We start from the raw sequence: 230,686 nt of genomic DNA, 5'->3' as shown, positions 1-230,686 counted from the left end.
CTTGCATGGAGCTGGCTGCGCTTCCAGCCGGCCAGCGAGCTGAGCAAATGGTTCAACCAGCGCTTCGGCGCTGCGGGCAAGCGTTCGCGACGCATCGGCATTGTCGCGCTTGCGCGCCGTCTTGCAATCGCAATATGGCGCTATCTCGAACATGGCGAATTTCCGGCAGGGGCAAAGCTCAAACCGGTGACAGCGGCGGAGCTGTAACCTGAGCAGCGACCCTCATTCAACGCAGGTCAGGCAGGTTTGCGCACCCGGACAGTAAGAGGGTTGCCCGGCGGGTAACCGTAGTTTTAGATGGGGTGCCTCGGTAACGGAGTGGTCCCAGCGCTCTGCGCATGCGGTATGTGGTGACCGGCCTGGTGCCGGCACGGATAGAAGTTACACCGGGCAGACCGCCCGGATATCAGACACTCCGGCCTCTAACTTCCTGCTGAACAGTCACAAAGGATTCCAAACAGAAATAGATATCACACCACCTCAAATGGAGGCCGCTGACTTGAGGAAAGCAAATCGCTAAAGGGCTTGACTTCCCATGCCCCATAGAAATCTTACTGTGTCACAAATGGGGGTGTTCGATACCGAAAACCCTGATCGTCAAATACAATAAGGATATCCAGGCATAAGGCGAGGATCAATGAACGCGCAAACCCGGTTTGAGCAGTACATTGAGCATCTGGCTGGAGGCCTGGGTCATGCGGACCGGCACGCGGGCCTGAAGGCCTATTGCACCGGCCTGATGCTGCCATTGACGCGCAAGAGCGTCGAACCGATGGCCGCCAGTGTTGACCCGCTTCACGCCAGCGCGCGGCATCAGGCCTTGCACCACTTCGTTGCGAAGGCCGACTGGTCGGACGATGAACTGCTGCGTCGGGTCTGTCAGTGGGTCGTGCCGCGAATGGACTTTTCCGCCGGCGGCTTTTGGATAGTGGACGACACGGGCTTCCCGAAGAAGGGCCGTCATTCGGTAGGCGTGGCGCGCCAGTACTGCGGCGTGCTCGGGAAACAGGATTATTGCCAGATCGCGGTGAGTGTCTCCCTAGCCTGCGAGCAGGCCAGCATTCCGGTGGCGTGGCAACTCTATGTGCCGCAAGAGTGGGCAGAGGATGACGCGCGGCGCGCGAGAGCCGGCATTCCTGCGCATATCGGGTTTGAGACCAAGGCGGAGATTGCACTGCGGCAGATCGAGACCTTACTGGCTGCCGGGGCACCGCGGCACTGCGTGCTCGCGGATGCAGGTTACGGCATCGATAACGCATTCCGGCAACGTCTGGACGATCTGGGCCTGGCTTACGTGGTCGGTATCACGTCGGCGCTGGTGGTCTGGCCACCGGGCGTCGAACCATTGCCGCCGAAACCATATGGCGGCATGGGGCGCCCGCCTGCGGTGCCCCGCCGTACGCCCTCCCGGCAACCGGTGAACGTGAAAAAACTGGCCCATTCACTGCCTGCTACTGCCTTCACGACGCTCAGTTGGCGCGAGGGTTCGAACGAAACACTCAGCGGGCGTTTCGCAGCGGTTCGTGTGCGCCACGCGGGTGGCAATACCGGCAAGGCGCGGTTACGCCCCGAGCAGTGGCTGCTCATCGAGTGGCCCGCTGACGACGCAGACCCGCTGAAATACTACCTCTCCAATCTGCCGGCCGACACCGGCCTGGCGCAACTCGTGGCGTCCGCACATATGCGCTGGCGCATTGAACGGGACTACCAGGATCTGAAGCAGGAACTGGGGCTGGGGCACTACGAATGTCGAGGGTGGCGCGGATTTCATCACCATGCAGCCCTGGCCATTGCGGCCTACGGGTTTCTGCTCGCTGAACGTCTCGCTACCGGCACCCCAGTGAGCGCCAAAAAAAACTTCGCAGCACGCCAGACACCTGCTGTTCCCGAAGATTACATTGCGAGGGGAAGTTCGCCGCGCGCAACGCCACACGGCTGATTCGCTCGCTACCATTCGCTATCAACTCACCGTGCGGCTTGTCGCCAGTCTCGACGTATGCCCATGCTGCCGAAGTCCGGTGAGACGCGGTGACTTTATGACACAGTAAGATTTCTATGGGGCATGGGAAGTCAAGCCCTTTAGCGATTTGCTTTCCTCAAGTCAGCGGCCTCCATTTGAGGTGGTGTGATATCTATTTCTGTTTGGAATCCTTTGTGACTGTTCAGCAGGAAGTTAGAGGCCGGAGTGTCTGATATCCGGGCGGTCTGCCCGGTGTAACTTCTATCCGTGCCGGCACCAGGCCGGTCACCACATACCGCATGCGCAGAGCGCTGGGACCACTCCGTTACCGAGGCACCCCATCTAAAACTACGGTTACCCGCCGGGCAACCCTCTTACTGTCCGGGTGCGCAAACCTGCCTGACCTGCGTTGAATGAGGGTCGCTGCTCAGGTTACAGCTCCGCCGCTGTCACCGGTTTGAGCTTTGCCCCTGCCGGAAATTCGCCATGTTCGAGATAGCGCCATATTGCGATTGCAAGACGGCGCGCAAGCGCGACAATGCCGATGCGTCGCGAACGCTTGCCCGCAGCGCCGAAACGCTGGTTGAACCATTTGCTCAGCTCGCTGGCCGGCTGGAAGCGCAGCCAGCTCCATGCAAGCTCCACCATCAGCCATCGCACCCGCTTGTTGCCCGCCTTGCTGATGCCCTGTTCGACTTCACTGGTGCCGCTTGCATATGGCGTTGGCGCCAGGCCCAGACAGCCGGCGAGCTCGCGGCGATTACCAAACCGCCGCCATCCGAACAGTTCCTTCACGAGTGTCCATGCACTGCCGGTGCCAATGCCCGCCAGCCGTGCCAGCCCGGCAATGGCCGGTTGCTCGCCGTTGCGCACCTGATGAGCCTGCATTGTCTCAAGCGTCCTGATCTGCCGGGCGACAAGAGCGAGCCGCTCGAGCTCACGGTCAATCTCGGCACGCAGGTCCGGCAGGAGCTGCGCAGCGTGTTCCGCCCACCAGCGTCCCCAGGTGCGCCCACCGATGTGTTCAGTGCGCAGGTTGTGCAGCACCAGCAGCGAGCGGACACGGTTGCTGTGCGCCGTGCGCTCCTGCCGAAGGCGGCCGAGTTCCCGATGCACACGCCGTTGATCTTCCTGCTCAGGGCTCGGGATACGTGCGATCGCCCATAGCCGCCGCTCGCCTGCGTGGTAGCGCATCAGCATCGAGAGCAGTCGGTCGGCGTCGAGCCGGTCGGTCTTCGCGCGGCGTGCCCGCCGGCTTACCTCGATGCTGGCAGGGTCCACTACCAGGTTGGAGATCCGCTGCGCGCTCGCCCAGCGGTGCAGCCAGAAACCATCACGTCCGGCTTCGTAGCAGCTGCGAACCGGAGCGTCGTCGGGCAGGCGGCAACGCACCTTCGCTCTCGCAATCGCCTTCAGGACTGCCGCGGTATCGCCGGCAGCCACCGTACACCGGCTCGGCGAGCGAATGCCATCGCCAAGACAAAGCTTCCAGCTCCTGTCGCCCAACTCGAAAGCGACATACAACGAGCCGACCACCTTTACATCCTGCCCACTACGGGTCATGCCGGGCGTGTCCATTTGCGTGCTCCCATGAAGAAAACGGTTTGCATATTCCGTTTTACTCCTCAGGCTTCGCTTCTACTGCCCTCATAGTATCTAAGCGGCCGAATGGCATTCCGTTTTTGGCGCAAATCGGTTGTAGACGGGATGTGGCGACGTTAACTTTCATCGCCTCCGCGCCTGCTCGTTGAATCACAGCCGCCGCTTGAATGGGCTCGGCTGGGCGAGCATCTGCCGTACGAATGGATCGAGTATGCAGTGAAGGCGAGTGGCAGTGCCAGTGTGCATCGGCGTCGGCTATCCGCCCCGCGGGTTGACGGCTGGTGATTGCGCTGGCGTTAAACCGGCACCAGTCGATCAATTGGACCTTGCGCTACCCGCAGCCGATGTGTCATCTGTCAATAACAGCACCGTCGCCCCGGCGCGGCAGCACATCTCCCCGTCCCCCGTGGCGTGGTCGTTTCACGAATCGGCCGCAAACTGGGTTGCGCAAGATAAGGCGAACCACCACTTCAAGGGGTACTTGCTTGTTTACGCCGACCGAAAATTCAGCCACAGGTGTGAATACCGTCGACCCACCAGTACACGTAGCGCGACTTCGACAGATCACGTCGGCTTCAGCTCGCATGGTCCTCAGCCCATTGCGCTTTCAGGCGGCTCACCACATTCGCCGACAGGCCTTTCGCGTCATCACCAAGCAGCACGCTCAACGCCTCGCTCGTGTCGCCCGTTGAGATGCCTTTCAGATAAAGCCACGGCAACGCGGCGCTCACGCGCGGCGACTTGCGCACATACGGTGGCACAATCGATGTATTGAACTTCACGCCTGATCCTGAACGATCGCGAACCTTGGGCACCTTCACCGCAATCGGGCCGGGCGCCGTCAACACCTCGCGCTCCGGCAAATAGCCATTGCGCACCACCGCGCGTTGTCCGTGCAACGTCTTGACGTTTTCGAACCGCTCCAGCAACGCTGCCAGCTCTGCTTCGATCGCCTGTTGAATTACCTGCCGGGCTCCGTGACGGACCAATTCGTCCAGGCCCAGACCGGTTTCCGATAGACCGACAACCGGTTTTTCCGTAGACTTGTTCATGGTGGATGGTTTGTTGTTTGCTGGTTTCCGACTTCGACAATCAGATTCTCAGCTAAAACCTCCACCGCCTTCAATCTCCCGCCTCAACTCCCCCGTACACCAGATCCGAGCACGTCAGCGGTTCGCGTAGCACGTGTACACGTATAACGCGTTAAAAATCCTGAACGGCAGGACTGGAGATAACCCATTGATCGGAAACGGGAAACGGTGGCAGCCGGCGATCACCAGTTATAGACCAAGGGAATAATGGGTGATTCACGTGTACAACCGGTAACACAGGGCCTTCGTTGGTTTCCTCGGAATGATGCGCGAAATTGATGGCCTTTTCGCATCTAGACCCGTAACGCGTTACACGGCAGCGTTTGGAGAGGCGTAAAGCGCCAACGACGTGTTGCTGAAAAGGCAGTTAAATCTCTGTGCCTTTCGCCGCAAAAGCCTGGTTAGAAATTGTTTCAACGGTAGCCATTCATCAAGGGTTGCCATGCGCATTTTCAGGAACAAGCGGCAGGCCGCGCTTTCGACGGCCCCCGGCATGTATGCCGAGGAAGATCCATCGAAAGTCATTTTCGAGACGAGCACGCGGCTTAAGGTCGAGAGCAATCGCTGGATGCTCATCGCGTTCGCCTCGGCTCCCGTTGCTGCAGGGGCCGTCTGGATTCGACAGCCGCCGCCGTCGGTTACGCGCGTAGTCGGTGTGTCGGCGGACGTGAGCGGTCATCCCGTAGTCACCGAGCTCATCGCCTACAAGCCAGATTCGCAAGCCGTGCGCACGAGCATGCGCGACATGGCGGTGCGCTGGTTCACGATCGAGCCGGTGCTGATCGACAGCCTGACGACGTCGCGCATGTCGTCAAACATCAACTCGGTGAAGGCCCAGATGATTGGGGCTGCAACCGACCAGTTCAAAAGCTGGCTGCGCGATGACGCCCCTTTCCAGCAGATCACCGCAAATCCCAAGCTGATCCGCGAAGTGAATGTGCGCAACATCGCGCTGCTTGAAGATCAGACAGTTCTCGTTGAGTTCACAACGACGACCTCGCGGGCGGCCGCGACCGGCAAGCCCGACGTGGAGTCGTATGCGCTGACGCTTCGCTACCAGATCGTGGCGCCAACCGCCGACGCGCCGCAAATCCTTTCGGCATTTACATTCCGTTCTTCCGCCTTGAGCGGACCGGTGGAGCTTGACCAGGATGACCTCCCGATATCACCGTCCGACGCTCGGCGTTCTCGTTCTGCTTGCGGCGACGGCATTGCAAATGACGGCGGCGAATGCCAAAAAACCTGCTGACGCTAACTCGTTCAACGCAGCGATGATTGCGGGAGAACCGCCTCGCACTGATTGGTCCGCGACCCAGTCTGGAGACGACGCGTCCGATGAGTGCAACGTTGCCGCTTGCGCAGATGGTCAAGTCGCTGGTCCCGCAAGGTTGGAGCGGCTCGGCGCAAAAAGACGTCGACCTGACGAACGCGCAGAGCTTTGCAACCCGAGACGGCGAGAACTGGATGCAGTCGCTCGACCGCCTGTTGGGGCAGTGAATCTCTACGCTGACGTCGATTTCACCGCGCACCACGTGACGTTGTGTCGCGCGGCCGCCAAATCGACCGGGGTGAACTATGTGGCAAGCGCCGCGCCTGCGCAGTCTGCGATGGAAACAGCGGCAGCAAGCGTGTTGCCCGCGTCGGGAGTAGTCGTCAGCACGGGCGACAAAGTGCAGCCGCAGGACGGTGGTCTCGCCGCCAGGTTCGGTGCGCTAGCGATCCGGGACGGCGACGACACGCACATTCAGATCCGCTTCTCACAAAGGCCTGCAAAAGAGCTCGTCTTTCGGGGCATGGAGGGGCACTCCCTCAAGCCAAAATGGGACGACTCAAGCAATGTCGTGACGATTAACCGGGCGGACCGGTTTGTTGTGTCCAATGGCTCCGACAGCGTTGAAGTGGCGCGCGTTGCCGGCCTCATCTACGGATTTGACGCGAAGAACACCGCAGGCCTTGAAGCCGTGTTCGACAAGGAAGGATCGACGTACTTCAAATTTGCCGACACGGTCGGCAACATGAAGGTCGCCCTCGGGCCGCTGCCTGCGAGGCGACGGTACGTTTTTTCTTCATTGGCATATCCATGACTTTTACCTCTCGTGATATGCCCCGCCAGCAAAATCACGGATAGGTTCCTTTCTGATAATGCAGGATGTTCGCCGACGTTTTCACGCTCAGCCTTGTAGTCGCAGGCATTGCATCTCCATGAATTTCTGCTTTCCAACAATGCACCGGTTGCAATCCGCCGCCGTTCTTCCCCAATCCTGCCTCCTTCGCATACGTCATACCGACAATCCGGTTTGGCTTAGGTTTGAGCTCCCGCGCATTGCGGAATAAACGCTCAAATGCTGCCTCGGTGCAAGTTGACCCGGCCAACGTGCAGGCATCCCGATGCCCCTCTCGTCGTGCCATTACCTTGACTTCTACCCGTAACTGGCAAGCTCATGGCATCGATACTGCAGCCAACAAAAGGAGAATATATGGGAAAAGCTAAGGCGTTGTTTTCTCCTGCGCGCGAGAACGCATTCGATATTGCTGTATCCCCCGAGAGACCAACAACGGGTTCTAGGCGGCTGGACGATGATCGCGCCGGATGGATGGCGCAGCGACGTCGGCTATGTTCTCCGTTAGCGAAACGTGTTTCTTCGGTGCTAAGGGCGATGACCGACAGTGCGTTCGTTATACGCCGTGGAGTCCTGTTGGAGCACGCGCCAGGCACGCGCAATCCCGTAACGTGGGTGGATTGCCTTGCTGTCTCCGCGTTCGGAGCGTTTGCCATCAATCGATACGACTGGATGGGCACGGTAAGATGCTCAGCGAATGCGGATGAGCTTCTTTTGCATGAAAAGCTCGGCATTGTTTCCGTCCAGACATCTCCATTGCGCAGGGCAAAGCCCGCGCTGCGACACTTGCGCGTGACACTCGGCGCCTACAATTGCCCTGTTGAATGCGTTGCCGTATTTTCTGCCTTGCATTGCGTGCTCGACCCCGCGTTACCGGAAACTATCCTTCAAGAGGTTGAGTTGCATCATTTTATGCGAACGCGGTTAAAGCGTTTTCGCGAACAGCACTCCCAATATCTTGACACCGACAGAATATCCGCGCATTTGCAATCGTGTTGCGCGGATTGGGGAAAGATCTGAGGCTGCCAAACGTTGCTCAGGGCAATGGGAGCGAATGTGCTGGACGTGTCCGCCAACGCTGAACGGACGTTGCGGGCACCAACATAAAACCAGCAAATCTTCCGGTCCGGTAGATTTCGCCCGAGTAAAACGCCCGATGATGGTATCGGTCGTAGTACCGAGCGTGCCGGACGCGACAACTGCTATTCCATTGGCTGAGGAAAGACCCCCTATTTTTCTTAGCTTTCTGCGTGGAGCGTCATGTGCAGGGCGCTAAAGTTCCCTTACACACCGCGTTTTCAACGCATCGACTGGAACGGATCGTGCGATTCTTGGAAGACCTTTTCTCTCTTGCCACTAATGTCGGATGTAGACCTCGACTCGGCAACTTTTGGCGTCGGAAAGTGGCTACTTCTTATCAAGTGGCACTTTATTCTGTTTTTTTTAAGCGTCTTAGGCGGTTGGCTTTACGAAAAATCCTACAACCATTTAATAGCGGGGTAGCCATGAAGTTAATAGATGTTGAAGTGTCTTATGACGGTGGGACCATACTTACTGATCGTGTTCTACTAAACACCGAGTCAGCGCAGGTTACGTTGCCACCACGCTTGTCATTGCTTTTGGAGGTCCTGGACCAATGCGATCGACAAAAATTATTCATTGCTGAGTGCGGCGGCGATCGATTTGCGGTGAAGCACGATTCCGGGCGCGGGTATTTCATCGATTTCAACGCCGTTGTTCGTACGAGGGGCTTTAACGTCACGCGGTTTTTCCGTCAGTCCGCTGGCCAACGAAAACTTAACGGGCGATTTGCATATATGCTTAGCGCCTTGGCTTTAATTGGAGCATGTTTCGAAATTGCGACCGCTCCCACGCTGAGCGTGAAATCTCTTGGCGAACCCATCGCCCTTTGTTTTTTGTCAATAGTACTTCTGGTTGTTGGGCATCGCTGCTTTGCTGTTGAAAGCTTGTGAACGTGCGCGCCGCAGTCGGTCGATACCGCAGCGGCGCTGACACGCAGGGGGAAGGCAGCAATGCCAGACTGATCGATGGTCACAGTACCGCGCCTTCCTGGGCGGCATCGTGACCATCCTCCCGCATATTTAGTCCGCGCTGCGGTGTGCCAGAGTCTGGTGTGCACTATTTCAGGAGGTCGCCAATTGCATTGCGGCGAACTGACGTGGTCTCGCATGGCAGAACTGCAATTGGGCATTGAAAATGACAGCGCGAAGAGAGAGGCATCGTCTCGGACGGTCAATAACTGGGCTAACACTCATTGTCTGCCCGTACAAACCGCTGCCACCTTTTAGTCGACGTGACAGCAACCGGTTGCGTGACAGTCTTGGATAACGAAATAACTGCGGTTTCAGAACACCCGACGAGCTGTTGACGTCTTCACGACGGCGAAGAAGTCCGCTTTTCCTTAGGCATGTCGATGGGGCATCCATCAAGTGAACCTCGCGTTCATTCATCACGCGATGTTAATCAATTGTGCGGGCGCTTCTCGGTACGACGCCACTTTCGATGATGGTACAGCAAACTACTGCCAGCCTATCAGGGACAAATTCTATAGTCATGTCAGTAGTGTCCGGTTTATTTGAGGTCGACAGGCGGGAGAGCGACTGTTGACAGGGCTTTCGAGGGCTTCATGGGTGTCCACGATTTGAATTTTGAAATCAGCATTTGCGATCCTTTCGGGTTTGGGCGACCTGGGGTAACGCATGAACGTGGGCAAGACGCTGTTTGCGCAAGTCATGGAGTTTGTGCCGTGGAAGACGTTTGGCCGCATCATCGAGCGACACCGCGGCGACGCGGGGGTCCGCACGCTTGGCTGTGCCGATTTGTTCCGCATCATGGCCTTCGCGCAGTTGACCTGGCGCGAGTCCCTGCGCGACATCGAGGCCTGCCTGTCTGCCAATCGGGGCAAGCTGTTTCATATGGGATTGAAGAACGTCCCGGCACGCTCGACGTTGTCGGATGCGTTGAATCTGCGCGACTGGCGCATCTATCACGCGCTGGCAATGCGCCTCATCACCCGCGCCCGAGCGCTTTACGCGACCCAGCCGCTGGACATCGATCTCGATGCGACCGTCTATGCGCTCGATGCCACGACCATAGATTTGTGCCTGTCCCTGTTCGAGTGGGCGCCGTTTCGCACGACCAAGGCGGCGGTCAAGATGCATACGCTGCTGGATTTGCGCGGCGCGATCCCCGCCTTCATCCACATCAGCGACGGCAAGATGCACGAGGTGGGCGTGCTCGATTTTCTGCCCATCGAAGCCGGCGCGTTTTACGTCATGGATCGCGGCTATCTGGACTTCGCGCGGCTGTTCAAGCTGCATCAGGCGGGCGCTTTCTTCGTCACACGAGCCAAACGCAACATGAACGCGCGTCGCGTCTATTCGGCTGCCACCGACCGCAGCACGGGCTTGATCTGCGACCAGAGCATCGCCTTGAACGGCTTTTACGCCGCGCAGGACTATCCCGAGCGTTTGCGGCGCATCCGCTTCAAGGACCCGGAATCGGGCAAGAACCTGATTTTTCTGACCAACAACACGACGCTGCCGCCGCTGACCATTGCAGCGCTGTACAAGAACCGCTGGCAGGTCGAGCTGTTCTTCAAGTGGATCAAGCAGCACCTGCGCATCAAGCGATTCCTCGGCACAAGCGAGAACGCGGTGAAGACGCAAATCTGGTGCGCCGTCTGCACTTACGTGTTGATCGCCATCGTCAAAAAGGAGCTTCAACTCGATGCCTCGCTCTATACGTTGCTACAGATTCTTTCGGTCTCCGTATTCGAGAAAACCGAGATTTCAAGCGCCTTGCGGCCCGATCCATCACTCCCGGAAATGCCTCAATCCGGTAACCAACTGAATTTGTTCGAAATTTAACCGGACACTACTGTAGTCATGTATCACTTCACAACATCAAAGATGATTGCTGCTTCCAAGTTTAGGCGCCGCGTGCTGCAGCCTGTTTGGCGGCAAAGCGCCTAAATAGCGTGTCACGCGGCTATCCGATTGGTCGTTCCGGCCCCGCGGACGGCGAAGCAGCACTCTACGGCCACGCTTCAATCGATATGTCTCATTTGAAAAATTGAGGATTCTAATGTCGCACTTTCTGTTCATTCATCAAGTGAAAAATTGCGGTGGTACAAGCGGATTCAACGACAAAAAAAGTGCTATCACGATCACCGTTTGGCTTGCGATTTGACATCTCAATGCGCAGCCTTCGATCAGGCCGATTCGAGTAGGAGACCTGATTGAGGCTTAGATTGTGCACTTTGTCGAAACTAGTTCTGAGAGGAGTCTGGGTGTAGAGGTGCTACTGTTGGAGTCCACCTGCATCAGGTTGGTTTTACTCGAGTCGGGCTTCTGGCATAACGGGCTGACGTAGCTAACGTCCGCGTGAAACGCGAACACTTTGTCAATGAAAAAAAACCGGCAAATACCAGTTTGATAAAGAAATCCATGCCTGATTCAAGTAAGTGACACGACCGCGAGCTGAGGTCGCTTTGAGCCTGTAGGCAACAAAACTGTGGTGGCGCCGCAGGATCCGGGCTATTGATCGCCAAGCGGCGAATAGTTTCCTTCGTCTGCTATAGATGAAGTGATGTCTAGCAAGCGGGGGTCGCTAAGTCCATGTCGTGACTGCGTCGGTTTCGTAGGTCGCATCTTCTGTTCGTCGATGGTGCGCGCAACGATGATAAACGGCGCACCCACAAGACAAGAAGTCGCCGTGTTGCGCCGCATTGATCTCTCATCGGTTAAAAAATGAAAACAAATATGCATGTTGTATATGATTACCGGTACGTAATTGCGTGCAGCAGTCTGCCGGGCGAATTCAAGCGCGAATTTCGCAAGCTTGTTAGGGGCAAAGTCAACTGGAAGTATGATCGGCGAACTGGTACCAGTTACCCAGTGTCGCCCGAAACACAATGCCGTCGCGTGGCGGAACTTCTGGATGGCTTTGAGACGTTGCGCGCTGGTGGTTTTGCTCCGCAAACGCCGTGGAACTTTCAGGGTAAGCATTTAAGCTATCTTATTGCTCAGTGGTCGGCGCAGGAACCAGGCTGGTACGACCTAGCCAAACTCGTACATTGGCGCCAGTTTCTGCTTTGGATCAAAAAGCGCACGCTCCTTGCGCTGCTGAATTCTACTGCGAGAGCAGATGCATCGTGTGACCACAACGCACCCCATGAGGTCGCTGTTGTGCAGGCCTGGCGCGGGGCAGCTATCCCCGTGCTCTCATATGACAAGGCGCTGTCAGCGTTGACGGAACATCGCGGCAATCTGCGCAAGGCGGCGCGGGTGCTTGGTACGACACCGCGTGCTGTCGCTCAGGCCTTCACCGAAGACCGTCCATCAGAAAAGCAGGTTCCCGCTGGTATTCGGATCTTGAAGTGATCCTTGACTTCACATTGCGCTGGTTCACCAATCCCCCATGCGTCACACTAGATGTCGCCTCTGAATTTTCTTAATTTGAAGAACTCAGAGGTGCAGGTTGAATGCCAAACAGACGTATTCTGTCGAATTCAGGGAGCAGGCGCTGGCAAAGGTCCTGCAACGAGGCAACCGGTCCGTAGGAGCGGTTGCCTCGGAACTGAACATGAAGGTATTAACCTTGAGGAAGTGGATCCGCGTGTCTAACGCCGCAAACCGCAACCCGGGGCCAGTCGATGCACGGCGCCCGGAAGACTGGTCTTTGGAAGAGCGCCTGCTGGCCTTGCAGCAAAGCCATGGACTGAGCGACGAGGCGCTGAACGCGTGGTGCCGTGAACGGGGTCTGTTTGCCCATCATCTGGACCAGTGGCGCGCCCAGTTCTGTTCGGCCGGCACCGCGAGCAGCGCACGTGCAAACGCTCCAGAGATGCGCGAACTGAGACAGGCCAACGCGCAAGTGCAGGGCGAACTGAAACGCAAGGAAAAGGCTTTAGCGGAGGCAGCCGCGTTGCGGGTACTTTCAAAAAAGTATCGGGCGCTGTTCGGGGACGAGGACGAATGACCTCCCTTGAAGAGCGCGCGACATTGCAGGAGCTGATCGGTGAGGCGATTACAGCCGGGGCTCGTCAGGCATGCGCATGTGCCATTCTGGGGTTGAGCGCGCGCACCGTGCAGCGCTGGCAAAGCGGCGGTCCTGAAGCGGTGGATGGTCGCACCTTGCGCCATCATGATCCTGCTCACAAGCTGTCGGCCGATGAGCGAGTTGAACTATTGGCAGTGGCCAATTCGGTCATCTGCCACCGAGCCAGACCGTGCCGCGCCTGGCCGACCAGCACCGCTACGTCGCCTCGGAATCGACGTTTTACCGAGTGCTACGCGAAGAGAAACAGCTCGCCTACCGGCGCAGTGAACGACCGGCCTGCGCCCGCAGCAAGCCACGTGCTGTACGTGCCGATGCGCCCAGTCAGCTGTTTAGCCGGGACATCGCCTACTTGCCGACGACGGTTCGCGGGCAGTATTTCTATCTCTATCTGTTCATGGACGTGTACAGTCGGATGGTCGTCGGTTGGCAGGTCTACGCCGAAGAGAGCAGCGCCCAGGCCAGCGAACTCCTAAAGGATCTATGCATGCGTGAAGGGATCAAACCGGGCCAGGTGATCCTGCATTCGGATAGTAAGAATACGGGTACCAGATGTTTCCGGGCAGTCACCGTTTCGAAACACGGAGCTTTCGGGAGAGGTCTGGTGCCGTAAAGCGTTCCGGGCGACCTGACTCCCATTCCGATCGACTCAATGTCTTTCCCTTGACCCGTCGGTCCTCTGGAACTGCCGAACGGCGAGGTTTCACCTCGTCGATACGTGTGACTCAAGAAGGGCCTGACGCCCTGTCACTTTACTGTCTTGTCCAGGTACTCGATGCCGGTGAGATCGCCCGAACCCCATCGGCAACCGGAGCGAGGCTGTATGAAAGAAGAACAGACTATGGCTGGCCGTCGGAGCATCGTAGGCGGCGTTGATACGCATAAGGACCTGCATTTCGCGGCTGTCGTTGACGAACATGATCGCCTTCTCGGCAGCGAATCCTTCCCAACCACGCGGCACGGCTACAAGCAGATGTTGCTTTGGATGCGCTCATTCGGTGAGGTTGTCCGGGTCGGCGTGGAGTGCACCGGGAGCTATGGCGCGGGCTTACTGCGCTACCTACAGCGGGCACACGTAACCGTGTTGGAGGTCACCGCGCCGGATAAAAGCGACCGGCGCAAACGTGGCAAGGACGATACGCTGGATGCCTACAACGCGGCTCATGCTGCCTTCGCCGGTGTGCGGACGGTCACGCCCAAGACGCGCGACGGCATGATTGAATCGCTACGCGTTCTGAAAGTCTGCCGGAAGACGGCCATTTCGGCGCGGCGCGTTGCTTTGCAGCTGATCCACAGTACCATCATCAGCGCGCCCGATGAGTTACGTGAATCACTACGCGCGATGACACGAATGCAGCTCATCCGAACACTAGCTGCGTGGCGTCCGGATCTGTCCGACTATCGCAACCTGACCTCTGCTTGCCGAATTGCACTGAAGTCACTGGGACGTCGGTATCTGGAGTTGCACGACGAGATTGCCGACCTCGACGTCATGATCGCGACGCTTGTGGACGAACTTGCCCCCGATCTTGTCTCGCGAAATGCGATTGGTTACGAGTCGGCTTTGCAACTGTTACTGACCGCTGGCGACAACAGCGACCGGCTTCAGTCAGAGGCGAGCTTCGCCGCCCTTTGTGGCGTGAGCCCCGTCCCGGCGTCTTCCGGTAAGGTGACGCGACATCGACTAAATCGTGGTGGGGATCGCGCAGCAAACAGCGCCTTGCACATCATTGCCATCGGTCGCTTAAGAACCGACGCTCGCACAAAGGCCTATGTGGCCAAACGCGTCAGCGAGGGGCATTCGAAACTTGAAGCGATCCGCTGCCTCAAGCGCTATATCGCCCGGGAGGTCTATTACGTAATCCAGCATCGCAACCGCCAGATCACACAGACTCAAATTGCCCCTTGACCTTTAGAAGGGCGTCAACGGCGGCCCGATGAAGGGCGCCACGATGCTCGCCACCCTGCAGGCTTTGGGTGTCATGCCGTCATTGAGTCGACCGGGCGTGAGCAACGACAACCCGTTATATGTTGCGGTCGAAGATATGTAGCGCGAGGCGCAGAACGCCGGGATTCACTGAGACGATCCCGACGCGCAGACGGCACATATTTTTTTAAGAGATTCTGGCTATATTTCCCGGAGAAACGTCATCAATGACGGCAAGTCACGTTGTCGCAAACGGTCCTACGGTTGCCCGGAGACATCAACGCTTGCTAGCGCTTTTGCCTTCATTCCCAAATCAACCTCAGCGTAGATATTCGTTGTGTCCAGCGAGACATGCCCCAGCCACGCCCGGATTGTATTGATGTCGACACCGCTACGCAGCATATGGACGGCAGTCGTGTGGCGGATGTTGTGCGGGCTAATCCGCTTGGCCTGCATGGATGGCATTTCTGCCGATAAAGCGGGCAAGCGAATGGATGGTCCCAAGGCGCTGGTTGCGCGTCACGCCGGTGCAATGCCGTTTCCGTTCCAGATAGTCCAGGAACTGCCGCACGACCGATAGATCGTCGACAGTCATCTTGTCGATGGCGACGCCGGTACGCTTGCTTGCAAATGGCAAGAGCAGTGTCAGCGTGTCGCGGTAGCTCGCCTGCGTGTTGCGAGACAGATTGCGTTCACCGACCAGATATTCGAGGAGGAAACGGCGAATCCATGTGCCAAGTAGATTCTTGTCAATCATGATTGGCCTCCGCAGGCTGCGTAGCTCGCGAAGAGCCGGCTGGCTTCTTGAAGCAACTCCGGAGTCATTTGCAGATAACGCTGGGTCGAGCTAATCTCAACGTGTCCGAGGTACGTTGCCAGTTGCGGCAACAGACGTTGCACATCCCGGCCGGACCGGTACCAGGCAATCACTCTGTGGACGGCTGCCGTATGCCGACTATGTCTCCGAAGACATAAGGCAGAGGATTTTTTGGTTACCGACCGCGGGCTGATCTTGATCGGCTCCGTTATGCCTCTGCGGCCGCGATCGCTAACCAAAAATCCTCTGCCATATGTGATCAATCACATATCCCGTTCTCGGAATCGTTGTTCAAAACACTGAAGTATCGGCCGGCCTATCCGATGCAGCCGTTCGACACGCTATTTGCCGCGCGCGCCTGGGTCACCGGGTTGGTACGCTGGTACAACCACGAACATCGTCACAGCGCGATCCGTTTCGTCACGCCTGCCCAACGGCACACCAACCTCGACAAGCAGATCCTCGATCGTCGCGAGACGCTCTACGAGGCGGCAAAGCAGCGCAACCCGCTACGACGGAAAGGCCCCACGCGAAACTGGAAGCGCGTACACACGGTCCATCTGAATCCCGATCAGACCGACAACTTCGAACTCATCAAACGCGACCCCCGACAGGAGCCAAAAGCCGCCTGAATTTAATCGTCGAGGCGACATCTAGCTTGAAAATTTCCGCCAATATTACATCGGAGAAACCACAACGTCTTCGCAACTGCTAGCGTTCGGCGCCTTGCCGCTTTGGGCATACCTAAACCACAAAGGTAAGCGCTACCTTGATCACGAAACCCCTTGGCTCGGGCGTCTCCACCTCTGCGGCCCGGCAGAGAAGGGGAGAGGCTGGTGTCAGGCGATCTGCACCGGCACCTCGCTCGCTTTGCGGCTCTAAGCCTTCAGTTCTTCCGGGCGTCGAGCTTAATCCAGATCGCTCGGGATATAGCGGGTCCAAAACATTGTGCCAGGGAGGTGTCACGATGAAATCGGGCATAATATCTGGCATGGGCCATTATCGTGCGGCGAGATTTGACTGCGCCAGCGCAATAGAGAGGAAAATAATGGAATGGGTTGATGCAGAAACGAATCCGCCGAGCATATACAAAGATTACGTTTGCCTGGCGCAAGGAAGAATCACTATGGCGGCATTCCGCGAGTATATCTACGACGTGAAGCGACCGAATTGGAGCGTCGATGGCGTGACGCATTACCTCAAGGACGTACCTCCATTTCCGGAGGGAGCAGGCGAGTAACGCGCAAACCCTACGTCACGACGCAGCAGAAGATAGGGGCTGACTTGCTGGAATCGTTGCGTTGCAATAGACCGCCCTTCTATAAGCGGGCAGATGTGAAGGCGTTTCCGGGTCAATTGCAACTGTCGTACTCTCGCGGCTCGCGACACCAAGGCACCATTGCCGGCGGGAAATTGGGGTCGCATTTAAGGCAAGTCAGGCATCAATGTGGCCTCTTTCGATATGAGGTGCGTCGCTTGCAGTGCCAGCTACCGTCACATCACGCCAGGCTAGCGCACATGACCTAATTCGCCCCAGGCACGCCGAATGGCAGCGTGCAAAGTCGATCACAGGTCTTCAGCTAGCAAATCGAGCATGAGAGTGCGTCGCCCGTCGCTATGATCCGACTTGCCTGGAGGGTTTTAATCCACCCGCCGGGTGCTCACGGCGGGTATCGGTTGCTACTGAGTCGGCCCTGAACAATTCGTTTCTCGTGCCACCGGCATCACACCATCACGTCGGCGGCAATCCGGCGGTTGATCAGAGCGGCGAGAACGAAGGCGCAAAGAAGCCGCAGCTTCCGGAGGATCATCCGCAGGTTGTAGCCAGCGCCGCACAGCACCGCGTGCATCGCATCGCCGAGCGCGCCTTTGAGCCAGTTCCGATCGAGTTTTCCGTCCATCTTCATATGGCCAATGGCTGGCTCGATCGCGCTGCGCCGCCTGATCATCGCGCGTAGTGTGCGTGTGATGCCGCGCCGCAAACCCGGGTGGTAGATCTTCACGCCGTCGATGGCGACGCCCTTGTAACCACGATCCACGATTACCACCTCGGGCTTCGTGTCACTCAGGATCTCGGCCTGTTCCAGCGCTTCAGCCGGCGTATGCCCGTCGTATGGATTGCCCGGCATCGAGCGCATGCCAACCACCAGCCCTTCCTTGTGTGTTGTCGTGATCGACACTTTCACGCCGAACTCGTAAGGGGTGCGTGCCTTACCCTTGGCCAGACACTCGACTTCCGGCGCGTGCAGCGCATACAGCTTGTTTTTGTCCTTCGGCTTTTGCGACAGGATGCGCTTCGTGCGAGCAACCAGATCCAGCAGCGCCGCATGACCGCTGCCGGCTACCTGGCCGGCCTGTCGTTCCACGTCACGCATGACGCGACCAACCCGGGAGCGCAGCGTGCGCAGTGCCTTTCTCATTCGTTTGAACTGCTTCGCGTGCGCGTAGCGGCCAATCTGCAATGCAAGCCGTGGTGCTTCGCGGTTGTAGTTCTGCCTGAGCTTCAGTCCGTGCCGCGCCGCGGCCTTCACAAGGTGTTCGCGACACCGCTCAAGCAATCGCGAGTCGGTTGGATGGGCAATCGCTTTCTCCATGACCGTGGTGTCGACGATCACCCGCTTCACGCTCGACGCCTTGATCACACCGGCACGTCTGGCTGCGTCGATCGTCTCCGCCAGCAACTCCTCAACGCCGGCTTCGCCCAGGCGCTTCCTCCAGCGCGTCAGGCTCGACGGATCGATCGGTGGCTCAGTCTGCAAGTACGTCTCGCCCGTAAAAACCTGCCAGTAGGGGTTCTCCACCCATTGCCAGACCACCTCTTCGTCGGACAGGTCGAACGCATGCTGCAGATACAGCAGTCCGGCAATCAGGCGCGGCGACGTCGCTGGCCGCCCCTTGTGCGACACGAAGCTTTCTCTCATCAATGCGTCCAGCCGCTCCCAGTTGATCAGATCAGTCAGGCGCACCAACGGATGCTTCAGGTTGATCTGTTCTCGCAGCGGTTGCCGGAAGAAATCTCGCTCAGTTACAGGCGGCTTCGGACCCATCTGCACCTCGTCAGGATTTGCAGGATTCACGCATCAATATGCCAGGTCTCTGCAATTCCCACAACACCGGTTCGGCCCCAAAGCCATGCCATATAAGGCTCACCGGATTGTTCAGGCTCGACTACTGAAGGGGGGGCTGGCAGACAATTTCGACGAGTGCAACACTTTGCTCTTCAACCCGATACGGAAGCCAGCAGCGCATCGCGAATGCCAACAGACTGAGATCAGCCATCTCAGTACAGAAGCGACTTCTCGCAAACTGCCAACCAGTAATATTCCGAGCGGCCCATGGCGTTGGTTCTATTCCTGTAATTTAATAATGATTAGAGTCTTGCATGTGGGGACATGCACCATTCGCTCACGAACCTCGACTCGCAGGATTATCCGGCGAATCGTGCAGCACGCTGCTGGACTGGAAATCGCCGGCCCAGCAGATGCCGGGTACGCTCGGACGCATGTACCTCGATGGTCCTGCCCGGCAGTTTCCCAAGAGACCGTCTAGACGGCGATCTACGCGCGCCATAGTGGAACTGCGTCGCGAGCGCGTCCCCTGTCTGCGGCACCATCGCACCCATCGCATGCCGCCAAGCAGGGTTACGCCCCGGACAGATTCCCCATACGGTGGCCATCCATGTGCGCCAGCCGGAAGTGGAAGGATTGCGCGATGCTATGACATTGGCAGCCGATTTCGTCAAGAGTGCGAAAAGTGCGTCTCTGTCGCCGTGCTGGCCGAACGCACCGGCCGTCTGGTCCTCATGGCTAATGCATCCCCGCTTCCGAGCTCGCGGGCTTCTCTGCCAAACGCAACGCATCGCTGCACCACTACGGCGGAACTCCGCGAACGATCAGGGCAAGGAGATGTCGCGCCACCCAGGGGGCGCCTCCGCTATTAACGCGAAGGCATACGTCAGTAATCCTAACAGGGTGAAAGCAGGGAAAATTCTGGAGCACCACCGGCCTGCTGCGCCAGTATCTGCCCAAGTGTACTGATCTCTCGCTGTGCAGCCGGGATGACCGCGATGACATCGCCGATAGCCTCAATAGCCGGCCTCGTACCACGGATGAATTCCATTCGCCGTTCGAAGTGTTCGCCAGCATGTTTGAACCTGCGTCCCCCTTGGTACTTCCGTTCACCAAGCTCCGTGTTGCACTTCACCTTTTGAGACCGTCGTCAGATACAAAGCTTTTTTGCGAACCGATACTTACCCTTCTCATCATTGGCAAGCCGATGCCGCTTAACGCGAACACTAAGCTCACTTAGCTGGTTGTGAAGGAACCCGGATTCCAGTAGCACTATCCTGATGCAGGTGATTTCCAGCAGAAGTAACTCAACATCAACGCATCGCTTCGAGCGCGCTTCGACAAAGCCTGCAAGCAAAGGCACATCCAGGTCCCGTAGCCGGAGTGGATACGACGAGTTCGCAGCAATGGACTGTTCAAATTCGTGCCAGACCTTGGCCATGATGGCGCGCATCATGTCGTTGCATCCGATCTTGTCGGCGCAACGGCTGACTTGCTCCAGGAATGAGGAATCGGACATGGAAGTCTCTCAGGTGTTGGAAGAATGCTCTTCGATTAGTGCGTCGTCTGCCCAACATGCCAAACCGTGCGCCCCGTCGGATCGGCCGATAGGATAGCCGCTTAGCGCGCCATGTTGACGTTTTGCTAGAAGGCGCGCTGTCGCCCGCGGTAGTTTGCTCGGTGGGCGGCGACGATCGACATCGATATTGTGCAGCGATATATGCCCCTCGAATCTCCCCCTGATCGGCTGGCAGTAGTGTCCAAGAATCATCTGGATGCGGGTAGGGCCGTGTCCGAGCGATTCGCTTAGTTCCACAAGAACCTCATAGGGGGGCATTCCCGCCTCCAGCATTTCGAGTGCGCTCTTGAGCGCATACGTGTAACGAAGCGAATGAAAGCTGGTAGGCCCGACCATACCAGCCCGGCGCAGCAATGCTCTGAGTCGATTCATCGCGGATTTGAGCGTCTTGCCATTGCCAGTAATCAGTTCGAAATTGTGTTCGCGTGCGTACGCGAGCGCGAAACGGATTGCTTCGATCGTCCGCGGGCGCTCGCTCTCAATGATCCGCACTTGCCTCGGCCTTGCGTTTTTCGAGCCACGCATCAGCGGAAGCGTGGAATCGCCGCGCACGAGTGCGTCAAGCCACATCCCGAGATCGCGCGCACACATCAGCGCCTCCTTGCGTCGGAGTCCAAGATGCAGTGCAAGCGATATCATGTGCATAAGCCCCTGGTCTATTTGCTTCGCTTTGCAGATCAAATCGGCAATTTCGGTCGGGTTCATGGCCCGTTTTGTCCCTTTCCGTACTCGTCGAACGAGTTGAAGTTCCTTGTTGTTGCACACCTCGTCAATGTTCCGGCCGGCATGGCGCGATGTGACCCGAACAGCCGAAAATATGTTCGCGAGGGTGCCCGCTGTTTTGCCCTGCGCCACGCAGTATTGGGCGTAGGCATGAATCACCCATTCCGGGATTTCACTGACCGATGCACGTAGTTCCCCCACCTGCCTGGCAAAGCGCAAAAGGCCTGTTGTATCGAACCGCCTGTTCTGCTGTGTTGCAAAGCTGCCGCCAGCTTTTTTGCTGCTTACGGCGGAATTGTGTACCGCCTTTGACATCATGCTCATGAGCTAACTCCCAGCTGTGTCACCCGCATGTCAACTCATGTTCGCCCGCGGGAGGAGGCAAACACGGCCCCAGTCACGATGAGCTCGTGACGGATTCGAAATCGGTTCGGATGTATGCAATGACGGGCGTGGCCTGGGCGAGGCGAGTGCGTACCTACGCAATAGAATTCGGGGGAGGGCCGGGTAATGCGTTGAGCTGTGGGATCCGGTTACGGATAAGCCCTCGGGGAATACAGGTTCTGAATGGGAAAGAGAAGCTCGCGAGCAGAAGCTGCGTTACTGCTGGAGCGGTGAGCGTCTGGTGTCTGACAGAGACACTCCTCCTGCACCCGTTACGGGAGCAGGAGTCGCGATTGGAGCGCTTGCTGTCATCATCGACATCTGAAGATGAATGAAACGCAAGGTTTGCTTTGATGGATGCCGCGATGTGCATCGCGCGACAAAGATGTATCTTCACCGTCGGAAATACGTTGACGGCTTGATCGCGCGGTCAAAAATCGCCCGCGTCCGGGCGGGAGGAGCGTCACAGAGCAACTTCCTGACGCGTCAAAACTTCGTCTCGTTAGAAATTTCCCTGGAGGGCGATCAGTTATCGCCGCGTCAGTGACTGGATGAGACGCGACACCGACTGCGTGTCCGTCTGGGAACAGTGAGAGAGGCATCACTACGGGAGTGACGCGTCGGGAACTTCAGGGCCTTGGACGGACTTGCGCTCTGATTGAGCGGCGTAGATTTTATTCGCGTCACTGCTACTGACTCGAATTTTGAAAATGCCTTGCTTGCGATGGCGCTGAGCCAAGCATGTAACAAAATTGGGCGAAAAACACCCCCAAACCCCCAAAGTAGGGGGTGTCGTGGTCGATGCTCGTGACGTGAGCGAACGTTACTATGGGGATTAGAACACAGCTGCAGCGATAGCAAAAGGGGCCGTCGTTCTGCCGCCGAACGGAGGTTGCCCGCAGCGCACCTAGGATCTTCCGGCGACGTTGAGCTGGCAATATATGGCGCTCTGCGCTTGCACACCGTCCAGCAAGCCAGCGATCGCGTCAATATTCTTTTCCTGATGCCCCTTCCTTGCATGATTGGCGTGCCGGCGGACGCAGGTTAGTGCGAATGGAAGCGAGAGCGGCGCCGCCGTCGGACCATCACCGGTCCCAGCGACCTTTGCGCTGTTCGTCGTCAGTCGGTGAAAGCCGCGGTTTCCCAGCGCGGCATTCAATGCGGGAACAGGTCGCAGCAACGCTCGACGAAAGAAAGCATGCGGCTGCATCCGAAGACGTTCGACTGAAAAGTTGTCGACGCCGGAGATCCTCGCGAAGTCGGCTTCTCCGCGTCGCGCCAGACGGCATATCGCCCACCTATGCTTCTCTCAGTGCTCTATGCTCAGCAAGATGGCCGTCTGAAGTACGGCGATTTGCGCGCCGGCCAGTAGGCCGTTAACGCGTGCTGTCGAGCGAAATCCCCGTCGTCGAGGCTATGGTCGCAATGTGGGCAGTGCAGTTCTCCCGCGTCGGATGCGATAGCGTGGGGTGGCAGTTCTCTTTGGGGCGAAGAGGCGACCCGTGGACGTCGCGCAGCGAGCTGTTCCCTTCGCTCGCGCGCACCACGTTTCATCGACCAAGCTATTCCCAGAAATATTGCATTGAGTCCAATAACGGCCGTGCGATATCCACGCTGATCTCCCGTGGTTTCGGCGTCTTCAGCATAGCACGCTTACCTTGCTCCGCGGGCTTGCCAGGTTCAATGCCGTCAGAGTGTATTTAAGCCTGCGTCCCCGACGCATCGACCTCAGATTGCATAGCAGACCGCATTTCTTCGACCCAGCCTGCCGGCATCGCCGTTGTTCCTATGCCTCCATTTCATATTTGGACGCGGTGCGCGGCATCTCCGATGCAGTGAGTTCTGGCGCCTGTTTTTTTGCGCCACTGCCCTTTGTTTCCCTCGCGCAGTTTTGGCGATCGTCCCCGGCGCGGTGACGCGTAGCGTCGGCTGCCCCGACTCCGCCTTTGACTGCGTCCCGATGGCTGCTAGCCGTCGTTTCCACATTTACTTGTCCGTGGCGCGCGCGGCCCGCTATCCAGCGCACTCAAACGGCAGCGCACCCGCTTGCGCCGCTAAACGCCGCTCGGTGCCCATGCCGCATCGACGAAGTCACGGTTTCGGTACAAGGAAATCAAAAATATACGCTGTCTATGGCTACCGGTACGTGTTTGCCTGCAGCAGTCTGCCACTTGAATTCAGGCAGGAATTCCTCAGGCGCGCCCGGGGTCGGGTCGCCTCGACGTATGATCGGCGCACCGGTGCCACAGACCCGGTGCGAGCGGAAACGCAATGTCGGCGGGTGGCAGAGGTTTGGCGGGATTCGAGGTGCTACGCGCTGGCGGATAGGCGTTACACACGCCGCGAAACTTCTCCAGCGGGCATTTGCGGTTTCTCGTCAGTCTTTGGTCCATGCAGCAACTGACATCTCAGGATGTGGCCGAGAGACTTGAGCATTGGCGCCAGTTTTTATTGTGGATCAGAAAGCGCGTGCTCATTGCCCCGGAAGTTTTCAAGGTAGTTGTCGCCTCGACGATTGGAATTCAGGCTGCTTTTAGCTCCTGGTTTCGGGGTTGCGAGGTCGCGCTGTTTGGGTCAGCCCGATCGGGATTCAGATGAACGACATGAATGCGCTGCCAGTCCCGCGTGGCGCCTTTCCACCGGAGCGGATGACGCCCGCGCGCAGCCTCGTAGAGCATCTTGCGGCGCTCGAGAATGTCCTGATCAAGATTGGCATGGCGCTGGGCCGGTGTCACGAAACGGATCGCACTGTGGCGGTGTTCGTGGTTGTACCAGCGCACCAGTTCTGCGACCCAGGTGCGGGCCGCTAACAGGGTATCGAACGCCTCGAGTGGATAAGCGGGCCGGTACTTCAGGGTTTTGAACAGCGATTCGGAATAAGGGTTGTCGTTGCTCACGCCGGGGCGACTCAACGACGGCATCACGCCCAGGACCTGCAAGGTGGCGAGCATCGTGGCACCCTTCATCGGGCCACCGTTGTCGGAATGCAGAATCACCTGGTTAGGCTGTATCGCCTCACGCGCGCAGAGATCCTTGAGGACCTCGCTGGCCTGGGCACTACTCTCTTCGGCATAGACCTGCCAGCCAACGATCTTGCGGCTGAACACGTCCATGAACAGGTACAGGTAAAAATACTGCCCCCGGATCGTCGCCGGCAAGTACGTGATGTCCCAACTGTAGAGCTGATTCGGCGCGTCCGCGCAAACCGCGCGTGGTTTGCTGCGCGATTTGACCGGCCGCTCGCTACGCCGGTGTGCGAGCTGTTTCCCGGCTTTCAGTACCCGATAGAAAGTGGATTCCGAGGCGATATAGCGTTGCTGGTCGGCCAGGCGAGGGACGATCTGGCTTGGTGGCAAATGACCAAACTCGGCCGAGTTCGCGACTGCCAGCAGTTCAGCGCGCTCGTCGGCGGATAGCTTGTGAGAAGGTTCGTATTGTCGTAACGAGCGCCCATCGACCGCGTCAGGTTCGCCGCTTTGCCAGCGCTGCACCGTACGCGCACTCAACCCCAGCACATGACACGCGCTCGCCTGGCGAGCCCCGGCCATTGTCGCCTCGCTGACCAGGCCAATCAATGTTTTGCGCTCTTCAAGGGCCGTCATTCGGCCTCGCCCTCGAACAGCGCACGATACTTTTTTTGCAGTACCAGCAGTGCCGCTGCTTCAGCCAACGCTTTCTCCTTGCGGTTCAGTTCGCGCTGCAGTTGCACATTGGCCTGCTTCAAATCCCGTACTTCCTGCGCGTTCTCGCGTCGGCTACCGAGTCCGACGACGGCGCAAAAATCCGCGCGCCACTGCGCGAGATGATGAGCAAACAGACCCCGCTCCCGACACCACGCGTTCAATGCTTCGTCGACCAGTCCATGGCTTTCATGCAAAGCCAGCAGCCGTTCTTCCGGAGACCAGTCTTCTGGACGTCTTGCGTGTCCGGAGTCCGGGTTCCGACCCACAGCGGCGCTACCTCTCATCCACTTCCTTAATGTCAGCAAGTTCATGTTCAATTCGTCGGCCACCGATCCAACCGTGCGGCTCCCGCGCTGCAAGACCTTTGACAGCGCCTGTTCCTTGAACTCGACAGAATACGTTTGTTTCGCCTTCAACCTACACCTCTGACTCTTCAAATTAAGAAAATTCAGAGGCGACAACTACTATGACATCGGGGGTGCCCTACTCAATACGACTCTTATCGCAACTGCATCGAGTGTCCAGAATGAATATCCCCGATGCGGCTACCTGTTCGCGACCGGACATTCCGGTGCTTGCGCGCGTTAAGACCATGGAGGCCGTCATGGAGCACCGAGGCAACCTGTGCAAGGCGGCCCGCGAGCTGGGACAGCGACGCATTCCGAGTGTGAAGCCCCCAGGGATAGTCGTCCATACGCCTGGCAGCTTGTTCCGGGGCTCACGATCCTGACCTTACGCTTGACTTTTTCTGGCACTCGATACGCTGGTTTCACCTACGTCAACAAAGGAGAAACCAGCATGCTGATTCAGACAGTCTTCGGGCTGATGGCCGCGTTGTTCTGCGCGTACGTAAGCTTCAACGATAAGCTTTTGCCCGACGACGACCCTTCGAAAGGGCGCACGCTCTCTTCCCGGGAGCGCGGGGAGGACGGCGAGCGGCAGGTGTCAGCTGAGTTGCGGTCGCACCTCGCGCGCCTGTGCGGCGACGACTGGTTAGTACTGGACGGTCTTGTCCTGATTCACGCGCCAGGGAGCACGTTTCCGACCGCCGAAATAGATCATCTGGCGATCACGCCCTTCGGAATTTTCGTGATCGAAACGAAGCATCGGACCGGTGTCGTGTCACGTGGCGAAACCGATGAGACGGTGACGCTGACGACGGTTGATGGTCAGCGGCTCGTGCGCACGTCGCCACTCCGGCAGAACGCGGCAAAGGTGCGGTTTCTGCGCGAGTTGCTTGCACCTCGCCTGTGGATCGTCGAAGGGCTAGGCGTCTTTTCGCATGAAGCGGCAATGGTAGCACCCACGCTTCCAGCGGCGCTGCTCGAGCGTAGCGAACTTTACCGGCACCTGAGGGTACGCCAGCAGCAGTTTGCGCGCACCGGGACGGGGCGCCTTCCCATTCGCAAGATCGCCGACGTGATTCTGCAACACGCAGACACGCGTCCGGACGCCCTCGCTGAGCACCGACGACGCATACAGGAGCCTGGCGTGCGCGAACAAGGCTGAGTCGGACCAACGCTGCTGATATGGGGGGATAAACCGCGCTCGCCGCTTCTCCTCCCCGCCATCATCCGTTCAGGCAACCTAAACCACACACTATTCACATACGGCCAGACATTCGCAACCGCAAACGCCACCATAAAGCAATTGCGGGCGCATGTCGCCAGAACGACGTCGCCAGCCACCGCAATCAGTCACAGTAATCAGAAAGAGGCTGACGTCAGCGAGCTCCGCCAGGTCATTCACGCGCAGTCCGCGGTCCACTGCCTAACGCACCAGCCGCATGCAACCAGCACATGCAGATGACGCTGTCAGGAATCTCTGACGATACTGGCAAAAAAAGTCCTTCCAGCCGATCGAGAATCACGTCTCGACGATCGGCCACACGAAGAGCAGCGCCGGATGTCACACGGATACGTCACGATTGCGCCCATCATGATCGAGAGTTCGGTAAGCATAAGCGATGCCGCTGTGCCGGACAGTCGCTCATGCGTCTGCTGGAATAACTCGTGCTGACGACTCCGCTGCCGTCTTTTGCGCAAGCCTTTGCGGCGTAGGTCAACGCCCGTCCATTTCCCTACACGATGGCAGCAGCAGCGCTCACTCACTTTCTGCGGCATACGGAGCGCCTCGCATCAAACTTCCGTTGGGACAAGACTCATTTCCGCCGGTATTCTCTCAGCCGGTCGGGACCCGTGCTTGGGGGCTAGGCCGAATGGCACTTACTTAAGCCAGCGTGGAGGAGAAGACGCGGGTAAGTACTTGAAGAGAAACGGAGGAGGCTGATCCAGGGATTGATAGGATGGTTGTTACCAAGCAAACACCCGTCTCATTCCAAGGACCAGCCCCCATGGATCGTAATGCACGAAGTCATCACAGGCAAACACCAGGCGGCGTTCAAAGCCGGGCACGCAGGGCACAGGCGGTTGATTACTTCAACATACTGACGAGCCCTGGGCTGTTGGACATAACGGAAGCGCATTTGCCAGAACATCGGGAACGGCTGTATCCGCCGACGGTGACACTGTCGATGTTCATGCGCCAGGCGCTGGAAGAGGACGCCTCCTGTCAGAAGGCGGTCAACGGGTGGGCTGCGCAGCGAGCTGCCGACGGGCTGCGACCCATGAGTGTGCGTACAGGAGGCTACTGCCGCGCTCGCCAGAGACTGCCGCTGACGATGGTGCGGGAGTTGACGCGCGAGACAGGACGTCAACTGCACGAGCAGGCCAGACCGGCCTGGACGTGGCGCGGGCGCCCGGTCAAGCTGGTTGACGGGACAGGGATCTCGATGCCCGATACGCCGTCGAACCAGGCCCGCTTCCCGCAGTCCAGTTCTCAGGCCGAAGGAGTGGGATTTCCGTTAGCCTATCTGGTTGCGGTGATCTGTCTGGCAAGCGGCGCCGTGCTGGAGGCGGGTGTCGGAACGTACGCGGGCAAAGGCAGCGGGGAGCTGACGGCGTTTCGCATGCTGCAAGATACGTTTCGCAAAGGTGATGTGATCGTCGCCGATGCCTTGTACTGCCACTACTTTCTGATGGCCTCAATGATCGCCGCCGGAGTGGATGTCGTGATGGAACAGCATGGGGCGCGCCGCACCGACTTTCGGCGAGGCAAGTCGCTGGGCATGCGCGATCACATTGTGACGTGGCCCAAACCCCGGCAGCGTCCCGACTGGATGACGCGTGAGCAGTACCAGGCCTTCCCCGATGAACTGATGGTGCGCGAGTCCAGGCTGCATCACCGGGTGCTGGTCACCACGATGCTTGATGCACGCAAGACCAGCAAACAGGACCTCTCGCAGTTGTACGCCAGGCGTTGGAACGTGGAACTGGATCTACGCAACATCGAGACGACGATGGGTATGGAGGTACTGCATTGCCAGACTGCCCACATGAACGAGAAGGAGATCTGGGTCCATCTGCTGGCCTATAACGTGATTCGGTTGCTGATGGCTCAGGCCGCGAGCCACTATGCCACCGATCCGAGAACACTGAGTTTCAAACCCACCGTGCAGTTATGGACTGAATGGCTGGCCCGAGGTCTGGCAGCAACCCACGACCAGAGTCTCCTGTTCTACCTGATCGCGCAGTCTTGCGTTGGGAATCGCCCCGGTCGCATCGAACCACGAATGCGCAAACGAAGACCGAAGTCTTACCCATGGCTGAAAGAGCCTCGTCACATCGCACGCGAGCGCGTCCGAAAATATGGGCACGCGCCACGGGCTTAAGTAAGTGCCATTCGGGCTAGGCCCTGAATACCCGGCAGTGGCGACGTCGTGATTCGTTGCTTACTGCGGCTGCGTGCTCGACAGGGCTACGGTTTTCCGAGGCTCGATGTCAATTTGCGTTCTTTATATTGCGTGCGACGGTCGACGCACCGAGCTGTCTTGACTTCTCATTGATCCCGGCAAGATGAATTCACCGAAAGAGAATTCATCGAGTCATGCAATCCAAAACAGTGTATTGCCGCAGTCCCGGCGTGAGCGAAGGTTACGCGGAACGCAGATGCGGTTTTAAAGGCGTTCGCGACAACCCTCCCGATGGCGTTCGCCACAACATCCGCAATTCTGGGCGCGTCGCAGATTTCCCGCTTGGCCGGGTTTGCATTCGAGCTCGTGGTGCGTCTGGCTGTGCGCTGCTCAATCCGGCTTCGAGCCAGTCGGAGGGCGTCCTCCGATGAAGCCGAAAGCAACGATTGCGCATGAACAACATCGATTCAAGCGGCCTGCGCCGCTCGCTGACGCTGAAATAGCGCATCTCGAAAAGGTGGTCTGTTACTTGGTCAATAGCCGCATGGGCGATGCTTCGGAATACTTCGGCCCATCATATTGGCTCGGTCGCATCGCAGGCATCGGTGACCAGTTTCAGCTCGTGCCTGCCCAGCAGCAACGTCTTACAGCGCTGCGGACAATGCTTGTGGGTGCAGCATCGTTAGAACCGGCGGCGTGTCGGCATAAGTGCCGCGCATGTAACCAGTGGCATCCGGCTATCCCGTCCGGTGTATGATTCGCAACTTCGGCAATCACGCGGGTAAGATCAACACGGTCTTACAGATCTGGGCCCCGGATCTGTCGGAGATGAACGATGCGGTTCGCTGCCGCGCCGGCTCTCCACGAAAACCGCGGACGTACTGCGCCCAGCAAACCGCCGGGCTGATTGGAAAGCTGCGCAGCGCCAATCGTTTTGGGCGGCACATTGACTCAGGTCTTTTGTTACCGGTCTGAGCTCCTTGATTCAAGTATTTTGCCTCTTTTGAATTTTGAGTGGGTAGGTTTGGCGGGTCAAGGACGGACGTAAGGCCGGCGAAGCGAATCCTTGAGGCGCCCAGAATTGATAAGCTGTGGTATAGCGCTCGCCCGACAGGGGATCGAGTATGTTGTGTAGTTTTTCTGAAAAATCAAGGAATTGCCGACGACGTTGCGTTACAGCGCGGAGTTTCTTGAATCGGTTCGGATAACCGAGGGTTGCCCGGGTGGGGATTAAAATGTAAGCAAGGTTATGGGCGCCGGTGGGCGATTTTTCGGTCATGCTGAAGCCTTTTAAGTCTGTCCAAATGGAGATTTAGGTTTTGCCCTGTCTATATGTCGGCAAGGGTTATCGCAGCATCGGCTCGGACGACGCTACGCCTGAAATGGAGGCCATTTCCGTTAGCCTTTCCTCGTAAGTCGGGGACACTTGCCCGTCAGGCGGCACTCGGTTTTCGGGCAGCGGTTCGTACATGCCTCGCCAATAAAGCAGAGCGCGGCAAAGCTGCGGTTTCTGCCCAATCTCCTTCCGCAAAGGCTGCGGGCCATCGAAGGGTTTGGTCCTTTTCCATGAAGCGGTAGCGTTGTCTCCCACGCCTCCAACGGCACTGCTCGAGCGTCGCGGACTTTACCGGCACCTAAGGGTACGCGAGCAATAGTTTGCGCCCACCGGGACAGGGCGTCTGCCCATTCGCGTTGGTGACCGACGTGATGCACGTGACATCCAGGCACGCGCTCTGACTTCTTCGTCGAGCACCGGCAACGCATACAGGAGGCCCGCACGCGCAGAAGAGGCTGAGCTCGCTCTAACTCTGCTGATATGGGGAGCGGTGAGCCGCGCTCACCGTCTCCTTTTCCTGACCACCATCCACCGCGGCGACTTGAAGCGCACGATACTCACGTAGAGCCAGACATACGTCCCGGCGAACACCACCACGAAGCAGAACAGATGCAGCGTATGCCGCCAGAACAGCGTGGCCGGCACGACCGCGATCAGACACAGCAGCCACAAATACGGGGACGTCAGCGAGTTACGCCGCGTCAATTCACGTGCGGTACGCGCGCCGACCGCCCAGCGCATGAGCCGTTTGTACACCAGCATATGCAGATGCACGCCGTCGGGAATGCCCGGCGACATGCCGCGAATGAATTTCTTCCGGTAGATCGAGAAGCAGGTCTCGAAGATCGGATACATGAACAGCAGCACGGGATACCACGCCGATACGTCGCGATTGCGCATCACCAGCATGATCGACAGTTCGGCCAGCATGAAGCCGATGAAATACGCGCCGCCGTCGCCGAGAAAGATCAGCCCCGCTGGGAAATTCCAGATGAAGAAGCCGAGCACCGCGCCCATCATCATGAACGAGGCGGACAGCACGATCGGATCGGACACCTGGAACGCGACGTAGGCGAGCGAGGCGAACATCATGAACGCGACCATCGACGCGAGTCCGTTGAAGCCGTCGATGATATTGATCGCGTTGGCGAGCGCGGCAACCGCCAGCACCGTGACCGCGCAGGAGATCACCGCGTACGAGAGCAGGAAGTCAAGCGGCGGCACGCTGATGCGCGTCACGGCGATGTTCAGCAGGAAATAGGCGAGCGCGGCCGCGGCCATCGTGCAGACCAGCCTTGCAAGCGGCGACACGCGCTTGGTCAGGTCTTCGACCAGACCCGAGCCGAAGGCCGGCATGCCGCACGCAATCAGCCCGAGAATGCCGCCTGACACGGCGGGATACGCGTGATGCAACTGCACGGCGGAGACGATCAGCCCGAGCAGAATCCCGGTCCCACCGATGCGCGGCACCGGGCGAACATGGAATTTCTGCACGCCGGCCAGATCGGTGTCGGTGGAGAATTTTTCATGCAGATGCGCGTAGCGCACGATCAACAGCGTGATCAGCAGTGAAACGAGAAAGCCGAGCGCAAAACTAAGCATGAAAGTGGGCCTGAGCGAAGACGCCGAATTATACAAACGAAACGCGCAACGCCCGGAAAACGAGCGGTGCCGCGTAGTCGCACGAATATCCCAGATAGTGAGGTGAAAGACACTCGCAAACGCCCGCCGGTCATGGATTCCACCTATTTAGCAGGGTTCGTGCGAGGTCGTTAACCTGGATGCGGCGAAGAGTAAGTCACGCGCAAAAAAAGACGGCGCGCGCGCCTGCCAATCTGTTCCGCCGCCGATCGGCAAGACGTTCCGGAGACCCAATGCTAAATAACATCACAATTCGTGGCGGCCTGACGCTGGTGATCAGCGTATTCGTCGCTTTCCTGCTGACAGTGATCGGTGTCGGCTATGGCGCGCTCAAGCTCGCCAACAGCAGCCTCGACGACACGCAGCGTAGTGCGGCCGCGCTGTCGCATCTGAAGGCAAGCTCCGAGAAGCTGCTGCAAGTGCAACTCGCATTGGGTTCGTATCAGACGCTCTTTAGCGTCGGCAAGCAGACCGATGACCTGTTGCCGGCCGCGCACAAGGTGCTGGTCGAATCGAACAAAGACTTCCGCAATTACATGGCCGGTCCGTTCGCGGACGAGAACGAGCAGAAGCTCGCGCAAAACGTGGAGCAGGCACGCGGCGCGCTGGTCGATAAGGCGATCGAGCCGGAGTTCAAGGCGCTGGCCGACTTCGATTTCAATACCTTCCGCAACATTCAGGGCGAGACGGCGAACGGCTTTTACGCCACCTATTCGAAAGCGATCGACGCGCTCGAACATTCGCGGATCGACAGCCAGCATCAGCAAGCCCAAACGGCCGCGCAGCGCTTCCAGATCGCGACGCTGCTGTTCGCCGCAATCGGCGCTATCGCGCTCGTGATCGGCGTGGCGGCGCGCATTGGTTTGTCAGTGGCGTTGATCAAGCCGGTCAACGCAACCGTCAAGCACTTCGAGCGCATCGCCGCCGGTGATCTGACTGTCGCCATCAAGATCAAATCGCGCAACGAAATGGGCCAGCTGCTGGGCGCGTTGACGAAGATGCGCGACGGCCTCGTCGAAACCGTGTCCAAGGTGCGCGGCAGCACGACGGCGATCACACAAGGGGCAAACGAGATTGCGTCGGGCAATGCGGATCTGTCTTCGCGCACCGAGCAGCAGGCAGCGGCGCTTCAACAGACCGCCGCGAGCATGGAGCAGTTGTCGGCCACCGTGAAACAGAACGCGGACAACGCGAAGCAGGCAAACCGGCTCGCGCACGGCGCGCTCGACACGGTCACGCGTGGCGGCAAAGTGGTCTCGCGTGTCACTGAAACGATGGATGGGATCAGCGAGTCGTCGCGCAAGGTGACCGAAATCATCGGCATGATCGAGGGGATTGCGTTTCAGACCAACATTCTGGCGTTGAACGCCGCGGTGGAAGCGGCGCGCGCCGGCGAGCAGGGGCGTGGCTTCGCGGTCGTGGCTTCGGAAGTGCGCAGCCTCGCACAGCGCTCGGGTGCGGCGGCGAAGGAAATCAAGGAACTGATCGGCGAATCGGCCGCCAAGGTTCAGGAGGGTGCCTCCCTCGTGTCCGACGCGCAGAAGACGATTCACGAAGCCATGAGCGCCGTCGAGCGAGTGACTGGCGTGATGAACGAGATCGAGGCGTCCGCACTCGAACAGAGCGACGGTATCGAACAGGTCAACAAGGCCGTCTCGCAGATCGACGAAGTCACGCAACACAATGCGGCGCTCGTGGAAGAGGCAGCTGCGGCGGCGAAGTCGCTGGAAGAGCAGGCGACCATATTGCGCGACGCCGTGGCGGTATTCCAGATGGCGTAATGGCAGAGGGGCCGCGCTCGCGTTGTTCGCGAGTGCCGGTTTTAACAGGGCACTAACAGCAATTTAAATAAGAAATCCTAAGTGTTAGATTTTGTAAAATGTGCCCATATGTGTGGCATTTTATGTTTTTGTGGTACGTCGATTGCTTGCCAAAAGAACAATTTCCCGACGCAATGCTTGGCAGGAAATTTATTCCGTACAGCAAAATGTTGGGCTATAGATACCTTGCAGTAAGGTTTCGAAATTTTGTCCGTGCGCGAGCGCACAGAGCGATGCGTCTCGTTAAGGGATATTGTGTGTTGAATCCGATCCGAGGAATGTCCTCGACTCCGGCGACGCGCATGGGGCGCATCAATTCACAGCGGACAACTATCGAGCCCAAAAGTCATGCAGAGGTCCTCAGCAGTAGATCCGGATAGTTCCGGGAGCGTACCAAGCGATTACTCGTGTGTGTTGTGCGGCGCCGGCCCGGCAGGAATGGGCTTCCTGTTCTACGCGTTCAAGAGCGGCAAGCTGGCAGAGGTGGCCAGAAACGGGCTGCTGATCATCGACAAACGCGCGAGCCTCGGAGCAGGCAAGCTCGGCGACTATGTAAACGTTACAGGCAACTCGGTCGCCAAATCTTTCCTCGCGTGCCTCGAGCACGAACGCTTCGACGAGGTGTTCGGCGACATCCGCGAATACAACGAGTTGCATAGGAAACTGGCCGCGGACCCCGACGGTGCGCCGCTGCTCTCCGAGGTCGGCGAACTGCTCACGCTGGCTGCCGAGCGACTCATCGAGCACCTCGTCGAACATTTCGACGTCGATGTACTGCGCGGACACGAAATCGATGCGATTCGTCGCGACCGGGACGGCCGCTTCGAAATCGCTTATCACGACACGCGCAGACCCGCGGCACGCCGGATGGTGATTAGCGACACCGTCGTGATGAATCTGGGCGGAACGCAGCGCGTCGAAGAGGTCGATGATCTGTGCCGCACGCTGGACATTCCATTGCCGGGCAACGGCGTCATCACCTGCACGTCGGATGAACTGCTTCGCCTCACGAGCACGCAACTGGTCGACACCTTCGCGCCCGTGTTCGCCCCTGCCGCGGCCCGGCGTATGAACCGGATCACGATCATCGGCGGCTCGCATAGCGCGTTCACGATGACCGAGCGTCTTGCGACTGATCTCGGCGGCGCCGGACTCGATGAAATCGCCATCATTCATCGCTCGCCGATCCGGCTGTTTTTTGAAACCGAGGAGGAAGCGCGCGCATGGGGTTATATGGTCGACCCAGTCAACGATATTTGCCCGATCACGCGGCGCGTGAACCGTTCGAGCGGTCTGCGCTACCGCGCATTCGAGATTGCATGTTCGGTGATGTCGCAAGGTCGCGTCGCGGGAACGAAGCCGCGTGTCGAATTGATCGATGCCGCCTCCGGGGAAGGCGAGCGCGCCCGTGCTGCCACCTGTCTCACGCAGTCATGTGGCGTGGTTCATAGCGCCGGCTATGGGCCCAACATGTCCGTACTGGTCGACCATCGAGGGGCGGAGATTCCTCTGCTGTTCCGCCAGGGCGGCATCGAGGTCGACAAATTCGGCCGTCCGCTCGACACTAACGGCAAAGTGATACGCGGACTCTTCACGTTTGGGCTGGGTTCCGGTTTTCGGCCCGACCCGGAGATCGGGAGCGAGGCCGCATTCACCGGACGAATCCATGGCGTCTGGATCTTTCATCATGAAATCGGCAGGCGGATTCTGACCGGAGTTCTGAAAGCGTTGGCCGAGAAGGCTGTTGCACAGGAAGCGGAAATGATCGCGACGGCGGATGACGACACACATGCCGGGGGCCGGCCACGTCGCGGTCGAGCGGACCATCGCCGCTGACTGACGGGCAAGCATGTCCACTCAGCACCACACTGGCTCACCGACTCGAGTCGCTGAGATAGGGCGGGTTCGTTCGCTTTATGTCGTCCCATAGACCTCCTTAATAAACTGGACATGTTGTGAATCCACACTACGACCTATTGACACTTCAGCTAACATCGGGGTCCTTTCGGTCTGCAGCAAAGTGACATTGGCGTCCAGCGTTTCAACGAACGTTCAACGCAAATAAGTCCTCTTATATCCGCCGATCGTGCGGGCTATTCCGCCAGCATTATTGGCGCGACCTTCTTTGGCGGCTATGCTGCACTGCGACATCGAATGCAACGCGATGACCAATGCGAAGCTTTGATCGTCTCCATTACCGCTTCTGTTTGCCGACCGCGCGAATGAGGGCAATGCATCGTCATTGGTTCCTCGATTCGAGCGAGGCCTGCCGTACCAAGGCGGGCTGCGATACTTACGTGAGGGAAATGATGACGACATTCCAGTCATACCGCCGTGGCAACCGTCTGTTCGAGGCGCTCCCAACGCATGAATGGGACGCAATACTTCCTCATCTTGAACTCGTCGAATTGAGTCCGGGGCAACTGCTGTCGAAATCCGGTGAACTCATACGAACCGTCTATTTTCCGGCCACAGCGATCGTGTCTCTGCTGCAAACCATGGAAAACGGCAGTTCGGTGGAAATTGCCGCGATCGGCAGGGATGGCACGACAGGCGTGCCGATCCTGACGGGCGGAGACACCATGCCAGCCAGCGTTCAGGCTCAATGCCGGGGTTTCGCTTATCGAATCAGCGCTACAGCACTGCGCGAAGCGTTGCGCAATTGCGCTTCGCTGCGCTCACTGATGCTGCTATACATGCAGGCCCTGCTCACGCAGGTCGCACAGACTGCGGCGTGCAACAGGCTGCATCGACTGGACGAGCAACTGTGCCGGTGGCTGCTGGTCGATATCGATCGTTCGGGCACAAGCGATTTGCAAGTCACGCAGCAACTCATTGCCGACATGCTCGGCGTGCGTCGTGAAGGCGTGACTGAGGCCTCCGGCAAGCTTTGCGAAGCCGATCTCATCCATCACAGCCGTGGCCGTGTGCGGATCCTCGATCGGACCGGACTTGAGGCGCGCTCATGCGAATGTTATGAGATCGTGAAACGCGAATTCGATCGGCTATTGCCGCGTATCAACGCGATGGAAGTCACGCGCTGAGGGTTTTGCCGTATTCACAAATCGAATTGAAGTCTGGGACGGCCAGCAGTATGTTGCGTGTTCGCACAGATTGCTGGCCTTGCGGAACTATAAAATGTGGCGAGCACCTGGCTTCAGGGAGCCTGACGCCGGTATCGGAAAGAGTAGGCTTGCCGCTCACGTGTCGTGATATTGGTAAGCTCGCGATTGATCGGCCGCGGTGCTTGTAGCGCAAGAAGAAAGAAGGCCTGGAGACAAATGGTCAGGCACTGGCCAACGAAATACCGTGCCGTGGTCCGTGTGCTCGGGATCGTGCGCGGCAGTTTCCCGCTCCTGCGGAGAGCTATTCGCGCGTGTCAGCAATCACTCTCGCGCGGAGCGCCCGCCCGCGACTCGTCGGCCTACTGCCCTTGCATAGGCCGCGCGATCTGATCGGAAGTTGCCGTTCGTCGTCTGCTTTGTCTGTCAAACTGTCATTACGCGGCGGCCTGCAGTTCTTGCCTCGCGTCGCACTACATCCGCGCTTTCGCCGACTTTGCCATGCTCGTATGCGCGGCTGGCTTCACGCTGTGACCTCCAACGGGCGCGATCATCCGCAGCCGGCTGGTGCCTGATGTCGCATCCACTGCCACGCCATACGCGTACTGCTTCAGTTGGGCCGTTTTCCGACCTGGTCGCGATTCTAGTAAAGTATGATGATTGGCGCGCTAACCGCCGCGTCATACCATCGCTGCTGCCTGTGTGTCTTTGACGTTCTACCGGCTGCGCGCGGTGACTTCCGGTGAATCGCGAAGGAGGTGAATCGTTATAAATTCAATCTCGCCTCAATTGAAAGGACCAGGTAAATGTCGAGCGTTTTGACACATTTTTTATGCTTCATATTCGGCGTGGTGATTGGCGTTTTCGTATGCGCATTATGTGTCGCACGTTCCAGAACGCCACGAGACGATAACTAACTCTTTCTTTGGGACGCGCAGGCAGCCTGCGTCCCGATGCGCATCGGCAGGGGCATCTGCCGCAAACCATGAAGGCCGCGCCGATCATCGCGACGACGCAGACGCGGCTCTCAGCAAAAGAAATGGCCGGCAATCGGCGATAAGGCCGAACCCCGGCAACGCCATGTGGTGGAGACACGGGCAACGCGAACACTGCAAGCGTTGCCCGACCGCCGAAGCTCTCCTCCTTACCCCCGTTAGTGCGGGAGAAAGCGTGTATGTTGCTTTCCGCACTGAAACAAGATTTCTAGAACCCTACACTAAGCTGGTTGCATCTGTTCGCGGCGCTGGAAGTCGCGATGGAAAGCTATATCAAAGCTGCTTACCGACGTCCCGTGGACGCATCGTTCAACGGATGTCAGCCAGACTCCAATCGACCTTCCGCGCAACTGCATGAAGGCGGCTTCCAAAGGGCTTCCATGATCTTGGTGACAGGCAGCGCCGGTTTTATCGGCGCCAACTTCGTGCTCGACTGGCTGCAAATCTTCGATGAACCCGTCGTGAATGTCGACAAGCTCACCTATGCAGGCAATCTACGCACGCTGAAATCTCTGCAGCACAATCCATTGCATATTTTCGTATGCGCCGACATATGCGATCGCGCTGCAATGGACGAGTTGCTCGCCGAATACAAGCCGCGCGCGATCATCCATCTGGCGGCCGAGACTCACGTCGACCGGTCCATTCACGGGCCGGAGAACTTCGTGCTGACCAATGTCGTAGGTACCTTTACGCTGCTGGAAGCGGCTCGCTCGTATTGGAGCAGGTTGAACGACGCCGGCAAAGCGGAATTCCGCTTCCTGCACGTGTCGACCGACGAAGTGTTCGGCTCGCTTTCCGCTACCGATCCGCAATTCTCCGAGACCACGCCGTACGCGCCGAATAGCCCTTACTCGGCCACCAAGGCGGGTTCCGACCATCTGGTGCGCGCCTACCATCATACGTATGGCCTGCCGGTGCTCACCACGAACTGCTCGAACAACTACGGTCCGTACCAGTTCCCCGAGAAACTGATTCCGCTGATGATCGCCAATGCGCTCGGCGGCAAGCCGCTGCCGGTCTATGGCGACGGTCAGAACGTGCGCGACTGGCTGTATGTCGGCGACCATTGCAGCGCGATCCGCGAAGTGCTCGCGCGCGGCACGCCGGGCGAGACGTACAACGTCGGTGGCTGGAACGAGAAGAAGAACCTCGAGGTCGTGCATACGCTGTGCGACCTGCTCGATCAGTTGCGTCCGAAGGCGGGCGCGTCGTACCGCGATCAGATCAGCTATGTGAAGGATCGTCCGGGCCACGACCGCCGTTATGCGATCGACGCGCGCAAGCTCGAACGCGAACTCGGCTGGAAGCCTGCGGAAACGTTCGAAACGGGCCTCGCGAAAACGGTGCAGTGGTATCTGGACAATCAGGAGTGGTCGGACGAAGTTGCCTCCGGCGATTATCGCAAGTGGGTTGAGACCAACTACGCGCAGCGCGCGTAAAGGCACGGCAATGGCGCGCAAAGGCATTATTCTCGCGGGCGGCTCGGGCACACGCCTGTATCCGATCACGCATGTGGTCTCCAAGCAGTTGCTGCCCGTGTACGACAAGCCGATGATCTACTATCCGCTCTCCACGCTGATGGTGGCGGGCATTCGCGACGTGCTGATCATTTCGACGCCGCAGGACACGCCGCGCTTTGAAGCGATGCTGGGCGACGGCAGCCAGTGGGGCATGAACATCCAGTACGCGGTTCAGCCGTCGCCGGATGGGCTCGCGCAGGCGTTCATCATCGGCCGGGACTTTGTGGGCAACGATCCGTCGGCGCTGATTCTTGGCGACAACATTTTCTACGGCCACGATCTCGCCGCGCAGCTCGAGCGCGCAAATGCGCGTGACAGCGGCGCGACCGTGTTCGCGTATCACGTGCATGATCCGGAACGTTACGGCGTAGTCGAGTTCGATAAGAGTTTTCACGCGCTCTCCATCGAGGAGAAGCCCGAAAAGCCGCGTTCGAACTACGCGGTCACGGGTCTGTACTTCTACGACAACCAGGTCTGCCACATCGCTGCGGACATCAGACCGTCGCCACGTGGCGAACTCGAGATCACCGACGTCAACTCGCGTTATCTCGCCAATGCCGCGCTCGAAGTGGAAATCATGGGCCGTGGCTACGCGTGGCTCGACACAGGCACGCATGATTCACTGATTCAGGCGGCTACGTTTATCGAAACGCTGCAAAAGCGTCAGGGTTTGGTAGTGGCGTGTCCGGAAGAGATTGCATTCCGCCGACATTGGATCGACGAGGAGAAATTGCTCCAACTCGCCAAACCGCTCGCCAAGAATGCGTATGGCCAGTATCTGCTCAATCTTCCGAAGGATCAGGTGGCGTGGCCAAGCCGTTGACCCCGTCATGTTCGAATGGAGCGAAGCTGCTTCCGACTTCCATGCGATAGCTCATACGCAACTAGCTGAACGTGCGCCGCCGCACATTTAAATCGAAGCTGCACAGGTACGCTTCAAGGCGTAGACCGCAGTGATGCGCATCGTAAGTTGGCTTGCGCATAAGTGTTCCTATGCGCGTCTGTTCACGCAGTCGAGGGGCGTTTGCCGATAGTCAAAATACGCCGTGAGGCCGCATCAAATACTTTCGTAATACATCAAGTTTCACAAGTAGTCATTTTTCCCTATCGTCCAAACGCGTTGTGGTCAGCGCGAATTGTCATTCCGGCATCGACCGGCCGGAATGGAGGTGGCATCTTTCGGTCGTTTGGCAGATCAAGCGCTCGCCCTAAGACACGTTCGCGATGAGTTGATATTAACGATGTCGATTCAGAATTCGCGGCGACTCTGGCGGTACCTTCAGCCCTTACCTAATTTACTGGCAGACCGCGATGTTGAGACGAACCCTGCTCGCAAATTTCGTTGGACAGATGGTGACCGCGTTGCTCGGCATCGTCATGGTCCCGATATACGTGCGTCATCTCGGGGTCGAAGCTTATGGACTGATTGCGATCAACGCGGTGGTTCTCGCATGGGTACTCGTTCTCGACTTCGGGCTTTCGCCCACGTTGTGCCGGGAGCTCGGCAGCCTGCGGGCCGGTACCGGTTCGAAAGCTGAAGTCGGGTTGTTGCTGGAATCACTGGAAAAGCTGATTCTCGGCACCAGCGCCATCCTGTTCGTCTTGTCGATCTTCATCGCGCCTTATTTCGCCGAACGATGGTTGAACGCGTCCACACTGCCTCCGAGCGTGATTCGTACGGCATTTGTGCTGATGATGCTGACTGCCATCGGGCGGTGGCTCGGTGCGCTATACCGTGGGGGTGTGGTCGGCATCGATCGACAGGTTGCACTCAACGGAATTGTCATCACCTTTGCCGTGATACGCACGGTGCTCGTTGTGCCGATCATCATGATCTGGCCGCGTATCGAGTTCTTCTTTGTTTGGCAACTTTTGGCGATTGTCGTAGAAGCGGCCGCGATGCGGACACTGCTCGGCCGTACGATCGACATACCGTTTTTGTCGACGCGTTTTTCATGGAAGGTACTGTTGTCGCGCGCGAAGCTGTCGCTGTCGATTGCATTGGCGACGGTGATCTGGGCCTGCACCACACAGATCGACAAGATCGCCCTTTCGAAAATTTTGCCGCTCGCGGATTTTGCGGTGTTCAGCCTGGCGACTCTGTTGGCGAGCGGTATCTTGTTGCTGGCCAACCCGATTCAACAGGCGTTCATTCCACGGCTGACTACCGAAAGCTTCGGCGGCGGGGAACGAATTCGCCAGATGTATGCACTGGCCACTGAACTGACGTCATTGGCGGTGATCCCGGTTGCGGCAGTGTTCATCTGTGCGCCCGAGGCCGTGCTTCGATTCTGGTCCGCAAGCGCACCGTTGAGTCCCGACGCCTTGCGAACGATGCAATGCTATGCGGCAGGAAACGCATTTTCAGCGATCGCTTCGCTGGCGTTTATCGTGCAGTACGCGAAAGGGGACCTGTCTCTGCATCTGAAAGGCAATATTGGCTTTCTTGTCCTCTATGCGCCCGCGGTCCTATTTGGCGGCATTCATCTCGGTGCGGTCGGCGCTGCCTATGCGTGGGCGGGAATGAACTTTCTGCTCCTGTTCGGCTGGGTTGCGATCGTACATCGAAAGTTTATCCCCGGTATCAACGCCAGTTGGTATCGCGGCCTCGCTGCGCGTATCGCTGCGCTCACCCCCGTCGGACTGTTGTTGAGTTTCGCGGATCTCACAAGCTGTTCGCGTATTGGTCTGTTCTTTGTTCTATCAGGAGCGTGGCTCGCTATGGCCGCATTGACCATCGCGGTCTCGCCGATTATTCAACGAAAGGCTCGCCACCTGGCCGGGCGGCTGGTCCTCAACTGAGACAACAGCATGGATACTAACCTTTACCCTCCGGTCCAGGAGCAAGCCACGCCCGTACTATCGGTCATCGTGCTCTGCTACCGGCAAGGCGAGTATGTCGGTCCGTGCCTCCAAAGCGTACTCGACCAGAAGCTCGATGTGCCATTCGAGGTGATCGTGGGCGATGATAATTCGCCGGACAACTCCCTCGACGTCATCGAGTCGTTTCGATCGCGCTATCCGGATGTGATCAAGGTCATTTCGCACGACGCCAACGTCGGCTTCGCGGCGAACTTCGCCGATACCGTCGCGATGGCGAAGGGCGAATACATCGCGAACATCGACGGCGACGATGTCATGCTTCCTGGCAAGCTGCAGCGCCAACTCGATTTCTTAAGAGAGCATCCTGAATGCGGTCTCGTGGTCCATAGGATGCGCACGGTGGACCAGGATACGTTGGAGTCTGTGCCGTATCCACTACCCCAAAATAAGCCCGCAACGTTCGACGCCGAATTCCTCATCAAAAACGGACCGTATTTTTTTCATAGCTCGGAGATGTATCGGGCCCATCTGCGTCATCGCAGCCCCGTTGACGTAGGTCTGAAATCAGTCTGTGATGTGGCCCACCTGCTCCAGGTGGTGTTCGGCTGGCAAGGCTGCTACCTGGACGAAGAGTGGGGCCTTTACCGTGTCAACCGGACCGGCATGACCTCGACACGAATCAACAATCCCGAGCGTCATAGGGAATACATGGCCGACATGATCCAGACCTGCCAGATCGCGGCCGATCTCGGCATGGCGAGCGACACAGTCAACCGGGGGCGCGCAAAGTTCTATCTGACCTCGGCCATCTTCTATCTGGAGCATGGACACGAGGATAACTTCGAGGACTGCATCGAGTCGAGCTGGCGCGCGGCAAGAATCAGCACGAAACAGCTGGTTTTGTACTCGACGCGCCGGTGGCCACGTCTGTCACGCGCTGTCTATACGCGGCTCAAGCAAGTGACCGGACGACAGCGGGCCAACGCATGAGTACCACCGTACAGGAGAACGAGCGTCCTGCCACTAAAAGATTGAGGCTTCTCGATCTGTGTAACCGCGCACTTCTCGCTTGGTACCGACTCAAGACACGCCTGTGGTACGCGCATGTGTTCAAGTCGGTCGGCGCGAAAACGACGATCTTTCGTCCCATGCTACTCGTCAACGTGCATTACGCGTCCATTGGCGAGCGTGTACTGATTCGGCCTGGTGCGCGCATCGAACTTGTCGTGACGGATTCGGCTGCGCCGCCGCGGCTCACGATCGGAAGCCGGGTCAATATCGAGCAGAACGTTCACATCGTATGCGGCTCTTCAATCGAGATCGGCGACGGCGCGACCATTACCGGCAACGTTGCCATTGTCGATGTCGAGCATCCGTATGAGAACGTCAACGACACCACTCGCATTGGCGAGCGTATTCGCACGCGAGGTAATTATGTGGTGATCGGGCAGGGCGCTTTTATTGGATTTAGCGCAGTCATTCTGCCCAACGTGAAAATTGGCCGCCACGTCGTGGTCGGCGCGCATTCGGTAGTGACCCGCGACGTTCCCGACTATTGCGTGGTCGCAGGTAATCCGGCGCAAATCATCAAGCGCTACAACTTCGAAACCAGATGTTGGGAGAGGGAGAAACAATGAAAGTCCTGATTACGGGTGGCGCCGGCTTTATCGGCTCGAGTCTGGCGCGCAAGCTCTGCGCCAACAATGCGGAAGTCACGGTCCTCGATAACCTCTCCCCGCAGATTCACGGAGAGAATCCCAGCGTCACGTCTGCGATCTTCGCATCGTTGCCGGAAAGCGTGCACTTCGTGAAGGGGTCGGTGACTGATCGAGCCATGCTCGAACGTGTCATGCAGGGGCAGGACGCGATCGTTCATCTTGCGGCCGAGACGGGTACGGGCCAATCGATGTACGAGGTCGATCGCTATGTCGACGTGAACGTGCACGGCACAGCGCTGATTCTCGACATACTGGTGAAAAATAGCCGCAATTCCGTGCGCAAAGTGGTCGTTGCTTCGTCTCGCGCGATTTACGGCGAAGGCAAGTATCGTTCCCCGGCCGCCGGCATTCTGTATCCTGGTCCGCGGAAGGAAAAAGACATGCTTGAGGGCCAGTTCGACCATCTCTGCCCGGTAAGCGGCGAAGTGATGGAGTGCGTGCCCACCGACGAGGAATCGAAAATCCATCCGACCTCGCTTTATGGCATTACCAAGCAGACTCAGGAACAGATGGTGATGACGACTTGCCGTTCTATCGGCATCGATGCATCGGCGTTGCGTTATCAGAATGTCTACGGCCCGGGGCAGTCGTTATCGAACCCTTACACGGGCATTCTCTCGATCTTTTCGACGCGCATCAAAAACGGCAATCCGATCAATATTTTCGAAGATGGTCTGGAAAGCCGTGACTTCGTCTACATCGATGACGTGGTGGATGCGACCTACGCAGCGCTCACGAACGCGAACGCGGCGGACAACGTGTTCGGCATCGGTTCGGGCGTGCGCACTTCGGTCATGGACGTCGCCAAGACTTTGTGCGAGGTGTATGCCAGCGATGTCAGCGTCACCGTGACGGGCGCATTCCGCCTGGGCGATGTACGCCATGTCTACGCCGATTTGACCAAGGCAAGGGACATGCTCGGATTCGAGCCCAAGGTGTCGTTCAGCGAAGGCATCGCACGGTTTGCCCGGTGGGTCGACCAGCAGGAGGTGATGGCCGATACCTACGAGAAGAGCATCGCCGAGATGCGGGAGAAGGGTCTATACAAGGGCTGTGAACGCGCCGCATGACACATCGGTGACGCCCTCACGCTATGACGGAGGCGCAGCGACGGCCGCCTCCGCAACTCATTTGAAGGACGCGATATGTCAACGAGATATGGTTCGCCGCTGATCGGGATTGTCACCGTGCTGTATCGCTCCGATTCCGTGCTTCCTGATTTTTTCAAGAGTCTGGCCGCCCAGCGAGATGCGAATTTCAAGCTGTACGTGATCGACAACAGCGAGAAGGATACGGGGTGTGCGATATCGCGCGAGCTTGCGGCTCTCAACAATATTCACGCGGATATCGTGTTCAATAACGACAATGTCGGCGTCGCTCGCGGCAACAATCAGGGTATAGAGATGGCGCTTGCAGACGGATGCGAATACGTTCTGCTGGCCAATAACGACACCGACTTCCCGGATCCCGACGTGATCGCGGGACTTGTGCGGCACACCGAGGAGGCGGGTGCGTTGGCCTCGGTGCCCAAGATCACCTATCACGGCACCAATCGGATATGGTGTGCGGGCGGAAGATTCTCGCCGCTTACCGCCACCACGCCGCACGTGGGCGATCGGAAGGAAGATCGCGGCCAGTTCGACGAAGAAATGTTTACAGAATACGCGCCGACCTGCTTTATGTTGCTGCACAAAAGCATCTTTCAGACAGTCGGAATGATGGACGAAAAGTACTTCGTCTATTACGACGACAGCGACTTCGTCTGGCGCATGAAGAGTGCCAATATCCGCCTGCTATACGTGCCGACATCGAGCGTCGGTCACAAGGTAGCGGTGTCTACCGGCGGCAATGAAAGTCCCTTCAGCCTGTTCTATACGGCGCGCAATCGCGTTTATTTCAGCCGCAAGCACCTCGCACCTGCACACCGTGCAATTGCGATTGCCTATGCGGTCGTCACGTTGACGGTCAAATGCGTGAAGTTTTCGCCGGCGGCCAGGTCGAGCGTGTTCAAAGGACTTAGAGCCGGCTTCTCATTGTCAGTCGCCGATCATTGACTGAGAGACTGCGTGGCAGCGCATCGTTACTCCAGCGTGCTGCCAATTTCCCGGCGTGCACCCCGGCATAAGCGATGGCGGCGAAAGTCTACCGCGCGAGATAGGAGAACTCCGGGACGGAGGTCGGCAACATCATCACCCCCCGCACCTTCCGGTGCGTGAGCACATCCGGACCGCTGCCGACGACCATTCGTCAACGCCCGGATGCGATTCGCACAAGCACGTCCAGCGTGGGTCAGCCCTATTTCACTAGCGCGCTGAAAATGTCAACCACGCGCATTTGTTGCGTTTCGGTCAAGCCGGCCCAGAGGGGAAGGCGAATCAGGCGTTTTGACTGGTCGATGGTAACGTCCAATGGGCCGCCAGCTTTGCCGTACCGTTGCCCGCCAGGCGATGAATGAAGCGGAACATAGTGAAATACCGAACCTATTTCCTGCCTTCTATATTCATCGAGTAGACGCTGGCGCACGTGTTCGTCTTCAACCAGAACGTAATACATATGCCCATTGTGCTGGCACTCTTTCGGCACGATCGGACGACGGAGCGCGCCGCGGCGCTCGAACGGCTCGAGAAGCGCATGATATCGCTCCCAGTGCGCGAGGCGCGCCTGAGTAATCTTTTCAGCACTTTCCAGTTGAGCCCATAGATAGGCAGCGATCAACTCACCTGGCAAGAATGAAGAGCCGACTTCCTGCCAGGTGTATTTGTCGACTTCTCCGCGGAGATAGCGGCTTCGATCAGTGCCCTTCTCACGGATTATTTCCGCGCGCCTCGTGAGGGCGGGATCGTTCACGAGCAACGCGCCACCTTCGCCCGAGATGATATTTTTCGTTTCGTGAAAACTGTAAGCTCCGAGGTGGCCAATGGAGCCGAGGCCACGGCCCTTATAGGTTGCCATGACGGCCTGCGCCGCGTCTTCGACGACTTTGAGTCCGTGGCGTTGAGCGATGGATACGATCGTGTCCATTTCGCAAGCCACGCCGGCGTAATGCACCGGGACGATCGCTCGAGTTCGCGGCGTGATCGCCGCTTCGATCAATCGCTCGTCGAGATTCATAGTGTCTTCGCGGACATCCACGAAGACAGGCACGCCACCGCGCAGGACGAATGCGTTCGCCGTCGAGACGAACGTGTACGACGGCATGATGATTTCGTCGCCGGGTTGGATGTCCAGCAACAGAACCGCCATCTCAAGCGCGGCTGTGCAGGAGTGAGTCAGCAATGCCTTGCCGGCACCGCTTCTTTCCTGCAGCCACTCGTTGCAACGTCCTGTGAAGGAGCCGTCGCCAGCGAGCTTTTTACTGAAGTGAGCTTCTGCGACGTACTTCAGTTCATTACCCGTCATAGCGGGCGTATTAAAGGGAATACGATTCTCGTTTACCTCGATTCCAATTTGCGGCGTAGATCGGCTCATGAATAGTTCACCTCAACATGATCGAGAATCAATGGTTCTCGCTGCGACACATATTTGGATCTCGAAGCTGCCCGGCTTCAAGGCCCCGCGTTCCGGCGAACTCGCCAGGTGTTTCAATAAGCAAGTTGCGTGAAGTCCCTTGCTGTGGATCTCAACTGGAGATTGTTCTGTAGCGTGACACTTCGTCTGTCTAATAGATGGTGCGTGTGGACTGCGCGGCCTGCTTGTAGATCAGGCAAGGCGGAGCGTCGACTGGTACGAGATCGAACTGCTCGGTCAGTTGAGCAGCGACTTTCCTGAAGTCGTGCATGACCAAAAGCTCTGACGGCCAGATAGGCGCCGCAAGAAAATAGGAGAAGCTGCGAACGTCGCAAAGGCGATAAATGCCAGCAGTGTCCAGACAGGGTCTCGCAATAGATGAAGCATGTCGCGCAACGAAAAGTTACCCGCTTCGTTGTCTGCGCGAGACGATCCAAAACTGAGAATATGCGTGTTCAAAGGCACCATCTCCAAGATCCGGGTAGCAAGCTTCTCGATGGAGCGACAAGCTTCGCCGCGTCCATCGCGACTTTGCGCAAATGTGATAGGAATACCTCCTTTGCCACGTCGGAGTCTGTGGTTTAGCGCACGTTGCGCGGCGCCGATTCAGTTTAGGTAGGTGCATAGCCGACAGGCGGGCAAACTATTTGTTTCGCAAATAGTGGTGTGGCAGGATTGATTACAGTTGCATTAATAGGTGGTATGAAGTTTCGCCCGATATGAACCACGAAAGCCTGCATAAATTACTGAAGTGGCGTTTCCCGACTAGGCGGCGCCCCTGCACGATGCGGGGTTCAAGTCGTGTCGCCATGCCTGAATCCTCGTGAGGCGGTGTCGCAGTGATTCGCATAAGCGCGGAGAAACAGATAGGCGGCTTCGCGCAGACCGAGTGTCCGTCACGGAACAATTCTACGGACTGGATATGGAAGTAGTACTTAGTATATCGATCGACCTTCCTGTGCCGGTCGTTCTGCGGCAAAAGCTTTCCGCAATGGGTGCCCCACATGCACTCGGGCATTCGAACGTTCGGCGCCGCACAGACAGCGCGCGTTCCAGCACGGATCATGCAGTTGCATCATCGGCCATTGCAGACTTTCGGCGCTCGATGCCGCCGACTGCTGTGATCTTCTGCTTCGGAGTGTGAGCCCTCAAAGGTATCGTCGGACCCGGTGTATGGCCTGACGCGGGGCGGTCGAATGGCAGCGGCGGTAAGCCGAGCACGGTGCCTGTCGAGAGTCACGACCAGCTAACGGGAATCCACCGTCAAGGCACAAATTGACGGGATCAGCGAACAACGGTACAGCGGCGACGTTGGGTAGCCTGGATGACCTGATCCAGCGCGGTGCCTGTCAGATCATCCCCCCAGACGACCGAGGCGGAATTGGCGACATTGCTCGAACAGTACGACAACGTGAAGACCTGTGGTGACAAGCGCACGGGGGCATGCCAAGACCATTCGCCCGGGCGCACGGTCGTCACGCCTATCGCACCCCGGCCGGCGAAGGTATGCAGCCGCTCGGGTTCTAGCTCGACGTTCAACTCGATGTTGCTGGACCTGAAATGAAAAATGAGCGCGGACAGAACCTTCTCAAGCGCGTCGACCTTATTGTCGGCGGCGCTTTCTTGTACATATTAGGGGCGCTTCGCAAAAAACGACGCCTGCCGGCTGAGTGCACGACAGCAGGCATTTTTGCCTTCGCTGCGATTGGCGACTCGATCTTGTCGTCGATAATTATTTCTGAGTTGAGGAAAGTCAAAAAGATTTCCAGAATAGTGGTATTTGCATCACGAAGCAACGCGCGTATCTATGATTTGTTCGACGGGCTCGACGAAGTTGTCGTAGTCCCTTTGACCAGCCCGTTGAACGCGCTCAAGGAAATAAAGAAATACGAGGTCGATGTCTTAATCGACACTTCGCAATGGCCAAGGATTTCGGCCATCTTGGCAGCTTTCACGAAGACGAAGTTCACGATTGGTTTTAAGACCAGGAATCAATTCCGCCATTATGCTTATGATGCCAGCGTCGAGCATTGCGAAGGCCTTCATGAGCTCGATAATTTCAGAAGGCTATTGCGCCCCCTAGGCATCGAGTCGACGGAACATCCGAAAATCACCAAGGCTATTCGTCCTTCCAATTTGCCGTTCGTCATTGACGATAAATATGTTGTTTTTCACCCGTGGGCCTCTGGAACAAATTTCGCCATGCGCGAATGGCCCATGGAGTGCTGGCGCGATCTTGCGCATGTTTTGATTGATAACGGGCACGCCATTGTCATCACGGGCGGTCCTGAAGATGCCACACGGGCTCAACAATTGGTTGAGCTCATCGGCAGCCAGAAGGTCGTAAGCGTGGCAGCCAAGGTGAGCCTGACTGAAGTGGTCGGAATAGTAAGGCGGGCGGAATGCATAGTTTGTGTGAACACCGGAATCATGCATTTGTCCGCAATGCTGGATACGCCGATGATTAGTCTGCATGGTCCTACCAATCCGTTTCGATGGGGCCCTGTCGGCAAAGAGCGTGGAGTCCTTGCTGTGTCTAAGCGAGAAGGCGGAATGTTCCTGAGCCTCGGATTTGAATATCCGAGAAATGCGAAGTACGTGATGGAAAAAATAAGCGTCGCTTCTGTCGCCGACGTTCTGAGTGAAGTTTATTCGATCAATTTAGGCCGCCATGACAAGAAACCCGCCGGTGAAGCTTTCGCCTCCTGATTTCGACTGCGCTCAACTAATGGTCGTAGGCGACGTCATGCTCGATTGGTATTGGCACGGTTCGACCTCGCGGATCTCGCCGGAGGCGCCCGTTCCCGTCGTCCATGTGCAAGCTGAAGAGACGCGTGTCGGTGGGGCGGGAAACGTCGCGCTGAACGCGGCAGCACTTGGAGCTCGTGTTCGCCTTCTCGGCTTGGCCGGGCAGGATGCGCACGCCGATCGGATCGAAGAGTTGCTGCGCGAAGGCGGGGTTGATTGCGTTCTCCAACGCGTCGCGGGCAGCAAGACGATCACCAAGCTTCGGATTCTTTCCCGCCATCAGCAGATGATCAGGGCGGACTTTGAGGACCATTTTCCCGAACGCAATGGAGATGAGCTGATTTTCAGCTTTGAGCGGCAGTTGCACGAAGTCGATGCGGTGGTCTTATCCGACTACGCGAAAGGGTCACTGCACGATTCGAAGAACCTCATCTCCGCCGCTCGCCGTGCAGGAAAACCCGTCATCGTCGATCCGAAAGGAACGGATTTCGAGCGTTATCGCGGCGCCACCGTCATTACGCCCAACCTGTCCGAATTCGAGGCTGTCGTTGGGCGGTGCGAGAGTGATGCCACGATCGAGCAGAAGGGTGCCGCCCTTTGCGATGCGTTTGAATTCGAGGCGGCGCTCGTCACACGCAGCGAGAAAGGCATGACGTTAATTTCTCGCGGCCACGCCCCTTTGCATTTGCCAACGCGCGCCCGCGAGGTGTTCGATGTGACGGGGGCCGGGGACACTGTCGTTGCCACGCTTAGTGCCGCGCTCGGCGCGGGCATGCCGCTGGACGAAGCAGTCGTGCTTTCCAATGTCGCGGCAGGCATCGTCGTGGCTAAATTGGGAACCGCGACGGTCCGTCGCCCTGAACTCCAGCAGGCACTGCAGCTTGACTTGCATTCCGCACGTCGAGGCAATATTCTCGCGCGAATTTCCCTATTGCCTTGGCGAGCGAAACCCCGCTCTGAAAAACCGAGTAACGTGAGCACCTGACGCGCAGACGTGAGCGGGACGTCGAGAGAGCCGACACGGTGTGGACTCGTTGTGCCGGCTGGTGGCCCGGTCCCGCTCGATGCCCACATCGATTGGCATGCCGAAATGAACAAGTTCTAGCCCGCGAACCGAACGATCGCGCGGACCTTGTCCTTCTCGGGCGTGCAATCACGCCGTAGCAATGCTGCGAGCGTCGCGAACTTCAGCCGGTAGCGCCGAGTAAGCGGTGGCGAGATGATAGGGCGTAGTCGACGGCATGTCGGCGCGCGACACGTCGCCCGCGGCCGTCTTGCATTCGAACCAGCCTTGCGCGTGCAGAAACCGCTCGCGGAAGCGCTCGATCTGCCCGGGCAACACCGCACGCGCCGCGTCATCGTTGCGGGTGGCGAGTGCGCGCAGATATTCGCTTTGCGCCCAGATCCGCTGCGTGGCGTCCTTTACTCGACCGGCTTCATCGAGCGACGCGCACACGCCGCCCGTGACCGGATCCACGCCATGTTGCTGCGCAAACGCAAACGCGCGCGAGAGCGAGTCGTCGAGCCCCGATCCGCCTAATAGCGTGCCCGCTTGCCTGATCAGCCAGAACCATTCGAACTGATGGCCGGGCTCCAGACGGTTGTCGTCGACACCCAACGGCAGTTCCGCGATGCAGCCGGTCGGCGCATGCACGAAGGTGCGTTCGATGGCGTCGGCCAGCTTGCGCAACGCGGAATCGAACGCACTGTCCTGGGTCACCTCGCGCGCGGCGAGCCAGGCTTCGGTGAGATGCATCAACGGGTTTTGCACCGGCGTGCCGGTCACCGTCGAAAAATCTGCGTCGAGCGCTGCATTGAACAACCCATGTTGCGCGGCGAAACGCGTTTCGATTAGCGCCGAGGTGCTATGGACGAGGTCAAGTGCATCGCGATTGTCGAAGCTTGCGGCATATTCAGCGCACGCGAAGACCAGAAACGCGTGCGTATAGAGATCTTTCGTCGTATCGAGCGGCGCACCTTGTGCATCAACGCTGTAGAACCAGCCGCCGCGCTGCTTGTCCTGAAAGTAGTGCAGCAGGGCTTCGAACAGCACATGGGCATGGGCTGCTTCGCCGGCTTGCGAGAAGACGAACAACTGCCGCGCGCACGCCATCGCGCGATAGCGTTCAACCGGCATCGGAACGTGGCCCGCGTCGGCGCTGACGGCCTCGTAAGGCAGATGCATCGCGGTATTGAAGCCGGGCCCGCGCCAGATCGGCAGGACGACGCGTGCGAAGTGATCTCGCAGCGTGGCGGCAAGATCGATCGTGGAGGCGGGCGTATTCATGCTGCGAAGCTCCTTCGATTAGGTCGTAAAAAAGGTCTTGCCGCAGTGAGGCGCGACGAGCTTGCAGATCTTCGGACCGGCGCATCCTGATAGGTGTTGCGCGATCCGCGCTAAACGCGAGAAGTCGCGGATCGCGCGTGAACCGGGCGAGCCACTCCGCCCGCGAGCTCACGCTCGAGAACGTCGAGCAATTGATGTGCAGACCGCTCCCACCGGAAGCCACGGGCATGCTCCCTTCCGCGTTCGCGCCAGGTTTCGCGCACCGCGGCGTCCTCCATCATCTGCGTCACTTTGTCGACGATGTCGTCGACCGAATGCGCGTCACAGTACATCGCAGCATTGCCGCATACCTCAGGAAGCGAAGCTTCACGTGACACGATGACAGGACATCCACAAGACATCGCTTCAAGCGGCGGCAATCCGAAGCCCTCATATAAGGACGGAAACAGAAAGCAGCCTGCGTTTTCGTACAGCGCTCTCAATTCGCCGTCCGATACGAATCCTGCGGGGATGATGTTTTTCGACAAGTCGTACCCTACCTTCGCCTGTGAACTGAAGACCCGCAAATCGCATCCGCCAACGACAACAAACTTCAGGTCATGGCGGTCACTCAGGCGCTCCATCGCGGCAACTATGCGTGGAAGGTTCTTTCCTACCGAGAGATTTCCGACAGCGAGCACGTAACCATCGTTCTGCAGGTTCAACCGCGACAGAATCGCCGTGTCCGGTGCGATCTTTTCAAAGTGGTCCACGCCATTCAGGACCACCGAAATGCGTGATGCGTCGATGCCAAGGCGCTCCATGATTCGTGTCTTCGAGAATTCCGACACCGTCACGATGTGACTAGCGTTGCGCTTCAGCAGAGAAAACGCAACGCGATACCAGAGCCTGTACTTCCACGAGTAATTTTCCGGCAGATCGTAGATCGCAACGTCGTGCATCATCACGACCTGCCGGCGAGCGAATAAGGGGCCCATATTGCAAAGGCTGAGAAGCGTTCGGCCGCCAATCGCGAATGGCAGTGCCAGTTGCTCCCATAGAGAACCCTTCAGCCGCCGCCCGATCATTTTTGCTTTCGGCAAGACAACGTCAGTTCGTGCGTTCGAGGGAATCAACAAGGGCAGGTCGGCTTCCTCAGGAAACAGACGCTGGAACGCCATCGCCAGTTCATAACCGACACGTTGCACTCCTGTTATGCGTTGAGACGCAAACTTGCCATTGATTGCAAACCCAGCAGACGGACCCCGCCAATGAGAGTCTCGCGCCGAGCTAGCGTCGGCTGGCAACGCAGTCTGAACGGGGGCCTCTTCCCGGTGCACGTTGGACCGCTCCGCTAACTGTTTCATCAGATATCGCTCCGGTATGCCAGTCGATGTAAGCATCGAGAAGGCGCTGTCAGCCAGCACAAACGTTCACCGCTCGGCCTTCATATGAAATTGCCGCGACAGAACGTTCGAGGGGAGAGAGAAGGTAAGTTGTCGGGTGTTTCGCTACGCCGTGAGAATTCAACGTAGTCTTCGTGACTTTCACTGGCGAGACGATTCGAGATCATGCACGCCACGGAGAGCGTGCCTGTAGAAGTCGATTCGACGACGTGAACAATTTGCATGGGCACTCCATACGGATTACTTTGCTGTGCCGGGCGTACACGATGTTCAATACGCCCCGCTTCCGTCGAAGACCACTTTGAATGTTCTCAGCAGAATGCTGATGTCGAGCAGGGTCGAGCGTTCCTTCACGTACGAGACGTCCAGTGCGACTCTCGTTGCGTAGTCAACGTTATTTCGTCCGCTGACTTGCCACAATCCTGTCACGCCGGGCCTGACCGACAGGTAATAGTGGGCGTCGGAGCCATAGCGTTCCAGTTCCTTGGTGATGATGGGGCGAGGACCGACGAGACTCATGTCGCCCCGAAGAACATTCCAAAGTTTGTGGCAGTTCATCCAGGCTTGTCTTGCGCAGAAACCGGCCGACGGTAGTGATGCGTACATCGTTCTTCAGTTTGAAATCGCGATTCCATTCCTCGCGCGCATTGGCGTCGGTGGCAAGGAGCTCGGCGAGAACGACATCGGCCTTCGGCACCATGGAGCGGAATTTCAGACAGCGAAACGATCGTCCGCCTCTTCCAACGCGCGGATGGCCAAAGAAAGCCGACCCGCCGTCGCTCAGCACGACGCAAGCTATGACGAGAAAAATCGGCAGTAGCACAAGGAGCAAGGCGGATGCGCCGAGAATGTCGAAAGTGCGTTTCGTGAAGTCACCTTTTCTCGACGGGATGTCAGAGTCATTAGCCGCCGACAACGTACGGCGAGCCACGGGGCCTGCAGCGGTATCCGCGGACACGTCCGCAGAAAGGGACTCGTCGGCGCGGTTCAATTCCGAGGTGCTATCCACATGTGAAGCTGAAAAGCCGCGGCCGCCCAATTCAGGATGATCGGCGTGTGCACGACTTTCGTAGCGGGCATCGAAAGGATTGACGTCCTTTGACACTGATTCCGATACCTTGCCGACTAAAGCCATTGCTGCCCCCGGTGCGAAGTTCGTTGACGAGTACATCAGTGTTTCGGCATTGCAGTCGTGCCGGTCATTTCAACCGTTGAGGCAAACCATTTGCAGCATCAGACAAAAACGGGCCATCGGACGATTGCGGCGGACAACGCGAGATAGGAAAATAGGGATATAGCAATCTGTAATTGCTATAAAAAGTAATTCAGATAATTAAGAAGAAAAGCTCAATAAAAATTAATAAAAAAACTTCTCCTACGAAGCAGGGGCGCACGCTAGAAGCATGCGAAGCATCGCATTCCCCGGCAACATAAATCCTAATTATTTCAGTAGAAAGTATAGCTTGGCAATTCGGCGTCCGTTTGCGGACAAGTCGTAAAATGCCGATGTCTTGGCCGACTCAGAAAGATATGCCAATCAGTGTTGCGGTACATTCGACGGCCACCGTTGGCACTACGAAAATGTTGATCGTTATCAAAATTCCAATTGTCGCAGCCGAAGCCGGATGCGATAGGTAAACCGGTTTCACGTGGGCGGCCGCCTCTGGCCATTCCCGCATTGACCCACGATGGCGATCAATTCAATAAATACGCGCCCGCTCCGTGTTTGGTCGAGCATGTGTAGACGTAGAGTATCTGTACGAATGCCGCTACTCCGTTCGGTACAGCACACAAAGCTCGGTTAGGGCATGCGTCAATCGCCGCGTCCATGTGTATGATGAAAGCGGCTCGCCGCGCAGACGCCGGGCTCCGACGAGATGAGTGTGGATGGCCGTCGCAACGTATTGCGCGTTCGTGTTCCAGATTTCAGCCACGCCTGTGGCGAGAATTTCGTTGGCTTAAGTGTGCAGGCCAGGCCGCCAGAAGAGTGTTCGATCTCGCACGGAATATGCTAAGTCTTTCATCTGGCTTGTCGAGTTGAAAGAGAAGGTTGCGCGCGCAACCTGCACGGTTCGTGCCACGAACTAGCCGATGCACCTCAGTGACTGGCCCCCAGGTACGCCGCCTTCACCGAGGGATCGTTGCGCAACTCCGCCGCGGGCCCATGCGCCGCGATCTTGCCGTTCTCAAGCACATAGCCATAATCGGCCACATTGAGCGCCGCGGCGGCGAACTGCTCGACCAGTAACATGGTGACGCCCTGACTCTTCAGATTCCCGATGATGCGAAACACCTCTTCGACCAGAATGGGCGCGAGTCCCATCGACGGTTCGTCGAGCAAGACCAACTCCGGGTTCATCATGATCGCGCGCGCCATGGCCAGCATCTGCTGCTCACCGCCGGAAAGCGTGCCGGCCAGTTGGTGACGCCGTTCCTTGAGCCGCGGAAACATCTCGATCGCGCGCTCCAGATCGGCCTTCACGTCGCCGCGCGGCCGCGCCGATGTCAGGCGCGGAAACGCGCCGAGCATCAGGTTGTCGGTCACGCTCATGGTCGCGAACACGCGCCGGCCTTCCGGTGAATGCGCGAGCCCGAGCCGTGCGATGCGATGTGACTCCAACGCGTCGATACGCTTCGCGTTCGCGCCGATGCCCATCGTAATCTCGCCGGCACTCGGCCGGATCATGCCGGAGATCGCCCGCATCGTCGTCGTTTTGCCCGCGCCGTTCGAGCCGATCAGCGTGACAACCGACGCCTTTGGCACATCGATCGAAATGCCGTGCAGCACTTTGACCTTGCCGTAGCCCGCATGCAGATTTCTAATCGATAACATGTCTGTTCCTGTAGGCGCGTTGGGTCGGTTCACGCCGCTTGGCCGGCAGGCTGGCCGCCGAGATAAGCTTCGATGACTTTATCGTTGGACTGAATATCGGCAGGCTTGCCTTCGGCGATTTTCTGCCCGAAATCCAGCACCGAAACCCGGTCGCAGACGCTCATCACCACGTCCATGTGGTGCTCGATCAGCACGACAGTAATGCCGTGATCGCGCACTTTGCGAATGATCGCGACCAGTTCCTTGATATCCGGCGCAGTGAGTCCCGCAGCGGGTTCGTCGAGGAGCAGCAGTTGCGGATCGAGCGCGAGCGCCCGCGCGATTTCGAGCAGCCGCTGTTTGCCGTACGGCAGGTTGCGTGCTTCTTCGGCGGCGACATTGTCCAGACCGACGAAGCGCAGCATGCCGAACGCACGCTCGCGGGCGGCGCGTTCCTCGCGTCGATAGCGCGACGACATTAGCCCGACATCCGCGAGATTGGCGTTGAACGTGTGATGCAGGCCGACCAGCACATTCTCGAGCGCGGTCATCTCGCCGAACAACTGCACGTTCTGGAACGTGCGCGCGATACCGGACAGCGCAATCTGCGCGGAGGTCTTGCCCGCGAGCGACGCGCCGCGATAGTCGAGCGTGCCGGCGGTCGGCACATAGATACCGGTCAGTACGTTCATCATCGTGCTTTTGCCCGATCCGTTCGGGCCGATCAGGCCGTGAATCGTGCCACGCCGCACGGTCAGATCGACGTTGTTGAGCGCCTTCAGTCCGCTGAACTGCATCAGGATGCCGCGCAATTGCAGAATGTCTTCCGTACCGCTCGCCTGCACCGCCTGAATCGCATCGCCACCCATCGTGGCCGGTTTCGTGGTGTCGACAGTCACCGTGCGGACGCGGCCATGCATCACGATCTTGCGCACGAAACCGACCACGCCGTCCTGCAAGTAATACACCACCAGCAGAATCATCAGCCCGAAGATCGTCAACCGCCAGTCGGCAAGCGTGTCGATCCGGTAGGAAAACGCGGCGAGACCCACCGTGCCCAAAACCGGAATCGCGACCTTGCGCGGCGTGGACACCTTGCGCGCCAGCGCGACACCCGCGCCGATCACGACGACCGCTGCCAGCACCGAGGCGACGGTGCGGAACATGTCGATGTCGTCGAGCAGTTTGGGCAGCAGCACGATGATCGCCGAGCCGAGCAGCGCGCCGGTGCGGGTCTTGCGGCCGCCCATGATGATCGCAAGCAGGAACAGGATGGTGAGTTCGAAGTTATACGTATTCGGCGAGATGTACTGCTCCGAATACGAATAGAGGCAGCCGGCGAGGCCGGCGAACCCCGCGCTGATCACGAACGCGTAGACCTTGTACCGGTACACCGAAACACCCATGCAGTCCGACGCGATCGGACTGTCGCGCAGCGCCTCGAACGCGCGGCCCAGATGCGATCTGAGCACGCGGTGCACGACGATCAGCGAGGCGACCAGCAGTGCCGCGACGAGCCAGTAGTACTCGACCTCATTCATCGGCCGGCCGCCGATCGAAGGTTTCGGGATCTTCACGCCCATCGGTCCGTTGGTCAGAAAATCCATCTCGTTGATGAGAATCTGGAGGATCGTGCCGAACGCCAGCGTCACCATCGCGAGGTAGGGACCGGACACGCGCAAGGCCGGCAGCGCGAGAATCGCGCCGAAGCCCGCGGTGATGAGAATCGCCAGCGGCGCGGTGACGATGAACGGCATGCCGAGCTTGAAGAACAACACACCGGCCGTGTAAGCGCCCACGCCGAACAACCCGGCATGCCCGAGCGACACTTGCCCCGTATAGCCGACCACGATGTCGAGACCGAAGAGCAGGATCGCGTAGATCATGATCGTCTCGAGCAGGTGGATGTAATACGGGTTCCCAGACAGCACGGGAAACACCGCGAGCGCGATCAGCGCCAGTGCGGACACAATGAGTTTCTTCGGATTCACGGCGGTCCTCACACTTTCTTGATCGACGTCTTGCCGAACAGGCCGGCAGGTTTCAACGCGAGCACGATCAGCAGCAGGACGAGCCCGGGTACGTCCTTGTAACCGGTGGAGAGGTAGAAGCCGGTCGTGGTCTCCGCAATCCCGAGAATCACGCCGCCCACCACGATACCCAGCCCGCTTGACAGCCCGCCGATGATCGCCACCGCGAACGCCTTGAGCCCGAGTACCGCGCCCATCGTCGCGCCGGTGAGCGTGAGCGGCGCGATCAGCACGCCGGCAAAGGCCGCGGTCAGCGACGACAGCGCATACGAAAACGTGATGACGAGACCGGTGTTGATGCCCATCAGCGCCGCGGCATCGCGGTCGTTCGCGGTGGCCACAACCGCCTTGCCGAAGATCGTCTTGCGGTTGAAGAACTCGACCGCCAGCATCATCACGAGGGCGCCGCCGACCACCAGCAATTCCATCGGCAGCACGTTGGCGCCGAACACTTTTAGCGGTGCTTCCGGCAGCGGGGAGGGGAAGCGCAGATCGTCGCGGCCCCAGAGATTCTCCGCGACGTTCTTGAAGATGATGCCGAGCGCGATGGTCGACATGATCCAGCCGAACTCGGATTTGATCTTGATCGCCGGCCGCACCCCGATCCGTTCGACGAACGCGCCCTGCAGCAGACCGAACACGCACACGAGCGGAATCATCAGCCAGTAATTGACGCCGAGCGTGACGAGCGTGAGACCGACCAGCGCGCCGAGCATCAGCGCGTCGCCCTGGCCGAAGTTCAGCGTGCCCGAGGTAGCGAATGTGAGTTGATAGCCGAATGCGATCACGGCGTAGATCATGCCGAGCGCAATGCCGCTATAAATGAGCTGCAGAAGAATGGCCATCGTCGACCGCCTTGGAGTTCACCGGATATGAAGCGAAGCCGCGCCCGCCTCGAGGCGGGTGCGGCTTCGTAACATGCCGCCGCGCTTGCTTAGCGCTTGTTCCGCGCTTATTCCACGCTCAGTTCGCGGAGCTCGTCTGCTTGCTGCGCAACTGGCTGCCGCCTTTCTTGTCGGCTTCGTACGCATAGACCACGCGGCCGCCCTTGACCTCGCCGACCACCGGCACATTCGGGCTGATCGCTTCGTGGTCGTCATGCGTGAACGGCTTGTCGTAGACCATCACGACGCCTTCCACCTTGGTGTTGAGGTTTTCGAGCGCGGCGCGCACTTTCGGGCCGTCGGTCGAGCCGGCCTGGGTGATCGCGGCGGCCAGCAGATAGACCGAGTCGTAGCCCTGCGCGGCGGACACCGGCGAGTCGATGCGGTTGTTCTTCGGCTTGAATTCCTTCAGGTACGCTTCGATAAAGGCTTTGCGCTTCGGCGTGTTCGCTTCCTGAATGAAGGTCTGCGGCATGCGCGCGCCTTCGCCGTTGGTGCTCGCGTTGTCGATATAGTTCGCCATCGACAGGGTCCAGCTGCCGATCAGGGGCACTTTCCAGCCGAGCTTGGCCATGCCGTTGGCGATCTGCGCGAGTTCCGGTCCGATCCCGTACGTCAGTACCGCTTCCGCGCCGGCCTCTTTGGCCTTGAGCAGTTGCGCGGTCATGTCGACGTCCTTGATATTGAATTTCTCGACGGCGACGGGTTTCACGCCTTTGGCGGCGAGCGCTTTTTCGAGGTCTTCGCGGCCGAGCTGACCGTAGTTGGTCGAGTCGGCAAGAATTGCGACCTTCTTGAAGCCGCGTTTGGTCACAGCCTCTTCGACGATCATCGGCGCCTGGATTCGATCCGCGGCGGCGTTGCGGAACACGTAGTTATCCGGCTGATCGGTGAACTGCTTCGTCACGATGCTGCCTGTGGCGACGTTGTTGAACACGGGAATCTTCGCTTCCTGGAAGAAGCGCTGCGAAGCGAGCGCGACGCCGGTGTTGATGTAGCCGACCACCGCCACGACTTTTTCCTTGTTGATCAGCTCTTGCGCGATCTGCACGCCGCGTTCGTTCTTTGCTTCGTCGTCGCGTTCCACGAGCACGATCTGGCGGCCCAGCACGCCACCGGCTTTATTGATCTCCGCGGTCGCGAGGCGCACGCCGTCACGCATGCTCACGCCCATCGAAGACGAGCCACCGGTGAAAGGGCCGTCGACGCCGATCTTGATCGGATCTGCCGCATAGCTGACATTGGCGAGGGCGCAAAGGGCGAGCGCACCCACAACGCTTTTCAAGCGAATTCCCATAGCTGTCTCCGTAGCATGTCTTTTCTTGCATGCAGCCTCGATGCGGGCTCATGCGCGCCGATTCACGCGTTCTTAGGAAGCCTGACCGTCAATCGGTAAGTCAGTATAGAAATCGTAAAGTATTAGTAATATGCGGAATTACCCGTGTGGTGCAATCCCTCAATCGACGGCGGCGGAACCCCTGCCTGGCGGCTCCTTCGCGCCGCCGTCGACCTTCCTTCATTCAACTCACGCGAATCCTTGCGGATTCGTGGATTGCCAGCGCCAGTGGTCCTCGCACATCCGCTCGATGCCGAACTGAGCGCGCCAGCCGATGATCTTCTCGGCCGCGGCCGGATCGGCGAAACACGAGGCGACGTCGCCGGGGCGGCGCGCCACGATTTCATACGGCACCGGCCGGCCGGCGGCTTTCTCGAATGCCTTGACCACATCGATCACGCTATAGCCCTGGCCCGTGCCGAGGTTCACGACGAAGCTGGCGTCGCGTTTGACCAGCGCGTCGAGCGCGGCAAGATGTCCGCGCGCCAGATCGACGACGTGAATATAGTCGCGCACGCCGGTGCCGTCGGGCGTGTCGTAGTCGCCACCGAACACGCGCAGCTTCTCGAGCTTGCCGACCGCGACCTGCGCGACATACGGCATCAGGTTGTTCGGAATTCCGGCGGGATCTTCGCCGATCAGGCCGCTCTCGTGCGCGCCGACCGGATTGAAGTAGCGCAGCGTGGCAATGCGCCACGACGGATCGGCGAGTTCCAGATCGCGCAGCACCTGCTCGGCGATCAGCTTCGACTGGCCGTAGGGATTGGTGGCCGACAGCGGGAACGACTCGTCGATCGGCGAGCTCTTCGGCACGCCGTAGACGGTGGCCGACGAACTAAACACGAACTGCTTGACGTTACGGTCGCGCATCACGCCGAGCAAGGTCAGCAGGCTGCCGACGTTGTTGCTGTAGTACTCGATCGGCTTGGCCACCGACTCGCCCACCGCCTTCAGCGCGGCAAAGTGAATCGCGCCCGTGATCGGGTGGGCGTCGAAAATACGGTTGAGCGCCGCTTCGTCGCGCGCATCGGCTTCGTAGAAGGTCACCGCCTTGCCGGCGATCTTTTCCACGCGCCGCAGCGATTCGCGGTTGCTGTTCACGAGATTGTCGATTACCACGACGTCGTAACCGCCGTTCAGCAGCTCGACACAGGTGTGCGAGCCAATAAAGCCCGCGCCGCCCGTTACCAGAATCGTGCCCTTCGTGGTCATGCTGTTGCTCCGTTAAAGTAAAACGCCCGTCATTTTCTGCACCAGGTCCTTATACGTTTCGACGACCACGCGCTCGTCGAATTCTTCCGCGACTTTCTTCCGGCCGCGTTCTGCCATGGCCCGCCGCTCCGCGCCGCTCATGTCGAGCATGCGCGCCAGCGTGGCCGCCAGGCTTTCTGCATTGCGCACTTCGCACAGCAATCCGTTGACGCCGTCCGCTACCACCTCGCGGCAGCCCGGCACGTCGGTCGCGACGATCGGCCGGCCCATGGCCGAGGCTTCCATCAGCGTGCGCGGCACGCCTTCGCGATACGACGGCAGGACCACGCAATCCGCCTCGGCGATGAGAGGCCGCACGTCGTGCGCCTCACCAAGATACTCGATGATGCCTTCGTGTTCCCACGCCGCCACTTCCTCGCGCGTGATCGCGCTGGGATTGTCGACGCCCACCGGACCGAGCAATTGGAACCGTGCGTGCGGGTAACGTTGATGCAAACGCCGCGCGGCTTCGACATATTCGCCCACGCCCTTGTCCCACAGCAGCCGCCCGATCAGCACGAAGCGGTAATCGGTCCGCTCGGGCAACGGCGTAAAGGCGAACTGCGCGAGGTCGACGCCTTCGCCATGCAGCAACCTCGCGCGCTCAGGATGCACCAACAAATTCCGTTCGACAAACGCGGCTTGATCGTCGCGATTCAAAAACCATATTTCGCGCGGGAAACGGAACGCAAAACGATACAGTTTTTTTGGCTACTTGCGCGGCGCGGCTGTGCTGGATGAACACGTAGCCCAATCCGGTTGTGACCGCAACCGACTGCACGCCCGCCAGCTTCGCGGCGATCGAACCGTAGATATTCGGCTTGATCGTGTAATGGAACACCACGTGCGGGCGGATGGTCCTGTATTGCCGGTAGAGCGCGTACAGCGTGCGCAGGTCGTCGCGTGGACTGGTACTTTTGGAGGCGACCGGCAATTCGATGCAGCGGCAGCCCATGGCCGTGAGCAGTTCGAACGTGCGGTCGCGCGGCGCGAGCACCGTCACGTCGACGCCGCGTCCAACCAGCATACGGATCAGCCCTTGCCGATAGGTATAGATTGCCCAGGCGGTGTTACAGACGAGTGTAATGCGCAACGCGGGCGTCGACTTCAAGGCAGGCTTCATGCGGGAACGAGCTCGGCGGTGAATGGGGTGGTGAATGATTTAATGGCTCGCGCGCGGCGTGAGCAGGCTGCGTTTGATCCGCTGCAGCGCGCGGTAAGGCGTCACCAGATGCAGCAGATTTTTGGCGAGGCCTAGCCAATCGTACAGATTGGCGGCGTTGAAGTAGCGCAGTTGCAGCCGCAGCGTCGAACTCACCTGGCGGCGCCGTTTGGTCGCGCTGATGCCGCCTTCGTTCAGTTCGTAGTACAGCCCGAGCTCAGGCAGGTTCGCGCAGGCGTAGCGCTCCATCAGCCGCACGAACAGATCGAGGTCCTCGGCGGAGGGGTACTCGGCGCGGTAGTTGCCGACCGCGCGCACGGCGTCGATGCGCAGCATCATTGAAGGATGCGCGAGGCATGAACGGAAGAAGCGCAAGCGACGGATCGCGTCCGGTTCGGCGGGCGGCGTCAGCATGAAGAGCGGCTTGCCTTCGCGGGTGACGACTTGCGTCCACATGCCGAGGCCGGCCACGCGTGGATGCAATTCCATGAACACGCGTTGTTTGGCGAGCCGCTGCGGCACGCTGCGGTCGCCCGCGTCGATGCGCGCCGCATAGCGAAAGCCGCGCTGCGCAAGGGCGTCGATGCCGGTTTGCAATGCGCGTTCGATCCCGCCGTTGCGCGCCATGCGCAGCACTTCGATCTTCATATTGGCGATGACCGGCGCGACGATCGGCGGCGAGCTGCCGTCATCGACGATCAACACGTGCACCGGCGCGCTTTCACTGAACGACGCGAGGGTGAGGTCGACGTCGGCCTGGCCGTTGTAGGCGGGAATCAGGACCGCGACGTCGTCGAGAGTCATTTGCGCGGTGGCGGATGCGTTCGTCATGGGCGCAATTTGAAACGAATGTAATAAAGATTAACCGACGCGGCCGCCAGATAGCCGGCCGCGAGGCCCACCAGCGCGCCGTACGCGCCAAGTCGCGGAATGGCCAGCAGATTGACTACGAACGCGACGGCCAGCGCCAGCAGCCACTTCGCGAGCAACACGAACTTGGCCTGATATTTCAGCACGATCAGATTGCCGATCGCCTCGATGCCGGCGGGTACCGACAGCCACACGGCCCAGCGGAAAATCTCGATCGCGCCTTCGAACTGCGGCCCGAACACACGGCGGATGATCAGTCCGGCGAGCAGATCCAGCACGATCGCGCCACTCACCATCAGCGCCGCGGTCATGGCGGTGAGCCGCCACATGTTGCGGCGCAACTGGGCGGCTTCCTGCACACGATAGACGAAGGCGGGCGCAATGGTCTGCGCGAGCATCAAGGCGAGCGTGATCCAGTTCTCGTTCAACTGCTGGGCGGCGGAATAGCGTCCGAGATCAGCGAAGGAAATGGCCCGCTCGAGCATCAGCCGATCCAGTTTCAGGAACAGATACATACAGATCAGGCCAAGCCAGAACACGGTGCCGGCGCTCGCGAAGTGCTTGAACAGAGAACGGTCGAGATGCCAGCCGAGCTTGCCGCCATGCCGGCGCATGTAGTAGATCAGCAAGACCGCGCCGATCGCCGCCGATTCGAGCGCCCACAGCCAGCCGAAGCGCGCGGGCGTGGCCGCCGCGCGCACCAGCAGATAGACCAGAGCGGCCTTCAGCACCGCGGTGCTCATGCTGGTGAGCAACTGCGGCTTGCTGTAGGTCATGCTTTGCAGCCACGCGTTGATCACGCCGACGAACGGTTCGCGAAACAGCATGGTCACGGCGAGGCCGGCGAGCATGGCGCCGACCAGCGGCTCGAAGAAGTGCAGGGCGATGCCAAGCCAGGTCAGCAGCAAGGCCGCGACCGACACGGAAATGCGCAGCGCGAAGGCGCTGCCGAGCACCGTACCGAGCTGCGCCGGCGGCCGGTTGACGATGGTGGGCACCAGAATCTCGGCGCCGCACACCCAGGTAATGGGCGAGAGCACCAGCAGCAGCGTGTTCGCGTATTGCCATTTGCCGAACGTGTCCGGCCCGAAGTAGCGCGCCAGCATGCCGCTGATCACGATCGCCACGCCGATCTGCGTGAGCCGCTCCAGCCCGAGCCAGACGATATTCGTGAAGGCGCGCGTGACGTCCGGATTGGCGAAGCGTTTGAGCGTCAGCATCCGCTGGCCGCTCGCCGGTCCGCTTGCGCCGGGCATGCCGGCGGCGCCGTGAGCGCGAGCGGCGCGCATGACCCGAGTGGCGCAGTGCGCGCGTTTGCCCACCCAGCCGACTGTCGCGGCAACTTTACATTTGGAGGGCGTCTAAGCATTAGAATGGTGCTATAAGGCTGGTCCGAAAAGCGCAATTATAAGTTGGAACCGGATCGCTTCCGGCAAGGGCGCATCGCTGTGTTTTACCGATTCATCAGCGGTGCGCTGGTCAAAATTTTCCATTGCACGCAAGTGAGCCAACATGATCTCCAAATCTATTTTCAAGGCGTATGACATTCGCGGTGTAATCGGCAAGACGCTCGACGCCGATGCAGCGCGTTCGATCGGCCGCGCGTTTGGCAGCGAAGTGCGGGCGCAAGGCGGCGACGCCGTGGTGGTCGCGCGTGACGGTCGCCTGTCGGGCCCCGAACTGGTCCAGGCGTTGTCGGACGGCCTGCGTGCGGCCGGCGTCGACGTGGTCAACGTGGGCATGGTGCCCACGCCGGTCGGCTACTTCGCGGCCAGCGTACCGTTGCAGCTCGACGGCGGCGAGCGCCGCGTCGATTCGTGCATCGTCGTGACGGGTAGTCATAATCCGCCGGACTACAACGGCTTCAAGATGGTCCTGCGCGGCGCGGCGATTTACGGCGAACAGATTCTCGCGCTGCATCAGCGCATCGTCGACGAGAACTTCTCCGAAGGTAGCGGCACGTACACCGAGTACGACATCGCCGACGCCTATCTCGAGCGTATTGCCGGCGACATCAAGCTCGCGCGTCCCATCAAGATCGTGGTGGACACGGGCAACGGCGTGGCCGGCGGCCTCGCACCCCTGCTGTTCAAGAAGCTCGGCTGCGAACTGGTCGAACTGTTCACCGAGATCGACGGCAACTTCCCGAACCATCACCCGGACCCGGCTCATCCGGAAAACCTTCAGGACGTGATTCGCGCGCTGAAGGAAACGGACGCTGAAATCGGCTTCGCGTTCGACGGCGACGGCGACCGCCTCGGCGTGGTCACCAAAGACGGCCAGATCATCTATCCGGACCGCCAACTCATGCTGTTCGCCGAAGAAGTGCTGTCGCGCAACAAGGGCGCGCAGATCATTTACGACGTGAAGTGCACGCGCAACCTCGCCAAGTGGGTGAAGGACAAGGGCGGCGAGCCGCTCATGTGGAAGACCGGCCACTCGCTCGTCAAGGCGAAGCTGCGTGAAACCGGCGCGCCGCTGGCGGGCGAAATGAGCGGCCACGTGTTCTTCAAGGACCGCTGGTACGGTTTCGACGACGGCCTTTACACCGGCGCGCGTCTGCTCGAAATCCTCACGCGTGTGGAAGACCCGAGCAAGCTGCTGAACTCGCTGCCGAACTCGAACTCCACGCCGGAACTGCAACTGAAGCTCGAAGAAGGCGAAAACTTCGAACTGATCGCGCGCCTGCAGCAAAACGCCAAGTTCACCGGCGCGGACGACGTCGTGAAGATCGACGGCCTGCGCGTCGAGTATCCGGACGGCTTCGGCCTCGCGCGTTCGTCGAACACCACGCCGGTCGTGGTGATGCGTTTCGAAGCCGATAACGACGCGGCGCTCAAGCGCATCCAGGAAGATTTCCGCCGTGTGATCATGGCGGAGAAGCCGGACGCGAAGCTGCCGTTCTAAACGCATGAGCGGCACCGCGGTTCGGTTCGAACCGCGGTGGCCGTCGAACGCGGCGCGGGTTGCTCTTACCGCGCCGCGTTTTTTCATGCCATTTACATGTAACGCGCTAGAATTGCCGTCCTCGCGAGAAAACGCCGGGCCGCCCCAAGTTTTCTCACCCCTTGGGGGTGGGGGCACTTTTAACAAAACGCCGGGCCGCCCCAAGTTTTCTCACCCCTCGGGGGTGGGGGCACTTTTAACAGAACGCCGGGCCGCCCCAGGTTTTCTCATCGCCCACCGGGGTTCGGGGGCTCTCTCAACGCATCTTCGGGCCGGATAGCCGGTTTTCCCACTCTTGAGCGTGCAAAAGATACTGATCGTGAGGGTGTCGTCACTGGGCGACGTCGTTCACAACATGCCGGTGATCGCCGACATCCGGCGCCGCCATCCCGACGCCCAGATCGACTGGCTGGTCGAAGAAAGCTTCGTGGGCCTCGTGCAACTCGTGAACGGCGTGCGGCGGGCGATTCCCGTGTCCATGCGGCGCTGGCGCAAGCGCATTCTGTCGGTCGACAACTGGCGCGAGATCGGCGCTTTCCGCCGCGCGCTTGCCGCCGAACACTACGACCTCGTGATCGACTGCCAGGGGCTTATCAAGACCGCGTGGGTCGCGAGCATGGCGCGCGGGCCGCTGGCCGGCCTTGCGAACCGCACCGACGGCGCGGGCTTCGAATGGCCGGTGCGCTTCTTCTACGACAAGCGCGTGCCGATCGCGCCGCGCACCCATGTGGTCGAGCGCACGCGCCAACTGGTGGCCGCGGCGCTGGACGACCCGCCGCCGCAACCCACCGACGACATCGACTTCGGCATCGACACCGGGCGCGCCGCGCTGGCTTTGTCGGAGGCGAATCTGAACCTGCCGGTGCCGTACGTCGTGTTCGTGCACGCCACATCGCGCGCCGACAAGCAGTGGCCCGACACCGCCTGGATCGAACTGGGGCAGTCGCTGGTGCGGCGCGGCGCGTCGATCGTGCTGCCGTGGGGCAGCGAGGAGGAGCGCGCCACCAGCGAGCGCCTCGCCAGGGAATTCGGTGCGGCGGCCATCGTGCCGCCAAAGCTCTCGTTGCCGGCGGTGGTCGGGTTGATCGAAGGCGCGGCCGCCACGGTGGGTGTTGACACAGGTCTGGTTCACATCGCCGCGGCGCTGAAGCGGCCCACGGTCGAGTTGTACAATTTCGCCACTGCGTGGCGTACTGGCGGCTACTGGTCGCCGAACGTCGTCAATCTCGGCACGGCCGGACAGCCGCCCACGCTGCAACAGGTGAAGTCGGCACTCGCGGGCTTCGGCCTGCTATGACACGTCCGGGGCGCTTCGCCTTGCGCTCCAACCGTTTTCAAGGGCGACCATGAACGAAACCCAGATCATCGAAGTAGCGAACGCCGACTGGCACGGACGCAATCTGTCCGTGCCGCGCGAGACGCTGCTTGCCGGCGTCGAACGCGGCAAAGTGCTGTACTTCCCCAATCTGCGCTTCGCGATCGAAGGCGGCGAACAGGCGCTGCTCGACCCCGCGCTCGCCGATCCGAGCCGCAAGAACATCAGCCTCGAACCGAATGGCGGCGCGTTGCACGGCGTGGCCGGCGACGCCGTTACGCAATCGGCCGTGCGCGCGTTGATCGCGCGTTATCAGACCAATGCGCGCACGCTGGTCGACGGGCTTTTTCCCGAATACAACGGCAGGCTGCGCGTGGCGCCGACCAGCCTGCGGCTGCATCAGGTGGAAACGCGCGAGACGTCATGGCGCAAAGACGATAGCCGTCTGCATGTGGACGCCTTTCCTTCGCGGCCGAACTACGGCGAGCGCATTCTGCGCGTGTTCACCAACGTCAATCCGCATGGCGCGCCGCGCGTATGGCGTGTCGGTGAACCGTTCGAGGACATGGCCAAACGCTTCCTGCCGCGCATCAAGCCGCAGATGCCGGGCGCGGCGTGGCTGTTGAACCTGCTGCACGTGACCAAGTCGCCGCGCAGCGAATACGACCATCTGATGCTGCATCTGCACGACGGCATGAAGGCCGATCTCGACTATCAGAAGTCGAGCCCGCAGGAGACCATGCCGTTTCCGCCCGGCAGCGTGTGGGTGTGTTTCTCGGATCAGACTTCGCACGCGGTGATGTCCGGCCAGTTCATGCTGGAGCAGACCTTCTTCCTGCCGGTCAAGTCGATGGCGCAACCGGAATGCGCGCCGCTCGGCATTCTCGAGCGCCTGAAGGGCAGGGCGCTGGTTTGAGCGCCGCGCTCCTTTATTTGCCGGTTCCGCTCTGCGCGTTGGCTGGTTCCTTCAGTCGGACGGAGCGCCGATGCTGAGGGCGATCTATCACGCGCTCTGGTGGATCATCGCGCCGCTGGCGGTATTGCGCCTGTTGATCCGCTCGCGCAAGGAACGCGGCTATCGCGAGCATATCGGTGAGCGGTTCGGTTACTCGCGCGGCCGGTTGCCTGAAGACGACGCGCCGCTGATCTGGGTGCACGCGGTGTCCGTGGGCGAGACGCGCGCCGCGCAACCGCTGATCGACGCGTTGATGAAGGCGCGTCCCGACGCACGCATTCTGCTGACGCACATGACGCCGAGCGGGCGCGCCACCGGCGAGCAGATTTTCGGCGACCGCGTGTTGCGCAGCTATCTGCCGTACGACATGCCGCATGCCGTGCGGCGGTTTTTGCGGACGTGGCGGCCGTCGCTCGGTCTGGTGATGGAAACCGAAGTGTGGCCGACGCTGATCGACGAATGCCGTCGCGCGGATGTGCCGCTGGTGCTCACCAATGCGCGGATGTCGGCGCGCTCGTACAAGCGCGCGGCCAAGTTCGGCAGTGCGACCAAGGACGTGTTCGGCGGCTTTGCGCGCGTGCTGGCGCAGAGTCCATCGGATGCCGAGCGGCTGACCGCGCTCGGCGCGCGCAACGCCGCCGTGCTCGGCAATCTGAAATTCGACATGAGCACGCCGCCGGAACTGGCGGCGCGCGGGCATGCATGGCGCGCGGCGATCGGCGCGCGTCCGGTGTGGGTCGCGGCGAGCACGCGCGAAGGCGAAGAGGAACTGGTGCTGCAGGCGTTCGCGGCGCTCGGTATCGACAACGCGCTGCTGATTCTCGTGCCGCGTCATCCGCAACGTTTCAACGAGGTGGCGGGGCTGGTCGAGAAGGCCGGGCTACGGCTCGAGCGCCGCTCGGCGTGGGCGCCGGATGCGAACGTGGCATCGGCGGCAAGCAGCGGCGTGCCTGCGCTGCCTGCGCGCGTGAACGTGCTGCTGGGCGATTCGATGGGCGAATTGGGCGCTTACTATGCCGCTTCGGATCTGGCGTTCATCGGCGGCAGTCTGTTGCCGTTGGGCGGGCAGAATCTGATCGAGGCGTGCGCGGTCGGCGTGCCGGTGCTGATCGGTCCGCACGTATTCAACTTTACGCAAGCCACCGCGGATGCCGTGGCGGCGGGCGCCGCCGTGCAGGTGAAAGATCCGGCCGATCTGGGGCGCGCGTTGCGTGAACTGTTTGGCGACAAGGCGCGCAGGCTGGCTATGGGCGGCGCAGCGTCGGCGTTTGCGGCGCGCCATCGCGGCGCGACGACGCGGACCGTGGATGTGTTGATGGCGTTGTTGCCGGAGGGGGAGTGAGAGCGTGGGCGCAAACGCGGCACGCGCGCCCGCGTCTCACACCTTCAACAACCCCTTCTCCTCGATAAACTTCACCACCACATCCAGGCCGTCGAGCGCCTTCAGATTGCACATCACGAAGGGCCGTTCGCCGCGCATCTTCTTGGCGTCCGACGCCATCACCTCGAGATTCGCGCCGACCATCGGCGCGAGGTCCGTCTTGTTGATCACCAGCAGATCGGACTTCGTGATGCCGGGGCCGCCTTTACGCGGAATCTTCTCGCCACCCGCCACGTCGATCACATAGATCGTCAGGTCCGACAGTTCCGGACTGAACGTCGCCGCGAGGTTGTCGCCGCCCGATTCGATGAACACGATGTCCGCATCGGGAAAACGCGTCAGCATGCGGTCGACGGCTTCGAGATTGATCGACGCGTCCTCGCGAATCGCCGTGTGCGGACAGCCGCCCGTTTCGACGCCCATGATCCGTTCAGCCGGCAACGCGCCCGCTACCGTCAACAGACGCTGGTCCTCTTTCGTATAGATGTCGTTGGTGATGGCGACGAGGTCGTACTGTTCGCGCATCGCCTTGCAGAGCATTTCGAGCAGCGTGGTCTTGCCCGAGCCGACCGGGCCGCCGACGCCCACGCGCAGCGGCGGCAGTTTCTTCGTGCGGACGGACGAGTGGGCGGGATGATGAGGTGCGTTCATGATGGTTCGTGTTATGAGCGAAAGAGCCGCGAATACTGCGACTCGTGACGCGCCGAGAGAATGCCGAGTTGCGGCGCGAAGGTGTTGATGTTTTCGGGCGACGTGGCCATGGCGCGCGTGACGGCGGCATCGATCGGCTCGCGCAACGCGACGATGATGCGTTGACCGGCGAGCTGGCCCAACGGCACGGCCTTCAACGCGGCGGCCGCCTGGTTTTCCACCCAGCTGAAGGCGTAGGCGGCGAGGGCGGCGTCGACGGCTGCGTCGTGGGCGTAGGCGGCGAAGGCGAACGCGGTGGGTTGAGCGAGCGGCGTCATCGAGGCGAGCGTCGCGCGCCGCTCGGCGTCGCCCCATTCGAGCGATACGCACAGCTGCCGCAACGACCAGCCCATTTGTTCCGTTTCGCGGCGCAATTCCGCGGATTCACGGCTCGCCAGGAATTCGCTGTTGGCGTGTGCGAGGGCCGAGGCGTCATGCGTGCGCCAGCGTGCCATCTGATGCGCGAGGAACGGCAGTTCGCCGTGCGCGAGCACGTCGGTCAAGCCGCTGGCGATCCACTCGCGGGCGGAGTCGGCATCGGTGATCAGTTGTGCTTCGATGGCGGCTTCGAGACCCTGCGAGTAGCTGAAAGCGCCAATCGGCAGCGCCGGCGACGCAAGATGCAGCAGCGCCGTCAGTTCAGCGATGCGCATGATGGTGGTGATGCCCGTGACCGCACGATTCGTCGTGGACGTGATCGCCGTGATCGTGGTCATGATCGTGCGCGTGCTCATGCCCGTGCTCATGGCCGTGGTCATGGCCGTGCGAATGCGCATGCCCTTGCGCCGCGTGGCTATGCTCATGCTCATGGTCATGCGAATGCTCATGCCCATGATGCTCGCCGAACACCTGCTGCGCGAGCGCATAGTCTTCGGCGAAGGTTTCGTCGTGACCATGCTTATGGCCGCCGCCATACGCGCCGGATTCCGGCTGGAACGGCATCGAGACCTGATCGACCGTCGCGCCGATGCGCTTGAGCATGTCGGCCAGCACCGGATCGTATTCGAGCTTCAGATAGTCCGCGCCGACTTCCACCGGCGTGTGGCGATTGCCGAGGTGATAGGCGGCGCGCGTGAGCGTCAACGCATCTTTCGCGCGCACGTAGAGCACCGTTTCCGGCGCGGCGACGACGCGCACGAGGCCGCCGTCGTCGGCGACCAGGACGTCGCCCTCGCGCAGCACAGTGCCGCGCGGCAGCAGCAGCGCGACTTCTTCGCCGCTATCGAGCGTGGCCGCGAGCCGGCTCTTGCGCCGGTCGTCGAACGCCAGCGTCAGGGTCGGTGCGCGCTTGACCAGCACGGGTGCGAGCTTCAGATGCGGCGCGATGAGTTTGTCGATGGTGCGCATGATTTAGAACAGAAAGTAGCGTTGCGCCATCGGCAGCACGGTGGCCGGTTCGCAGGTCAGCAACTGACCGTCGGCGATCACCTGATAGGTTTCCGGATCGACGCTGATCGCCGGGCGCCACGCATTGTGGATCATGTCTGCCTTCGAGATGTTGCGGCAGTTCCTGACCGCAACGATACGCTTGTTCAGGCCGTAGCGTTCGCCGACGCCGGCATCGGCGGCGATCTGCGAGACGAAGGTCAGCGACGTGCGTCCCAATGCGCCGCCGCGCGTCGCGAACATCTCGCGATAATGCACCGGCTGCGGCGTCGGAATCGATGCGTTGGGATCGCCCATCTGCGCCATCGCGATCATGCCGCCCTTGAGGATCAGCGACGGCTTGATGCCGAAGAACGCCGGTTCCCAGAACACCAGGTCAGCCCACTTGCCCGGCTCGATCGAGCCGACTTCATGCGCGATGCCGTGCGTGATCGCCGGGTTGATCGTGTACTTGGCGACGTAGCGCTTCGCACGGAAGTTGTCGTGGTGCGCGTTGTCCTCAGGCAGCGCGCCGCGTTGCACCTTCATCTTGTGCGCCGTCTGCCACGTGCGGATGATCACTTCGCCGACCCGGCCCATGGCCTGCGAATCCGACGACAGCATCGACAGCGCGCCGAGATCGTGCAGGATGTCTTCGGCGGCAATCGTTTCGCGGCGAATGCGCGATTCGGCGAACGCGATGTCTTCCGCAATCGACGGATCGAGGTGATGGCACACCATCAGCATGTCGAGGTGCTCTTCGAGCGTGTTGACGGTGTACGGGCGCGTCGGATTGGTCGAGGAGGGCAGCACGTTCGCTTCGCCGCATACCTTGATGATGTCCGGCGCGTGGCCGCCGCCCGCGCCTTCCGTGTGATACGTGTGGATCGTGCGGCCCTTGAAAGCGGCCACGGTCGCTTCGACAAAACCCGCTTCGTTCAGCGTGTCCGTGTGGATTGCGACCTGCGTGTCGGTATCGTCGGCGACGGAGAGACAGTTGTCGATCGCCGCCGGCGTGGTGCCCCAGTCCTCATGCAACTTCAAACCGATTGCGCCCGCGGCGATCTGCTCCAGCGCCGGCTGCGGCTGGCTTACGTTGCCCTTGCCGAGAAAGCCGAGATTCATCGGATAACCGTCAGCCGCTTGCAGCATGCGTTCGAGATGCCACGGACCCGGCGTACAGGTCGTGGCGTTCGTGCCCGTGGCCGGACCGGTGCCGCCGCCGAGCATGGTGGTCACACCGCTCGCGAGCGCTTCTTCGATCTGCTGCGGGCTGATGAAGTGAATATGCGTGTCGATGCCGCCCGCCGTCACGATCAGGCCTTCGCCCGCGATCACTTCGGTGGAGGCGCCGATCGCGATCGTCACGTTCGGCTGGATGTCGGGATTGCCCGCTTTGCCGATCGCGGCGATGCGGCCGTCCTTGATGCCGATGTCGGCCTTGACGATGCCCCAGTGATCCAGAATCACGGCATTCGTCACGACGGTATCGACCACGTCGGCATGCACGCGTTGCGACTGGCCCATGCCGTCGCGAATCACTTTGCCGCCGCCGAACTTCACTTCTTCGCCGTAGGTGGTGAAGTCACGCTCGACTTCGATCAGCAATTCGGTGTCGGCGAGGCGCACGCGGTCGCCGGTGGTGGGGCCGAACATTTCCGCGTACGCGCGGCGGCCAATGCGTAAGGTCATGGTGTGGGTCCGGAAATGAACAGGGCGATCTGGGCTCGTGACGAGAGAGGGCGGGGCCTCACAGCTTGCCCATCACCTTGCCGTTGAAGCCGTAGACGACGCGATCGCCCGCCAATGCAACCAGTTCGACGGTGCGCTCCTGGCCGGGTTCGAAGCGCACGGCGGTGCCCGCCGCGATGTTCAGCCGGAAGCCGCGCGCGACTTCGCGATCGAACGCGAGCGCCTCGTTCACTTCATAGAAGTGATAGTGCGAGCCGATTTGCACCGGACGGTCGCCGGTATTCGACACGACCACCGTGACGGTGGCGCGGCCCGCGTTGAGTTCGTGTTCGCCGTCGTCGATGAGGAGTTCGCCGGGAATCATCTGGGGCTGCCTTATGTGATTTCGGTGATTAGGGAATCGGATGGTGAACGGTGACGAGCTTGGTGCCGTCGGGGAACGTGGCTTCGACCTGAATGTCGGGAATCATCTCCGGCACGCCCTCCATGACGTCGTCGCGGGTGAGCAGAGTGGTGCCGTAGTGCATCACCTCGGCGACGGTCTTGCCGTCGCGAGCCGCTTCCATCAGCGCGGCGGTGATGAAGGCGATCGCTTCCGGATAGTTCAGTTTGAGGCCGCGCGCACGGCGCCGTTCGGCAAGCAGCGCGGCGGTGAAGATCAGCAGCTTGTCCTTCTCGCGAGGTGTCAGCTTCATCGAATGAGTGCGTAGGGTTGCAACGGTCGTTGTGACGATCCCGGGCGGGACCGGCCGCGACAATGATAGACGCTGCGCGTCATGGCCGCGATCGCGTGCGCTGCACGGGATGTGTCCATGACGAGTGCAATGCCGGATAAGCCAGTCACGGTATCAAGTTCGGCTAACGGCGCGCTTACAGATCGGCCGGCAGCGGCGCGCTGAACCACTTCTTCGACATCGTGTTGAGCGTGCCGTCCTGCTTCGCTTGCACGATGGCGGCGTTCACTTTTTGCTGCAGGCGTGGCTCGTTCTTGTTCATGCCAACGAAGCACGGCGAATTCTTGATGACGAACTTCGGTTCCGGGCGGCGCGGCGGATTCTTCGCGAGGATCGCGGCCGCGACGATGTTGCCCGCGGCGATCAACTGCACCTGGCCCGACAGGAACGCGGCGATAGTCGCGTTGTTGTCCTCGAAGCGCTTGATGGTCGCGTTCGGCGCCATTTGCGTGAGACCGATTTCCTCCAGCGCGCCGCGGGTTGCGCCGACCGTCTTGCCGGTCAGATCCGCGGGGCCGCTGACCTTGATATCGGCGGGACCGAACACGCCCTGGTAATACGGCGCATAGGCGGTCGAAAAATCGATCACCTTCTCGCGATCCGGCGTCTTGCCGAGCGACGAGATCACCAGATCGACCTTGCCCGTTTGCAGATAGGGGATGCGATTGGCGCTATTGACCGGCACGAGTTCGAGCTTCACGTTCATCGACTTCGCGAGCAGGGCGGCTGTGTCGATGTCGTAGCCTTGCGGCTTCATGTCCGCGCCGACCGAACCGAACGGCGGATAGTCTTCCGGCACGGCGACTTTGAGCACACCGGCCTTGGCAATGTTATCGAGCGTATCCGCGTGAGCGGCGGGCGCATTGACGGCGAGGACGGGCGAGAGCAGCAGTGCGGCGAGCCAGGCGCGACGCGCGGGGCGAAGAGTCGATCGAGTCATGTTCTGTGAGCGGTGGTGGCGACGAGCCGGTCGGCTGCCGTCAGGACGCGGCAGCATCGTGGGGAATGGCGACGCAAGGTATGTGCCATGGCGGTGCAGCATGGGCTGGCGGCACGGCAGGACGAGGGATGCACTCAGTTGAGGCGTCGACATGCGCCGGATTGGTGCACGCCCTGTCTTACGCCGGTGAAAGGCCACACCGTGCCAGTGAAGCAGTGCTCATGCTTGACGCCGACACGACTCCCGATGGCCAAAGTCACGCACGTGACTTTGCGGCCTTGTCAGGACTCCGCGGAGCGGCGCCTGAAAACGGCGTGCCTTCGCTCCGCACTGCCGCAAGCTCATCGAAGCCTGCCCAACTCGCGATTCCAAGGCGCTTCGTTATCAGATAGATCGCTATCGGTAACGCCAAACCGGCCGCACTCCCGAGCACGAAGTGGACAAGTGGCTGACTGATGCCGCGGGCCAGCAACGCATTCCAGACCAACGCGGTTGCGAACACATGCAGGAGGTAGACCGGCTTCCACGAGGAGCCGATCGACGCGATCCAGCGCGACGTTCGCCATATCGGCAGGCACCGTCCAACCGAAAGGGCCGCCGCGATACCCAGAAAACTTGTCAGTAGAGAATATAAGTCCAGATAGTGGCCTGAACGTTGCCCCACGATCGCGGCGGCTGCAAACGCGATTCCCGCTACCAACGCGACGCGAAGGCCAGAGGCGTTGCCGCTTTGCCGGTCCGACCGGGAGGCGAGCAGCACGCCGGACAGAAAGAAGACAAGGCCCCAAGACGTCATTGTGACAATGCCCCAGTGGCTCCGTATCGCGACGGTGGCGCTGACGAGGATCATCGCGGCGATCAGGCCGCGATTTGCCACCGTCAACGCGCATCGGACCTTTGTGGGCCGTGGCCATACGCTGATGCACGCGACGATCTGACAGATGAACAGCGCGTAAAGAAACCAGAATTGCCCAACGGGTGCCGATGCCAGACGAGTCAATTCGAACTGCTCGGCGGCGTAGTCTTTATAGTCCGCGACGAGCCACTGCACAGCCATCTGCAATATCGACCACAGCAGATAGGGATAGAGCACGGCCAGGGCGATTGATTTCAGCAGCGCGGCGCGAGAGCGTTGCAAATACGTTAGCGCACTCATGCCGAGAAGGAAGAAGACCGTCGGGTATCCCGACGTGCTTGCGGCGTACTGAACAATCTTCAGGACGCGAGACACGTGACCATCTTGCAGGAAACCGGCGTCGCTGATCCGGTGCAGCACTTCGGCGCACACGATCGCAATGATGGAAATTGCCAGGCCGCCTCTGATGCGCTCTTCTTTCACCATTCCCTCGTTCGGGTTCATGTTGCCATGCGATGCGGCCGGGCCTTCATGCAGTGCTAAAGCTGCACATCGAAAATCACGCACCAGTTGTCGAGGCGCATCGATTCGCGTCCGTCATTGAAGCGGATCACGTCGCCCTGTGAATCCCGCAGATTGCCACGCGGACCATAACGGCTTCCCGCGACGCCAACGCCGTTGAATGCGTACTCGATGTGCGTACCGGCAGGGATAGGCGATTTAGCCATAATGCTCACCTCGTCGGGTCCGGTGATCGATACCGACTGGATCGGCAGCAAGTCGCCGGACGGCAGGCGCAACGAGAAACCATAGTCCGAATTGCCGGCAACCTGCGTCGTGTCCCATCTGAGAGGCGGGGCGGGGACATTGAAGCGCAGCACGGCCGTCGTGCCCTCGCGTCGCCAGTTCAACGGCTCGAGAGGCGTCCACGTCTGTTTGTCGATCAGAATCCTCTTCAGGACCAGCCCATAGTAGGCGCCCATCCATTCGGTGCTGCGATTGTCGGTATGTCCACCGTCCACGTAACGAAAGAGATACATCGGCACAGCCAGATGAATGTGTGGATCTTCGTGGCTGGCTTCCAGCAGCGCGAGCGCGATGTGCGGATACCGCTGATCGAAATGGCGATGCGTGGCCACCTGATAGGTGATCATCTCGACGTCCTGTTTCTGTCCCGTCAATGCCTTGGCATCGCGATCGACGTCGGCCCGCAAGCTCCTTAGCTTCGCAATGTAAGTCGGAATCGATGTCTGGCTGGAATCGTCGGCTTCCCCTTGCGTCCACGTGATTGCGCCGACGCCGTAAGTCTTGCCTTGGGCGTCCGCGAGCCGTTTTCCCTGGGCGATGTCTCGCAGCAGCTGTGAGTAATAGCGCCCTGGTGCCGACAGCGTCGCAATGTCCATCGATCCTTCACCCGGTGCCGATCCAATAAACCGGTAGGGGAGATCCGCATGACTTTGCAGGTTCTCCTGCTCGATCAATTGCATGGCCATATTCAGCGTCCCGCTGGTCGGCGTCTCGGCCTTGTCACCCCATTGAGTCTCGACTAACGGTACGAACTGCTTGTACGCCACTTCGACGCCTTCGCTTTGCACGCCGTCTTGAGCCCGCACGCCGCCGTTGAATCGCAACGAGGAATAACGTTGACGGGTGGACAGTACGGGTTTGTTAAAAAACCCCTGGCTGAGCGATTGGCCGTAGCTAATGACGTGAGTGATGTCCCAAGGCGCTGCGCCGTGCGGAATCCATGCCGAATAAGCCGGCTCGATGCGCCCATCGCCAGAACCTGCCTGTGATGCGTCGAAGATAGTCGTCGCGGACAGCGCGCTTGCCGCCGACACTTTCTGCACCGCCCAGCCGCCGGCCGACGAAGCAAGAACGAACTGGATCCGACTACCCGGCCGGCCGTCGACGTTTTGCACCACCACGCTCGCGTGGTTGCCGTCGACTTGCGTGTTGTAGGTTTCAGGCAGCGCCGTCAGGCGATCGCAGGCAGTCGCCGTCGACACATGCAAGAGCTGCTGGACCAGACTTTTAACATCAGCGAGCGCGACGCTCCCGGCTCCGCACGTTGTGCGGTTATATCGCCACAGCGGGTCGAACTTGTCTCTCCATTCGTGCACAGCGCTTTCGATACCGCGATCCTCTGGAGAAAAGGCCGCGCGACTATCATGCTGCGAGCACGCGCAGCATACGATGGCCGGTAAGACGAGGTATACGAAACGCATTCGGTGATCCTTAGCGTTCATCTGCGCTGGACGATTGTAAGGGGATCGCGGAATGCGTTATGTGCGACCTCGCACGTAAATGGCCGCACGGACCCAGGCTAGGCCATACGATCTAAATGTCCAGACGTTTCAAGACATGCATGTACGAAGACCACGACGGCGCGCGCAGCGCCGCCGGAAGAATGACGGCTGTGTCACGAACGCGGAATGTGCGAGAGCACGGATTCCAGATGCACCACTACCGCGACTGCGCGGGGGACCCGCTTATGGGCTAGCGGTGTGAAGCCGCTTTCTTTGCCTACTTTCTTTGCGGCATGCAAAGAAAGTAGGTGCCGCCCCGCACAGGGGCAACGCCAATAGACCACCGTGACTTCAAGGAAAGGCCAACCTCAAGTGGCCCAAATCCGCAAAGGCACCCCCTCAACCCCATGCACAACCGGCCGCAACTGAATCCAGCATTTGATAAGCGCCCGCTGCAACATCTCCATCGACCTCGCAACCCCGCGCACGACGAGCACTCGCGAAGTCACACAAGAAGCGGCAACCCGAACAGAATCATCAAACGGCAGTTGAGCAGTCAACGCTTCAGCAAGCGCATCATCACAAGCATCCCCAACGGCCCAAAGCGTCCCATAGGCAGGAAACCCGGCCAACCCTTGAGCAGCATCGCGCAGCGAATCATTTGCCGAGAGACTGGCCCGTTCAAACCAGAGCAACTCCCCGTTAGCCCCAACGATCCGAGACACCGCACACAAACGACCATCGGACCACCGTTCACCAGCAGCCTGCCGCCCAAGCTGCGTCGCATCCCACCCGATCGCAGTCGCGCCTTCACCAAGCGTCAACGAAAAATTAAGCTTCGCATTCGCCTGATCGAAAACGATATTATTCTGCGGCAGCCAATCGAGCTTAGCCCGCTCACCGACGCGCACGGCGATATGCTGCTGCGCTTCACGTCCATTGGACTTGTACCACTTGGTCGCCCCCGGCGTGGTAATAACAGCATGCGCCTCGGCACCGACATCGACATCAATAGCAAGGCGATCCCCACCCGCGATCCCTCCAGGCGGGTGCACGATCACCGCATGACAGACACCCTGTCCTTCAGGATAAAGCGGCCTTTGAACCCGCAACGGCCCATCATGCAACCGGTGCTTGAGCGTAGTCCGTTCGCCATCCTTGACGAACCCAAGTTCAAGACGCGCGCGCCATAGCGAATGCGCACCGGCCTGAGCGGCAGCGAGCGTAACGTGATTTTCGTGAAGCGACATGCGAATGGAATGCGACCAGACGGAGAAAAGCAAATCGTGCCTGCGCACGTCAAGCAACGCTCAACGGCGTTGCCACAGGATGCGGCGAGAATAGCACGCCAGCTTGCAGGTGCCGCTTACACGGCGATCAACGTCCGCACGCCATCCGCATCCATATTGGCGCCTTCTCCGCCCGCGATGATCTCGCCGCGGCTCATCACCCAATACCGATCGGCGATGTCCTTGGCGAAGTCGTAGTACTGCTCGACGAGCAGCACCGTCATGCCCATTTCCTCGACCAGTTGACGCAGCGTGCGGCCGATATCCTGAATGATCGACGGCTGGATACCCTCAGTGGGTTCATCGAGAATCAGCAATTGCGGATCGCTCATCAGCGCCCGCCCAATGGCAAGCTGCTGCTGCTGACCGCCGGAAAGATCCCCGCCGCGGCGGCTGCGCATATCCTTCAGTACCGGAAACAGTTCATAGATACGATCCGGGATCTTCTTGGGCGCTTTCTTGCTGGCGGCGCCCACCAGCAGATTTTCTTCGACGGTCAAGCGCGGAAAGATATCGCGCCCCTGCGGCACATAAGCGAGGCCTTTTTCCACGCGCGAGTAGGTGGGCAGTTTGGTGATCGGCGCACCGCGCCAGGCGATGGACCCGCTCTTCGTTTGCACGACGCCCATCAGGCAGCGCAGCAGCGTGGTCTTGCCCACGCCGTTGCGGCCGAGCAGAACGGTGAGTTTGCCGTCGGGCACGGTGAGCTTCACATCGCGCAGAATGTGGCTGCCGCCGTAGTACTGGTTCAGGTTTTCTACTTCTAACATGTCCGTTCGACCCTTTTGTTACACCGACCCGTTTCATCGGCCCGTTTCACCGGCCCGTGTCACCGCCCCGTTTCACCGGCCCAGATAAGACTCGATGACCGTCTCGTCGCGCTTCACTTCGTCGAGCGTGCCGTGAGCGAGTACGCGTCCTTCGGCCATCACCGTGACCTTGCCGGCTTCGCCTGATAGCGCCGCGACGAACTCCATATCGTGCTCGACGACCATCATCGAACAGGTGCCGCGCAGATGATTGAGCAGCTCGGCGAGCTGCATGGTTTCGTCGTCGGTCATGCCGGCGGCCGGTTCGTCGAGCAGCAGCAACGCCGGCTGCTGCATCAGCAACATGCCGATTTCGAGCCGTTGCTTCTGACCGTGCGACAGCTCGCCCGCAAGACGTCGCGCTTCGCTCTCCAGACCGATCAGCGCCAGCGTCTCTTCAATGCGTGCTTGCGCCTCGCGATCCAGACGCGCGCGTAACGAGGCCCACCAGCCCTTGTCGGCCTTCATCGCCAGTTCGAGGTTTTCCCACACGGGATGCTGCTCGAACACCGTGGGCTTCTGAAACTTGCGGCCGATGCCCGCACGCGCAATCGACGGCTCGTTCATGCGTGTCAGGTCGATCGACTGGCCGAGATACACCTTGCCGGAATCCGGCTCCGTCTTGCCGGTGATGACGTCCATCATCGTCGTTTTGCCGGCGCCGTTCGGACCGATGATGCAACGCAATTCGCCGGCATCGATCTGCAGGGTCAGCGCATTCAGCGCGCGAAAGCCGTCGAAGCTCACGGTCACGTCTTCGAGGTACAGGATCGTGCCGTGCGACACGTCGATCTCGCCGGGCACGACCGCATGCCCCATGCTCGCGACACCGCTCAACGACGTTTCAGCGGGTTCTTCCGGTAAAGCCAGATCAGGAACCATCGGGTTTTCGTTCATGAGCGGTTCCTCTTGCGCGTCACGAGTTCGATCAGTCCCATGATGCCGTTCGGCAGGAACAGCGGGACCAGCACGAAAATCAGACCGAGAAAGAACAGCCAGTATTCAGGGAAGTTCGCCGTGAAGAAGCTCTTTGCGCCATTCACCGCGAAGGCGCCGATGATCGGGCCGATCAAGGTGCCGCGTCCACCCACGGCGACCCAGATCGCCATTTCGATCGAGTTGCCCGGCGACATCTCGCCCGGATTGATGATGCCGACCTGCGGCACGTACAGCGCGCCGGCGATGCCGCACAACACGGCGGACACGGTCCACACGAAAAAGCTTGTACGCGAGCGGGCTGTAGCCGAGGAACATCAAACGCGTTTCGCCGTCGCGCACCGCAGTCACGACGCGGCCGAGCTTCGAAGTGACGATCGCCCGCGCGCCGAGGAAGGCGAGGATCAGCACCGCGAAGGTGATCAGCAAGAGGGCGGTGCGCGTGCCCGGATGCGTGATCGGAAAGCCGCCGATGCGCTTGAAGTCGGTAAAGCCGTTATTGCCGCCGAAGCCCGTTTCGTTGCGATAGAACAGCAGCATCGCGGCGAAGGTCATGGCTTGCGTGATGATCGACAGATAGACGCCCTTCACCCGCGAGCGGAACGTGAAGAAGCCGAACACCCACGCCACCACGGCCGGCACCAGCACCACCAGCAGCAGTGCGTAACCGAGATGCTGCGTGCCTTGCCAGTACCACGGCAGTTGATGCCAGTCGAGAAACACCATGAAGTCGGGCAGGTCGCTGCCGTATTTGCCTTCGTGACCGATCGAGCGCATCAGATACATGCCGATCGCGTAGCCGCCGAGCGCGAAGAACAGTGCGTGGCCGAGGCTCAGAATGCCGCAGTAGCCCCACACGAGATCGAGCGCGAGCGCCGCGATTGCGTAGCACATGAATTTGCCGGTGATCGTCGTCGCATAGGCGGACAGATGCAGCGCGCTCGTCTCCGGCACCACCAGCGTGGCGAACGGCACGCCCAGGCCGAAGACGATGATCAACGCGATCAGCGCGAGCCATGCGCGCCGCGACAACAGCGCGGGGCGCGGCGGCAGGCCGAGTGCGAAACCTGCTTGCGGGTCGCGGCCGGCTAGTGCGCCGCCGCTCGTTGCGCCGACGTGAGCCGATGAGGTTGCCGATGTCATCTCATGCCTCCGCGCTGCGGCCCTTGAGGGCGAACATGCCCTGCGGACGCTTCTGGATGAACAACACGATCAGCACGAGCACGGCGATCTTCGCGAGCACCGCGCCCCAGAACGGTTCGATCGCTTTGCTGATGAGCCCGAGCCCGAAGCCGCCGATCACCGTGCCGGCCAGTTGACCGACACCGCCCAGCACCACGGCCATGAACGAATCGATGATGTAGCTCTGACCGAGGTCCGGTCCGACATTGCCGATCTGCGAGAGCGCACAGCCGCCCAGACCCGCGATGCCCGCGCCGAACGCGAACGCATACGAATCGACCCGCGCGGTCTTCACGCCGACGCAGGCCGCCATGCGCCGGTTCTGCGTGACGGCGCGCACGAAGAGTCCGAGGCGCGTCTTCGTGAGCACGGCCCATGCGATCCCGACCACGATCAGCGAGAACGCGAGAATCGCGAGCCGGTTGTACGGCAGGATCAGATTGGGCAAGACGGTGACGCCGCCGCTCATCCACGCCGGGTTGACCACCTGCACGTTCTGCGCGCCGAACAGCATGCGCGTTGCCTGAATCAGGATCAGGCTGATGCCGAAGGTGGTCAGCAGCGTTTCGAGCGGACGGCCGTACAGATGCTTGAGCACTAGCCGTTCGAGCACGATGCCCACCAGTCCCGCGGCGACGAACGAGGCTGGAATGGCGAGCAGCGGATACCAGTCGAAAGCGCCGGGCGCGAAGCGCTGAAACAGGTTCTGCACGACATAGGTCGCGTACGCGCCGATCATCAGGAATTCGCCGTGCGCCATGTTGATCACGCCAATCAGCCCGTACGTGATAGCGAGACCCAGCGCGGCGAGCAGCAGCACGCTGCCGAGCGACAGGCCCGCGAACAGCGTGCCGGCGATCTGGCTGCGGCGCTGGATCGCATCGAGTTCGTCGATGCCGCTTTGCGCGGCGGCGCGCACGCGGTCGTCGGCTTCCACGAAGGTGCCGTCGGGCTTCTTCGCGACGAGCGGCCGCAGCAGTTCGTTCATGTCGAGGTCGTGCCGCGCGGCGACCAGTTGCACGGCTTCGAGGCGCTTGGCCGGATCGGCGTCGTGCAGGGCCGTCATCGCCCACAGCGTGTCGAGGCGCTTCTTCAACGCGGGATCGGTTTCCTTCGCGCGAGCCGCGTCGACGAGCGGTTTGATCGACGGATCGGGGTTCTGCAGCAGCGCCGTGACTGCGGCGGCACGCGTCGCCACGTCCGGTGCATCGAGTTGCAGACCGGACAACGCGCCGGCGACTTTCGAGCGCAGCAGGTTGTTTAGCGTGATCGGCTGGGCGTCGCCCGCGGCGATGGTCTTGCCGGTGACGGCGTCGTGCGCGGTGTCGCCGTCCTGCAGCAGCACGGCGCCCGCGTCGGTGGCGAGCGCGCTGTCTTCGGACAGCGCTTTGAGCACCGCCATCGATTCCTTGTCGTGATTGGCGATCAGTTTGTCGATGGCTGCGGATTTCGCATCGAAATCGTCGCCGGCGAGCGGCGCGACATCGGCTTGCGTCAGCGCGAAGGCGGCCAGCGGCGCGCCGGCGAGCAGCACGAGCGCGATGCCGGCGACGCCGCGCCGCGCGAGTCGTCGTGCCAGTGTTCGTGCGCGTTGTCGTGTGAAGGTGAGGATCGAAAACGCCATGGTGGCCTTTGAAGAAAATCCGGCGGAGCGGCGCGGCATACGGGCAAGCGCCGTTGCCGCGCCGTCGGGTTGCTGCGCGCGAAGGCCGTGCCGCCGGGACGCCGGATCACGGCACGAAAGCGGGCGCGGTGGGCACGCCCGTCGCGGGATGGCATCGGCATGTCACGGCGGCTAGCTTTGCCGCCGCGGCACGCCTTCCTGTCAGGCGACGCGCGAGCGCTTCAGGAACGCCGGGATCGAGCTGACCACATCCGGCTTGCTCGAATTGCCGGCAATGAACGGGCTCCACGGCTGCGCGCGGATCGCGGTCTTGGTCCGCCACACCACGTTGAACTGACCGTCGGCACGCACTTCGCCGATCATCACCGGTTTGTGCAGGTGGTGATTGCCGTCCATTTCCAGCGTGAAGCCCGACGGCGCTGCGAAACTTTGACCGACCATCGCCACGCGCACCTTGTCGACGTCCGTGCTCTTCGCTTTCTCGACCGCCTGCTTCCACAAATGAATGCCGACGAAGGTCGCTTCCATCGGGTCGTTGGTCACGCGCTTGGTGCCGCCCGGCAGGTTGTTCTGCGCGACCCATGCGGCCCATTGCTTCTTGAACTTCTCGTTGGCCGGGTTGCGCAGCGACATGAAGTAGTTCCATGCGGCCAGGTTGCCGACCAGCGGCTTCGTATCGATACCGCGCAGTTCTTCCTCGCCGACCGAGAACGCGACGACCGGCACGTCCGACGCCTTCAGCCCCTGGTTGCCCAGCTCCTTGTAGAACGGCACGTTCGAGTCGCCGTTCACCGTCGAGATCACCGCGGTCTTGCCGCCTTGCGAGAACGTCTTGATGTTCGCGACGATGGTCTGATAGTCGCTATGGCCGAACGGCGTGTAGACCTCCTGGATATCGGCTTCCTGCACGCCCTTCGACTTGAGGAACGCGCGCAGGATCTTATTGGTCGTGCGGGGGTACACATAGTCGGTGCCCAACAGGAAGAAGCGCTTGGCGCCGCCGCCTTCCGCGCTCATCAGGTATTCGGTCGCAGGAATCGCCTGCTGGTTCGGCGCCGCGCCCGTGTAGAACACGTTGCGCGACATTTCCTCGCCTTCGTATTGCACCGGGTAGAACAGCAGGCCGTTCAGTTCCTCGAACACCGGCAGCACCGATTTACGCGACACCGAGGTCCAGCAGCCGAACACCACGGCGCACTTGTCCTGGGTGATCAGCTGACGCGCTTTTTCAGCGAAGAGCGGCCAGTTCGACGCCGGGTCGACCACCACCGGCTCCAGTTGACGGCCCATCACGCCGCCGTTCTTGTTGATGTCCGCAATGGTCATCAACGCGGTGTCCTTGAGCGAGGTCTCCGAGATCGCCATCGTGCCCGATAGCGAATGCAGAATACCCACCTTGATCGGACCGCTGCCGGATTGCGCCTGCGCAAAAGGAACCTGACCTGCAAGCGCCAGCGCGCCCGACATGGAGCCGAACTTCAACAGACTGCGACGTTTCATGTATATCCCCTTGCCATTGATGGTGACTGTTTATGGGCGTCGATTTCGGTCAGCAGGGCTTATCCCGCATGACTTGCCGCTTGTGTACTGCAAGGCACATGCCATGCAGTAAATTCGACGTGAACGGCGTGCAGTGCATGCTGCAGCGCGGATGTGACTCGGCCGGCTTATGCGTAATGCGGCGCAGAATTGGTGCAGGACCGGCCGCTTCGCCTCGTTCAGGTGCGTGCCGCGCCGCAACGAAGCGCGCGTGTCCGCCAGCGGGCATCAGCGGTGCATGGCCGCCGCCCCTTTGTGCATGGGCCGCGCTGTGCCTACACTGAAAGTCCACTCACGCGAGGAGACACGACATGAATGAGCGCGCCGGCGTCAAGCCACCCGATATGTCCGCGTTCTGGATGCCTTTCACGGCGAACCGCCAGTTCAAGAGCGCGCCACGGTTGCTGGCGAGCGCGAAGGGGATGTACTACACGTCGCACGATGGGCGGCGCATCCTCGATGGCACGGCGGGGCTGTGGTGCGTCAACGCGGGCCATTGCCGCGACGAGATCGTGGCCGCCGTGCAGGCGCAGGCGGCTGAAATGGATTTCGCGCCGACCTTTCAGATGGGGCATCCGAAGGCCTTCGAGGCCGCGACAAAAATCGCGCGGCATACGCCGGGCGATCTCAAGCACATCTTCTTCGTGAACTCGGGCTCGGAAGCCGTCGATACCGCGCTGAAGATCGCGCTGGCGTATCACCGTTCGCGTGGCGAAGGGCAGCGCACGCGGTTCATCGGACGCGAGCGCGGTTATCACGGCGTGGGCTTCGGCGGCATTTCGGTGGGTGGCATCGCACCGAATCGCAAGGCGTTTTCGGGCGGCCTGCTGCCATCGGTCGATCACCTGCCGCATACCCTGAACATCAAGGAAGCGGCGTTTTCGAAAGGACAGCCAGGCTGGGGCGCGCATCTCGCCGATGAACTCGAGCGGCTCGTCACGCTGCACGATGCGTCGACGATTGCCGCGGTGATCGTCGAGCCGGTGGCCGGTTCCACCGGCGTGCTGATTCCGCCGCAAGGCTATTTGCAGCGGCTGCGGGAAATCTGCGACAAGCACGGCATCCTGCTGATCTTCGATGAAGTGATCACCGGTTGGGGACGGCTGGGTGCGCCGTTCGCCGCGCAGTACTTCGGCGTCACGCCCGACATGCTGACCATGGCCAAGGGCACCAACAATGCGGCCGCGCCGATGGGCGCGGTGGCGGCGAGCGCGAAGATTCACGATTCGATCGTGAACGGCGCGCCGGCCGGCATCGAGCTGTTTCACGGCTACACGTACTCAGGGCACCCGATCGCCGCGGCCGCGGCGTGCGCGACGATCGATCTGTATGAGCGTGATCAATTGTTCGAACAGGCCGCACGGATGGCGCCAGTGTTTGAGAAGGCGATCCATAAGCTGCAAGGCGAGCGTCATGTGATCGATGTGCGCAATCTTGGGCTCGTGGGTGGGGTGGAGCTGGCGTCGCGTTCAGGTGCGCCTGGGGCTCGCGCCTATGATGTCTTCGTGCGCTGCTTTGAGAAGGGCGTGTTGACGCGTTATACGGGCGACATTCTGGCGTTCTCGCCGCCGCTGATCGTCGACGAGGCGCAGATCGAGGAGATCTTTGGGACGGTGGCGGAGGTGTTGAAAGAGGTGGAGTAAATAGCAGCGCTTTTGTTCGGAACGCAAAAAGGCCGACGTCGTGAGACGCCGGCCTTTTTGCTGAGCGTGCGTTTGATCAGAAAGCGATGAATGGCCCCGGTTGCTTGCCGATCATCACGTTGTTGATCGCGGTGTATACGCTGCGGCCGAAGAAGAACGGCAAGCCCCAGATGAACATGCCGGCCGATGGCGAACCGAGGCTGTCGTAGGCCGCGTACTGATTTGCCATCAGATTCCAGCCGTTAGCCAGTGAGAATGGCACGTTGACGGACGGGGCGGCCTTGTCGACGCCTGTCAAGATCGCCGACAGGCTGAGCGTGGTGGCCGGCACGTACCAGTGGCCGGAAAATGGAACCGTATAGTCCGCGAAGATGTTCGCGTTCGACCCGCTGTCGATGGCGCTGCTAAACGTGTTGCCCTTGTACGTGGTCGAGAAATAGCCGTACTGGTCGAGCGCGAGAATGTTCGGCTGCGAGGGCATGGCGTTGTTCTTCTGCGTGCCGATGCCGAACACCAGTTCACCCGTGACGCTTGCCTGGCCGCCCGCGGGTAGCGCAGGCAGACGGATGATCGTGCCGTTGTTGTCGGACGTGAAATCGGCGACTGGATTCATGACCTGCGTGTCGAGCGGAACACGTGTATTCGCGCATGACGTCGCCGACGTGCAGTAGTAGTAAGCCGATGGCAGTACGGTCTGCGCCGCCGCGGGGAAATCGCGCTGTGCAGGGCCGATGCCGATCACGCCGTTGGCGCCGAGTGCCGTTGCCGAACCGAGGTTATAGACGCCGCGCGACTGGCAGTCCGACGGCGTCGAGTACTGGCCGTCGGCAATCACTTGCAGCGGCATGTTGCCTGCTGTCTTGCCGCCGATCGTGACGTCGGCGCGCTTGATGGATCCCCACGTGTAGCCCGAGCCGAACACGGCGCATTCGGCGATCGACGCGTTGCCGGTTGGGTCGTCGGTGGCGCCTGTTTGCGTCGGCAGGCGGGCGGCGAGCGTGGAACCCAACGCGCTGCCGAGCACGCGCACGCCGACCGAGCCGGTGTCGAGTTGCATGTGATCGACCGTCGCGCATTGATTGCTGCCCTGAACGCCGGGGAAGCAGATCGTGGCGGTTACGTACGGCATGTTCGCGTTGTTGCCCGTCCATCGTTCGATGGTGATGGGGACGGTGTTGGAGGTGGGGGGTGGAGTCGGTGCAGGAGTCGGAGTCGGTGCAGGAGTTGGTGTTGGGGTTGGAATCGGTGTTGGCGTCGGTGTTGGCGTCGGTGTTGGCGTCGGTGTTGGAGTCGGAGTCGGAGTTGGAGTTGGAGTCGGAGTCGGCGTTGGAATTGGCGTCGCTGCAGGATTCAAAGCAGGTGTAGGCGCAGGCGTCGGAGCCGTCGTTGGCGCCGGAGTTGGAGTAGACGTAGTCGCACCACTCGCGCCCGACGGAGAAGCCGGCGGTATCCCTATCGACCCCGCTGCCGGCTTATCGCTATTCTTCGCCGCATTGGCGCTGCCATCATCGCCACTACCACCGCCACCACAAGCAGACAGCACCACGCTGGCACCCAGAAGCGCGCAGCAAAGCGTCTTGTTCAAAGTTGTCATGTTTAGTGAGTTGGATAAATCCGCGCGCCGCTTCATTGCAGTTGCTCCACGCGAACGGTGACGGGAACCAGGCGTGGCAGATACGCCTTGCCGAAAAAGCGGCCGGCTCGGCCAGCCGACTCGATATGGAAATCGCCGTTGTGTTCGATCATCGGGCCGACACCGCGCGCACGCTCAGCCGCGGCATTCGTGAAATTGGGAAAGTAGCTGCCGAGCAGCGCGCTCATGTCCGGGCGCACCGGACCTTGCCAGGTGACGGCAAACACCACATTGCTGGGCAGGACGTATTCATGAATCGTGACGCCGCCTGCGCCATACGTCGCGCGCATCGTATAAGGCGTGGCAGCTGCGGGCATGTCGAGAGAAACCGCCGATCGCAGCAACGACTGCGAGGCCGCGCCCATACCCGGCGCACCGCCCAATGCCGCATAAGAAGCGAGTGGCAACATGCTCGCAATGCCCAACGCGACCTTCACAGAATTCATCACCATGCTCCAGAAAACAGGTCGGAACATGGTGCCAGCGAGGCTTTATTGGGAGTGCCGGAAAAGTCTCAATGAAAAATCGGAAATGGCTTGAGGAGACGCTGCTGGTGTGCAGCGTCTCCTGGCCCGGCCATGCGGCCAGTCGTCAGAACGCGACGAATGGTCCGGTTAGTTTGCCGACCTTGGCATTGCCAATCACGTTGTAGACATCGCGGCCATAGAAGAACGGCAGTCCCCACAGGAACATGTTGTCTTCACCATTCGAAAAGTACTGGCCGATGTTGATGAACGCGGCATTTCCGCTTGCCATCAGCGTGTTGGCGTTGTCGATCGAAAAGGGCATCTGCAGCGGCGCGTTTGATCCGTTGTTCGGCTCGATCGTCGCGCTCAGATTCAACGAGCTCGCCGGCGTGTACAGGTCGAGAACGGAATATGGAATCGTGTTATCCGGGAACGCGTAGCTGAGGGTGCCGCTATCGATCACGCTTTGGTTGAACACCTGCCCCTTGTACTGAGTCGTGAACGTACCGTACTTGTCCAACGCAATGACAGTGGCATTCGCCGGCAAGGTATTGTTCTGCTGGGTGCCGACGCCAAACACCAACTGGCCCGTCACGCTTGCCTGGCCCGCGGCCGGCACGGCCGGCAGACGGATGACCATGCCGTTGTTGTCCGTGGCGAATGCGGCGACCGGATTCATAACCTCTTTGCTAGCGAGCATGCGCGTGCTGACGCAGCTATTTTGCGAAGGGCAATAGTAGTAAAGACCGGGTACCGCCTTGGTCAGGGCATCCAGGGAGTCGCCCGTGAAGTTGTCGATGCCGAGAATGCCGCTCACTCCCATCACATCAAGGGATCTGCCCAGGTCGCCGCCGTTGTGCGCAATGCAGTCGGGCGGCGTGGAGAAAGCGCCATCGGAAACCACCTGGATCGGAATATTGCTCGCTGTCTTGCTGCCGATCGTGATATCGGCGCGCTTGACCGAACCCCACGTATAGCCCGATGCGAACGGCGCGCACTCGGCAATCGGCGCCGAGCCGACCTTGTCGTCTACCGCCCCGGCCTGGGTAAGCAGCAGAGGGGCCAGCGTGGGTATCGCGCGGGCTGAAATGCGCACGCCGGTCGAGCCGGTGTCCACCAGCATGTTGTCGACGGTCACGCACTGGGGCGCGCCTTGTGTGCCCGGCACGCAAACCTTGATTGACGCGAGAAGCCGGTTGACGTTGCCCGTCGACTTATCGACGCGGACCGGCACGGTGTTCTCGCCGGTAGCCGGAGTGGATGAATTGGTCGAGCTACCGGAATCGCCGGAGCCACCCGGCGGCGGGATCCAGTCTGGCGTGGCGTTCCAGCCGATGGAGTTGCCGCCCTGGTTGCCGCTCGAGCCGCCGCCACCGCCGCATGCGGAAAGCGCGATGCCCGCAATGGTCGCGGCGACCCATAGCGTCTTTTTCAATGTCTTCATGTTCCGTTGTCTCATCGCTCGACGCAGGCCTTATTTCAGATCGCCGGGCCGCACGCCGGCGGGTATCAGGCGCGGCAGCCACGCCATGCCGCTGAAGCGTCCCATGCGGCCGGCGGACTCGATGCGAAAGTCGTCGTTGCCGTCGATAAGCGGCCCTGTACCGGCTGTATGGCTCTGCCCGGCGTTCACGAAGTTGGGAAAGTAGCTGCCGAGCAGCGCCGTCATGTCCGGACGGATCGGTCCGCTCCACTTGACCGCGAACACGACGTTCTGAGGCAGCATGTATTCGCGGATGGTGACGCCGTTGGCGTCGACCGACTGGCGCATGGAGTAGGGCGCTGCGTTCGCGGGTTGAGCCGCGGGCGTCGCGGCGGCGGATTGCGGCGTGGCGCGCAGCAGGGTCGCCGACGATGCGCCTGTGGACGGCGCACGGCCCAGGGTTGCATGCGACGCGAGCGGCAACAAGGTTGCGGCCAGCATCGCGATCTTCAAAAATCTCATCACATGGCTCCCCAAAAGGTCGGAAGCATGGTGCCTGTGCGATGCGCAGGAAACCGTATGAAATTTCGGAAGCGAAGGCGAGAAGCGGCGCAACGAAAGCTGGCCGTTAGTGTTCTGCTGAAGGGCGTGCAGAGGCGCTAGTTGAACTGGATGCGAGCCGCGCGGCAACCTGGCGCAGGAGCGTCACGGAGCGAAAAAAAGCGCCTGAGAGCCAAAGGACGGGAAGCAGTAAAAAAAGCCAGGAAGAGAAGCGAAGGCCGCAAGCGCACAGCACCTGCCGCACGACCCCCACCCGACATCACTCGCCGCCCAACCTTGCCGGCAGCGCCTTTAGCCGCAACACCCGGATGACGCCGAGACTTGCGGCAGCAGTTTGACGCGCGCGAGCGACAACTCTTCGCTGTTGGCGGCGAGCGAAGCGCGTGCGCTTTGCAGTTGGGCGTCGTTGGAGAAGGCTTCGTCGTAGGGCTGACGGAAGCCCGCGGCCTGCGCGGCTAGTGTGCAAAGCGCGCGGCAGGCAAACGCCAGAGCGGCCATGAGGACGCCTGCTGGCCCGTCATTGCCGCCGTGCGATCAGTAGGTCGGAACGGACGGATCGACCTGACGCGACCACGCGTCGATCCCGCCTTGCAGATTGAAGACGTTGGTATGGCCGCGCGACTCGAGGAACATCGCGACCTGGGCGCTGCGCGCGCCGTGATGGCAGACGCAGACGATTTGCGCGTCGTCGTCGAGTTCTTCGCTGCGCGCGGGAATCTCACGCATCGGAATCAACACGGCGCCGGCGATCGACGCCGTCTGGATTTCCCACGGCTCGCGCACGTCGAGCAGCACGGGCGCGGGACGCGAAGTATCGGCAAGCCATTCGGCGAGTGCCAGAGCGGTCAGATTTTGCATCAGCAGAACATCCAGTTCAGAGGACGGCGGGCGTGCCGCCCGTCCGGAGCGTGTGAATCAGAACTTGAAACGCGACGGCTGCACGGCGTTGATGAGCGGCTCGACATACGTTTCGAACACGTCGGCAATGCGGTATTGCTTCTCGTCGATACGCGTGATGATCTGCGCCTTCATGACCGGCGCGGTGCCGACGAACGCCGCAAGACGGCCACCGATCTTCAGATGGTCGAGCATTTCCTGCGGCAGCACCGGCAGGCCGCCCGACACGCAGATCACGTCGTACGGCGCGGCGCCGGCCCAGCCGCGCGCGGCATCGCCGGTGGTCACTTCGGCGTTCAGCACGCCGTTGGCGATCAGGTTGGTCTTCGCCAGTTCCGCCAGTTCCGGTTCGATGTCGACCGTCAGCACGTGCTGTGCGCGATGCGCGAGCAACGCGGCCATGTAACCCGAACCCGCGCCGATTTCGAGCACGCTTTCGTGTTTCTTCACCGCCAGTTCCTGCAGCACGCGCGCTTCGACACGCGGGGCCAGCATGTGCTGGCCGGCCGGCAGCGGCACTTCGAAGTCGACGAAGGCCAGCTCGCGATACACGGCGGGGACGAAGTTTTCACGCTTGACGATCGAGAGCAGATTCAGCACGTCCTGGTCGAGCACTTCCCAGGGGCGGATCTGCTGTTCGATCATGTTGAAACGCGCTTGCTCGATGTTCATGGTGGGTTCGGCTGTATGGTTTGGCGAGTTTTGCGGGGTTTTGCGGAGTTTGCTGGGTTTGCTGGGTTTGCTATCAGCCACTGACCACCGGCCTCGCAGCGCGACTCGGCGCGCAAGGCCCGTCAGGGTAACTGCGGGATTGTACCAAATGACGGTGCCGATCCGCGCCCTCGCGGGCAGGGAAGACCATCCCCAGGCCGGAGCGTGTCACCAGCCGGATCACGTCGCCCCCCGTGTTAATCCCTAGCGATATGTCCTTGCGCTTCCGGTGTCTATCGCTCAAAAATGTAATCGATTACATTTTTTGAGGCGAGTTCACTTGTCCAGATCGTCGTCCACCAAGGCTCCGTCAGCGGTGTCCGCGGCGCATCCCCAGCCCGGCGTCGAGCCGTTGCGCGGCGCGGCCGATGGCATTTCGATTGCCGGCGTGGCCGAGCAGGCGGGCGTCTCGGTGGCCACGGTGTCGCGCGTGCTGAACGGCCACGAGAACGTGCGGCCCGCCACGCGCGACAAGGTGCTGGCCGCCATCGATGCGAGCGGCTATCGCGTCAACGAACTCGCGCGCAATCTGCGCACCGCCGAGAGCCGGCTGCTGCTGACCATGGTCCCGGACGTGGGCAATCCTTTCTATGCGGAAATCGTGCGCGGCATCGACAGCGTGGCGCGCCAGCACGGCTACTTCATGCTGCTGTGCGACACGGGCGCCGATCCGGGCCGCGAACGCAGCTACTTCGATCTGCTGCGACGGCGCCGCGCGGACGGCGCCATCTGTCTCGACCCGGCCACCATCCAGCAGGCGCTCGGCGAGGCCTCCAGCGCGCTGCCGTGGGTCGCGTGCTGCGAGTTCGACCCGGCGATGGGCGTGCCGTACGTGGGCATCGACAACTACCGCGCCGCGGGCGACGCCGTCCGGCATCTGCTCGCGCGCGGCCACCGCCGCATCGGCCTCATCAATTCCGATGTCGATTACCTCTATGCGCGGCAGCGTCAGCAGGGCTATCTGGACGCATTGACCGAAGCGGGCATCACGCCGGACGAACGCTGGCGCATGAACCTGAACAGCCTCGACTATGAAGCGGGTGCGTCGGCCGCGGCCACGCTGATGAATCAGCCGCAGGCGCCGAGCGCGATCTTCGCGGTCTCCGATACGCTCGCGATCGGCGTGATCCACGGCTTGCGCAGCGTCGGCAAGCGCGTGCCGGACGACATCGCGGTGGTCGGCTTCGACGATATCTCGCTCGCCGCGCAGATCGATCCGCCGCTCACCACCATCGCGCAACCCATGCGCGAGCTGGGCGAAACCGCCGCGCGCCTGTTGCTGCAGCGGCTCGCCAATCCGGTGGCGAACGTGCCGGGCGTGCTCTTGCCGCATCGGCTCGTGATTCGCGGGAGCGCCTGAACCATGAGCCTCGCGATCCGTTTCGACGACATCCGCAAAGACTTCGGGCCCGTGCGTGTGCTGCACGGCGTGAGCTTCGAGCTGGCGCCGGGGCGCATCTACGGTCTGCTGGGCGAGAACGGCGCCGGCAAATCCACGCTGATGAAAATCCTCGCCGGCTACGAAACCGCCACCTCGGGCACCTTGCTGGTCGATGGCCGCGCGCATCAGTTCATCGGTTCGCGCGACGCCGAAGCGCAAGGCATCGTGCTGATCCACCAGGAGTTCAATCTCGCCGAGCATCTGACGATCGCGCAGAACATGTATCTCGGTCATGAAAAAAAGCGCGGCTGGTTCGTCGACGACGCCGCGATGAATACCGAGGCCGCGCGTTTTCTTGCGCAAGTCGGTCTGGAAAAAGCGCCGGACAGGAAGGTGCGCGAATTGATCGTCGCGGAAAAGCAGATGGTGGAGATCGCCAAGGCGCTGTCGCGCCGCGCGCGGCTGCTCATCATGGACGAGCCGACGGCCACGCTCACGCCGTCCGAGACCGAACGCCTCTTCACGCTGATGGCCAAGCTCAAATCCGACGGCGTGACCATCATCTACATCTCGCACAAGCTGGACGAAGTGGAGCGCATCACCGACGAAGTGATCGTGATGCGCGACGGCCGCTTCGTCGCGCGCGGCGAAACCGCGGGACTCGCGCGGCAGCAGATGGCGAACCTGATGGTCGGGCGCGAGCTGTCGGACATGTTCCCCGAGAAGATCACCGTGTCCGCCGACGCGCCGCTCGCGTTGAAGGTGGAAGGGCTCGCCGTGCCGGATTGGGTGGAAGACCTGAGCTTCGACGTGCGCGCTGGCGAAGTGCTCGGCTTCGCGGGACTGGTGGGCGCGGGCCGCACCGAGGCGTTCGAAGCGATCATCGGTTTGCGCAAGCGCACGGCGGGCCGCATTGAAGTTGCCGGCCGTCCCGCCGATCTGAAAAGCCCGCGCGACGCAATGCGCCACGGCATCACGTATCTCAGCGAGGACCGCAAGGGCAAAGGCCTGCACGTGAACCTGAGCCTGCAGGACAACGTCACGCTGATGACGCTCGAACGTTACACGCATCCGTTGCTCGACATGAAAGCGGGACGCGCCGCGCTGACCAAAGCCGTGAGCGAATTCGGCATCCGCACCGGCGACCTGTCGAGCCGCGCGCGCATGCTATCCGGCGGCAATCAGCAGAAGCTCGCGCTCGCAAAGTTCCTGCAACCCGACCCGAACGTAATCGTGCTCGACGAGCCGACGCGCGGCGTCGATGTCGGCGCGAAACGCGACATCTATTTTCTGATTCATCGTCTCGCCGCGCAGGGCCGCGCGGTGATCGTCATTTCATCCGAACTGATCGAGCTGATCGGCCTGTGCCACCGCGTCGCCGTGATGCGCGCGGGACGCCTGCAAGCCACGCTCACGCTCGAACATCTGACCGAAGAGGAGTTGATCGCCCATGCGACCGGCACCCACTGAAGCCGTGCAATCCGGCCGCGCGTTGCGCTTCGCGCATCGACTGTATGCGCTCGGGCCGCTCGTCGGACTCATCGCGCTGTGCGTAATCGGCACGCTGCTCAACCGCGATTTCGCCACTCTCGACAACATGATGAACGTGCTCACGCGCACGTCGTTCATCGGGATCATCGCGGTCGGCATGACCTTCGTGATCATTTCGGGCGGCATCGATCTCTCGGTCGGCTCGATGGCGGCGCTGATCGCGGGCAGCATGATCTGGCTGATGAACGGACTCGCGGCGGGCGTCGGCGGACACTCGTTTCCGCCGCTGATGATTCTCACGCTCGGCATCGTGGGCGCGCTGGTGCTCGGCAGCCTGTTCGGCTGTGCGCACGGCTTGCTGATCACCAAAGGGCGCATCGAGCCATTCATCGTCACGCTCGGCACGCTGGGCATCTTTCGCGCGGTGCTCACCTGGCTCGCCGACGGCGGCGCGCTGACGCTCGATAACTCGTTATCCGATCTGTACGGCCCGGTGTATTACGCGAGCCTGTTCGGCGTGCCGGTGCCGATCTGGGTGTTCCTCGTGGTAGCGGCGGGCGGCGCGCTGATTCTCAACCGCACCGCGTTCGGCCGTCACGTGCAGGCGATCGGTTCGAATGAACAGGTCGCGCGTTATGCGGCGATTCGCGTCGATACCGTGAAGATCGTCACGTACGTGCTGCTCGGCATCTGCGTGGGCGTCGCCACCGTGTTGTACGTGCCGCGGCTCGGCTCGGCCACGCCGACGACCGGTTTGCTGTGGGAACTCGAGGCGATCGCCTCGGTGGTGGTCGGCGGCACCGCGCTCAAGGGCGGCGAAGGCCGCGTGATCGGCACGGTGATCGGCGCGATTCTGCTTTCGGTGATCGCGAACATTCTGAATCTGACCAGCATCATCAGCGTGTATCTGAACGCGGCGGTGCAGGGTGTGGTGATTATCTTCGTCGCGTTCGTACAACGTGGACGGCGGTAGCGGTGGCGCTTCAAATTGCGCTTCAAATTTGCAATCACGGTGAGTTGAAAATCGGGGCGCATGAACGCCTCACAAAAGGAGACACAACCATGAAGCAGGTCATTCGAGCGGTCGGCGCCGGCATGCTGGCGTTGGGGATACTGGGCACGGCGAATATTGCGCGTGCCGATGAAAAGGTCATATTGGGCGTTGCGATTCCGACAGCCGATCACGGCTTCACGGGCGGCATCGTCTGGTGGGCAAACAAGGCCAAGACTGATCTGGAGAAGGCGCATCCCGATCTGAAAGTGATCGTCAAGACCGCGGCCGGCGCGCCCGAACAGGCGAACCAGTTGCAGGATCTCGTGACGGTCAACAAGATCAATGCGCTCGTGATCTTCCCGTTCGAATCGGCCTCGCTCACTCAGCCGGTTGCGCAGGTGAAAAAGAAGGGCGTGTACGTGACGGTGGTGGATCGCGGCCTGACCGACACCAGCGCGCAGGATGCGTACGTGGCCGGTGACAACACCGCGTTCGGCAAGATTCCCGCCGAGTATCTGGCGAAAGCGCTCGACGGCAAGGGCGACATCGTTGCACTGCGAGGCATTCCGACGACGCTCGACAACGAACGCTGGACCGCGTTTACCGGAGTGCTGAAGGCGTATCCGAACATCAAGATCCTCGACGCCAAGTACGCGAACTGGAATCGTGACGACGCCTTCAAGGTCATGCAGGATTACCTGACGCGCTTCAAGCATATCGACGCCGTCTGGGCCGCGGACGACGACATGGCCGTCGGCGTGATCAAGGCGATCGAGCAGGCCAAGCGCACCGACATCAAGATCGTGTTCGGCGGCGCGGGGTCGAAGGGCATGGTGAAGAATGTGATGGACGGCGCACCGATGATCAAGGCCGACGTGTCGTACTCGCCGAAGTTCATCTACGACGCCATCAAGCTCACCGCCGAAGCGCGTCTGAAGGGCGAGAAGCTGCCGGCCACCACGATCATTCCGTCGGTGCTGATCACGAAGGAAAACGCGCAGCAGTTCTATTTCCCGGACTCGCCGTTCTGACCTGAGCATCCGCGGCGCGCCACCGGGCCTGAGCCGGACTTTCTGCGGCAGCGGCACGGCGAGCGCGCTCTCGTTCGAGGAACCGTACGATGAAAACCATCAAAGGGCCGGCGATCTTTCTCGCCCAGTTCATGGGCGACGAGGTGCCGTTCGACAACCTCGCGCATCTTGCCGAGTGGGCTGCGGGTCTTGGCTTCAAGGGGATTCAGGTGCCGTGCGACAGCCGCCTGATCGATCTCGAACAGGCGGCGGCGAGTCAGACGTATTGCGACGAGTTGCGCGAGGTCGCAGACGACGCGGGCGTGACGATCACCGAACTCTCGACGCATCTGCAAGGGCAACTCGTCGCCGTGCATCCGGCCTATGACACCTTGTTCGACGGCTTTGCCGCGCCGCATGTGCGAGGCGATCCGGCCGCGCGCACGCAGTGGGCGATCGACCAGATGAAGCTGGCGGCGAAGGCCTCGCAGCGTTTGGGATTGAGCACGCACGTGTCGTTTTCGGGGGCGCTGGCGTGGCCCTATTTGTACCCGTGGCCGCAGCGTCCGGCAGGTTTGGTCGAGGCTGCGTTCGATGAACTCGCGCGCCGCTGGACGCCCATTCTCGATGCGTTCGACGCCGCCGGCGTCGACGTGTGCTACGAACTGCATCCCGGTGAAGACCTGCACGACGGCGTGACCTTCGAGCGTTTTCTGGACGCGGTGAAGCAGCATGCGCGCGCCAACATCCTGTACGACCCGAGTCATTTCGTTTTGCAGCAGCTCGACTACCTTGCGTTCATCGACATTTATCACGAGCGCATCAAGGCGTTCCACGTGAAGGATGCGGAGTTTCGTCCGAGCGGCAAGCAAGGCGTGTATGGCGGCTACAGCGGCTGGGTCGAACGCGCGGGGCGCTTCAGATCGCTCGGCGATGGGCAGATCGATTTCGGCGCGATCTTCTCGAAGATGGCGCAGTACGATTTCCCCGGCTGGGCGGTGCTCGAATGGGAGTGCGCGCTGAAGCATCCACACGATGGCGCACGCGAAGGCGCGGAGTTCATTCGCCGGCACATCATCCGTGTGGCCGAGCATGCATTCGATGATTTCGCCGGCAGCGGCGTCGACGCCGCGCAGTTAAAGCGCGTGCTCGGCATCTGACGGCGAGCGATCGCAAAGGAGTGAGGGTGATGCCACAACGAAGGCTCAGGCTGGGCATGGTCGGCGGCGGACAGGGCGCGTTCATCGGCGCGGTGCATCGGATCGCGGCGCGGCTCGACGATCGTTTCGAACTGGTTGCGGGCGCGTTGTCGTCCGATCCGCAGCGCGCGCAAGCGAGTGCCGATGAGGCCGGGATTGCGCGCAGCTATGCGGACTGGCGCGAGATGGCGCGCGCCGAAGCCGCGCGCGACGACGGTATCGACGCGGTGGCGATCGTCACGCCGAATCATCTGCACGCGCCGGTCGCGACGGCGTTTCTCGAAGCCGGTATTCACATTGTGTGCGACAAGCCGCTGGCGATCTCGCTGGCGCAAGGCGAGGCGCTGGCGAAGCTGGCTCGCGAGAAGAACAGGTTGTTCGCATTGACGCATACGTACTCCGGCTATCCGCTGGTGCGTCATGCCCGCGAGTTGATCGAAAGCGGCGAGTTGGGCGAGATACGCGTCGTGCAGGTCGAATACGCGCAGGACTGGCTGGCGGAGCCGATCGAAACGAGCGGCACGAACAAGCAGGCAGGCTGGCGCACGGATCCCGCGTTAGCGGGTCCGGCAGGATGTCTCGGCGATATCGGCACGCATGCCTATCATCTTGCCGCGTTCGTCACAGGTATGACGCCACATGCGCTCGCGGCGGAAGTGCATACGTTCGTACCCGGGCGGCGCATCGACGATCATGTGCAGGCGATGCTGCGTTATCCGAATGGCGCGCGCGGCATGCTATGGGCGAGCCAGGTGGCGAGCGGCGCGGAAAACGCCTTGCGTTTGCGGGTGTATGGGACGAAAGCCAGTCTGACCTTCGATCAGGAGCATCCCAATGAATTGTGGTTCACACCATTGGGTGGTTCGGCTGTGCGCCTGACACGAGGGCGCGTGACGAGCGCGATTGCGGCCCATGCGACGCGGGTGCCGTCGGGACATCCTGAAGGCTATCTGGAAGCGTTTGCCCAGTTGTACAAGGACGCGGCGTTGCAGATCGAAGCGTTGAATGAAGGTCGCGCGTTGCCCGCCGAAAGCCTGTTGCTCACGACGGTGGAGGACGGTGTGGCGGGGCTGCGGTTTATCGACGCCATGCTCGCGAGTAGCGCGGCGGATGGGCAGTGGCGCGAGATTGCGCGTAGCGCTTGAGGCGGCTGTATGTCGTGGCGGGAAGAGTGGGATTCGCCGCGCCGCTCAACCGCCCTTGCTCTTCTTGAGTTGCTCTTCGAACGCGATATCGAGCTTGCTCGCTTTGCGTGGCTTCGGCGGCCCGAAAGCATCGACGAATTTGACGAAGTCGTCGAGCGGCAGCGGATCGGAGACCTTCTTGTCCGTGCCGCTCGATTTGTCGACCAGGTAGAACAGGCCGCCGGACAGGCTGATCGCGGCGAACTGCGGATTGCCGCTGCGGGTTTTCAACCGCTCGACGGCGTGGATGGCTCGGGTGGTGCGCATGATGGGGGATACGGCTAATTGAAGCTATCCACTTTAACAGTAATACGCCGCGCGCCTGACTGTCGGCGTTCGAACTGATCAGGAACCAGTAAGAAGGTTCACCCCGAACAAAACATCGGGAAGAACGACGAACGCCGAATGTGGGCGAGTTGGCTTACTGGCTCAAATAAACGAACTTGCCGTTCTTGATAGTGCCCATCACGCTCGCGCGCTGATCCAGCCCCACGTGATCCTTCGGGCTCGTGTTGACCACGCCGTTCGGCACGACCAACTCATGCGCATGCTCCAGTTCGTCACGCAGCGCGGCTCGGAAGGCCGGCGTGCCCGGCTGCGCCGTCTTCAGCGCGCGCGCCACGGCGTCCTGCAAGCGCGGGTACACGCCGGCTGCATCGCCCGCGAACTGCGTCACGCTGCCCGCGCCGTACTTCGCTTCATATTCGTTCGTAAAGGCGAGCGCCGCCTTCTTCGCCGGATGATCGGCCGGCAGCGTGCGCGCCACCACGACCGGCTGGGTCGGGAACAGCGTGCCTTCCACGTCCTTGCCGCCCAGCTTGATGAACTCCGGCGTGGCGATACCGTGCGTCTGGTAGATCGGGCCTTTGAAGCCGCGCTCGATCAGCGTGCGCTGCGGCAACACGGTCGGCGTGCCGGCGCCGGCGATCAGGATCGCGTCGGGCTTGGCGGCCATCAGCTTCAGAATCTGGCCGGTGACGCTCGCGTCGGTGCGGTTATACCGCTCGGTGGCGACCAGTTGAATATGGCGCAGCGCCGCGAACTTGCTGAATTCGTTGAGCCAGCTTTCGCCGTAGCCGTCCGCGAAACCGATGAAGCCCACCGTCTTCACGTTGTGGTTCGACATGTAGCGCGTCATCACGTCGGCCATTGCGCTGTCGGTCTGCGCCATTTTGTAGGCCCACACCTTCTTGCCTTCCTGCGGCTCGACCACGCTGGCCGAGCCAATCAGCGTGATCATCGGCGTCTGGCTCTCGGCGACCGGATCGAGCGCGGCCATTGCGGCCGGCGTGATGTTCGGGCCGACGATCACGTCCACGTGGTCTTCGTTGATCAGCTTGCGGATATTGCGCACGGCGGCGCCGGGGTCGGAGGCGTCGTCGAGGAAGATGTAGTCGGCTTTCTGGCCGGCGATCGTGGCGGGCCACATCAGCATCGCGTTCTTGCTGGTGATGCCGATCACGGCCGCGGGGCCGGTGCTCGACAGATCGATGCCGACCTTGATGTCGGCGTGTGCAGCGGTGGCGAGCAGGAGCGCGCCAAAACCAAAAGCGGCGAGGCCGCTGAATTTTTTCTTATACGACGTCATCGAGAGGTCTCCGTAGCAAGAAGCGATGGTGATATCAAAGTTCGTAGGTTTCGTGTTCGCCCTTGAGCGCCTGTTCGATCAGCTTGCGGTTCATGCTCGGCGACAGCAGTTCGACGAGCGTATACACATAGCTGCGCAAATAGGCGCCCTGTTTCAGCGCGACCCGCGTCACGTTGCTGCCGAACAGGTGGCCGACCGGCATGGCGCGCAAATGGCGGTCGCGCTCGGCGTTGAACGCGATATCCGCCATGATGCCGACGCCCAGGCCCAATTCCACATAGGTCTTGATCACATCGGCGTCGATCGCTTCCAGCACGATGTCCGGATGCAGCCCGCGCAGGCGGAACGCCTCGTTGATCTTGGTGCGGCCGGCGAACGCGTTGTCGTAAGTGATCAGCGGATACTGGGTCAGATCATCCAGCGACAAAAGTTTGCGGTCGAGCAGCGGATGATCCGGTTGCATCACCGCGACGTGGTGCCACTGGAAGCACGGCAGCGAAACCAGTTCCTTATAGTTGGAGATCGCCTCGGTGGCGATGCAGAGGTCGGCCTGATCGTGCAGCACCATTTCGGCGACCTGGGTCGGGCTGCCTTGCAGAATCGAAAGGTGAACCTTGGGAAAGCGCTTCTTGAATTCGGCGATGGCCGCCGGCAGCGAGTAGCGCGCCTGCGTGTGGGTGGCGGCGATCACCAGATTGCCCTGATCCTGCGCCGCGTAATCTTTACCGACCCGCTTCAGGCTCTCAACCTCCTGCAGAATCTTCTCGACCGACTGCAGAATGATGCGTCCCGGCTCGGTCAGCGAGCGCACGCGCTTGCCGTGTCGTGTGAAGATTTCCACGCCCAGCTCGTCTTCCAGCTCGATGATCGCCTTGGAAACGCCCGGCTGGCTTGTAAACAGGGCTTTGGCCGCTTCCGTCAGGTTGAAGTTCTGCCGCACAGCCTCGCGGACGAAGCGGAATTGGTGCAGGTTCATATATAACCTCTCCGCATATCAAAAGAATTTTTTAGTCGTTTGAAATATAAGGCGAGTTTATTACGATCTGTCCATCTTTTTCAATATGGATATCTGTATTTGTCATAAGCAAATGAGCGATGGGTCTAAACGTTCATAAGCGGATGGTGACAAAGGGAGGTATCCAAGGCGCGGCGAAACCGGGTGGCCGGCCCCCGGTTCGCCGTGTATCACTGCAAAAAAATTGGGGTCCCCGAATGTACCAATACGATCAGTACGACCAGACCATCGTCGATGAACGGGTCGCGCAGTACGCCGATCAGGTTCGCCGCCGCTTGTCGGGCGAATTGAGCGAAGAGGAGTTTCGTCCGCTGCGCCTGCAGAACGGCCTGTACTACCAGCGCCACGCGTACATGCACCGCATTGCGATTCCGTACGGCAACCTGCGTAGCGACCAGATGCGCGTGCTCGCACAGATCGCGCGTGAACACGACCGCGGCTACGGCCATTTCTCGACGCGCTCGAACATCCAGTACAACTGGATCAAGCTCGAAGAAACGCCGGAAATTCTGCGCAAGCTCGCGGCAGTGCAGATGCACGGCATTCAGACCTCGGGCAACTGTATCCGCAACATCACGGCCGACCAGTTCGCCGGCGTGGCGCCGGATGAAGTGGTCGATCCGCGTCCGTGGGCTGAAATCCTGCGTCAATGGTCGACGTTCCACCCGGAATTCGCGTGGCTGCCGCGCAAGTTCAAGATCGCCGTGTCGGGTTCGAAGGAAGACCGCGCTGCCGTGCAGATTCACGACATGGGCGTGTATCTGAGGAAGAACGAGCAGGGCGAGCTGGTGGCCGATATTCTGGCCGGCGGCGGCATGGGCCGTACGCCGATCATCGGCGCGATCATCCGCAAAGATTTGCCTTGGCAACATCTGCTGACGTACTGCGAAGCCGTGCTGCGCGTGTACAACCGCTACGGCCGCCGCGACAACATGTACAAGGCGCGCATCAAGATTCTCGTGAAGGCGTTGAGCCCGGAGAAATTCTCGGCGCAAGTCGAAGAAGAATGGCAACACTTGAAGGACGGTCCTTCGACGCTCACGCAAGCCGAAGTTGATCGCGTGTCGCAGTACTTCCAGCCGCCGGTGTACGAAAAGCTCGCCGACACGGACGCTTCGTTCGAAAAGCATCTGCTGGAAAACCGTGCGTTCGCCCGTTGGGTCGAGCGCAACGTGCGTCCGCATAAGGTGTCGGGCTATTCGTCGGTCACCTTGTCTTTGAAGCCGACCACGATCGCTCCCGGCGACGCGACGGATGCGCAGATGGAAGCGGTCGCCGATTGGGCCGACGAGTACTCGCTCGGCGAAATCCGCGTATCGCACGAACAGAACCTGATCCTCGCGAACGTGAAGAAGCGCGACCTGTTCGCGCTGTGGGAAAAGGCCAAGGCGCAAGGTTTCGCGACGCCGAATATCGGCTTGCTGACCGACATCATCGCGTGCCCGGGCGGCGACTTCTGCTCGCTGGCGAATGCGAAGTCGATTCCGATCGCGCTGGCCATTCAGGAACGCTTTCAACGATCTGGACTACGTGTACGACCTCGGCGACGTATCGCTGAACATCTCGGGCTGTATCAACGCGTGCGGTCACCACCACGTCGGCAACATCGGCATTCTGGGCGTCGATAAGGACGGCTCGGAGTGGTATCAGGTGACACTCGGCGGCGAGCAGGGCACGGGCGCCACCGGCGCGCATCTCGGCCGCGTGATCGGCCCGTCGTTCTCGGCGGAAGAAATGCCGGACGTGATGAGCAAGGTGATCGATACGTTCGTGGAAAACCGCCACGAAGGCGAGCGCTTCATCGAAACGTACAACCGCATCGGCATCACCCCGTTCAAGGAACGTGTGTACGCCTCGCGTCAACCGGCTCACGCGTAACCGCGAAAAGGTACTGAACAGATGGCTTCTATCATCAAGAATCGCGCGATCGTCAACGATGACTGGACGGTCGTGCGCCCGGCGGAAGATGGCTCGCTGCCCGCGGTGAACGAATTGCCCGCAGGCAAGGTGCTGGTGCCGCTCGCGTTGTGGCAGGCTTCCCGCGACGCATTGATCGCTTCGCGCGGTGCCGCTGAAATCGGCGTGTGGCTCGCGGCGGATAGCGAACCGGCGGATATCGTCGCCGACTTCGACAAGATCGCGCTGATCGGCGTGGACTTCCCGGTGTTCCGCGACGGCCGCGGCTATAGCATCGGCCGCCTGCTGCGCGAGCGTTATGGCTACAAGGGCGAACTGCGCGCGATCGGCGACGTGCTGCGCGATCAACTCGCGTTCATGTTCCGTTGCGGCTTCGACGCATACGCGTTGCGCGCCGACAAAGACTTCGACGACGCGCTCAAGGCCTTCGACGAATTCAGCTTCAACTATCAGGGCGCGGTGAACTCGTCGCCGCTGTTCCGCCGCCGTGAAGCGGGCGAACTGGCCAAGGCATCGGCATGAGCGAAGTTCAAGCCCTCACGCCGGAACTTGCTGCGAAGGTCGAGCGCCTCGATGCGCTGCTCGATTCGATCGCCACGCGCCACGAGAATGTGAAGCTCGCCAGCAGCCTCGCGGCGGAAGACATGCTGCTCACGCATGCGATCCTCTCGCGTGGCGTGAAGATCGGCATCTTCTCGCTGAACACCGGCCGTTTGCATGCGGAAACGCTGGGCATGCTCGATCGCGTGAAAGAACGTTACGGCTATGACATCGAACAGTTTCATCCGCAAGCTGCCGCGGTCGACGAATACATCGGCTCGCATGGTCTGAACGCGTTCTATGAAAGCGTCGATCTGCGCAAGCGCTGCTGCGAAATCCGCAAGGTCGAACCGTTGAATCGCGCGCTGTCGGATGTCAGCGCATGGGTCACGGGCCAGCGTCGCGAGCAGTCGGTGACGCGTGCCGAACTGCATGCGGAAGAGCATGACGCCGCACGCAACATCGCCAAGTTCAATCCGCTGACCGACTGGACCGAGGCCGAAGTGTGGGCTTACCTGAAAGCGTTCGACGTGCCGGTCAATCCGCTGCATGCGCGCGGCTATCCGAGCATCGGCTGCGAGCCTTGTACGCGCGCCGTGCGTCCCGGTGAAGATAGCCGGGCAGGGCGCTGGTGGTGGGAGTCGCGCGATACTAAGGAATGCGGACTGCACATCACGACGATTACGCCGATCGCGATGGACCGCAGCGCAAACGCCCAGGCCTGAAGGTTGAGTGAGCGGGCCTTGGTTTTTAGCCCGAACGCCGCACATACCGATTTGAATACCTCCGCGACGCGAGCAACCGCTTGCGACGCGAACCAACGAAGGACCCAAACATGAGCACCACGCTCGATTCCACTGTGAACGCACCGCTCGCCAACACGGCAAACCGTATGGATCACCTCGACTGGCTCGAAGCCGAGTCGATTCACATCCTGCGCGAACTGGTCGCCGAATGCAGCAAGCCCGCGCTGCTGTTTTCGGGCGGCAAGGATTCGGTCGTGGTGCTGCACCTCGCGCTGAAGGCCTTCGGTATCGGCGCGAATCGCAAGACCGTGCTGCCGTTCCCGCTCGTGCATATCGACACGGGCCACAACTACGAAGAAGTGATCGACTTCCGCGATCGTCGTGCGGAAGAGATCGGTGCTGAACTGGTGGTCGGTCATGTGGAAGATTCGATCAAGCGCGGCACGGTGCGTCTGCGTCGTGAAACGGATTCGCGCAACGCCGCGCAAGCCGTGACGCTGCTCGAAACCATCGAACAGTACGGCTATACCGCGCTGATCGGCGGCGCGCGCCGCGATGAAGAAAAGGCCCGTGCGAAGGAACGGATCTTCTCGTTCCGCGACGAGTTCGGCCAATGGGATCCGAAGGCACAGCGCCCGGAACTGTGGAGCCTGTATAACGCGCGTCTGCATAACGGCGAACACCTGCGCGTGTTCCCGATCTCGAACTGGACCGAACTCGACGTGTGGCAGTACATCGCTCGCGAACAGCTCGAACTGCCGTCGATCTATTACGCGCATCAACGCGAGATCGTGCGCCGCAATGGCTTGCTCGTGCCGGTTACGCCGATCACGCCGATGCGTGAAGGCGAAACCAGCGAAACGGCGCTGGTACGTTTCCGCACCGTGGGCGATATCAGCTGCACGTGCCCGGTGGAAAGCGATGCGGATGATCTGGAGAAGATCATCGCCGAAACGGCCGTGACCGAAATCACGGAACGCGGCGCGACGCGGATGGACGATCAGGTCTCCGAAGCCGCGATGGAACAGCGTAAGAAGCAAGGTTATTTCTAAGCACACGGACGAGGGTAAAGCAATCATGAGCGGTATTCACCAACCAGAAGACCTCGGCGTGCTGCGTTTCATCACTGCGGGCAGCGTCGACGACGGCAAGAGCACGTTGATCGGCCGCCTGCTGTACGACAGCAAGGCTGTCTTGAGCGATCAGCTCTCGGCACTGTCGCGCGCGAAGAATAAGCGTACCGTCGGCGACGAAATCGATCTGTCGCTGCTGACGGACGGCCTCGAAGCCGAACGCGAGCAAGGCATCACGATCGACGTGGCGTACCGTTACTTCGCTACCGCGAAGCGCAAGTTCATCATCGCCGACACGCCGGGCCACGAGCAGTACACGCGCAACATGGTGACGGGCGCGTCGACCGCGCACGCGGCGATTATTCTCGTCGACGCAACGCGTGTGACGTTTGTGGATGGCGTCGCGCAACTGCTGCCGCAAACCAAGCGTCATAGCGCGATCGTCAAGCTGCTGGGTTTGCAGCACGCGATCGTCGCGATCAACAAGATGGACCTGGTCGATTACAGCGAGCAGCGTTTCAATGAGATTCGTGACGCGTATGTCGAACTTGCGCGTCAACTGGGCTTGAGCGATGTGCGCTTCGTGCCGGTGTCGGCACTCAAGGGCGACAACATCGTGACGGCGAGCGAAAGCATGCCGTGGTACGCGGGCGAGCCGCTGCTCGACCTGCTCGAAGCGTTGCCGGTCGAAGTGCCGACGGGCCAGGCGTTGCGTTTCCCGGTGCAGTGGGTGGCGCGTCAGGACGGCAGCCAGGCTGATGACTTCCGCGGCTACATGGGCCGTGTCGAAGCCGGCGAAGTGAAGCTCGGCGATACGATCGTTGTATTGCCGGCCAATCGCGAAGCCACGGTTGCCGAAATCATCGCGCCGGTGCCCGGCGGCACGGCTGCGGTGGATCGCGCATTTGCTGGTCAAACGGTGACGATCCGTTTGGCGGAAGACGTCGACGTGTCGCGCGGCGATACGTTCGTGCTGCGTGAAGCGGCGCCGGAGCCGGCGAAGAAGCTGGAAGCCGACCTGTGCTGGTTCGACGACACGCCGCTGTCGACGCAACGCAAGTATCTGTTGAAGCAGACCACCAACACGGTGTTCGCGCGCATCGGTGCGATCAAGGAAGTGCTCGACGTGCATACGTTGTCGCAAGCGACCGATCGCAAGGACCTGGCGATGAACGATATCGGCCGCGTGGCGCTGACGTTGCAGAAGCCGCTGGTGTGCGATGTGTATGACTCGCATCAGGGTACGGGTGCGTTCGTGCTGATCGATGAAGCGACGCATCATACTGTTGCGGCGGGGATGATTCGGGCGTTTTCGGCTTAAATACTTGGCACGTCATTGAGTCGTGCTGGCGACCTAACGGACAGGTTTAGGCAAATGGGTAAGGTTTATCTGATCGGCGCAGGGCCGGGTGCTGCGGACCTGATTACGGTGCGTGGCGCGCGGCTGCTCGGTTTGGCCGATGTCGTGCTGCATGATGCGCTGGTGGAGCCGGCTATGTTGGACTATGCGCCTTCGCGTGCGCGGCGGATTGCTGTTGGCAAACGCTGCGGGCAGCTGTCGACGGCGCAGCAGTTCATCAATAAGCAGATTGTGGATGCTGCTCTGGAGCATCAGGTTGTCGTGCGGCTCAAGGGTGGGGATCCGATGTTGTTCGGCCGCGCTGATGAGGAGATGCGGGCTTTGGAGGCCGCTGGCATCGAGTATGAGGTCGTGCCTGGGATTACTGCTGCGCTGGCCAGTGCGGCTTCTTTGAAGCGGTCTTTGACGCTTCGCGGTGTGTCGCGCAGTGTGGCGTTGGCTACTTTTAGTCGGGCGCCTGGATCTGATGAGATTCGCGAGCAGGTTAATGCGGATTCTCTTGTGTTCTATATGGGCCGGGATAGTGGGGTTGAGATTGCGCAGCAATTGATCGATGCTGGGCGGTCGGTTGCCACGCCCGTCGCAATTGTTGAGGCTTGTTCTACTGCTCGTGAGCGCATGCTTTCTCTTACTCTCGAAGAGTTGGCCGCTGGCGGCGCACAGAGGTGGGTTGATGCTTCGCAGCCTAGTTTGCTTATGATTGGGGAGGCTTTCGCTGCACGGCCCGTTAGCGTGGTTCGATCCGCAGATGGGATGTTGGTCGCGGCTTGAGGTTCTTGGTTTTTTGCTCTGCGGTTGTTGGTTGTTGGTCTTAAGGTATTGGCCTTTCCTTGATTTGTTTGTGGTCTATTAGCGTTGCCCCTGTGCGGGGCGGCACTTACTTCTCTTTGCCGCCGCAAAGAGAAGTAAGCAAGAGAAAGCGGCTCGAACCGCTAGCTTATAAGTGGGTCCCCCGCGCAGTCGCGGTAGTGGTACATCTGGAATCTGTGCTCTCGCACATTCCGCTTTCGCGACAAGGCAGTCATTCTTCCGGCAGCGCTGCGCGCGCCGTCGCGGTCGTTCTGCAAACAATCGCTTGGTTTTTTCTTCGCCGACATTTCCGCGGCGTTCTAATTTTGCGTGTCACGGACCCGCTTAAGAGCACAAATCTAAAGCAATCATACCTGCCGCAGACAATACTCCGCGACAGCGTCCAACACAGCGTCATCCTCACCCACAGCACCAGCACACTTAATAAGAGCAGAGGGATGCAATGCCTGGCATCGCTCGATAATTAAAGGCAAATCCTTCCTCACATGCCCCCCTTGCCCAAAAAACACAGGCACAACGGTAACCACATCACAGCCTTGAGCGACAAGATCTCCCACAGCTGTAGGCAAATCCGGCTCCATCAATTCAAGAAATGCCAACGCCACAGGCCGAGCGCCGAAAGAAGCGTCCCGCAACTTGATAGCCAGCCTCTCAAATGGCTCCCGCCACCGCACATCCCTCGCGCCATGCCCAAACAAGACAATCCCATGCATAGCCATGACGCACGCCCCTAGTGACGATCAACCCACTTCAACCCAACCAACCCAAGCACGAGATAAACCAACCCTGGCGTAGCCGCGGTCAAAGGAGCGGGCCAGGTATTCAACGTCCCGATATGCGAGAACAAGGTGTTGAACAACTGAAAACTCATCCCCAGCATGATCCCGCCGAAAACCTTCATCCCAACAACACCAGCCCGCGTATGCAAATAGGCAAACGGCAACGACAAAACCAGCATCACAAACACCGCAAACGGATAAAGCAGCTTGCGCCACAACGCAATTTCATACCGCTGCGTATCCTGATGATTCTCGGTCAAATGCTGGATATACCGGAACAGATTGAACATCGACATCCGATCCGGCGACACCAGCAGCACCGACAGAATCTGCGGCGTCAATTCAGAGCGCAGCGAATACTCCGGCACAGTGACTTCCTTCGCCCGATACACCGGATCCAGCGCATCGGCGGGCGTACCCGGAGGAGGGGGCACATCGATCAATTGCGTATCGGTCACGCCGGTCAACTGCCAATGACCCGGCGGCTGATACTTGCCGCTCTTCGCGGTCCGCACATTCGAGAGCCGGAACTTCGAATCGAATTCGTAGATGCGCACATTGCTGATCGTCGCATCCGGCTTCAACTCGCCGACGTTCACAAAGCGCGTCACCTGCTCGCCGTCCGCGCGTGCCGTGAGCGTATCTTTCACCCACACACCGGACTCGAAATTGCTCGACACAGAAGACCCCAGCGCCTCGAGCCGCACGCGCTCCGACAATTGATCCGTGTACGGCCCAACCACTTCGCCGATCAAATAAGTCAGCAAAACAAGCGGAATGCCGATCTTCAACAGTGAACGCAACGCCTGATTCGTAGCGAGCCCGGATACACGGAAGATCGTGTACTCGGAATTCGCCGCCATTTGCGCGAACACATAGATCGCGCTGATCAGCGCCGCGACCGGAATGATCTCGTAGAAGCGCGAAGGCGTTTGCAACGCAACCCGCAGCACGGCGTACTGGAACTTGTAATTACCGTGCCCGACCGAATTGAGTTCGTTGATCAGGTCGAAGAAGAAGAACAAACCCGAAAACGCAAACAGAATAAAGATGAACGTGAGGTAGACCTGACGCGCGAAATACTTTTCATAGATGCGCATCGGTCAGGCTCCCTGCGAACGGCTGAACATCGCGCGCGTGATGAGCGGCCGGTTGCGCACGCGCAGCCAGAAAATAAACGCGACGATCGCCGCGACGATCACGTGCAGACCCACCAGCCCGACCGGGAACGACATCTTGCCTTGCTCGATCCACGACTGCACCACGTTCAATAAATTCGAATACGTCAGATAGATGAGCACCGCCATCACCAGATTGATGGTGCGACTGCGCCGCGGGTTCTGATGCGCGAGCGGAATGGCCAGCAGCATCAGATTGATCGCGATGAGCGGCAGCCCGGCACGCCAGGCGAATTCGGCGAGATTGTCGTTGGTCGGATTGCGCAGCAGCGTGAGCGTGGGTGTGCCGGTGGTGGTCGGCGTATTGACGACCGGCTGACTCTGGATTTTCACGCCATAGCGCTCGAACTCCATGATGCGGAAATCCGGCTGGCCCGGCTGCCCGTCGTAACGGCGACCGTTTTCCAGCACGACGAAACGATCACCGTTCTTACGCGTCTCGGTATGGCCGGTTTTCGACACGACCACGTTGACCTTGCCGTTTTCCGTGCTGGTCACGAACACGTTTTCGACGCGCGCCTGGTCGGGCGACATCTTCTCGATGAAGAACACACGGTGGCTGGTGGCCGATTCGCGGAATTGACCCGGCGCGAGCAGCGAGACCTCGTCGCGCTGCTGGAAGCGCGCGCGGATCAGCTTGCTCTGCTGATTCGACCACGGCCAGCCAACAAACACGAAGAACATGATGAGGATGATGATCGGCGTGGCAAAAATGCCGATCGGCTTGATGAATTGGGTCAGACTGACACCCGAGGACAGCCACACGACCATCTCGGAGTCTTTGTACCAACGGGTCAGGACGAACAGGATCGACACGAACAGGGTCGCGACGAGCATGATCGCCAGGTAGCCGATCACGGTCAGGCCGATCAGGACCAGCACGTCGCGCGGGTCGATCTCGCCCGAGGCTGCGAAGCCGACGATGCGGATCATCATCGTCGTCAGCACGAGCGTGAGGAGAACCATGAACACGGCACCAGCCGTATACGCGAGTTCGCGCTGGAGGGAGCGTTCGAAGATCATTATTGATGATGAGAGGGGGCGCTCTCAGTGGCGCACGGGTTGCTTCCCGTCACACCTCCGGTGCAGCCGCCGCAGGAAAAATAGCGGATAATTGCGGCTTTCATCCTAAGCCCAGATTTTATCCGAGGACAAGCGCGATGGACTTTAGCATAAAAGCCTGTGATTGGACCAAAGGCTCGTCAAACGGTTTCCTGACTGGGAAATCCGATTGCATCGTAATCGGCGTGTTCGAGTCGCAAACCCTGTCGGGCGCGGCTCTCGAGATCGACGAGGCCACCCGCGGCCTGCTGAACCGCATCATCAAGGCCGGCGACATGGACGGCAAGGCCGGCACCACGCTGTTCCTGCACGAAGTGTCGGGCATCGGCGCCTCCCGCGTGCTGCTGGTCGGCCTCGGCAAGCAGGACGCTTTCAACCAGAAAGCCTACGGCGAAGCCGTGCGGGCCGCCTGGCGCGCGCTGCTCTCCACCAAGATCGTCCAGGTCACCTTCACGCTGGCGCAGCTGCCGATCCTCGAACGAACGGCCGATTGGGGCGTGCGCGCCGCAATCCTCGCGCTGCGCGAACTGACCTACAAGTTCACGCAGATGAAGAGCAAGCCGGACAATTCGGCGCGCGCCTTGAAGCGCATCGTCTTCAGCGTCAACACGGGCGACGAGAAGACCGCCAAGCTGGCCGCGAAGCAGGGCGCCGCGCTCGCCAACGGCATGGACCTGACGCGCGACCTCGGCAATCTGCCGAGCAATGTCTGCACGCCCACCTACCTCGCCAACACCGCCAAGAAGCTCGCCAAAGACTGGAAGCTGAAGGTCGAAGTGCTGGGCGAAAAGCAGTGCGAAGCGCTCAAGATGGGCTCGTTCCTGTCGGTCACGGCTGGCTCGGTCGAACCGGCGCAGTTCATCGTGCTGCAGTACCAGGGCGGTGCCGCGAAAGCCGCGCCGGTGGTGCTGGTCGGCAAGGGCGTGACCTTCGACACGGGCGGCATTTCGCTGAAGCCGGGCGAAGGCATGGACGAGATGAAGTACGACATGTGCGGCGCCGGTTCGGTGCTGGGCACGTTGCGCGCCGTCGCCGAAATGGGCTTGAAAATCAATGTGGTCGGCATCATTCCGGCGGTCGAGAACATGCCGTCGGCCACGGCCACCAAGCCGGGCGACATCGTCACCAGCATGAAGGGCCTGACGATCGAAGTGCTCAACACGGACGCGGAAGGCCGCCTGATCCTGTGCGACGCACTGACCTACGCCGAGCGCTTCAAGCCCGCTGCGGTGATCGACATCGCCACGCTCACGGGCGCTTGCATCATCGCGCTGGGCCACCACAACAGCGGCCTGTTCTCGAAAGACGACGCGCTGGCGGGCGAGCTGCTCGACGCATCGCGTGAAGCGTCCGACCCGGCCTGGCGTCTGCCGCTCGACGACGAGTATCAGGACCAGCTCAAGTCGAACTTCGCGGATATGGCCAACATCGGCGGCCGTCCGGCGGGCAGCGTGACGGCGGCGTGCTTCCTGTCGCGCTTCACCGACGCCTATCCGTGGGCGCACTTGGACATCGCGGGTACGGCATGGAAGAGCGGTGCGGCGAAGGGCGCCACCGGCCGTCCGGTGCCGTTGCTCGCACAGTTCCTCATCGACAGGGCCGCGGACGGTCGCGCCGCACAATGACGCAATGCAGTAAAGACGCAGGCGCGGCTGCAATCGCAGACGCAAAGCGGAGCCGCCGATGACGAGAATCGACTTTCACTCGAACGTCGGCGATTCGCTGCTGTATGCGTGCCGCCTGATCCGCAAGGCGTATCAGGCGGGCCAGCCGACCATCGTGCTGGCCGAGCCGGCGCGCCTGAAGGCCTTCGACGAACAGTTGTGGACCTTCTCGCCGCTCGACTTCGTGCCGCACTGCATGGCGGGCACGCCGCTCGCCGCGCAAACGCCGATCGTGCTGGCTTCCAGCCTCGACGATGTGCCGCATCATCAGGTGCTGCTCAATCTGGGCGCCGCGGTGCCGGCGCAATTCGCGCGCTTCGAGAGGTTGCTGGAAGTGGTCGGTAACGCACACGAGGAACTCGCCGCGGGCCGCGAACGCTATCGCTTCTATCGCGATCGCGGCTATGCTTTGAACAACTACAAGCAAGGCAGCTAGGTCCTATTCGGTCCGCGTCGCCTGTGTCTGATCTCAGGCATCCGGCGTGCACGCGGGCTGCTTCAGCTTCGACTCAAACACGGAGAGCGCACGTGTCCGATCCCAATGACGATTCCATCCCGGTTCTGCACGAGGTTCTCGTGCAGGGTCATTCTGTGCCGGCGCGGCATGCTTCGAGCGATGCGGCCGAACTCGATGGCCCGCGCGAACCCAGCTTCAAGGCAGAGCCCGTCCTTGCGCCGCAGCCGGTGCTGACGCCCGAGCAGGTGAGGTCGCCCGAGCCGGTGCTCGCGGCGGAGCCGTTGCGGGCACAGGAACCGACTCTCGCACCGCAGCCGCGTACGCCGCAAGATGCCGTACACGCGCCGCAGCCGGCGCATCCGGCCGACCATCATCATCATTCGAAAAAGCGCTCCCGGGCGCACCACGTCGCAGAGCCGCGGCATGCGCATGACGACGCGCACGCGCCGTCGGCGGGCGTATTCGATCGGGCGGAGCCGATCACGCCGCTCGAGGCGGGCTCGACCGTACCGCCGGATATCGCGCGCGATGGCGCCGTCGAGCCGCCACTGGATCTGGATCTGGATGTCGACGTCATCGCCGAACGTCTGCGCAGACGCGTCGCCGGTTTCCTGGCGGGCGACGGGCGCAGCGTGATCGAGGAACGCTGCCGCGAGACCTTGCAGGCGCACACGGGCTGGCTCATCGACCAGATCACGCGCGAAGTGGCGCTGACGCTAGAGAATGAGATGACAAGCTGGGTGCGGGAAGCGGTGCTGGAAGAGATCGCGCGGCGCGCCTCGGGCAGCGCGTGATCGTGTGAGGTGAGGCGCGGGCGCGCTGAGTGGCGCACCTGCTGCGTGCCGTTCAGCTTAAGCCCTGGCGCCGTGATTCGACCATCTACCGGGGGCTGAGTGCGCTGGGAGCGTAGCCGGCGCGCGGCGCCTTTCGCGAGGTGCTCGCTATCATTTGAGCGTCAACACCCAACTTGCCAGCGTAGCCGCTTGGTCAGGCGTGAGCTGCGTGTTCGCAGGCATCGGCACCGGACCCCACACACCCGTGCTGCCGTCCAGAATCTTGTGCTGCAGATAAGTGGCGGCGTCTTCACGACCGGCATATTTCGCCGCGACATCATGCAGCGCCGGTCCCATGAAGGAACGCGTGACCGAGTGGCAACTCATGCAGTTCTGCTGCTGGGCGAGCGCGAGGCCAGCGGCCTCGGCATTCGCCGCCGGACTGCCGGCACTCAACGCGGCGCCCAGCGCGACGGCGGCTGCAAGCGCTGTGTGCGACTTTGATCTCATTCTGGTCTCCGTCGGTGCAAGTGCCCGACTCGTGGTGCCAGCATTATAAAAGGAAAGGGGCGCACGGTTTTCCGTGCACCCCTTTCGCTTTTACGTAGTCTTACGCGTGCTTGCACGGCTGTCGTCGCGCCTCCGGATCACGGACGTTCACCGGCCAGCCGTCGCCGTCGCTTAGCCCGTTATCGCGCCCTTGTTGGCCGGCTGCGCCAGTGCGAAGTACTTTGCCATCACGCCGCGCGTGTAACGCGGCTTCGGCTGTTGCCATGCGGCGCGGCGGCGCTCCAGCTCGGCGTCGTCGATGTTCAGTTGCAACAGCAGCTTGTGCGCGTCGATGGTGATCGAGTCGCCTTCCTGCACGAACGCGATCGTGCCCCCCACGAAGGCTTCCGGCGCGACGTGGCCGACCACCATGCCCCACGTGCCGCCCGAGAAGCGCCCGTCGGTGATCAGGCCGACGCTCTCGCCGAGGCCCTTGCCGATGATCGCCGAGGTCGGCGCGAGCATCTCCGGCATGCCGGGGCCGCCTTTCGGGCCGAGGTAGCGCAGCACGACGACGTCGCCGGCCACGATCTTGTCGGCCAGAATCGCTTCCAGCGCGCTTTGCTCGTCGTCGAACACGCGGGCCGGGCCGGTGATGACCGGGTTCTTCAGGCCGGTGATCTTGGCGACCGCGCCATCGACGGCCAGATTGCCTTTCAGGATCGCGAGGTGGCCTTCCTTGTAGAGCGCCTTGTCGATCGGGAAAATCACCTGCTGATCGGCGCGCGGCTTTCCCGGCACGTCCTTCAGCTCTTCCGCGATGGTCTTGCCGGTGATCGTGATGCAATCGCCGTGCAGCAGGCCCGCGTCGAGCAGGATCTTCATGACCTGGGGGATGCCGCCGGCCTTGTGCAGATCGGTCGCCACGAACTGGCCCGAGGGCTTCAGGTTGCAGATCACCGGCACCTTCTTGCGCATGCGCTCGAAGTCCTCGATGCTCCATTCCACTTCAGCCGCGTGCGCGATCGCGAGGAAGTGCAGCACGGCGTTGGTCGAGCCGCCGGTGGCCATGATCACGGCCACGGCGTTTTCGATCGACTTCTTCGTGACGATGTCGCGCGGCTTCAGATCCTTCCTGACCGCTTCGACCAGCACACGCGCCGACTCAGCCGCCGAGTCGACCTTTTCCTGGTCCGGATTGGCCATCGTCGACGAATACATCAGCGACATGCCGAGTGCCTCGAACGACGAGCTCATGGTGTTGGCGGTGTACATGCCGCCGCACGAACCCGTGGACGGGCACGCGTTCTGTTCGATCCCTTCGAAATCTTCCTGCGACATCCGCCCCGCCGTGAATTCGCCGACGGCTTCGAACGACGACACGATGGTCAGGTCGGTGCCTTTCCAGTTACCCGGACGGATCGTGCCGCCGTACACGTAGATGCTCGGCACGTTGGTGCGCAGCATGCCGATCATGCCGCCCGGCATGTTCTTGTCGCAGCCGCCGATCACGACCACGCCGTCCATCCACTGCCCTTGCACGCAGGTCTCGATGCAGTCGGAGATGACTTCGCGCGACACCAGCGAGTACTTCATGCCTTCGGTGCCCATCGACATGCCGTCCGAGATCGTCGGCGTGCCGAAGATCTGCGGATTCGCGTCGGAGCCCTTGATCGCGGCGACGGCGGCGTCGGCGAGACGCTGCAGGCCGGCGTTACACGGCGTGATGGTCGAGTGGCCGTTGGCGATGCCGATCATCGGTTTGTCGAAGTCGGCCTTTTCGTAGCCGAGCGCGTAGTACATCGAGCGATTCGGCGAACGCGCCACGCCTTGCGTGATGTTCTTCGAACGACGGTTGTATGCCATGGGAACTCCAGTCTGTTTTGTTTTGATCCGCGCTGCGGGTTCTTGCCTCGCCGGCGTGGGCTGCCGGCGGCATCCGTCCAGTGTAGTCCGACGCGTCGCGCAAGGATGCAGTTTTGCGATGCGCGTGTCCAATGTATTATTCGGGCTTCATTAGGTCGTAAAATGTATCAGTCATGCTGCCTGCCATTCCCGATCTGCGCCAGTTGCGCTATTTCGCTACCGTCGCCGAAGAAAAGCATTTCGGACGCGCGGCCGTGCGTCTGTCCATGACGCAGCCGCCGTTGTCGCAAGCCATCCGGGCGCTCGAAGAGACGCTCGGCGTCGAATTGTTCGCGCGCACCAAGCGTTCGGTCGAACTCACGTCGGTGGGCGCCGATCTGTTGCCCGAGGTGCAGCGTCTGCTGGCGAGCGCCGAGGGCCTGCGGCCGCTCGCGCAGAGCCTCGCGCGCGGCGAGGCGGGCGTGTTGTCGCTGGCTTTCGTTTCCACCGCGGACTACGGCCTGCTACCGCTGTTGCTGCGCGATTTCGGCGCGCGCCATCCGCGTGTGCGGCTGGAATTGACCGAAGCCACCAGCGACGTGCAGGTGGACGAACTGGTGGCCGGGCGCATCGACGCGGGTCTCGTGATCGCGCCGCTGCCGCCCCGCCACGCCACCCAGCTCTCGTGGCTGCCGATCGCGCGCGAGCCGCTGGTGATCGCCATGTCGACGGACATGGCGGCGCGCGTGGCGAGCGTCAGCGGCGACGATGCCGACCCGCGCGCCGAATGGCTGGACACACCGATCAGCCTGCGCGACGTCGCCGACGCACCGCTCGTGGTCTTCCCAAGACGTCTGGCGCCAGGCTTTTATGACATCATTATGGATTGCTACGGCGTGGCGGGCCTCGCGCCCCGGGTCGGCCAGGAAGCGATCCAGATGCAAACGATCGTAAGCCTCGTGTCGGCCGGCATGGGTGTCGCACTGGTGCCGCAATCGTTGCGTAATCTGCGCCGCACCGGCGTCGTCTACCGGCCGCTTTCCGAGTCGGTGCCCGCGATCGAGACGGGCCTCGTGTGGCGGACCGCGGAGGTGAGCCCGGTGCTGGCGGGCTTCATCGACATCGTGCGGGCGCATGCGTCGACCGTCGAGGCGCAGCCATCCGCCGCGCCGCGCAATTAGACGCGTCCTCGCGAACGCATTGCCGGCCGGACCGTCCAATGCATGCACCGCAAGGTGCGGGCAGCGCCGCCCACCCAGATAAAACCTGCTTCTGAACCTGAACTGCCCATAACAACACGATGCTCATTCACCCCAATTTCGACCCCGTTGCCATTCATCTGGGGCCGCTCGCAGTGCGCTGGTATGGACTGATGTACCTCGTCGCGTTCATCGCGGCGATCGTCGTCGGCCGGCTGCGGCTGCGTTTGCCGTACGTCGCCGCGCAAGGCTGGACCGCCAAAGATATCGACGACATGCTGTTTTACGGCGTGCTGGGCACGATTCTCGGCGGCCGGCTCGGCTACGTGCTGTTCTACAAGGCGAGCTTTTATTTCGCGCATCCGCTCGACATCTTCAAGGTGTGGGAAGGCGGCATGTCGTTTCACGGCGGCTTTCTCGGCGTGACGTTTGCCATGGTGCTGTTCGCGTACCAGCGCAAACGCTCGTGGCTGCAAGTCACCGACTTCGTCGCGCCGATGGTGCCCACCGGCCTCGCGGCAGGGCGCCTCGGCAACTTCATCAATGGCGAGTTGTGGGGCCGCGTGACCGATCCGTCGGCGCCGTGGGCCATGCTGTTCCCGGGCGCCGCGCCCGACGACGCCGCGTGGCTCACCGCGCATCCGCAATTGGCCGCGCAATGGCATCTGAACGAAGTGTTCGCGCAATATCACATGCTGCCGCGCCATCCGTCGGAGCTGTATGAAATCGCGCTGGAAGGCGTCGCGCTGTTCTTCGTGCTGTTCTTCTTCTCGCGCAAACCGAAGCCGATGGGCGCGATTTCCGCCGTGTTTCTGATCGGCTACGGCCTCGCGCGCTTCACGGTCGAATTCGCGCGTGAGCCGGACGATTTCCTCGGTCTGCTGGCCATGGGGCTTTCCATGGGCCAATGGCTGTCGCTGCCGATGATCCTCGCCGGTATCGCCATGCTGGTGTGGTCTTATCGCCGCGCGCGCCGTGAACCGGCGCAGGCGGTCAGTGCGAGTTGATCTGACTGACCGCTACGTTTTATCGTAGCCAATGAGAAAAAGCCACGGCATGCCGTGGCTTTTTCTCTTGCTGCGTCAAAGCACCGCTGCGAGCAGTAAAAAAACGCGTTACTTCATCTGCACCGAGCCCGACACATTCACAGTGACCGTCGACGTGCCGCCTTCGATCGGCACCGGCGCCGAAGCCTTCGCGTCGGCGCCCATGGCGCGTGCGCTCATCATCATCATCGGACGCGGCATCACGCCGTTGTGGCCGACGTTGACCTCGCGAATCGAATAACCGCTGTAGCCGAACGCCTGCGCGGATGAAGCGGCCTGCTCGCGGAACGACTTGATCGCTTCGCCGGTGAGCTTCTGCTCGGCCGCGCGCTGCGCTTCAGGCGAGAGCGAGAACTGCACGTTGCCGACCTGCATGATCGATGCCATTTGACCCGCGAGTTTCGACACCGCGGCGAAGTCGTGCGATTCGAGCACGATCTCCGTGCGGCCGCGCCATGCGGAAATGCGCCCGTCACGGTCGGTGGACGGATAGATCGAGAACGAACCCGTGCGTGCCGTTACGCCGTTCACACCCTTGGCCTTTTGCAGCGCCGAATCGGCGCGCTGGTTCAGCGTTGCCGTGAGCGCCGACGGATCGCTCGCTTCCTGCTCGTAGAACAGCGTGATATCGACGACGTCTTGCGGCACTTCCGCGCTGGCCTGCGCGTTCAGCGACAGCACGCCGGCCGGCTGATACTGCATGACGCCTTGCGCGCGTGCGCCTGCCGGCGTCAGTGCGAGCGCGGCAGGCGCGGCGCAGACGAGAGCGAAAGCGAGTGCACGTGCGGTGTTTTTCGTCATTGTTGGACTCCTTGCTTGAACAGGTTGTGCATGATCGGGGCAAGCGCCGCGCAATGGCACGGCGTTTGCGGGTCCCGTTTTTGAGTCCGTTAGGCGCTTGTAACCTGAGCTTGGTTCCCCGTTTTGACGTTGCTTTAACGTTTGCGTGTGCATGAATACGCGTTGCGCATCCATCAGGCATGCAAGCTCAAGCGAGCCGCTTGGTGATGAAGCGCCATTCGGCTTCGGTCACCGGCGTGATCGACAGGCGGTTGCCTTTGGCGAGCACGCGCATGTCCTTGAGTTCGTCATGCTCGCGCAGCGCGGCGAGCGGAATCAACGGGATCTTCTTCTTGAACACCACATCGACGAGCACCCAGCGCGGCGTTTCCTGCGACGACTTCGCGTCGTAGTAGGGACTCTTCTTATCGAACTGCGTGGGGTCCGGATACGCGGTGGACGATACCTCGGCGATTCCCGCGATGCCGGGCTCGGGACAGCTCGAGTGATAGAACAGCACACCGTCGCCAACCTGCATCATGTCGCGCATGAAGTTGCGCGCCTGATAGTTGCGCACGCCGGTCCACGGCAACGTGCGATGCGGTGCGTTGGCGAGATGATCGATGCTTGCTTCGTCCGGTTCGGACTTCATTAGCCAGTAGCGCATGAATCGAATTGAACGTTAAGGGGTTGAAGATGCGGAAGAAACCGGCGTACAAAAAACAGCGCCCAAAGAAAAACGGCACCGAACCGAAGTCCGATGCCGTTCTAAATAAGGTCCCCGCCTTAGCCGCTAGGCCGGCATCCTGAACCGGGGGTTCAGAATTGGTCGCAGTTAGCAACACTTCGGGTACATCAGACAGAGTGACGCGCACACCCGTGCTACAAATTTCCGCAACCGTGCACATGGCATTGGTTCAAGGAATATATGACCTTGGCGAACCAGGCAGGGAAGCTAAATCGATGAAGCTGAACTACCGATTGAACTCAAACGTTTGCTGAATCTTGCACGCCTTGTGCTCACGCACTCCGTTTGAATCCGCTGCCGATCTCAGGACCGGCAGCACGATAACACACGACCCTTACTGCATGCTGTACTGCTCAATCACAGTACCCAGCTGTTCGTTCATTTGATGCATTGTACGCCGGATTTCTTCAGCGGGAAATGCTTCTCCGTGCCTCACGCTCGATTGCAGTCTAAGCAGTTCCGATGCCAGCGACAGCGCAGCCATGACAGCAATGCGATCCGTGCCGCGCACGTTGCTGTTATTGCGGATCTTCGACATTTCGGCGTCGACGCGTGCGACCGCTTCGAGCAGCGCCGCTTCCGTTTCCGGCGAGCAGGCAAGGCGATAGGGCACGCCGAGAATCGATACTTCGATCTGCTTGGTGGTCATGCATTTTCTCCGTGGCGGGTCACGTCGCTCTCAGCTTCGACTTCGTGCTGAGCCGGCTCGAGCAGATCGAGCTGGTTGTCCGGCTCGCTGTTCGCGCGGGCACGCGGCAGCTTCTCGAGAATCGCATTCAGGCGTACCTGTGCGTCGTCGATCTTCGCCGATAGCGCGTCGCGTTCCGCCTGCAGCGTGTTACGTTCCTCGCGCAGCATTGCAAGTTCCGTGCGCGTGGCTTCGACTTCGGCGCGCGAGTGGGCGAGCTGCTCTTCGAGCGCGAGTCGCGCTTCATTGTGGCGTTGGCTGATCGCAATCAGCTTGCCGATATTCTGTGAAAGTGTTTCGAGTTCGGTGAGCATGTGCTGCGTCCTCTAAAGACATCGCATTTTAGCGCGGAATGTCGCAGGTTCCGACAATTGTCTCGTTTCGAGACGTAACAACATCGCTTTGTGCAGGCTTTTATCGACCATATGATGAAAAAGTACTCACGCGTCGGACAATAGCCTGCACTTAACAGAACAGATGGCCCACGGTCCCGGCATTGTTGACGGACCCCGAGGCCGCTCCTAAACTTGCCGCACTCTGGTGCCCGCGTGCGCTTTTCAACGGCGCACGCAGTTAAACGGGAAGCAGGGCGCGCCGTTCACGTGAACGCGCCAACCTGCGCTGCCCCCGCAACGGTAAGCGACCGCATTCGTCATGCAAGTCGATTCTGATCGCGTGTTGGAAGTTCAACTCGCGAGTGTGCCACTGCGCGTCACGCGTGGGAAGGCGGAATCGATGTGTCGCCAGCCCGGATACCGGCCAGAGGGAGAGGCACGTCACGCGCGAAAATGTTAAATACGCGGGCGCCTCGTTACGCATCGGCCTGCGGGGAAGCGGGCCGCGCACGCTATCCACAGGACTTTCATCCCATGCTGTCCCCCTTCGCCCGCGCGGCGTTGCTCGCCTTCGCGGGCCTGCCGATCGTCGTGCCTGCGCAAGAAGCTGCGCCTTCATCTTCTTCTTCGTCCTCGGCGGTGCTGTCGCCCGTGGTGGTGACCGCGGAGCGCGGGCCGCAAGCACTCGCCGATGCGATCCCGCAGACGTCGCTGTTCGATCAGCAGGATATCGCCGACACCACCGCGACCGATTTGCCCGGCCTCCTGCAACTCGCTCCCGGCGCGCAAATCGCGCGTACAGGTGGCCCTGGTTCGACCACCAGCCTCTATTTGCGCGGCGCGTCGTCGACGCAATCGCTGCTGCTGATCGACGGCGTGCGGGTCGATTCGGTGAGCCTGGGTGCGCCGCAACTCGCGCAGATTCCGCTCGACCAGATCGATCACGTCGAGGTGGTGAACGGCAACGTGTCGGCGTTGTACGGCTCGGGCGCGATTGGCGGCGTGGTGCAGGTATTCACGAAAGAGGGCGGTGACCACCCGCCGCGTTTCAATTTTTCGCTGGGCTACGGCAGCTATCACACGCAGACGCAGCAGGCCGGCGTGAACGGCGCATTGGATAAAGACGGCAACACGACCTTCAGCATCTCGCTCGCGCGGTCGAAAGACGACGGCTTCTCGTCGCTCAATCCACGCGAGGCGCCCAACGCCAATCCGAATGCGAACGGCTATCTGAACGAGAGCATCTCGGCTTCGCTGCGTCACAAGTTCAACGACAAATGGGATGCCGGCGCCAGCTACTTCCAGTCGAACGGCAACAACAGCTACGACAATGCGTACGGCGTGCCGACCGATCTGAACAACCTGTACAGCAAAGTGCGCCAGCTCTCGGTGTTCGCGAACGGCAGGCTGACCGACTGGTGGACGACGCACTTCATCGTCGCCGAAGGTGACGACCGCAGCGTGTCGAATACCAACGGCGTGTACAACGGCCGCTTCGATACCGACAATCGCCAGTACACATGGCAGAACGATTTCGCGCTGGCCGCGCAGCAGAAGTTGCAGGTCGGCTATGAGCATCTCGATCAGAGCCTCGATTCGGATACGTTCGCGGCGCCCGACCGGCATGTGGATTCGGGTTTCGTCGGCTATACGGGGCGCTTCGGGCGCAATCAGATTCAGGCCAACGTGCGGCGCGACCAGTATTCCGATTTCGGCGGAGCGAACAGTTACTATCTCGGCTATGGCTTCGACATCACCGGCCATTGGAAGGTGACCGCAAGCTATTCGGATTCGTTTCGCGCGCCCAGCTTCGACGATCTGTACTATCCGTTCAGCGGCAATCCGTCGATCCAGCCGGAGCGCAGCCATTCGATCGAAGCCGCGCTGCAGTACGCATCGAATGCGCTCGGCGTGATGCGCCTGACCGCATTCCAGACGCGCTACGCGAATCTGATTAGCTACGAGCAGGTGACGCCCGGTATCTATCTGGCACAGAACGTCGGCCATGCAAAGGTGCAGGGGCTCGAAGGATCGTGGAGCGGCCATGTCGGCAAGACGGATGTGCGCGCGTCGGTGACGCTGCAAAATCCCGTCGACCTCGACAACGATGCCGACCTCGTGCGGCGTGCGCGGCGCTTCGGGGCGCTGACGGTGAACCGCAGCATCGCCGCGTGGCGCGTCGGCGGCGAGTGGATCGTGAGCGGCCCGAGCAATGACAGCAGCGGCAAGCTGGGCGGCTATGGCGTGGTGAATCTGTCGGCGCGCTACAACATCACGAAAGCATGGTACGTGGCCGCGCAAATCCAGAATCTGTTGGACAAGGACTATGAAACGGCCTACTCGTATAACTCGCCGCGGCGCGGTGCGTATCTCACGGTTGGTTGGCAGCAGCAGTGAGCGAGTCGCTTCGCTAAGGTCGTGCGGATGAGCCGACACATGAGCCGACACGCGAGTTCGATGCCCGCGACACTGCGCGTGATGAGCGCGAAGCGCGCGGCCGCGATCTGGCTTGCGCTCGCCGTGATCGCTGTGGCGGTGTTGATGGCGTCGCTTGCGTTGGGCAGCGTGTCGCTTGCGCCGATGCGCGTGCTAGCGGCGCTGATGCCGTCGCATGCGTCGTCTGTCGGTTCTTCTGACTTAGCCGCCGAGATCGTCCGCACGCTGCGCTTGCCGCGCGCAGTGGCCGGTTTCGCCTGCGGCGCGTTGCTCGCGCTGGCCGGCGCGTTGCTGCAAGTGCTGTTGCGCAATCCACTCGCCGAGCCCTACGTGTTGGGCGTATCGGGCGGCGCGGCGACCTTTGCGCTGATCGCGATGATCGCCGGTTGCGCATGGTGGATCGTCGACGCGAGCGCGTTCACCGGCGCATTCGTGTCGATCCTGCTGGTGCTCGGCCTCGCGCGCCGCGAGTTGTGGCGCAGCGAGCCGCAGGACACGTCGCCGCGCTTGTTGTTGACTGGCGCGGTGATCGCGGCCGGCTGGGGCGCGCTCATTACCTTGCTGCTCAACCTCGCACCCGACAATCGCTTGCGCGGCATGCTGTTCTGGCTGACCGGCGACCTCAACGGCGGCACGATGCCCTGGACGGCGCTCGCCGCCCTCGCTATCGTGCTGGTTGCGATCGTGCCTGTCGCGCCGCGTCTGAACGTGCTGCTGCGTGGCGACGCCGCCGCGCAGGCGTTGGGCGTCGCGGTGATGCCGTTGCGTTTGCGGGTGTATCTGGTGGCTTCGCTGGCGGCGGCCGCGGCGGTGACGACGGCGGGCACCATCGGCTTTGTCGGACTGGTCGTGCCGCACATGCTGCGGCTCGCGTTCGGCAACGATCAGCGCATGCTGCTGCCGGCCGCGGCGCTCGGCGGCGGCGTCGCGGTGATGGGCGCGGACCTGATCGCGCGTACCGTGATCGCGCCGGCGCAGTTGCCGGTCGGCGTGATCACGTCGGTGATCGGCGTGCCGGTGTTTCTGTGGATGCTCCTGCACGGGCGCCGATGATGCAAGCTCACTCCATTTCCGAATCCGTCCTCAGCGCGCAACGTTTGACCTTGCGTGTGGGCGCGCGGACTTTGCTCGACGCCTTCACGCATACCTTCTACGCAGGCGAGATCTGGTGCGTCGCCGGCCCGAACGGCGCGGGCAAGACAACCTTGCTCTCCACGCTCGCGGGCTTGTTGCAACCGTCGGCGGGACATGTCGAACTCGACGGCGTGCGCCTCGCCGACTGGCCGCCGCTGCCGCTCGCGCAACGCCGCGCGCTGATGCCGCAAAACGCGCCCGACGCATTCAGCGCGAGCGTGCTCGATATCGTGATGCTCAACCGCTTCCCGCATCTCACCGGCTGGGGCTGGGAGCGCGAAGCTGATCGCGAAGCGGCGCACGCGGCGTTGGACTTGTTGGGCCTCGCCGCGTTCGCCGCGCGTGATGTGCTGTCACTCTCCGGCGGCGAGCGGCAACGCGTGGCGCTGGCGGCGGTGCTATGCCAGGAAGCGCCGTTGCTGCTGCTCGACGAGCCGTTGTCGCATCTCGATCTGCATCATCAGATCGACTGCCTCGAGGCGTTGGCCACGTGGACGCGCGAGCCTCGGCGTACAGTGATGTTTTCATGTCACGACCTGAACCTCGCGCGCCGCTTCGCCACGCATGCGCTGCTGCTCGACGGCGCGGGCGGCGCGTATGCCGGACCGGTGCACGACGTGTTGACGCCCACATTGGCGAGCCGCGCATTCGGCTATCCGTTGATTCTGATTCGCGACGGCGAACACGAGGCGCTGATTCCCGCGCCGCGCGCGCGTCACGAATCGCCTGCCGGACATGACACGCCGGCAAGCTGATCGCTTCATTCCCACATTCTCTTTCAGACACACGCTCATGACTTCTTTGCCACGCTTGCCCGGATTGCCCGAAGTCGAACCGCTCGATCAAACGCTGCGTGACGAGCTGCAGCACATCATCGATACCAAGACGAAGCCGCCCGGCAGTCTCGGCCGGCTCGAAACGCTCGCGTGTCAGATGGGCCTGATTCAGCGCACGACGCGTCCCACCGTGACGCGCCCGGCGATGATCGTCTTCGCCGGCGACCACGGTGTCGCCGAAGAGGGCGTGAGCCCTTATCCGCAGGCGGTGACCGCGCAGATGGTCGCCAACTTCCTCGCGGGCGGCGCGGCGATCAATGCGTTGAGCCGCGTCTCGGGCATCGAGCTCGAAGTCGTCAACGCGGGCATTGCGACGCCGTTGCCGTCGACGGCGGGTCTCGTCGACATTCCCGTCGCGGCCGGCACGCGCAATTTCGCGCGCGAACCGGCCATGAGCCGCGACCAGGCACTCGCTGCGATGCAGGCGGGCACGGCGCGCGTGCGGCATCACGCGGCGCTCGGCACCAATGTGATCGGCTTCGGCGAGATGGGGATTGCGAACACCTCGGCGGCCGCGTGTCTGATGAGCCGGTTGTGCGGCGTGCCGATCGACGAATGCGTCGGGCGCGGCACGGGTCTCGACAACGCGGGGCTCGCGAGGAAGCGCAACGTGCTGGCCTCGACGCTCGCGCGTCACCCCGTGTCCACCGATCCGCTCGACGTGCTTGCCACCTTCGGCGGCTTCGAGATCGCGATGATGGCGGGCGCCTATCTCGCGGCCGCCGAGGCACGTATGACGATTCTGGTCGATGGCTTCATCGCGACCTCGGCCTTGTTGATCGCCGACGCGTTCGCGCCGAGCATTCGCGAGTACTGCGTGTTCGCGCATGCGTCGAACGAAGCGGGGCATCGGCGCATGCTCGATCATTTCGGCGCGCTGCCGTTGCTGTCGCTCGACATGCGTCTTGGCGAAGGCACGGGCGCGGCGCTCGCGGTGCCGCTGTTGCGCGCGGCAGCGGCGTTCATCAACGAGATGGCGAGCTTCGAATCGGCCGGCGTCGCGAATCGCGATGCGTGATCCGCTCGATCCTTCAGACAGAAACGCTCGACCGGCACACACATGAATCCGCTCGCGGAACTGCGCTATTTCTTCACGGCGCTCGGCTATTTCACGCGCGTGCCCGTGCCGCGCTGGGTCGGCTATGAGCCGCATTATCTGAACGCGGCGGCGCGTTATTTTCCGCTCGTCGGTGTATTGATCGGCGGATTGAGCGCGGTGGTGTATCTCGCCGCGCTGCGCGTATTTCCCGCGGGCGTGGCGGTGCTGCTGTCGATGGCCGCGTCGCTGCTCGTGACCGGCGCGTTCCACGAGGACGGTCTGGCTGATTGCGCCGATGCGTTCGGTGGCGCCTATACGCGCGAAGATGTATTGCGAATCATGCATGACTCGCGCATCGGCGCTTTCGGCGCTATCGCGCTCGTCATCGCGCTTGCATTGAAGTGGCAGACGCTCGTTGCATTGCCGCCGATGCGTGCCGCAAGTCTGATGATTGCCGCGCACGCGGCGAGCCGTAGCTGTGCGATCAGCTACCTGGCTACGCTCGATTACGTGCGTGCCGAAGGCAAGGCCAAACCGGTGGCGCAGCGCCTGAGCGCCGGTGCGTTCATGTGCGCCGCGATATTCGGCTTGCCGTGGCTGCTGTGGCCGAACGGGCTCGCTGCGCCGGACTGGCGCTTCGCGGGCTCGGTGGTCGTGGTTCTGCTCGTACTTCGCGTGGCAATGGGCCGTTATTTCGTCAGACGCATTGGCGGTTATACCGGCGACTGCCTCGGCTTCGCGCAGCAAGTTTTTGAATTGAGCATCTACCTGGTGGGGCTCGCATGGATATCGTCCTGATTCGTCATCCCGCGGTCGCGCTCGATGCGGGCGTGTGTTACGGCCATAGCGACGTGGCGCTCGCCGAAGATGCCGAGGTGTCGTCCACCGCGCTCGCCCTGAAGCTCGCGACTTTGCAGGTGCCCGCGCCACGCGTGCTGATGTCGAGTCCGTTGAAGCGCTGCTCGGCGCTCGCCGCCGAGTTGGCGAACGACTTCGGCTCCGTGATCAGTCACGACGATCGTCTGATGGAAATGAACTTCGGCGCTTGGGAAGCGCAACGCTGGGACGCCATCGATCGCGAATTGCTCGACGACTGGGCGGCCAACTTCGAACACGCGCGCGCGCATGGTGGCGAGAGCGTCGCGCAGTTCGTCGCGCGGGTACGTGCATGGCTCGACGCATTCGCGCTCACGCGCGAGTTGTCGCCGGCCTATGTGGTCACGCACGCGGGCGTAATGCGGGCGATCGCGTCGATCGTGCTGGACGTGCCGCTGGAACGCTGTCTGCGATGGTCGCTCGATATGAGCGGGATCGTCTGGTTGCGCAGAAACGATGCAACGCAGCAGTGGTCGTTGGTGCGCTGGAATGCGTGAGGCGGGGCGCGGCTGATCACCCGCGCGTTACTGCGCGCCAGGCTTTCTGCGTGAGCGCGCCACTTCGAGGTCTTCGCACATTTGCTTCGCGCCCTGCGCGATGCGCGGCGCCGGGCGGTTGATCAGATCACCGTCGATAGCGAACAGATTGTTGTTTGCCACCGCTGTCAGGCTCGGCCATGCGCGCCATGTGCCGAGTTGCGGCAAGGTGGTGTCCGGTTTGGTCGCGCCCGGTGCCGCCGTGACGATCGCTTCCGGATTCGCCGCGAGCACTGCTTCGGTCGAGACGGTCGGCACCAGCGGTTCAAGTTTGGCGAACACGTTGCGGCCGCCGCACAGCGCAATCACGTCGCTGACCATGTGCTCGCCGTTGAGCGTCATCAACGGTTGGTCCCACACCTGATAGAACACGCTGACGGGCGGACGGCTCGCATACTGGTTGCGCAGTTTCGCGATCTCCAGACGGTAGGTGGCCGCCGCCGCATCCGCCGCCGCCGACGTGCCTAATAGTTGTCCAAGCTTCGTCAACGACACGGCCACGTCGTCGAGATGATGCGGCTCGCTGAAGAACAGCGGAATGTGCATCTCGCGCAGTCGATCGAGCTGACGCTGCGCATTGCCATGCCGCCACACCACGATCAGATCGGGCTTGAGCGCGACGATGCGCTCAAGATCGAGCGCCTTGTTATCGCCGACGCGCGGCAACTGTTTCGCCTCGGGCGGATAGTCGCTGTACGACACGGCGCCGACCACTTTCGCGCCGCCGCCCGCGGCATACAGCAACTCGGTGACGTGCGGCGCGAGGCTGATGACGCGTTGCGCGGGAGCGGGCAGGGTGACGGTTGCGCCGGTATCGTCGATGACGGAGATCGCGGCATGCGCGTCCAGTGCGTTGACGAAGAGCGCGGCGGCGAAGGTGAAGCGGGCGAGTCGGTTCATCGGGGGAGGCCGCGGGGCGCGTAGTTATTGTGGGGGCGAGGGCTTCGTATTCTTTGAATCAGCACGCTCGCGTTGCATCGATCTCTCGTACGGCTTCGCACAAGCTCTCTTCAAAGCGTGTCCATTCGGTTTCGCTCGCAGGTAAGCCGAATCGGACGCTGCCCGACGAAGTGAACAGACGCGTCCATACGCCGCGTCGTGCGAGGGCTTCATGCAAAGCGGCGGCGTGCGCGTCGTCGGTCCACGCGAAGAGTGGTGTGCCGCGTGTGACGAAGCCCTGTGCATGCAGCAGGTCAACCAGTCGCGCGCTTTCGGCATCGAGCCGAGTGCGCATATCCCGTTGCCAGGCTTCATCGGCGAAGGCGGCTTTGACGGCGTGGCGGGCCGGACCACTGACCGTCCACGCGCCGAGCGTGACGCGCAAACTTTGGAGCAAAGCAGGCATGCCGAGTACGAATCCCGCGCGGACGCCGGCGAGGCCGAAGAATTTCCCCGGCGAGCGCAACACGATCAAGCCTTCGCGATGCGTGCTCGCGGCCAGCGACGCCGACGGCATCGTATCGGCGAAGGCTTCATCGACCAGCAGCGTGCCGCCGCGCGCGCTCAACTGCTCATGCCAGTGCAACAACCTTGCGGCGCTCAGATGCGCGGCGGTCGGATTGTTCGGATTCACGACGACTACATGCATGAGCGCTTCGGGCAATGTTTCCCAGCCGACATCGAGCGGCATCACTTCATGGCCGCTGCGTTTGAACGCAGGCGCGTATTCGCCATACGTAAGCGGCGCGATGCCGACGCACGCGCGCGGCAGCAGCGCGGGCAGCGCGCGAATCGCCGCCTGGCTGCCTGCGACGGGCAGCACATGCGCCGCATCGGGCGCGCCGTAGTAGCGCGCGGCGCAGGCGGCGAAATCGTCGCCGTCGTCGGGCAGGCGGCGCCAGGCATCGGCGGGAATCGGCGGGACCGGATAGCCGTGCGGATTGATGCCCGTCGACAGGTCGAGCCATTGCTCGTATGGAATGCCATAGCGGCTGGCCGCTTCGTGCAGATTGCCACCGTGCACGACCGCGTCGATTGCGGCACCCGTTTCGTTCGCGCGACTGGTCATTCGCTCAACCATGAAAAGGCACGCTCAACAGCGCCAGCACGATCAGCACCGCGAGCCACAGAATGACCGTGCGCTCGACCAGAGCCAACGCGGCGGTCACGTGGCTGGCTTTGGCGGAATGCCCGAAGCCGAGCGTCGGCCGGTGTTCGAGCGCGCCGTGATACACCGCCGGGCCACCGATCAACACGTTCAGACTGCCTGCGCCGGCGGCCATCACCGGTCCGGCGTTCGGGCTGTCCCAGCGCGGCGCCTGCTCGCGCCAGCAGCGCCACGCGGTGCGCGTGTCGCCGAGCAGCGCATAGCTGGCGGCGGTCAGACGCGCGGGAATCCAGTTGAGCACATCGTCGATGCGCGCGGCCGCCCAACCGTAGCGCAAATAGCGCGGCGTGCGATAACCCCACATCGCGTCGAGCGTGTTGGCGAGACGAAACGCGAGCGCGCCCGGACCGCCTGCAATGGCGAACCAGAACAGCGCGCCGAAGATCGCGTCGTTGCCGTTTTCGAGCGCCGATTCGACGGCGGCGCGCGACAACGCGCCTTCGTCGGCATCCGCGGTTTCGCGTGAGACGATGCGCGCGGTCAGCAAACGCGCTTGTGGGAGATCGCGCCGCGCCAACGCCTGAGCGATCGGCGCGATGTGATCGTGCAGACTGCGCGCGCCGAGCGCGAACCACAGCAACAGCACATGCACCACGCAGGCCGCAAAAAACGGCAGCACGGCGATGAGACACCATGCGATCAGAACTGGCGGCATCACCGCCAGCGACCACGCCAGCAGACCTTTGAGCCTTAAACGCCGGCCGGTGTTGTAGCGCGTTTCGAGACGCGTCGCCCATTTGCCGAAGCCCACCAGCGGATGCGCCGCGCGCGGCTCGCCGAACCAGCGGTCGACGGCGACGCCCGCGGTGGCCAGCGTCACGAGAAGCGGGAGCGAGAGCATCACGCGGGGCTCGCGGTTTTCAGCGCGAGCGGCAGACCGGCGACCATCATCGTGGCCTTGGTGCTCAACGCGGCGATGCGCTGGTTGAGCCGGCCGAGTTCATCGACGTAAAGACGCGTGGCCGCGCCGAGCGGCACCACGCCGAGGCCGATTTCGTTGCTGACCACGATGAGCTTGCCTTTGGCATTGGCGAGCGCCGCTTCGAACGCGGCGACCTGCGCGTGATATTGATCGAGCGGCAAGCCTTCGCCTTCGGGCGGGCAGAGCAGATTGGCGAGCCACAGCGTCAGGCAATCGATCAGGATGCAGTGGCCGGGCGCGTCGCTTTGCGTCACGGCGCCGGCGAGATCGACGCCCGCTTCGAACAACCGCCAATGCGCCGGACGCCGCTCGCGATGGTGGGCAATGCGCGCGCGGAATTCGGCGTCGTCCGTTACGCGCGCGGTGGCGATGTAGGTAACGGGCAGGGCGCTGTCGCTGGCAAGCTGTTCGGCATGCACGCTCTTGCCTGAGCGGGCGCCGCCGAGAACGAAGGTGAGGTCGCGGGGAGTCATCGCGTGATTGTACCGGCGTGCAGCGCGGGCCGGCGCGATGGGATAATGCCGCGTTCGACGCGGTCCACGCGCTGCGCTGCTGCATGTAGGATGCGTTGCTGCTTGCCGCAACGGTTGTCCGATTTTTGCGTGGCCGACTGACCGGCACGGACTGCCTGACTGCCCGATCCATTGCCTGAATTGATGCCTGTTCTCCGAGCCCGAGGATCCGTGACCACCACTTCGACCCTGCCTGACGCCGTACCCGTGCCGCGCGGCACGCTGATGATCCAAGGCACCACGTCCGATGCGGGCAAGAGCACGCTGGTCGCCGGTCTGTGCCGGCTCGCGCGCCGCGCCGGGGTGCGGGTCGCGCCGTTCAAGCCGCAGAACATGGCGCTCAACAGCGCGGTGACGGTGGACGGCGGCGAGATCGGCCGCGCCCAAGCTTTGCAGGCGGTTGCCGCGGGCATTGCCGCGCACACCGATCTGAACCCGGTGCTGCTGAAACCGACGAGCGATCGCGGCGCGCAGGTGATCATCCACGGCAAGGCGCGCATGAATCTCGACGCGCGGGCGTATCACGACTACAAACCCGTCGCGTTCGAAGCGGTGCTGCAATCGTATGCGCGTCTGCAGGCGTCGTACGAGACGATTTTTGTCGAAGGCGCGGGCAGTCCGGCGGAAATCAATTTGCGCGATCGCGACATCGCCAACATGGGTTTCGCGGAGGCGGTCGATTGCCCGGTCGTGCTGGTGGCCGATATCGACCGCGGCGGCGTCTTCGCCCATCTCACGGGCACGCTCGCGTGTCTGTCGGCGAGCGAGCAGGCGCGGGTGCGCGGCTTCATCATCAACCGCTTTCGCGGCGACGTCAGTTTGCTGAAGCCCGGTTTGGATTGGCTCGAAGCGAAGACCGGCAAACCGGTGCTCGGCGTGATTCCCTATCTGCACGGCCTGACGCTCGACGCCGAAGACATGCTGCCGCCCGAATTGCGCGCGGCGCACAGCGGCGGCGCGGCGCGCATGCTGCGAGTGGTCGTGCCCGTGCTGCCGCACATCAGCAATCACACGGATTTCGACGCCTTGCGCGCGCATCCGCAGGTCGATTTTCATTACGTGCGAAGCGGTACGCCGGTGCCGCCGGCCGATCTGATCATTTTGCCTGGCTCGAAGAACGTGCCCGGCGACCTGGCGTTTTTGCGCGCGCAAGGCTGGGACGCGGTGCTGCAAAAGCATTTGCGTTATGGCGGCCGTGTGATCGGCATTTGCGGCGGCATGCAGATGCTCGGGCGCGAGGTGGCCGATCCGCATGGTGTGGAGGGCGCGCCGGGGACATCGGCGGGATTCGGCTGGCTCGACTACTCGACCGTGCTCACGCGCGAGAAGACGCTGAAGAACGTGACCGGACGCCTGGCGTTGCCCGGTTCGCCCGACGTGGCCGGCTACGAGATTCATATGGGCGAGACGCGCGGCCCGGCGCTCGACGCGCCCGCGCTGCGATTGGGCGACGCGCAGGCGGCGTATCCCGACGGCGCGATTTCCGCCGATGGCCAGATTCTCGCGACTTACGTGCACGGTCTGTTCGACACGCCGGCCGCGTGCGCCGCCTTGCTCGCGTGGGCGGGTTTGACCGATGCCGAGGAAATCGATTACCCGGCGTTGCGCGAAGCGTCGTTGGAACGTCTCGCGGATACGCTCGCGGAGCATCTTGATCTGCCGAAATTGTTTGCGGCGATTGGGTGATCGGGCGTTGAGCGCGCAGCGCTGATTAAATCCTGCTGGGAAAGAATCAAAGCCTGTAGAGCGGTTTTTCGCCTCATATGGTTCGAATAGAGTTCTGACATCGACGGCCGCCTCGGGGCCGTTTCTCTCCTTCGACAAGGATCTCGTCATGAACTCGAACCGCTCCGCCGATCTCGCCGCTTTACTCCTTCGCGTCGCCTTGGGCGTGCTCTATCTCGCTCACAGTCTGCAAAAGATTTTCGTCTTCACGCTGCCCGGCACGGCGCAGTTCTTCGTCTCGCTCGGTTTGCCCGGTTGGCTCGGCTACGTGACGGCGTTCGTCGAATTGTTCGGCGGCATTGCGCTGCTGCTCGGCGTGCAGGTCCGCTGGGTCGCGCTGGTGCTGCTGCCGTTCATGCTCGGCGCGATGTCGCAGCATCTGCATAACGGCTGGGGTTTCGCATCGCCGAACGGCGGCTGGGAATATCCGGCGTTCTGGGCGGTGACGTTGGCGGTGCAATCGCTGCTTGGTGGCGGAGCGCTGGCGTTTAGCGGGGTGAAGGCGCCGCGGGCGGTGGCTGCCTGATCGGTCCACACTTGCAATCGAAGGCACGCGCCCGGAAGGCCGCGTGCTTTTTTTCATGGCGCGACGCCGCGCTGCGCCACGTTGATGCAATCAATACAACACCATCTGCGTACAACGAAACAACGCCATCGTCTTGCCGTTCGGATCGATGACCGTGGCGTCCCACACTTGCGTGTTGCGCCCGAGATGCACGCCTTTCGCGACCGCGCGAATCGTTCCTTCCGTCGCCGTGCCGAGAAAATTGCTTTTCAGTTCGATGGTCGTGAAATTGCGCGCCGTCTGCGGCAGATGCGCAATGCAGGCGTAGCCGCAGGCGGTATCGGCGAGACCGATCACGGTGGCGGCATGCAAAAACCCGTTCGGCGCCAGCAATTCCTTGCGCACGGTCAATTCCGCGGTTAGGACGCCTTCTTCCAGCGACAGCACATGCACGCCCAGCAAGGCGGGCAGCGAGCCTTCCTGGCGTTCGTGGAGGTGTTCGACGGTGCATTCCGGGCGGAGTTTGCTCATGAGATTCGGTTCCTCGATGGAAAAATCGGCGGGGCACGGCGGCCAATTACCCGTTTGGGGGCTTCGGCCAACGTGCATTTGTCGATATTATCAACGGCTGGGTCGGCAAGTGGACCTGAACCCGGCACGAGTCCGGCACCAATGCGGGCACACTTGCGCAGGTCAGAGCAAATACGCGGCAAACCGGCTGGCGGCGTCCAGCCTTCTTTCCGGGAGAATTCATGACGGTGATCGTGGTGGCGAATCCGAAGGGCGGCGTGGGTAAAAGCACGCTGTCGACCAATCTGGCCGGCTATTTCGCCGCGGCCGGCGAATGGGTCGCGCTGGCGGACCTGGACAAGCAGCAGTCCGCGCACGCGTGGCTGTCGCTGCGGCCCGACACGCTGCCGGCCATCGAAACCTGGGAAGTCAATCAGGACGCGCCGGCCAGACCGCCCAAAGGGCTGGAGCATGCTGTCATCGACACGCCGGCCGGGCTGCACGGCAATCGTCTGAGTATCGCGCTGGATCTGGCCGACAAGGTGATCGTGCCGCTCCAGCCGTCCATGTTCGATATTCTGGCCACCCAGGAATTCCTTGAGCGGCTCGCCAAGGAAAAAGCGGTCAGGAAAGGCGCGATCGAAATCGGCGTGGTCGGCATGCGCGTCGATGCGCGCACGCGCTCGGCGGAGCAACTGCACCGCTTTGTCGAGGGTTTGAAGCTGCCGGTGCTGGGCTTCTTGCGCGACACGCAGAATTACGTGCAACTGGCGGCCCACGGGCTGACCTTGTGGGACGTCGCGAAAAGCCGCGTGGAGAAGGATCTGGAACAGTGGCAGCCGATCGTCGAGTGGACTAATGGCACGAGCAAGAAGGGTTGAAGCGGCTGGATAGGCGGCCTGGCCGCCCGCTGCACGCTGATGCAGCCCAAGTTGTTAATCCTGAGGGCTTCGCGCGAGGCGTGCGCCAGTGGACTACGAATTGCTCTGGTCCAGATCTGCGTCTGACGCCCCTGCGCTATGGCTCGCCCTGGACAACCCTCTGCGCGGCGAGCGTAACGAACGCTCAATTGAACAACAGCGCGCTCAGGTCCAGTTCTGCGTCGGTACGTGATCGCGGCTGCCCTTGATCTTGTTGTTGTCGTCCACGAATACCAGGTCCGGCTTCCAGCCGGCCTTCAGTTCCGCTTCATCCACCACCGCGAACGCCGCAATGATCACCAGATCGCCCAGCTGCGCGCGCCGCGCGGCCGAGCCGTTCAGCGAAATCATGCCGCTGCCGCGTTCGCCCTTGATCGCGTAGGTCGAGAAACGCTCGCCGTTGTTGATGTTCCAGATGTCGATCCGCTCGTTTTCGACGATGTTCGCCGCTTCCAGCAGATCTTCATCGATCGCGCACGAGCCTTCGTAGTGCAGCTCGCAGTGCGTGACCGCGACGCGGTGGATCTTCGACTTCAGCATGTGGCGTTGCATGACCAATCCTGTGAGATTTCTTATGCGTGTCTACGCTATCTAAGGCGACTTCAGATTTCGAGGTTGTCGATAAGACGGGTGGCGCCAAGCTTGGCGGCGGCCAGCACGACCAGTTCCGCGTTCGCATCTTGCGGACCCGGCGGCAGCAGATCCGAGCGCTTGCGCACTGCGATGTAGTCGGGTTGCCAGCCGCGCGTGGCGAGAGCCGCCATCGCCGCCTGTTCGATTTTTGCGAAGTCGCGCTCGCCCGAAAGCACGGCATCGCGCACGCGATTCAGTTCAGCGGCCAGCATCGGCGCCTCGGCGCGCTCGGCGGCCTGCAGATAGCGATTGCGCGAGCTGAGCGCGAGGCCGTCGGTGTCACGCACGGTTTCGGCGGCGATGATGTCGGTGGGCAGCGCGAACTGGTGGCACATGCGCCGCACGATCATCAACTGCTGGTAATCCTTCTTGCCGAACACGGCGACGCGCGGCTGCACGCACGACATCAGCTTCATCACCACTGTGCACACGCCCTGGAAGAAACCGGGGCGGAATTCGCCTTCGAGGATATCGCCCAGATCGTGCGGCGGATGCACGCGGTACTCCTGCGGCTCCGGATACAGATCCTTTTCCGTCGGCGCGAACAGCACGTAGACGTTTTCCTTCTGGAGCTTTTCGATGTCCGCTTCCATCGTGCGCGGGTATTTGTCGAAATCCTCATTCGGACCGAACTGCAGCCGGTTGACGAAGATGCTCGCCACGACCGGATCGCCGTGCTGGCGAGCGAGACGCATCAGCGACAGATGGCCCTCGTGCAGGTTGCCCATGGTCGGCACAAAGGCCGTGCGATTCTGGCCGCGCAACTGGTCGCGCAATTCATGGATCGAGCTGATGACTTTCATGATCGGACAGGGATTTCCTCGCGCGGCGCAAGACCGGATGGACGCAAAACCCTTGGGATTGCGCGGCCCGCGGCCTCACTGGTAATGACAGGTTCGGAGCGCCGGATTGTAGTGGATTTGCGTGCCTGCCGCACCGAAAAGAGGCACCTTCTCCCGCCGGGCGGAATTGCGCCCGGTTCGAGGGCTTCAGGCGGGCAGATAGGCGAGGCGCACATAGATCGGTGCGAACGGCTCCGCCTGGGTGATTTCGACGAGCGATTCACGGCACAGCTCGAGCACGGCGATGAAATTCACCACCACCACCGGCACGCCCTTGCTCGTGTCGAACAGGTCGGAGAACTCGATGAAGCGCGCGTTCTGCAGTTGCCGCAGGATCGAGCTCATATGCTCGCGCACCGACAGCTCTTCGCGCGAAATCTTGTGATGCTGGACCAGCTTGGCGCGCTTGATCACGTCGGCCCACGCGGCGCGCAGATCCTCACTGTTCACGTCCGGAAAACGCGGCGTGATGCTTTGTTCGATGTAGACCTCGGCGCGCAGGAAATCGCGCCCGAGTTGGGGCAACTGGTCGATGCGCTGCGCGGCGAGCTTCATCTGCTCGTATTCGAGCAGGCGCCGCACGAGTTCCGCGCGCGGATCCTCGGCTTCTTCGCCGCTGTCGGCTTTCTTCACCGGCAGCAGCATGCGCGACTTGATCTCGATCAGCATCGCGGCCATGAGCAGATACTCGGACGCGAGTTCGAGATTGGTCTGACGCAACTGGTCGACGTAGCCGAGGTATTGCACCGTGACGTCCGCCATCGGGATGTCGAGCACGTTGAAGTTCTGCTTGCGGATCAGGTACAGCAACAGATCTAGCGGTCCTTCGAACGTTTCGAGAAACACCTCGAGCGCGTCCGGCGGGATGTACAGATCCGTCGGCAGCTTGAAGAGCGGCTCGCCGTACAGGCGTGCGAAAGCGATGCCGTCGACGATGTTCGGTGTCGAATCGGTGGCGGGCGCGGCGAGCGCGGCGTCGGCCGGCCCTGCGCCGTGTGCCTCGTCGGCGTGACTCACGCGCTTAGAAGTTTTGATAGTACGAGTAAGGCGTCTGTTCTACGCGCGAGGCTTTCTGCTCGGCGCGTTCTTCCAGATCGATCGGCTGTTTGTCCCACAGCAGCGCGCGGCCGCGGCGTTGTTCGGCTTCCAGATTGGGTTTCTGTTGCTTGAGCTGGTTCAGGAACTGGGTGATGTCCGATTGATACATGGCTCGACGTCCGTGGTGTAGGAATTGGCGGCTGCCCGGCGCTCATTGGCCCGTTGCCTCGCGCGGCGCCCGCTGCTATTCCATAATTTTACCGCATGCGCGGCGCGCGGTCGAAAAACGGCGGCCAGGCCGGGCGGGCGGCGCGTGAAAATAGCCGGAACCCGCGTGGCAGGGCGGGCGTCAAAGGCGGGCGCGTCGGCGGGCGCGTCGGCGGGCGTGGCGGTGTTGCGGTTGTTGTGGGCGTTGCGGGTGCTTGGCGTTAGCGCGACACGGCGGCATTGGTGTCCGCATCTGCCAAGCGGCACTGGCACCGGCACTGGCACTGGCACCGGCACTGGCACTGGCACTGGCACTGGCACTGGCAACGGCACCGGCAACGGCAACGGCAACGGCACCGGCAATGGCAATGGCAATGGCAATGGCAATGGCAATGGCAATGGCAACGGCAACGGCAACGGCACCGGCACCGGCCAGCTGCTTTGGCATCGGCACCGACACCCGCGTCGGCGTCGCGCAGCATGACGCGCCGCGCGCGAACCCGACGGTAAAGCCCGCCGGCAAGCCGCGGACACAGGTTTAGAGATCTCGCGGCGTGCCGCCGATGTGGTCAAATAGCGTGCTTCGGCCGCCGCGGCGCGGCTGAGCGACAAGAATTCATCAACCACGGCTGGAGGTCCTGTTTGGCGGGGTGTGCGATCGACAAGCTGCGGCGCGGCAAGGCCAGTTCCGGGCGTGGGCATCGCACGCCCATGCGGCGCTGGTGGCGCACGTGGCTGGCATTCGCCCTCGTCATGCTGGCGCTTGCAACCGACAACGCCCACGCCGCAAAAGCGGCGGCCAGCTACAAGGTCGATATCGAAGCCACGCCGCGTTCGCTGCGCAAGCTGCTCGAAGCGCATCTGGATATCGCGCGTTTCGCCAAGCGCCCTGACATCAGCGACGACCAGTTCGAGTTCCTGATTACCGCCACGCCCCAGCAGGTCCGCGACTTGGCCTCCACGCAGGGCTATTTCAGCCCGGTCGTGCGCACCGACGTGCGCACCATCGACAATGCGAAGCGCGTCACGGTGAGCGTCGATCCCGGCCCGCAGACCGTCATCTCATCGATTTCGCTGTCGTTTCGCGGGCCGGTGCTGACCGAGGATCCGGCCCAGGAAAACGCCGCGCGCTTCGCATTTTCGCTGCACGAAGGCGATCCGTTCTCGCAGGGCGATTGGGACGATGCGAAAAACGCCTCGCTCAAGGCGCTGCAGGCGCGCCGCTATCTGGGTGCGAAGATTTACCACTCCGAGGCGCGGGTCGATCCGCGTACGCACGAGGCGAAACTGTTGGTCACGTACGACAGTGGGCCGACCTTCACGATGGGCAAGCTCGATGTATCGGGTACGCGGCGCTATCCGGAAAAGATCGTTGAGAACGTGAATCCGATCTCCGAGGGTGACATCTACGACGTTCAGCGCATCACCGAATTGCAGCGGCAGTTGCAGAACACGCCGTACTACGCGAGCGTCGCGATCGACGTGGACAGCGACCCGGCCAAGCCGGTCGAGACGCCGGTGCACGTGAAGGTGTCGGAATATCCGTACAACAGCATTCGAGGCGGGGTCGGCTACTCGACGGACAACGGCCCGCTGGTCCAGGGTTCCTATTCGTATCTCGACACGTTCGGCAAAGCGTGGCCGTTCACCATCCAGGGGCGCATCGACCAGATCCAGCAATACGGGCAAATTCAGCTCGCCATGCCGCCGGGGCCGCGTGCGTGGACCAATAGCGTGCTGGCGTCCTACACTACGACCGACGTATCCGACACGCGCATTTACAGTATCCGCGGCGGCGTGCAGCGGGCCCGGACCTCGCAATTCATCGACTATAACTACTCGCTCCTCTTCTACCAGGACCGGCTCGATCAGAACTCGTTCGCGCCGACCACGAGCCGCGCGCTGGTGCCGGCTTGGTCGTGGACCCGGCGCAATACCGACGATCCGCTGTTCCCGCGCAAGGGCAACCTGATTCACGTCGAGGCGGGCTTCGCGGTCAAAGGCGCGCTGACCGACCAGACTTTCATCCGCGGCTACGCGCGCGGCCAGCAGTATCTGCCGATCGGCAAGGAAGACCTCGTGCTGATTCGCGCCGAGCTCGGCGGCGTGTTCACGAGCGGCCCTTCGAGCGGTATTCCGGCCTCGCTGCTGTTTCGCGCGGGCGGCTCGAATTCGGTGCGTGGCTATGGCTATCAGAGTATCGGTAACAACGTCGACGGTTCGGTGCTGCCCACCAAGTATCTCGTCACGGGCTCGGCCGAGTACCAGCATTGGTTCAGTCACGACTGGGGCGCGGCCGCGTTCTTCGACATCGGCACCGCCACCGACACGTGGGGCGAAAAAGTCTTTTATCCCGGCGTCGGTGTCGGGGCGCGCTGGCGCAGCCCGGTCGGCCCGGTCAACGTCGATGTCGCCTACGGCATTCGCAACAACAGCGTGCGGCCGTATCTGACGCTTGGCATCGCCTTCTGATGAAAACCTGCTTCCACATGATCCACGCATGACCACGGACGTTTCCGCCCGACCTCCCGCGCAGCCGCCCGGTGCACAACCGCCGGAGCAGCCGCCCGAACAGCAGCCGCCGCCCAGGCGCCGGCTCGGCCGGTTGCTGCTGAAAACGTTCGCGTGGACGGTGGCCGTGCTGGTGCTGTTGCTCGCGTTGGCGGTGGGTTTGTTGTACGGCGCGCTCACTACCGAGCGCGGCACCGCCTATGCGTGGCAGGCGGCGGTGAAGCTGCTGGGCGGCAAGCTGAGCGGCACGTTGGAGCGAGGCGCTCTCGCCAATGGCCTGCAATTGCGGCAAGTGCGGTGGCGCAGCCTCGACGGCAGCGGCACCGATATCCAGATCGACCGCGTGGCGGGCCGGTGGGCGCTCGCGCGCGAGCCGTGGCGGTTCGCCATCGACTATCTGCATATCGGCACGGTGGACGCGCGTATTGGTTCTTCGTCGTCGAGCAGCAGCGGGCCGGTGAAGCTGCCGCAAGACTTGCGCTTGCCGATGCAGCTCGATGTTCGCGATGTCCAGGTCGACAAGCTGCTGCTGCATCAGGGCGCGTCGACGACCGAATTCTCGCGCTTCGTCTTTCATGGACGTAGCGACGGACGTCATCACGAGGCCGCGATCGAGCGGCTGGACACGCCGTTCGGCGCGGTGACGGCGGCCGCCAAACTCGACGGTGTGCGGCCGTTTCCGTTGACTGGGGACGTCGGCTATTCGGGCAAGGTGAACGACGAGGCGGTGCAGGTGGGCGGCCATCTGAGCGGCTCGCTGGAGAATCTCATCGCGGAACTCGATGCAAGCGGCATGAAGCTCGCCGGTCATGCGAGGGTCGAGGCTACGCCGTTCGGCGACGTGCCGTTGCAGCGCGCTACGTTGACCTTCGATCACATCAACCCGCAGGCTTTTGCGCCCGGCGCGCCGCTGGCCGACCTGGCCGTGCGGGCGGAGTTGCAGCCGGTGGGGCAGGGTGCGGCGGAAGAGGTCGTGTTGGGGGCGAGTGGGGTAACGGGGGCAAGTGCGGCGAGTGCGACAGGCGCTGCGCGCGGGGCCGGTGCGGCAAGTGGGGCGAAGGCAGCGGCAAAGGCCGCGAATTCGGCGAGTGGTGGCAATGCCACGAGCGTCACGAAGGCTGCGAGTACCACGAACGCCACCAACGCCACCAACGCCACCAGCGTTTCCAGTTCAGCCAACGCAGCCAGTGCCGGCCGCGCTGCCAGCCAAAGCGCCCTCGCGGGCGCAGGCAATGCCGCCAGCGCAACGCAACCACCCATAGCGACAACCGGCAAACGCGACGCCAACCCCGACACCACCGCCAAACCCGCCGCGACTTTCGCAGTGACCGGCCACGTCTCGATCGTCAACGCCAAACCCGGTGCGATCGACCAGAACCTGCTGCCGATCATCGACGCCAACGCCGACGTTCGGCTCGACGCCCAGGCGCAGCGCATCTCGAACCTGAACGTGCGGCTCGTAAAGAGCGCCACGCTCACCGGTGGCGGCGCACTGAGCGGCAAGCGTGGGCAGTTCGATCTGAAAGTCGCCAACCTCGACCTGAACGCGCTGCAAGCAACGGTGCGGCCCACACAGCTGTCTGGCCCTATCGGCGTGCGTCTGAACGACGACGTGCAGAGCCTCACACTCGATCTCGCCGACCCGAAAGCGGCGCTGCGCGCCCAGGGCAAAGTGACATTCGATCCCGCCCGCATGAGCTTCAATGACGTACGCATCACATCGGGCAAAGGCCGCATCGATCTGTCAGGCGCGCTCAAGCACGACGCGAATTCCACCTACAACCTGAAGGCGCAGCTGACCGATTTCGATCCGTTGACGCTGGCTTCACAGATGCCGTCGCGCAAGCCGGTAACTGGACCGACGCCGGCACCGTCGGCTAGCCGTGCCAAAAACAGCAAAACCGCGGAGGCCGCCGCGCAAGTGGGCAGCACGGCCGGCGCAAAAAGCGCCGCGCCCGCCGACAAAGCCGCCGCCGCCGTAAAAAACACCGCCAAGGCGGCAGTCAAAAGCGAAGTAGTCGAGCGCAAAACCCCGCCGCCGCCGAAACGCCGCGCCCCGCCTGCCCGCAAGATCGAGGCACGTGTGAACGGCACGCTCACCGCGGCCGGCATGCTCGGCCCGGTCTTCACGACCAAGGCCGAATTCAAGCTGGGTCCGAGCGTCTACGACGGCCTGCCGTTGACCGGCGGCGGCACAATCCAACTGGCGGGCTCGCGGATTTTGCCGAGCCGCGCGAACCTCTCGGTCGCGGGCAACCAGGTGGATCTGCAAGGCAGCTTCGGCGCACGCGGCGACCGGCTGAAGTTCCGCGTCGACGCGCCGGAACTGGAGCGCCTTGGCTTCGGTCTCGCCGGACTCGTCGCGGCCGATGGCGACGTCACCGGCTCGTTCGCGCATCCGAATGTCGTGCTGAACTACAAGGCCGACAGCGTGGTGTTCGGCAGCAACCGCATCGGCCACGCGGAAGGGCACGCCGAACTGCGCGACGGCGCGAACGGCGCGCTGGTCTTTACCACCGACGCGCGCAACCTCAGCGCAGGCGGCGTCGATCTGAACGTGCTCACGGCGCGTCTGTCCGGCACGCGCGCCAATCACACGCTCGAGGCCGCCGCCACCGGCAAGCTGCAAGACCGTCCGCTCGATCTCACGCTGGCCGCCAACGGCAAGCTGACCGAAGCGCGCGACGGCACGCGCTGGGACGGCACCGTCACGCGCCTGCAGAATCGCGGCACACCGGCGTTGAATCTCGAGTCGCCGCTCGCCGTCAGCGCCGGGCCGGACCGCCTGACGCTCGGCACGACGCGGCTCACGCTCGAAGGCGCGGTGCTGAGCCTGAAAACCTTTGCCTTCGACCACGGCAAGATTCAGTCGGCAGGCAGTTTGACCGGCATTTCAGTCGCGCGCCTGCAGGCCCTGCGGCACGAGATCACGGGTGAGCCGCCGCACGTCAAAACCGATCTGGTGTTCGACGGCGACTGGGACTTCGCGCTCGGCAGCACGGCGACCGGCCACATCCAGTTGCAGCGCCGTAGCGGCGACGTCACGGTTGAAATCGGCCGTGGTCTCGCCTCGCTCGGTATTTCGAGTATCGCCGCGCGCGCCGAATTCAGCGGCGGCAACCGGCTCAACGCCACTTTTCACGCGCAGGCGAGCCGCATCGGCGTGATCGACGCCGACGCACACACCACGCTGGTGATGCGCGACGGCTTCCTGACCGTCAACGAGGACGGCGCGCTCACCGGCAATGTGAACGCCAACGTGCCGTCGCTGAAAACCACCGGCGGCCTGTTCGGTCCGAGCTATCTGCTCGACGGCCACCTCGCGCTCAAGCTCGCGCTCGCCGGCACCGTCGCCAAGCCGAACCTGACCGGCTCGCTGCTCGGCGACGGTCTCTCCGCGACGATGGTGGATCAGGGCGTGCAGTTGAAGGACGGCGTGGTGCGCATCGCGCTGTCGCACAATCTGGTGGACTTTCAACAGGTCGAATTCAATGGCGCGAGCGGCACTTTGCGCGCCACCGGCCGTGTGCGTCTGGACGGCGCAGAGCCGGATCTGACGGCGAGCATTGTCGCGGACAAGCTCGAATTGTTCGCGGCGCCGGATCGCAACCTGTCGCTGTCGGGCAGCGCGAGCGTCGCGAATGCCGGCGCGCAAGGCGGCATGGCGATCAACGGCAAATTCGTCGTCGATCACGCGTTGTTCGACATGCCGGAGCAGTCCGCGCCGAAGCTCGGCGACGATGTCGTGGTGGTGCGCCCGGACGGTTCGGTGGCGGGCGAGCGGCCACCGCCTGTGCCTGGCACCAACAAGCCGATTGGCCCGTTCGCCCCGCGCGCCAATATCGACATCAGCCTCGGCAACAACTTCCGCTTCCGCGGTCAGGGCGCGGACCTGGGCCTGACCGGCACGATCACCGCGATGAGCGCGCCGAACCTGCCGCTGCGCGCGGTGGGGAACGTGCGCGTCACGCAGGGCTCGACCTACACCGCGTTCGGCCGCAAGCTCAACATCGAGAACGGCTTCTTCACCTTCAACGGGCCTGTGGCCAATCCGGGCATCAACATCCTGGCCATGCGCCGCAACCAGCAGGTCGAGGCGGGCGTGCAGGTCACGGGCACGGTTCAATTCCCGACGGCGAAGCTGGTGTCGGAGCCGAACGTGCCGGATAACGAAAAGCTCTCGTGGCTACTGTTCGGCCACGGCACGGATCAGGGTAATAACCTCGGCCAGCAAAGCACGATGACGACGGCGCTCGCACTGCTCGGCAGCGCAAGTGGCAAGCGGATCGCGCAGACTTTCGGGCTCGACGAGTTTTCGATCGGACGAAGCGAAGTGGGGCTCACCGATCCGCAGGTGGTGATGGTGTCGAAGGCGATCAACGAGCGGCTCGTAATCGGCTACGAACAGGGGCTGCAGTCGGCGAGCAATGCGATCAAGGCGACGGTCAACCTGACGCGTTACTGGTCGGTCGCGGCTTACGGCGGCACGTTCTCCGGCGTCGATCTGCTCTATACGCGGCGCTTTGACCGGATCCGATGGTGATGCGCAGCGGGCGCGCTTAAATCTTCGCGCGGAGGCAAATAAAAACGGCACGCCTTTTCAGGGCGTGCCGTTTTTTCATGCGTGCCTTCGGCGTGAGACGCTGCGCTTTATTTCACGCGCATGCCCGGCTTCGCGCCGCTATCCGGCTCGATCACATACAGGCCCGGCTCCGCCTTCTCGTCGGTGGCGGATGCGGCCAGCACCATGCCTTCGGACAGGCCGAACTTCATCTTGCGCGGCGCGAGGTTCGCGACCATCACCGTCAGCTTGCCGACCAGTTGCTCCGGCTGATACGCCGACTTGATGCCCGAAAACACGTTGCGGGTTTTCTCTTCGCCGACATCGAGCGTGAGTTGCAGCAACTTGTCCGAACCTTCCACCGCCTTGCAGTCGACGATCTTCGCAATGCGCAAATCGATCTTCGCGAAGTCGTCGATCGAGATGACGCCGGGCGTTTCGTCCTTGTCGGCGGCGGCGGCTTTCGCTGCCTTCGACTTGCCCTTGGCGTCGGCCGGAGCGGCGGCTTCCGGCGTGGCTTGCAACGAGTCGCGATTGGCGGCCAGCAGCGCTTCGATCTGCTTCGGATCGACGCGCGTCATCAGATGCTTGTACGCGTTGATCGGGCGGGCGGAGCTGAGCGGCACGTTGGCGTCGGCCCACACCAGCGGTTCGATGCCGAGGAAGCCTTCGACCGCTTCGGCGAGCTTCGGCAACACCGGCTTGAGCGCCAGCGACAGCAGCCGGAACGCTTCGATGCTCACCGTACAAGTTTCATGCAGCGCGACGCTGTTCGCCGGGTCTTTCGCCTGATCCCACGGCTTGGCGGTGTCGACGTAGGCATTCACGGCGTCGGCCAGTTCCATGGTCTGACGCAGCGCGCGGTTGTACTCGCGCGCTTCGTAGTTCGCGGCGATTTGCGGCACGGCGGCGCGCAGCGAGGCGAGCAGCGGATGCTGCATGGCGCTGTCCTGCACGCGGCCGTCGAAGCGCTTGATCAGGAAGCCGGCGGCGCGGCTCGCGATATTCACGTACTTGCCGACCAGATCGCTGTTCACGCGCGCCTGGAAGTCGTCGAGGTTCAGGTCGAGGTCTTCCATCGTGCTGTTCAGCTTGGCCGCGAAGTAGTAGCGCAGCCATTCCGGATTCAGTCCCGTGTCGATCACGCTTTGCGCGGTGATGAACGTGCCGCGCGACTTCGACATCTTCGCGCCGTCCACGGTCAGGAAGCCGTGCGCGAACACGTTGGTCGGCGTGCGGTGGCCCGAAAACTCGAGCATGGCCGGCCAGAACAGCGTGTGGAAATACAGAATGTCCTTGCCGATGAAGTGATACTGCTCGGCCGTCGAACCCTTGCGAATCCACGCGTCGAAGTCGAGACCGCGTTTTTCGGCGAGGTTCTTGAAGCTCGCGTAGTAACCGACCGGCGCGTCCAGCCACACGTAGAAATACTTGCCCGGCGCGCCCGGAATCTCGAAGCCGAAATACGGCGCGTCGCGCGAGATGTCCCAATCGGCGAGCTTGGCTTCGCCGGCGTCGCCGAGCCACTCGCGCATCTTGTTGGTGGCTTCCGGCTGCGCCAGACCGCCCACCCACGCGCGCAGGAAATTCTCGCAGCGCGGATCGGAGAGGCGGAAAAAATAGTGCGTCGACGTTTTACGAATCGGCGTGGCGCCGGAGACGACCGAGTAGGGGTTGATCAACTCGGTGGGCAGATAAGTCGAGCCGCATACTTCACAGCTGTCGCCGTACTGGTCTTTCGCGCCGCATTTGGGGCATTCGCCCTTGATGAAGCGATCCGGCAGGAACATTTCCTTGACCGGGTCGTATGCCTGTTCGATATCGCGCGCGTCGATCAGGCCCGTTTCCTTGAGCGCCAGATAGACGTTTTCGCTGAGAACGCGGTTCTCTTCGGAGTCGGTCGAGTAGTAATTGTCGAACGAAATCCCGAAGCTGTCGAAGTCGCGCTTGTGTTCCTGCCAGACGCGGTCGATCAGCTGCTTCGGCGTGAGACCTTCTTTCTCCGCGCGCAGCATGACGGGCGTGCCGTGCGTGTCGTCGGCGCCCACGTAGTAGACCTCGTGCCCGTGCATTCGCAACGTCCGGACCCAGATGTCCGTCTGGATATATTCGACCAGATGGCCAATATGGATTTGCCCGTTCGCATACGGAAGGGCCGACGTGACGAGAATCTGGCGACGGCTTGACGGCGCGCCTGCGGAGAGATCGGTTACGGGTGCTGACATAAGGATGGTGGGAGCCTGCGGTGGGACGAAAGGTTGATTCTAGCAGGGCAGGCGCCGGGCGCGGGGCGGGCCGCCTGGGGCGCGGGCTGAGTCATCGCGGGGCGGCGCGGCGTGTAAACCGAGCGCCCAAAAAAAAACCGGGGCTATTAACCCCGGAGCAACAACGACAAGAGGAGAATGGTGACGCGGCGGCATCGCCAGCCACGTACCGTAAAGACAGACAGCGGATTTTGCGCAGAGTTCGAAATTTTTTTCGTTCTCGTGCAAGATTCCTTTTTTCCGCCTTCCACGGCTTGCTAAAGCATACGGTCGCCGGTGATACAGCCCCAGCGACCGGCTTTCTCAATCTCCCGCGGTCTCGTCCTTATTGCGTGGTGTGCTGAGCCGTGGCGCGCAGATAGATTTCCACGCGGCGGTTCGCTGCACGACCGGCTTCGGTGTTGTTGTCGGCGATCGGCTGGGTTTGGCCCAGGCCTTGTGCCGACAGGCGCTGCGGCGCGACGCCGCGCTGGCCCAGGTAGCCCGTCACGCTTTCCGCGCGGTTGACCGACAGCGTCTGGTTATACGCCGGCTGGCCCGTGCTGTCCGTGTGGCCGACCACCTGAGCGATCAGTTCCGGATTCTGTTGCATGGTCTGCGCCAGTTGGTCCAGCACCGGCGCGAACGACGGCTTGACCGCGTAGCTGTTGGTGTCGAACGTGACCGAACTCGGAATGTTCAGCTTGAGCGAGCCATCCGGCTGTTCGGTGATCTGCGTGCCGGTGCCCTTGGTGGCGCCCGACAGCTTGTTGTGAATGGCTTGCCAGTTGTAGCCGGTGATGCCGCCCACCGCCGCGCCGACGCCCGCGCCGATCGCCGCGCCCTTACCGCCGCCGAAGATCGCGCCCAGCGCAGCGCCCGTGCCGGCGCCCACGCCCGTACCGACCGCCGTGTTGGTGCCCTGTTGGGTGGCGCAACCCGCCAGCAATGAACCGGCAACAGCAAAGACAGCCAGGCGAGTCATAATTTTTGCATTCATTTTTGATTCCTCTTGAGTGAAGCCAGTCAGGCAAGCAAGGCGGCGATATGAAAAAATCCGTACGGCGAACCCTGACGGCAGTAAAGCCGCCGGCTCGACAATACGAGAAGTCTTACGCCCTGCTCAGCCTCGGTCCGACAGTAAAGAAGGGTCTTCCGGCAAGGCTTGCCGCCAGCCACTACAATAATGGCTGAAGCATGCAGCGATGCGGCCCCCTGGCGTTCCGCCTGCCCGAAGGGTGCCCGGCACGCCTGGTTTTCGCAATGCTGTCTAACAATTTCTTTCAAATTCCGGCGCGTGGCCGAGATTTCGATTCCGCTGCGCCGCAGGTGTTCCCCACGGAGTGTCAATGAGTATCGATCGGGCTTTGGTCGACGCTGCCCTCGCGGCCGTCGCTGACCCCAACACCGGCCGGCCCTACGCGGCCGCCAAGAACATCAAGAACGTCGCGGTGCAGGGTGACACGGTTAGCGTCGACGTGGTACTCGGCTATCCGGCCATGCGCCAATTCGACGCGATCCGCACGCAATTTTCGGATGCGCTGCGCGCCGTGCCGGGTGTGGCCGACGTGCGTGTCCAGGTGTCGCAGCAGATCGCGGCGCATACCGTGCAGCGTGGCGTGAAACTGTTGCCGAACGTTAAAAACATCGTCGCGGTGGCGTCGGGCAAGGGCGGCGTCGGCAAGAGCACGACCGCCGTGAATCTTGCGCTGGCGCTGGCAAGCGAAGGCGCGTCGGTTGGTATTCTCGACGCGGACATCTATGGCCCTTCGTTGCCGATGATGCTCGGCATCGTCGGCCGCCCCGAGTCGCCCGACGAGAAGTCGATGAACCCGATGACCGGCCACGGCTTGCAGGCCAATTCGATCGGCTTCCTGATCGAGCAGGACAACCCGATGGTGTGGCGCGGCCCAATGGCCACTTCCGCGTTGGAACAACTGCTGCGGCAGACCAACTGGCACGATCTCGACTACCTGATCGTCGACATGCCGCCGGGCACTGGCGACATTCAGCTGACGCTGTCGCAACGCGTGCCGGTGACGGGCGCCGTGATCGTCACCACGCCGCAGGACATCGCGCTGCTCGACGCGAAGAAGGGTCTCAAGATGTTCGAGAAGGTCGGCATTCCGATCCTCGGCATCGTCGAGAACATGGGTATGCATATCTGCTCGAATTGCGGCCACGAAGAGCATATCTTCGGCGCCGGCGGCGGCGAGCGCATGGGCAAGGAATACGGCGTCGACGTGCTGGGCAGCCTGCCGCTCGACATTGCGATCCGCGAGCAGGCCGACTCGGGCAAGCCGACCGTGGTGGCCGACCCGCAAGGACGCATCGCGGAAATCTACCGGTCGATCGCGCGCAAGGTGGCGATCCATATCGCCGAACGCGCTCGCGACATGACGTCGAAGTTTCCCAATATCGTGGTCCAGAACACCTGAGAAAACGCCGGGCCGCCCCAAGTTTTGTCCCCCCTCGGGGGGCTGGCGCGAAGCGACAGGTTGGGGGCGCTCTTGACAGCCGTTCGGACAAGGGCCCAAGGCGTCTGTTTTCGCCTGGTCTCGCGGTATCATGTCGACTTCACAAGTTCGGCTCGGCGGCCGCAGGGGCGGCCGCCAGGCCGGCAAGAGGATCGCATGGGAAAACGAATCGACGGGCAGGCGGTGCATGCGTTCATCGTCCTGGCTGCCAGCAGTGTGCTGTTATGCGGCTGTAGCGCGTTCCTGAGACCACAGGAAAAACGTGCGGACGCGCAGTTGCTGCCCACCGTGGGCAATCAGGCGCGCGGTCTCGTCACGTTCATCGAGCGCTCGGACGGCGTGCAGGTTACCTACAATCTCTCGGGCATGCCGCCCAATAGCGACCACGCGTTGCAAGTGCACGAGCGCGGCGACTGCAATGCCGCCGACGGTTCCAGCGCCGGCCAGGTGTTCTCGCCGGCCGCCGAGCGTCTGAAATCGGGCGCGCGGGTCGAGGGCGACCTCGGCAATATTCACGCGGACGCGAACGGCGTGGCCACCGGCTTCATCGTCGCGCCGGACGTCTCGCTCGACGGCATCCGCTCGGTGTTGCAGCGCGCGGTTCTGCTGCATCACGACGCGACCGATCCGTACGCCTATCCGCAGCATGGCGCGGGCCCCGCGCTCGCGTGCGGATTGATTCGCCAATAAGCGTTGCGCGTGCCGCTTGATCGAGGCCCGCGCGCACGCTGCCGGCGTTCAGCCAGGCGGCCTCGGGGCTGGCATCGGGCCGCTCCCGAACCCAACCTGCGGCAGCATTCTCACGATCGCGTAAAATAAGCGCCTTTCGTTCGGCTGCCTCGCCGGAGTGCCCGTCCTGCCGAGTAGGCGGGGCACTTAACCGAAGGGGCTTAGAGCGCCGAACGGCCCGCGGCGTGGCTTTGTATCCGAAGTCAGCGCAACGAAGGCGCGCAGTAAGCCAAAAGTGACCCGGCACTTACCGGGTCGTTATCCGTCATACCTCTGTCATTCACGTCGAGCAGCGTTCACCTATGACTATCAAATCCGACAAGTGGATCCGGCGCATGGCCGCGTCGCACAACATGATCGAGCCGTTCGCGCCCGATCAGGTTCGCGTCTCCGAAGACGGCCGGAAGATTGTCAGCTACGGCACGTCGAGCTACGGCTACGACATCCGCTGCGCCGACGAATTCAAGATCTTCACCAACATCAACTCGACCATCGTCGATCCGAAAAACTTCGACGAGAAGTCGTTTGTCGACTTCAAGGGCGATGTCTGCATCATCCCGCCGAATTCGTTCGCGCTCGCGCGCACGGTCGAGTATTTCCGCATTCCGCGCAGCGTGCTGACCGTGTGTCTGGGCAAGTCCACTTATGCGCGTTGCGGGATCATCGTCAACGTGACGCCGTTCGAGCCGGAATGGGAAGGGCACGTCACGCTCGAATTCTCGAATACGACACCTTTGCCTGCGAAAATCTACGCGAACGAAGGCGTCGCTCAAGTGCTGTTTTTCGAAAGCGACGAGATTTGTGAAACGTCGTACGCGGATCGCGGCGGCAAATATCAAGGTCAGCACGGCGTCACGTTGCCCAAGACGTGACGTCGGCAGCGTACCGACCCACCAGCTATACCGGGTGACCGCTGCAATTTAGAGAATGCAGCGGTCGTTCTTTTTGGAGAATCGCCCATGAAGTTTCGTTTTCCCGTCGTCATCATCGACGAAGATTTCCGCTCCGAGAACATCTCGGGTTCCGGCATCCGGGCCTTGGCCGAAGCCATCGAGAAAGAAGGCGCGGAAGTGCTCGGGTTGACGAGCTATGGCGATCTGACTTCGTTCGCGCAGCAGTCGAGCCGCGCCTCGTGCTTCATCCTCTCGATCGACGACGACGAACTGCTGCCGTACGTCGATAACGTGGTGGTGGAAGGCGAGACGCCGGAGCTGGCCGCCGCGATCGTCGCGCTGCGCGCGTTCGTGACCGAAGTGCGCCGCCGCAACGCCGACATTCCGATCTTCCTGTACGGCGAAACGCGCACCTCGCGTCACTTGCCGAACGACATCCTGCGCGAACTGCACGGCTTCATCCACATGTTCGAGGACACGCCGGAGTTCGTCGCGCGCCATATCATCCGCGAGACCAAGGTGTATCTGGATTCGCTCGCGCCGCCGTTCTTCAAGGAACTGGTGCAGTACGCGGACGAAGGCTCGTATTCGTGGCACTGCCCGGGGCACTCGGGCGGCGTGGCGTTCCTGAAGAGCCCGCTCGGCCAGATGTTCCACCAGTTCTTCGGCGAGAACATGCTGCGCGCGGACGTGTGCAACGCCGTCGACGAACTCGGCCAGCTGCTCGATCACACCGGTCCGGTGGCGGCGTCCGAGCGCAACGCGGCGCGCATCTTCAGCGCGGACCACGTGTTCTTCGTGACCAACGGCACGTCCACGTCGAACAAGATCGTCTGGCACGGCACGGTTGCGCCGGGCGACATCGTGCTGGTGGACCGCAACTGCCACAAGTCGATCCTGCATGCGATCACCATGACCGGCGCGATTCCGGTGTTCCTCACGCCCACGCGCAATAACTTCGGCATCATCGGGCCGATTCCGCGCAGCGAGTTCGAACCGGAAAACATCAAGAAGAAGATTCTCGCGAACCCGTTCGCCCGCGAAGCACTCGCGAAGAATCCGGATCTCAAGCCGCGCATTTTGACCATCACGCAGAGCACCTACGACGGCGTGATCTACAACGTCGAGATGATCAAGGAGATGCTGGGCGACTGGCTCGACACGCTGCACTTCGACGAAGCCTGGCTGCCGCACGCGGAATTCCACGAGTTCTATCAGGACATGCACGCGATCGGCGCGGGGCGTCCGCGCATCGGCGCGATGGTGTTCGCCACGCACTCCACGCACAAGCTGCTGGCCGGCATTTCGCAGGCTTCGCAGATCGTCGTGCAGGATTCGAAGAACAGCCGCTTCGACAAGCATCGCTTCAATGAAGCGTATCTGATGCACACGTCGACCAGCCCGCAGTACGCGATCATCGCCTCGTGCGACGTGGCCGCGGCCATGATGGAAGCGCCGGGCGGCACCGCGCTCGTCGAAGAGTCGATCGCAGAGGCGTTGGACTTCCGCCGCGCGATGAGCAAGGTCGACGCCGAATACGGCGACGACTGGTTTTTCAAGGTGTGGGGCCCGGACCAGTTCGCCGAAGAAGGCATCGGCTCGCGCGAAGACTGGATGCTGCGACCGAACGACAAGTGGCACGGCTTCGGACCGCTCGCCGAAGGCTTCAACATGCTCGACCCGATCAAGGCGACCATCGTCACGCCGGGTCTGGACATGGACGGCGGCTTCGGCGAGTCGGGCATTCCGGCTGCGATCGTCACGAAGTATCTGGCCGAGCACGGCATCATCGTCGAGAAGACCGGGCTGTATTCGTTCTTCATCATGTTCACGATCGGCATCACCAAGGGCCGCTGGAACTCGATGGTCACCGAACTCCAGCAGTTCAAGGACGACTACGACAACAACCAGCCGCTGTGGCGCGTGCTGCCCGAGTTCGTCTCGCATCATCCGATGTACGAGCGCGTCGGTCTGCGCGATCTGTGCGAGCAGATTCACAGCGTGTACCGTGCGAACGACATCGCGCGCTTGACGACCGAGATGTACCTGTCGAGCATGGAACCGGCCATGAAGCCGTCCGACGCGTTCGCCAAGCTCGCGCACCGTGAGATCGATCGCGTGCCTATCGACGAACTCGAAGGCCGCGTCACGTCGATCCTGTTGACGCCGTATCCGCCGGGCATTCCGCTGCTGATTCCGGGCGAGCGCTTCAACAGGACCATCGTCAACTATTTGCGTTTCGCGCGCGAGTTCAACGAGCGCTTCCCGGGTTTCCACACGGACATCCACGGACTCGTCGGCGAAACGATCAACGGGCGCATCGAATACTTCGTCGATTGCGTTCGCGCCTGACGATGCGGCGAGTGAAGTCCCTGTTGGCGGCCGGCGTCGGCGTTCGCGGCGCGCGTCGCGCGTTCGGCGCGTTGGCGCTGGCTTCGGCTGCGGTGCTAGGCGCGCTTCCGCTATCGGCGCACGCCGAAGTCGCCGCCGCCGATCCGATCGACGCGTCGATGCGCGCGTGTCTTGCGCGCAGCGACATGTCGTCGACAACAGGGCAAGTGCAGTGCATGGACAACGCGCGGATCGGCTGGAAGACCGCGCTCGATAACGCGTGGCAGCAGCTTCAGCAGAAGTTGCCGCCCGCGCAGCGCAAGCAGTGGGAAAAGAGTCAGGCGAGCTGGCAGGCTTCACGCGATGCCGAGAAGCAGTTGCTTGCGGCCGTGTTCGCCACGACGCGCGGCACGATGTACGTGCTCGCCGAAGCCGACATGCAGTTGCAGCCGGTGCGCGACCGCGCGCTGGCGCTGCGCAGCGCGGTGGCGAAGGCGAGTGCCGGCGGCGATCCGCCGCGTCGGGTGCGTGCCTGCAGCGCGGACGCGCAGTGCGAACATGCGATGTTCGATCTGAACCGCTATTACCGACGCTTGCAGTCGAAGATGCCGGCGCGTACGCGTCCGACACTGACGCATGCACAGAAGGCGTGGACCGCGTATCTGAACGCCACGACGCCGGTGGTCGATGAGCGCAGTCGTATCGATGTGATCGGCGCGCGGGTCGCGACACTCAAGCGATTGTCGGAAACAGTCGGCAATAGTTGAGCGGTGTGCCTCGGGCGTGAGCCTGCTTAATTGACTATGTAGCCTTCCGCTTCCGGGCTCGGCAATTGAACAGCCGGTTCGCCGAGCATGTCGCGCATGGCGTCCTCGATTGCCACGGACATCAGGTTGAGCGCGAGGTCGTTGTCGTCGATGCCGAAAGGCTCTTCGATTTGAGATGCAATGGCTTCGTGCGCCATGAACGTATACGCCACGAAGACCGCGAAGACGGGCGTGAAGATGCCGATGCTGTCCACCAGTCCGAACGGCAGGGACGCGCAGAAGAAATACACCGTGCGGTGAATCATCACCGAATAGGCGAACGGCAGCGGCGTCGAAGCAATGCGCTCGCATCCGCCGATTACTTCCGAGATTCCATTCAGATTCCGATCGAAGGCGATGACCGCCATTGGATCGATCGCGCCTGAGCGAGCGTGACGTTGCACCCATTCGCCGAGGTAAAGCATCAAGGTGGCCGGTTTGTAGCGCGACGCTATGACACGGGCGAAGAGGGCTGGCGGCAGGCGTTCGGCGAGGTCTTCGCGTGCGTCGCTCTTGCGGAGCTGATGACGCAGCGCGTGCGGGAGGGCGCTGAGCGCTATGAAAAATTCTTTGATGTCTTCTTGTGGGAGCTGTTTTGTCGGCAGCGTGAGCGTCTGGCGGATGAGTGAGCGTGACTCGTTCAGCAGTTGGCCCCAGAGCTTGCGGGCTTCCCACCAGCGGTCGTAGCTGGCGTTGTTTCTGAAGCCCAGGAAGACTGCTAACGCGATGCCTATTAGCGAGAAGGGCGCTGTCGTGTTGAGGTTTAGCGAGATCGGGAGCAGGTGGTCGTGGGCCGCCACGGCGACGATCGAAATGCAGAAGATCAGGAATAGGCGCGGGAGCAACTGCGGGAGCACGGAGCCTCGCCAGGCTAGCAGCATGCGGAACCAATGGAGGTGGGGGCGGATGATCATTGGGGTGTGCTTTTTGCCTGCGGCGCTTCGGGGTTTCTATTATCGCTTTTTTGGGTTTTTGGCGGATGTTTTGGGCGTTGGCCTTTCATTGTTTTGTTAGTGGTCTATTAGCGTTGCCCCTGTGCGGGGCGGCACCTACTTTCTTTGCCGCGGCAAAGAAAGTAGGCAAAGAAAGCCGCTTCACACCGCTAGCTCATAAGCGGGTCCCTCGCGCAGTCGCGGTAGTGGTTCATCTGGAATCTGTGTTCTCGCACATTCCGCGTGAGTGACAAGGCGCTCATTCTTCCGGCGGCGCAAGCAGATGCAATTCAAAACGATCTCGCGTCGCACAGCGATCGCACACTGACAGTGAGCCGTGAGCCGTGAGCCGTGAGCCGTGGTGACCGCGAATGCACCGTGTCGGCTCCAACGGTTTCCCGACGCAACCACGCTTAACGAACCGGAAGCCTATAACGGCACTTCGCCGAGCCGGAGCCGACGGCCCCCACCGCGCACAGCGAAACCCAGGGATTTTAAGCAGACCGTTCCGGCGAGCGCATCGCGCGAGGCGGGAAGAATGAGCGCCTTGTCACTGAGGCAGAAAGTGCGAGAACACAGATTCCAGATGCACCACTACCGCGCCTGCGCGGGGGACCCGCTTAAGAATTAGCGGTGTGAGCCGCTTTCTTTTGCCTACTTTTCTTTGCGGCCGGCAAAGAAAAGTAGGTGCCGCCCCGCACAGCAATGCTCTCAACTTAAGCCCGAAAGGGCTTGTATACGGGGCGTTCGATCTGTAAACTTCATCGCATAACTGATTGATAAATCGACGATATGAACTCAAATACCAGCGTCCTCCCAACTCCTGGCTGAGTTCTCCGATTTCCTGTTCGATCCGGCGCTCGCTGAGCGCGTGCGTCTTTCTCCCACTGCATTCACCCGCAATCGCACACTGACATTGCCGCGCATGGCCGCGCTGATGATGTCGGGCATGTGCGCGAGCGTGCAGGCCGAGCTCGATGGCCTGTTTGGTGAGCTCGGCGAATGCGGCGTGCGTACCCGCGGCGTCAGTGCACAGGCCTTCAGCAAGGCGCGCCGGGGGCTGTCGGCCGAGCTGTTCGAACGGGCCCGCGCACGTCTGATTGAGCTTGCCCAACCCCATATTGACTCGATGCGCTGGAACGGCCTGAGGCCGGTCGCAGCCGACGGCACCCGGCTGCGGGTGGCGACCCGCCAGGGCCATGCGTTGCGCGCCGATCACTACGCGTTCGCGCTGTTCCTGCCGGGGCCCGAACTGACGTTGCATGCCGCGCTCCATCCGGCCGACGGCGCCGAGCGGCAGATGCTGTTCGAAGCGCTGGATGTGCTTCAGCCGCACACCGATCTGCTGCTGCTTGATCGCGGCTATATCGGCAACATGATGGTGGCTGCGCTGGCGCAGCGCGAGATCCACTTCTGCCTGCGCGTGGATACCCGAGGATGGAAATGTGTAAGCGCGTTTGCGCGCAGCGGCCAGGCCGAGCAGGTCGTGACACTGGGCGCGCCCAACGAAGAGGATGCCCGCGACTATGAACTGGCGCGCACGCCTACCACCGTGCGCCTGATCCGGGACGTCACGCCCAGCGGCCGCGTGCGTGTGCTGATGACCTCGCTGCTGGAGCGCGAACGTTATCCGGCCAGCGCTTTCGGCGCGCTCTATCATCAACGCTGGCGTATTGAGGAAGCGTTCAAACGTCTGAAGCACCGACTGCGGCTTGAGGCTGTCACCGGCCTGGATTACCTGGCGCTGCAGCAGGACTTCGGTGCGAAAACCGTCGCTGATAACCTGTGTACGCTACTCAATGACCTGGACGATCCAGCCAAAGACGACCACACCAGTCATCCAAACCGTCTGTACGCGCTGGGCGCACTCAAGCCGATCCTCGGCGCGTGCCTGCTACGGATTGAGCGCTGCCTGAACCGGCTCGCCGATCTCATGCCCGCCATCCACGGAGCCCGATGTCGTATCCAGCCCTCGCGCTCTTACCCACGACCGCCCAGAAAAGCCAAACCCCATCTCCATCTCGCGTACAAGGTCGCTTGATGGAATGGGGCTTAAGTTGAGAGCATTGCCCCGCACAGGGGCAACGCGAATAGACCACTAACAAATCAAGGAAAGGCCAACACCTTAAAACCAACCAACAACCACCTGCGGCGCAGACCAAAACCCGCAACATCAATCCCGCGCCGAAGAAGCCGCCCCATGACTCAACCAATCGAGCACAGCACTAGCATCATCATCAGCCCCTTGCCTGGCTTTGGCGACCGTCTCCGCGACATCAGCGCTAGGCACAGCACGCCGAATAGCCACTCCAACAGCAAGAATATCGATCATGACGAGATGCAAGATCCGCGAAATCATGGACAACTGCGACTCACGAATTTCAATGTGATCGGTTTCCAAAGCCACAGTAGCCCGCTTAGCCAACGGCGTATTGCTCGAAGTAATAGCAATCACCTTAGCCCCGGCCTGCATAGCCACATCCAGCACGCGCAGCAATTCAGGCGCGCGCCCTGACTTGGACACAGCAACGATCACATCTCCCTTCCCAAGCAAAGCTGCCGACGCCGCCTGCATATACAAATCGCCATAGGCAATAGTAGGAATCCCAAACCGGAAGAACTTGTAATGCGCATCCTGCGCGACGATATTCGAGTTGCCGAGCCCATAGAACTCAATCCGCCGCGCGCCGTTCAGAAGATCGATAGCCCGCTCGACCTGATCGAAGTTCAAATGCTCGCGCAGCTGCAAAATCGCCGACACGGTGTTATCCAGCACTTTCGCCCCGAAGTCCGTCGCGGTATCACCCAGATGCACCTGGCTATGACTCACCGGAATCGTACCGGTCAACCCCGTCGCCAGCTTCAGCTTGAAATCCGACAACCCCTGGCAACCAAGCGAACGACAAAACCGGATCACCGTCGGCTGACTCACATCCGCCTTGCGAGCGATATCGACAATCGGATCATTGATGATCGACCGCGGATGATTCAGCGCGAGATCGGCCACACGTCGCTCGGCCGGCGTCAACGCATCGCGCATCTGGCGAATCCGCTCGAACACCGCCGATGAACTACCGCCCGCGCGATTCGACAACTGCTCGGCAAGAATCGCCGATACACCGAGAAACGCCGGATATTCAGCGGTAATCACATACGTCGGTACGTTCTGCAAATAAGCCTCGAACCTGCCCTTGGCCTCGAAGCGCTTACGAAACGACGAACGTGAAAAGAACTCGCCAAGCCGAGGCACGACACCACCGCCGATATAGATCCCGCCCAACGCCCCGAGCGTCACGGCGATATTGCCCGCGAAGGTGCCGAGAATGCCGCAGAACACATCGACGGACTCAGCCGCAAGCGGCTCGCCTTCCAGCGCGCGCTTGACGACCTCGACGGTGTCGACATTTGCCGCCACGCGCTTCTTGTCGCGGCCCGCGAGCGCGCGATAAATCACTTCGATGCCAGGGCCTGCGGCCACTCGCTCGAACGACACGTGCGACCATTTCTTGCGCGCATATTGCAGCACGATATCTTCGCGTTCATCAGCCGGCGCGAACGTAGCGTGGCCACCTTCGCTGCCGAGCGCGATCCAGCGGTCGTCAGCGGGAATCAAACCGGACACGCCCATGCCGGTACCCGGACCGAGCAACCCAATCACGCTATTCGGCCGACGCGCGCCGCCGCCCACCTGCACGCGCTGCTGGTCGGTGAGACCGGGCAGCGCCATCGCCAGCGCGGTAAAGTCGTTCACGACCAGCAGCGTGTCGAAACCAAGCGCGCGTCGCGTGGCTTCGATCGAAAAGCTCCAGTCGTGATTCGTCATGCTCACCTGATCGCCGTCGACCGGGTTCGCAATCGCGATCGCCGCGTGATTCACGCGGCCGATCTTGGTGTCCTTCAAATACTTCTTGATGACTTCGGCAACGCCCGGATAGTCCGCGCACGGATAGACCTTCACCGAGCCGATTTCGCCCGGGCTAGTCTCCAGCGCGAAGCGCGCATTGGTGCCGCCGATGTCGGCCAGCAGCCTCGGTCCATCGGCGTGCTGGCCCGCGCCCGGAACAGCCTTAGTTTGCACACCAGTAGACATCGAGTCTCACTCCCTTGTCGTTTGCCAACTGCGAGATGGCATTTTTTTGTAGCGAAGCGGACGCGGCATTCAGCACGTCCATCTTGCGCGGTCCTGCGATCAGCAAGAACAGATGCTTCACTTCCTTCAACGCGGACATGGACCAGCTCACGCGCGCATGCGGCGCGCTGCCGGGGTGCACGGCAACGAAGCGCTCGGTCGTCGTGATCGCGTGGTCCCATTCGGGCGAGTCGGCAAAGATTGACGCGGTGTGGCCGTCTTCGCCCATGCCGAGAATCGCGACGTCCGGCACGACGCTGAAGCGCGAATCGGCATTCAGCGCGGCGACATGCGCGTTCAGATCTTGCGTGGTGTCCACGAGCGGCCAGAAGGTGGCGTCCTTCGCGGCATTCTGCAGCAGCGTGGCGTGCACCAGTTGCGAGTTGCTCGCGCTGTCCGCCTCCGGCACCCAGCGGTCGTCGACCAGCGTCACGGCAATGCGCGCCCAGTCGAAGGTTTGCGTGGACAACGTCTGCAGGAACGGGCGCGGACTGCTGCCGCCGGAGACTGCAAGCATTGCGGGGTGCGCGCCGGTGGTGGAACCGGCGGCCTGTGCGGCGAGCGACGCATGCAACGCGTCGCCGACCGCTTTCGCCAACGCGTCGGATTGGGCGCGTTGATCGTCGAAAGCGTGAAGCTCGATCACTTCTCCTCCGTGCTGCTTTTTTGTGTGATCTGCGGAATGTGCCGTACTGCTCTCACGCGATGCCTGCCAAGTGGATGACTTGCAGGCGCCCTCGTGATACCGGCGCCATTCCGTTCAGTTCGTCGGTGGGTCTTACGGGCGACACGTCATATTCCATTCAATACGACGCGCCGCCGTGATTCAATTCTCTTCTTCGAGCCAGCAGGTGCCGTGCTGCGCCAGCATCGCGCTCGATGCGGCCGGTCCCCACGTACCCGATGCGTACGGCTTGGGCGGCTTGTTCGACACCTTCCATTCGTTCAGGATCGGTTCGACCCAGCGCCATGCGGCCTCCTGCTCGTCGCGCCGCACAAACAGCGCGAGGCGACCGTTGATCACATCGAGCAGGAGACGCTGATATGCCTCCATCTGTCCTTCGCGGAAGAACTGGTCGAACGCGAGGTCGAGGTGGACGCTGGCCAGGTTCATGCCTTCGCCGGGCTGTTTCGCAAGACAGTACAGGCGAATGGTTTCGTTCGGCTGCAGGCGGATCACCAGACGGTTCGCGCCGGCGCGCAATGCGGAGGCGCCCAGCGCCGAATGTGGCACCGCACGAAAGTTCACCACGATCTCGGCGACACGGTCGGCGAGGCGCTTACCGGTGCGCAGGAAAAACGGCACGCCGGCCCAACGCCAGTTTTCGATCTCGACCTTCAGCGCAACGAAGGTTTCGGTCGTGCTGTCCGGCCTCACGCCGGACTCGGTGGCGTACGCCGGCACCGCGGTGCCGCGAATCACGCCCGAATGATACTGCCCACGAACGGCGACCTTGCCGATATCGCGTGGATCGATGGGCTTCAAAGCGCGCAGCACGCGCAGCTTTTCGTCACGCACCGAATCCGAATCCATGGAGTGCGGCGGTTCCATCGCCACGATGGAAAGCAGTTGCAGCAAATGGTTCTGCACCATGTCGCGCAACGCGCCGGTATTGTCGTAGAAGTCGCCGCGCGCTTCCACGCCGAGCTCTTCGGCGATCGTGATCTGGATGCTCTCGACCCACTCGCGGCGCCACAGCGGCTCGAACAGCGCATTGCCGAAGCGCAACGCCAGCAGGTTCTGCACCGGTTCTTTACCGAGGTAGTGGTCGATCCGGTAGATCTGTTCTTCAGCGAAGATTTCGCCGACCGCATCATTAATTGCATTCGACGACTTGAGGTCGTAGCCGAGCGGCTTCTCCAGCACGATGCGCGAATTCTCGTTCAGCCCGACCGATGCCAGCGCATGGCAGATCGGTACGAACAGCGACGGGCCCGTTGCCAGATAGAACACGCGGATGCCCGGCAGGTCCTTGATCGCGTCGCGCAAATGGACGAAGTCTTCCGCTTTGCCGAGGTCGATATTCACGAACTCGATGCGCTCCAGAAAGCTCGCCCATGCCGTTTCGTCCACACCGTTCTTCGACACGTGCGGCTTGACGTGCTCGTTCACCCACTCGTTGTACTCGCGGCGATCCGTAGCATGCCGCGCCACCGCGACGATCTTGCCGCTGTCGGCCAGCATGCCGCCTGCACGGTGTGCTTCAAACAGTGCGGGCAGGATCTTGCGCATCGACAGGTCGCCGGTGCCGCCGAAGAGAACGAAGGTGAAGCTTGAATCGGTTTGCATGAGTCTCCGTCGATGTCCTGGGGCCGCGGAAGGTGAGCGAAAGCGCGACCGTAGTCCGATAAAATATTTTTTGACACTGAATTGTAGTTTAACTACAATCCAAATCAAGAGGTAGCGCTAATTCGATGAAAAAAGCGTGCGCTGTGAGTCAAGATGCGCGTTTTCCCGAATCGGCAGGCGTCCCCTGCATGTTAACGGACATTGCGTGTCGGCACGTGCCAGCATGCCCCGGCGGCCCTTACGGAATGCCGGGGAGCTGAACCGCCGGCAGGGTCTGCCCCAAGTTGACGTGCAAGGCACCTCGAGTCTGCCGCGCGCGACGCGGGCAGGCAAAAATCAAAAGAGGAGACAGTCAGTTGCATCCCGAACCACTCATCTCTTGAGCTTCCAGCGGCCGAAAATCGGTCCGCCGGCACATGCCTTAAGGCATGCGCCCGACCGTGCTCGATCGCCCAGTGTTTTGCCTGTTTGAGCCAACCACAGCACCCTGGCGACATCAGGGGCCATTTGTTTTTTGTTCAGGTGTCTGGAGGAGATAAGCAATGAAATTTCGCGCGATCATGGGCGCTTTGTGCGCCGCAGGTCTGATGTGTGGCGTCTCGGCAGTGCAAGCCGCCGAGTCGGTCGAAGTGTTGCACTGGTGGACTTCGGGCGGTGAATCGAAAGCCGTCGGCGTCCTCAAGGACGACATGACGAAGCAGGGTTACACGTGGAAGGACTTCGCGGTTGCGGGTGGCGCCGGCGCGGCTGCCATGACGGCACTCAAGACGCAGGTGATCTCGGGCAACGCACCGAGCGCTGCGCAGATCAAGGGTCCTCTGATCCAGGACTGGGCGTCGCAAGGCGTGCTGGTGCCGATCGACTCCGTCGCGGGTGACTGGAAGAAGAACCTGCCGCCGGAAATCGACAAGATCATGCACGCGGACGGTCACTACGTCGCGGCGCCGTTCTCGGTGCACCGCGTGAACTGGCTGTACATCAACAAGGCAGCGCTGGACAAGGCGGGCGGCAAGGCGCCGACCACGTGGCCTGAGTTCTTCGCGGTGGCCGACAAGATGAAGGCCGCGGGCATCCAGCCGATCGCGATGGGTGGCCAGCCGTGGCAAGACCTGACGCTGTGGGAAGACGTCGTGCTGTCGCAAGGCGCGGGCTTCTACAAGAAGGCGCTGGTCGATCTCGACGAGAAGACGCTGACGTCGGATCAGATGGTCGGCGTGTTCGACACGGTCCGCAAGATTCAGGGTTACTTCGACGCGGGCCGCACGGGTCGTGACTGGAACCTGGCAACGGCCATGGTCATCAACGGCAAGGCCGGCATGCAGTTCATGGGCGACTGGGCGAAGGGCGAATTCGCCAACGCCGGCAAGAAGTCGGGCTCGGACTACATCTGCGCCGCTGTGCCGGGCACGGAAAAGTCGTACACGTTCAACGTCGACTCGTTCGTGTTCTTCCAGCAGAAGGGCCAGAAGGCGGCAACGCCGGGTCAGCTCGCATTGGCGAAGACGATCATGTCGCCGGACTTCCAGGAACAGTTCAGCCTGAACAAGGGTTCCATCCCGGTTCGTCTGGGCGTGTCGATGGCCAAGTTCGACGACTGCGCGAAGAAGTCGTACGCGGATGAACAAGTGGCGATCAAGTCGGGCGGCTATGTGCCTTCGCTGGCACACGGCATGGCGCAACCGGATGCAGCAGCCGGCGCGATCTCGGACGTGGTCACGAAGTTCATGAACTCGCAGCAGGATTCGAAGAGCGCTGTTGCCGCGCTCGCGAAGGCAGCGAAGACCAAGTAAGTTGCGTCAAACGAAGCGGCGCGCCCGGCGGTTCAGCAACGGGCGCCGGGCGCGCCCTTCGTGTCGCTGATTGCCGGGGTTTTACTCGTTGCATTGGCAGGCGGCTTCACCCTGGTTTCATAGAGTCACACCTATGTCGTTACGGCCTCGCGTTTTTTCAGCGTGAAGGTCCGGGCGGCACAGTTTCAGCAGGAGTCGAGTAGTGACTGCTTCTATCAGCGGAAACGGGAAAACGGCCACCGTGACCCGCCGCACGTCGCCGATGGCGGCCCTTGCCGATCGCTGGATTCCGAAGCTGGTGCTCGCACCCAGCGTCGTGATCAGCCTGATCTTCGTGTATGGCTTCATCGCCATTACCGGCTTTCTGTCGCTGTCCAATTCGCGACTGATGCCACGTTATGAATTTGTCGGTCTCGATCGTTATCGCGAGCTGTTCGATAACGATGTGTTCTGGACGTCGGCTGCCAACCTCGGCTGGTTCGGCATCCCGTTCATCGGTATCTGTATCGGTCTGGGTCTGTTCCTCGCGATCCTGCTCGATCAGCAGATCCGCAACGAAGGCGCGCTGCGCGCCGTGTTCCTGTACCCGATGGCGCTCTCGTTCATCGTGACGGGTACGGCGTGGCAATGGATCATGACGCCGAGCATCGGCCTCGAGAAGGTGTTCCACGACTGGGGCTGGACGAGCTTTTCGTTCGGCTGGCTGGGCGACCCGGACAAGGCGATCTTCTGCGTCGTGATCGCGGCCGTGTGGCAATCCGTGGGCTTCGTGATGGCGCTGTTCCTCGCGGGCCTGCGCGGTGTCGACGGTGAAATCTTCAAGGCCGCGCAGATGGACGGCGCGAATCTGCCCACCATCTACCGCAAGATCGTGATTCCGAGCATGCGCCCGGTGTTCTTCTCCGTGCTGCTGATTCTCTGCCACATCACGATCAAGACCTTCGACCTGGTCGTTGCGTTGACCGCGGGTGGTCCGGGCACGTCTTCGTCGCTGCCGGCTATTTTCATGTACACGTTTTCGTTCAATCGCGGGCAACTGGGCGTCGGCGCGGCATCGTCGATGATGATGCTCGCCACTGTCGTAGCCGTGCTCGTGCCGCTGATGTATCTGGAATCGAGGAGCACCCGCAATGCAGCCTAAGATGACGATCAGCCGTGCCGTCATTTATGCGGCCTTGATCCTGTTCGCCCTGTACTTCCTGTTCCCGCTGTACGTGATGCTGTCCACGTCGTTCAAGGACATCGATCAACTGCGCACCGGCAACCTGCTCACGCCGCCCACGCACTGGACCATCGACCCGTGGATCAAGGCATGGAGCGGCGCCTGTACGGGTGTGCGTTGCGACGGCATGCAGCCGTTCTTCATGAACTCGGTGCGGATGGTGATTCCGGCCGTGCTGATCTCGTCGATCATCGGCGCGTTCAACGGTTATGTGCTCACGCACTGGCGCTTCCGTGGCGCGGATCCGATCTTCACGATGCTGCTGGTCGGCTGCTTCATTCCGTTCCAGGCGATCCTGCTGCCGATGGCGCGTTTCGAAGGCTTCCTTGGCCTGTCGAACACGACCACTGGTCTGGTGGTGGTGCACGTGATCTACGGTATCGCCTTCACCACGATGTTCTTCCGCAACTTCTACGTCAGCATTCCGGCTGAACTCGTGAAGGCGGCGCGCATCGACGGCGCGGGTTTCTTCACGATCTTCACGAAGATTCTGCTGCCGGTTTCGCTGCCGATTTTCATGGTGTGCCTGATCTGGCAATTCACGCAGATCTGGAATGACTTCCTGTTCGGTATCGTGTTCTCCGGTGTCGATTCGATGCCGATCACGGTGGCGCTGAACAACCTCGTGAACACCTCGACCGGCGTGAAGGAATACAACGTGGACATGGCCGGCGCGATCATCGCCGCGTTGCCCACGCTGCTGGTCTACATCATCGCCGGACGCTATTTCGTGCGCGGCCTGACGGCGGGCGCAGTGAAGGGCTAGACGCCAAGCTAAACCATCCGAGCGCGGCGGCGCTTCATGAAGCGCCGCCGTCACCCGAAGACGTTTTCAAGCAGTACCAGAGACAAGAGGATTCACAGCATGGCAAGCCTTTCCATCCGTGACGTGTACAAGACTTACCCGAACGGGGTGCCGGTCCTGAAGGGTGTCAATATCGACATCGAAGACGGCCAGTTCCTGATTCTCGTCGGCGGTTCGGGCTGCGGGAAGTCGACGCTGCTCAACATGATTGCCGGCCTCGAGACCGTGACCAAGGGCGAGATCCAGATCGACGGCAAGACGGTGAACAACCTGTCGCCGAAAGATCGCGACATTGCGATGGTGTTCCAGTCGTACGCGCTGTATCCGTCCATGACGGTGCGCGAGAACATCTCGTTCGGTCTGAACATCCGCAAGGTGCCGAAGAACGAGCAGACGCAGATCGTCGACCGCGTGTCGAACACGCTGCAGATCACGCACCTGCTCGATCGCAAGCCGGGTCAACTGTCCGGCGGCCAGCGTCAGCGCGTGGCCATGGGCCGTGCCTTGGCACGCGATCCGGTCATGTTCCTGTTCGATGAACCGCTGTCGAACCTCGACGCGAAGCTGCGTATCGAGATGCGTTCGGAAATCAAGCTGCTGCATCAACGCCTCGGCACGACGATCGTCTACGTGACGCACGATCAGATCGAAGCAATGACGCTCGGCGACCGCATCGCGGTGATGAAAGACGGCATCGTGCAGCAGTTCGGCGCGCCGCAGGAAATCTACGATTCGCCGTCGAACCTGTTCGTGGCCGGCTTCATCGGCGCGCCGCCGATGAACTTCATCCAGGGCAAGCTGGTCGAGCAGGGCGCGGGCGTGGCGCTCGAACTGGATACGGGTGTCGCACGCACGGCGGTGAACCTGCCGTTCGACTCGGCGAAGGTGAAGTCGCATGTGGGCCGTGACGTGATTCTCGGCCTGCGCCCGGAGCGCATCACCGACGCGCGCGGCGCGCATGGCGACAACGCGAAGCTGCAGCCGATCGAAGTAAAGGTCGACGTGATCGAGCCGACCGGTCCGGACACGCTGGTGTTCGCGCAGGTCAACGGCAAGCGTATTGTGAGCCGCGTGCACCCGGCCTCGAATCCGCAGCCGCTGACGAACACGACGTTGCTGTTCGATACGTCGAAGGCGGTGCTGTTCGATCCGACGAACGAAGAGCGGATTGCCTGATCGCAAAGTTCGATTGCATTAGAAGAAAAGCCCCATGCGCTTCGCAACGCATGGGGCTTTTTCGTTTTTGCGCGCCTCGCCTCGTTAGTCCGTGATGCGCAGATCCGGATTGTTGCGCGCCAGTTCGGTCACCCACTCGATGAACGCACGCAGCCGCGAACTCAGATTCCGGCGATGCGCGTAGAGCACCGAGAGCGGCGTGCCGGGGCTCGTATAGTCGGTGAGAATTTCCTTCAGCGCGCCTTGCGCGATCAGATCGGCGACCATGAAACGCGACGGCTGGATGATGCCGTGACCGAGCGCGGCCGCGCCAATGTAGACCGAGCCGTCGTTCACGGCGAGCACGCTCTTGAGCGACACCTTGGCGATCTCGCCGTCCACCTGGTATTCGAACGGGAACGTTCTGCCCGTGCGCGCGGACACGTAGTTGACCGCGCGGTGCTCGCTCAATTCTTCGAGTGTGGTCGGCTCGCCATATTTCTCCAGATACGCCGGCGACGCGCACGTGACGATTCGCGCCTGACCGATCCGCCGCGCGACGAGGCTCGACTCTTCCGGCGTGCCCATGCGGATCACGCAATCCACGCCGTCCTGAATCAGATCGATGTTGCGGTCGGCGAGGCCGAGCCGCACGTCGATCTCGGGGTATTGTCGGTAGAAATCGTCGAGCGCGGGGAGCAGCAGCGCGCGGGCCAGCGTGCCGGACGTATCCACGCGGATCGTGCCGGCCGGATTTTCGCGTTTGTTCGACAGCGACGATTCGGCGTCGGTGACTTCGGCAAGGATGCGCACGCAGCGCTCGTAGAACAGCGCGCCGTCTTCGGTGACGCTGACCTGGCGCGTCGAACGATTCAGCAGACGCACGCCGACGTGTTCTTCCAGCGCCTGGATGGTGCGGCTGACTTTGGCGCGTGGCAGGTCGAGCGACTCGGATACTTTGGTGAAGCTGTTCGCTTCGACCACACGCGTAAATATCTCCATCGCTTCGAAACGGTCCATGTTTTGCCTTAAGGTTGAGTGGCGGAAGTAGGTTTCGAAGTGAAGTGTATAGGCTGGAAAAATTGTTGTCGCAAACGGTGATGGTGGGCGTGGCGCCGGCGCCCGTCTTTCGGCCGACGCGGCCGCGCCGCGGTCCCTCAATCGCGGTCCGGCGCGCCGAGTGGGAAATACGCGCGATACGGGCGCGCCTCATCCACCGCGCGTGCGAACGACGGCCGCGCCAGCAGGCGTTTGCGGTAGGCGAGCACGTGCGGAAACGCCGGGCCGATGGCGTGCGTCCAGTCGGCGTAAAACAGGAACGGCGCGGCGCCGCAATCGGCGAGGCTGAAGGTGTCGCCAGCCGCCCATTCGCGTTCCGCCATCACCTTGTTCAGGCAGCCGTACGCGGTGTCGAGCATGGCGCGCGCCTCGGCCACGGCTTGCGAGTCGCGCTCCGGCTCAGGGCGCATGCTGTCGTAGACGATCTTTTGCTGCGGCGTCGAGATGTAGTTGTCGAAGAAGCGGTCCATGCTGCGCGCTTCCAGCGCGGCACGGGCGTCGGCCGGCAGCAGCGGCACCGGGCCGGGATGATAGAGGCCCAGATACTCGATGATGATGCTCGCCTCCATCACGGTCCGGCTGCCGTCGACCAGCAGCGGAAAGCGCTTGATCGGCCAGAGCGCGGCGAATTCGGCCATGACTTGCGGGTCGTCGTGCGCCAGCAGGCGCAGTTCGAACGGCGTGCCGTTTTCGTAGAGCGCGGTCAGGACCTTCTGACAGTAAGAGGAGAAAGGATGGGCGTAGAGCTTCAGGGGCATCGTGGTCACCTTGGGCGGTTGCTGATTCTAGGTGCGCTGCGGCGCGACGACGGCCAAAGGGCCGTCTACCTCACGACGAACGGCAGCGGCGTAAATCGACACTATGACGATTCATCCGACCCGGCATTCGTTACGACAAAACGTCACAAAACTATGAAGAAAGATGGTGTAACATTTGAAAACTTTGTAAGAGACGCCGACGTGACCGGATAAATGGCGCAACAGAAGCGACCGGGGCGTCACTCAACGAATAACGAATAAATTCGACGCACGGGGAGCTTTACATGTCTACGATCACGTCCTCGGTGAATAGCGCGACGGCCAACGCGCAAAGCCAGGTCCAGCAAGCAGCGCAATCCATTATCAGCGGTTCGACCGGCAATTCGTCGATGGATGTGGCGACCCTGGTCTCGGCGCTAGTCAATGCCAAGACGGCGGGTCAGGCGGCGGCGCTGCAGGCGAGGCAAACCACCGACAACACCACCTTGTCCGCCTACGGCGCGCTCACTTCGGCGTTGTCCGCCTTGCAGGCGGCGATCAAGAATCTGTCGGATGGGACCACGTTGTCCACCTTCGCGGCCACCGCGAGCGGCAAGGGCCTGGACCCGAAAGCGGGCCCGGGTGCGGTTGCCGGCAGCTATGCGATCGATGTGACGCAGATCGCGTCGTCGCAGAGCCTGTCTTCGGCGGCGTTCGGCGCCACGACGCAACTCGGCACCGGTAAGTTGACGATCTCGGTCGGCGGCAAGTCAATGGACGTCTCGATCGACAGCACCAACAACACGCTGAGCGGTATCGCCAGCGCGATCAACAAGGCGTCCAACAACCCCGGTGTCACGGCGACGATCGTGACCGGCACCGGCGGCGCTCACCTCGTGTTGCGCTCGGCGACCACCGGCTCGACCAACACGATCAACGTGGCCACCAGCAACGTTCAGAACGACGCGGGCCTGTCGAGCCTCGGGGTGACGTCCACGCCCGGTGCGAACGGCGGAGCGTCCACGATCGTCTCGTCGGATGCAGGCAATGCGTGGCATCAGAGCGAAGTGGCGCAGGACGCGTTGCTCACCATCGGCGGGATCGCGGCGCGCAGCGCCAGCAATGCTGTCGCCGATGCGATCGCCGGCGTCACGCTGAATCTGTCGAGCGCTTCGGTTAGCAACCCGCAAACGCTGACCATCGCGCCGGACACCACCGCGCAGAACACGGCCATCACGAATTTCGCCAACCTGTACAACACCGTCGTCACCACGATCAGCAAGCTGTCCTCATTCGACAAATCGTCGAAGACGGGCGGCGCACTGCTCGGCGATTCGACGCTATTGACGGTCAAGAACGCGCTGGCGTCGATCGTGGGCGGCGGGGTTGGTAAGGGCACTTCGGTGGTGAGTCTCGGGCATATCGGGATCACGCTGAAGGGCGATCCGGCGGACGGTACGCTGGTCGTCGACAACGCGAAACTGACTGCGGCGCTCAATTCCAGTCCGGCGCAAGTGGCCGCCTTGTTCAATGCGACCGACGGCGTCGGCGCCAAATTGAACAAGAGCATCGACGAGTTCACGCGGACGGGCGGCATCATCGATACGCGCAACAACGCGCTGACTGCCGACCTGAAGAGCGTGACCGCGCAGCAGACCAAGCTGAGCGATTACGCCACGCAATTGACGAAGCAGTATCAAAGTCAGTTCACCGCGCTGAACACGTTGATGGCGACCATGAACAACAACTCGGCCTACCTGACGGCGCTGTTCGGCGGCTCGAAGAGCGCGGGCGCGCTGGCGACCAATAAGTAACTTTGAATGTAGGGCGGCGCGTTGCCTATTCGCGGGCAACGCGCCGTTTTGCGATTCATTCTATCAGTGCGGCAAACGCACATTGAACCGGAACGTCACGAGCCGTGCGAGCAGGATGAAGGCAGTCGCGATCAGCACGCTATACACCGTATCGACGTCCGCATAATCCAGCAGCACATACAGCCAGCAGCCCACGAACGCACACGTCGCGTAGGGCCGCGAGTCGCGCAGAATCAGCGGCACTTCGTTGCACAGCACGTCACGAATCACGCCGCCGAAAACCCCCGTCAGCACGCCCATCATCACCGAGGTGAACCACGGCATTTGCGCATCGTGCGCGATCGACGTGCCTCCTATGCTGAACAGCCCCAGCCCGATCGCATCCGCCACCAGCAGAACCCGCTCGGAAACCAGCCGCGAGGTCATTTTCAATAGAGTCGGCGCGAACAGCGACATGACGAAGATCGCGATCAGATAATCCTGATGCTCGACCCAGTAAAAAGGCCGCCGTTCCAGCAGCACGTCGCGCAACGTGCCGCCGCCGAAGGCCGTGGCGACCGCCACCAGAAACGTGCCCACCGCGTCGAGCCGGCGGGTTTTGGCCTCGATGAAACCGGAGAGGGCGTATGCGAAAATCGCCAGCGCCTCCATGATGGTCAGCGCGAGCGTCAGCCTCGGATGGATCACCGTGGCTCCGTCAGGATCTGGCGTGAGCCGGCGACGCGCCCGGCTGCAACAGCACGACCACCGCGCCGGCGCCGCCGTCATGCGGGCGCGCCTGGCAGAACGCGATCACCTCCGACTTCTGCACGAGCCACGCGCGTACTTTGCCCTTCAACACAGGCTCCTTGCCGATCGATCCCAAACCCTTGCCGTGAATCACGCGCAAACACCGCAAACCGCGCTTCACTGACTCGCGGATGAACTCCGCCAGCGCCTCGCGCGCCTCTTCACGCCGCATGCCATGCAGGTCGATTTGCGCCTGCACGATCCAGTCGCCGCGCCGCAGTTTGCGCACCACTTCCTGGCTCACGCCGGGGCGGCAGTAGGACAGCGTCTCGTCGGTTTCGAGCAGGATCTCGGGATCGAACTCATCGGAGATCGCTTCGTGCAGCACGGCTTCTTCGTCGAGTTTGGTCTGCACCGGCAGCGGCGGCGGGGGATTGCGCGGCAGCGTGGCGCGCGGCGGCACGGCGAGCGGCGCGACCGCGCCGATTTCGCGGCGAAACAGATCCGCGTCCGCCGAGGCTTCGCGCTGCGCGGCTGCGGCAGCCGCCCGTTCACGCTCACGCCGTTGCGTGTCGACTTTGAGCGCGTCGCGCAACGCGCCGAGGCCGGCGAGACCGGCCGCCGGATCGAGCTTCGGCTCGGCAGCGGGTGCAGCCGGTTCGGGCGCGGGTCGCGCGACGGCTCGCGCGCGCTTCGGTTCGCTCGGATGGGGCTGGTTCTTCGGCATTTTTGGGTAATACACGCAGAAAAAGTAGATCGGTCGCGCGACGTTTTCTTGCGACCGAATGAAAAAAGGCCGCCGGCTTGGCAGCCGCGGCCTTCTTTCAAGCTGGCGGCCGGGTCACGCCCAGTCGCCATTTTACCGTTGCGCTAGTTTTCCCGACCGGTTCGCAGACCGGCGCGGCCGATTAACGCTCGGCTTCCTGACTCATGGCGTGCTCGCCGACCATCTCGTCGATGGTTTCCAGATAGCGTTGCGCGTCGAGCGCGGCCATACAGCCCGTGCCGGCGCTGGTGATCGCCTGGCGATACACGTGGTCCTGCACGTCGCCCGCTGCGAACACGCCCGGCACGCTGGTCGCGGTCGCAAAACCGTTCAGGCCGCCCTTGGTGATGATGTAGCCGTTCTTCATCTCCAGCTGGCCCGCGAAAATGTCCGTGTTCGGCTTGTGGCCGATCGCGACGAACAGACCTTGCAGCGCGATGTCTTCGGTGGCGCCGGTTTGCGTGTTCTTGATGCGCAGGCCGGTCACGCCGGACTGGTCGCCGGTCACTTCGTCGAGCGTGTGGTTCCACTTGATCTCGACCAGGCCTTCCTTTTCCTTCGCGAGCAGGCGGTCGATCAGGATCGGCTCGGCGCGGAACTTGTCGCGGCGATGGATCACCGTCACCTTCTTGGCGATGCCGGACAAATAGAGGGCTTCCTCGACCGCGGTATTGCCGCCGCCGATCACGGCCACATGTTGTTGCTTGTAGAAGAAGCCGTCGCAGGTGGCGCAGGCCGACACGCCTTTGCCCATGAACGCTTCTTCCGATGGCAGGCCAAGATATTGCGCCGATGCGCCGGTCGAGATGATCAGCGAGTCGCAGGTGTATTCGCCCGAGTCGCCGATCAGACGGATCGGCTTCTCATCCAGCTTGGCCGTATGGATGTGGTCGAAAATGATTTCGGTGTTGAAGCGCTCGGCGTGCTCCAGAAAGCGCGCCATCAGTTCCGGGCCTTGCACGCCGTTGCCGTCGGCGGGCCAGTTTTCGACGTCGGTCGTGGTCATGAGCTGGCCGCCTTGGGCCAGACCCGTGACCAGCACCGGCGCGAGATTGGCGCGCGCTGCGTAGACCGCGGCCGTGTAGCCGGCGGGACCGGAACCGAGAATCAGAACCTTGGCGTGTTTCGTGGAAGTTGCGGGCATGATCAAATCCTTTTACGGCGCCCGGCTCGCCCATGCGAGGCCGCGCGACTTGAGCTGAAACTGTAGATGGGTATCAGCGCGACATTATAAAGGGCGGGGCGCCGGCCTGCTCCATGAAGCTTTCCGATCACGCCGATAGCGTCGGCGGCGCGCCCGGCAACGCCTTTCTGTGGCCAAACGGCCAAGTTACCGTCATTTACAGCCTCGCGCGGGGCACTGCGTTTACAATAGGCCGGATCGAAGTTCCCGGAAGCCGGGATCGGGCCCGAAGCCGCGCTGGGCGAGGCTCCCCCACGGCTCAGGCCGGGAATCGGGCACACACGCAACAGGATCAATGGCAAAAGCTCCCTATTCCGCGAGCGCGCAGGCATTGCCGCACCGCATGTCGCGCCTTTTCACCGAAATCCGCTGGATCCTGCAGGTGGCGCTCGGCGTTTTCCTGCTCATGGCGCTCGTCAGCTACAGCCGGCGCGATCCGAGCTGGACCCATGCCGCGCAGGTCGACCATATCGCCAACTGGGCGGGCCGCGTCGGCGCGTGGACGTCCGACATCCTGCTACTGCTGTTCGGCCTGTCCGCCTACTGGTGGATCGTGCTGCTCGGCCGCCATATCTCCGCAAACTACAAGCGCATTACCCGTCACGAGGAAGAGCAGGAAGACGTGCCGCGTGAGAGCTGGCTCGCCGACGCGTTCGCCTTCATGCTCGTGCTGCTGGCCTGCGACGGCATCGAGGCGCTGCGCATGTGGTCGCTGAAAGTGCAGTTGCCGCGCGCGCCGGGCGGCGTGATCGGCGAGGCGGTCGCGCGCGGTGTGTCGCATGCGCTGGGTTTCACGGGCGGTACGCTGGCACTCCTGATCGTGCTCGGCATCGGTTTGTCGTTGTATTTCCGTTTTTCGTGGCTGTCAGTGTCGGAGAAGGTCGGCGAATCGATCATTTCCGCGGTGACGTTTGCCAAGCTGCGCCGTGAGGCCGGCCGCGACCGCAAGCTCGGTGAGGCGGCTGCAGTGAAGCGCGAGGGCAAAGTCGAGAAGGGCCGCGTGCGGATCGAGGAGCACGAGCCGGTCATGATCGTGCCGCCGGTCGTCACGCCGGCCAAGTCGGAGCGTGTCGAGAAGGAGCGGCAAGTGCCGCTCTTCACGGACCTGCCGGGCGATTCCACCTTGCCGCCCATTTCGCTGCTCGATGCCGCGCCCGTCGCGCAGGAAACCATTTCGGCGGATACGCTGGAATTCACTTCGCGTCTGATCGAGAAAAAGCTCAAGGACTTCGGCGTCGAGGTGAGCGTGGTCGCGGCGTATCCGGGTCCGGTGGTCACGCGCTATGAAATCGAGCCGGCCACGGGCGTGAAGGGCAGCCAGATCGTCGGTCTCGCCAAGGACCTCGCGCGGTCGCTGTCGCTCGTGTCGATCCGCGTGGTCGAAACGATTCCGGGCAAGAATTTCATGGCGCTGGAGTTGCCGAATCAGCGTCGCCAGACCGTGAGCCTGTCCGAGATTCTCGGCTCGGCGGTTTATGCGGATGCCGCGTCGCCGTTGACCATGGGCCTTGGCAAGGACATCGGCGGCAAGCCGGTGTGCGCCGACCTCGCGAAGATGCCGCACTTGCTGGTGGCGGGTACGACGGGTTCGGGCAAGTCGGTGGGTATCAACGCGATGATCCTGTCGCTGCTCTATAAGGCGAGCGCCGAACAGGTCCGCATGATCCTGATCGATCCGAAGATGCTCGAAATGAGCGTGTACGAAGGCATTCCGCATTTGCTGTGTCCGGTAGTCACGGACATGCGCCAGGCCGGTCACGCGCTGAACTGGGCGGTCGCCGAAATGGAGCGGCGCTACAAGCTGATGAGCAAGCTCGGCGTGCGTAACCTCGCCGGCTACAACAACAAGATCGACGAAGCCGCCAAACGCGAAGAAAAGCTGCCGAATCCGTTCAGCCTCACACCGGACGATCCGGAGCCGCTCACGCGTCTGCCGAACATCGTCGTGGTGATCGACGAACTGGCCGACCTGATGATGGTGGTCGGCAAGAAGGTCGAAGAGCTCATCGCGCGGATCGCGCAGAAGGCGCGCGCGGCTGGCATTCATCTGATTCTGGCCACGCAGCGTCCGTCGGTGGACGTAATCACCGGCCTCATCAAGGCCAACGTGCCGACGCGGATGGCCTTCCAGGTGTCGTCGAAGATCGACTCGCGCACGATTCTCGACCAGCAGGGCGCGGAATCGCTGCTCGGCATGGGCGACATGCTGTATCTGCCGCCGGGCAGCGGCTTGCCGGTGCGCGTGCACGGCGCGTTCGTGTCGGACGAGGAAGTGCACCGCGTCGTCGACAAGCTCAAGGAACAGGGCGAGCCGAATTATATAGAAGGCATTCTCGAGGGCGGCGTGACTGGCGAGGGCGACGAAGGCTCCGCGGGCGCCGGGGGAACCGGCTCGGGCGACGGTGAGTCGGACCCGTTATACGACCAGGCGGTCGATGTGGTGCTGAAGAACCGTCGCGCGTCGATCTCGCTGGTGCAGCGGCATTTGCGCATCGGCTATAACCGCGCGGCGCGCCTGCTCGAGCAGATGGAGAACTCGGGCGTGGTGTCGGCGATGTCGTCGAACGGCAATCGCGAGATTCTTGCGCCGGCGCGGGAAGCGGAATAGGCCGACGGGCCTCAGTTCCGCGGTAAGACGGGCGGTGTGCCGCCGGTTGCGAAGCTGCGCGCCTGCGTTACCGCAGCGGGGAGCGGACGGCAAGCCGTGCTTCCACGGCGTTCAGGCGCTGGCCGACTCTCTAAGGCTCGTTTAAGGCTGATTGCCTAAGCTGCTATAACACGTAAGCATGGCCGGCCGAGGGCAAGCCATCTGGCTTTGCGCCAGGCGCTCATCGCCGCGGGCACACAAGGATCGCCCGTGCGCCCACGACCACGGCCGCTCAACGAATTCAATCAAGGGAGAAAACTATATGAAGCTATTCGCGCAGCAGCACGCTCGAGAGAATGCTCAATCCAGCCGTTTCGGTCAGCTTGCCCGCGCCCTCGTGCGTAGCGTGGGCAGCGTGGCGATCGGCGCGTCGGTGCTGTTCGCGTCGCAGGCGTTCGCGAGCGGCACCGAGCAACTGAAGGCGTTCGTCGCGCAAGTGCATTCGGCGCGCGGCACTTTCGTGCAGCAGGAAGTGCGGGCACCGAGCAAGGCGCAAAGTGCGAGCGGCACATTGTCGACCACGGGTACCGGCAAGACCGGCACGTCGAGCGGCACGTTCACGTTCGCGCGTCCCGGCAAATTCATCTGGCAATACGAGAAGCCGTATGCCCAACTGCTGCAGGCGGACGGCGACAAGCTCTACGTGTACGACAAGGATCTGAATCAGGTGACGGTGCGCAGCCTCGGCGGCGCACTCGGCGCGAGCCCGGCGGCAATCCTGTTCGGCAGCAACGATCTGGACAAGAACTTCACGCTGCGTGATGCGGGCGTGAAGGCCGGCATCGACTGGCTCGAACTGACGCCGAAGGCGAAGGACACGCAATTCCAACGCGTCGGCATCGGCTTTAAGGACGGCAATCTCGAAGCGATGGAACTGCACGACGTGTTCGGCAACGTGACGTTGCTGACCTTCTCGAACATTCAGAAGAATCCGCCGCTGCCGGCCGATGCGTTCAAGTTCACGGTGCCGAAGGGCGCGGACGTGATCAACGGATAAGCCGCCTTGGGCGAGACGAAGTGCAGAGAAAGCCGCGCCCGAAAGCGCGGCTTTTTTATTGCGCGCGTTTTCTAACTTACTCGTCCACTTCCAGAACCTGCACCGGATGCGCGGCCTTCATGTCGTCGATGAACGCTTCGACGATATCCGTGCGATGCTGCCGCGCCCGCGTGACCATGTGGAACGCGACGCGGTAACGCATCTGCGCCGGGTTCAGCGCGCCGAGCAGCCCTTGCTTGACGAACGGCGCCGCGAAATGCCCGGGCAGATAGCCGAGGTGATGCCCGGAGAGCACCAGCATCGCGACCGCTTCCATGTTGTCGGCGACGGCGGTGACGTTCTGCGGCGTGGTCGAACTCTCGGCTTCGGGCAGCGGATAACTGCGCCACGCCCATTCATGCTGCGCGGCCTCGGCAGGCGGCACCTCGCCGGCTTGAGCGAACAACGGATGCCCTTTCGCGCAATAAGCGAACTGATCTTCCGCGAACACCTCGGTGTATTCGAGCGACGGCACGCGATGCCAGAAATAGCCGATACCGATCTGAATCCGCCCATTCAACAGCAACTCTTCGAGTTCGCCCGGCGAGCGCACCAGAATCGAAAACCGCACCGACTGATCGCGCGCCCGGAAGCGGCCGATCGCGTCGCTGATGCGCGCGCTCGCCGACACCGGCGTGTGGCCTATCATGCCGATATCGAGTGTGCCGACGAGCTTGCGACCGACGTTGCGCGCCTGCATGCCGAAGGTGTCGACGGCTGAGAGCAGAGCGCGGGCGGCATCGATGAACTGCTCGCCGCGCGCGGTCAGGCTGAAGCCGCCGCGGCCGCGCTCGCACAACCGGTAGCCGAGGCGCGTTTCCAGCGTGGCAAGCTGCGTGCTGATGGTCGACTGGCCGACGTTCAGGGTCGCCTGGGCCGGCGACACGCCGCCTGCGTCCACAATGGCGAGAAAGACGCGGATCAGCCGCAGGTCGAGATCGGTGAGTTGGGAGAACATAGGTCAGGATACATCGCTGAGAATCAATGTGAAGTTTATTCCGTCGGTATTTTAACTTCTCGAAAACTGCTCAAAAATCGAGATTCGCCCGGCAAGGTGCGGTTTTGATGCCTCTCCTCGGCCGGTCTGCACGATTTTGCTTGCTGCCCCCTTTTCATTGCCGAGACACGATGAATACCTCTTCCTTCATTTCCCCAGAAGCCGGCGAACGGCCGCAGCCGCTGTCCGGCAACGCCATGCCCCGCTGCGGCGGCATCGCGACAATGATGCGGCTGCCGAACGTCGGCTCGGCCGAAGGGTTCGACGCCTGCTTCGTCGGCGTGCCGTTCGACCTCGGCACCTCGAACCGCACCGGCGCGCGCTTCGGTCCGCGCCAGATCCGCAGCGAGTCCGTGTTGCTGCGTCCGTACAACATGGCGACGCGCGCGGCGCCCTTTGATTCGCTGCGCGTGGCCGATCTCGGCGACGTCGCGATCAATCCGTATAACCTGCACGATTCGATCAAGCGCATCGAAACCGCGTACGACGAAATTCTCCAGCACGATTGCAAGCCGATCACACTCGGCGGCGATCACACCATCGCGCTGCCGATCCTGCGCGCGATTCATCGCAAGCACGGCAAGGTCGGCCTGATCCACGTGGATGCGCACGCGGACGTCAACGACACGATGATGGGCGAGAAGATCGCGCACGGCACGCCGTTCCGGCGCGCGGTGGAAGAGGGCTTGCTCGATTGCGATCGTGTCGTGCAGATCGGTTTGCGCGGCACGGGTTACGCGGCGGAAGACTTCGACTGGTGCCGCGATCAGGGCTTCGAAGTGGTGCAGGCCGAGGCGTGCTGGAACCAGTCGCTCGTGCCGTTGATGGCGCGTATTCGCGAGCGTATGGGCGACGGTCCGGTGTACATCACGTTCGACATCGACGGGATCGATCCGGCCTTTGCGCCGGGTACGGGCACGCCGGAAATCGCTGGCTTGACGGTGCCGCAGGCGCTGGAAATCATTCGCGGCTCGCGCGGGCTGAACATCGTCGGCTGCGATCTGGTCGAGGTCGCGCCGCCGTACGATCCGTTCGGCACGACCGCGCTGCTCGGCGCGAATCTGGCGTTCGAATTGCTGTGCGTGTTGCCGGGCGTCGAGTATCGGGCGTCCACGCGCTGAAGCGACTTGCGCGATAAGAAAAGGCCTGCATTTGCAGGCCTTTTCGCATTTCTGGGTTCGCGTGACGCTCGCTCAAGACTCAGGCATACGCCGTCTTGCGCGTCGACACGAACACCAGATAGCACGCCGCGCCGATCACCAGCGCGGGCAGCGTCGCGCCGAGATTCGGCAGCCATTGGTTGATCGCCTGATACGCGACGATGCCAATGGCCCACGCGAGGAACGCGCTCAGATGCCAGCCGCCCGAAAAGCCGTAACGGCCGCGTACGTCGGCGAGCGCGGCGGCTTCGATGCGGCGCTTGCGCACGATGAAGTGATCCACCAGCACCACACCGAACAGCGGCGCGAACACCGAGCCGATCAGCAGCAGGAAGTTCTGATACTTCGCCATCGGCACGGCCACGGCGATCAGCGTGCACAACGCGCCGAACGCCGCCGACAACAGAGGCACGCTGCCGCGCGCCCAGACCGTGCCGGTCGACACCGCGGCCGAGTGGATATCGGCGAAGGCGTTGTCGACTTCGTCGATCAGGATCAGCAGCAAGGCGAGGCCGCCGCCGGCTTGCGCCAGCGCGCCCGTGAGCAGCGCGTCGCCGCCGCCTGCCGCGAGGCCGTAGATCGCGCCGAGCGCGTAAAACCAGATGTTGGCGATGCCGTAGCCGAGCAACGTGCCGCGGAAGGTTTCGCCGGGACGCCGTCCGAAGCGGGTGTAGTCGGCGATCAGCGGCAGCCACGACAGCGGCATGGCCACCACCAGATCGATCGCGCCGCCGAACGACATCTCACCCGTGCCCGGACGCTGCATCAGCGCAGCCAGATCGTGCTTGGCGAGCAGATTCCATGTGAGCCACGCCGCGCCCGCGAGCAGCAGCCAGATGCCCCACGTGCGCAGAAAGCGCCGCACGAACGACAGCGGGCCGCTGATCGCCAGCAGCGTCGCGAGCAAGCCGAAGATCACCGTCCAGATGAGCGGCATGGAGAGGCCGAAGGCCTGTTTGGCGAGGGCGTCGGCGGAGTCGCGCATCACGATCACCTCGAACGAGCCCCAGCCGACCAGTTGCACCGCGTTCAGCACGGCGGGCACGGAAGCGCCGCGCACACCGAGCGTCGGCCGCAGCGACGACATCGCCGCGAGCCCCGTATCCGTGCCGATGACGCCGGCCAGCGCCAGCAGCACCACGCCGATCACGCTGCCGATCACGATGGCCAGCAACGCATGCGGCAGCGACAATCCCGGCACCAGCAGCGCGCCCGCTTGCGCGACCAGGAGGCCGATGCCGAGCGAAAACCAGAGCGCGAACGCGTCGCCGGTGCGGAATGCGCGGCGCGCGTCGGGCACCGGCGTGAGCGGTGCGTAGGTGGAACCGGCGTCGCCGGCGAGTGGATCTTGTGCCATCTGTTCTTGTCCCTGTTGGTGTTGCTTGCAAACTTACCTGTGAAGTTGGGTCGGCGGTTGCGTTTGCGGTTATATCCGCGGTTGCTTATCGGGTTGCCTCATTCGCTGCCGGATTTCTGCCCGGCCCAGCCGCCCAAGTCCTCCCGGCGCGCCGCGCGGTCTTCGTCCGGGCGCCGTCACTGTCATAATGCAGGACGTTGCCCGCACTTTCGCGTGCTGGCGTGGCTCACCGGCAGTACGCCGCCTTCACACGGACCGCGTCCGGAAAAGCCGAGATTATCCCCAAAACGTCATGTTTGAAGAAACCCGTGCCAATGTTCCGCTCGCCGAACGCCTGCGGCCCCGCAATATCGACGAAGTGATCGGCCAGAAGCACCTGCTCGGCCCGAACAAGCCGCTGCGGGTCGCCTTCGAATCCGGCGAGGCCCATTCGATGATCCTCTGGGGCCCGCCCGGCGTCGGTAAAACCACGCTTGCCCGGCTCATGGCCGATGCGTTTCATGCCGAGTTCATCGCGCTGTCCGCGGTGCTCTCGGGCGTGAAGGACATCCGCGAGGCGGTCGAGACCGCGCAGATTCATCGCGCGAACGGGCATCAGACGCTCGTGTTCGTCGACGAAGTGCATCGCTTCAACAAGAGCCAGCAAGATGCGTTCTTGCCGCACGTCGAGTCGGGGCTGTTCGTGTTCGTCGGCGCGACGACCGAGAATCCGTCGTTCGAGGTGAATAGCGCATTGCTCTCGCGTGCGGCCGTCTATGTGCTGAAAAGCCTGAACGACGAAGAGCAGCGCGAGTTGCTCGAACGCGCGCAGCAGGAACTCGGCGGCCTCACGTTCACCGACGAAGCCCGCGACGCCCTGATCGGTTCCGCCGACGGCGACGGCCGCAAGCTGCTGAACAACCTCGAAATCGTCGCCCGGGCGGCCTCGCAGCAAAAGACCACCGAGATCGACGGCGCCTTGCTTGGCAGCGCGCTCGCCGAAAATCTGCGCCGCTTCGACAAGGGCGGCGACGCATTCTACGACCAGATCAGCGCGCTGCATAAATCGGTGCGCGGCAGCAGCCCGGACGGTGCGCTGTACTGGTTCTGCCGCATGCTCGACGGCGGCGCGGACCCGCGTTATCTGGCGCGCCGCATCGTGCGCATGGCTTGGGAAGACATCGGCCTCGCCGATCCGCGCGCCGCGCGCATCGCGCTCGACGCCGCCGAAACCTATGAGCGCCTCGGCACGCCCGAAGGCGAACTGGCTTTGGCGCAGGCGATCATCTATCTGGCGGTCGCGCCGAAATCGAACGCCGGGTACAACGCGTATAACGAGGCGCGCCGCTTCGTGAGCACGGATCAGTCGCGCGGCGTGCCGGTGCATTTGCGCAATGCGCCGACCAAGCTGATGAAGGAACTCGGCTACGGTCACGAGTATCGCTACGCGCACGATGAACCCGATGCCTACGCGGCCGGCGAGACCTACCTGCCGGAGAACATGCGCGATCCGCATTGGTACGAGCCGACGCCGCGTGGGCTCGAAGGCAAGATCGGCGACAAGATGGCGCGTCTGGCGGAGCTCGACGCGCAGTGGCGCAGCGAGAACAAGCCGAAGAAGGGGTGAGGGTTTGCGGCGGCATCCGCACGCGTTCACCATCTAACGCACCGGCCGCCCGCGCCGGTGCGCTAAAATCCCACCTTCATACAACGAACACCCGCCCCATCCCATGCTCGACATACAGCTGCTGCGCAAAGACCTCGACGGCGTCGCCAAACGCCTCGCCGACCGCGGCTATACCCTCGACGTGGCGGCCTTCACCGCGCTCGAAGCGGAACGCCGCGATACCCAGACCCGTACCGAAGAGATGCAGGCGCGCCGCAACAGCCTGTCGAAGCAGATCGGCGCGATGAAAGGCAAGGGCGAGGACACGTCGGCGGTGATGGCCGAAGTGGGCGGCATCGGCGACGAAATGAAGGCGTCGGCGGCCAAGCTGGACGAGATCCAGAAGCGTCTGTCGGATCTGCTGCTCGGCGTGCCGAACCTGCCGCACGAAAGCGTGCCGATGGGCGATGACGAAACGGGCAACGTCGAAGTGCGCCGCTGGGGCACGCCGCGCCAGTTCGACTTCGAGGTGAAGGATCACGTCGATGTCGGCGCGCCGCTCGGCCTCGACTTCGAGACCGGCGCGAAGCTCTCGGGCGCGCGCTTCACCATGCTGCGCGGCCAGATTGCGCGGCTGCATCGCGCGCTCGCGCAGTTCATGATCGACACGCACACGCAGCAGCATGGCTATACGGAGATCTACACGCCGTACATCGTGAATCCGGAAATTCTGTACGGCACCGGCCAATTGCCTAAATTCGCCGATGACATGTTCCGCGTCGAGAAGGGCGGTGAAGAGAACACGGTTACGCAGTATCTGATCTCCACCTCGGAAATTTCGCTGACGAACACGGTGCGCGACAGCATCCTCGAAGCGGACGCGCTGCCGGTCAAGCTGACCGCGCATTCGCCGTGCTTCCGCTCGGAAGCGGGCTCGTATGGCCGCGACACGCGCGGTCTGATCCGCCAGCATCAGTTCGACAAGGTCGAGATGGTGCAGATCGTCGCGCCGGAAGCGTCTTACGACGCGCTGGAAGAGATGGTCGGCCACGCTGAGGCGATTCTGCAGAAGCTGGAACTGCCGTACCGCGTGATCACGCTATGTACGGGCGATATGGGCTTCTCGGCGGCCAAGACGTACGACCTGGAAGTGTGGGTGCCGGCGCAAAACACGTATCGCGAAATTTCGAGCTGCTCGAACACGGAGTCGTTCCAGGCTCGCCGCATGCAGGCGCGTTATCGCAATGCGCAGGGCAAGCCGGAGCTGGTGCACACGCTGAACGGTTCGGGTCTGGCCGTGGGCCGTACGCTCGTGGCGGTGCTCGAGAACTTCCAGAACGCCGATGGTTCGGTCACCGTGCCGGCGGCGTTGCGTCCGTACCTCGGCGGTGTGGAGCGGCTGGAATTGCCGGCTGCCTGATTGGAGCGCGGCGGGTCGCTGTAGTCGTTTCCAAGCCTCTTCGAAAAATTTTTGTCGAGGGGCTTGGAAATCGAATTCAGCTGTTTTATAATCTTTTTCTCCCAAGCAACGACCCGCTTGGATCTGACTCTGCAGTGACCTTAAGCAACCTCGTTGCTGCGAGTAAGAAGACCCGGAAAGGTGGCAGAGTGGTCGAATGCGCTGGACTCGAAATCCAGTGTACCTTTAGGGGTACCGTGAGTTCGAATCTCACCCTTTCCGCCAATTCAGAAAACAGGCCCTTCGGGGCCTGTTTTCGTTTCTGCTGAGCGCGTTCGACAATTCTCGTGGCGATCGATCATCAATGGATCGAGCCGCTGACCGCAGCGAGAGCACCCACAGCTACCGCATCAGCTTCGTCTCGCGGTCGCCGCGCGATCGAGCGCCACGTCAACATTCCGAAATACAACTCCACATCGATCTCCGCCCATCGCTCCGAATCGCGGCGCAACGACTCACTGTCCATTGTCGTCCGCAGACCGGCCGCCAAACTGAATCGACTCCGCAATCGCGGCTAAACGCATCCATTCCCTTCCTCGCTGCGTAAATCCCCTCAAGGACGCGCAACCCCGCCACACCCGACTGACCAACCGCGCGCCCCGACCAGGAGACGCGCCCATGCCCCATTCCGCACCGACCTCACCACTACCGCGCGGCTCGCGGGTCGCGGTCATCGGCGCCGGCATTTCGGGTCTGGCCAGCGCGTATCTGCTGGCGCGCAATCATCGGGTCACGCTATTCGAATCGGCCGGCTACCTGGGCGGCCATACCAACACGGTGGACGTCACGCTCGACGGCCACACGCACCCCGTCGACACCGGCTTCCTGGTGTTCAACGACCGCACCTATCCGAACCTGCTCGCGCTGTTCGCCGAACTGGGCGTGCAATCGCATCCGAGCGACATGACCTTCTCGGTCTCGCTCGACGAAGGCCGCCTCGAATGGGCCGGCACCAGTCTGAACACGGTGTTCGCGCAGCGCCGCAACCTGTTGTCGCCGACTTTCATCGGCATGCTGCGCGACATCATGCGTTTTAACGGCAGCGCGCAACGCAACCTCGAACTGGCGATTCAAACGCGCGCGTCGATGGGCGAACTACTGACTGAAGGCGGCTACGGCGGCGCGTTCCAGCGTCAATATCTGCTGCCGATGGCCGCCGCGATCTGGTCGAGTGCCACCGCCGACATCCTCGCGTTCCCGGCCACCACCTTCTTGCGCTTCTGCCTGAACCACGCGCTGCTGCAGGTGAATCGCCGGCCGCAGTGGAAGACCGTGGTCGGCGGCGGTCGGGAGTACGTACAGCGCCTTGCAAGCACGCTCGACGACGTCCGCATCGGCACGGCAGTCCACGGTGTGCGGCGCGACGCGGACGGCGTCGACGTCTTCACGGACAACGGCACCGAGCGCTTCGACGCGCTGGTGCTCGCCACTCACGCACCGACCACACTGCGGCTGCTGGAAGACGCCGATCAGGACGAGCGCGGCGTGCTCGCGGCGGTGCGCTATCAACCGAACGTCGCGGTACTGCATACGGACACGAACCTGTTGCCGCGTCGTCAGCGCGTGTGGTCGGCGTGGAATTACCTGGGCAGCCGCAGTATCGACGGCATGCATCCGGTGTGCGTCAGTTATCTGGTCAATCAGTTGCAGCCGCTGCCGTTCAGGACGCCGCTCGTCGTCACGCTCAACCCAGTGACCCAGCCGGCGCCGGGCACCGAACTGCGCCGCTTCGTCTACGACCATCCGCTGTTCGATCTGGCCGCGATCGACGCGCAGCATCGTCTGCCTTCACTGCAGGGCAAGCGCCGCACGTGGTTCGCGGGCGCATGGACGGGCTATGGTTTTCACGAGGACGGTCTGAAATCGGCGCTGCGCGTTGCCGCCGATTTCGACGCATCGCCGCCATGGGCCAGGTTATGAAACCGCCGGGCGATAGCGATAGCAACACTGCCGCCACGATTCCGGCAGCCTGGCTTCTGACCGGCAAGGTGATGCACGAGCGACTGCGGCCAAAACATCATCGCTTCACGTATCCGGTGTTTTACGTGCGCTGCGACCTGGATCGACTGGCCTCGCTCGATAGCGGCTGGTTCGGCATCGACCGATGGCGGCCGCTCAGTCTGTATCGACGCGACCACGGTCCGCGCGACGGCAGCGACCTCGCCACCTGGATGCGCGAGCAACTATCGGCCGCGGGCGTCGAAGAAGCGAACGGCCGGATCTGGTTGCAAGCTTTCCCACGCGTGTTCGGCTACGCGTTCAATCCGGTCAGTTTCTGGTTCTGTCACGACCGCGACGGCCAATTGCGCGCGCTGCTGGCCGAAGTGCGCAACACATTCGGCGAGCGCCACAGCTATCTGCTCAGCGCAAAAAGCGCCGCGCCGATCGCCGCGAATACGCGGCTCATGTGCCGCAAAGTGCTGCACGTGTCGCCGTTTTGCCGCGTGGAAGGCGGCTACACCTTTCGCGTGAGGGAAGCTTCCAACAGCGCGTCGGTCTCGATCGATTATCACGACGCCGACGGTCTGTTGATCCGCACCGCACTGGGCGGCCGCCTGACGCCGCTAACACGCGCGAGCGCGCTCGCCGCGCTGCTGCGTCAGCCGCTGCTGACCGTTGGTGTCATCGCGAGAATCCACTGGCAGGCCTTGCGCCTTGCTCTCAAGAAAGTGCCGTTTCACGGCAAGCATCCCGCGCCGGCCCGCTGCGGCGACGTGCCCACCGACCACGCCGCAGCCGGCCGACCATCCGCCGCCGCGCCCCCCCTTTCGTCCGATTGAGGAGATTCAGCCATGGCGCTTTCAAGAACCCTGAGCGGGCACCAAATCGCCCCCGCGTCAGGCCGTCTCTTTCTCTCGTTGCTCGAGCGGATCCAGGTGGGGCATCTGGTCCTGATCACGCCCGACGGTCAACAGCGCGTGTTCGGCGATCCGCATGCGGCGCCCGGCGCGCGCCTGGAGTTGCATGACTGGCGCGCGTGCGGCGCGATTCTGCGCAAAGGCGATATCGGTTTCGCGGACGCGTGGCGCGCCTTCTGGGTCGATACGCCCGACGTGGCCGCGCTGCTGCGCGTCGCGATCCGCAACGAGCGTGCGCTGCAACGCACGGTGTATGGCGGCTGGCTCGCGCAACTCTGGTACGGGCTGCGCCATAAGCTGAGGCCGAACACGCGTTCGGGCAGCCGGCGCAATATTCACGCGCATTACGACATCGGCAACGCGTTTTACGCACAGTGGCTCGACGCGACCTTCACCTATTCGAGCGCGGTGTTCGACGGCAATGTCCATCAATCACTCGAAGACGCGCAGCGTGCGAAGTATCAACGGATCGTCGATACGCTCGGTTTGCGCGAAGGCATGCGCATTCTGGAAATCGGCTGCGGGTGGGGCGGGTTTGCGATGCACGCGGCGCGTCTGGGCATCCACGTGCATGGCGTGACGATCTCGCCGGCACAACTCGAATTCGCGCAGCAGCGCGTGAACGAAGCAGGCCTGAGCGATCGCGTGCAACTCGAATTGCGCGACTATCGCAGCTTGACCGGTCAGTACGACAGCATCGTATCGATCGAAATGTTCGAGGCCGTCGGCGAAAAATTCTGGCCGGCGTACTTTCGCATTCTGCGCGAACGTCTGCGGCCGGGCGCTCGCGCGCTGGTGCAAACCATCACGATCGACGACTCGCACTTTGCCGCTTATCGCGCGACGAGCGACTTTATCCGCGAGTTCATCTTCCCAGGCGGCATGTTGCCGAGTCCGCAGCGTTTCACGGAAGCCGCAGGGCGCTGCAAGCTCGTGACGCGCACGTCGCTCGCTTTCGGCCGCGATTATGGGGAGACCTTACGCCGCTGGCGCAGCGCGTTCGAAGCGCAACTCGACACGATCCGCACGCAAGGCTTCGACGAGATTTTCGTGCGCACGTGGCGCCTATATCTGGCGTATTGCGAAGCCGGCTTCGACGAAGGGCGCACGGACGTGATGCAGTTCGTGCTCTCGAAGGCCGACTGACGTGCGCGCGTTTACCGCTCTCGCGCTGATGTTGTGGGCAAGCGCCGCCTGCGCCGATTGGCGCGGCGACGTGCAATCCGCGCAACTCGTCGGCGAAGGCGATTTCAGCGTGTTCGGCTTCCTGCTCTATCGCGCGCAGATGTGGAGCGAACGCGTGCCGGTCGATTACGACGAACGCTTCGCGCTGCACATCGTCTACGCGCGCGGCATCAAGCGCGAACGCCTCGCGGACACCGGTATCAGCGAGATCAAACGCCTGGCTGCCGCGCCGATTCCGGCCGATACACTGGAACGCTGGCGCGCGGACATGCTGCAGGCCTTCGTGGATGTCGGCCCCGGCGATCAGTTGAGCGCGGTGTATCTGCCGGACAAAGGCGTGCGTTTCTATGTCGGCGACCGTATGACCGGCGAGTTCGAAGATCCCGCCTTCGCGCGCGCGTTCTTCGGGATCTGGCTCGATCCGTCGACGCGCGCGCCTACTTTACGCAAGCAATTGCTGGGCACGGCGGCGCGGTAGCCGAATTCGCGCGCTGCCGGCGCATTTGATAAATGTCGCCTTGCGCATCACCCGCACCGTCACGCGAACGCCGCGCTTCATTGTTCGCCTGCTTGTGGATAAATGCGCTTGCATCGTCGAGCACCGGCGCAAAGCCGCGCAACGGTCCGGCAAACGCGCCCACCAGTAGCGCGTGCCCGACGCGCGGATAGTGCTTCACTTCGACATCCGCGTCGCCCAATGCACGCAGTTTCGCCGCTAGCCTATCGGTGTTGCCCGGATCGACGGTGGTATCGCGCTGGCCTGCCGCGAGGAAGATCGGCGGCTCGTCGCCAGCGACAAAGTTGATCGGCTGACTCGCGGCGCGCAACGCCGGCGGGAAGATTTTCGCGAGCGTGGCGTCGTGCAACGGCAAAAAATCATACGGGCCGGCCAGGCCGATCACACCGCCGATATCGTTTTTGCTCATCTGCTGTGCGGCGAGATAGCGGCCGTCGGTGGCGAGCAGCATCACGATATGCGCGCCCGCCGAATGTCCCATCAGGAAGATTCGCGACGAGTCGCCGCCGAACTCGGCCGCGTGGTCGCGTGCCCAGCGCACGGCCGTGGCCGCATCGTCGACGAAGCCGGGGAAGGCGGTGCCGGGCCACGTCCGATAGTCCGGCAGCACGGCGACGAAGCCGCGCGACGCCAGCGCCGCGCCTACGAACAGGTAGCTGCTGCGCGAGCCGGTCTGCCAACTGCCGCCGTGGAAGAACACCACGACCGGGCGGCCGTGTGAAGCGGCTGGCGGCGCGTCGGTGGTGGGCACGTAGACGTCGAGTTTCTGGCGCGGCGCGTTGCCGTAAGCCAGGCCGTTCTCGGCCCGGAAATGTTTGTGCGATACGGCGGCGTTGAGCACGCCGGCGGCGCTGCAGCCGCCGAGAGCGGCGAGCGCCAACGCGGCGGTCAAGGTAAGCAGGCGTCGAGGCATGAGAGTCGGATCGGTTCGAAGAGATGCTTTCGAACCATGTACGCGTGAACCCCGCAAGCGGATGCAGGCAGTGCTTGGCGCTGCGAGCGGATGCATCGATAAGTCATGCTGATTTGTCGCCGGACTCCGACATCGCTATGCTCCTCAAATGGTTCGCATAGCCAATGTCGCGGACATCTGCTGTTCACGCGATGCGACGACCCAAAAACGCGCACGCAAAAGCCTCCATTCTTCCGAGCAAAACGTCGCAACGAAATCCCCGGCGCGGCGAGTCTGGCGCGGCTCGCCGAGGCTCGGCGGCGATCCTCTGTACAATTGGCCGATCGATTTGAACATCGACCTCCTATTCGACCCACATCGACCGAATTCATGGCCATTACCTACAAGACTCCCGACGACATCGCCAAGCTGCGCATTTCCGGCCGCCTCGCGGCCGACGTGCTGGCGATGATCGGCGAGCACGTCAAGGCCGGTGTCTCCACCGAAGAGCTGGACGCACTGTGCAACGACTACATTGTCAATACGCAAAAGTCGATTCCGGCAAATGTCGGCTATTTGGGTTTTCCGAAGACCGTGTGCACCTCGGTCAACTCGGTGGTGTGCCACGGCATTCCGAATCGCGGCGAGATCCTGAAAGACGGCGACATCATCAATATCGACGTCGCGATCATCAAGGACGGCTACTTCGGCGACACGAGCCGCATGTATTGCGTCGGCCAGCCAAGCACGGTGGCGCGCCAGCTGATCGACACGACCTATGAAGCGATGCTCGCCGGCATTCGCGAAGTAAAGCCGGGCGCCACGCTCGGCGACGTGGGCCATGCGATTCAGAAGGTGGCGCAGCGCGACGGCTTCTCGATCGTGCGCGACTATTGCGGGCACGGCATCGGCAAGGTCTACCACGAAGACCCGCAAGTGCTCCACTACGGCCAGCCGGGGCAGGGCGTGCGTCTGAAGCCGGGCATGGTCTTCACGATCGAACCGATGGTCAACGCCGGCCGCGCGGGCACCGCGGTGCAACGCGACGGCTGGACCGTGGTCACCAAGGACCGCTCGCTGTCTGCGCAATGGGAACATATGATCGCCGTGACCGACGACGGCTATGAACTGCTGACACCGTGGCCGGACGGCACCGGTAGCTACGAAGCGCCATGACCTTGCATGGCGTGTACTGCGTCCGGCCGCATGCGCCGGAGGCAGGCGCGCGGCATGCTGCTGAGTCTGGATATGCTCCATATGTAGCCGCCCAAGGGGACTTCCTGCGGCGCGTGCCACATTCCGGTAAAGAATGATTTGACTCTCGCGCCGGTTCGGTTAAAGCTACGCCTTAGGGTTTCAAGGGGTTTTCGTCTGCATGAGTCCGTCATTGACCGTTCGCCGTATCGCCGCTGATCAGGGCGCCGTTTTCCGCGAACTCCGTACTGCGTCGCTGCGGGAGGCGCCCTATGCCTTCGGCGCCACGCTCGAGGACGCGTTGTCGGCCGACGCCGCCAGTTTCGACGCCACCGCCGCGGATCACGCGGTTTCCTTCATCATCACCACCTTCATCCTCTACACCGAGGGCCATCCAGCGGGACTGATCGAAGCGCACTTCGACGACACCGCGGCGCGCCGCGCATTCGTTTGCGAACTGTGGGTGGCGCCGGCCGTGCGTCATCTGCGGGGCGGCGAGCTGCTGGTCGATTCGGCCGCCGCGTGGCTTTCGAATGAAGGCGCCACGGAAATCTACGCGTGGGTCGCCGACGCCAACCGCAACGCCATGCGCTTTTACGAGGCGCTCGGCTTCGGTCCGACCGGCGAGCATCGGCGCGTCACGCGCGCACCGGACCAGGCCGAAAGCCTGCTGGTGCGACACGTGCCGACCACGTCCCAGGTGTTTCAGCAGTGATCTCGCGAGCGGCGCAACAGTCTGCCGCTCGATTCCCTTCCGCGTCTCTTCAGCGTCTGTCGCCGGGTCATCGGCGCGATGCGCGGCCTGAATGGCCACTGCGAGGCCGTCGCGTTGCCTGTGCAGGGCCGCGTCGTCATCGTGGCGGCCCGTTCTCCCGGCAAAAAAGCTGGCCGCGCGCGTCGACGCCTGTAAAATACGCAAAATTTTTTGCCGAACGCTATGTCGCCCAAGAAATCGCCCTTTTTCGAACTTCGCAGCGGCTCTGTCGACACGCTCCTGTTCGTGGTCAAGACAACCGACCTCGACGCCATGCGTGCCGAACTGACCCGGCGCTTCGAGGCGACCCCCGAATTTTTCGCTAACGACGTCGTCGCGATCGACGTGCGCCGTCTCGCCGAGAACGAACGCGTGCCGCTCGCCGACATCGCGCAACTGCTCGACAGCGTGCGCATGCGTCCGGTCGGCGTGGTCGCCAACGCGCAGCAGACGTGGGCTGCGGAGTCGCAGTTGCCGCTTCTGGAAGCTCGTGACCGCCGCGGCGCCGCCGCGAAATCCGCGGACGAAGACAGCGCCAACGCCGCCGCAGCGGCGCCGGTCGTCACCGCCGCCACGGCCACGCCGCCGGCCGATCTGTTCGAGCTCGCCGCCGGCACGCCGGAAAACGGCACACCGGCCACGGCCGCCGCCGTCGAACCCGCTCCCGCCGCGGAGCCGGTGCGTCTTGCCACGTCGTCGCAAACCATGGTGGTCGACAAGCCGCTGCGCTCCGGCCAGCGCATTTATGCCAAGGGCGACCTGGTGGTGCTCGGGCTCGTGAGCTACGGCGCCGAAGTGATCGCGGAAGGCAACATCCATATTTACGCGCCGCTGCGCGGCCGGGCTTTGGCCGGCGTGCAGGGCAATCACGACGCGCGCATTTTCTGCACGTGTCTCGAGCCGGAACTCATCTCGATCGCAGGCATCTATCGAACGACTGAGAACCCATTGCCGGCCGACGTGCTCGGCAAGCCGGTGCAGATCTGGCTCGAAGAAGAAAAGTTGATGATCGAACCGCTGCGGCTCACGTAAGCGACGTGAAGCGCGCTGCCTCGATCGATCTGAGGCACGCTGCGTTTCACGGCAAATATGGCCGCGCATAATTGACGAATTTGACGAACACAAGGTAAGGGTAATGGCAAAAATCATTGTGGTGACTTCGGGCAAGGGTGGCGTGGGCAAGACGACCACGAGCGCGAGTTTTGCATCGGCCCTCGCTCTGCGTGGCAGCAAAACCGCCGTGATCGACTTCGACGTCGGCCTGCGTAACCTCGACCTCATCATGGGTTGTGAACGCCGCGTGGTGTATGACCTGATCAATGTGATCCAGGGCGAAGCCAATCTGAACCAGGCGCTCATCAAGGACAAGAAGTGCGAGAACCTCTTTATCCTGCCGGCCTCGCAGACGCGTGACAAAGACGCGCTGACGATGGAAGGCGTCGAGAAGGTCATCAACGATCTGATCGCGATGGACTTCGAATTCATCGTCTGCGATTCGCCGGCCGGTATCGAATCAGGCGCGCTGCTCGCCATGCATTTCGCCGACGAAGCGCTGATCGTGACGAATCCAGAAGTCTCGTCGGTGCGCGACTCGGACCGCATCCTCGGCATTCTGTCGTCGAAGACCAAGCGCGCAATCGAAAGCAAGGAACCGATCAAGGAACACCTGCTGATCACTCGCTACAACCCCAAGCGCGTCAGCGAAGGCGAAATGCTGTCGCTGACCGATATCCAGGAAATTCTGCGCATCGATCTGATCGGCGTGATTCCGGAATCGGAAGCGGTGCTGCACGCATCGAACCAGGGCTTGCCGGCGGTGCATCTGGACGGCACCGATGTGGCCGAAGCCTATAAAGACGTCGTGTCGCGTTTCCTCGGCGAGCAGAAGTCGCTTCGCTTTACCGACTACCAGAAGCCCGGGCTGCTGCAGCGCCTCTTCGGCACCAAGTAAGGGGAGCGCACGTAATGTCGATTCTTTCGTTTTTGCTGGGCGAGAAGAAGAAGTCCGCGTCGGTAGCGAAGGAACGCCTGCAGTTGATCATCGCGCATGAGCGCGCCGGCGGCCATGCGCCTGCCGATTACCTGCCTGCGTTGCAACGCGAATTGGTGGCCGTGATCTCGAAGTACGTGAAGATTTCCAATGACGATATTCGCGTGAGTCTCGAACGTCAGGACGATCTCGAAGTGCTCGAGGTCAAGATCGAAATACCGCAGGCCTGATCGCTTAAAGCCTGTTTCCTCTCGCGGCCGGTTTCTTATGACGTGCTGCGCGCTTCGCTGCGTTGCGTCGAGATGACGTGACGCAGAGTGGTGCGCGAGCGCGCCGCGCAGTTGTGCCGCTTCGTTATTCCCACTTCCTCATTGTTCGTGCGCGCGTGCATGGGCTTGCTCGCGCGTGCCGGCCGTGCGTCGAAATAATCCGTTGCACTTCAGCGTGCGGCGTTACACGCCCGCAGTCAGCCGCTTTGTTCCCTCGCGCATTAAACGGGTAACGCCGCCTTCGGTGTTCACCTACAGAGGGAAAACATGAACAAGACCTTTCGTTTGCTGCTTGCCAACACCGTATTGATCGCCGCCGGCGCAGCCACTGTGGCATCGGCTTCGGCCGCGGAAGTCGTCGTGATCGCGCCGTCCGCGCCGCCGCCGGTGCGCTACGAAGCCGTGCCGGCGCCGCGTGTCGGCTACGTGTGGGATCACGGTCATTGGCGCTGGGATCACGGCCGCTATGTGTGGGTCGGCGGTCACTGGCAAGCCGAACGTGTCGGCTATCACTGGGTGCCGGGCCACTGGGTCGCGCACGGTCCGAACTATCACTGGGTTCAAGGTCACTGGGCGTAACGCTACGGACTTACGCAGTGCGCGGCGCAGCGCGGTGAATACCGCGTGTGCCGCCCCTTCCATTTCGACAAGCGCAGACAAATGCAGGCGCCGCGCACGCACTCGGCGTAGCGCTCGCCCGCGCGCGCTTCAGGAAACCATGTGATGAAAAAGAATCTGCTTCTGATCGCCGTGCTGGCGGTCATGCTGGCCGGCTGCGTCGTCGTGCCGGCGCGGCCGGTGTATCTGCGCGCGCCGGCCGTCGTCGTTTACTGACGCGATGTGCCGCGGTCGGTGTCTTCGGCTGGCGGCTCACCATTGGCTCGCCCAGCGGCCGGACCGGGCGCGTTGACCTGCGGAGCGCTGCCGCTGGCGTGTTCGGCAGGCGGCCCGCTTTCGGCTCTCTCTACAACCGGAGCGGGCGCGTCGACTTGCGGAGCGCTGCCATCGGCATCTTCGGCAGACGGCTCGCCGTCAACTTGCACCGCGGCCGGATCTGTCGGTTCGACGTCCGGAATTTCTGGCGTCGGCGCGCTCGCGGCTTGCGACAGTGGCGCCATATAGCGCGCCGCCAGCGCCTCGTACAGCGGCGGCGCGAACAGGCGCGACACGCGGCTCGAAATCAACGCGGTGGCCATCAGCGAGATCACCAACGCGTGGCCGTTGATCATCTCCATCACGATCACGAACGAGGTGATCGGCGACTGCGTGACGGCGGCCAGATAGCCGACCATGCCGAGCGCGATCAGCATCGGCAGATCCATCGAGCCGAACACCCTGTGCAGCAGATTGCCGAAGCCCGCGCCGATTGCCAGCGACGGCGCGAAGATGCCGCCCGGAATGCCCGGCAGGTAAGAGCCGACCAACGAGATCATTTTCAAGAACGGGTAGAAGACGGACGACTGCACGTGCCCGTCGAGCAAGCCGCGCGCTTCCGCGTAGCCGCTGCCGAAAGTCGTGCCGCCGGAAATCAGGCCGACCACCGCGATCACCAAACCGCACAGCGCGGCGAACGCAACCGGTCGCTCTCTATGCAACTGACGCAGCGGCGCCGGAATCCAGCGCGCGGTATTCAACAGCAGCCAGTCGAACAAACCGCCCGCAAGCCCGGTGACGACGGCAGTGAGCAGCACCGCGAGCGCCAGCAGATCGGGAAAGTTCGCGCCGATCTGAATCGTGCCGAAATAGGTGTAGTTGCCATTGACGCCGAGTGCGATCACGCCGGCGATGATGATCGCGGTGATCAGCACGCCGCTCGCGCGCGCCTCGAAGCTGCGCGTCAATTCCTCGATTGCGAAGACTATGCCGGCGAGCGGTGTATTGAACGCCGCGGACAGACCCGCCGCCGCGCCGGCCAGCACCAGTTGCCGCTCGATCAGCGCATTCGAACGGGGATAGAGCCGGCGCAGATTGAACATCAGCGCGGCGCCGACCTGCACGGTCGGCCCTTCGCGGCCGATCGTCAAGCCGCCGAGAATCGCCAGAAACGACACGGCGATCTTGCCGAACAGAATTCGAAACGACAGAAGCCGCGCGCCGTATTCGCTGGGTTTCGAGTGAAGAGTGGCGATGACCTGCGGAATGCCGCTGCCTTCGGCGCCGCGGAAGAATTTGCGCGTGAGCCAGACGGCGAGCGCCGTGACCGCGGGCGTGATGATCAAGGGCGCCCACACGTGCCGTTGCTGCACGGAGTGGAACTCGCTGTAGCCCCAGTCGATCAGTCTCGCGTACAGCACCGCGACGAGCCCGACCGCAATCGCGCCGAGCCAGAATATGCCATATTGGCGCCAGAGTCGCTTCGCGCGTCGAACGATGGCGGAAGATCGGAGCGGAATGGGCCGGGACATGAGCGAGTGTTGTCGCAAAGGGTGCAGTATAAGGCGCGCCGGGCCCGTAAACCGATATGAAAGTATTTTGAAATGGTGTAAAAGGGCTGCGTGAAAGGGGCTGGGCGTAACCGCCGCATTGATGACCGATAGACGCGCTGACTCGCTCGGCAATGATTATCCTGTTGGTCGGCTAAAATGCTTGGATGTTCGAACAACTGACAGGTCTTTAATGAAGCGAGTCCTTATCGTCAAGGTCACTTCGCTCGGCGATATCGTGCAGGCCTTGCCGGTGGTCGCCGATATCAAGCGCGCGTTTCCTGGCGTTCAGGTGGATTGGGCCGCCGACGAAGCATTCGCCGAAGTGGTGCACTGGAGCGAGAACGTGGACCGCGTGCTGTGCGCACCGCTGCGCCGCTTCAAGAAAGCGCGCCGCTGGGCCGATTTCAAATCGATCTGGGCGTCCATCGCCGAACTGCGCGCCTATCGCTACGATTTCATCATCGACATTCAAGGCGTGTACAAGAGCGCGATCATTGCGTTTCTGGCGCGCTCGTCGCGGCGCATCGGCTACCGGGCCCCGGATCTGGGGGAGCAGGGCGCCGCGTTCGCTTATACCGGGCGATTCGGCCCGCGTCCGAAATGCAATGCGTGGCATGGCATGCGCATCAGCGCGGGCGAGGCGCTGGGCTATGAGATAGAAGGCCCTGCGGTCTTCAATCTGCGGCTGCCGGAGCCGGCCGGGCTTCCCTTCGAGTCGAACGGCGCACCGGTTGCGGCATTTTTTCACGCCACCTCGAAAGACGACAAGAAATGGCCGGTGGGCCATTGGGTAGCGATCGGCCGCGAGCTGGCGCAGCGTGGTTTTCAACTGGTGCTGCCGTGGGGCTCGGAAGGCGAGCGGCTCGAAGCGGAGCAGATCGCGTCGCAATTGCCGGGCGCGACCGTCCTGCCGAAACTGAGCGTGACGGAAATCGCGCAGATGATCGACGCGTGCTCGCTCGTGGTCGGCACCGACACCGGCTTTGTCCATCTCGCGCACGCGCTGCAGAAGCGCACCGTGATGATCTTCGTGGCGACCCCGCCGTCGCATTACGGCATCGAATCACCGTTCCGCTCCATTTCCATCGGCGACGGCCAGTCAGTGCCGCCCATCAGCGCCGCGCTCGAGGCGATCGACTACGTTCACACCGAGGCGCATGACGTCGCCGTGCAGCACGGCTCCGCTGGCGTCTGAGCGTGCCTTCTCGCGGCGCGGTCCTGCGCAATCGTTTGCTCGAAAAGAAAAGAGGCGTGACGCGCAGTCCGCTCAAGCAAATGAGCGCTGCCTCGTAACGCCTCCGAAAACGCCCGTGTCGGGGAACAGCGGGCGGAGAGGAATCGTTGCAAACAACACATCCGGCTACGCACTGAGCGGTGACAACGCACACGCGCTCAGTGCTGACGCGACGGCCGCCGCCTGGCGGTCCGCCGGGTTCATCTCTGGTCCATCTGCCGGGTATGGGTGCGAATGTCCGCACGGTTTCGTGCGGCACTTCGGCTTCCCCACAGCCGCGGATCCAAAAAAGGCGTCGCGCATTACACGCCTGTTAAATCTGTCGCTTTTCGTTGAGCGCCTAATTGGCTACTCGCCCATTTTCCATGTCGCCAAAGGCGCCGGCGCGGTGCGCGCATTCGTAGGCACACTATCCGGCATTTTTACCTTGCACCGCGCATGCGCCGCCAGCAAGGCACGCGCCGGACCGACACGTTCAAACCAGTATAGGCGGTGTTTTCCTCTGATGTGAATTCGTCGTGATCGCCCGCAGGACGCAGCGTGTCGCGCGCGTCGATCATGTAACACCTCGGTGATCTTCCCTTACAAATGGCAACGCTCGCGCAAGGCGCCGTCGTGTTCAATCGAGTCATTCGGGGTTTCGGCTCGAATGAATCTGACTCGACGGAGAACAAATATGAAACGCTTAATCTTGAGCCTGATCGCAGGCACGCTACTCGCAACGGCACTTGGCGGTTGTATCGTCGCGCCGGCACCGGGCTACTACGGCGGCGGTGGTTACTACCATCACGGCGGCTATTACTACCGTTAATGGTTCCAGTTGAAGCCGCGGCGCCTATGAGGGCGCCGCGGTGCTGACCGTCAGTCAGGCCAGCAGCATTTCAAACGCGACGACCGCGGCGATGGCAGCGGCATTCGCAGCCAGCGCTTCCACGACGATGCCTTTCCACGTCGCCGGCCGAAAGCGCAATGCAAGCAACAGCGAACAGAGCAGCGCCAGCGCAATGATCATCACGACATCCGCGTTGTGAAGATGAACGTTCATCCGTGCCTCCCTGTTACCTATAGGGTTATTTGAGTCGAGTATAGGCATGTCAAAAAGACGCGCAAGGCCGGGAATTTACTCAGGAATGCTCGGCAAGCGGAGGGCGTGAAGCGGCAGGGAGGCGGGGGGAGGTGGCCGATGCCGCCGCGGCGTGAGAAGCGCGCGCCGGGCCGCGTCGAGCGAAGAGTCACGGCGCCGAGATCGGCGCCCCTCGTTACATCAGCTGTGTGTCGCGCGTTTCACGCATGCACAGCACGCCGATCATGCTGACGGCCGCGGCGATCGACACATAGGCGCCAACCCAAGGCAGCCCGCCGCGCGCGGCGAGCATCTGCGCGATATACGGCGCGACGGACGCGCCGAGAATCCCACCGAGGTTGTACGCGACACCTGCGCCGGTATAGCGCACGTTGGTCGGGAACAACTCCGGCAGCAGCGCGCCCATCGGCGCGAAGGTCACGCCCATCAGGAACAGTTCGATGACGAGGAACAGCAGTACCAGCGACGTCTGTCCGCTGCCGAGCAGCGGCGCCATCGTGAAGCCCGACAGGATCGCCGCGATGATGCCGACGATCAGCACCGGCTTGCGCCCATAGCGGTCGGCGGCCCAGGCCGACAGCGGCGTGGCGAGCGCCATGAACACCACGGCGATGCACAGCAGGCCGAGGAACGTCGGCCGCGGAATATGCAGCACGGAGACGCCGTACGACAGCGAAAACGTGGTGGCGTTGTAGAACAGCGTGTAGCAGACCACCATGGCGAGCGCGCCGAGCAAAGTCGGCAGCCAGTGTTGCGACAGCAGTGTGGCGATCGGCACCTTCACGCGTTCCTGACGGTCGATCGCTGCCTGGAACGCCGGCGTCTCGGCGATTTTCAAGCGCACGTACAAGCCGAGCGCGACCAGCACGGCGCTCACCAGGAACGGCACGCGCCAGCCCCAGCTACGGAATTGTTCGTCGCTCAAGGACAGCGCCAGCGCGAAGAACAGGCCGTTGGAAGCCAGAAAGCCGATCGACGGCCCGAGTTGCGGGAACATGCCGAACCAGCCGCGTTTGCCGGCCGGCGCGTTCTCGGTGGCGAGCAGCGCCGCGCCGCCCCATTCGCCGCCCAGACCGATGCCCTGGCCGAAGCGCAAGATGCACAACAGGATCGGCGCGAGGCTGCCGATCGAGTCGTAGCCGGGCACGAAACCGATCAGCGTGGTGGACAGCCCCATCACCAGCAGCGACGCCACCAGCGTCGATTTACGGCCGATCCGGTCGCCGAAGTGGCCGAACAGGAACGAGCCGATCGGCCGCGCCACGAAGGCGATGCCGAACGTGACGAAGGCCGACAAGGCCTGCGCCGTCGCCGAGCCATGCGGGAAAAACACCGGTCCGATGACGAGCGCCGCGGCGGTCGCATAGACGTAGAAATCGTAGAACTCGATCGCGGTGCCGATAAAGCTCGCGAAGATGATCCGCGAACTCTTGTTCTGCCCGGCCGCATTGGGCTGGGTCGCGGAAATCGGCGAAGTGGACATGCAGGGTCTCCATGTGTCGTGATGCCGTTGGGCGCCCGGTTCGTGAGCCGGTGGTGCGCGTGTGTGGGCGGCATCTTTGTTCAGGTTCATGCGCCTCGCGTCGGTCGCGGGCCGGTGGGCGGCCACGCACGGCGCGAGCGACTGTGCGACAGCTTACAACGGCAACTGGCGAAAGCGCTCCTGCCAGGCGAAAAACCAGGCGGGACGCGTGACGTGTGCGGCGAGCAAGGTAAAGCGGCCGGTGCGGTGCGAGGCCTTGATGATTTGCGATCAGGCCAGCGGCGCACGCATCGTGCCTCAAGCAGGCGGCGCTCGCGGATGGCGCGGCGGCGCTGCAATCGGGCTCTTGCCGCGCCCGCGGGTGAGCGGGCGGCGTGAGCCATGCCGGAAGGATCCGGCGCAGGGAATCGGAAAATTATAACGAGCGCGGCCACGCCGCAGCAAGGCGGCGCCGGGCTCGCCGCGTGCGTTGCACGAAACGAACCGCGTTCAGTCGATGGTTTGCGCTTGTGGCGAGGCGAACTCGCGAAGCTGGAATTTGCCGTTGTCGTTGAAAAGCCAGTCTTCGAACAGTTCGAGCTGGCCACGGCCGTTCAGCAACTTGCCGGGCGGCTGCGGCAGCGGTGCGGCGCGCCGCAAGGTGGCGAGCGCGGTGCTCTCGGCTTCGTCGTCGCCGTTGGTGCGATACACGGATGACTCCACGACGTGGCCGTTGCGATCGACCGTGAACGACACCACCACCAGCGAGCGCAGCATCGCTTGCGGCGTGCCGCGCAGCACATAAGACGGATTGCGTTCGATGATGCGCCTCGCCACGGCATCGCGGTATTGATCGAGTGTGGCGCTGTTGATGGCGGCCGCGGGCGTCGGTACGGTCGCGCTTGGCGGTGGCGTGATGGTGCAGCCAGCCATGGCGATGCCCAACGCAGCAACGAGCAGCGTGCCGCGCACACGGCGTCCGGTCAGGCAGCGAAGGTGACGCGTGCGAGTGAGCATTGTCGGAGAAAAACTCGGAGCAGGATGTAATTTGATGGTAGTCAAAATCCGCCAGGAATCAATTGGCGTTCGCCCGCTATATGTGGCCCAACCATCTGTAATAGGCTGAAATATGAGCGAATTGGTGCGCGGCGAAAACGGGCCTACACTCTGATGGCCTCTTTCGAGAGGCATCGGTGGAAGTCTTTCATTTAGCCCGCTTCGCGCGGGCTTTTTCTTTTTCGCGGCGCGGTTCACGCGGGCCCGTGCGGCGCAAAAAACAAAAGGCGAACCCGACTACGAGTTCGCCTTTCTATCCACAAGCTGCGAGCAAGAGAGAAGCAAGCGATGAGCGCGTGATCTCGCCTCAGCGCTCACCGCTCACAGCGCGACCTGTTACTTCAACGCTTCGCGTGCCGCCTTAACCGCTGCAAGCACCTGCTCCGGCGCCGTGCCGCCCGGATGATTCCGGCTCGCCACCGACCCTTCCAGCGTCAGATACGAGAACACATCTTCGCCGATCAGATGCGCGACATTCGGCAGTTCCTTGCGCATTTCGTCGAGCGTCAGATCCGCCAGATCGCAGCCGCGATCCGCGCACACGCGCACGGCCAGCGCCACCGCTTCGTGCGCATCGCGGAACGGCAGGCCGCGCTTGACCAGGTAGTCGGCCAGATCGGTAGCCGTGGAGAAGCCTTGCAGCGCGGCGTCGCGCATGGCCTGCGGCTTTACCGAAATACCGGCGACCATTTCAGCGAAGATGCGCAGCGTATCCGCGACCGTATCCACGGTGTCGAACAGCGGCTCCTTGTCTTCCTGATTGTCCTTGTTGTACGCGAGCGGCTGGCCCTTCATCAGTGTCAGCAGCGCGATCAGATGGCCGTTCACACGGCCGGTCTTGCCGCGCGCGAGTTCGGGCACGTCCGGGTTCTTCTTCTGCGGCATGATCGACGAACCGGTGCAGAAGCGGTCGGCCAGATCGATGAAGCCGACGCGCGGGCTCATCCACAGCACGAGCTCTTCGGAGAAGCGTGAGATGTGCGTCATCACGAGTGCCGACGCCGCCGTGAATTCGATCGCGAAGTCACGGTCGGACACCGCGTCGAGCGAGTTCGCGCAGATGCCGTCGAAGCCCAGCATCTTCGCCACCGCGTGACGGTCGATCGGATAGCTGGTGCCGGCGAGCGCGGCCGCGCCGAGCGGCAAACGGTTCACACGCTTGCGGCAATCGATCATGCGCTCGGCGTCGCGCGAAAACATTTCGACGTAAGCGAGCAGGTGATGGCCGAACGTGACCGGCTGCGCCACTTGCAGGTGCGTGAAGCCCGGCATGATGGTCGAGGCGTTTTTCTCCGCCATGTCGAGCAGGGCCGTGCGCAATTCGGTCAGCAAGCCGCCGATCCGGTCGATCTCGCCGCGCAGCCACAAACGGATATCCGTCGCCACCTGGTCGTTACGCGAGCGGCCGGTGTGCAGGCGCTTGCCGGCGTCGCCGATCAGCGCGGTCAGGCGCGCTTCGATATTCAGGTGCACGTCTTCCAGATCGAGTTGCCACTCGAACTCGCCTCGCTCGATTTCACCCTTGATCTGCGCCATGCCGCGTTGGATCGCGGCGAGGTCGTCGGCGGCGATGATCTTCTGCGTGGCCAGCATCGAGGCGTGCGCGAGCGACCCTTCGATATCGACGAGCGCCAGACGCTTGTCGAAGAAAACCGACGACGTGTAGCGTTTGACGAGTTCCGACATCGGCTCCGAGAAGCGAGCCGACCAGGCTTCGCCTTTTTTGTGCAGTTGGGACGTCATGGTGTTGGGCAGTTAAGCGGCAGTTGAGCGAGCGGTGAGGAGGCTGACGACGCTGACGACGCGAATGCACGTGCCGTGCAAAGGTGCCGCCGAAGCGAGGAAAGACAGGGATTTTAACACTGGGCGCGGGCCGGAAAGACTCGGCAGGCTTTCAAGTCTCGTACGCGACACAGCCGAAGTTCGCACGGGCAACTTGCGCGAACCCGGGCGGCGCCTCGCCGGCACGGCCCAGGTTGGGCGATGCGGATGGCGGCTGGGGCGCGCAGGTCGAGTGCGTGTGACGCCAAGGCCGTCGCCCCGCCGACGCCTACTCGCGCACCAGCACCACCAGCTTCAGATCCTCGCGATGCGCGGGTTTGAACGTGATCTGGTCGTACACGATGCGGCCGTCGCGCGGATGATTGAACTCGCGCCGTCCGCCTTCGCGGCCGCCAACGTCCTGCGAGGCCCAGAAGCGCGCGAACGCGTCGCTCGCGGCGGTGAGCGAGTCGATCAGCGCGCGGGTGGGCGCGTCATTCAAGTGGCGGATCGAGTCGGCGCGGAATTCGGCGGCGAGCCGCCGCGCGCGGGTTTCCCAATCGACGATCAGCTCGCGTGCGGCCGGTTCCGTGAAGGTGTAGCGCAGCAGATTGCGGTCGTGCGCGCCGTCCAGCCAGCCGACGAACAGGTCCGTGGCGCGCTCGTTCCAGGCGAGCGCATTCCATTGACGGTCGAGCACGTAGGCCGGCGCGCTCACGAGTTGCACGGTTTCCAGCAGGGTGGCGGGCGCGTCGGCGGCGGCCGGATCGGGTTCCGCCGGGTCGCGCTGGGCGGCCAGTTCGAACAGATAAGCCCGTTCGGCGCGCGACAGTTGCAACGCAACCGCGATGCGCGCGAGGGCGTCGGCGGAAGCGGAGACCGGACGTCCCTGTTCGATCCACGTGTACCAGGTCGGGCTCACGCCGCACAGTTGCGCGACTTCTTCACGCCGCAAACCTGGCGTGCGGCGGCGCGGCCCCGGCGGCAGGCCGACCGCTTGCGGCGAGAGCCGCTCGCGGTGAGCGCGGATGAAGTCGCCGAGCGCGCGGGCCGGGGTGGCGTCGAGCGGCGGCGGGCTGTCGGCGGAAGACGGCGTGGTCATTCTGTTCGGCGGCAGGCGGCGGAAGTGGAGGGAGGTAATGGAGATACCAGAATAATTGCTTAACTTGTACTGGTACATCGCGGGATCTATTGTAGCGTTTGGAACGGCACAACGCCTTCCAGCGCTACCCCGAATACATAACCGGAGCCTCCCATGAAGCATCACGATCAGGTCGCCGACGCCTTCGGCTCGACCGCCGCCGCCTATTTGACGAGCCCGACCCATGCCACCGGCGCCGATCTGCGGACGCTGGCCGAATCGATCGCGGCGACGCCGGATGCGACGGTGCTCGACATGGGTTGTGGTGCGGGCCACGCGAGTTTCGCGGTCGCGCGGCACGCGAAAGCGGTGGTCGCCTACGACATCGCGCCGCAAATGCTGGCGACGGTGGAAGGCGCAGCGAAGGAGCGCGGTCTCGCCAACATTCGCACGCAACAGGGCGCGGCCGAAGTGCTGCCGTTCGGCGATCATTCGTTCGACTGGGTGATCAGCCGGATGAGCGCGCATCACTGGCACGACGTGCCGCTCGCGCTCGCCGAAGTACGGCGTGTGCTCAAGCCGGGCGGCAAGGTGTTGTTCATCGATATCGCCGGCAGCGATCATCCATTGCTCGACACGCACATTCAGGCGATCGAGTTATTGCGCGACGGCTCGCATATTCGCGATTACCGTGCCGACGAGTGGCTCGCGTTATTTGCCACGGCCGGGTTCAAGGCATCGATTCGCGAGCGTTGGCGCATCAACATCGAGTTCAGTTCGTGGGTGGCGCGCATGCGCACGCCGGAACCGCGCGTGGTGGCGATTCGTTCGATGTGGGCGAATTCGCCGGATGAAGTCCGTCAATACTTCGACGTGCAGGAAGACGGCTCATTCAAGCTCGACGCGTTGATGATCGAAGCGCAATGAAAAAAGCCGTGCGCGACGAACTACGTCGCGCACGGCTTGAGTGCTCAAATGCGTGTGATGAATTGCGTTCGCGCTTAGCCTGTATTGCGCAAGCCGGCCGCAATCCCGTTGATGCTCAAATGAATCCCGCGCCGCACGCGCGCGTTGGTGTCGCCGCCGCGGTGACGCTTGAGCAACTCCACCTGCAAGTGATTGAGTGGATCGAGATACGGAAAGCGGTTCTTGATCGAACGCGCGAGCAGCGGGTTCTCCGCGAGCCGCTCACTCTTGCCCGTAATCTCCGACAACACCTTCGACGTGCGCTCCCATTCCGCGACGATCCGCTCGAACACGTGCTTGCGCAGTTTCTTGTCGGATACGAGCGCGGCGTAGCGCGAAGCGACCGCGAGGTCGGTCTTCGCCAGCACCATGTCCATGTTCGACAGCAGGTTCGAGAAGAACGGCCACGTCTTGTGCATTTTCTTCAGCAGCGCGAGACGGCGCGTGCGTTCGGCGTCGCTCGGCGCGCTGTCCAGATGCGCGGCCACCGCGCTGCCGAACCCGTACCAGCCGGTCAACAGCAAACGGCATTGGCCCCATGAGAAGCCCCACGGAATCGCGCGCAGATCTTCGATCTTGCGCTGCTTCGGGTCCTGCAGTTTGCGCGAGGCCGGCCGGCTGCCGATGTTCAACTCCGCGATCTCCGCGATCGGCGTCGATTCGAAGAAATACTCCTTGAAGCCCGGCGTTTCGTAGACCAGCGCGCGGTAGGACGCCATTGCGGCGTCGGACAACTGCTGCATCGTTTCTTCGAACGCGGGCAGTTGCGCCGGCGCAATGCCGTGCGGCAGCAACGACGCTTCGAGCGTCGCGGCGACCACCGTCTCCAGATTGCGCCGGCCGATCTCCGGATTGCCGAACTTGCTCGCGATCACTTCGCCCTGCTCGGTCAAACGGATCTGGCCGTCGACGGTGCCCGGCGGCTGCGACAGAATCGCCTGATAGGTCGGACCGCCGCCGCGGCCCACGGTGCCTCCGCGTCCATGGAACAGCCGCAGCGTCACGCCGCGTTCGTTGAAGAGCGACACCAGCGCGAGTTCGGCGCGGTACAGCTCCCAGTTCGACGTGAGGAAGCCGCCGTCCTTGTTGCTGTCCGAATAGCCGAGCATCACTTCCTGCTCGTTGCCCTGATGTTCGATCAGCGCGTCGACGCCCGGCAGCGCGATCAGATCGCGCATGATGTGCGGTGCGTTGCGCAAGTCGGGGATCGTCTCGAACAGCGGGATCACCATCAGGCCCGCCTGCGCCGGATCGTTCGCATCGCCTAGACGTCCGTGCAGCAGGCCGGTTTCCTTTTGCAGCAACATCACTTCGACCAGATCGCTCACGGTCTCCGTGTGCGAGATGATGTAGTTGCGCACCGCACGCGCGCCGAATTTTTCGCGCGTGATACGCGCTTCTTCGAGCACGCCGAGTTCGCTCTTCACGAGATCGGAGTACTCCGCGTATGGCAGGCGCAACGAACGCGGCTGCGCCAGTTCGGCGAGCAGCACCTTGAGTTTTTCTTCTTCCGTGAGCGCCGCGTAGTCGTCTACGACGCCCGCGCGCTTGAGCAGTTCGGCGATCACCGCTTCGTGAATGTCGGAGCTCTGGCGCAAGTCGATACTCGCCAGATGGAAGCCGAACACTTCGGCGGCGCGCGCGAGCGGTGACAGACGCGGTGCGGCGAGCGGCGCGCCGTGATGTTCGGCGAGCGAATCGATCAGCACGTGCAGGTCGCGCTCGAATTCGGACGAATCGCCGTACGGCTTGGCGCGTATCGGCGCCGCGCCGCGGCCCGCGCTGCGCACCGGCACACTGCCTTCACCGAGGCGCACGCGCGCGCTTGCCGCGAGCCGCGTGTACATGCCGATCAATGCCCGGCGATACGGCTCGTCGGTGCGATGCGGCGACTGGTCGGGCGAGGCGGCGGCGAGTTCCTTCAGGGCGTCGCTGGCGCCGGCCAGCAGGTTCGACACCGACAACTCGGCGCCGAGCTTGTGCACCTGCTCCATGTAATGCTCGAAGATCACCGCGGCCTGGCGGGTGATCGCGTTTTCGAGCGTCTCGGCCGTAACGTTCGGATTGCCGTCGCGGTCGCCGCCGATCCAGCTGCCCATCTGGAAGAACGGCGGCAGGCGCGCGTCGATGCCGTGTTCGGTGAGCGCTTCTTCGATATCGGCGTAGAGCGCCGGGATTTCTTCGAGGAAGGTGGCGCGGTAGTACGACAGCGCGTTCTCGATTTCGTCGGCCACGGAAAGGCGCGAATCACGCAGCATGCGCGTTTGCCACAGCGACGTGACGCGGGCGCGCAGCATCGCTTCGTTGTGCGCGCGTTCGCGGTCGGTCAACTGCTGGTCGCGTTCGGCGAGCAGACGCGCGACGTCGTGCTGCGCGTCGAGAATGCTCTTGCGCTGCACCTCGGTCGGGTGCGCGGTCAGCACCGGCACGATCAACGCGTTGTTGAAGAACTGCTGCAGCACCGGCGTGGCGGCCGCGTTGGCCTCGACGAGCCGCTCGAGCGCGTGGGCGATCGTGCCCGGTTGCGAGGTCGAGCCGGCCAGCGCGTGAATCCGGTGGCGGCGATTGCGGTGGCGGTCTTCAGCAATGTTCGCGAGATGCGAAAAGTAGCTGAACGCGCGCACCACGCTGACCGTTTGCTCCGGGCTCAGCGAGCGCAGTTTCTTGTCGAGCGTTTGCGCGGCGGCGCTGTCGTCTTCGCGGCGAAAGCGCACGGCGGTCTGACGGATCGTTTCGACGACGTCGAACACCGCGTCGCCTTCCTGCTCGCGCAGCACGTCGCCGAGCAGGCGTCCGAGATAGCGGATGTCCTGGAACAGCGGATGGTCCTTGTCCTCGCGCGTGCGGCCGTTGTTCTTCGGCGCGGACGCGGAAGAAGGCGCGGCGCTGGACGATTCATCTGGCACAGCCTGCAGCGCGGGCGCTTGCGGCGCGTCGGCGACGACCTTGATCTTCGTGGCGCCGCCCTTGGCGGCCTTTTGCGCCTTGGCGGCGGATGCGGCTTGCGTCGTCTTATCCGTTTTGACTGCCTTCACGGTCTTGTCCGTCTTGACGGGCGTGGAGGTTTTGGCGGCCTTGCCGGCTTTGGCAGCGTGAGCAGCCTGAGCGGGTTTGCCGGCGCGTTTGGCCGATGTCGGCCCAGCAGCGGCGGCGGCAGAGGCGGCGGGCTTGGCGGCGTCGGCCGCGCGAGCGTTGGGCGATGCAGTGTTGCGGCGGGCAGGGCGCGCCGATCCGGAAGACGTCACGATGGGTTTCCTCAGGGAAGCCAGGGTCTGTTGAGTGATGAACTGCTACTGCGGAACTGCACTATGAACTGCAACGTGAACTGCAAAGGGAACCGCGCGAAACGGTATGCGCCGATGGCGATACGCCTGAGAGGAGACTGTGCGCCTGAACGGTGCCGCGCATCCGCACGACACTTGTTCGAGGCACCTGCGGCACCTGAGCCACGTCAGGCCGCATTGCATCATCCCGCATGCGGCGGCCCGGTGCGCGAACGACCGTGCGTGAACAGGCTGGGATGGGGCAGGCGCGCGCAGCGCGAAGCCCGTCTCCTCCATCGATACCGCTTCAGCACGGCGCTCCGCCGCGTCTTGAGACACAAGGGCGCGTGCTAACATTGTTTGTTATTACATCCCGTCATTCGATCAGCAAGCTAATGAACACCGAGACGTTTTCCACGCCACCCCACACGCTTGTGATTGCGTCGCGAGAAAGCCGCCTGGCCATGTGGCAAGCGGAGCATGTGCGATGTGCGCTGCACAAATTATATCCATCTTGTGACGTAAAAATCCTCGGAATGACAACACGTGGCGATCAAATTCTCGATCGCACTTTGTCGAAGGTTGGTGGTAAGGGCCTCTTCGTGAAGGAACTTGAAGCCGCGCTCGCCGACGGCCGCGCCGACCTCGCCGTGCACTCGCTCAAAGACGTGCCGATGGAATTGCCCGAAGGCTTTGCGCTGTCCACCATCATGGAGCGCGAAGATCCGCGCGACGCGCTGGTCTCCAACGACTACGATTCGCTCGCCGCACTGCCGGCCGGCGCCGTGGTCGGCACCTCCAGCCTGCGCCGCGAGGCCATGCTGCGCATGCGTTATCCGCACCTCGAAGTGCGGCCGTTGCGCGGCAACCTTGATACGCGTCTGTCGAAACTCGATCGCGGCGATTACGCGGCGATCATTCTGGCCGCAGCCGGTCTGAAGCGGCTGGGTCTGGGCGAGCGCATCCGCGCGCTGCTCGATCCCGAAGACAGCCTGCCCGCGGCGGGCCAGGGCGCGCTCGGCATCGAGATTCGCGCCGACCGCGCAGACCTCGCGGCATGGCTCGCACCGTTGCATCACGACCACACGGCAGCCGCCGTCGAAGCGGAGCGCATGGTCTCGCGCGCGCTCGGCGGCAGCTGCGAAGTGCCGCTCGCCGCGTATGCCATGTGGCGCGACGGCGCGCTGCATCTGCGCGGCATCGTCGCCACGCCCGACGGGCAGCGTGTGCTGAGCGCACAGGCGTCGGCGCCCGCGCCCAGCGTCGAACGCGCCGTCGCGCTCGGCCAGGAAGTGGCGAGCGCGCTCGAACAGCAAGGCGCGATGGACATCGTTCGCGCGCTCAGCACCGCCAGCGGTCCCGCCGCTGCGAAGCAGGGCACGGCGCAAGACGGCGCGCCGGACAGCGCGGCGACCGGCGAGTGATGGCGGCCGATATCCCCGGCAACACATCCCCATCCGTCGACAAGGCGGCGTTCACGGTCGTGATTACGCGACCGGCCGGTCAGTCGAACGAACTGATCGCGCGACTCGCCGCGGCCGGCATCGCCACGCTCGACTTTCCGCTGATAGACATCGCGCCCGTCACCGACGAGGCGCCGTTGCGCGCCGCGTTGGCCTCGCTCGAACGCTATGCGCTCGTCGTGTTCGTGTCGCCGAATGCCGTCGATCACGCGTTTGCCCGCAGCGATGCGATCTGGCCGCATGCGCTGCCGATCGGCGTCGTCGGGCCGGGCAGCGTGCAGGCGCTGGCGCGCCACGGCGTGGCCGCACCTGCCTACAAGGTGATCAGTCCGCCGTCCGGCGCGGATGAAGACACCGCTCGCTTCGATTCCGAAGGTCTCTTTGCGGCGATCGACAGCGCGCTCGACGCGACCAGCCTCGAAGGCAAGCGTGTGCTGATCGTACGCGGTGACGGCGGCCGCGAGTGGCTCGCCGACCGGCTGCGCGAAGCCGGTGCCGAAGTCGACACCGTCGCGGCGTACCGCCGCCTCGTGCCGGAGCCGTCGATCGGCGGCTGGGCGCGCGTGCACGAGTTGCTCGCGGGCGTGCCGCACGTCTGGCTACTCACCAGTTCCGAAGGCGTGCGCAATCTGCACGAGCTGGCGCAAGACCACCTCACCGCCGACGAAATCGCGCAGCTCAAACGCGCCGCGCTCGTCACGCCGCATCCCCGTATCGCGCAGACCGCGCGGGCATTGGGTTTTGATAGCATTACGGTGTCCGGCGCGGGCGATGAGCGCATTGCCCGCGCGCTGATTGCCGCCGTCCCGACCGTAGTCCAACCGGTACCGTCCAACCCGGCTCATTCACCGGCTAAATCACGCATGACTGAAACGAACGCATCCACGAACGCTTCACCCCAGCCGGCCGCGACCACTGCGTTGCCGCCGAATCAACCCTTCACGCCCTACGAAGCGCAAAAGCGCCATAGCGCGAGCGGACCGCTGCTGTGGTTTGTCGTCGTGATCATTGCTTGTGCCGCGGGCGTGGGCGGCTATGCGCTCAATCGCAAGGTGGAGCGCACCGAGCAGCAGATCGTGCAGCGCCAGCAAGCCAACGACACGCAGACCAACGAGCTGCGCATCAAGACGGAACAGGCGCTCGCCACCGTGCATCAGTCGGACTCGCAGGTCGCGCAACTCGAAGGCAAGCTCGCCGATGCGCAGGCCGGGCAGCAGGCGCTGCAGCAGCAATACGCGGATCTTGCGCGCAATCGCGACGACTGGACCCTTGCCGAAGTCGGCCAGATGCTCTCCGCCGCCAGCCAGCAGTTGCAGCTCACCGGCAACACGCAGCTCGCGCTGTTCGCGCTGCAAAGCGCCGACACGCGTCTCGCCGCCTCGGACAGCCCGCAGGCGGTCACCGTGCGCAAGGCGATCGCGCAAGACATCGACAAGCTGAAGGCCGCGCCTTCCACCGATCTCACGGGCATGGCCATCAAGCTCGACAACGCGATCGACCAGGTCGACAGCCTGCCGCTCTCGGGCGAAGCACCGATCGCCCATGCCACGCCGCAAGCCGCGACGTGGGCCGACACGGCCAAGGTGGCCGCGGCCACCGGCGAGCCGCGCTGGAAGGTGTGGTGGCGTGAAGTGACCACCGGCATCGGCCAGCAGTTGACGAGCCTCGTGCAGGTGCGCCGCATCGACAATGCCGACGCGATGCTGGTCACGCCCGACGAGGGCTACTTCGTACGCGAGAATCTCAAGCTGCGTTTGCTGTCGGCGCGTCTCGCCTTGCTCTCGCGCAACGAGACCACGCTGAAGTCCGACCTGCAGGCGGCGGAGAATGCGCTCACGCGTTACTTCGACAACTCGTCGAAGAAGACGCAAACCGTGACCGATCTCGTCAAGCAGGTGGAGGCGGGCTCGGCCGCGGTTGAACTGCCGAATCTGAACACGAGCCTGCAGGCCGTCAATCAATACCGGAGCCGAGGTTAATCATGGCGATCCGGGGACTTCTATGGCTTGCGTTGCTGTTCGCCATCGCGGTGGTGCTGGCGGTGGTCGGACGCTTCGACATGGGGCAGGTGCTGCTGATCTATCCGCCGTACCGCGTCGACATGTCGTTGAATCTGTTCGTGGTCGGGCTGGTGGTGTTGTTCATTCTGATGTATGCACTGCTGCGCATCTTCCGCAATATCTGGCGCATGCCGCAACGTGTGGCCGCTTATCGCGCGCGCTCGCGTGTCGCGAAAGCGCATGCCGCGCTGCGTGACGCGATCGGCAATCTGTACGCGGGGCGTTTTTCGCGTGCTGAGAAAGCCGCCAAAGACGCGCTCGCGAATGGTGATAACAAGGGCGCGGCGGGTTTGATCGCGGCCACCGCGGCGCATCGCATGCATGAATATGCGCGGCGCGACGAGTGGCTCGCGCAGATCAACGAGGCCGACTGGCAGGACGCACGCCTGATGGCCACCGCCGACATGCGCGCCGATGGCCGTGACGCGGACGGCGCGCTGACGGCGCTGACCGAAATGCAGTCACAGGGCGCGCGGCGCATTCACGCGCAGCAGATCATGTTGCGCGCGCAACAGCAATTGAAGAACTGGAGTGAAGTGCTCAAGCTCGTCAAGATGCTGGAAAAACGCGAAGCGATTCATCCGGCTGTGGCGGTGCGCTTGCGCCAACTCGCGGCGGAAAACCTGCTGCGTGACCGGCGTCACAATGCCGATGCGTTGCTGGAGTTGTGGAATTCGCTGTCGCCCACCGAGCGTCATTCGCCGCGTCTCGCGGATCTCGCGGCCGAACTGCTGGTGGCGCTGAACCGTCCGCAGGAAGCGCGCAAGATCGTCGAGGAAGCGCTGGCGCAAAACTGGGACGCGCGCTTGCTGCGCCGCTATCCGGATACGGCTGGCGGCGACGCGTTGCCGCTGATTCAGAAGGCCGAAGCGTGGCAGAAGGATCGTCCGGAAGATGCCGACCTGATGTTTGCGCTAGGCCGCTTGTGCCTGCATCAGCAACTGTGGGGCAAGGCGCAGTCGTTCCTTGAGCGCGCATTGAAGCTCGCGGACAACGAGACGCTGAGGATTCGCTCGCATCGTGCATTGGCGCGTTTGCACGAGCAACTCGGCGATGCGGATAAGGCGAGCCAGCATTATCGTGAAAGTGCGTTGGCGATGAATATCGTTTGAGGGTTTTTGAGCGGCGCGTGTGTGGTTCTTGAAGCGCTGCTTTGAGACTTTGAAGTTGCTGGTTGATGAGTTGATGGCCGCAGCGGATGCTGCGGCCATTTTTTATTCGTGCTTCCTGCTGTGCCTGTTCGGTGATGCTTGATTTGATCGCTTAGTCCGCCCCGGACTGATGGGACCGTTTGCCTTGTATGGAACTCAGCCGTTCGACGCGATGTGCCGACTGTCTCTTGCTGGCCGACTACCGCCCACGCCCTCGGCAGTAGTCGGCCAACATTTGTCGAAACCACCATATTCAGCGATGAAGTGGTCGCTCCTTCGCACACCAACGCAAAGCCTCAGCAGTAGATCACTGCCAAGGCCCGCGCCTCCCTCTCACTTATTAACCATCTTCGCCGGCACGCTGATCGCCAGCAGACCGCCAAGCACCAGGAACGCCGCCAGCATATACATGCCGGAGTCGTTCGCGGCTGTCACCTGTTTGAGCCAGCCCACCGCATACGGGCTGAGAAAACCCGCCAGATTGCCGATCGAATTGATCATGGCGATGCCGGCAGCGGCGCCCGTGCCCGCCAGAATCGCTGTCGGCAGGCTCCAGAACAGCGGCAGCGTGGTCAGAATGCCCATGGTCGCGAGCGTGAGCGACGCCATCGCCAGCACGGTGTTGTGCGCCCACACGACCGACAGCACGAGCCCGATTGCGCCCGCGAACGCCGGCAACGCAATATGCCAGCGCCGCTCCCGCTTGCGGTCCGCACTGCGCGACACGAACACCATTGCGACCACAGCGGCAGCGAACGGCACCGCCGAGAGCAGGCCGATCATGAACGCATCCGTCACGCCGGTCGCCTTGATGATGGTCGGCAGCCAGAAGCTCACGCCATACAGACCCATCACGAACGAGAAATACGTGAGGCTCAGCATCAGCACGCGGCCGCTCGTGAGCACCTGGCGAATCGGCATGTCGTGCTTGGTGGCTTCTTCGGCGGAGACGTGGCGTTCGAGCAATTGCTGCTCTTCCTTGGTGAGCCACTTCGCCTTCGAGATACGATCGTCCAGCATGACGAACACCATGATGCCGACGATCACCGAAGGAATCCCTTCGAGCAGAAACAGCCACTGCCAGCCATGCCAGCCGTTCACGCCGTCGAAGCTCTTCAGGATATAACCCGACACCGGACCGCCGATCACGCCCGACAGCGCGATCGCCGTCATGAACCAGGTGGTCATGCGGCCGCGCCGGTGCGACGGATACCAGTAGGTGAGATACAGAATGATGCCGGGGAAAAATCCCGCTTCTGCGAGACCGAGCAGGAAGCGCATCACGTAGAACATGGTCGGCGTAGTGACGAACATGGTCAGCATGGAGATCACGCCCCACGACACCATGATCCGCGCGATCCACACGCGTGCGCCGACTTTATGCAGGATCACATTGCTCGGAATTTCGAAGATGAAATAGCCGAGAAAGAAAATCCCCGCGCCGAAACCGTAGACCGCGTCGCTCAGACCGAGATCGCTGGTCATTTGCAGCTTGGCGAAACCGACGTTGACGCGATCGAGATACGCGACCACGTAACAGAGCATCAACAGCGGCGCGAGCCGCCAGGTGACCTTGCGGTAGGTCGCCTCTTCGAAGGTGGAAGGCGGCGCACCCGCGCCGGGATGGTGGAGCGGATTTGCGGGACTAGCCATGGTGTCTCCTCTTTTCTTGTGGAATTGAAGTACCGCTGTCGATCGATTCTATCCGCGCTCAGTGGTTTGCACGACGAATCGATACCGGGGGAAAACACTGACTGCGGCGAGGGCCGCTGCACGCGAAACCCTCGCAGACCGGATGCGGCGCGGCGCTACACGCAGCGCCCGCCGTCTACTTCAAGACACACGCCGGTGATGAACTCCGCCTCGTCCGAAGCCAGATAGAGCGCGGCGTTGGCGATGTCCTGCGGCGTCGAGAAACGCCCGAGCGGAATGCCGGCGAGAAAGCGCTGACGATTCTCCGGCGTATCCTCAACGCCCATGAATTCGGACAGCAGCGCCGTCTCGCCGATCACCGGATTCACGCAGTTCACCCGAATGCGGTCCGGACCCAGTTCGACCGCCAGCGACTTGCTCGCGATAATCACCGCGCCTTTGCTGCCGTTGTACCAGACCAGCCCAGGGCGCGGCCGCACTCCCGCCGTGGACGCGATATTGATGAAGCAGCCGCCGCCTTGCTCGCGGAAATACGGCACGAATTCCTGCACGCTCCAGTAGATGCTTTTCACGTTCACCGCGTAGACGCGGTCGAATTCGGCTTCCGTCACTTCCAGCACCGGCTTGTTGCGATGCGTGGTGCCGGCGTTGTTGACGACGATCTGCACGCTGCCGAAGTCTTCGAGCGCGGCTTCGCGCAGTTTTTGCCAGTCGTCGCGCTGGGCGACGTTGCCTGCTACCGCGATGGCCTTGCCGCCGGCCAGCGCGATTTCACTCGCCACGCGCTCGGCGGCCGGGCCGTTCAGATCGTTGACCACGACGTTCGCGCCTTCGCGCGCGTAGGTCTTCGCAATGCCTTCGCCGAAACCCGAGCCGCCACCCGTGACGATGGCTGTTTTACCTGTCAACCGCATGATGTCTCCGCTGTTTGTTGTGGATGGTGATACGTATGCTCGACTAACCGTGCCGGATCGCGATGGTTTTCAGCACCGTGAAGCCGTACAGCGCCTCGAAGCCCTTTTCGCGGCCGTGGCCCGAATGCTTGACGCCGCCGAACGGCAATTCGACGCCGCCGCCCGCGCCATAGTTGTTGATGAACACTTGACCAGAGCGCAGGCGGCGCGCGAGCCGCATCTGCCGGCCGCCGTCGCGCGTCCAGATGCCGGCGACGAGGCCGAACGGCGTGCCGTTGGCCAGCGCCAGCGCTTCGTCTTCGTCGCTGAAGGACATGGCGGCGAGGACGGGTCCGAACACTTCGTCACGGGCGACGCGGTGGCTGGCGGGCACATCGCGCAGCAGCGTCGGCGCCTGATAGAAGCCGCTTTCCGGCGCTTCGGGAATCACCTCGCCGTGCGCCGCCATGGCGATACCGTCGTGTTGCGCGTCGGAGAGGAAATCCCACACGCGCCGCTGCTGTTTCGCGCTGATCAGCGGCCCGCAGTCGAGATCGGCCTGCGAGGGGCCCACGCGCAATGCTTGAAACGCGCCGCTCAGCCGGTCTAGCAAGGGTTCGTATATAGCGCGGTCGATCAGCACGCGGCTGCCCGCCGAGCAGGTTTGTCCCGCGTTCTGCACGATCGCCGACACCAGCACGGGCAGCGCCGCGTCGAGGTCCGCGTCGGCGAAGACGATTTGCGGCGACTTGCCGCCCAGTTCCAGCGTGACCGGTACGTGATTCTCGGCGGCCATCTGCGTGACGAGCTTGCCGGTTTCCGGCGACCCGGTGAACGAAATGTGATCGATGCCGGGGTGCCGTGCGAGCGCCGCGCCCGCTTCATGCCCGTAGCCGGTGACGATATTCAGCGCGCCGGCAGGCAGACCCGCCTCGGCGGCCAGTTCGGCGACGCGCAACACGGACAGACACGCATCTTCGGCCGGTTTGACGACGCATGCGTTGCCGGTGGCGAGCGCCGCGCCCACGCTGCGGCCGAAAATCTGCATGGGGTAATTCCACGGCACGATATGGCCGGTCACGCCGTGCGGCTCGCGGATCGTGAGCACCGTGTAGCCGGTCTGGTAAGGCAGCGTTTCGCCGTGCAGTTTGTCCGCCGCGCCGGCGTAGAACTCGAAATAGCGGACGAGGGCGGCCGAATCGGCGCGCGCCTGCTTGAGCGGCTTGCCGGTGTCGCGGGCTTCGAGCAGGGCGAGTTCTTCCTGGCGCGCGGCGACCAGCATGGACAGCCGGTACAGCACGCGGCCGCGTTCGGCGGCGCTCGCCTCGCCCCACGCGCCTTCGAAGGCGCGGCGCGCGGCGCGCACGGCGGCGTCGATATCCGCCGCGGTGCCGCGTGCCAACTGGGTGAAGGGCTGACCGTCCGAGGGATCGAGCACGGCGATCGTCTCGCCGCCTGAGGCGGCGGACCACTCGCCGCCGATGAAGTGTCGGGCTTCTTCCATGCATGCTCCTTGAGGTGTCACGCGGCCGCGTTGCGGCTGCGTGGTGTTCACAAACGAGAGGCACAATCGAGAGACGCCAGATGATTATCGCGCCGATCCTACGCGGGATGCCATCGGCCGATTGGCTATAATGGCGTATTCCGCACTGTCCGGCCGCGGCGCCGGCGCTCGAGGCGAGTTTCACGATGCATGCCGTTCGAGTGGCCGCACCGCGCGCCGTGTTCCGAATTCCATCCTGATCAGAGAGCGCTCATGAGCTTCAATCACGTCCCCGCAGGCAAAGACCTTCCGCAAGATTTCAACGTCATCATCGAAATCCCGGCGCAAAGCGATCCGGTGAAGTACGAAGCGGATAAGGAAACGGGCCTGCTCCACGTCGACCGTTTCATCAGCACGGGCATGCGCTATCCGGCGAATTACGGCTACATTCCGCAAACGCTGTCGGGCGACGGCGATCCGGTCGACGTGCTGGTCATCACGCCGTTCCCGCTGTTGGCTGGCTCGGTGGTGCGTGCCCGCGCACTCGGCATGCTGCAAATGACCGACGAATCCGGCGTCGACGCGAAGCTGGTCGCCGTCGCGCACGACAAGGTCTGCCCGATGACCGCCGACCTGAAGTCGATCGACGACGTCCCGGCGTACCTGAAAGACCAGATCAAGCACTTCTTCGAGCAATACAAGGCGCTCGAGAAGGGCAAGTGGGTGAAGGTCGACGGCTGGGCGGGCATCGACGCCGCGCACAAGGAAATCACCGAAGGCGCGGCGAACTACAAGAAGTAAGCTGCGTCACGTTTGATGGACAGAAAAACCGCGCGAGCCTGCGAAGGCCGCGCGGTTTTTTCATGGCTTGTCGAAACACGAGGGCGTCGCGTGCCGCCTGGTCCCGAGTGTGGACACATGGACGCAGTGCATCGAGAGGATGAACCGAAGCCATTTTTATATCCAGGTGTAAACCCTTGTGAATGGCCGCCTGCCTGCCGCTGGCTAGCACGATGCTAAAGCGGTTGAAACCCAACGTGTAACAAATACGGCCCCGGTTTCGCATGGCATTATTTTTGACTGGTCGTTGGCGGCGTAGGCATCCTTGTCGCTTCGTAGCCGTTGAGATGAGCTCAACCCCGGTGCTGGCTGCGATGGAAGGCGAGCCGCCAGGCAACCGTGACCGCGCCGCAGCCATCATGTAACTACCAGGAAGCGTTCTGCGTATTCGCGCGGGCTTATCTCGAAGCGCCGCACGAAGGCCTTCCTTAACACGTCGACGCTGCGGTAACCGAATCGACGTGCAAGAGTCTCCATCGACCGTTCGCCCAGTTCGAGCGCACGGCAGATTGCTTCGAGCCGAACGTCCTCGACGTACTTTGCGGGCGTCGTTCTCAACTCTCGCTCGAACGTGCGTATCAATGTCCTGACACTTGTGGCCATCTGGTCAGCCAGCATCTCTACCGTCAGGTCCGAATCAAGGTGCTCGCTTATCCAGAGGCATAGCTTGGCCAGCTTTGAGTCAGCAACGTGCTGCGAACGAAGGGAGGCACTGAACTGAGCCTGTCCGCCCGGGCGACGCAAAAAGAGAACCAGATTTTTTGCAATTTCCAGCGCAACGCTATTTCCCAGGTCTTCGCCGACGAGAGCAAGAGCTAAGTCTATCCCTGAAGAAATTCCCGCGGACGTGTACACGTTGTCGTCCTTCACCCATATCGGCGCGGGGTCGACCTGCACCAGGGGGTAGCGCTCGGCAAGGCGAGGGGCCATGGCCCAATGCGTTGTTGCGCGTCGGCCATCTAAAAGCCCCGCGTCAGCGAGGGCGAAGGCGCCAACACATATCGAGCACACCCGCCGTATCGTCGCAGCCCGGGTTGAAATCCAGGCTATGGCAGCGGGGTGTAGCTGCTCGATGGGTTGAAACCCCGTGGCGACCATCAAGGTGTCGATGGGCTTGTTTTCTCTGCGTTCCTGTTCGAGCGTGCGGTGTCCCCGAAGACCAATTCCCGATTCGCTGTCCATGAACACATCAGCTCCCGCGCTGACCAGCTGAAGGTCGTACGGCGCGCGCTGGCCAGCTTGCAGCTTGTTCGCGAATGCGAAGACCTCTGCGGGGCCAATGACGTCGAGAGCGTCAACTGGCGGCAAACCCAGAATGACGACCCGTTTCGTTGACATTCCCGCGCGAGGGTCTTTCGGCTTCGTCCGATTCCTCATGAATGCCTCCTACTTGAGTCTCCGACCAACACGCAATTCTGGCACAAATCATCCAAAAACAGTCATTTACGCCGGATGAGTCGCCGATATTCTGAAACCGTCAACTTCACACTTTGGAGGGCGCTCATGATTCCGCCTGTCACTATCGGACAGTTCACTGCTCCGGATTCCGTCTTCACCCGTCAAGCCGCCTTGATCGTCGAGCGTGCCCATTCGAAATCGATGCTGGGGCACGTGCACCGTACGTGGTGGTTCGCCGAGTTCCTTGGCAAGGTCCGAGGACTGAAATACGACCGAGAGGTGGTGTATCTCGCATCACTGCTCCACGACCTGGGGCTTACGGCTGAGTTCGCAGCGGACCAGCGCTTCGAAGTCGATGGCGCCAACGCTGCCAGTCGGATTCTTCTCGCTAACGACTATCCGGAATCGAAAGCGCAACTCGTCTGGGACGGCATCGCGCTGCACTCCAGCGCAGGCATCGCGGAGCGCAGGGAAGCAGAAGTAGAGAACGACAATTATCTTGGCCGGTCCTTTGACAGTTACCTTGGCCGGTGGTGAGGAGTCGAAGGCGGCGTAGCCGCCGGAGACGACGAACTACCGGCGGCGCCGGAGTAGCGGGGTTTTACGATGGCTGATCGCGTCGAACAAGAAGCGAACAGTCATGCCTGGAACCTACGTGACGGACCAGCAGGTCCGACTCTATATGAGCAAGCGCAAACATCACACTCAGGAAGTCGCCGCGGCGATGGCGGGCATGAGCGTTCGCACGGCCCGGCGCATCGAGCATGACGGCCGTCTGCCGTCGCAGAAGCCATCGCGCGCGTGGCGTACACGTCACGATCCGTTCGCGGAAGTCTGGGAGAGCGAGGTCGTGCCATTGCTGCGCCACGCGCCCCGGCTCAAGGCCATCACGTTGCTGTGCAAGCTACAGGAGGCGCATCCCGGCCTCTTCCCTGACAGCATGCGGCGGACGCTCGAGCGGCGCGTCAGCCAATGGCGCGCACTCGAGGGCCCTGGCAAGGAGATCTTCTTCCCGCAGCAGCACTTGCCCGGCGTGCAGGGGCTCTCGGACTTTACCGACATGCGGGATCTGCGCGTGACGGTCGCCGACGCGCCCCTCGATCACCGGCTCTATCACTTCGTGCTCGCGTTCTCGCACTGGGAATATGCCTATGTCGTCGAAGGTGGCGAGAGCTTCGAGGCCCTCTCCACCGGATTACAGAACGCGCTGTGGCAGGCCGGCGGCTGCCCACATGAGCATCGCACCGACAGCCTATCGGCAGCGTTCAAGAATTTGCAGACTGAAGAGGACTTCACGGCTCGCTATGACGCACTGCTGGTGCATTACGGCATGGCCGGCACGCGCAATAACGTCGGCGTGGCCCATGAGAACGGTAGTGTGGAATCCTCGCACCGCCATCTGAAGGAGGCGATCGACCAGGCGCTGATGCTGCGTGGCCATCGCGACTTCGACGATCGTGCTGCCTATGAGGCGTTTGTTCGCGACGTCGTCATGCGCCGTAACCGTCGTAACGCAGCGGCGTTTAACGCTGAGCGCGAACATTTGCAGGATTTGCCCGCACATCGCACGACCGACTTCATCGAAGAGGAAGCACGCGTGACACGCTGTGGCACCTTCACCGTGCGGGGCATTCTCTACAGCGCGCCGTCGCGCCTGATTGGTCACCGTCTGAAGGTGCGCGTCTATGCCGATCACCTCGACTGCTATCTGTCCGGCGCGCTCGTGCACAGCACAGCACGGGGCTCGCATGCGGCCAATAGCCGCCGTCGCAAGCTCGACTACCGGCACTTCATTGAGGCGCTCAAGCGCAAGCCCCAGGCGTTCAAGGGGCTGGCGTTTCGCGACGACTTGTTTCCGCGCGAGGCGTACCGCCGGACGTGGGAGCGGCTTGAGGCTCGGCTCACGCAGCGCGAAGCCTGCAAGACCATGGTCGGCTTACTGGAACTGGCCGCGAATCACGGAGTCGAGGCCGTTCTTGCTGAGCGGCTCGAGGCGTTGCTCGCCGCTGGCGAGCTGCCCGATCTCGAGCAACTACAGAATGAATTTGCGCCGCGGCAGGCGCAATGCCCAGACGTGGCTGTGGACGTGCCGACGGCCGCTCTCTACGACACGCTGCTTGGCGAGGAGGCATCGGTATGAACGCGCCCGCAATTTACGATGCCGCCCGTATGGGGCTGATGCTCACCGAGTTGCGCTTGCCGACGATCGCGCGGCTATGGTCCGAGTTCACACAGCGCTCCGACAAGGAAGGCTGGCCATCGACGCGCCTGCTCGGCGCGCTGCTCGAGCACGAACTGGCCGAGCGCGCGAAACGGCGCATCGAGCGGCATCGCGTCGAATCGCATCTGGACCCGAGCAAGACGCTCGAGGCCTTCGACTTCGGCTTGGTACCGATGGTGTCCAAGGCACATGTAATGGCGCTCGCGAGCGGCGACTCGTGGCTCGAGAAAGGCGCCACGATCCTGCTGTTTGGGCCACCGGGTGCCGGGAAGAGCCATTTAGGCTCCGGCATTGGTCATGCGCTGATCGACGCCGGGTACCGGGTGCTGTTCACACGCACCGGCGAAATCGTGCAGAAGCTGCAGGCGGCACGCCAAAGCCTGCAGTTGCCATCGATGCTCGCCAAGCTCGATCACTTCGATCTGATCATCCTGGATGACCTGTCGTACGTCAGAAAGGACCAGGCCGAAACGAGCGTGCTGTTCGAATTGATTGCGGAAAGATACGAGCGTCGAAGCCTTCTCATCACGGCCAACGCCGCGTTCTCCGGCTGGAATGATGTCTTCCCCGATCCCTCAATGACGGTCGCCGCCATCGACCGACTGGTCCATCACTCGACGATCTTCGAGCTGAACGTGGAAAGCTACCGGCGTCGCAGCGCCGACGACAACAAGCGCGCGCGGCGGCGTCAATTACCCCACCCCGAATCGGAAGGAGCGACAACTATGCCGAGTTGAGCAGCGACAACTAACCCCGTCGACCGGCCAAGATAGTTGTCGCCCGGGCGGCCATCGTAATTGACAATCTACACAGAAGTCGCCCTCGTGCATATGGGTGCCCATGTCGATGTGTTTGGGCTCTGGTTCGATGAGATCGCACCCTCGTTTATTGACGACGTGCTTCAACTCTACCCACGAGATGGATTCAAGGTCGCATTTCAGACCGCTTTGGCGGAGGTCGTACGAAAAAAGCCGCATACCGCGACGGGTACCGGACTGGTCGACATTGGCTACCGCCACGTGCACGGCTTCGAGTCCCCAGACGTCTGCGACCTCATCGACCACGCTCCCTTCGAGAGCTGAAGGGTCGTCCGAGGAAGCTCGGCTTGAACTCGTTTGGTCTTCGGGCTGGATGCTCGATGAGAGATAGGGACTCGGTCCATAACCGACTCAATGCGTTCGTCGCGAGCGCGCTCAATTGTTCAAAAGGAAAGTCACCATGAAACAACTCAAATTGCTGGTTACTGCCGCCACTGGTAAAACCGGCGTCCACACGGTTCGTCATCTGCTCGACGCTGGACATCTCGTTCGCGCTCTGGTGCGCCAAGAGGATGAGCGCAGCGAAGCGCTGAGACAAGCCGGAGCGGAAATTGTCGTAGGAGACCTGCTCGAGCATGACGACGCCATTCGCGCCACTGCCGGGATGGATGGCGCATACCTCTGCTACCCGGTGCGCCCGGGCTTCATTCAAGCTACCGCCTATTTCGCAGACGCCGCACGCCGCGCCGGGCTTGGAGTCGTTGTGAACATGTCGCAAATATCCGCGCGCGAAGACGCAAAAAGCCACGCCGCACGCGACCACTGGATTGCCGAACGCATTCTGGACTGGTCCGGCGTTCCGGTTGTCCACATCCGACCGACCTTCTTTTCGGAGTGGCTGACGTTCCCCTGGGTGCTCGACACGATAGTGCAAGACGGGACGATTGCTCTTCCGTACGGAACAGGCCGGCACGCTCCGATTTCGGCGGAGGACCAGGCGCGCTTCATCGCTGCAGTTCTCTCCAATCCTCACGACCATATTGGCAAGACCTACGAGCTCTGCGGCCCCGTGGAAGTGAGCCAGCAAGAGATTGCCGAGAAATTGAGCAGCATCGTCGGACGACAAATCACCTACAGTCCGACCACCCTCGAAGCGTATCGCGAGCACCTTGAAAAATACGACCTTCCCGAATTCACAATTCAGCACTTCATAGAAGTCGCAGTTGACTACCAGAACGGCGTCTTCGTTGGCGAGGACAGCGTCATCGGACAAGTCACCGGGAAAGCCCCCGGGACCGTTGAAGACTTTGTCCGGGCCAATCGTGAACTGTTCGTGTAGCGCGTGCCTTTGTGTAGTTCGCGACCAGTGGTCGGTCGAAAGAACTCGTCAACTCGTTATCGAAAAGGTATGACCCCCTCGCCGAAACAAACGCCGCCATTCTTCAAGAAGTTACGAGCTGGACCTGACTTCGCGACCGGCCAACCAGAGAAGAGCGGGAATCTAGGTCCTTGCCTTCAAGGTCCGGCCGCTTGTTACGAGCGAAGACATCGAGCAGTAGTGGAGAGCCGCCATATTCCGCACAGAAGTCTCGCGCGCGCTGTTGAATCGAGCGATAGCTTAGCTGGACTTCGGCCTCGCTTTGCAGCAAGTTGTACTCCGGAAGTGTCGTGTGCAGGTCGCGGAGCACGGCCAGCGTCGGCGCATTCAGCACCACGTGTCCGTTGGCAAAAATTGCCTCGAGTACGTGCGGCCGCTTATTGCATTTGACGCGCAACGCCTTGATGAAACTGTTGGCCAGCCGCGAAGCTTGCAGAAACGGCAGGGGTGGGAATTCGATTGGATGGGTCTTGCCGCGCGTTCCAAACACGCGCTTCTTTGACCAATGGGCGCGAATATCCCGCACCATTTCAGCCTGCCAAACGTCGAACGCGGCACGGTCGCTCAGATTCGCGGCGTCAAAGTATCCCGGCGCGAGTTGCTTCGCGAACTGCCGGTCGGCCCATTCGTTGAATACTGCCAGTGGGCCATACGGCTCGCCGGTGTACCCCGTCGCGACTCCTCGGGCGCTCTTGGTGTCAACCCCGGCGTGTGTCACTTCCTTCGCGTGACGGAACCATTTTTCGGCCTCGCCAAGGTACTGCTGGTATTCCGCTGCAAGTGCGGCGTTGTCTGCATGCATAGGCTTCTCGTGTCTTAGTGAGGGGGCACGCGTCTGCCCACGCCAGTGATTCGAAAAGGTGCTAACGAACGCAGCGGCGAGAGTTGACGCGTCACGACGCAGTGCCATGCGGACGCACGCAATCGCTGCGGCCATATGGCGCTAATTGAGGTGCACAGAGAGAGTCACCACGGCGCGCAAGGTCTGCCTGCTGGCAAAACGGCGGTTTGGTAAAAACGGGCGCGGAGGTCCTGTCGCTCAGGCAGCGAAACTGTTAGGAAATCGACGACATCGATTGTCCACGGCATCTGTCCTCTGTTTGATATTCCTAGAGATTCTAGGCGGCCTTGAAACTCGGCAACAAGTAAAAAAGTGATAAACGACACCTTGTAAATCGCGGGTGGAGGCCGGCCGCCGACGATGTTAACCCCGCTTCGGGTGCCGCGTTGCTCTGCGTCGACTTGAACATCCGATCGGCAACTCGGGCGAACGGTCATCGGCGTTGGGGCGAACGGCTTGAAACAAGGTGTAAATTCACGGAGTAGCGGCAGAGTCAAAATTCATGAGACGGATGCACCCATGGAATCTGAAGATAAAGATGAGCTCCTGGAGACCCGATTGGTTCGGGTCCGTGGCCAGGTGCAGGGCGTGGGTTATCGGGAGGCCTGTGTACGACGGTCGAGACAACTGGGCGTCACCGGCTGGGTCCGCAACCGTATGGACGGCTCGGTGGAGGTGATGCTGCAGGGTTCACCGGAGCAGTTGGCGGTCATGTGCGCCTGGCTCGGTGAGGGCATGTCGGCAGCGCTCGTCGATGAGCTCGAGGTAACCGAAATTCCGCCACCGTTTGCCCGCTTTGACAACTTCGAGCGGCTGCCCACGTTGTAGGTGCAAGGTCGTCAGGGCCGCACGCGCCGCGTGAGCCTTTCTAAAGCCTCGGCTGTAAGATTCGCAGCATCGCCTGCCCGCCAAAGTTTTTGAGTGGAAAGTAGGCGCGGTGTGTCTCGACGTCTATCGTCACGACGTGCGTCCCAAGGCGGGATTTGAGGCGGTGATGACTGGCGCCATACAGCGCGGGCTGAGCGAGGACGAACTGCTGCACGAAATGAGCCAAATGCTTGACTCGCTGCTCGCGCATTTCGCTGCGGTGGAAAAGAGCGCCGCCACGCGACGGAGGTGGACGGACTTCTGAACGATTCCGTAGTAGTTTTCTCCGTTCAGTATCCGTTGCCAATCGCTATGGGAAACCCGGCGTCGTAGCCGCACCGCTTGCGCGATTTGGACCACCGCTCTGGGGTAACGCCGCCGAGGTATCGGCTCACCGCTGAACATTCAATCGCAAGCTGAAGCATTCGGAGTTTCAAGTGCAACAAAGTCAACCGGTGCCGGACAACGAAATGAGCAATCAGCGCATTCAGGCGGTCGAGTCGGTCACCATTGGCCAGGCGCTTTGGTACTGGCTCAAGCTAGGCTTTATCAGCTTCGGAGGTCCGGCCGGGCAGATTGCCATCATGCACCAGGACCTGGTCGAACGAAAACGCTGGATTTCCGAGAAGCGATTCCTGCATGCATTGAACTATTGCATGGTACTTCCCGGACCAGAGGCGCAGCAGCTCGCCACCTACATCGGTTGGCTGATGCATCGCACGTGGGGTGGCGTGATTGCAGGAGGCCTCTTCGTCCTGCCGTCGCTTTTCATCCTGATCGGACTATCCTGGGTCTACATGGCTTTCGGCAGTGTTCCGGCTGTGGCAGGCGTGCTTTACGGCATCAAGCCGGCGGTCACGGCGATTGTCGTCTTCGCCGCGTACAGGATCGGCTCTCGCGCACTGAAGAATGCGTGGCTGTGGTCGATTGCGGCGGCCGCGTTCGTCGCTATCTTCGTTGCAAACGTCCCGTTTCCTCTCATCGTCCTGGTCGCCGGGATCGTCGGTCACTTTGGAGGCAAGTACGCTCCATCCAGATTCGTTGTTGGTGGAGGGCACAAGGGCGGTGACAAGGCGTTCGGTCCCGCACTGCTTGACGACGACACACCCACTCCCCGGCACGCGCTCTTCACATGGAAGCGATTCACTGTCGTGCTTGCTGCCTTCATGCTTATATGGCTCGCGGCCATCGCGGTACTTTCGCTTGTGTACGGCTGGACGGGAACACTCACGCAAATGGCCTGGTTCTTCACGAAGGCCGCCCTGCTGACCTTCGGGGGCGCGTACGCGGTGTTGCCGTATGTCTACCAGGGTGCAGTCGATAACTACCACTGGTTGACCGGACTGCAGATGATAGATGGCCTGGCGCTCGGCGAGACCACGCCCGGACCGCTCATCATGGTGGTTTCCTTCGTTGGTTTCGTTGGCGGCTGGAGCAAGGCAGTGTTCGGACCGGACGCAATAATGGCCTCTGCTGTCGTCGCGTCCATCGTCGTAACGTTCTTTACGTTCCTGCCGTCTTTCCTGTTCATTCTGCTCGGCGGTCCCTTCATCGAAACGACCCACGGTAATCTGAAATTTACTGCGCCGTTGACAGCCATCACTTCCGCTGTGGTTGGCGTCATCGTGAACCTTGCCGTGTTCTTCGCCCTTCACGTGTTGTGGCCGCATGGCATGCATGGTGGATTCGAATGGTCCTCGCTGCTTATAGGTGTGGCTGCCGGTATCGCGCTGTTCCGGTTCAAGGTCGGGGTAATACCGGTCGTGCTGACATGCGGTGTAATCGGCCTCGCGCTGAGACTGTTCGTTTTTTGAGCCGCCTTTTACAGCAGCAGTCGCCGCTGCTGCTTACGCTGTCGCACGCCAATAGAAGATCAAATAGGCTTTTACCGCAGGCTGCGACCACGAGCAGTGCCCTTGGCGAGACGCCTGCGGCACCCGGCTGCCACGAACGAAACAATACCCCTATCCCCTATGGTAGACTCCAAACAATAATATACCCCATGGGGGTATCTGGAGAGCACGATGAGTCATACGGTTCAAGAAAAGCAAAGACTTCTTAACAGGGTTCGCCGTATCAAGGGGCAGGTTGAGGCCATCGAACGGGCGCTTGAGGAAGAGCATGGTTGTTCGGATGTCCTGCAGCGGATTACGAGTTGTCGTGGAGCGATGAACGGCCTGCTTGCCGTGGTGCTGGAGGACCACATCAGGAATCACCTTGTCGATGCGAACGACGGCGAAGAGCCGGCCGGCAGTGCGACCGAACAGCTCATCGAGGTTGTTCACAGCTATTTCAAGTAGGTTTCGAAATGAATGATTTCAAAGACGCCGCATTCGGCGCAGGACATGACCATATCTTTCTGGGTGCCGGTCATGAAAAGAACGAGCGGAAGACATGGGCTGTGATTGCGCTGTGCAGCGCGATGATGCTCGTTGAAATCGTTGGCGGCAGTATGTTCGGCTCGCTTGCGCTTGTCGCCGACGGCCTGCATATGTCGACGCATGCTGGAGCAATGCTGATTGCAGCGCTGGCGTACACCTACGCGCGCAAGCACGCCACCGACTCCCGCTTCGTGTTCGGTACCGGCAAGCTCGGTGACCTTGCGGGGTTCACGAGCGCCATCGTGCTTGCGATGATTGCAGTGCTGATTGGCTACGAGGCGATGTCGCGTTTTCTGTCGCCGGTACCCATTCACTTCGGCGAAGCGATTCCTATCGCGGTGGTCGGCCTGCTGGTCAACCTGGCAAGCGTGTGGCTGCTGAGCGGCGGTGACCACGGCCATAGTCATGGTCATGGCCATGAGCATGGTCACGACGACCATGCTCATGAAAACGAGGTGCGAAAGATTTTTGCGCCGTCCGGTGTGTTTGCCGTTTCCATCTTCGAAGATGGGGTGCCACCCGTTTTCCGCATTACACCGGCGACGGAGGGTTCACGACTGGACGCTTCAGCGGTGTCCGTTACGACGGTACGGCCCGATGGGACGCAACAGGTATTCGCGCTGGCGGATCGTGGCGGCTATCTGGAATCGAAGCAAGACATTCCCGAGCCGCATGCTTTCAAGGCCATCGTGCGAATGCCGGATGGCAAACACGAAGTCGAGTTCGAAGAGCATGAGCACGGCCACGACGCGCATGAGGCTGCGACCCGTGATCACAACATCCGGTCAGCCTACATTCATGTCATGGCTGATGCGGCGGTCTCGGTGCTGGCCATCATCGGTCTGGTGCTGGCGCGCGCGTTCGGCTGGTTGTGGATGGACCCCCTGGCGGGCGTGATTGGTGCGCTGGTGATTGCAAACTGGTCATACGGCTTGATGCGAGACACGGGCGCAATCCTGCTCGACATGAACTCCGATCGACGTATGGCAGAGAACGTGCGTCATGCTATTGAGGACCGTGGCGACAAGGTCGTCGACCTGCACGTATGGCGCGTGGGTCCAGGTCACATGAGTGCGGTGGTGTCGGTGGCAACAGGTGAACCCCAGCGAGACTCGCGTTTCTATCATGCAGTACTCGAGCGCTTCAAGGGGCTGTCGCATGTCACCGTTGAAGTGCGACCATCACAGGCGGCGGCCTGACCCATGCTCTTTCGAGGGTAAGACCAGCTTGTCCGTTGGGTGTTTTCTTACTGCGATATCGCAAGCCCATTCCCATCATTCTTGGCGTGCTCGCCGCGACGACAATCCGCAAACGAAGAACGTCGCCGCCTCGCGATAGCGCCGGACCGGTCAGAAATTTGGCACGGCCCCGCCAGTGAGCCATACCGCGTATTACAAACGGTTACCGGAGAGACTACTCGGTTTCACCGAGCACTTTCCGCGCCGTCTACGATGTTGTGCCGGACCCTTTCAGGCGGTCCGCATAATCTGAATGGAAAAGCACCATGAAACGCGTATTGGTTTTAACCGCGCTGGGAGTTTCCCTGGGATGTGCATCCAGCTCGGCACTGGCTCACGCGGACATCGGCGTCTTTCTTGGCGTGCCCGGCCCAGTCTACGCGGCACCGCCTCCCGTCGTCTATCAACCGCCTCCGGTCGTCTACCAATCGCCGCCCGTCGTCTACGCGCCAGTACCGGCCTATGGCTACGGATATCAGGACGAATACCGGGAGGAGCGGCGTTGGCATGACAATGGCCGGCATCGTGGTTGGTACAAGCACCACCATGACGATGACGATGACTGATGCATCGTTGTGGCGGGCTCAGTGATAGAGCTCGTATCGTGGAAGCGATCGCGCCGCAATATCACTTTCCGAATACTCTGTCGCCAAGCACAATTTTATGCATGTTCGAGGGGTAGACCCACTGAAGCGCCTGGCATTCGATAAGCTTCATGAACGCC

The 230,686-nt window shown here is 62.0% G+C and carries 195 protein-coding genes, 1 tRNA gene, 1 other RNA gene, 8 pseudogenes and 1 riboswitch (1 of these 206 cut by a window edge); of the genes and pseudogenes, 111 read left to right on the top strand and 94 right to left on the bottom strand.

Translation table 11 applies throughout. The features are described from left to right. Both B0G74_RS15910 and B0G74_RS15905 read left to right on the top strand, forming a co-directional pair. A protein-coding gene (locus tag B0G74_RS15910; RefSeq protein WP_132374014.1) for an IS110 family transposase crosses the window boundary here: on the top strand, positions 1-207 show its final stretch. Its footprint begins 939 nt before the window's first position; the window shows 207 of its 1,146 coding nt (coding positions 940-1,146); its start codon lies beyond the left edge, outside the window; it ends in the stop codon at positions 205-207. Between the two features lie 430 nt (positions 208-637). Next, positions 638-2,032 (top strand): annotated as a pseudogene (locus B0G74_RS15905) (IS701 family transposase). Positions 2,033-2,392: 360 nt separating this feature from the next. Here B0G74_RS15905 and B0G74_RS15900 read toward each other — a convergent pair. Next, complete coding sequence (locus B0G74_RS15900) at positions 2,393-3,538, bottom strand: IS110 family transposase (RefSeq protein ID WP_132374014.1); 1,146 nt, start codon at positions 3,536-3,538, stop codon at positions 2,393-2,395. A gap of 539 nt (positions 3,539-4,077) precedes the next feature. After that, a pseudogene (locus B0G74_RS15890) lies at positions 4,078-4,614 on the bottom strand (transposase); the annotation flags it as partial. Between the two features lie 481 nt (positions 4,615-5,095). On the opposite strand from B0G74_RS15890, the gene B0G74_RS15885 reads away from it, so the two are divergent. From B0G74_RS15885 to B0G74_RS15845, 10 genes are all read left to right on the top strand, one after another. Next, positions 5,096-5,902, top strand: coding sequence for a type IV secretion system protein (locus tag B0G74_RS15885; protein ID WP_347814516.1), 807 nt, complete (start codon positions 5,096-5,098; stop codon positions 5,900-5,902). Between the two features lie 86 nt (positions 5,903-5,988). Then, on the top strand, positions 5,989-6,150 hold the full coding sequence (locus B0G74_RS46200) for a hypothetical protein (protein WP_207915651.1): 162 nt from the start codon (positions 5,989-5,991) through the stop codon (positions 6,148-6,150). After that, positions 6,147-6,737, top strand: a complete 591-nt coding sequence (locus B0G74_RS15880) for a hypothetical protein (protein WP_207915650.1) — start codon at positions 6,147-6,149, stop codon at positions 6,735-6,737. The genes B0G74_RS46200 and B0G74_RS15880 overlap by 4 nt, the downstream gene beginning before the upstream one ends. Before the next feature lie 357 nt (positions 6,738-7,094). Further along, entirely contained in the window at positions 7,095-7,793 is a 699-nt protein-coding gene (locus B0G74_RS15875) for an NERD domain-containing protein (RefSeq protein ID WP_243658197.1), read from the top strand. A 383-nt stretch (positions 7,794-8,176) separates the two neighbouring features. Continuing rightward, the gene (locus B0G74_RS15870) at positions 8,177-8,746 is read left to right on the top strand and encodes a hypothetical protein (protein WP_132375840.1); all 570 of its coding nucleotides are present in this window, start codon (positions 8,177-8,179) and stop codon (positions 8,744-8,746) included. 747 nt (positions 8,747-9,493) lie between these two features. Then, positions 9,494-10,663, top strand: a complete 1,170-nt coding sequence (locus tag B0G74_RS15865) for an IS4 family transposase (protein WP_132374362.1) — start codon at positions 9,494-9,496, stop codon at positions 10,661-10,663. 882 nt (positions 10,664-11,545) lie between these two features. Next, entirely contained in the window at positions 11,546-12,178 is a 633-nt protein-coding gene (locus tag B0G74_RS15860) for a hypothetical protein (protein WP_243658196.1), read from the top strand. A gap of 97 nt (positions 12,179-12,275) precedes the next feature. Next, the gene (locus B0G74_RS15855; RefSeq protein ID WP_132375839.1) at positions 12,276-12,776 is read left to right on the top strand and encodes a transposase; all 501 of its coding nucleotides are present in this window, start codon (positions 12,276-12,278) and stop codon (positions 12,774-12,776) included. Between the two features lie 250 nt (positions 12,777-13,026). After that, positions 13,027-13,467, top strand: a complete 441-nt coding sequence (locus tag B0G74_RS15850; RefSeq protein WP_165923862.1) for a DDE-type integrase/transposase/recombinase — start codon at positions 13,027-13,029, stop codon at positions 13,465-13,467. 228 nt (positions 13,468-13,695) lie between these two features. After that, positions 13,696-14,763, top strand: coding sequence for an IS110 family transposase (locus B0G74_RS15845; protein WP_132376962.1), 1,068 nt, complete (start codon positions 13,696-13,698; stop codon positions 14,761-14,763). Between the two features lie 276 nt (positions 14,764-15,039). On the opposite strand, the gene B0G74_RS46635 is transcribed toward B0G74_RS15845, so the two are convergent. Beyond that, a complete protein-coding gene (locus B0G74_RS46635) occupies positions 15,040-15,183 on the bottom strand; it encodes a hypothetical protein (RefSeq protein ID WP_243658266.1) in 144 nt (47 codons plus the stop codon). A gap of 34 nt (positions 15,184-15,217) precedes the next feature. Then, a complete protein-coding gene (locus B0G74_RS46630) occupies positions 15,218-15,538 on the bottom strand; it encodes a site-specific integrase (RefSeq protein ID WP_243658195.1) in 321 nt (106 codons plus the stop codon). A 332-nt stretch (positions 15,539-15,870) separates the two neighbouring features. Here B0G74_RS46630 and B0G74_RS15830 point away from each other — a divergent pair. Next, positions 15,871-16,230: pseudogene (locus B0G74_RS15830) on the top strand (integrase core domain-containing protein); the annotation flags it as partial. A gap of 416 nt (positions 16,231-16,646) precedes the next feature. Beyond that, positions 16,647-16,838, top strand: coding sequence for a hypothetical protein (locus tag B0G74_RS15825; protein WP_132375836.1), 192 nt, complete (start codon positions 16,647-16,649; stop codon positions 16,836-16,838). 484 nt (positions 16,839-17,322) lie between these two features. On the opposite strand, the gene B0G74_RS15820 is transcribed toward B0G74_RS15825, so the two are convergent. From B0G74_RS15820 to B0G74_RS15810, 3 genes are all read right to left on the bottom strand, one after another. Continuing rightward, positions 17,323-18,645 carry an IS5 family transposase gene (locus tag B0G74_RS15820; RefSeq protein ID WP_132376961.1) on the bottom strand — a complete coding sequence of 441 codons (1,323 nt, stop codon included), beginning with the start codon at positions 18,643-18,645 and terminating at the stop codon, positions 17,323-17,325. Positions 18,646-19,816: 1,171 nt separating this feature from the next. After that, on the bottom strand, positions 19,817-20,185 hold the full coding sequence (locus B0G74_RS15815) for a hypothetical protein (protein WP_132375835.1): 369 nt from the start codon (positions 20,183-20,185) through the stop codon (positions 19,817-19,819). A gap of 9 nt (positions 20,186-20,194) precedes the next feature. Then, positions 20,195-21,292 (bottom strand): integrase domain-containing protein, encoded by a 1,098-nt coding sequence (locus B0G74_RS15810; RefSeq protein ID WP_132375834.1) that lies wholly within the window; start codon positions 21,290-21,292, stop codon positions 20,195-20,197. A gap of 391 nt (positions 21,293-21,683) precedes the next feature. Here B0G74_RS15810 and B0G74_RS45770 point away from each other — a divergent pair, with 391 nt between their 5' ends. Next, a complete protein-coding gene (locus tag B0G74_RS45770) occupies positions 21,684-21,899 on the top strand; it encodes a hypothetical protein (RefSeq protein WP_165923860.1) in 216 nt (71 codons plus the stop codon). 1,975 nt (positions 21,900-23,874) lie between these two features. Here B0G74_RS45770 and B0G74_RS15800 read toward each other — a convergent pair. Then, positions 23,875-25,451, bottom strand: a pseudogene (locus tag B0G74_RS15800) (IS3 family transposase). A gap of 382 nt (positions 25,452-25,833) precedes the next feature. Between B0G74_RS15800 and B0G74_RS15795 the strand changes: the two are divergent. From B0G74_RS15795 to B0G74_RS15785, 3 genes are all read left to right on the top strand, one after another. After that, on the top strand, positions 25,834-26,544 hold the full coding sequence (locus B0G74_RS15795; RefSeq protein ID WP_132375833.1) for a nuclease-related domain-containing protein: 711 nt from the start codon (positions 25,834-25,836) through the stop codon (positions 26,542-26,544). A gap of 844 nt (positions 26,545-27,388) precedes the next feature. Beyond that, complete coding sequence (locus B0G74_RS15790) at positions 27,389-28,765, top strand: IS4 family transposase (protein WP_132375832.1); 1,377 nt, start codon at positions 27,389-27,391, stop codon at positions 28,763-28,765. Positions 28,766-29,213: 448 nt separating this feature from the next. Then, on the top strand, positions 29,214-29,543 hold the full coding sequence (locus tag B0G74_RS15785; RefSeq protein WP_132375831.1) for a hypothetical protein: 330 nt from the start codon (positions 29,214-29,216) through the stop codon (positions 29,541-29,543). Positions 29,544-29,771: 228 nt separating this feature from the next. Here the strand turns inward: B0G74_RS15785 and B0G74_RS15780 are convergent, their stop codons facing one another. Then, positions 29,772-30,065 carry a hypothetical protein gene (locus B0G74_RS15780; protein WP_132375830.1) on the bottom strand — a complete coding sequence of 98 codons (294 nt, stop codon included), beginning with the start codon at positions 30,063-30,065 and terminating at the stop codon, positions 29,772-29,774. A 558-nt stretch (positions 30,066-30,623) separates the two neighbouring features. Further along, positions 30,624-31,724, bottom strand: a complete 1,101-nt coding sequence (locus tag B0G74_RS15775) for a glycosyltransferase (protein ID WP_132375829.1) — start codon at positions 31,722-31,724, stop codon at positions 30,624-30,626. A gap of 272 nt (positions 31,725-31,996) precedes the next feature. Here B0G74_RS15775 and B0G74_RS15770 point away from each other — a divergent pair, with 272 nt between their 5' ends. The 10 genes from B0G74_RS15770 (at position 31,997) to B0G74_RS15725 (ending at position 45,758) form a co-directional block, all read left to right on the top strand. Beyond that, positions 31,997-33,544: a methyl-accepting chemotaxis protein gene (locus tag B0G74_RS15770; protein WP_132375828.1), complete on the top strand. Its 1,548-nt coding sequence runs from the start codon at positions 31,997-31,999 to the stop codon at positions 33,542-33,544. Between the two features lie 477 nt (positions 33,545-34,021). Further along, on the top strand, positions 34,022-35,419 hold the full coding sequence (locus B0G74_RS15765; protein WP_243658194.1) for a malate:quinone oxidoreductase: 1,398 nt from the start codon (positions 34,022-34,024) through the stop codon (positions 35,417-35,419). Positions 35,420-35,892: 473 nt separating this feature from the next. Continuing rightward, positions 35,893-36,627 carry a Crp/Fnr family transcriptional regulator gene (locus tag B0G74_RS15760; protein WP_121308590.1) on the top strand — a complete coding sequence of 245 codons (735 nt, stop codon included), beginning with the start codon at positions 35,893-35,895 and terminating at the stop codon, positions 36,625-36,627. 1,393 nt (positions 36,628-38,020) lie between these two features. Beyond that, positions 38,021-39,082: a dTDP-glucose 4,6-dehydratase gene (rfbB, locus tag B0G74_RS15755; protein ID WP_132375826.1), complete on the top strand. Its 1,062-nt coding sequence runs from the start codon at positions 38,021-38,023 to the stop codon at positions 39,080-39,082. 10 nt (positions 39,083-39,092) lie between these two features. Further along, positions 39,093-39,986 carry a glucose-1-phosphate thymidylyltransferase RfbA gene (rfbA, locus tag B0G74_RS15750; protein ID WP_132375825.1) on the top strand — a complete coding sequence of 298 codons (894 nt, stop codon included), beginning with the start codon at positions 39,093-39,095 and terminating at the stop codon, positions 39,984-39,986. A gap of 488 nt (positions 39,987-40,474) precedes the next feature. Beyond that, positions 40,475-41,965 carry an oligosaccharide flippase family protein gene (locus B0G74_RS15745; RefSeq protein ID WP_132375824.1) on the top strand — a complete coding sequence of 497 codons (1,491 nt, stop codon included), beginning with the start codon at positions 40,475-40,477 and terminating at the stop codon, positions 41,963-41,965. 9 nt (positions 41,966-41,974) lie between these two features. Further along, the gene (locus tag B0G74_RS15740; RefSeq protein ID WP_132375823.1) at positions 41,975-42,976 is read left to right on the top strand and encodes a glycosyltransferase family 2 protein; all 1,002 of its coding nucleotides are present in this window, start codon (positions 41,975-41,977) and stop codon (positions 42,974-42,976) included. Beyond that, positions 42,973-43,623: an acyltransferase gene (locus tag B0G74_RS15735; RefSeq protein ID WP_132375822.1), complete on the top strand. Its 651-nt coding sequence runs from the start codon at positions 42,973-42,975 to the stop codon at positions 43,621-43,623. Before B0G74_RS15740 ends, B0G74_RS15735 begins: the two co-directional genes overlap by 4 nt. Then, entirely contained in the window at positions 43,620-44,774 is a 1,155-nt protein-coding gene (locus tag B0G74_RS15730) for an NAD-dependent epimerase/dehydratase family protein (protein WP_132375821.1), read from the top strand. Before B0G74_RS15735 ends, B0G74_RS15730 begins: the two co-directional genes overlap by 4 nt. 75 nt (positions 44,775-44,849) lie before the next feature. Then, positions 44,850-45,758 (top strand): glycosyltransferase family 2 protein, encoded by a 909-nt coding sequence (locus B0G74_RS15725; protein WP_132375820.1) that lies wholly within the window; start codon positions 44,850-44,852, stop codon positions 45,756-45,758. Positions 45,759-45,999: 241 nt separating this feature from the next. On the opposite strand, the gene rffA is transcribed toward B0G74_RS15725, so the two are convergent. Beyond that, complete coding sequence (gene rffA / locus B0G74_RS15720; protein WP_132375819.1) at positions 46,000-47,172, bottom strand: dTDP-4-amino-4,6-dideoxygalactose transaminase; 1,173 nt, start codon at positions 47,170-47,172, stop codon at positions 46,000-46,002. Positions 47,173-48,771: 1,599 nt separating this feature from the next. Here rffA and B0G74_RS15715 point away from each other — a divergent pair. Together B0G74_RS15715 and rfaE1 are read left to right on the top strand one after the other, a co-directional pair. Further along, entirely contained in the window at positions 48,772-49,920 is a 1,149-nt protein-coding gene (locus B0G74_RS15715; RefSeq protein WP_132375818.1) for a glycosyltransferase family 9 protein, read from the top strand. Then, complete coding sequence (rfaE1, locus tag B0G74_RS15710) at positions 49,883-50,944, top strand: D-glycero-beta-D-manno-heptose-7-phosphate kinase (protein WP_116142685.1); 1,062 nt, start codon at positions 49,883-49,885, stop codon at positions 50,942-50,944. Before B0G74_RS15715 ends, rfaE1 begins: the two co-directional genes overlap by 38 nt. A gap of 168 nt (positions 50,945-51,112) precedes the next feature. Here rfaE1 and B0G74_RS15705 read toward each other — a convergent pair whose 3' ends face one another. The 11 genes and pseudogenes from B0G74_RS15705 to B0G74_RS15655 form a co-directional block, all read right to left on the bottom strand. Next, a complete protein-coding gene (locus B0G74_RS15705) occupies positions 51,113-52,246 on the bottom strand; it encodes an AGE family epimerase/isomerase (protein WP_132375817.1) in 1,134 nt (377 codons plus the stop codon). Positions 52,247-52,356: 110 nt separating this feature from the next. Next, positions 52,357-53,592 (bottom strand): glycosyltransferase family 1 protein, encoded by a 1,236-nt coding sequence (locus B0G74_RS15700; protein ID WP_132375816.1) that lies wholly within the window; start codon positions 53,590-53,592, stop codon positions 52,357-52,359. Between the two features lie 309 nt (positions 53,593-53,901). After that, a pseudogene (locus B0G74_RS46625) lies at positions 53,902-54,496 on the bottom strand (sugar transferase); the annotation flags it as partial. Positions 54,497-55,729: 1,233 nt separating this feature from the next. After that, positions 55,730-56,464, bottom strand: coding sequence for an ABC transporter ATP-binding protein (locus tag B0G74_RS15690; RefSeq protein ID WP_132375815.1), 735 nt, complete (start codon positions 56,462-56,464; stop codon positions 55,730-55,732). 29 nt (positions 56,465-56,493) lie between these two features. Further along, positions 56,494-58,434, bottom strand: coding sequence for a branched-chain amino acid ABC transporter ATP-binding protein/permease (locus B0G74_RS15685; protein WP_132375814.1), 1,941 nt, complete (start codon positions 58,432-58,434; stop codon positions 56,494-56,496). 8 nt (positions 58,435-58,442) lie between these two features. Further along, positions 58,443-59,318 (bottom strand): branched-chain amino acid ABC transporter permease, encoded by an 876-nt coding sequence (locus B0G74_RS15680; RefSeq protein ID WP_132375813.1) that lies wholly within the window; start codon positions 59,316-59,318, stop codon positions 58,443-58,445. Between the two features lie 118 nt (positions 59,319-59,436). Then, positions 59,437-60,654 carry an ABC transporter substrate-binding protein gene (locus tag B0G74_RS15675; protein WP_132375811.1) on the bottom strand — a complete coding sequence of 406 codons (1,218 nt, stop codon included), beginning with the start codon at positions 60,652-60,654 and terminating at the stop codon, positions 59,437-59,439. A 228-nt stretch (positions 60,655-60,882) separates the two neighbouring features. Next, entirely contained in the window at positions 60,883-61,905 is a 1,023-nt protein-coding gene (gene galE, locus B0G74_RS15670) for a UDP-glucose 4-epimerase GalE (protein WP_132375810.1), read from the bottom strand. A 12-nt stretch (positions 61,906-61,917) separates the two neighbouring features. Continuing rightward, positions 61,918-63,067, bottom strand: a pseudogene (locus B0G74_RS15665) (glycosyltransferase family 4 protein). Positions 63,068-63,106: 39 nt separating this feature from the next. Then, on the bottom strand, positions 63,107-63,937 hold the full coding sequence (locus B0G74_RS15660; protein WP_132375808.1) for a glycosyltransferase: 831 nt from the start codon (positions 63,935-63,937) through the stop codon (positions 63,107-63,109). Continuing rightward, the gene (locus B0G74_RS15655) at positions 63,934-65,196 is read right to left on the bottom strand and encodes an oligosaccharide flippase family protein (RefSeq protein ID WP_132376960.1); all 1,263 of its coding nucleotides are present in this window, start codon (positions 65,194-65,196) and stop codon (positions 63,934-63,936) included. Before B0G74_RS15655 ends, B0G74_RS15660 begins: the two co-directional genes overlap by 4 nt. A 292-nt stretch (positions 65,197-65,488) precedes the next feature. Between B0G74_RS15655 and B0G74_RS15650 the strand changes: the two genes are divergently transcribed. From B0G74_RS15650 to waaA, 4 genes are all read left to right on the top strand, one after another. Further along, the gene (locus B0G74_RS15650) at positions 65,489-66,883 is read left to right on the top strand and encodes a phosphomannomutase/phosphoglucomutase (RefSeq protein WP_132375807.1); all 1,395 of its coding nucleotides are present in this window, start codon (positions 65,489-65,491) and stop codon (positions 66,881-66,883) included. A 334-nt stretch (positions 66,884-67,217) separates the two neighbouring features. After that, positions 67,218-68,219, top strand: coding sequence for a lipopolysaccharide heptosyltransferase I (waaC, locus tag B0G74_RS15645; RefSeq protein WP_132375805.1), 1,002 nt, complete (start codon positions 67,218-67,220; stop codon positions 68,217-68,219). A gap of 49 nt (positions 68,220-68,268) precedes the next feature. After that, positions 68,269-69,153 (top strand): Kdo hydroxylase family protein, encoded by an 885-nt coding sequence (locus B0G74_RS15640; protein ID WP_132375803.1) that lies wholly within the window; start codon positions 68,269-68,271, stop codon positions 69,151-69,153. A 70-nt stretch (positions 69,154-69,223) separates the two neighbouring features. After that, positions 69,224-70,534: a lipid IV(A) 3-deoxy-D-manno-octulosonic acid transferase gene (gene waaA / locus B0G74_RS15635; RefSeq protein WP_132375801.1), complete on the top strand. Its 1,311-nt coding sequence runs from the start codon at positions 69,224-69,226 to the stop codon at positions 70,532-70,534. A gap of 36 nt (positions 70,535-70,570) precedes the next feature. On the opposite strand, the gene ureG is transcribed toward waaA, so the two are convergent. The 15 genes and pseudogenes from ureG to urtA form a co-directional block, all read right to left on the bottom strand. After that, positions 70,571-71,224, bottom strand: a complete 654-nt coding sequence (gene ureG / locus B0G74_RS15630; RefSeq protein ID WP_132375800.1) for an urease accessory protein UreG — start codon at positions 71,222-71,224, stop codon at positions 70,571-70,573. A gap of 11 nt (positions 71,225-71,235) precedes the next feature. Continuing rightward, on the bottom strand, positions 71,236-71,916 hold the full coding sequence (locus B0G74_RS15625; protein WP_132376959.1) for an urease accessory UreF family protein: 681 nt from the start codon (positions 71,914-71,916) through the stop codon (positions 71,236-71,238). Further along, entirely contained in the window at positions 71,903-72,610 is a 708-nt protein-coding gene (ureE, locus tag B0G74_RS15620) for an urease accessory protein UreE (protein WP_132375798.1), read from the bottom strand. The genes B0G74_RS15625 and ureE overlap by 14 nt, the downstream gene beginning before the upstream one ends. Before the next feature lie 3 nt (positions 72,611-72,613). After that, positions 72,614-74,320 carry an urease subunit alpha gene (ureC, locus tag B0G74_RS15615; protein WP_132375796.1) on the bottom strand — a complete coding sequence of 569 codons (1,707 nt, stop codon included), beginning with the start codon at positions 74,318-74,320 and terminating at the stop codon, positions 72,614-72,616. Between the two features lie 58 nt (positions 74,321-74,378). Beyond that, entirely contained in the window at positions 74,379-74,684 is a 306-nt protein-coding gene (locus B0G74_RS15610) for an urease subunit beta (protein ID WP_132375794.1), read from the bottom strand. Between the two features lie 28 nt (positions 74,685-74,712). After that, positions 74,713-75,015 carry an urease subunit gamma gene (ureA, locus tag B0G74_RS15605; protein ID WP_011487082.1) on the bottom strand — a complete coding sequence of 101 codons (303 nt, stop codon included), beginning with the start codon at positions 75,013-75,015 and terminating at the stop codon, positions 74,713-74,715. A 175-nt stretch (positions 75,016-75,190) separates the two neighbouring features. Then, positions 75,191-75,994 carry a transporter substrate-binding domain-containing protein gene (locus tag B0G74_RS15600; RefSeq protein WP_132375792.1) on the bottom strand — a complete coding sequence of 268 codons (804 nt, stop codon included), beginning with the start codon at positions 75,992-75,994 and terminating at the stop codon, positions 75,191-75,193. Between the two features lie 256 nt (positions 75,995-76,250). After that, entirely contained in the window at positions 76,251-77,354 is a 1,104-nt protein-coding gene (locus B0G74_RS15595) for an acyltransferase (RefSeq protein WP_243658193.1), read from the bottom strand. 35 nt (positions 77,355-77,389) lie between these two features. Further along, positions 77,390-78,859 (bottom strand): sialate O-acetylesterase, encoded by a 1,470-nt coding sequence (locus B0G74_RS15590; RefSeq protein ID WP_243658192.1) that lies wholly within the window; start codon positions 78,857-78,859, stop codon positions 77,390-77,392. A gap of 608 nt (positions 78,860-79,467) precedes the next feature. After that, the gene (locus B0G74_RS15580; RefSeq protein WP_132375788.1) at positions 79,468-80,349 is read right to left on the bottom strand and encodes an urease accessory protein UreD; all 882 of its coding nucleotides are present in this window, start codon (positions 80,347-80,349) and stop codon (positions 79,468-79,470) included. A gap of 116 nt (positions 80,350-80,465) precedes the next feature. Beyond that, a complete protein-coding gene (gene urtE / locus B0G74_RS15575) occupies positions 80,466-81,158 on the bottom strand; it encodes an urea ABC transporter ATP-binding subunit UrtE (protein WP_132375787.1) in 693 nt (230 codons plus the stop codon). A gap of 72 nt (positions 81,159-81,230) precedes the next feature. Continuing rightward, positions 81,231-82,094 carry an urea ABC transporter ATP-binding protein UrtD gene (urtD, locus tag B0G74_RS15570; RefSeq protein ID WP_132375785.1) on the bottom strand — a complete coding sequence of 288 codons (864 nt, stop codon included), beginning with the start codon at positions 82,092-82,094 and terminating at the stop codon, positions 81,231-81,233. Then, positions 82,091-83,276, bottom strand: a pseudogene (gene urtC / locus B0G74_RS15565) (urea ABC transporter permease subunit UrtC). Before urtC ends, urtD begins: the two are co-directional and overlap by 4 nt. Position 83,277: 1 nt before the next feature. Beyond that, positions 83,278-84,939, bottom strand: coding sequence for an urea ABC transporter permease subunit UrtB (urtB, locus tag B0G74_RS15560; protein WP_132375784.1), 1,662 nt, complete (start codon positions 84,937-84,939; stop codon positions 83,278-83,280). A gap of 201 nt (positions 84,940-85,140) precedes the next feature. Next, complete coding sequence (gene urtA / locus B0G74_RS15555) at positions 85,141-86,439, bottom strand: urea ABC transporter substrate-binding protein (RefSeq protein WP_132375782.1); 1,299 nt, start codon at positions 86,437-86,439, stop codon at positions 85,141-85,143. A gap of 350 nt (positions 86,440-86,789) precedes the next feature. On the opposite strand from urtA, the gene B0G74_RS15550 reads away from it, so the two are divergent. Further along, positions 86,790-88,121 (top strand): aspartate aminotransferase family protein, encoded by a 1,332-nt coding sequence (locus B0G74_RS15550; protein ID WP_132375780.1) that lies wholly within the window; start codon positions 86,790-86,792, stop codon positions 88,119-88,121. Between the two features lie 76 nt (positions 88,122-88,197). Here the strand turns inward: B0G74_RS15550 and B0G74_RS15545 are convergent, their stop codons facing one another. Then, positions 88,198-89,364 carry a DUF3443 domain-containing protein gene (locus B0G74_RS15545; RefSeq protein ID WP_279388610.1) on the bottom strand — a complete coding sequence of 389 codons (1,167 nt, stop codon included), beginning with the start codon at positions 89,362-89,364 and terminating at the stop codon, positions 88,198-88,200. On the opposite strand from B0G74_RS15545, the gene B0G74_RS46620 reads away from it, so the two are divergent. Then, positions 89,310-89,486 carry a hypothetical protein gene (locus B0G74_RS46620; protein WP_243658190.1) on the top strand — a complete coding sequence of 59 codons (177 nt, stop codon included), beginning with the start codon at positions 89,310-89,312 and terminating at the stop codon, positions 89,484-89,486. The two genes, B0G74_RS15545 and B0G74_RS46620, sit on opposite strands and share 55 nt — an antisense overlap. A 261-nt stretch (positions 89,487-89,747) precedes the next feature. On the opposite strand, the gene B0G74_RS15540 is transcribed toward B0G74_RS46620, so the two are convergent. The 6 genes from B0G74_RS15540 to B0G74_RS15515 all read right to left on the bottom strand — a co-directional run bounded on the left by B0G74_RS15540 (position 89,748) and on the right by B0G74_RS15515 (position 93,774). Next, positions 89,748-90,200, bottom strand: coding sequence for a DUF2844 domain-containing protein (locus tag B0G74_RS15540; protein WP_132375777.1), 453 nt, complete (start codon positions 90,198-90,200; stop codon positions 89,748-89,750). Between the two features lie 145 nt (positions 90,201-90,345). Further along, on the bottom strand, positions 90,346-91,665 hold the full coding sequence (locus B0G74_RS15535) for a DUF3443 domain-containing protein (protein ID WP_243658189.1): 1,320 nt from the start codon (positions 91,663-91,665) through the stop codon (positions 90,346-90,348). Positions 91,666-91,695: 30 nt separating this feature from the next. Next, on the bottom strand, positions 91,696-92,166 hold the full coding sequence (locus B0G74_RS15530; RefSeq protein WP_132375773.1) for a DUF2844 domain-containing protein: 471 nt from the start codon (positions 92,164-92,166) through the stop codon (positions 91,696-91,698). A 330-nt stretch (positions 92,167-92,496) separates the two neighbouring features. Next, entirely contained in the window at positions 92,497-92,703 is a 207-nt protein-coding gene (locus tag B0G74_RS15525; protein ID WP_132375771.1) for a hypothetical protein, read from the bottom strand. A gap of 36 nt (positions 92,704-92,739) precedes the next feature. Continuing rightward, a complete protein-coding gene (locus B0G74_RS15520) occupies positions 92,740-93,063 on the bottom strand; it encodes a rhodanese-like domain-containing protein (protein ID WP_132375769.1) in 324 nt (107 codons plus the stop codon). Between the two features lie 57 nt (positions 93,064-93,120). Then, positions 93,121-93,774 (bottom strand): protein-L-isoaspartate O-methyltransferase, encoded by a 654-nt coding sequence (locus B0G74_RS15515; protein WP_132375767.1) that lies wholly within the window; start codon positions 93,772-93,774, stop codon positions 93,121-93,123. 319 nt (positions 93,775-94,093) lie between these two features. Between B0G74_RS15515 and B0G74_RS15510 the strand changes: the two genes are divergently transcribed. The 6 genes from B0G74_RS15510 to B0G74_RS15485 all read left to right on the top strand — a co-directional run bounded on the left by B0G74_RS15510 (position 94,094) and on the right by B0G74_RS15485 (position 101,033). Beyond that, positions 94,094-95,173 carry a LacI family DNA-binding transcriptional regulator gene (locus B0G74_RS15510; protein ID WP_132375765.1) on the top strand — a complete coding sequence of 360 codons (1,080 nt, stop codon included), beginning with the start codon at positions 94,094-94,096 and terminating at the stop codon, positions 95,171-95,173. Between the two features lie 3 nt (positions 95,174-95,176). Beyond that, positions 95,177-96,664 carry a sugar ABC transporter ATP-binding protein gene (locus B0G74_RS15505; RefSeq protein ID WP_132375764.1) on the top strand — a complete coding sequence of 496 codons (1,488 nt, stop codon included), beginning with the start codon at positions 95,177-95,179 and terminating at the stop codon, positions 96,662-96,664. After that, positions 96,645-97,658, top strand: a complete 1,014-nt coding sequence (locus tag B0G74_RS15500) for an ABC transporter permease (RefSeq protein WP_132375762.1) — start codon at positions 96,645-96,647, stop codon at positions 97,656-97,658. The genes B0G74_RS15505 and B0G74_RS15500 overlap by 20 nt, the downstream gene beginning before the upstream one ends. Positions 97,659-97,747: 89 nt before the next feature. After that, complete coding sequence (locus B0G74_RS15495; protein ID WP_132375760.1) at positions 97,748-98,710, top strand: substrate-binding domain-containing protein; 963 nt, start codon at positions 97,748-97,750, stop codon at positions 98,708-98,710. An 89-nt stretch (positions 98,711-98,799) separates the two neighbouring features. Then, the gene (locus tag B0G74_RS15490) at positions 98,800-99,849 is read left to right on the top strand and encodes a sugar phosphate isomerase/epimerase (protein ID WP_132375758.1); all 1,050 of its coding nucleotides are present in this window, start codon (positions 98,800-98,802) and stop codon (positions 99,847-99,849) included. Between the two features lie 29 nt (positions 99,850-99,878). Continuing rightward, entirely contained in the window at positions 99,879-101,033 is a 1,155-nt protein-coding gene (locus tag B0G74_RS15485; protein WP_132375756.1) for a Gfo/Idh/MocA family oxidoreductase, read from the top strand. A 45-nt stretch (positions 101,034-101,078) separates the two neighbouring features. On the opposite strand, the gene B0G74_RS15480 is transcribed toward B0G74_RS15485, so the two are convergent. The 3 genes from B0G74_RS15480 to B0G74_RS15470 all read right to left on the bottom strand — a co-directional run bounded on the left by B0G74_RS15480 (position 101,079) and on the right by B0G74_RS15470 (position 103,636). Next, positions 101,079-101,339 (bottom strand): hypothetical protein, encoded by a 261-nt coding sequence (locus tag B0G74_RS15480; RefSeq protein WP_132375755.1) that lies wholly within the window; start codon positions 101,337-101,339, stop codon positions 101,079-101,081. Positions 101,340-101,493: 154 nt separating this feature from the next. After that, entirely contained in the window at positions 101,494-102,660 is a 1,167-nt protein-coding gene (locus B0G74_RS15475) for an ABC transporter substrate-binding protein (protein ID WP_132375754.1), read from the bottom strand. Positions 102,661-102,694: 34 nt separating this feature from the next. Then, positions 102,695-103,636, bottom strand: coding sequence for a CysB family HTH-type transcriptional regulator (locus tag B0G74_RS15470; RefSeq protein ID WP_132375752.1), 942 nt, complete (start codon positions 103,634-103,636; stop codon positions 102,695-102,697). A 236-nt stretch (positions 103,637-103,872) separates the two neighbouring features. On the opposite strand from B0G74_RS15470, the pseudogene B0G74_RS15465 reads away from it, so the two are divergent. From B0G74_RS15465 to cobA, 6 genes and pseudogenes are all read left to right on the top strand, one after another. Then, a pseudogene (locus tag B0G74_RS15465) lies at positions 103,873-105,553 on the top strand (nitrite/sulfite reductase). A gap of 21 nt (positions 105,554-105,574) precedes the next feature. Continuing rightward, positions 105,575-106,114: a DUF934 domain-containing protein gene (locus B0G74_RS15460; RefSeq protein ID WP_132375751.1), complete on the top strand. Its 540-nt coding sequence runs from the start codon at positions 105,575-105,577 to the stop codon at positions 106,112-106,114. Next, on the top strand, positions 106,111-106,857 hold the full coding sequence (locus B0G74_RS15455; RefSeq protein ID WP_132375749.1) for a phosphoadenylyl-sulfate reductase: 747 nt from the start codon (positions 106,111-106,113) through the stop codon (positions 106,855-106,857). Before B0G74_RS15460 ends, B0G74_RS15455 begins: the two co-directional genes overlap by 4 nt. Positions 106,858-106,967: 110 nt before the next feature. Next, on the top strand, positions 106,968-107,930 hold the full coding sequence (cysD, locus tag B0G74_RS15450) for a sulfate adenylyltransferase subunit CysD (RefSeq protein ID WP_132375747.1): 963 nt from the start codon (positions 106,968-106,970) through the stop codon (positions 107,928-107,930). Positions 107,931-107,955: 25 nt separating this feature from the next. Beyond that, positions 107,956-109,272 carry a GTP-binding protein gene (locus tag B0G74_RS15445; protein WP_132375745.1) on the top strand — a complete coding sequence of 439 codons (1,317 nt, stop codon included), beginning with the start codon at positions 107,956-107,958 and terminating at the stop codon, positions 109,270-109,272. A 54-nt stretch (positions 109,273-109,326) separates the two neighbouring features. Next, on the top strand, positions 109,327-110,082 hold the full coding sequence (gene cobA, locus B0G74_RS15440) for a uroporphyrinogen-III C-methyltransferase (RefSeq protein WP_132375743.1): 756 nt from the start codon (positions 109,327-109,329) through the stop codon (positions 110,080-110,082). 386 nt (positions 110,083-110,468) lie between these two features. Here cobA and B0G74_RS15435 read toward each other — a convergent pair whose 3' ends face one another. The 3 genes from B0G74_RS15435 to lptF are packed head-to-tail and all read right to left on the bottom strand — an operon-like array spanning position 110,469 to position 113,101. After that, entirely contained in the window at positions 110,469-110,840 is a 372-nt protein-coding gene (locus tag B0G74_RS15435; protein WP_132375741.1) for a CbiX/SirB N-terminal domain-containing protein, read from the bottom strand. Between the two features lie 11 nt (positions 110,841-110,851). Then, positions 110,852-112,000 (bottom strand): LPS export ABC transporter permease LptG, encoded by a 1,149-nt coding sequence (lptG, locus tag B0G74_RS15430; protein WP_132375739.1) that lies wholly within the window; start codon positions 111,998-112,000, stop codon positions 110,852-110,854. Between the two features lie 3 nt (positions 112,001-112,003). Next, entirely contained in the window at positions 112,004-113,101 is a 1,098-nt protein-coding gene (lptF, locus tag B0G74_RS15425) for an LPS export ABC transporter permease LptF (protein ID WP_132375737.1), read from the bottom strand. Between the two features lie 137 nt (positions 113,102-113,238). Here lptF and B0G74_RS15420 point away from each other — a divergent pair, with 137 nt between their 5' ends. The 3 genes from B0G74_RS15420 to B0G74_RS15410 all read left to right on the top strand — a co-directional run bounded on the left by B0G74_RS15420 (position 113,239) and on the right by B0G74_RS15410 (position 116,055). Continuing rightward, positions 113,239-114,765, top strand: coding sequence for a leucyl aminopeptidase (locus B0G74_RS15420; RefSeq protein WP_132375735.1), 1,527 nt, complete (start codon positions 113,239-113,241; stop codon positions 114,763-114,765). 58 nt (positions 114,766-114,823) lie between these two features. Beyond that, complete coding sequence (locus B0G74_RS15415) at positions 114,824-115,240, top strand: DNA polymerase III subunit chi (RefSeq protein ID WP_132375733.1); 417 nt, start codon at positions 114,824-114,826, stop codon at positions 115,238-115,240. Between the two features lie 92 nt (positions 115,241-115,332). Beyond that, entirely contained in the window at positions 115,333-116,055 is a 723-nt protein-coding gene (locus B0G74_RS15410) for a DUF2486 family protein (RefSeq protein WP_132375731.1), read from the top strand. A 150-nt stretch (positions 116,056-116,205) separates the two neighbouring features. On the opposite strand, the gene B0G74_RS15400 is transcribed toward B0G74_RS15410, so the two are convergent. Together B0G74_RS15400 and ilvD are read right to left on the bottom strand one after the other, a co-directional pair. Beyond that, on the bottom strand, positions 116,206-116,544 hold the full coding sequence (locus B0G74_RS15400; protein WP_132375729.1) for a c-type cytochrome: 339 nt from the start codon (positions 116,542-116,544) through the stop codon (positions 116,206-116,208). A gap of 171 nt (positions 116,545-116,715) precedes the next feature. Further along, positions 116,716-118,389, bottom strand: a complete 1,674-nt coding sequence (ilvD, locus tag B0G74_RS15395) for a dihydroxy-acid dehydratase (protein WP_132375728.1) — start codon at positions 118,387-118,389, stop codon at positions 116,716-116,718. Between the two features lie 173 nt (positions 118,390-118,562). Here ilvD and B0G74_RS15390 point away from each other — a divergent pair, with 173 nt between their 5' ends. Next, complete coding sequence (locus tag B0G74_RS15390; RefSeq protein WP_132375726.1) at positions 118,563-119,549, top strand: LysR family transcriptional regulator; 987 nt, start codon at positions 118,563-118,565, stop codon at positions 119,547-119,549. A 119-nt stretch (positions 119,550-119,668) separates the two neighbouring features. After that, positions 119,669-120,574: a prolipoprotein diacylglyceryl transferase gene (gene lgt / locus B0G74_RS15385; protein ID WP_132375724.1), complete on the top strand. Its 906-nt coding sequence runs from the start codon at positions 119,669-119,671 to the stop codon at positions 120,572-120,574. A gap of 108 nt (positions 120,575-120,682) precedes the next feature. On the opposite strand, the gene B0G74_RS15380 is transcribed toward lgt, so the two are convergent. The 5 genes from B0G74_RS15380 to B0G74_RS15360 form a co-directional block, all read right to left on the bottom strand. Further along, positions 120,683-121,414, bottom strand: a complete 732-nt coding sequence (locus tag B0G74_RS15380) for an SIMPL domain-containing protein (protein ID WP_132375722.1) — start codon at positions 121,412-121,414, stop codon at positions 120,683-120,685. 187 nt (positions 121,415-121,601) lie between these two features. Then, the gene (locus tag B0G74_RS15375; RefSeq protein ID WP_132375720.1) at positions 121,602-122,060 is read right to left on the bottom strand and encodes an EVE domain-containing protein; all 459 of its coding nucleotides are present in this window, start codon (positions 122,058-122,060) and stop codon (positions 121,602-121,604) included. A gap of 107 nt (positions 122,061-122,167) precedes the next feature. Continuing rightward, positions 122,168-122,349, bottom strand: a non-coding RNA gene (ssrS, locus tag B0G74_RS15370) — 6S RNA. 126 nt (positions 122,350-122,475) lie between these two features. Continuing rightward, positions 122,476-122,790, bottom strand: a complete 315-nt coding sequence (locus B0G74_RS15365) for a cell division protein ZapA (protein ID WP_012432043.1) — start codon at positions 122,788-122,790, stop codon at positions 122,476-122,478. Further along, complete coding sequence (locus B0G74_RS15360; RefSeq protein WP_132375718.1) at positions 122,787-123,143, bottom strand: ATPase; 357 nt, start codon at positions 123,141-123,143, stop codon at positions 122,787-122,789. The genes B0G74_RS15365 and B0G74_RS15360 overlap by 4 nt, the downstream gene beginning before the upstream one ends. Before the next feature lie 207 nt (positions 123,144-123,350). Then, positions 123,351-123,608, top strand: a riboswitch (cobalamin riboswitch). Between the two features lie 90 nt (positions 123,609-123,698). On the opposite strand from B0G74_RS15360, the gene B0G74_RS15355 reads away from it, so the two are divergent. The 6 genes from B0G74_RS15355 to cobC are packed head-to-tail and all read left to right on the top strand — an operon-like array spanning position 123,699 to position 129,982. Next, complete coding sequence (locus tag B0G74_RS15355) at positions 123,699-125,561, top strand: TonB-dependent receptor (RefSeq protein WP_132375716.1); 1,863 nt, start codon at positions 123,699-123,701, stop codon at positions 125,559-125,561. Between the two features lie 39 nt (positions 125,562-125,600). Further along, the gene (locus tag B0G74_RS15350) at positions 125,601-126,653 is read left to right on the top strand and encodes an iron ABC transporter permease (RefSeq protein ID WP_132375714.1); all 1,053 of its coding nucleotides are present in this window, start codon (positions 125,601-125,603) and stop codon (positions 126,651-126,653) included. Beyond that, entirely contained in the window at positions 126,650-127,489 is an 840-nt protein-coding gene (locus B0G74_RS15345) for an ABC transporter ATP-binding protein (RefSeq protein WP_132375712.1), read from the top strand. Before B0G74_RS15350 ends, B0G74_RS15345 begins: the two co-directional genes overlap by 4 nt. Positions 127,490-127,526: 37 nt before the next feature. Further along, positions 127,527-128,588, top strand: a complete 1,062-nt coding sequence (cobT, locus tag B0G74_RS15340; protein WP_132375710.1) for a nicotinate-nucleotide--dimethylbenzimidazole phosphoribosyltransferase — start codon at positions 127,527-127,529, stop codon at positions 128,586-128,588. A 42-nt stretch (positions 128,589-128,630) separates the two neighbouring features. Then, complete coding sequence (locus B0G74_RS15335; RefSeq protein ID WP_132375708.1) at positions 128,631-129,407, top strand: adenosylcobinamide-GDP ribazoletransferase; 777 nt, start codon at positions 128,631-128,633, stop codon at positions 129,405-129,407. Beyond that, the gene (gene cobC, locus B0G74_RS15330) at positions 129,392-129,982 is read left to right on the top strand and encodes an alpha-ribazole phosphatase (RefSeq protein ID WP_132375706.1); all 591 of its coding nucleotides are present in this window, start codon (positions 129,392-129,394) and stop codon (positions 129,980-129,982) included. The genes B0G74_RS15335 and cobC overlap by 16 nt, the downstream gene beginning before the upstream one ends. 27 nt (positions 129,983-130,009) lie before the next feature. On the opposite strand, the gene B0G74_RS15325 is transcribed toward cobC, so the two are convergent. From B0G74_RS15325 to cobU, 4 genes are read right to left on the bottom strand one after another with little or no spacing between them, the layout of a single operon-like run. Further along, complete coding sequence (locus B0G74_RS15325) at positions 130,010-130,921, bottom strand: cobalamin-binding protein (protein ID WP_132375704.1); 912 nt, start codon at positions 130,919-130,921, stop codon at positions 130,010-130,012. Between the two features lie 58 nt (positions 130,922-130,979). Further along, complete coding sequence (gene cobD / locus B0G74_RS15320; RefSeq protein WP_132375703.1) at positions 130,980-132,041, bottom strand: threonine-phosphate decarboxylase CobD; 1,062 nt, start codon at positions 132,039-132,041, stop codon at positions 130,980-130,982. Further along, positions 132,034-132,969, bottom strand: coding sequence for an adenosylcobinamide-phosphate synthase CbiB (gene cbiB, locus B0G74_RS15315; protein ID WP_132376957.1), 936 nt, complete (start codon positions 132,967-132,969; stop codon positions 132,034-132,036). The genes cobD and cbiB overlap by 8 nt, the downstream gene beginning before the upstream one ends. Beyond that, positions 132,969-133,523, bottom strand: a complete 555-nt coding sequence (gene cobU, locus B0G74_RS15310) for a bifunctional adenosylcobinamide kinase/adenosylcobinamide-phosphate guanylyltransferase (protein ID WP_132375702.1) — start codon at positions 133,521-133,523, stop codon at positions 132,969-132,971. The genes cbiB and cobU overlap by 1 nt, the downstream gene beginning before the upstream one ends. Positions 133,524-133,787: 264 nt before the next feature. Here cobU and B0G74_RS15305 point away from each other — a divergent pair, with 264 nt between their 5' ends. Then, positions 133,788-135,248: a cobyric acid synthase gene (locus B0G74_RS15305; protein ID WP_132376956.1), complete on the top strand. Its 1,461-nt coding sequence runs from the start codon at positions 133,788-133,790 to the stop codon at positions 135,246-135,248. A 148-nt stretch (positions 135,249-135,396) separates the two neighbouring features. Continuing rightward, positions 135,397-135,813, top strand: a complete 417-nt coding sequence (locus B0G74_RS15300; RefSeq protein ID WP_132375700.1) for a DoxX family protein — start codon at positions 135,397-135,399, stop codon at positions 135,811-135,813. A gap of 90 nt (positions 135,814-135,903) precedes the next feature. Here B0G74_RS15300 and B0G74_RS15295 read toward each other — a convergent pair whose 3' ends face one another. Continuing rightward, the gene (locus B0G74_RS15295) at positions 135,904-136,323 is read right to left on the bottom strand and encodes a PaaI family thioesterase (RefSeq protein ID WP_132375698.1); all 420 of its coding nucleotides are present in this window, start codon (positions 136,321-136,323) and stop codon (positions 135,904-135,906) included. A 221-nt stretch (positions 136,324-136,544) separates the two neighbouring features. On the opposite strand from B0G74_RS15295, the gene B0G74_RS15290 reads away from it, so the two are divergent. Next, a complete protein-coding gene (locus tag B0G74_RS15290) occupies positions 136,545-137,183 on the top strand; it encodes a ParA family protein (protein WP_132375696.1) in 639 nt (212 codons plus the stop codon). A 204-nt stretch (positions 137,184-137,387) separates the two neighbouring features. Here B0G74_RS15290 and panD read toward each other — a convergent pair whose 3' ends face one another. From panD to B0G74_RS15270, 4 genes are all read right to left on the bottom strand, one after another. After that, positions 137,388-137,774 (bottom strand): aspartate 1-decarboxylase, encoded by a 387-nt coding sequence (panD, locus tag B0G74_RS15285; protein WP_132375694.1) that lies wholly within the window; start codon positions 137,772-137,774, stop codon positions 137,388-137,390. 50 nt (positions 137,775-137,824) lie between these two features. Beyond that, positions 137,825-138,658, bottom strand: a complete 834-nt coding sequence (gene panC, locus B0G74_RS15280; RefSeq protein WP_132375692.1) for a pantoate--beta-alanine ligase — start codon at positions 138,656-138,658, stop codon at positions 137,825-137,827. A 186-nt stretch (positions 138,659-138,844) separates the two neighbouring features. Continuing rightward, positions 138,845-139,714 carry a ScpA family protein gene (locus B0G74_RS15275; protein ID WP_132375690.1) on the bottom strand — a complete coding sequence of 290 codons (870 nt, stop codon included), beginning with the start codon at positions 139,712-139,714 and terminating at the stop codon, positions 138,845-138,847. Positions 139,715-139,718: 4 nt separating this feature from the next. Continuing rightward, positions 139,719-139,904: a DUF3460 family protein gene (locus B0G74_RS15270; RefSeq protein WP_007175923.1), complete on the bottom strand. Its 186-nt coding sequence runs from the start codon at positions 139,902-139,904 to the stop codon at positions 139,719-139,721. Positions 139,905-140,048: 144 nt separating this feature from the next. Between B0G74_RS15270 and B0G74_RS45765 the strand changes: the two genes are divergently transcribed. The 3 genes from B0G74_RS45765 to B0G74_RS15255 all read left to right on the top strand — a co-directional run bounded on the left by B0G74_RS45765 (position 140,049) and on the right by B0G74_RS15255 (position 146,996). Further along, positions 140,049-140,426 (top strand): hypothetical protein, encoded by a 378-nt coding sequence (locus B0G74_RS45765; RefSeq protein ID WP_165923796.1) that lies wholly within the window; start codon positions 140,049-140,051, stop codon positions 140,424-140,426. Between the two features lie 158 nt (positions 140,427-140,584). After that, positions 140,585-142,414 (top strand): autotransporter assembly complex family protein, encoded by a 1,830-nt coding sequence (locus B0G74_RS15260; protein WP_132375687.1) that lies wholly within the window; start codon positions 140,585-140,587, stop codon positions 142,412-142,414. A gap of 28 nt (positions 142,415-142,442) precedes the next feature. Beyond that, complete coding sequence (locus tag B0G74_RS15255) at positions 142,443-146,996, top strand: translocation/assembly module TamB domain-containing protein (protein WP_132375685.1); 4,554 nt, start codon at positions 142,443-142,445, stop codon at positions 146,994-146,996. Positions 146,997-147,103: 107 nt separating this feature from the next. On the opposite strand, the gene metG is transcribed toward B0G74_RS15255, so the two are convergent. Both metG and B0G74_RS15245 read right to left on the bottom strand, forming a co-directional pair. Then, positions 147,104-149,239: a methionine--tRNA ligase gene (gene metG / locus B0G74_RS15250; protein ID WP_132375683.1), complete on the bottom strand. Its 2,136-nt coding sequence runs from the start codon at positions 149,237-149,239 to the stop codon at positions 147,104-147,106. Between the two features lie 364 nt (positions 149,240-149,603). Further along, entirely contained in the window at positions 149,604-150,257 is a 654-nt protein-coding gene (locus tag B0G74_RS15245) for an OmpA family protein (protein WP_132375682.1), read from the bottom strand. Between the two features lie 349 nt (positions 150,258-150,606). Between B0G74_RS15245 and apbC the strand changes: the two genes are divergently transcribed. The 5 genes from apbC (at position 150,607) to B0G74_RS15220 (ending at position 156,454) form a co-directional block, all read left to right on the top strand. Further along, a complete protein-coding gene (gene apbC, locus B0G74_RS15240) occupies positions 150,607-151,695 on the top strand; it encodes an iron-sulfur cluster carrier protein ApbC (RefSeq protein WP_132375680.1) in 1,089 nt (362 codons plus the stop codon). A 195-nt stretch (positions 151,696-151,890) separates the two neighbouring features. Beyond that, positions 151,891-152,424: a superoxide dismutase family protein gene (locus B0G74_RS15235; RefSeq protein ID WP_132375678.1), complete on the top strand. Its 534-nt coding sequence runs from the start codon at positions 151,891-151,893 to the stop codon at positions 152,422-152,424. 341 nt (positions 152,425-152,765) lie between these two features. Beyond that, on the top strand, positions 152,766-153,335 hold the full coding sequence (gene dcd, locus B0G74_RS15230) for a dCTP deaminase (protein ID WP_012432068.1): 570 nt from the start codon (positions 152,766-152,768) through the stop codon (positions 153,333-153,335). Between the two features lie 87 nt (positions 153,336-153,422). Further along, on the top strand, positions 153,423-155,708 hold the full coding sequence (locus tag B0G74_RS15225; RefSeq protein WP_132375676.1) for an arginine/lysine/ornithine decarboxylase: 2,286 nt from the start codon (positions 153,423-153,425) through the stop codon (positions 155,706-155,708). Between the two features lie 2 nt (positions 155,709-155,710). Further along, positions 155,711-156,454, top strand: a complete 744-nt coding sequence (locus tag B0G74_RS15220; RefSeq protein ID WP_132375674.1) for a lysozyme inhibitor LprI family protein — start codon at positions 155,711-155,713, stop codon at positions 156,452-156,454. A 26-nt stretch (positions 156,455-156,480) separates the two neighbouring features. Here B0G74_RS15220 and B0G74_RS15215 read toward each other — a convergent pair whose 3' ends face one another. Next, complete coding sequence (locus B0G74_RS15215; protein ID WP_132375672.1) at positions 156,481-157,407, bottom strand: bestrophin family ion channel; 927 nt, start codon at positions 157,405-157,407, stop codon at positions 156,481-156,483. An 820-nt stretch (positions 157,408-158,227) separates the two neighbouring features. Here B0G74_RS15215 and B0G74_RS15205 point away from each other — a divergent pair. After that, positions 158,228-159,466, top strand: a complete 1,239-nt coding sequence (locus B0G74_RS15205) for an IS4 family transposase (protein WP_347814520.1) — start codon at positions 158,228-158,230, stop codon at positions 159,464-159,466. 132 nt (positions 159,467-159,598) lie between these two features. Here B0G74_RS15205 and B0G74_RS15200 read toward each other — a convergent pair whose 3' ends face one another. From B0G74_RS15200 to zwf, 3 genes are all read right to left on the bottom strand, one after another. Continuing rightward, entirely contained in the window at positions 159,599-161,515 is a 1,917-nt protein-coding gene (locus tag B0G74_RS15200; protein WP_132375671.1) for a bifunctional transcriptional regulator/glucokinase, read from the bottom strand. Continuing rightward, entirely contained in the window at positions 161,493-162,200 is a 708-nt protein-coding gene (gene pgl / locus B0G74_RS15195; protein WP_132375669.1) for a 6-phosphogluconolactonase, read from the bottom strand. The genes B0G74_RS15200 and pgl overlap by 23 nt, the downstream gene beginning before the upstream one ends. A 180-nt stretch (positions 162,201-162,380) precedes the next feature. After that, positions 162,381-163,844: a glucose-6-phosphate dehydrogenase gene (gene zwf, locus B0G74_RS15190; RefSeq protein WP_132375668.1), complete on the bottom strand. Its 1,464-nt coding sequence runs from the start codon at positions 163,842-163,844 to the stop codon at positions 162,381-162,383. Positions 163,845-164,386: 542 nt separating this feature from the next. Between zwf and B0G74_RS15185 the strand changes: the two genes are divergently transcribed. The 4 genes from B0G74_RS15185 (at position 164,387) to ugpC (ending at position 168,837) form a co-directional block, all read left to right on the top strand. Further along, positions 164,387-165,634 (top strand): ABC transporter substrate-binding protein, encoded by a 1,248-nt coding sequence (locus B0G74_RS15185; protein WP_132375667.1) that lies wholly within the window; start codon positions 164,387-164,389, stop codon positions 165,632-165,634. Between the two features lie 202 nt (positions 165,635-165,836). After that, positions 165,837-166,775 (top strand): sugar ABC transporter permease, encoded by a 939-nt coding sequence (locus B0G74_RS15180; protein ID WP_132375665.1) that lies wholly within the window; start codon positions 165,837-165,839, stop codon positions 166,773-166,775. After that, on the top strand, positions 166,765-167,622 hold the full coding sequence (locus tag B0G74_RS15175; protein ID WP_132375663.1) for a carbohydrate ABC transporter permease: 858 nt from the start codon (positions 166,765-166,767) through the stop codon (positions 167,620-167,622). Before B0G74_RS15180 ends, B0G74_RS15175 begins: the two co-directional genes overlap by 11 nt. Positions 167,623-167,721: 99 nt before the next feature. Continuing rightward, entirely contained in the window at positions 167,722-168,837 is a 1,116-nt protein-coding gene (gene ugpC, locus B0G74_RS15170) for a sn-glycerol-3-phosphate ABC transporter ATP-binding protein UgpC (protein WP_132375661.1), read from the top strand. Between the two features lie 84 nt (positions 168,838-168,921). Here ugpC and B0G74_RS15165 read toward each other — a convergent pair whose 3' ends face one another. Beyond that, entirely contained in the window at positions 168,922-169,836 is a 915-nt protein-coding gene (locus B0G74_RS15165; protein ID WP_132375660.1) for a LysR family transcriptional regulator, read from the bottom strand. 137 nt (positions 169,837-169,973) lie between these two features. Beyond that, a complete protein-coding gene (locus B0G74_RS15160; RefSeq protein WP_132375658.1) occupies positions 169,974-170,633 on the bottom strand; it encodes a glutathione S-transferase family protein in 660 nt (219 codons plus the stop codon). 284 nt (positions 170,634-170,917) lie between these two features. On the opposite strand from B0G74_RS15160, the gene fliD reads away from it, so the two are divergent. Continuing rightward, a complete protein-coding gene (fliD, locus tag B0G74_RS15155; RefSeq protein WP_132375656.1) occupies positions 170,918-172,426 on the top strand; it encodes a flagellar filament capping protein FliD in 1,509 nt (502 codons plus the stop codon). Between the two features lie 63 nt (positions 172,427-172,489). On the opposite strand, the gene B0G74_RS15150 is transcribed toward fliD, so the two are convergent. The 3 genes from B0G74_RS15150 to trxB form a co-directional block, all read right to left on the bottom strand. After that, a complete protein-coding gene (locus B0G74_RS15150) occupies positions 172,490-173,110 on the bottom strand; it encodes a trimeric intracellular cation channel family protein (RefSeq protein WP_132376955.1) in 621 nt (206 codons plus the stop codon). Positions 173,111-173,123: 13 nt separating this feature from the next. Then, a complete protein-coding gene (locus B0G74_RS15145; protein WP_132375655.1) occupies positions 173,124-173,882 on the bottom strand; it encodes a Smr/MutS family protein in 759 nt (252 codons plus the stop codon). 181 nt (positions 173,883-174,063) lie between these two features. Further along, on the bottom strand, positions 174,064-175,065 hold the full coding sequence (gene trxB / locus B0G74_RS15140) for a thioredoxin-disulfide reductase (RefSeq protein ID WP_132375654.1): 1,002 nt from the start codon (positions 175,063-175,065) through the stop codon (positions 174,064-174,066). Positions 175,066-175,399: 334 nt separating this feature from the next. Between trxB and B0G74_RS15135 the strand changes: the two genes are divergently transcribed. After that, a complete protein-coding gene (locus tag B0G74_RS15135) occupies positions 175,400-177,712 on the top strand; it encodes a DNA translocase FtsK (protein WP_132375652.1) in 2,313 nt (770 codons plus the stop codon). A 301-nt stretch (positions 177,713-178,013) separates the two neighbouring features. Then, the gene (gene lolA / locus B0G74_RS15130; protein WP_132375650.1) at positions 178,014-178,748 is read left to right on the top strand and encodes an outer membrane lipoprotein chaperone LolA; all 735 of its coding nucleotides are present in this window, start codon (positions 178,014-178,016) and stop codon (positions 178,746-178,748) included. A 76-nt stretch (positions 178,749-178,824) separates the two neighbouring features. Here the strand turns inward: lolA and B0G74_RS15125 are convergent, their stop codons facing one another. Then, entirely contained in the window at positions 178,825-179,745 is a 921-nt protein-coding gene (locus tag B0G74_RS15125) for a LysR family transcriptional regulator (protein WP_132375648.1), read from the bottom strand. A 170-nt stretch (positions 179,746-179,915) separates the two neighbouring features. On the opposite strand from B0G74_RS15125, the gene speB reads away from it, so the two are divergent. Then, positions 179,916-180,905, top strand: a complete 990-nt coding sequence (gene speB, locus B0G74_RS15120) for an agmatinase (RefSeq protein WP_012432090.1) — start codon at positions 179,916-179,918, stop codon at positions 180,903-180,905. 79 nt (positions 180,906-180,984) lie between these two features. Here speB and cytX read toward each other — a convergent pair whose 3' ends face one another. Beyond that, on the bottom strand, positions 180,985-182,301 hold the full coding sequence (gene cytX / locus B0G74_RS15115) for a putative hydroxymethylpyrimidine transporter CytX (protein WP_132375646.1): 1,317 nt from the start codon (positions 182,299-182,301) through the stop codon (positions 180,985-180,987). Positions 182,302-182,593: 292 nt separating this feature from the next. Between cytX and B0G74_RS15110 the strand changes: the two genes are divergently transcribed. The 8 genes from B0G74_RS15110 (at position 182,594) to B0G74_RS15075 (ending at position 189,866) form a co-directional block, all read left to right on the top strand. Next, positions 182,594-183,907 (top strand): replication-associated recombination protein A, encoded by a 1,314-nt coding sequence (locus B0G74_RS15110; protein ID WP_132375645.1) that lies wholly within the window; start codon positions 182,594-182,596, stop codon positions 183,905-183,907. A 103-nt stretch (positions 183,908-184,010) separates the two neighbouring features. Beyond that, a complete protein-coding gene (gene serS / locus B0G74_RS15105) occupies positions 184,011-185,306 on the top strand; it encodes a serine--tRNA ligase (protein ID WP_132375643.1) in 1,296 nt (431 codons plus the stop codon). A gap of 174 nt (positions 185,307-185,480) precedes the next feature. Further along, positions 185,481-185,570: transfer RNA gene (locus tag B0G74_RS15100), tRNA-Ser, on the top strand. Between the two features lie 62 nt (positions 185,571-185,632). Next, on the top strand, positions 185,633-185,863 hold the full coding sequence (locus B0G74_RS15095) for a hypothetical protein (protein WP_132375641.1): 231 nt from the start codon (positions 185,633-185,635) through the stop codon (positions 185,861-185,863). 100 nt (positions 185,864-185,963) lie between these two features. After that, positions 185,964-187,265 carry an FAD-dependent oxidoreductase gene (locus B0G74_RS15090; protein ID WP_132375639.1) on the top strand — a complete coding sequence of 434 codons (1,302 nt, stop codon included), beginning with the start codon at positions 185,964-185,966 and terminating at the stop codon, positions 187,263-187,265. Further along, positions 187,262-188,125, top strand: coding sequence for a DUF1365 domain-containing protein (locus tag B0G74_RS15085; protein WP_132376954.1), 864 nt, complete (start codon positions 187,262-187,264; stop codon positions 188,123-188,125). Before B0G74_RS15090 ends, B0G74_RS15085 begins: the two co-directional genes overlap by 4 nt. A gap of 12 nt (positions 188,126-188,137) precedes the next feature. After that, entirely contained in the window at positions 188,138-189,349 is a 1,212-nt protein-coding gene (locus B0G74_RS15080) for a cyclopropane-fatty-acyl-phospholipid synthase family protein (RefSeq protein WP_132375638.1), read from the top strand. A 1-nt stretch (position 189,350) separates the two neighbouring features. After that, the gene (locus B0G74_RS15075; RefSeq protein ID WP_132375637.1) at positions 189,351-189,866 is read left to right on the top strand and encodes a chalcone isomerase family protein; all 516 of its coding nucleotides are present in this window, start codon (positions 189,351-189,353) and stop codon (positions 189,864-189,866) included. On the opposite strand, the gene B0G74_RS15070 is transcribed toward B0G74_RS15075, so the two are convergent. Together B0G74_RS15070 and B0G74_RS15065 are read right to left on the bottom strand one after the other, a co-directional pair. Then, the gene (locus B0G74_RS15070) at positions 189,826-190,818 is read right to left on the bottom strand and encodes an alpha/beta hydrolase (RefSeq protein WP_132375636.1); all 993 of its coding nucleotides are present in this window, start codon (positions 190,816-190,818) and stop codon (positions 189,826-189,828) included. The two genes, B0G74_RS15075 and B0G74_RS15070, sit on opposite strands and share 41 nt — an antisense overlap. Positions 190,819-190,962: 144 nt before the next feature. Continuing rightward, a complete protein-coding gene (locus B0G74_RS15065; RefSeq protein ID WP_132375634.1) occupies positions 190,963-191,154 on the bottom strand; it encodes a hypothetical protein in 192 nt (63 codons plus the stop codon). A 33-nt stretch (positions 191,155-191,187) separates the two neighbouring features. Here B0G74_RS15065 and map point away from each other — a divergent pair, with 33 nt between their 5' ends. The 6 genes from map to B0G74_RS15035 all read left to right on the top strand — a co-directional run bounded on the left by map (position 191,188) and on the right by B0G74_RS15035 (position 195,583). Further along, a complete protein-coding gene (map, locus tag B0G74_RS15060) occupies positions 191,188-191,973 on the top strand; it encodes a type I methionyl aminopeptidase (RefSeq protein WP_132375632.1) in 786 nt (261 codons plus the stop codon). 199 nt (positions 191,974-192,172) lie between these two features. Next, entirely contained in the window at positions 192,173-192,706 is a 534-nt protein-coding gene (locus B0G74_RS15055; protein ID WP_132375630.1) for a GNAT family N-acetyltransferase, read from the top strand. Between the two features lie 222 nt (positions 192,707-192,928). Further along, positions 192,929-193,777: a septum site-determining protein MinC gene (gene minC, locus B0G74_RS15050; protein ID WP_132375628.1), complete on the top strand. Its 849-nt coding sequence runs from the start codon at positions 192,929-192,931 to the stop codon at positions 193,775-193,777. A gap of 103 nt (positions 193,778-193,880) precedes the next feature. Further along, complete coding sequence (minD, locus tag B0G74_RS15045; RefSeq protein WP_063495093.1) at positions 193,881-194,696, top strand: septum site-determining protein MinD; 816 nt, start codon at positions 193,881-193,883, stop codon at positions 194,694-194,696. A gap of 14 nt (positions 194,697-194,710) precedes the next feature. Beyond that, on the top strand, positions 194,711-194,965 hold the full coding sequence (gene minE / locus B0G74_RS15040; RefSeq protein ID WP_091796304.1) for a cell division topological specificity factor MinE: 255 nt from the start codon (positions 194,711-194,713) through the stop codon (positions 194,963-194,965). Between the two features lie 306 nt (positions 194,966-195,271). Then, entirely contained in the window at positions 195,272-195,583 is a 312-nt protein-coding gene (locus B0G74_RS15035; RefSeq protein WP_132375626.1) for a YXWGXW repeat-containing protein, read from the top strand. A gap of 248 nt (positions 195,584-195,831) precedes the next feature. On the opposite strand, the gene B0G74_RS15030 is transcribed toward B0G74_RS15035, so the two are convergent. Continuing rightward, positions 195,832-197,409 carry a chloride channel protein gene (locus B0G74_RS15030; RefSeq protein WP_132375624.1) on the bottom strand — a complete coding sequence of 526 codons (1,578 nt, stop codon included), beginning with the start codon at positions 197,407-197,409 and terminating at the stop codon, positions 195,832-195,834. A gap of 211 nt (positions 197,410-197,620) precedes the next feature. Here B0G74_RS15030 and waaC (B0G74_RS15025) point away from each other — a divergent pair, with 211 nt between their 5' ends. Next, entirely contained in the window at positions 197,621-198,625 is a 1,005-nt protein-coding gene (gene waaC / locus B0G74_RS15025; RefSeq protein ID WP_132375622.1) for a lipopolysaccharide heptosyltransferase I, read from the top strand. Between the two features lie 461 nt (positions 198,626-199,086). On the opposite strand, the gene B0G74_RS45760 is transcribed toward waaC (B0G74_RS15025), so the two are convergent. Continuing rightward, complete coding sequence (locus B0G74_RS45760; protein ID WP_165923859.1) at positions 199,087-199,224, bottom strand: hypothetical protein; 138 nt, start codon at positions 199,222-199,224, stop codon at positions 199,087-199,089. Positions 199,225-199,340: 116 nt separating this feature from the next. Between B0G74_RS45760 and B0G74_RS47445 the strand changes: the two genes are divergently transcribed. After that, positions 199,341-199,475, top strand: a complete 135-nt coding sequence (locus tag B0G74_RS47445) for a hypothetical protein (protein ID WP_012432108.1) — start codon at positions 199,341-199,343, stop codon at positions 199,473-199,475. 54 nt (positions 199,476-199,529) lie between these two features. On the opposite strand, the gene B0G74_RS15020 is transcribed toward B0G74_RS47445, so the two are convergent. The 5 genes from B0G74_RS15020 to B0G74_RS15000 all read right to left on the bottom strand — a co-directional run bounded on the left by B0G74_RS15020 (position 199,530) and on the right by B0G74_RS15000 (position 205,129). Continuing rightward, positions 199,530-199,709 carry a hypothetical protein gene (locus B0G74_RS15020; RefSeq protein ID WP_132375620.1) on the bottom strand — a complete coding sequence of 60 codons (180 nt, stop codon included), beginning with the start codon at positions 199,707-199,709 and terminating at the stop codon, positions 199,530-199,532. Between the two features lie 214 nt (positions 199,710-199,923). Next, complete coding sequence (locus B0G74_RS15015; RefSeq protein WP_132375618.1) at positions 199,924-201,231, bottom strand: MFS transporter; 1,308 nt, start codon at positions 201,229-201,231, stop codon at positions 199,924-199,926. A gap of 489 nt (positions 201,232-201,720) precedes the next feature. Beyond that, positions 201,721-202,227: a TonB family protein gene (locus B0G74_RS15010; protein ID WP_132375616.1), complete on the bottom strand. Its 507-nt coding sequence runs from the start codon at positions 202,225-202,227 to the stop codon at positions 201,721-201,723. A gap of 375 nt (positions 202,228-202,602) precedes the next feature. Beyond that, positions 202,603-204,009 carry an argininosuccinate lyase gene (argH, locus tag B0G74_RS15005; RefSeq protein ID WP_132375614.1) on the bottom strand — a complete coding sequence of 469 codons (1,407 nt, stop codon included), beginning with the start codon at positions 204,007-204,009 and terminating at the stop codon, positions 202,603-202,605. A 307-nt stretch (positions 204,010-204,316) separates the two neighbouring features. Then, the gene (locus B0G74_RS15000; RefSeq protein WP_132375612.1) at positions 204,317-205,129 is read right to left on the bottom strand and encodes a helix-turn-helix transcriptional regulator; all 813 of its coding nucleotides are present in this window, start codon (positions 205,127-205,129) and stop codon (positions 204,317-204,319) included. A gap of 153 nt (positions 205,130-205,282) precedes the next feature. Here B0G74_RS15000 and B0G74_RS14995 point away from each other — a divergent pair, with 153 nt between their 5' ends. After that, positions 205,283-206,035 carry a class I SAM-dependent methyltransferase gene (locus B0G74_RS14995; protein WP_132375610.1) on the top strand — a complete coding sequence of 251 codons (753 nt, stop codon included), beginning with the start codon at positions 205,283-205,285 and terminating at the stop codon, positions 206,033-206,035. A gap of 74 nt (positions 206,036-206,109) precedes the next feature. Here the strand turns inward: B0G74_RS14995 and ppc are convergent, their stop codons facing one another. Beyond that, positions 206,110-209,319 (bottom strand): phosphoenolpyruvate carboxylase, encoded by a 3,210-nt coding sequence (ppc, locus tag B0G74_RS14990; protein ID WP_132375608.1) that lies wholly within the window; start codon positions 209,317-209,319, stop codon positions 206,110-206,112. Between the two features lie 413 nt (positions 209,320-209,732). Between ppc and hemC the strand changes: the two genes are divergently transcribed. The 3 genes from hemC to B0G74_RS14975 are packed head-to-tail and all read left to right on the top strand — an operon-like array spanning position 209,733 to position 213,972. Beyond that, positions 209,733-210,761 (top strand): hydroxymethylbilane synthase, encoded by a 1,029-nt coding sequence (hemC, locus tag B0G74_RS14985; protein ID WP_132375606.1) that lies wholly within the window; start codon positions 209,733-209,735, stop codon positions 210,759-210,761. Continuing rightward, on the top strand, positions 210,761-212,779 hold the full coding sequence (gene hemDX / locus B0G74_RS14980; protein ID WP_132375604.1) for a fused uroporphyrinogen-III synthase HemD/membrane protein HemX: 2,019 nt from the start codon (positions 210,761-210,763) through the stop codon (positions 212,777-212,779). The genes hemC and hemDX overlap by 1 nt, the downstream gene beginning before the upstream one ends. 2 nt (positions 212,780-212,781) lie before the next feature. Beyond that, positions 212,782-213,972 (top strand): heme biosynthesis protein HemY, encoded by a 1,191-nt coding sequence (locus B0G74_RS14975; protein ID WP_132375602.1) that lies wholly within the window; start codon positions 212,782-212,784, stop codon positions 213,970-213,972. Positions 213,973-214,344: 372 nt separating this feature from the next. On the opposite strand, the gene B0G74_RS14970 is transcribed toward B0G74_RS14975, so the two are convergent. From B0G74_RS14970 to B0G74_RS14960, 3 genes are all read right to left on the bottom strand, one after another. After that, positions 214,345-215,664 carry an MFS transporter gene (locus tag B0G74_RS14970; protein ID WP_132375600.1) on the bottom strand — a complete coding sequence of 440 codons (1,320 nt, stop codon included), beginning with the start codon at positions 215,662-215,664 and terminating at the stop codon, positions 214,345-214,347. Positions 215,665-215,819: 155 nt separating this feature from the next. Further along, the gene (locus tag B0G74_RS14965) at positions 215,820-216,578 is read right to left on the bottom strand and encodes an SDR family oxidoreductase (protein WP_132375598.1); all 759 of its coding nucleotides are present in this window, start codon (positions 216,576-216,578) and stop codon (positions 215,820-215,822) included. Positions 216,579-216,621: 43 nt separating this feature from the next. Next, positions 216,622-218,061, bottom strand: a complete 1,440-nt coding sequence (locus tag B0G74_RS14960; protein ID WP_132375597.1) for an aldehyde dehydrogenase family protein — start codon at positions 218,059-218,061, stop codon at positions 216,622-216,624. A gap of 252 nt (positions 218,062-218,313) precedes the next feature. Here B0G74_RS14960 and ppa point away from each other — a divergent pair, with 252 nt between their 5' ends. Continuing rightward, the gene (gene ppa / locus B0G74_RS14955; RefSeq protein WP_132375596.1) at positions 218,314-218,841 is read left to right on the top strand and encodes an inorganic diphosphatase; all 528 of its coding nucleotides are present in this window, start codon (positions 218,314-218,316) and stop codon (positions 218,839-218,841) included. A 396-nt stretch (positions 218,842-219,237) separates the two neighbouring features. Here ppa and B0G74_RS14950 read toward each other — a convergent pair whose 3' ends face one another. Beyond that, a complete protein-coding gene (locus B0G74_RS14950) occupies positions 219,238-220,218 on the bottom strand; it encodes a helix-turn-helix domain-containing protein (RefSeq protein ID WP_243658188.1) in 981 nt (326 codons plus the stop codon). A 165-nt stretch (positions 220,219-220,383) separates the two neighbouring features. Here B0G74_RS14950 and B0G74_RS14945 point away from each other — a divergent pair, with 165 nt between their 5' ends. The 5 genes from B0G74_RS14945 (at position 220,384) to B0G74_RS14925 (ending at position 224,596) form a co-directional block, all read left to right on the top strand. Continuing rightward, the gene (locus B0G74_RS14945; RefSeq protein ID WP_132375593.1) at positions 220,384-220,815 is read left to right on the top strand and encodes an HD domain-containing protein; all 432 of its coding nucleotides are present in this window, start codon (positions 220,384-220,386) and stop codon (positions 220,813-220,815) included. A 103-nt stretch (positions 220,816-220,918) separates the two neighbouring features. Then, positions 220,919-222,418, top strand: a complete 1,500-nt coding sequence (gene istA / locus B0G74_RS14940; protein ID WP_132375591.1) for an IS21 family transposase — start codon at positions 220,919-220,921, stop codon at positions 222,416-222,418. Beyond that, entirely contained in the window at positions 222,415-223,236 is an 822-nt protein-coding gene (gene istB / locus B0G74_RS14935; protein WP_035508514.1) for an IS21-like element helper ATPase IstB, read from the top strand. The genes istA and istB overlap by 4 nt, the downstream gene beginning before the upstream one ends. 60 nt (positions 223,237-223,296) lie before the next feature. Next, complete coding sequence (locus tag B0G74_RS14930; protein ID WP_342960078.1) at positions 223,297-223,581, top strand: hypothetical protein; 285 nt, start codon at positions 223,297-223,299, stop codon at positions 223,579-223,581. A gap of 136 nt (positions 223,582-223,717) precedes the next feature. Further along, entirely contained in the window at positions 223,718-224,596 is an 879-nt protein-coding gene (locus B0G74_RS14925; protein WP_132375590.1) for an NAD(P)H-binding protein, read from the top strand. A 103-nt stretch (positions 224,597-224,699) separates the two neighbouring features. Here B0G74_RS14925 and B0G74_RS14920 read toward each other — a convergent pair whose 3' ends face one another. Beyond that, entirely contained in the window at positions 224,700-225,437 is a 738-nt protein-coding gene (locus B0G74_RS14920) for a hypothetical protein (protein WP_132375588.1), read from the bottom strand. 558 nt (positions 225,438-225,995) lie between these two features. Between B0G74_RS14920 and B0G74_RS14915 the strand changes: the two genes are divergently transcribed. From B0G74_RS14915 to B0G74_RS14890, 6 genes are all read left to right on the top strand, one after another. Beyond that, a complete protein-coding gene (locus tag B0G74_RS14915) occupies positions 225,996-226,304 on the top strand; it encodes an acylphosphatase (protein ID WP_132375587.1) in 309 nt (102 codons plus the stop codon). 109 nt (positions 226,305-226,413) lie between these two features. Continuing rightward, positions 226,414-226,608, top strand: coding sequence for a hypothetical protein (locus B0G74_RS14910; protein ID WP_132375585.1), 195 nt, complete (start codon positions 226,414-226,416; stop codon positions 226,606-226,608). Positions 226,609-226,813: 205 nt separating this feature from the next. After that, positions 226,814-228,157, top strand: a complete 1,344-nt coding sequence (chrA, locus tag B0G74_RS14905) for a chromate efflux transporter (protein ID WP_132375583.1) — start codon at positions 226,814-226,816, stop codon at positions 228,155-228,157. A gap of 210 nt (positions 228,158-228,367) precedes the next feature. After that, on the top strand, positions 228,368-228,643 hold the full coding sequence (locus B0G74_RS14900; protein ID WP_132375581.1) for a metal/formaldehyde-sensitive transcriptional repressor: 276 nt from the start codon (positions 228,368-228,370) through the stop codon (positions 228,641-228,643). 8 nt (positions 228,644-228,651) lie between these two features. Continuing rightward, positions 228,652-229,923: a CDF family Co(II)/Ni(II) efflux transporter DmeF gene (gene dmeF / locus B0G74_RS14895; protein ID WP_132375579.1), complete on the top strand. Its 1,272-nt coding sequence runs from the start codon at positions 228,652-228,654 to the stop codon at positions 229,921-229,923. A gap of 305 nt (positions 229,924-230,228) precedes the next feature. Then, on the top strand, positions 230,229-230,528 hold the full coding sequence (locus B0G74_RS14890) for a hypothetical protein (protein WP_132375577.1): 300 nt from the start codon (positions 230,229-230,231) through the stop codon (positions 230,526-230,528). Positions 230,529-230,686 lie beyond the last annotated feature (158 nt).

It is taken from the genome of Paraburkholderia sp. BL9I2N2, from assembly GCF_004339745.1.
Classification (GTDB): domain Bacteria; phylum Pseudomonadota; class Gammaproteobacteria; order Burkholderiales; family Burkholderiaceae; genus Paraburkholderia.
Note: the sequence above shows the minus strand (reverse complement) of the source record. Positions and strands in the feature narration are given on the sequence as shown.

Excerpts from the sequence above, each read along its gene's own strand:
- cbiB (WP_132376957.1), bottom strand. The coding sequence starts at position 132,969 with ATGCTCTCGCTCCCGCTTCTCGTGACGCTGGCCACCGCGGGCGTCGCC.
- B0G74_RS15255 (WP_132375685.1), top strand. The coding sequence starts at position 142,443 with ATGACCACGGACGTTTCCGCCCGACCTCCCGCGCAGCCGCCCGGTGCA.
- B0G74_RS15765 (WP_243658194.1), top strand. The coding sequence starts at position 34,022 with ATGGGCTTCCTGTTCTACGCGTTCAAGAGCGGCAAGCTGGCAGAGGTG.
- B0G74_RS15770 (WP_132375828.1), top strand. The coding sequence starts at position 31,997 with ATGCTAAATAACATCACAATTCGTGGCGGCCTGACGCTGGTGATCAGC.
- B0G74_RS14995 (WP_132375610.1), top strand. The coding sequence starts at position 205,283 with ATGAAGCATCACGATCAGGTCGCCGACGCCTTCGGCTCGACCGCCGCC.
- panC (WP_132375692.1), bottom strand. The coding sequence starts at position 138,658 with ATGAAAGTCATCAGCTCGATCCATGAATTGCGCGACCAGTTGCGCGGC.
- B0G74_RS15415 (WP_132375733.1), top strand. The coding sequence starts at position 114,824 with ATGACGAGAATCGACTTTCACTCGAACGTCGGCGATTCGCTGCTGTAT.
- B0G74_RS15525 (WP_132375771.1), bottom strand. The coding sequence starts at position 92,703 with ATGGCCGCTCTGGCGTTTGCCTGCCGCGCGCTTTGCACACTAGCCGCG.
- istB (WP_035508514.1), top strand. The coding sequence starts at position 222,415 with ATGAACGCGCCCGCAATTTACGATGCCGCCCGTATGGGGCTGATGCTC.
- rfbA (WP_132375825.1), top strand. The coding sequence starts at position 39,093 with ATGGCGCGCAAAGGCATTATTCTCGCGGGCGGCTCGGGCACACGCCTG.
- istA (WP_132375591.1), top strand. The coding sequence starts at position 220,919 with ATGCCTGGAACCTACGTGACGGACCAGCAGGTCCGACTCTATATGAGC.
- cobD (WP_132375703.1), bottom strand. The coding sequence starts at position 132,041 with ATGGTTGAGCGAATGACCAGTCGCGCGAACGAAACGGGTGCCGCAATC.
- B0G74_RS15245 (WP_132375682.1), bottom strand. The coding sequence starts at position 150,257 with ATGAATGCAAAAATTATGACTCGCCTGGCTGTCTTTGCTGTTGCCGGT.
- minE (WP_091796304.1), top strand. The coding sequence starts at position 194,711 with ATGTCGATTCTTTCGTTTTTGCTGGGCGAGAAGAAGAAGTCCGCGTCG.
- B0G74_RS15220 (WP_132375674.1), top strand. The coding sequence starts at position 155,711 with ATGCGGCGAGTGAAGTCCCTGTTGGCGGCCGGCGTCGGCGTTCGCGGC.
- cobU (WP_132375702.1), bottom strand. The coding sequence starts at position 133,523 with ATGACTCCCCGCGACCTCACCTTCGTTCTCGGCGGCGCCCGCTCAGGC.
- B0G74_RS15795 (WP_132375833.1), top strand. The coding sequence starts at position 25,834 with ATGCTGATTCAGACAGTCTTCGGGCTGATGGCCGCGTTGTTCTGCGCG.
- B0G74_RS15580 (WP_132375788.1), bottom strand. The coding sequence starts at position 80,349 with ATGTCGCTTCACGAAAATCACGTTACGCTCGCTGCCGCTCAGGCCGGT.
- B0G74_RS15715 (WP_132375818.1), top strand. The coding sequence starts at position 48,772 with ATGAAAAATGAGCGCGGACAGAACCTTCTCAAGCGCGTCGACCTTATT.
- B0G74_RS15065 (WP_132375634.1), bottom strand. The coding sequence starts at position 191,154 with ATGTTCAAATCGATCGGCCAATTGTACAGAGGATCGCCGCCGAGCCTC.
- B0G74_RS15085 (WP_132376954.1), top strand. The coding sequence starts at position 187,262 with ATGAAACCGCCGGGCGATAGCGATAGCAACACTGCCGCCACGATTCCG.
- B0G74_RS15080 (WP_132375638.1), top strand. The coding sequence starts at position 188,138 with ATGGCGCTTTCAAGAACCCTGAGCGGGCACCAAATCGCCCCCGCGTCA.
- B0G74_RS15445 (WP_132375745.1), top strand. The coding sequence starts at position 107,956 with ATGAGCGGTATTCACCAACCAGAAGACCTCGGCGTGCTGCGTTTCATC.
- B0G74_RS14920 (WP_132375588.1), bottom strand. The coding sequence starts at position 225,437 with ATGCATGCAGACAACGCCGCACTTGCAGCGGAATACCAGCAGTACCTT.
- B0G74_RS14900 (WP_132375581.1), top strand. The coding sequence starts at position 228,368 with ATGAGTCATACGGTTCAAGAAAAGCAAAGACTTCTTAACAGGGTTCGC.
- B0G74_RS15785 (WP_132375831.1), top strand. The coding sequence starts at position 29,214 with ATGAAGCCGAAAGCAACGATTGCGCATGAACAACATCGATTCAAGCGG.
- B0G74_RS46630 (WP_243658195.1), bottom strand. The coding sequence starts at position 15,538 with ATGATTGACAAGAATCTACTTGGCACATGGATTCGCCGTTTCCTCCTC.
- B0G74_RS15290 (WP_132375696.1), top strand. The coding sequence starts at position 136,545 with ATGACGGTGATCGTGGTGGCGAATCCGAAGGGCGGCGTGGGTAAAAGC.
- apbC (WP_132375680.1), top strand. The coding sequence starts at position 150,607 with ATGAGTATCGATCGGGCTTTGGTCGACGCTGCCCTCGCGGCCGTCGCT.
- B0G74_RS15185 (WP_132375667.1), top strand. The coding sequence starts at position 164,387 with ATGAAATTTCGCGCGATCATGGGCGCTTTGTGCGCCGCAGGTCTGATG.
- B0G74_RS15680 (WP_132375813.1), bottom strand. The coding sequence starts at position 59,318 with ATGGCCATTCTTCTGCAGCTCATTTATAGCGGCATTGCGCTCGGCATG.
- cobT (WP_132375710.1), top strand. The coding sequence starts at position 127,527 with ATGACTTCTTTGCCACGCTTGCCCGGATTGCCCGAAGTCGAACCGCTC.
- B0G74_RS15530 (WP_132375773.1), bottom strand. The coding sequence starts at position 92,166 with ATGAGATTTTTGAAGATCGCGATGCTGGCCGCAACCTTGTTGCCGCTC.
- hemDX (WP_132375604.1), top strand. The coding sequence starts at position 210,761 with ATGGCGGCCGATATCCCCGGCAACACATCCCCATCCGTCGACAAGGCG.
- cytX (WP_132375646.1), bottom strand. The coding sequence starts at position 182,301 with ATGGCACAAGATCCACTCGCCGGCGACGCCGGTTCCACCTACGCACCG.
- B0G74_RS15490 (WP_132375758.1), top strand. The coding sequence starts at position 98,800 with ATGAAAACCATCAAAGGGCCGGCGATCTTTCTCGCCCAGTTCATGGGC.
- zwf (WP_132375668.1), bottom strand. The coding sequence starts at position 163,844 with ATGCAAACCGATTCAAGCTTCACCTTCGTTCTCTTCGGCGGCACCGGC.
- ugpC (WP_132375661.1), top strand. The coding sequence starts at position 167,722 with ATGGCAAGCCTTTCCATCCGTGACGTGTACAAGACTTACCCGAACGGG.
- B0G74_RS15740 (WP_132375823.1), top strand. The coding sequence starts at position 41,975 with ATGGATACTAACCTTTACCCTCCGGTCCAGGAGCAAGCCACGCCCGTA.
- B0G74_RS15000 (WP_132375612.1), bottom strand. The coding sequence starts at position 205,129 with ATGACCACGCCGTCTTCCGCCGACAGCCCGCCGCCGCTCGACGCCACC.
- B0G74_RS15300 (WP_132375700.1), top strand. The coding sequence starts at position 135,397 with ATGAACTCGAACCGCTCCGCCGATCTCGCCGCTTTACTCCTTCGCGTC.
- B0G74_RS15610 (WP_132375794.1), bottom strand. The coding sequence starts at position 74,684 with ATGATTCCCGGCGAACTCCTCATCGACGACGGCGAACACGAACTCAAC.
- B0G74_RS15775 (WP_132375829.1), bottom strand. The coding sequence starts at position 31,724 with ATGCTTAGTTTTGCGCTCGGCTTTCTCGTTTCACTGCTGATCACGCTG.
- B0G74_RS15790 (WP_132375832.1), top strand. The coding sequence starts at position 27,389 with ATGGATCGTAATGCACGAAGTCATCACAGGCAAACACCAGGCGGCGTT.
- B0G74_RS15595 (WP_243658193.1), bottom strand. The coding sequence starts at position 77,354 with ATGAACCCGAACGAGGGAATGGTGAAAGAAGAGCGCATCAGAGGCGGC.
- B0G74_RS15110 (WP_132375645.1), top strand. The coding sequence starts at position 182,594 with ATGTTTGAAGAAACCCGTGCCAATGTTCCGCTCGCCGAACGCCTGCGG.
- B0G74_RS15860 (WP_243658196.1), top strand. The coding sequence starts at position 11,546 with ATGAAAACAAATATGCATGTTGTATATGATTACCGGTACGTAATTGCG.
- minD (WP_063495093.1), top strand. The coding sequence starts at position 193,881 with ATGGCAAAAATCATTGTGGTGACTTCGGGCAAGGGTGGCGTGGGCAAG.
- B0G74_RS15470 (WP_132375752.1), bottom strand. The coding sequence starts at position 103,636 with ATGAACCTGCACCAATTCCGCTTCGTCCGCGAGGCTGTGCGGCAGAAC.
- ureA (WP_011487082.1), bottom strand. The coding sequence starts at position 75,015 with ATGAAGCTGACACCTCGCGAGAAGGACAAGCTGCTGATCTTCACCGCC.
- B0G74_RS15225 (WP_132375676.1), top strand. The coding sequence starts at position 153,423 with ATGAAGTTTCGTTTTCCCGTCGTCATCATCGACGAAGATTTCCGCTCC.
- ureC (WP_132375796.1), bottom strand. The coding sequence starts at position 74,320 with ATGACCTTACGCATTGGCCGCCGCGCGTACGCGGAAATGTTCGGCCCC.
- B0G74_RS15365 (WP_012432043.1), bottom strand. The coding sequence starts at position 122,790 with ATGACCACCAAGCAGATCGAAGTATCGATTCTCGGCGTGCCCTATCGC.
- B0G74_RS45760 (WP_165923859.1), bottom strand. The coding sequence starts at position 199,224 with ATGATCGACGCGCGCGACACGCTGCGTCCTGCGGGCGATCACGACGAA.
- B0G74_RS46200 (WP_207915651.1), top strand. The coding sequence starts at position 5,989 with ATGAGTGCAACGTTGCCGCTTGCGCAGATGGTCAAGTCGCTGGTCCCG.
- B0G74_RS15160 (WP_132375658.1), bottom strand. The coding sequence starts at position 170,633 with ATGCCCCTGAAGCTCTACGCCCATCCTTTCTCCTCTTACTGTCAGAAG.
- lolA (WP_132375650.1), top strand. The coding sequence starts at position 178,014 with ATGAAGCTATTCGCGCAGCAGCACGCTCGAGAGAATGCTCAATCCAGC.
- B0G74_RS15175 (WP_132375663.1), top strand. The coding sequence starts at position 166,765 with ATGCAGCCTAAGATGACGATCAGCCGTGCCGTCATTTATGCGGCCTTG.
- lgt (WP_132375724.1), top strand. The coding sequence starts at position 119,669 with ATGCTCATTCACCCCAATTTCGACCCCGTTGCCATTCATCTGGGGCCG.
- serS (WP_132375643.1), top strand. The coding sequence starts at position 184,011 with ATGCTCGACATACAGCTGCTGCGCAAAGACCTCGACGGCGTCGCCAAA.
- cobC (WP_132375706.1), top strand. The coding sequence starts at position 129,392 with ATGGATATCGTCCTGATTCGTCATCCCGCGGTCGCGCTCGATGCGGGC.
- lptF (WP_132375737.1), bottom strand. The coding sequence starts at position 113,101 with ATGATCTTCGAACGCTCCCTCCAGCGCGAACTCGCGTATACGGCTGGT.
- chrA (WP_132375583.1), top strand. The coding sequence starts at position 226,814 with ATGAGCAATCAGCGCATTCAGGCGGTCGAGTCGGTCACCATTGGCCAG.
- B0G74_RS15535 (WP_243658189.1), bottom strand. The coding sequence starts at position 91,665 with ATGAAGACATTGAAAAAGACGCTATGGGTCGCCGCGACCATTGCGGGC.
- B0G74_RS15020 (WP_132375620.1), bottom strand. The coding sequence starts at position 199,709 with ATGAACGTTCATCTTCACAACGCGGATGTCGTGATGATCATTGCGCTG.
- B0G74_RS15735 (WP_132375822.1), top strand. The coding sequence starts at position 42,973 with ATGAGTACCACCGTACAGGAGAACGAGCGTCCTGCCACTAAAAGATTG.
- ureG (WP_132375800.1), bottom strand. The coding sequence starts at position 71,224 with ATGAACGCACCTCATCATCCCGCCCACTCGTCCGTCCGCACGAAGAAA.
- urtA (WP_132375782.1), bottom strand. The coding sequence starts at position 86,439 with ATGAAACGTCGCAGTCTGTTGAAGTTCGGCTCCATGTCGGGCGCGCTG.
- map (WP_132375632.1), top strand. The coding sequence starts at position 191,188 with ATGGCCATTACCTACAAGACTCCCGACGACATCGCCAAGCTGCGCATT.
- B0G74_RS15900 (WP_132374014.1), bottom strand. The coding sequence starts at position 3,538 with ATGGACACGCCCGGCATGACCCGTAGTGGGCAGGATGTAAAGGTGGTC.
- B0G74_RS15325 (WP_132375704.1), bottom strand. The coding sequence starts at position 130,921 with ATGAACCGACTCGCCCGCTTCACCTTCGCCGCCGCGCTCTTCGTCAAC.
- cysD (WP_132375747.1), top strand. The coding sequence starts at position 106,968 with ATGAGCACCACGCTCGATTCCACTGTGAACGCACCGCTCGCCAACACG.
- B0G74_RS15660 (WP_132375808.1), bottom strand. The coding sequence starts at position 63,937 with ATGACGAACGCATCCGCCACCGCGCAAATGACTCTCGACGACGTCGCG.
- argH (WP_132375614.1), bottom strand. The coding sequence starts at position 204,009 with ATGACGTCCCAACTGCACAAAAAAGGCGAAGCCTGGTCGGCTCGCTTC.
- B0G74_RS15640 (WP_132375803.1), top strand. The coding sequence starts at position 68,269 with ATGAACGAAACCCAGATCATCGAAGTAGCGAACGCCGACTGGCACGGA.
- rfaE1 (WP_116142685.1), top strand. The coding sequence starts at position 49,883 with ATGACAAGAAACCCGCCGGTGAAGCTTTCGCCTCCTGATTTCGACTGC.
- urtD (WP_132375785.1), bottom strand. The coding sequence starts at position 82,094 with ATGAACGAAAACCCGATGGTTCCTGATCTGGCTTTACCGGAAGAACCC.
- B0G74_RS15460 (WP_132375751.1), top strand. The coding sequence starts at position 105,575 with ATGGCTTCTATCATCAAGAATCGCGCGATCGTCAACGATGACTGGACG.
- B0G74_RS15550 (WP_132375780.1), top strand. The coding sequence starts at position 86,790 with ATGAATGAGCGCGCCGGCGTCAAGCCACCCGATATGTCCGCGTTCTGG.
- B0G74_RS15090 (WP_132375639.1), top strand. The coding sequence starts at position 185,964 with ATGCCCCATTCCGCACCGACCTCACCACTACCGCGCGGCTCGCGGGTC.
- B0G74_RS15600 (WP_132375792.1), bottom strand. The coding sequence starts at position 75,994 with ATGACTCGATCGACTCTTCGCCCCGCGCGTCGCGCCTGGCTCGCCGCA.
- ureE (WP_132375798.1), bottom strand. The coding sequence starts at position 72,610 with ATGCGCACCATCGACAAACTCATCGCGCCGCATCTGAAGCTCGCACCC.
- urtE (WP_132375787.1), bottom strand. The coding sequence starts at position 81,158 with ATGTTAGAAGTAGAAAACCTGAACCAGTACTACGGCGGCAGCCACATT.
- B0G74_RS15875 (WP_243658197.1), top strand. The coding sequence starts at position 7,095 with ATGGCATCGATACTGCAGCCAACAAAAGGAGAATATATGGGAAAAGCT.
- B0G74_RS14945 (WP_132375593.1), top strand. The coding sequence starts at position 220,384 with ATGATTCCGCCTGTCACTATCGGACAGTTCACTGCTCCGGATTCCGTC.
- B0G74_RS45770 (WP_165923860.1), top strand. The coding sequence starts at position 21,684 with ATGAAACGCAAGGTTTGCTTTGATGGATGCCGCGATGTGCATCGCGCG.
- B0G74_RS14975 (WP_132375602.1), top strand. The coding sequence starts at position 212,782 with ATGGCGATCCGGGGACTTCTATGGCTTGCGTTGCTGTTCGCCATCGCG.
- B0G74_RS14890 (WP_132375577.1), top strand. The coding sequence starts at position 230,229 with ATGAAACGCGTATTGGTTTTAACCGCGCTGGGAGTTTCCCTGGGATGT.
- B0G74_RS15435 (WP_132375741.1), bottom strand. The coding sequence starts at position 110,840 with ATGGCTATGCATGGGATTGTCTTGTTTGGGCATGGCGCGAGGGATGTG.
- B0G74_RS14970 (WP_132375600.1), bottom strand. The coding sequence starts at position 215,664 with ATGGCTAGTCCCGCAAATCCGCTCCACCATCCCGGCGCGGGTGCGCCG.
- B0G74_RS15165 (WP_132375660.1), bottom strand. The coding sequence starts at position 169,836 with ATGGACCGTTTCGAAGCGATGGAGATATTTACGCGTGTGGTCGAAGCG.
- waaA (WP_132375801.1), top strand. The coding sequence starts at position 69,224 with ATGCTGAGGGCGATCTATCACGCGCTCTGGTGGATCATCGCGCCGCTG.
- B0G74_RS15350 (WP_132375714.1), top strand. The coding sequence starts at position 125,601 with ATGAGCCGACACGCGAGTTCGATGCCCGCGACACTGCGCGTGATGAGC.
- B0G74_RS15655 (WP_132376960.1), bottom strand. The coding sequence starts at position 65,196 with ATGCTGACGCTCAAACGCTTCGCCAATCCGGACGTCACGCGCGCCTTC.
- B0G74_RS15480 (WP_132375755.1), bottom strand. The coding sequence starts at position 101,339 with ATGCGCACCACCCGAGCCATCCACGCCGTCGAGCGGTTGAAAACCCGC.
- B0G74_RS15420 (WP_132375735.1), top strand. The coding sequence starts at position 113,239 with ATGGACTTTAGCATAAAAGCCTGTGATTGGACCAAAGGCTCGTCAAAC.
- B0G74_RS15475 (WP_132375754.1), bottom strand. The coding sequence starts at position 102,660 with ATGACGTCGTATAAGAAAAAATTCAGCGGCCTCGCCGCTTTTGGTTTT.
- B0G74_RS15865 (WP_132374362.1), top strand. The coding sequence starts at position 9,494 with ATGAACGTGGGCAAGACGCTGTTTGCGCAAGTCATGGAGTTTGTGCCG.
- B0G74_RS15375 (WP_132375720.1), bottom strand. The coding sequence starts at position 122,060 with ATGCGCTACTGGCTAATGAAGTCCGAACCGGACGAAGCAAGCATCGAT.
- B0G74_RS15885 (WP_347814516.1), top strand. The coding sequence starts at position 5,096 with ATGCGCATTTTCAGGAACAAGCGGCAGGCCGCGCTTTCGACGGCCCCC.
- B0G74_RS15135 (WP_132375652.1), top strand. The coding sequence starts at position 175,400 with ATGGCAAAAGCTCCCTATTCCGCGAGCGCGCAGGCATTGCCGCACCGC.
- minC (WP_132375628.1), top strand. The coding sequence starts at position 192,929 with ATGTCGCCCAAGAAATCGCCCTTTTTCGAACTTCGCAGCGGCTCTGTC.
- B0G74_RS14925 (WP_132375590.1), top strand. The coding sequence starts at position 223,718 with ATGAAACAACTCAAATTGCTGGTTACTGCCGCCACTGGTAAAACCGGC.
- B0G74_RS15070 (WP_132375636.1), bottom strand. The coding sequence starts at position 190,818 with ATGCCTCGACGCCTGCTTACCTTGACCGCCGCGTTGGCGCTCGCCGCT.
- B0G74_RS15455 (WP_132375749.1), top strand. The coding sequence starts at position 106,111 with ATGAGCGAAGTTCAAGCCCTCACGCCGGAACTTGCTGCGAAGGTCGAG.
- B0G74_RS15730 (WP_132375821.1), top strand. The coding sequence starts at position 43,620 with ATGAAAGTCCTGATTACGGGTGGCGCCGGCTTTATCGGCTCGAGTCTG.
- B0G74_RS15345 (WP_132375712.1), top strand. The coding sequence starts at position 126,650 with ATGATGCAAGCTCACTCCATTTCCGAATCCGTCCTCAGCGCGCAACGT.
- ilvD (WP_132375728.1), bottom strand. The coding sequence starts at position 118,389 with ATGGCATACAACCGTCGTTCGAAGAACATCACGCAAGGCGTGGCGCGT.
- B0G74_RS15200 (WP_132375671.1), bottom strand. The coding sequence starts at position 161,515 with ATGTCTACTGGTGTGCAAACTAAGGCTGTTCCGGGCGCGGGCCAGCAC.
- metG (WP_132375683.1), bottom strand. The coding sequence starts at position 149,239 with ATGTCAGCACCCGTAACCGATCTCTCCGCAGGCGCGCCGTCAAGCCGT.
- B0G74_RS15700 (WP_132375816.1), bottom strand. The coding sequence starts at position 53,592 with ATGAAACAGTTAGCGGAGCGGTCCAACGTGCACCGGGAAGAGGCCCCC.
- B0G74_RS14950 (WP_243658188.1), bottom strand. The coding sequence starts at position 220,218 with ATGTCAACGAAACGGGTCGTCATTCTGGGTTTGCCGCCAGTTGACGCT.
- B0G74_RS15690 (WP_132375815.1), bottom strand. The coding sequence starts at position 56,464 with ATGTTATCGATTAGAAATCTGCATGCGGGCTACGGCAAGGTCAAAGTG.
- B0G74_RS15145 (WP_132375655.1), bottom strand. The coding sequence starts at position 173,882 with ATGCCGAAGAACCAGCCCCATCCGAGCGAACCGAAGCGCGCGCGAGCC.
- rffA (WP_132375819.1), bottom strand. The coding sequence starts at position 47,172 with ATGAGCCGATCTACGCCGCAAATTGGAATCGAGGTAAACGAGAATCGT.
- ppa (WP_132375596.1), top strand. The coding sequence starts at position 218,314 with ATGAGCTTCAATCACGTCCCCGCAGGCAAAGACCTTCCGCAAGATTTC.
- B0G74_RS15125 (WP_132375648.1), bottom strand. The coding sequence starts at position 179,745 with ATGTTCTCCCAACTCACCGATCTCGACCTGCGGCTGATCCGCGTCTTT.
- B0G74_RS15215 (WP_132375672.1), bottom strand. The coding sequence starts at position 157,407 with ATGATCATCCGCCCCCACCTCCATTGGTTCCGCATGCTGCTAGCCTGG.
- B0G74_RS14915 (WP_132375587.1), top strand. The coding sequence starts at position 225,996 with ATGGAATCTGAAGATAAAGATGAGCTCCTGGAGACCCGATTGGTTCGG.
- B0G74_RS15825 (WP_132375836.1), top strand. The coding sequence starts at position 16,647 with ATGGAATGGGTTGATGCAGAAACGAATCCGCCGAGCATATACAAAGAT.
- B0G74_RS15810 (WP_132375834.1), bottom strand. The coding sequence starts at position 21,292 with ATGAGCATGATGTCAAAGGCGGTACACAATTCCGCCGTAAGCAGCAAA.
- B0G74_RS15305 (WP_132376956.1), top strand. The coding sequence starts at position 133,788 with ATGATCCAAGGCACCACGTCCGATGCGGGCAAGAGCACGCTGGTCGCC.
- B0G74_RS15400 (WP_132375729.1), bottom strand. The coding sequence starts at position 116,544 with ATGAGATCAAAGTCGCACACAGCGCTTGCAGCCGCCGTCGCGCTGGGC.
- urtB (WP_132375784.1), bottom strand. The coding sequence starts at position 84,939 with ATGGCGTTTTCGATCCTCACCTTCACACGACAACGCGCACGAACACTG.
- rfbB (WP_132375826.1), top strand. The coding sequence starts at position 38,021 with ATGATCTTGGTGACAGGCAGCGCCGGTTTTATCGGCGCCAACTTCGTG.
- B0G74_RS15515 (WP_132375767.1), bottom strand. The coding sequence starts at position 93,774 with ATGAACATCGAGCAAGCGCGTTTCAACATGATCGAACAGCAGATCCGC.
- B0G74_RS15705 (WP_132375817.1), bottom strand. The coding sequence starts at position 52,246 with ATGAATACGCCCGCCTCCACGATCGATCTTGCCGCCACGCTGCGAGAT.
- B0G74_RS15355 (WP_132375716.1), top strand. The coding sequence starts at position 123,699 with ATGCTGTCCCCCTTCGCCCGCGCGGCGTTGCTCGCCTTCGCGGGCCTG.
- B0G74_RS15360 (WP_132375718.1), bottom strand. The coding sequence starts at position 123,143 with ATGCTCACCGAACTCGAAACACTTTCACAGAATATCGGCAAGCTGATT.
- fliD (WP_132375656.1), top strand. The coding sequence starts at position 170,918 with ATGTCTACGATCACGTCCTCGGTGAATAGCGCGACGGCCAACGCGCAA.
- galE (WP_132375810.1), bottom strand. The coding sequence starts at position 61,905 with ATGACCACGAAGGGCACGATTCTGGTAACGGGCGGCGCGGGCTTTATT.
- B0G74_RS47445 (WP_012432108.1), top strand. The coding sequence starts at position 199,341 with ATGAAACGCTTAATCTTGAGCCTGATCGCAGGCACGCTACTCGCAACG.
- B0G74_RS14960 (WP_132375597.1), bottom strand. The coding sequence starts at position 218,061 with ATGGAAGAAGCCCGACACTTCATCGGCGGCGAGTGGTCCGCCGCCTCA.
- panD (WP_132375694.1), bottom strand. The coding sequence starts at position 137,774 with ATGCAACGCCACATGCTGAAGTCGAAGATCCACCGCGTCGCGGTCACG.
- lptG (WP_132375739.1), bottom strand. The coding sequence starts at position 112,000 with ATGCGCATCTATGAAAAGTATTTCGCGCGTCAGGTCTACCTCACGTTC.
- B0G74_RS15270 (WP_007175923.1), bottom strand. The coding sequence starts at position 139,904 with ATGTATCAATCGGACATCACCCAGTTCCTGAACCAGCTCAAGCAACAG.
- B0G74_RS15030 (WP_132375624.1), bottom strand. The coding sequence starts at position 197,409 with ATGTCCCGGCCCATTCCGCTCCGATCTTCCGCCATCGTTCGACGCGCG.
- B0G74_RS15540 (WP_132375777.1), bottom strand. The coding sequence starts at position 90,200 with ATGAATTCTGTGAAGGTCGCGTTGGGCATTGCGAGCATGTTGCCACTC.
- B0G74_RS15380 (WP_132375722.1), bottom strand. The coding sequence starts at position 121,414 with ATGACGAAAAACACCGCACGTGCACTCGCTTTCGCTCTCGTCTGCGCC.
- B0G74_RS15845 (WP_132376962.1), top strand. The coding sequence starts at position 13,696 with ATGGCTGGCCGTCGGAGCATCGTAGGCGGCGTTGATACGCATAAGGAC.
- B0G74_RS15235 (WP_132375678.1), top strand. The coding sequence starts at position 151,891 with ATGGGAAAACGAATCGACGGGCAGGCGGTGCATGCGTTCATCGTCCTG.
- B0G74_RS15675 (WP_132375811.1), bottom strand. The coding sequence starts at position 60,654 with ATGGGAATTCGCTTGAAAAGCGTTGTGGGTGCGCTCGCCCTTTGCGCC.
- B0G74_RS15780 (WP_132375830.1), bottom strand. The coding sequence starts at position 30,065 with ATGACCGAAAAATCGCCCACCGGCGCCCATAACCTTGCTTACATTTTA.
- B0G74_RS15035 (WP_132375626.1), top strand. The coding sequence starts at position 195,272 with ATGAACAAGACCTTTCGTTTGCTGCTTGCCAACACCGTATTGATCGCC.
- B0G74_RS15485 (WP_132375756.1), top strand. The coding sequence starts at position 99,879 with ATGCCACAACGAAGGCTCAGGCTGGGCATGGTCGGCGGCGGACAGGGC.
- B0G74_RS15500 (WP_132375762.1), top strand. The coding sequence starts at position 96,645 with ATGCGACCGGCACCCACTGAAGCCGTGCAATCCGGCCGCGCGTTGCGC.
- cobA (WP_132375743.1), top strand. The coding sequence starts at position 109,327 with ATGGGTAAGGTTTATCTGATCGGCGCAGGGCCGGGTGCTGCGGACCTG.
- B0G74_RS15335 (WP_132375708.1), top strand. The coding sequence starts at position 128,631 with ATGAATCCGCTCGCGGAACTGCGCTATTTCTTCACGGCGCTCGGCTAT.
- B0G74_RS15295 (WP_132375698.1), bottom strand. The coding sequence starts at position 136,323 with ATGAGCAAACTCCGCCCGGAATGCACCGTCGAACACCTCCACGAACGC.
- B0G74_RS14965 (WP_132375598.1), bottom strand. The coding sequence starts at position 216,578 with ATGCGGTTGACAGGTAAAACAGCCATCGTCACGGGTGGCGGCTCGGGT.
- B0G74_RS15505 (WP_132375764.1), top strand. The coding sequence starts at position 95,177 with ATGAGCCTCGCGATCCGTTTCGACGACATCCGCAAAGACTTCGGGCCC.
- speB (WP_012432090.1), top strand. The coding sequence starts at position 179,916 with ATGAATACCTCTTCCTTCATTTCCCCAGAAGCCGGCGAACGGCCGCAG.
- B0G74_RS15815 (WP_132375835.1), bottom strand. The coding sequence starts at position 20,185 with ATGTCCGATTCCTCATTCCTGGAGCAAGTCAGCCGTTGCGCCGACAAG.
- B0G74_RS15010 (WP_132375616.1), bottom strand. The coding sequence starts at position 202,227 with ATGCTCACTCGCACGCGTCACCTTCGCTGCCTGACCGGACGCCGTGTG.
- B0G74_RS15650 (WP_132375807.1), top strand. The coding sequence starts at position 65,489 with ATGATCTCCAAATCTATTTTCAAGGCGTATGACATTCGCGGTGTAATC.
- dcd (WP_012432068.1), top strand. The coding sequence starts at position 152,766 with ATGACTATCAAATCCGACAAGTGGATCCGGCGCATGGCCGCGTCGCAC.
- B0G74_RS15495 (WP_132375760.1), top strand. The coding sequence starts at position 97,748 with ATGAAGCAGGTCATTCGAGCGGTCGGCGCCGGCATGCTGGCGTTGGGG.
- trxB (WP_132375654.1), bottom strand. The coding sequence starts at position 175,065 with ATGCCCGCAACTTCCACGAAACACGCCAAGGTTCTGATTCTCGGTTCC.
- B0G74_RS15055 (WP_132375630.1), top strand. The coding sequence starts at position 192,173 with ATGAGTCCGTCATTGACCGTTCGCCGTATCGCCGCTGATCAGGGCGCC.
- dmeF (WP_132375579.1), top strand. The coding sequence starts at position 228,652 with ATGAATGATTTCAAAGACGCCGCATTCGGCGCAGGACATGACCATATC.
- B0G74_RS15820 (WP_132376961.1), bottom strand. The coding sequence starts at position 18,645 with ATGGGTCCGAAGCCGCCTGTAACTGAGCGAGATTTCTTCCGGCAACCG.
- hemC (WP_132375606.1), top strand. The coding sequence starts at position 209,733 with ATGAACACCGAGACGTTTTCCACGCCACCCCACACGCTTGTGATTGCG.
- B0G74_RS15745 (WP_132375824.1), top strand. The coding sequence starts at position 40,475 with ATGTTGAGACGAACCCTGCTCGCAAATTTCGTTGGACAGATGGTGACC.
- waaC (WP_132375622.1), top strand. The coding sequence starts at position 197,621 with ATGAAGCGAGTCCTTATCGTCAAGGTCACTTCGCTCGGCGATATCGTG.
- B0G74_RS15725 (WP_132375820.1), top strand. The coding sequence starts at position 44,850 with ATGTCAACGAGATATGGTTCGCCGCTGATCGGGATTGTCACCGTGCTG.
- B0G74_RS15760 (WP_121308590.1), top strand. The coding sequence starts at position 35,893 with ATGACGACATTCCAGTCATACCGCCGTGGCAACCGTCTGTTCGAGGCG.
- B0G74_RS15625 (WP_132376959.1), bottom strand. The coding sequence starts at position 71,916 with ATGCGCATCGCTGAACTGACGGCGCTGCTGCATCTTGCGTCGCCGGCG.
- B0G74_RS46635 (WP_243658266.1), bottom strand. The coding sequence starts at position 15,183 with ATGCTGCGTAGCGGTGTCGACATCAATACAATCCGGGCGTGGCTGGGG.
- B0G74_RS15390 (WP_132375726.1), top strand. The coding sequence starts at position 118,563 with ATGCTGCCTGCCATTCCCGATCTGCGCCAGTTGCGCTATTTCGCTACC.
- B0G74_RS15520 (WP_132375769.1), bottom strand. The coding sequence starts at position 93,063 with ATGCAAAATCTGACCGCTCTGGCACTCGCCGAATGGCTTGCCGATACT.
- B0G74_RS15015 (WP_132375618.1), bottom strand. The coding sequence starts at position 201,231 with ATGTCCACTTCGCCGATTTCCGCGACCCAGCCCAATGCGGCCGGGCAG.